Source organism: Aurantiacibacter marinus, from assembly GCF_001021555.1.
Classification (GTDB): Bacteria; Pseudomonadota; Alphaproteobacteria; order Sphingomonadales; family Sphingomonadaceae; genus Alteraurantiacibacter; species Alteraurantiacibacter marinus.
This window is the reverse complement of record NZ_LDCP01000001.1, coordinates 339291-566160: the sequence shown is the minus strand read 5'-3', so window position 1 is coordinate 566160 and position 226870 is coordinate 339291. Positions and strand designations below refer to the sequence as shown.

The 226870-nt window shown below is 59.5% G+C and carries 232 protein-coding genes, 4 tRNA genes and 1 pseudogene (2 of these 237 only partly in view); 120 read left to right on the top strand and 117 right to left on the bottom strand.

The genetic code is table 11. The features are described from left to right. On the bottom strand, positions 1–969 hold the 5' portion of the coding sequence (locus AB731_RS02825; protein WP_047092500.1) for a lipopolysaccharide biosynthesis protein. Its footprint begins 564 nt before the window's first position; 969 of the gene's 1533 nt are visible here — the first part of the coding sequence; its start codon is at positions 967–969; the stop codon falls past the left edge of the window. 266 nt (positions 970–1235) lie between these two features. On the opposite strand from AB731_RS02825, the gene AB731_RS02820 reads away from it, so the two are divergent. From AB731_RS02820 to AB731_RS02805, 4 genes are read left to right on the top strand one after another with little or no spacing between them, the layout of a single operon-like run. Further along, entirely contained in the window at positions 1236–2357 is a 1122-nt protein-coding gene (locus AB731_RS02820; protein WP_047092501.1) for a glycosyltransferase family 4 protein, read from the top strand. Further along, the gene (locus AB731_RS02815; RefSeq protein ID WP_047092502.1) at positions 2354–2980 is read left to right on the top strand and encodes a sulfotransferase family protein; all 627 of its coding nucleotides are present in this window, start codon (positions 2354–2356) and stop codon (positions 2978–2980) included. Before AB731_RS02820 ends, AB731_RS02815 begins: the two co-directional genes overlap by 4 nt. Positions 2981–2986: 6 nt before the next feature. Continuing rightward, a complete protein-coding gene (locus AB731_RS02810) occupies positions 2987–3910 on the top strand; it encodes a glycosyltransferase family 2 protein (RefSeq protein WP_047092503.1) in 924 nt (307 codons plus the stop codon). After that, on the top strand, positions 3907–4485 hold the full coding sequence (locus tag AB731_RS02805) for an acyltransferase (RefSeq protein WP_047092504.1): 579 nt from the start codon (positions 3907–3909) through the stop codon (positions 4483–4485). Before AB731_RS02810 ends, AB731_RS02805 begins: the two co-directional genes overlap by 4 nt. On the opposite strand, the gene AB731_RS02800 is transcribed toward AB731_RS02805, so the two are convergent. From AB731_RS02800 to AB731_RS02790, 3 genes are read right to left on the bottom strand one after another with little or no spacing between them, the layout of a single operon-like run. Continuing rightward, positions 4486–5676: a glycosyltransferase gene (locus AB731_RS02800; RefSeq protein ID WP_047092505.1), complete on the bottom strand. Its 1191-nt coding sequence runs from the start codon at positions 5674–5676 to the stop codon at positions 4486–4488. It abuts the gene before it with no gap. Between the two features lie 32 nt (positions 5677–5708). Then, positions 5709–7865 carry a GumC family protein gene (locus AB731_RS02795; protein WP_082126317.1) on the bottom strand — a complete coding sequence of 719 codons (2157 nt, stop codon included), beginning with the start codon at positions 7863–7865 and terminating at the stop codon, positions 5709–5711. Between the two features lie 16 nt (positions 7866–7881). Further along, positions 7882–8511 (bottom strand): polysaccharide biosynthesis/export family protein, encoded by a 630-nt coding sequence (locus AB731_RS02790; RefSeq protein ID WP_231638817.1) that lies wholly within the window; start codon positions 8509–8511, stop codon positions 7882–7884. Positions 8512–8810: 299 nt separating this feature from the next. Here AB731_RS02790 and AB731_RS02785 point away from each other — a divergent pair, with 299 nt between their 5' ends. Continuing rightward, on the top strand, positions 8811–9368 hold the full coding sequence (locus AB731_RS02785) for a hypothetical protein (protein ID WP_047092507.1): 558 nt from the start codon (positions 8811–8813) through the stop codon (positions 9366–9368). Positions 9369–9382: 14 nt separating this feature from the next. Here the strand turns inward: AB731_RS02785 and AB731_RS02780 are convergent, their stop codons facing one another. Both AB731_RS02780 and AB731_RS02775 read right to left on the bottom strand, forming a co-directional pair. Continuing rightward, positions 9383–10627, bottom strand: a complete 1245-nt coding sequence (locus AB731_RS02780) for a glycosyltransferase family 4 protein (protein WP_173425736.1) — start codon at positions 10625–10627, stop codon at positions 9383–9385. Next, a complete protein-coding gene (locus tag AB731_RS02775) occupies positions 10624–11889 on the bottom strand; it encodes a nucleotide sugar dehydrogenase (protein WP_047092508.1) in 1266 nt (421 codons plus the stop codon). Before AB731_RS02775 ends, AB731_RS02780 begins: the two co-directional genes overlap by 4 nt. Positions 11890–12044: 155 nt before the next feature. Here AB731_RS02775 and gmd point away from each other — a divergent pair, with 155 nt between their 5' ends. Then, positions 12045–13121: a GDP-mannose 4,6-dehydratase gene (gene gmd / locus AB731_RS02770; RefSeq protein ID WP_047092509.1), complete on the top strand. Its 1077-nt coding sequence runs from the start codon at positions 12045–12047 to the stop codon at positions 13119–13121. Further along, complete coding sequence (gene fcl, locus AB731_RS02765) at positions 13121–14059, top strand: GDP-L-fucose synthase (protein ID WP_047092510.1); 939 nt, start codon at positions 13121–13123, stop codon at positions 14057–14059. The genes gmd and fcl overlap by 1 nt, the downstream gene beginning before the upstream one ends. A gap of 18 nt (positions 14060–14077) precedes the next feature. Here the strand turns inward: fcl and AB731_RS02760 are convergent, their stop codons facing one another. The 5 genes from AB731_RS02760 to AB731_RS02740 form a co-directional block, all read right to left on the bottom strand. Next, the gene (locus AB731_RS02760) at positions 14078–15400 is read right to left on the bottom strand and encodes an exopolysaccharide biosynthesis polyprenyl glycosylphosphotransferase (protein ID WP_231638816.1); all 1323 of its coding nucleotides are present in this window, start codon (positions 15398–15400) and stop codon (positions 14078–14080) included. Positions 15401–15651: 251 nt separating this feature from the next. Further along, positions 15652–16686 carry a DNA polymerase III subunit delta gene (gene holA / locus AB731_RS02755; RefSeq protein WP_047092512.1) on the bottom strand — a complete coding sequence of 345 codons (1035 nt, stop codon included), beginning with the start codon at positions 16684–16686 and terminating at the stop codon, positions 15652–15654. Continuing rightward, positions 16683–17180 carry an LPS assembly lipoprotein LptE gene (gene lptE, locus AB731_RS02750; protein WP_047092513.1) on the bottom strand — a complete coding sequence of 166 codons (498 nt, stop codon included), beginning with the start codon at positions 17178–17180 and terminating at the stop codon, positions 16683–16685. Before lptE ends, holA begins: the two co-directional genes overlap by 4 nt. Beyond that, positions 17177–19696: a leucine--tRNA ligase gene (gene leuS / locus AB731_RS02745; protein WP_047092514.1), complete on the bottom strand. Its 2520-nt coding sequence runs from the start codon at positions 19694–19696 to the stop codon at positions 17177–17179. The genes lptE and leuS overlap by 4 nt, the downstream gene beginning before the upstream one ends. 19 nt (positions 19697–19715) lie before the next feature. Continuing rightward, entirely contained in the window at positions 19716–20183 is a 468-nt protein-coding gene (locus AB731_RS02740; protein WP_047092515.1) for a DUF3576 domain-containing protein, read from the bottom strand. Positions 20184–20543: 360 nt separating this feature from the next. Here AB731_RS02740 and AB731_RS02735 point away from each other — a divergent pair, with 360 nt between their 5' ends. The 3 genes from AB731_RS02735 to AB731_RS02725 all read left to right on the top strand — a co-directional run bounded on the left by AB731_RS02735 (position 20544) and on the right by AB731_RS02725 (position 22476). Then, positions 20544–21341 (top strand): hypothetical protein, encoded by a 798-nt coding sequence (locus tag AB731_RS02735; RefSeq protein ID WP_047092517.1) that lies wholly within the window; start codon positions 20544–20546, stop codon positions 21339–21341. Positions 21342–21468: 127 nt separating this feature from the next. Continuing rightward, entirely contained in the window at positions 21469–22191 is a 723-nt protein-coding gene (phbB, locus tag AB731_RS02730) for an acetoacetyl-CoA reductase (protein WP_047092518.1), read from the top strand. A gap of 27 nt (positions 22192–22218) precedes the next feature. Then, entirely contained in the window at positions 22219–22476 is a 258-nt protein-coding gene (locus AB731_RS02725) for a ribbon-helix-helix domain-containing protein (RefSeq protein WP_047092519.1), read from the top strand. On the opposite strand, the gene AB731_RS02720 is transcribed toward AB731_RS02725, so the two are convergent. Further along, positions 22470–22709, bottom strand: a complete 240-nt coding sequence (locus tag AB731_RS02720; RefSeq protein ID WP_047092520.1) for a hypothetical protein — start codon at positions 22707–22709, stop codon at positions 22470–22472. The genes AB731_RS02725 and AB731_RS02720 overlap by 7 nt on opposite strands. Positions 22710–22842: 133 nt before the next feature. Between AB731_RS02720 and galU the strand changes: the two genes are divergently transcribed. Beyond that, entirely contained in the window at positions 22843–23718 is an 876-nt protein-coding gene (galU, locus tag AB731_RS02715) for a UTP--glucose-1-phosphate uridylyltransferase GalU (RefSeq protein ID WP_047093120.1), read from the top strand. Between the two features lie 104 nt (positions 23719–23822). On the opposite strand, the gene AB731_RS02710 is transcribed toward galU, so the two are convergent. The 4 genes from AB731_RS02710 to AB731_RS02695 all read right to left on the bottom strand — a co-directional run bounded on the left by AB731_RS02710 (position 23823) and on the right by AB731_RS02695 (position 28594). Then, a complete protein-coding gene (locus tag AB731_RS02710) occupies positions 23823–24488 on the bottom strand; it encodes a M23 family metallopeptidase (protein ID WP_047092521.1) in 666 nt (221 codons plus the stop codon). A gap of 139 nt (positions 24489–24627) precedes the next feature. After that, the gene (locus tag AB731_RS02705) at positions 24628–25407 is read right to left on the bottom strand and encodes a ferritin-like domain-containing protein (protein WP_269429498.1); all 780 of its coding nucleotides are present in this window, start codon (positions 25405–25407) and stop codon (positions 24628–24630) included. Positions 25408–25451: 44 nt separating this feature from the next. After that, positions 25452–25937: a peroxiredoxin gene (locus AB731_RS02700; RefSeq protein WP_047092523.1), complete on the bottom strand. Its 486-nt coding sequence runs from the start codon at positions 25935–25937 to the stop codon at positions 25452–25454. Continuing rightward, entirely contained in the window at positions 25934–28594 is a 2661-nt protein-coding gene (locus AB731_RS02695; RefSeq protein WP_047092524.1) for a [protein-PII] uridylyltransferase family protein, read from the bottom strand. Before AB731_RS02695 ends, AB731_RS02700 begins: the two co-directional genes overlap by 4 nt. Before the next feature lie 110 nt (positions 28595–28704). Between AB731_RS02695 and AB731_RS02690 the strand changes: the two genes are divergently transcribed. From AB731_RS02690 to AB731_RS02680, 4 genes are all read left to right on the top strand, one after another. Beyond that, on the top strand, positions 28705–30345 hold the full coding sequence (locus AB731_RS02690; protein WP_047092525.1) for a M28 family metallopeptidase: 1641 nt from the start codon (positions 28705–28707) through the stop codon (positions 30343–30345). After that, entirely contained in the window at positions 30332–31333 is a 1002-nt protein-coding gene (locus tag AB731_RS02685) for an agmatine deiminase family protein (RefSeq protein ID WP_231638815.1), read from the top strand. The genes AB731_RS02690 and AB731_RS02685 overlap by 14 nt, the downstream gene beginning before the upstream one ends. Before the next feature lie 34 nt (positions 31334–31367). Continuing rightward, complete coding sequence (locus AB731_RS14280) at positions 31368–31490, top strand: hypothetical protein (RefSeq protein WP_269429497.1); 123 nt, start codon at positions 31368–31370, stop codon at positions 31488–31490. 68 nt (positions 31491–31558) lie between these two features. Continuing rightward, complete coding sequence (locus tag AB731_RS02680) at positions 31559–32329, top strand: DUF1223 domain-containing protein (RefSeq protein WP_052845684.1); 771 nt, start codon at positions 31559–31561, stop codon at positions 32327–32329. Here the strand turns inward: AB731_RS02680 and AB731_RS02675 are convergent. The 3 genes from AB731_RS02675 to thrS are packed head-to-tail and all read right to left on the bottom strand — an operon-like array spanning position 32326 to position 35858. Next, positions 32326–33063: a sulfite exporter TauE/SafE family protein gene (locus AB731_RS02675; RefSeq protein ID WP_052768887.1), complete on the bottom strand. Its 738-nt coding sequence runs from the start codon at positions 33061–33063 to the stop codon at positions 32326–32328. The genes AB731_RS02680 and AB731_RS02675 overlap by 4 nt on opposite strands. Positions 33064–33072: 9 nt before the next feature. Next, positions 33073–33816 (bottom strand): sulfite exporter TauE/SafE family protein, encoded by a 744-nt coding sequence (locus AB731_RS02670; RefSeq protein WP_047092528.1) that lies wholly within the window; start codon positions 33814–33816, stop codon positions 33073–33075. A 14-nt stretch (positions 33817–33830) separates the two neighbouring features. Further along, the gene (gene thrS, locus AB731_RS02665; RefSeq protein WP_047092529.1) at positions 33831–35858 is read right to left on the bottom strand and encodes a threonine--tRNA ligase; all 2028 of its coding nucleotides are present in this window, start codon (positions 35856–35858) and stop codon (positions 33831–33833) included. An 86-nt stretch (positions 35859–35944) separates the two neighbouring features. Here thrS and AB731_RS02660 point away from each other — a divergent pair, with 86 nt between their 5' ends. The 3 genes from AB731_RS02660 (at position 35945) to AB731_RS02650 (ending at position 42865) form a co-directional block, all read left to right on the top strand. Next, positions 35945–36712, top strand: a complete 768-nt coding sequence (locus AB731_RS02660; RefSeq protein ID WP_047092530.1) for an alpha/beta hydrolase — start codon at positions 35945–35947, stop codon at positions 36710–36712. Between the two features lie 120 nt (positions 36713–36832). Continuing rightward, the gene (locus AB731_RS02655; protein WP_052768888.1) at positions 36833–41593 is read left to right on the top strand and encodes an NAD-glutamate dehydrogenase domain-containing protein; all 4761 of its coding nucleotides are present in this window, start codon (positions 36833–36835) and stop codon (positions 41591–41593) included. Positions 41594–41641: 48 nt separating this feature from the next. Further along, positions 41642–42865, top strand: coding sequence for an NAD(P)/FAD-dependent oxidoreductase (locus AB731_RS02650; RefSeq protein ID WP_047092531.1), 1224 nt, complete (start codon positions 41642–41644; stop codon positions 42863–42865). Between the two features lies 1 nt (position 42866). Here the strand turns inward: AB731_RS02650 and queG are convergent, their stop codons facing one another. Further along, complete coding sequence (gene queG / locus AB731_RS02645) at positions 42867–43922, bottom strand: tRNA epoxyqueuosine(34) reductase QueG (protein WP_047092532.1); 1056 nt, start codon at positions 43920–43922, stop codon at positions 42867–42869. An 84-nt stretch (positions 43923–44006) separates the two neighbouring features. Between queG and AB731_RS02640 the strand changes: the two genes are divergently transcribed. The 3 genes from AB731_RS02640 to msrB are packed head-to-tail and all read left to right on the top strand — an operon-like array spanning position 44007 to position 46744. Then, complete coding sequence (locus AB731_RS02640) at positions 44007–44948, top strand: ABC transporter ATP-binding protein (RefSeq protein WP_231638814.1); 942 nt, start codon at positions 44007–44009, stop codon at positions 44946–44948. Continuing rightward, positions 44945–46192: an ABC transporter permease gene (locus AB731_RS02635; protein ID WP_047092533.1), complete on the top strand. Its 1248-nt coding sequence runs from the start codon at positions 44945–44947 to the stop codon at positions 46190–46192. The genes AB731_RS02640 and AB731_RS02635 overlap by 4 nt, the downstream gene beginning before the upstream one ends. A 51-nt stretch (positions 46193–46243) precedes the next feature. Further along, entirely contained in the window at positions 46244–46744 is a 501-nt protein-coding gene (gene msrB / locus AB731_RS02630) for a peptide-methionine (R)-S-oxide reductase MsrB (RefSeq protein WP_047092534.1), read from the top strand. Here the strand turns inward: msrB and AB731_RS02625 are convergent. The 7 genes and pseudogenes from AB731_RS02625 to AB731_RS02595 form a co-directional block, all read right to left on the bottom strand. Beyond that, entirely contained in the window at positions 46741–48486 is a 1746-nt protein-coding gene (locus tag AB731_RS02625; RefSeq protein ID WP_156167330.1) for a hypothetical protein, read from the bottom strand. The genes msrB and AB731_RS02625 overlap by 4 nt on opposite strands. Before the next feature lie 12 nt (positions 48487–48498). After that, the gene (locus AB731_RS14355; RefSeq protein ID WP_156172338.1) at positions 48499–48771 is read right to left on the bottom strand and encodes a GtrA domain-containing protein; all 273 of its coding nucleotides are present in this window, start codon (positions 48769–48771) and stop codon (positions 48499–48501) included. Positions 48772–48911: 140 nt separating this feature from the next. Continuing rightward, positions 48912–49179 (bottom strand): annotated as a pseudogene (locus tag AB731_RS14395) (hypothetical protein); the annotation flags it as partial. A gap of 29 nt (positions 49180–49208) precedes the next feature. Continuing rightward, positions 49209–49826, bottom strand: coding sequence for a PilZ domain-containing protein (locus AB731_RS02610; protein ID WP_082126315.1), 618 nt, complete (start codon positions 49824–49826; stop codon positions 49209–49211). 546 nt (positions 49827–50372) lie between these two features. Further along, positions 50373–50458 (bottom strand) — tRNA-Leu (locus AB731_RS02605). A gap of 92 nt (positions 50459–50550) precedes the next feature. Beyond that, the gene (locus tag AB731_RS02600; protein WP_047092537.1) at positions 50551–50832 is read right to left on the bottom strand and encodes an integration host factor subunit beta; all 282 of its coding nucleotides are present in this window, start codon (positions 50830–50832) and stop codon (positions 50551–50553) included. Positions 50833–51013: 181 nt separating this feature from the next. Further along, positions 51014–51352 (bottom strand): GntR family transcriptional regulator, encoded by a 339-nt coding sequence (locus AB731_RS02595; RefSeq protein ID WP_047092538.1) that lies wholly within the window; start codon positions 51350–51352, stop codon positions 51014–51016. A 192-nt stretch (positions 51353–51544) separates the two neighbouring features. Between AB731_RS02595 and AB731_RS02590 the strand changes: the two genes are divergently transcribed. Genes AB731_RS02590 through AB731_RS02575 form a run of 4 tightly spaced genes read left to right on the top strand, consistent with a single transcriptional unit; the run spans position 51545 to position 56662 of the window. Continuing rightward, the gene (locus tag AB731_RS02590; protein WP_082126314.1) at positions 51545–53209 is read left to right on the top strand and encodes a peptide MFS transporter; all 1665 of its coding nucleotides are present in this window, start codon (positions 51545–51547) and stop codon (positions 53207–53209) included. A gap of 22 nt (positions 53210–53231) precedes the next feature. Further along, entirely contained in the window at positions 53232–54614 is a 1383-nt protein-coding gene (locus AB731_RS02585) for an amidohydrolase (protein WP_047092539.1), read from the top strand. Then, the gene (locus tag AB731_RS02580; protein WP_047092540.1) at positions 54611–55984 is read left to right on the top strand and encodes an amidohydrolase family protein; all 1374 of its coding nucleotides are present in this window, start codon (positions 54611–54613) and stop codon (positions 55982–55984) included. Before AB731_RS02585 ends, AB731_RS02580 begins: the two co-directional genes overlap by 4 nt. Positions 55985–55987: 3 nt before the next feature. Beyond that, the gene (locus AB731_RS02575; protein WP_047092541.1) at positions 55988–56662 is read left to right on the top strand and encodes an NnrU family protein; all 675 of its coding nucleotides are present in this window, start codon (positions 55988–55990) and stop codon (positions 56660–56662) included. Here AB731_RS02575 and AB731_RS02570 read toward each other — a convergent pair. The 7 genes from AB731_RS02570 to rpe all read right to left on the bottom strand — a co-directional run bounded on the left by AB731_RS02570 (position 56659) and on the right by rpe (position 65119). Continuing rightward, positions 56659–57447 (bottom strand): alpha/beta hydrolase, encoded by a 789-nt coding sequence (locus tag AB731_RS02570; protein WP_052768892.1) that lies wholly within the window; start codon positions 57445–57447, stop codon positions 56659–56661. The genes AB731_RS02575 and AB731_RS02570 overlap by 4 nt on opposite strands. 29 nt (positions 57448–57476) lie before the next feature. Then, the gene (dxs, locus tag AB731_RS02565; RefSeq protein WP_047092542.1) at positions 57477–59426 is read right to left on the bottom strand and encodes a 1-deoxy-D-xylulose-5-phosphate synthase; all 1950 of its coding nucleotides are present in this window, start codon (positions 59424–59426) and stop codon (positions 57477–57479) included. A gap of 75 nt (positions 59427–59501) precedes the next feature. After that, a complete protein-coding gene (locus AB731_RS02560) occupies positions 59502–59966 on the bottom strand; it encodes a Fur family transcriptional regulator (RefSeq protein ID WP_047092543.1) in 465 nt (154 codons plus the stop codon). A gap of 58 nt (positions 59967–60024) precedes the next feature. Further along, a complete protein-coding gene (msrA, locus tag AB731_RS02555; protein ID WP_047092544.1) occupies positions 60025–60702 on the bottom strand; it encodes a peptide-methionine (S)-S-oxide reductase MsrA in 678 nt (225 codons plus the stop codon). 296 nt (positions 60703–60998) lie between these two features. Beyond that, on the bottom strand, positions 60999–62588 hold the full coding sequence (purH, locus tag AB731_RS02550; RefSeq protein WP_047092545.1) for a bifunctional phosphoribosylaminoimidazolecarboxamide formyltransferase/IMP cyclohydrolase: 1590 nt from the start codon (positions 62586–62588) through the stop codon (positions 60999–61001). Between the two features lie 9 nt (positions 62589–62597). After that, positions 62598–64457, bottom strand: a complete 1860-nt coding sequence (locus AB731_RS02545; RefSeq protein ID WP_231638812.1) for a heparinase II/III family protein — start codon at positions 64455–64457, stop codon at positions 62598–62600. Then, positions 64454–65119 carry a ribulose-phosphate 3-epimerase gene (gene rpe, locus AB731_RS02540; RefSeq protein ID WP_047093128.1) on the bottom strand — a complete coding sequence of 222 codons (666 nt, stop codon included), beginning with the start codon at positions 65117–65119 and terminating at the stop codon, positions 64454–64456. Before rpe ends, AB731_RS02545 begins: the two co-directional genes overlap by 4 nt. Positions 65120–65317: 198 nt before the next feature. Here rpe and AB731_RS02535 point away from each other — a divergent pair, with 198 nt between their 5' ends. Beyond that, positions 65318–65905, top strand: a complete 588-nt coding sequence (locus AB731_RS02535; protein ID WP_231638811.1) for a DUF2141 domain-containing protein — start codon at positions 65318–65320, stop codon at positions 65903–65905. A 4-nt stretch (positions 65906–65909) separates the two neighbouring features. On the opposite strand, the gene AB731_RS02530 is transcribed toward AB731_RS02535, so the two are convergent. After that, complete coding sequence (locus AB731_RS02530; protein WP_407921637.1) at positions 65910–66815, bottom strand: hypothetical protein; 906 nt, start codon at positions 66813–66815, stop codon at positions 65910–65912. 2 nt (positions 66816–66817) lie between these two features. Further along, positions 66818–67876 carry a diacylglycerol/lipid kinase family protein gene (locus AB731_RS02525; RefSeq protein ID WP_047092547.1) on the bottom strand — a complete coding sequence of 353 codons (1059 nt, stop codon included), beginning with the start codon at positions 67874–67876 and terminating at the stop codon, positions 66818–66820. 227 nt (positions 67877–68103) lie between these two features. Between AB731_RS02525 and AB731_RS02520 the strand changes: the two genes are divergently transcribed. The 17 genes from AB731_RS02520 (at position 68104) to AB731_RS02435 (ending at position 82612) form a co-directional block, all read left to right on the top strand. Then, the gene (locus tag AB731_RS02520; protein WP_047093130.1) at positions 68104–69315 is read left to right on the top strand and encodes a M20 metallopeptidase family protein; all 1212 of its coding nucleotides are present in this window, start codon (positions 68104–68106) and stop codon (positions 69313–69315) included. A 50-nt stretch (positions 69316–69365) separates the two neighbouring features. Continuing rightward, positions 69366–69442, top strand: a tRNA-Arg gene (locus AB731_RS02515). Between the two features lie 128 nt (positions 69443–69570). Beyond that, positions 69571–70458, top strand: coding sequence for a serine hydrolase domain-containing protein (locus tag AB731_RS02510; RefSeq protein WP_047092548.1), 888 nt, complete (start codon positions 69571–69573; stop codon positions 70456–70458). 188 nt (positions 70459–70646) lie between these two features. Then, positions 70647–71054 (top strand): hypothetical protein, encoded by a 408-nt coding sequence (locus tag AB731_RS02500; protein ID WP_052768893.1) that lies wholly within the window; start codon positions 70647–70649, stop codon positions 71052–71054. 57 nt (positions 71055–71111) lie between these two features. Further along, the gene (locus AB731_RS02495; protein ID WP_047092549.1) at positions 71112–71627 is read left to right on the top strand and encodes an MmcB family DNA repair protein; all 516 of its coding nucleotides are present in this window, start codon (positions 71112–71114) and stop codon (positions 71625–71627) included. 49 nt (positions 71628–71676) lie between these two features. Beyond that, complete coding sequence (locus AB731_RS02490) at positions 71677–72402, top strand: sterol desaturase family protein (RefSeq protein ID WP_047092550.1); 726 nt, start codon at positions 71677–71679, stop codon at positions 72400–72402. Between the two features lie 68 nt (positions 72403–72470). Then, the gene (locus tag AB731_RS02485) at positions 72471–72830 is read left to right on the top strand and encodes a DUF2141 domain-containing protein (protein ID WP_231638810.1); all 360 of its coding nucleotides are present in this window, start codon (positions 72471–72473) and stop codon (positions 72828–72830) included. A 113-nt stretch (positions 72831–72943) separates the two neighbouring features. Further along, positions 72944–74368, top strand: a complete 1425-nt coding sequence (locus AB731_RS02480; protein WP_052768894.1) for a PAS domain-containing protein — start codon at positions 72944–72946, stop codon at positions 74366–74368. A gap of 53 nt (positions 74369–74421) precedes the next feature. Further along, entirely contained in the window at positions 74422–75552 is a 1131-nt protein-coding gene (locus AB731_RS02475; protein WP_047092551.1) for a phosphatase domain-containing protein, read from the top strand. Between the two features lie 45 nt (positions 75553–75597). Continuing rightward, positions 75598–76983, top strand: coding sequence for a M48 family metalloprotease (locus tag AB731_RS02470; RefSeq protein WP_047092552.1), 1386 nt, complete (start codon positions 75598–75600; stop codon positions 76981–76983). A 9-nt stretch (positions 76984–76992) separates the two neighbouring features. After that, the gene (locus tag AB731_RS02465; protein ID WP_047092553.1) at positions 76993–77685 is read left to right on the top strand and encodes a DsbA family protein; all 693 of its coding nucleotides are present in this window, start codon (positions 76993–76995) and stop codon (positions 77683–77685) included. A 78-nt stretch (positions 77686–77763) separates the two neighbouring features. Next, entirely contained in the window at positions 77764–78960 is a 1197-nt protein-coding gene (locus AB731_RS02460) for a sensor histidine kinase (protein WP_047092554.1), read from the top strand. Next, positions 78957–79748, top strand: a complete 792-nt coding sequence (locus AB731_RS02455) for a LytR/AlgR family response regulator transcription factor (protein WP_047092555.1) — start codon at positions 78957–78959, stop codon at positions 79746–79748. The genes AB731_RS02460 and AB731_RS02455 overlap by 4 nt, the downstream gene beginning before the upstream one ends. Positions 79749–79943: 195 nt before the next feature. Beyond that, entirely contained in the window at positions 79944–80807 is an 864-nt protein-coding gene (gene nadC / locus AB731_RS02450; RefSeq protein WP_047092556.1) for a carboxylating nicotinate-nucleotide diphosphorylase, read from the top strand. A gap of 42 nt (positions 80808–80849) precedes the next feature. Beyond that, on the top strand, positions 80850–81257 hold the full coding sequence (locus AB731_RS02445) for a hypothetical protein (protein WP_047092557.1): 408 nt from the start codon (positions 80850–80852) through the stop codon (positions 81255–81257). A gap of 13 nt (positions 81258–81270) precedes the next feature. Further along, positions 81271–81984 carry a ribonuclease T2 family protein gene (locus tag AB731_RS02440; protein WP_047093134.1) on the top strand — a complete coding sequence of 238 codons (714 nt, stop codon included), beginning with the start codon at positions 81271–81273 and terminating at the stop codon, positions 81982–81984. Between the two features lie 43 nt (positions 81985–82027). Continuing rightward, on the top strand, positions 82028–82612 hold the full coding sequence (locus tag AB731_RS02435) for a hypothetical protein (RefSeq protein WP_047092558.1): 585 nt from the start codon (positions 82028–82030) through the stop codon (positions 82610–82612). On the opposite strand, the gene AB731_RS02430 is transcribed toward AB731_RS02435, so the two are convergent. Continuing rightward, positions 82609–83064 carry a nucleoside deaminase gene (locus AB731_RS02430; RefSeq protein WP_047092559.1) on the bottom strand — a complete coding sequence of 152 codons (456 nt, stop codon included), beginning with the start codon at positions 83062–83064 and terminating at the stop codon, positions 82609–82611. The genes AB731_RS02435 and AB731_RS02430 overlap by 4 nt on opposite strands. Positions 83065–83173: 109 nt before the next feature. On the opposite strand from AB731_RS02430, the gene rpmB reads away from it, so the two are divergent. After that, positions 83174–83476: a 50S ribosomal protein L28 gene (gene rpmB / locus AB731_RS02425; protein WP_047092560.1), complete on the top strand. Its 303-nt coding sequence runs from the start codon at positions 83174–83176 to the stop codon at positions 83474–83476. A 42-nt stretch (positions 83477–83518) separates the two neighbouring features. Here the strand turns inward: rpmB and AB731_RS02420 are convergent, their stop codons facing one another. The 4 genes from AB731_RS02420 to xseA are packed head-to-tail and all read right to left on the bottom strand — an operon-like array spanning position 83519 to position 87201. Then, the gene (locus AB731_RS02420; RefSeq protein WP_052768895.1) at positions 83519–84532 is read right to left on the bottom strand and encodes an esterase-like activity of phytase family protein; all 1014 of its coding nucleotides are present in this window, start codon (positions 84530–84532) and stop codon (positions 83519–83521) included. A gap of 25 nt (positions 84533–84557) precedes the next feature. After that, entirely contained in the window at positions 84558–85493 is a 936-nt protein-coding gene (locus AB731_RS02415) for a M23 family metallopeptidase (RefSeq protein ID WP_231638809.1), read from the bottom strand. A 20-nt stretch (positions 85494–85513) separates the two neighbouring features. Further along, a complete protein-coding gene (locus AB731_RS02410) occupies positions 85514–85717 on the bottom strand; it encodes a DUF2093 domain-containing protein (RefSeq protein WP_047092561.1) in 204 nt (67 codons plus the stop codon). A gap of 26 nt (positions 85718–85743) precedes the next feature. Then, positions 85744–87201 (bottom strand): exodeoxyribonuclease VII large subunit, encoded by a 1458-nt coding sequence (gene xseA, locus AB731_RS02405; protein ID WP_047092562.1) that lies wholly within the window; start codon positions 87199–87201, stop codon positions 85744–85746. On the opposite strand from xseA, the gene purD reads away from it, so the two are divergent. Further along, positions 87200–88510: a phosphoribosylamine--glycine ligase gene (purD, locus tag AB731_RS02400; RefSeq protein ID WP_047092563.1), complete on the top strand. Its 1311-nt coding sequence runs from the start codon at positions 87200–87202 to the stop codon at positions 88508–88510. The genes xseA and purD overlap by 2 nt on opposite strands. 2 nt (positions 88511–88512) lie before the next feature. On the opposite strand, the gene AB731_RS13525 is transcribed toward purD, so the two are convergent. Further along, on the bottom strand, positions 88513–89544 hold the full coding sequence (locus tag AB731_RS13525; protein ID WP_052768896.1) for a S41 family peptidase: 1032 nt from the start codon (positions 89542–89544) through the stop codon (positions 88513–88515). Between the two features lie 260 nt (positions 89545–89804). Continuing rightward, complete coding sequence (locus tag AB731_RS02390; RefSeq protein ID WP_047092564.1) at positions 89805–90800, bottom strand: adenosine kinase; 996 nt, start codon at positions 90798–90800, stop codon at positions 89805–89807. 80 nt (positions 90801–90880) lie between these two features. Here AB731_RS02390 and AB731_RS02385 point away from each other — a divergent pair, with 80 nt between their 5' ends. The 3 genes from AB731_RS02385 to AB731_RS02375 all read left to right on the top strand — a co-directional run bounded on the left by AB731_RS02385 (position 90881) and on the right by AB731_RS02375 (position 93065). Then, a complete protein-coding gene (locus tag AB731_RS02385) occupies positions 90881–91600 on the top strand; it encodes an EI24 domain-containing protein (protein WP_047092565.1) in 720 nt (239 codons plus the stop codon). A gap of 162 nt (positions 91601–91762) precedes the next feature. Next, a complete protein-coding gene (locus tag AB731_RS14185; protein WP_231638808.1) occupies positions 91763–92044 on the top strand; it encodes a hypothetical protein in 282 nt (93 codons plus the stop codon). A gap of 79 nt (positions 92045–92123) precedes the next feature. Then, entirely contained in the window at positions 92124–93065 is a 942-nt protein-coding gene (locus AB731_RS02375; protein WP_047092567.1) for a hypothetical protein, read from the top strand. Positions 93066–93074: 9 nt separating this feature from the next. On the opposite strand, the gene AB731_RS02370 is transcribed toward AB731_RS02375, so the two are convergent. The 12 genes from AB731_RS02370 to AB731_RS02315 form a co-directional block, all read right to left on the bottom strand. Next, positions 93075–93437, bottom strand: coding sequence for a HesB/IscA family protein (locus AB731_RS02370; protein ID WP_047092568.1), 363 nt, complete (start codon positions 93435–93437; stop codon positions 93075–93077). After that, positions 93437–93922, bottom strand: coding sequence for an SUF system Fe-S cluster assembly protein (locus AB731_RS02365; protein ID WP_047092569.1), 486 nt, complete (start codon positions 93920–93922; stop codon positions 93437–93439). Before AB731_RS02365 ends, AB731_RS02370 begins: the two co-directional genes overlap by 1 nt. After that, positions 93922–95121, bottom strand: coding sequence for an aminotransferase class V-fold PLP-dependent enzyme (locus tag AB731_RS02360; protein ID WP_047092570.1), 1200 nt, complete (start codon positions 95119–95121; stop codon positions 93922–93924). The genes AB731_RS02365 and AB731_RS02360 overlap by 1 nt, the downstream gene beginning before the upstream one ends. Next, positions 95112–95522 carry a hypothetical protein gene (locus tag AB731_RS02355; RefSeq protein WP_047092571.1) on the bottom strand — a complete coding sequence of 137 codons (411 nt, stop codon included), beginning with the start codon at positions 95520–95522 and terminating at the stop codon, positions 95112–95114. Before AB731_RS02355 ends, AB731_RS02360 begins: the two co-directional genes overlap by 10 nt. Next, entirely contained in the window at positions 95519–96283 is a 765-nt protein-coding gene (locus AB731_RS02350; RefSeq protein WP_047092572.1) for a SufD family Fe-S cluster assembly protein, read from the bottom strand. The genes AB731_RS02355 and AB731_RS02350 overlap by 4 nt, the downstream gene beginning before the upstream one ends. Continuing rightward, positions 96280–97038 carry a Fe-S cluster assembly ATPase SufC gene (gene sufC, locus AB731_RS02345; protein WP_047092573.1) on the bottom strand — a complete coding sequence of 253 codons (759 nt, stop codon included), beginning with the start codon at positions 97036–97038 and terminating at the stop codon, positions 96280–96282. Before sufC ends, AB731_RS02350 begins: the two co-directional genes overlap by 4 nt. Before the next feature lies 1 nt (position 97039). Further along, a complete protein-coding gene (locus AB731_RS02340; RefSeq protein WP_047092574.1) occupies positions 97040–97291 on the bottom strand; it encodes a hypothetical protein in 252 nt (83 codons plus the stop codon). Beyond that, on the bottom strand, positions 97288–97782 hold the full coding sequence (locus AB731_RS02335; protein WP_047092575.1) for a DUF559 domain-containing protein: 495 nt from the start codon (positions 97780–97782) through the stop codon (positions 97288–97290). The genes AB731_RS02340 and AB731_RS02335 overlap by 4 nt, the downstream gene beginning before the upstream one ends. Beyond that, positions 97782–99278 (bottom strand): Fe-S cluster assembly protein SufB, encoded by a 1497-nt coding sequence (gene sufB / locus AB731_RS02330; protein ID WP_047092576.1) that lies wholly within the window; start codon positions 99276–99278, stop codon positions 97782–97784. The genes AB731_RS02335 and sufB overlap by 1 nt, the downstream gene beginning before the upstream one ends. Then, positions 99275–99697 carry an SUF system Fe-S cluster assembly regulator gene (locus tag AB731_RS02325; RefSeq protein ID WP_047092577.1) on the bottom strand — a complete coding sequence of 141 codons (423 nt, stop codon included), beginning with the start codon at positions 99695–99697 and terminating at the stop codon, positions 99275–99277. Before AB731_RS02325 ends, sufB begins: the two co-directional genes overlap by 4 nt. Before the next feature lie 331 nt (positions 99698–100028). Then, positions 100029–100832: a helix-turn-helix domain-containing protein gene (locus AB731_RS02320; RefSeq protein ID WP_197076209.1), complete on the bottom strand. Its 804-nt coding sequence runs from the start codon at positions 100830–100832 to the stop codon at positions 100029–100031. A 228-nt stretch (positions 100833–101060) separates the two neighbouring features. Next, positions 101061–102866 carry a DUF885 domain-containing protein gene (locus tag AB731_RS02315; protein ID WP_047092579.1) on the bottom strand — a complete coding sequence of 602 codons (1806 nt, stop codon included), beginning with the start codon at positions 102864–102866 and terminating at the stop codon, positions 101061–101063. A 295-nt stretch (positions 102867–103161) separates the two neighbouring features. Here AB731_RS02315 and AB731_RS02310 point away from each other — a divergent pair, with 295 nt between their 5' ends. The 3 genes from AB731_RS02310 (at position 103162) to AB731_RS02300 (ending at position 107865) form a co-directional block, all read left to right on the top strand. Then, complete coding sequence (locus tag AB731_RS02310) at positions 103162–104208, top strand: quinone-dependent dihydroorotate dehydrogenase (RefSeq protein WP_047093138.1); 1047 nt, start codon at positions 103162–103164, stop codon at positions 104206–104208. Between the two features lie 11 nt (positions 104209–104219). Then, positions 104220–105935 carry a gamma-glutamyltransferase family protein gene (locus tag AB731_RS02305; protein WP_047092580.1) on the top strand — a complete coding sequence of 572 codons (1716 nt, stop codon included), beginning with the start codon at positions 104220–104222 and terminating at the stop codon, positions 105933–105935. Positions 105936–106065: 130 nt separating this feature from the next. After that, entirely contained in the window at positions 106066–107865 is a 1800-nt protein-coding gene (locus AB731_RS02300; RefSeq protein ID WP_047092581.1) for an AMP-dependent synthetase/ligase, read from the top strand. Positions 107866–107992: 127 nt separating this feature from the next. Here the strand turns inward: AB731_RS02300 and AB731_RS02295 are convergent, their stop codons facing one another. The 4 genes from AB731_RS02295 to AB731_RS02280 form a co-directional block, all read right to left on the bottom strand. Beyond that, complete coding sequence (locus tag AB731_RS02295; RefSeq protein ID WP_047092582.1) at positions 107993–108523, bottom strand: hypothetical protein; 531 nt, start codon at positions 108521–108523, stop codon at positions 107993–107995. Positions 108524–108608: 85 nt separating this feature from the next. After that, positions 108609–109415 (bottom strand): thiazole synthase, encoded by an 807-nt coding sequence (locus tag AB731_RS02290; RefSeq protein WP_047092583.1) that lies wholly within the window; start codon positions 109413–109415, stop codon positions 108609–108611. A 72-nt stretch (positions 109416–109487) separates the two neighbouring features. Further along, positions 109488–109697, bottom strand: coding sequence for a sulfur carrier protein ThiS (gene thiS, locus AB731_RS02285; protein WP_047092584.1), 210 nt, complete (start codon positions 109695–109697; stop codon positions 109488–109490). Between the two features lie 22 nt (positions 109698–109719). Then, complete coding sequence (locus AB731_RS02280) at positions 109720–110088, bottom strand: MerC domain-containing protein (protein WP_047093139.1); 369 nt, start codon at positions 110086–110088, stop codon at positions 109720–109722. A 115-nt stretch (positions 110089–110203) separates the two neighbouring features. Here AB731_RS02280 and AB731_RS02275 point away from each other — a divergent pair, with 115 nt between their 5' ends. From AB731_RS02275 to rpsI, 5 genes are all read left to right on the top strand, one after another. Beyond that, positions 110204–111259, top strand: a complete 1056-nt coding sequence (locus AB731_RS02275) for a COX15/CtaA family protein (protein WP_047093140.1) — start codon at positions 110204–110206, stop codon at positions 111257–111259. Next, complete coding sequence (gene cutA, locus AB731_RS02270) at positions 111256–111606, top strand: divalent-cation tolerance protein CutA (protein WP_047092585.1); 351 nt, start codon at positions 111256–111258, stop codon at positions 111604–111606. Before AB731_RS02275 ends, cutA begins: the two co-directional genes overlap by 4 nt. Beyond that, complete coding sequence (locus AB731_RS02265) at positions 111603–112370, top strand: hypothetical protein (RefSeq protein WP_162199460.1); 768 nt, start codon at positions 111603–111605, stop codon at positions 112368–112370. The genes cutA and AB731_RS02265 overlap by 4 nt, the downstream gene beginning before the upstream one ends. A gap of 188 nt (positions 112371–112558) precedes the next feature. Next, on the top strand, positions 112559–113038 hold the full coding sequence (gene rplM, locus AB731_RS02260; protein WP_047092587.1) for a 50S ribosomal protein L13: 480 nt from the start codon (positions 112559–112561) through the stop codon (positions 113036–113038). Then, complete coding sequence (rpsI, locus tag AB731_RS02255; RefSeq protein WP_047310185.1) at positions 113038–113583, top strand: 30S ribosomal protein S9; 546 nt, start codon at positions 113038–113040, stop codon at positions 113581–113583. The genes rplM and rpsI overlap by 1 nt, the downstream gene beginning before the upstream one ends. A gap of 169 nt (positions 113584–113752) precedes the next feature. Here rpsI and AB731_RS02250 read toward each other — a convergent pair whose 3' ends face one another. The 3 genes from AB731_RS02250 to AB731_RS02240 form a co-directional block, all read right to left on the bottom strand. Then, positions 113753–114142 carry a response regulator gene (locus tag AB731_RS02250; RefSeq protein ID WP_052768898.1) on the bottom strand — a complete coding sequence of 130 codons (390 nt, stop codon included), beginning with the start codon at positions 114140–114142 and terminating at the stop codon, positions 113753–113755. Positions 114143–114250: 108 nt separating this feature from the next. Beyond that, entirely contained in the window at positions 114251–115108 is an 858-nt protein-coding gene (locus AB731_RS02245; RefSeq protein ID WP_047092588.1) for a metallophosphoesterase family protein, read from the bottom strand. A 53-nt stretch (positions 115109–115161) separates the two neighbouring features. Then, a complete protein-coding gene (locus AB731_RS02240; RefSeq protein WP_047092589.1) occupies positions 115162–115428 on the bottom strand; it encodes a hypothetical protein in 267 nt (88 codons plus the stop codon). 258 nt (positions 115429–115686) lie between these two features. Between AB731_RS02240 and AB731_RS02235 the strand changes: the two genes are divergently transcribed. Continuing rightward, positions 115687–116010 (top strand): UrcA family protein, encoded by a 324-nt coding sequence (locus AB731_RS02235; RefSeq protein ID WP_052768899.1) that lies wholly within the window; start codon positions 115687–115689, stop codon positions 116008–116010. A 96-nt stretch (positions 116011–116106) separates the two neighbouring features. On the opposite strand, the gene AB731_RS02230 is transcribed toward AB731_RS02235, so the two are convergent. The 3 genes from AB731_RS02230 to AB731_RS02220 form a co-directional block, all read right to left on the bottom strand. Beyond that, positions 116107–116853: a LytR/AlgR family response regulator transcription factor gene (locus tag AB731_RS02230; RefSeq protein WP_047092590.1), complete on the bottom strand. Its 747-nt coding sequence runs from the start codon at positions 116851–116853 to the stop codon at positions 116107–116109. Then, positions 116850–118034, bottom strand: a complete 1185-nt coding sequence (locus tag AB731_RS02225) for a sensor histidine kinase (protein WP_047092591.1) — start codon at positions 118032–118034, stop codon at positions 116850–116852. The genes AB731_RS02230 and AB731_RS02225 overlap by 4 nt, the downstream gene beginning before the upstream one ends. 114 nt (positions 118035–118148) lie before the next feature. Next, the gene (locus AB731_RS02220; RefSeq protein ID WP_173425742.1) at positions 118149–119663 is read right to left on the bottom strand and encodes a fumarate hydratase; all 1515 of its coding nucleotides are present in this window, start codon (positions 119661–119663) and stop codon (positions 118149–118151) included. Positions 119664–119809: 146 nt separating this feature from the next. Between AB731_RS02220 and AB731_RS02215 the strand changes: the two genes are divergently transcribed. From AB731_RS02215 to AB731_RS02200, 4 genes are read left to right on the top strand one after another with little or no spacing between them, the layout of a single operon-like run. Next, positions 119810–120427 (top strand): protein-L-isoaspartate O-methyltransferase family protein, encoded by a 618-nt coding sequence (locus AB731_RS02215; RefSeq protein ID WP_231638806.1) that lies wholly within the window; start codon positions 119810–119812, stop codon positions 120425–120427. A 2-nt stretch (positions 120428–120429) separates the two neighbouring features. Beyond that, positions 120430–121899: a TolC family outer membrane protein gene (locus tag AB731_RS02210; RefSeq protein WP_047092593.1), complete on the top strand. Its 1470-nt coding sequence runs from the start codon at positions 120430–120432 to the stop codon at positions 121897–121899. Beyond that, on the top strand, positions 121900–122361 hold the full coding sequence (locus AB731_RS02205; RefSeq protein ID WP_047092594.1) for a DUF2497 domain-containing protein: 462 nt from the start codon (positions 121900–121902) through the stop codon (positions 122359–122361). A gap of 17 nt (positions 122362–122378) precedes the next feature. Next, positions 122379–122783: a (2Fe-2S) ferredoxin domain-containing protein gene (locus AB731_RS02200; protein WP_231638805.1), complete on the top strand. Its 405-nt coding sequence runs from the start codon at positions 122379–122381 to the stop codon at positions 122781–122783. Here the strand turns inward: AB731_RS02200 and AB731_RS02195 are convergent. After that, positions 122780–123103, bottom strand: a complete 324-nt coding sequence (locus AB731_RS02195) for a hypothetical protein (RefSeq protein ID WP_047092595.1) — start codon at positions 123101–123103, stop codon at positions 122780–122782. The genes AB731_RS02200 and AB731_RS02195 overlap by 4 nt on opposite strands. A 141-nt stretch (positions 123104–123244) precedes the next feature. On the opposite strand from AB731_RS02195, the gene AB731_RS02190 reads away from it, so the two are divergent. From AB731_RS02190 to xth, 3 genes are read left to right on the top strand one after another with little or no spacing between them, the layout of a single operon-like run. After that, positions 123245–123673 (top strand): CBS domain-containing protein, encoded by a 429-nt coding sequence (locus AB731_RS02190; RefSeq protein ID WP_047092596.1) that lies wholly within the window; start codon positions 123245–123247, stop codon positions 123671–123673. Positions 123674–123704: 31 nt separating this feature from the next. Then, a complete protein-coding gene (locus tag AB731_RS02185; RefSeq protein ID WP_047092597.1) occupies positions 123705–124031 on the top strand; it encodes a HesB/IscA family protein in 327 nt (108 codons plus the stop codon). A gap of 9 nt (positions 124032–124040) precedes the next feature. Continuing rightward, positions 124041–124814, top strand: coding sequence for an exodeoxyribonuclease III (gene xth / locus AB731_RS02180; protein ID WP_047092598.1), 774 nt, complete (start codon positions 124041–124043; stop codon positions 124812–124814). 43 nt (positions 124815–124857) lie between these two features. Here xth and AB731_RS02175 read toward each other — a convergent pair whose 3' ends face one another. The 10 genes from AB731_RS02175 to AB731_RS02130 all read right to left on the bottom strand — a co-directional run bounded on the left by AB731_RS02175 (position 124858) and on the right by AB731_RS02130 (position 131372). Further along, positions 124858–125523, bottom strand: coding sequence for a cell wall hydrolase (locus tag AB731_RS02175; protein WP_047092599.1), 666 nt, complete (start codon positions 125521–125523; stop codon positions 124858–124860). A gap of 208 nt (positions 125524–125731) precedes the next feature. Continuing rightward, on the bottom strand, positions 125732–126073 hold the full coding sequence (locus AB731_RS02170; protein WP_047093146.1) for a DUF1491 family protein: 342 nt from the start codon (positions 126071–126073) through the stop codon (positions 125732–125734). Between the two features lie 4 nt (positions 126074–126077). After that, positions 126078–126533, bottom strand: a complete 456-nt coding sequence (locus AB731_RS02165) for a PaaI family thioesterase (protein ID WP_047093147.1) — start codon at positions 126531–126533, stop codon at positions 126078–126080. 16 nt (positions 126534–126549) lie between these two features. Continuing rightward, a complete protein-coding gene (locus AB731_RS02160; protein WP_047093148.1) occupies positions 126550–127011 on the bottom strand; it encodes a PTS sugar transporter subunit IIA in 462 nt (153 codons plus the stop codon). Between the two features lie 119 nt (positions 127012–127130). Further along, entirely contained in the window at positions 127131–127700 is a 570-nt protein-coding gene (hpf, locus tag AB731_RS02155; RefSeq protein WP_047092600.1) for a ribosome hibernation-promoting factor, HPF/YfiA family, read from the bottom strand. Positions 127701–127756: 56 nt separating this feature from the next. Beyond that, positions 127757–128443, bottom strand: coding sequence for a DNA polymerase III subunit epsilon (dnaQ, locus tag AB731_RS02150; RefSeq protein WP_047092601.1), 687 nt, complete (start codon positions 128441–128443; stop codon positions 127757–127759). 23 nt (positions 128444–128466) lie between these two features. Further along, positions 128467–129084: a dephospho-CoA kinase gene (coaE, locus tag AB731_RS02145; protein ID WP_047092602.1), complete on the bottom strand. Its 618-nt coding sequence runs from the start codon at positions 129082–129084 to the stop codon at positions 128467–128469. Continuing rightward, a complete protein-coding gene (gene aroE / locus AB731_RS02140) occupies positions 129081–129941 on the bottom strand; it encodes a shikimate dehydrogenase (protein WP_047092603.1) in 861 nt (286 codons plus the stop codon). Before aroE ends, coaE begins: the two co-directional genes overlap by 4 nt. After that, positions 129938–130516, bottom strand: a complete 579-nt coding sequence (locus AB731_RS02135) for a Maf family protein (protein ID WP_047092604.1) — start codon at positions 130514–130516, stop codon at positions 129938–129940. The genes aroE and AB731_RS02135 overlap by 4 nt, the downstream gene beginning before the upstream one ends. 10 nt (positions 130517–130526) lie before the next feature. Then, on the bottom strand, positions 130527–131372 hold the full coding sequence (locus AB731_RS02130) for a pyruvate, water dikinase regulatory protein (RefSeq protein WP_047092605.1): 846 nt from the start codon (positions 131370–131372) through the stop codon (positions 130527–130529). A 301-nt stretch (positions 131373–131673) separates the two neighbouring features. On the opposite strand from AB731_RS02130, the gene hemE reads away from it, so the two are divergent. The 4 genes from hemE to AB731_RS02110 all read left to right on the top strand — a co-directional run bounded on the left by hemE (position 131674) and on the right by AB731_RS02110 (position 135217). After that, positions 131674–132690 (top strand): uroporphyrinogen decarboxylase, encoded by a 1017-nt coding sequence (gene hemE / locus AB731_RS02125; RefSeq protein ID WP_047092606.1) that lies wholly within the window; start codon positions 131674–131676, stop codon positions 132688–132690. Between the two features lie 52 nt (positions 132691–132742). Further along, complete coding sequence (gene hemJ / locus AB731_RS02120) at positions 132743–133186, top strand: protoporphyrinogen oxidase HemJ (RefSeq protein WP_047092607.1); 444 nt, start codon at positions 132743–132745, stop codon at positions 133184–133186. Between the two features lie 190 nt (positions 133187–133376). Next, entirely contained in the window at positions 133377–134633 is a 1257-nt protein-coding gene (gene rho / locus AB731_RS02115; RefSeq protein ID WP_047092608.1) for a transcription termination factor Rho, read from the top strand. A gap of 194 nt (positions 134634–134827) precedes the next feature. Beyond that, on the top strand, positions 134828–135217 hold the full coding sequence (locus AB731_RS02110) for a BLUF domain-containing protein (protein WP_052768900.1): 390 nt from the start codon (positions 134828–134830) through the stop codon (positions 135215–135217). Here AB731_RS02110 and AB731_RS02105 read toward each other — a convergent pair. After that, on the bottom strand, positions 135214–135912 hold the full coding sequence (locus AB731_RS02105; RefSeq protein ID WP_047092609.1) for a dienelactone hydrolase family protein: 699 nt from the start codon (positions 135910–135912) through the stop codon (positions 135214–135216). The two genes, AB731_RS02110 and AB731_RS02105, sit on opposite strands and share 4 nt — an antisense overlap. A gap of 70 nt (positions 135913–135982) precedes the next feature. Between AB731_RS02105 and AB731_RS02100 the strand changes: the two genes are divergently transcribed. From AB731_RS02100 to AB731_RS02075, 6 genes are all read left to right on the top strand, one after another. Next, on the top strand, positions 135983–136252 hold the full coding sequence (locus AB731_RS02100) for a DUF6489 family protein (RefSeq protein WP_047092610.1): 270 nt from the start codon (positions 135983–135985) through the stop codon (positions 136250–136252). Positions 136253–136259: 7 nt separating this feature from the next. Next, positions 136260–137537, top strand: a complete 1278-nt coding sequence (gene mnmE / locus AB731_RS02095) for a tRNA uridine-5-carboxymethylaminomethyl(34) synthesis GTPase MnmE (protein WP_047093150.1) — start codon at positions 136260–136262, stop codon at positions 137535–137537. A 76-nt stretch (positions 137538–137613) separates the two neighbouring features. Further along, positions 137614–139467: a tRNA uridine-5-carboxymethylaminomethyl(34) synthesis enzyme MnmG gene (gene mnmG / locus AB731_RS02090; protein WP_047092611.1), complete on the top strand. Its 1854-nt coding sequence runs from the start codon at positions 137614–137616 to the stop codon at positions 139465–139467. Continuing rightward, on the top strand, positions 139464–140090 hold the full coding sequence (rsmG, locus tag AB731_RS02085) for a 16S rRNA (guanine(527)-N(7))-methyltransferase RsmG (RefSeq protein WP_047092612.1): 627 nt from the start codon (positions 139464–139466) through the stop codon (positions 140088–140090). Before mnmG ends, rsmG begins: the two co-directional genes overlap by 4 nt. Beyond that, positions 140087–140863 carry a ParA family protein gene (locus AB731_RS02080; protein WP_047092613.1) on the top strand — a complete coding sequence of 259 codons (777 nt, stop codon included), beginning with the start codon at positions 140087–140089 and terminating at the stop codon, positions 140861–140863. Before rsmG ends, AB731_RS02080 begins: the two co-directional genes overlap by 4 nt. Next, the gene (locus tag AB731_RS02075; protein WP_047092614.1) at positions 140860–141846 is read left to right on the top strand and encodes a ParB/RepB/Spo0J family partition protein; all 987 of its coding nucleotides are present in this window, start codon (positions 140860–140862) and stop codon (positions 141844–141846) included. Before AB731_RS02080 ends, AB731_RS02075 begins: the two co-directional genes overlap by 4 nt. A gap of 75 nt (positions 141847–141921) precedes the next feature. Here the strand turns inward: AB731_RS02075 and AB731_RS02070 are convergent, their stop codons facing one another. Continuing rightward, positions 141922–142845 (bottom strand): glycine zipper 2TM domain-containing protein, encoded by a 924-nt coding sequence (locus AB731_RS02070; RefSeq protein ID WP_156167327.1) that lies wholly within the window; start codon positions 142843–142845, stop codon positions 141922–141924. A gap of 134 nt (positions 142846–142979) precedes the next feature. Next, the gene (locus AB731_RS02065; RefSeq protein WP_047092616.1) at positions 142980–143459 is read right to left on the bottom strand and encodes a GAF domain-containing protein; all 480 of its coding nucleotides are present in this window, start codon (positions 143457–143459) and stop codon (positions 142980–142982) included. Positions 143460–143530: 71 nt separating this feature from the next. Here AB731_RS02065 and AB731_RS02060 point away from each other — a divergent pair, with 71 nt between their 5' ends. Continuing rightward, positions 143531–144994 carry a PQQ-dependent sugar dehydrogenase gene (locus AB731_RS02060; protein WP_047092617.1) on the top strand — a complete coding sequence of 488 codons (1464 nt, stop codon included), beginning with the start codon at positions 143531–143533 and terminating at the stop codon, positions 144992–144994. Positions 144995–145016: 22 nt separating this feature from the next. Here the strand turns inward: AB731_RS02060 and AB731_RS02055 are convergent, their stop codons facing one another. Next, positions 145017–145841, bottom strand: coding sequence for a DUF815 domain-containing protein (locus tag AB731_RS02055; RefSeq protein WP_047092618.1), 825 nt, complete (start codon positions 145839–145841; stop codon positions 145017–145019). 26 nt (positions 145842–145867) lie between these two features. Here AB731_RS02055 and AB731_RS02050 point away from each other — a divergent pair, with 26 nt between their 5' ends. Further along, positions 145868–146812: an L-threonylcarbamoyladenylate synthase gene (locus AB731_RS02050; protein WP_047092619.1), complete on the top strand. Its 945-nt coding sequence runs from the start codon at positions 145868–145870 to the stop codon at positions 146810–146812. On the opposite strand, the gene AB731_RS02045 is transcribed toward AB731_RS02050, so the two are convergent. The 7 genes from AB731_RS02045 to AB731_RS02020 form a co-directional block, all read right to left on the bottom strand. Beyond that, positions 146809–147144: a hypothetical protein gene (locus AB731_RS02045; protein ID WP_047092620.1), complete on the bottom strand. Its 336-nt coding sequence runs from the start codon at positions 147142–147144 to the stop codon at positions 146809–146811. The genes AB731_RS02050 and AB731_RS02045 overlap by 4 nt on opposite strands. A gap of 105 nt (positions 147145–147249) precedes the next feature. Next, the gene (locus tag AB731_RS02040; RefSeq protein ID WP_047092621.1) at positions 147250–148035 is read right to left on the bottom strand and encodes a head GIN domain-containing protein; all 786 of its coding nucleotides are present in this window, start codon (positions 148033–148035) and stop codon (positions 147250–147252) included. Positions 148036–148206: 171 nt separating this feature from the next. Further along, complete coding sequence (locus AB731_RS02035; RefSeq protein WP_047092622.1) at positions 148207–148740, bottom strand: CarD family transcriptional regulator; 534 nt, start codon at positions 148738–148740, stop codon at positions 148207–148209. Between the two features lie 307 nt (positions 148741–149047). Continuing rightward, entirely contained in the window at positions 149048–149206 is a 159-nt protein-coding gene (locus tag AB731_RS14070; protein ID WP_197076208.1) for a hypothetical protein, read from the bottom strand. Positions 149207–149342: 136 nt separating this feature from the next. Beyond that, positions 149343–149681 carry a ferredoxin FdxA gene (gene fdxA, locus AB731_RS02030; protein ID WP_047092623.1) on the bottom strand — a complete coding sequence of 113 codons (339 nt, stop codon included), beginning with the start codon at positions 149679–149681 and terminating at the stop codon, positions 149343–149345. A gap of 231 nt (positions 149682–149912) precedes the next feature. After that, positions 149913–149987 (bottom strand): S4 domain-containing protein, encoded by a 75-nt coding sequence (locus AB731_RS14350; protein WP_156167387.1) that lies wholly within the window; start codon positions 149985–149987, stop codon positions 149913–149915. Position 149988: 1 nt separating this feature from the next. Next, positions 149989–152691 (bottom strand): helicase-related protein, encoded by a 2703-nt coding sequence (locus AB731_RS02020; protein ID WP_047092625.1) that lies wholly within the window; start codon positions 152689–152691, stop codon positions 149989–149991. A gap of 210 nt (positions 152692–152901) precedes the next feature. Here AB731_RS02020 and AB731_RS02015 point away from each other — a divergent pair, with 210 nt between their 5' ends. The 5 genes from AB731_RS02015 (at position 152902) to AB731_RS01995 (ending at position 159017) form a co-directional block, all read left to right on the top strand. After that, the gene (locus AB731_RS02015) at positions 152902–154566 is read left to right on the top strand and encodes a M23 family metallopeptidase (RefSeq protein ID WP_047092626.1); all 1665 of its coding nucleotides are present in this window, start codon (positions 152902–152904) and stop codon (positions 154564–154566) included. 112 nt (positions 154567–154678) lie between these two features. Continuing rightward, entirely contained in the window at positions 154679–155674 is a 996-nt protein-coding gene (hemB, locus tag AB731_RS02010; protein WP_047092627.1) for a porphobilinogen synthase, read from the top strand. Continuing rightward, positions 155667–156245, top strand: coding sequence for a GNAT family N-acetyltransferase (locus AB731_RS02005; RefSeq protein WP_047092628.1), 579 nt, complete (start codon positions 155667–155669; stop codon positions 156243–156245). Before hemB ends, AB731_RS02005 begins: the two co-directional genes overlap by 8 nt. Next, positions 156238–158460, top strand: a complete 2223-nt coding sequence (locus AB731_RS02000) for a fused MFS/spermidine synthase (RefSeq protein ID WP_047092629.1) — start codon at positions 156238–156240, stop codon at positions 158458–158460. The genes AB731_RS02005 and AB731_RS02000 overlap by 8 nt, the downstream gene beginning before the upstream one ends. Further along, positions 158457–159017 (top strand): gamma carbonic anhydrase family protein, encoded by a 561-nt coding sequence (locus tag AB731_RS01995; RefSeq protein ID WP_231638804.1) that lies wholly within the window; start codon positions 158457–158459, stop codon positions 159015–159017. Before AB731_RS02000 ends, AB731_RS01995 begins: the two co-directional genes overlap by 4 nt. A gap of 27 nt (positions 159018–159044) precedes the next feature. Here the strand turns inward: AB731_RS01995 and AB731_RS01990 are convergent, their stop codons facing one another. The 5 genes from AB731_RS01990 to AB731_RS01970 form a co-directional block, all read right to left on the bottom strand. Beyond that, a complete protein-coding gene (locus tag AB731_RS01990; protein ID WP_047092630.1) occupies positions 159045–160640 on the bottom strand; it encodes a cisplatin damage response ATP-dependent DNA ligase in 1596 nt (531 codons plus the stop codon). After that, positions 160641–161645, bottom strand: a complete 1005-nt coding sequence (locus tag AB731_RS01985) for a ligase-associated DNA damage response exonuclease (protein WP_047092631.1) — start codon at positions 161643–161645, stop codon at positions 160641–160643. A 38-nt stretch (positions 161646–161683) separates the two neighbouring features. Beyond that, entirely contained in the window at positions 161684–163378 is a 1695-nt protein-coding gene (locus AB731_RS01980; RefSeq protein WP_052768901.1) for a M1 family metallopeptidase, read from the bottom strand. Between the two features lie 39 nt (positions 163379–163417). Further along, positions 163418–165808, bottom strand: coding sequence for an ATP-dependent Clp protease ATP-binding subunit ClpA (clpA, locus tag AB731_RS01975; RefSeq protein WP_047092632.1), 2391 nt, complete (start codon positions 165806–165808; stop codon positions 163418–163420). Between the two features lie 126 nt (positions 165809–165934). Next, positions 165935–166141 (bottom strand): DUF1192 domain-containing protein, encoded by a 207-nt coding sequence (locus AB731_RS01970; RefSeq protein ID WP_047092633.1) that lies wholly within the window; start codon positions 166139–166141, stop codon positions 165935–165937. A 106-nt stretch (positions 166142–166247) separates the two neighbouring features. Here AB731_RS01970 and AB731_RS01965 point away from each other — a divergent pair, with 106 nt between their 5' ends. Beyond that, positions 166248–167258: an NAD(P)H-quinone oxidoreductase gene (locus AB731_RS01965; RefSeq protein WP_047093153.1), complete on the top strand. Its 1011-nt coding sequence runs from the start codon at positions 166248–166250 to the stop codon at positions 167256–167258. A 339-nt stretch (positions 167259–167597) separates the two neighbouring features. After that, complete coding sequence (locus tag AB731_RS01960) at positions 167598–168341, top strand: DUF1013 domain-containing protein (RefSeq protein ID WP_047093154.1); 744 nt, start codon at positions 167598–167600, stop codon at positions 168339–168341. 97 nt (positions 168342–168438) lie between these two features. Here the strand turns inward: AB731_RS01960 and AB731_RS01955 are convergent, their stop codons facing one another. Further along, the gene (locus AB731_RS01955) at positions 168439–168840 is read right to left on the bottom strand and encodes a bactofilin family protein (RefSeq protein WP_047092634.1); all 402 of its coding nucleotides are present in this window, start codon (positions 168838–168840) and stop codon (positions 168439–168441) included. After that, the gene (locus AB731_RS01950) at positions 168833–170011 is read right to left on the bottom strand and encodes a peptidoglycan DD-metalloendopeptidase family protein (RefSeq protein ID WP_047092635.1); all 1179 of its coding nucleotides are present in this window, start codon (positions 170009–170011) and stop codon (positions 168833–168835) included. Before AB731_RS01950 ends, AB731_RS01955 begins: the two co-directional genes overlap by 8 nt. Positions 170012–170239: 228 nt before the next feature. Between AB731_RS01950 and AB731_RS01945 the strand changes: the two genes are divergently transcribed. The 9 genes from AB731_RS01945 (at position 170240) to AB731_RS01905 (ending at position 177596) form a co-directional block, all read left to right on the top strand. After that, positions 170240–171532 (top strand): glutamate-5-semialdehyde dehydrogenase, encoded by a 1293-nt coding sequence (locus AB731_RS01945; RefSeq protein ID WP_047092636.1) that lies wholly within the window; start codon positions 170240–170242, stop codon positions 171530–171532. Continuing rightward, on the top strand, positions 171496–172215 hold the full coding sequence (locus tag AB731_RS01940; RefSeq protein WP_047092637.1) for a nicotinate-nucleotide adenylyltransferase: 720 nt from the start codon (positions 171496–171498) through the stop codon (positions 172213–172215). The genes AB731_RS01945 and AB731_RS01940 overlap by 37 nt, the downstream gene beginning before the upstream one ends. A gap of 151 nt (positions 172216–172366) precedes the next feature. Then, the gene (gene rsfS, locus AB731_RS01935; RefSeq protein ID WP_047092638.1) at positions 172367–172750 is read left to right on the top strand and encodes a ribosome silencing factor; all 384 of its coding nucleotides are present in this window, start codon (positions 172367–172369) and stop codon (positions 172748–172750) included. 23 nt (positions 172751–172773) lie between these two features. Next, positions 172774–173196 (top strand): 23S rRNA (pseudouridine(1915)-N(3))-methyltransferase RlmH, encoded by a 423-nt coding sequence (locus AB731_RS01930; protein ID WP_047093155.1) that lies wholly within the window; start codon positions 172774–172776, stop codon positions 173194–173196. A gap of 4 nt (positions 173197–173200) precedes the next feature. Beyond that, a complete protein-coding gene (locus tag AB731_RS01925) occupies positions 173201–174415 on the top strand; it encodes a murein hydrolase activator EnvC family protein (protein WP_047092639.1) in 1215 nt (404 codons plus the stop codon). A gap of 120 nt (positions 174416–174535) precedes the next feature. Further along, the gene (locus AB731_RS01920; RefSeq protein ID WP_047092640.1) at positions 174536–175870 is read left to right on the top strand and encodes a S41 family peptidase; all 1335 of its coding nucleotides are present in this window, start codon (positions 174536–174538) and stop codon (positions 175868–175870) included. A 21-nt stretch (positions 175871–175891) separates the two neighbouring features. Further along, positions 175892–176377 (top strand): disulfide bond formation protein B, encoded by a 486-nt coding sequence (locus tag AB731_RS01915; protein WP_047092641.1) that lies wholly within the window; start codon positions 175892–175894, stop codon positions 176375–176377. Beyond that, positions 176374–176892, top strand: coding sequence for a demethoxyubiquinone hydroxylase family protein (locus tag AB731_RS01910; protein ID WP_047092642.1), 519 nt, complete (start codon positions 176374–176376; stop codon positions 176890–176892). The genes AB731_RS01915 and AB731_RS01910 overlap by 4 nt, the downstream gene beginning before the upstream one ends. 89 nt (positions 176893–176981) lie before the next feature. After that, on the top strand, positions 176982–177596 hold the full coding sequence (locus AB731_RS01905) for a hypothetical protein (RefSeq protein ID WP_047093156.1): 615 nt from the start codon (positions 176982–176984) through the stop codon (positions 177594–177596). 22 nt (positions 177597–177618) lie between these two features. On the opposite strand, the gene fabI is transcribed toward AB731_RS01905, so the two are convergent. The 3 genes from fabI to AB731_RS01890 are packed head-to-tail and all read right to left on the bottom strand — an operon-like array spanning position 177619 to position 180495. Further along, positions 177619–178422 (bottom strand): enoyl-ACP reductase FabI, encoded by an 804-nt coding sequence (fabI, locus tag AB731_RS01900; RefSeq protein ID WP_047092643.1) that lies wholly within the window; start codon positions 178420–178422, stop codon positions 177619–177621. Next, the gene (locus AB731_RS01895; RefSeq protein WP_047092644.1) at positions 178419–179468 is read right to left on the bottom strand and encodes a YihY/virulence factor BrkB family protein; all 1050 of its coding nucleotides are present in this window, start codon (positions 179466–179468) and stop codon (positions 178419–178421) included. Before AB731_RS01895 ends, fabI begins: the two co-directional genes overlap by 4 nt. Before the next feature lie 52 nt (positions 179469–179520). After that, a complete protein-coding gene (locus AB731_RS01890) occupies positions 179521–180495 on the bottom strand; it encodes a DnaJ C-terminal domain-containing protein (RefSeq protein WP_047092645.1) in 975 nt (324 codons plus the stop codon). Positions 180496–180605: 110 nt separating this feature from the next. Between AB731_RS01890 and pdxH the strand changes: the two genes are divergently transcribed. From pdxH to AB731_RS01875, 3 genes are read left to right on the top strand one after another with little or no spacing between them, the layout of a single operon-like run. Next, positions 180606–181208, top strand: coding sequence for a pyridoxamine 5'-phosphate oxidase (pdxH, locus tag AB731_RS01885; RefSeq protein WP_047092646.1), 603 nt, complete (start codon positions 180606–180608; stop codon positions 181206–181208). Continuing rightward, positions 181205–182137 carry a cation diffusion facilitator family transporter gene (locus AB731_RS01880; RefSeq protein WP_047092647.1) on the top strand — a complete coding sequence of 311 codons (933 nt, stop codon included), beginning with the start codon at positions 181205–181207 and terminating at the stop codon, positions 182135–182137. The genes pdxH and AB731_RS01880 overlap by 4 nt, the downstream gene beginning before the upstream one ends. Next, entirely contained in the window at positions 182137–182973 is an 837-nt protein-coding gene (locus tag AB731_RS01875) for a PhzF family phenazine biosynthesis protein (RefSeq protein WP_231638803.1), read from the top strand. Before AB731_RS01880 ends, AB731_RS01875 begins: the two co-directional genes overlap by 1 nt. Here AB731_RS01875 and AB731_RS01870 read toward each other — a convergent pair. Beyond that, positions 182958–183977, bottom strand: a complete 1020-nt coding sequence (locus tag AB731_RS01870) for a serine hydrolase domain-containing protein (protein WP_231638802.1) — start codon at positions 183975–183977, stop codon at positions 182958–182960. The two genes, AB731_RS01875 and AB731_RS01870, sit on opposite strands and share 16 nt — an antisense overlap. Positions 183978–184135: 158 nt before the next feature. Between AB731_RS01870 and AB731_RS01865 the strand changes: the two genes are divergently transcribed. Continuing rightward, positions 184136–184483, top strand: coding sequence for a hypothetical protein (locus AB731_RS01865; protein ID WP_052768902.1), 348 nt, complete (start codon positions 184136–184138; stop codon positions 184481–184483). Positions 184484–184489: 6 nt separating this feature from the next. On the opposite strand, the gene mnmA is transcribed toward AB731_RS01865, so the two are convergent. Beyond that, a complete protein-coding gene (gene mnmA / locus AB731_RS01860) occupies positions 184490–185665 on the bottom strand; it encodes a tRNA 2-thiouridine(34) synthase MnmA (protein WP_047092649.1) in 1176 nt (391 codons plus the stop codon). A 118-nt stretch (positions 185666–185783) separates the two neighbouring features. Here mnmA and AB731_RS01855 point away from each other — a divergent pair, with 118 nt between their 5' ends. From AB731_RS01855 to AB731_RS01825, 7 genes are all read left to right on the top strand, one after another. After that, on the top strand, positions 185784–186152 hold the full coding sequence (locus tag AB731_RS01855) for a hypothetical protein (protein ID WP_047092650.1): 369 nt from the start codon (positions 185784–185786) through the stop codon (positions 186150–186152). Next, positions 186149–186448: a CtrA inhibitor SciP gene (gene sciP / locus AB731_RS01850; protein WP_047092651.1), complete on the top strand. Its 300-nt coding sequence runs from the start codon at positions 186149–186151 to the stop codon at positions 186446–186448. The genes AB731_RS01855 and sciP overlap by 4 nt, the downstream gene beginning before the upstream one ends. Positions 186449–186578: 130 nt before the next feature. Then, positions 186579–186845 carry a GlsB/YeaQ/YmgE family stress response membrane protein gene (locus AB731_RS01845; RefSeq protein ID WP_047092652.1) on the top strand — a complete coding sequence of 89 codons (267 nt, stop codon included), beginning with the start codon at positions 186579–186581 and terminating at the stop codon, positions 186843–186845. 249 nt (positions 186846–187094) lie between these two features. Then, positions 187095–188357, top strand: coding sequence for an efflux RND transporter periplasmic adaptor subunit (locus AB731_RS01840; RefSeq protein WP_047092653.1), 1263 nt, complete (start codon positions 187095–187097; stop codon positions 188355–188357). 12 nt (positions 188358–188369) lie between these two features. Next, positions 188370–191798 carry an efflux RND transporter permease subunit gene (locus AB731_RS01835; protein ID WP_047092654.1) on the top strand — a complete coding sequence of 1143 codons (3429 nt, stop codon included), beginning with the start codon at positions 188370–188372 and terminating at the stop codon, positions 191796–191798. A gap of 10 nt (positions 191799–191808) precedes the next feature. Further along, positions 191809–193062: a DUF445 domain-containing protein gene (locus AB731_RS01830; RefSeq protein WP_047092655.1), complete on the top strand. Its 1254-nt coding sequence runs from the start codon at positions 191809–191811 to the stop codon at positions 193060–193062. Between the two features lie 34 nt (positions 193063–193096). After that, positions 193097–193945, top strand: a complete 849-nt coding sequence (locus AB731_RS01825) for an SAM-dependent methyltransferase (protein ID WP_052768903.1) — start codon at positions 193097–193099, stop codon at positions 193943–193945. Between the two features lie 105 nt (positions 193946–194050). On the opposite strand, the gene AB731_RS01820 is transcribed toward AB731_RS01825, so the two are convergent. After that, entirely contained in the window at positions 194051–194986 is a 936-nt protein-coding gene (locus tag AB731_RS01820) for an electron transfer flavoprotein subunit alpha/FixB family protein (protein WP_047092656.1), read from the bottom strand. After that, the gene (locus tag AB731_RS01815) at positions 194986–195732 is read right to left on the bottom strand and encodes an electron transfer flavoprotein subunit beta/FixA family protein (RefSeq protein ID WP_047092657.1); all 747 of its coding nucleotides are present in this window, start codon (positions 195730–195732) and stop codon (positions 194986–194988) included. Before AB731_RS01815 ends, AB731_RS01820 begins: the two co-directional genes overlap by 1 nt. 133 nt (positions 195733–195865) lie before the next feature. Between AB731_RS01815 and AB731_RS13730 the strand changes: the two genes are divergently transcribed. Further along, entirely contained in the window at positions 195866–196765 is a 900-nt protein-coding gene (locus tag AB731_RS13730; protein ID WP_082126309.1) for a DUF6265 family protein, read from the top strand. Positions 196766–196772: 7 nt separating this feature from the next. Here AB731_RS13730 and sucC read toward each other — a convergent pair whose 3' ends face one another. Next, the gene (gene sucC, locus AB731_RS01800) at positions 196773–197972 is read right to left on the bottom strand and encodes an ADP-forming succinate--CoA ligase subunit beta (RefSeq protein ID WP_047092658.1); all 1200 of its coding nucleotides are present in this window, start codon (positions 197970–197972) and stop codon (positions 196773–196775) included. A gap of 106 nt (positions 197973–198078) precedes the next feature. Here sucC and AB731_RS01795 point away from each other — a divergent pair, with 106 nt between their 5' ends. Further along, complete coding sequence (locus tag AB731_RS01795) at positions 198079–198861, top strand: 3'(2'),5'-bisphosphate nucleotidase CysQ (protein WP_047092659.1); 783 nt, start codon at positions 198079–198081, stop codon at positions 198859–198861. Between the two features lie 80 nt (positions 198862–198941). On the opposite strand, the gene AB731_RS01790 is transcribed toward AB731_RS01795, so the two are convergent. Further along, positions 198942–199625, bottom strand: a complete 684-nt coding sequence (locus tag AB731_RS01790; protein ID WP_047092660.1) for an OmpA family protein — start codon at positions 199623–199625, stop codon at positions 198942–198944. 149 nt (positions 199626–199774) lie between these two features. Between AB731_RS01790 and AB731_RS01785 the strand changes: the two genes are divergently transcribed. Beyond that, positions 199775–201073 (top strand): hemolysin family protein, encoded by a 1299-nt coding sequence (locus tag AB731_RS01785; protein WP_047092661.1) that lies wholly within the window; start codon positions 199775–199777, stop codon positions 201071–201073. A 289-nt stretch (positions 201074–201362) separates the two neighbouring features. Here AB731_RS01785 and AB731_RS01780 read toward each other — a convergent pair whose 3' ends face one another. The 10 genes from AB731_RS01780 to AB731_RS14060 all read right to left on the bottom strand — a co-directional run bounded on the left by AB731_RS01780 (position 201363) and on the right by AB731_RS14060 (position 210342). Further along, positions 201363–201773 (bottom strand): DUF3035 domain-containing protein, encoded by a 411-nt coding sequence (locus AB731_RS01780; RefSeq protein WP_047092662.1) that lies wholly within the window; start codon positions 201771–201773, stop codon positions 201363–201365. 3 nt (positions 201774–201776) lie between these two features. After that, positions 201777–202307, bottom strand: coding sequence for a signal peptidase II (gene lspA, locus AB731_RS01775; protein ID WP_047092663.1), 531 nt, complete (start codon positions 202305–202307; stop codon positions 201777–201779). Beyond that, positions 202304–205216: an isoleucine--tRNA ligase gene (ileS, locus tag AB731_RS01770; RefSeq protein WP_047092664.1), complete on the bottom strand. Its 2913-nt coding sequence runs from the start codon at positions 205214–205216 to the stop codon at positions 202304–202306. The genes lspA and ileS overlap by 4 nt, the downstream gene beginning before the upstream one ends. After that, positions 205213–206148: a bifunctional riboflavin kinase/FAD synthetase gene (locus AB731_RS01765; RefSeq protein WP_047092665.1), complete on the bottom strand. Its 936-nt coding sequence runs from the start codon at positions 206146–206148 to the stop codon at positions 205213–205215. The genes ileS and AB731_RS01765 overlap by 4 nt, the downstream gene beginning before the upstream one ends. After that, positions 206145–207329, bottom strand: coding sequence for a dipeptidase (locus AB731_RS01760; protein WP_047092666.1), 1185 nt, complete (start codon positions 207327–207329; stop codon positions 206145–206147). The genes AB731_RS01765 and AB731_RS01760 overlap by 4 nt, the downstream gene beginning before the upstream one ends. Next, positions 207326–207829 carry a dihydrofolate reductase gene (locus AB731_RS01755; RefSeq protein WP_047092667.1) on the bottom strand — a complete coding sequence of 168 codons (504 nt, stop codon included), beginning with the start codon at positions 207827–207829 and terminating at the stop codon, positions 207326–207328. The genes AB731_RS01760 and AB731_RS01755 overlap by 4 nt, the downstream gene beginning before the upstream one ends. 4 nt (positions 207830–207833) lie before the next feature. Further along, on the bottom strand, positions 207834–208886 hold the full coding sequence (locus AB731_RS01750) for a 5-(carboxyamino)imidazole ribonucleotide synthase (protein WP_047092668.1): 1053 nt from the start codon (positions 208884–208886) through the stop codon (positions 207834–207836). Between the two features lie 102 nt (positions 208887–208988). After that, positions 208989–209471 (bottom strand): 5-(carboxyamino)imidazole ribonucleotide mutase, encoded by a 483-nt coding sequence (gene purE / locus AB731_RS01745; protein ID WP_047092669.1) that lies wholly within the window; start codon positions 209469–209471, stop codon positions 208989–208991. Between the two features lie 4 nt (positions 209472–209475). Then, a complete protein-coding gene (gpmA, locus tag AB731_RS01740; protein ID WP_047092670.1) occupies positions 209476–210162 on the bottom strand; it encodes a 2,3-diphosphoglycerate-dependent phosphoglycerate mutase in 687 nt (228 codons plus the stop codon). 39 nt (positions 210163–210201) lie between these two features. Further along, positions 210202–210342 (bottom strand): hypothetical protein, encoded by a 141-nt coding sequence (locus AB731_RS14060; RefSeq protein ID WP_164474690.1) that lies wholly within the window; start codon positions 210340–210342, stop codon positions 210202–210204. 102 nt (positions 210343–210444) lie between these two features. Here AB731_RS14060 and AB731_RS01735 point away from each other — a divergent pair. The 3 genes from AB731_RS01735 to AB731_RS01725 all read left to right on the top strand — a co-directional run bounded on the left by AB731_RS01735 (position 210445) and on the right by AB731_RS01725 (position 212923). Continuing rightward, positions 210445–210519: transfer RNA gene (locus AB731_RS01735), tRNA-Thr, on the top strand. Positions 210520–210845: 326 nt separating this feature from the next. Beyond that, positions 210846–211310: a PH domain-containing protein gene (locus AB731_RS01730; protein WP_047092672.1), complete on the top strand. Its 465-nt coding sequence runs from the start codon at positions 210846–210848 to the stop codon at positions 211308–211310. Beyond that, complete coding sequence (locus tag AB731_RS01725) at positions 211307–212923, top strand: PH domain-containing protein (protein WP_052768904.1); 1617 nt, start codon at positions 211307–211309, stop codon at positions 212921–212923. The genes AB731_RS01730 and AB731_RS01725 overlap by 4 nt, the downstream gene beginning before the upstream one ends. A gap of 121 nt (positions 212924–213044) precedes the next feature. On the opposite strand, the gene AB731_RS01720 is transcribed toward AB731_RS01725, so the two are convergent. Together AB731_RS01720 and AB731_RS01715 are read right to left on the bottom strand one after the other, a co-directional pair. Then, positions 213045–213479: a PRC-barrel domain-containing protein gene (locus tag AB731_RS01720; protein WP_082126307.1), complete on the bottom strand. Its 435-nt coding sequence runs from the start codon at positions 213477–213479 to the stop codon at positions 213045–213047. Between the two features lie 222 nt (positions 213480–213701). Next, positions 213702–214004: a GNAT family N-acetyltransferase gene (locus tag AB731_RS01715; protein ID WP_047092673.1), complete on the bottom strand. Its 303-nt coding sequence runs from the start codon at positions 214002–214004 to the stop codon at positions 213702–213704. Between the two features lie 50 nt (positions 214005–214054). Here AB731_RS01715 and AB731_RS01710 point away from each other — a divergent pair, with 50 nt between their 5' ends. Next, positions 214055–215050: a threonine aldolase family protein gene (locus AB731_RS01710; protein ID WP_047092674.1), complete on the top strand. Its 996-nt coding sequence runs from the start codon at positions 214055–214057 to the stop codon at positions 215048–215050. A 17-nt stretch (positions 215051–215067) separates the two neighbouring features. Next, positions 215068–215976, top strand: coding sequence for a DMT family transporter (locus tag AB731_RS01705; protein WP_047093164.1), 909 nt, complete (start codon positions 215068–215070; stop codon positions 215974–215976). Here the strand turns inward: AB731_RS01705 and AB731_RS01700 are convergent. Next, positions 215960–216736, bottom strand: a complete 777-nt coding sequence (locus AB731_RS01700) for a Rossmann-fold NAD(P)-binding domain-containing protein (protein ID WP_047092675.1) — start codon at positions 216734–216736, stop codon at positions 215960–215962. The two genes, AB731_RS01705 and AB731_RS01700, sit on opposite strands and share 17 nt — an antisense overlap. Positions 216737–216788: 52 nt before the next feature. Here AB731_RS01700 and pepN point away from each other — a divergent pair, with 52 nt between their 5' ends. From pepN to AB731_RS01655, 9 genes are all read left to right on the top strand, one after another. After that, positions 216789–219443 carry an aminopeptidase N gene (pepN, locus tag AB731_RS01695; RefSeq protein ID WP_047092676.1) on the top strand — a complete coding sequence of 885 codons (2655 nt, stop codon included), beginning with the start codon at positions 216789–216791 and terminating at the stop codon, positions 219441–219443. Further along, the gene (gene pgeF, locus AB731_RS01690; protein WP_047092677.1) at positions 219436–220125 is read left to right on the top strand and encodes a peptidoglycan editing factor PgeF; all 690 of its coding nucleotides are present in this window, start codon (positions 219436–219438) and stop codon (positions 220123–220125) included. Before pepN ends, pgeF begins: the two co-directional genes overlap by 8 nt. Positions 220126–220352: 227 nt before the next feature. Further along, on the top strand, positions 220353–220928 hold the full coding sequence (gene petA / locus AB731_RS01685; protein ID WP_047092678.1) for a ubiquinol-cytochrome c reductase iron-sulfur subunit: 576 nt from the start codon (positions 220353–220355) through the stop codon (positions 220926–220928). A 19-nt stretch (positions 220929–220947) separates the two neighbouring features. Then, complete coding sequence (locus AB731_RS01680) at positions 220948–222243, top strand: cytochrome b (RefSeq protein WP_047092679.1); 1296 nt, start codon at positions 220948–220950, stop codon at positions 222241–222243. A gap of 29 nt (positions 222244–222272) precedes the next feature. Beyond that, a complete protein-coding gene (locus AB731_RS01675) occupies positions 222273–223148 on the top strand; it encodes a cytochrome c1 (RefSeq protein WP_047092680.1) in 876 nt (291 codons plus the stop codon). A gap of 22 nt (positions 223149–223170) precedes the next feature. Continuing rightward, positions 223171–223707, top strand: coding sequence for an adenine phosphoribosyltransferase (locus AB731_RS01670; protein ID WP_047092681.1), 537 nt, complete (start codon positions 223171–223173; stop codon positions 223705–223707). A 116-nt stretch (positions 223708–223823) separates the two neighbouring features. Then, positions 223824–225728 (top strand): cation:proton antiporter, encoded by a 1905-nt coding sequence (locus AB731_RS01665; RefSeq protein WP_047092682.1) that lies wholly within the window; start codon positions 223824–223826, stop codon positions 225726–225728. Positions 225729–225745: 17 nt separating this feature from the next. Beyond that, on the top strand, positions 225746–226378 hold the full coding sequence (locus AB731_RS01660; RefSeq protein WP_052768905.1) for an OmpA family protein: 633 nt from the start codon (positions 225746–225748) through the stop codon (positions 226376–226378). Positions 226379–226440: 62 nt separating this feature from the next. Next, positions 226441–226514: transfer RNA gene (locus AB731_RS01655), tRNA-Gly, on the top strand. A 127-nt stretch (positions 226515–226641) separates the two neighbouring features. On the opposite strand, the gene panC is transcribed toward AB731_RS01655, so the two are convergent. After that, positions 226642–226870 carry the 3' portion of a pantoate--beta-alanine ligase gene (gene panC / locus AB731_RS01650; protein WP_047092683.1) on the bottom strand. 620 nt of this gene lie beyond the right edge of the window, so 229 of the gene's 849 nt are visible here — the last part of the coding sequence; its start codon lies off the right edge, out of view; the stop codon is at positions 226642–226644.

The window sequence follows — 226870 nt, the reverse complement described above, 5'->3', positions numbered from 1 at the left end:
CTGCCATTTCTCGCCCATCAGCAGCAGCACGCCAGGCTCTGCCATAAAGCTGGCGATGACCCCGACCGGCAGAGTAACCAGCATGATGGCATTTTGCGCGCGCGAATACCCGGCACCCAGGCGCCCGGGTTTCTCGATGAGCTTCGCAAATCCGGGAAAAAGTGCCTGTCGAACAGGCGTCATCAATTCACGGGTGGGCACAGTCGCGAGGTTGTTGCCGACCGAATAGAACCCGGTGCTTGTGGCGCCGAGCAAACGGCCGATCAACAGAATATCGAACCGCCAGTTGAGCTGGTCTACAAGATTGCCAAGGGTCAACCAGACGCTGAAGGAAAGCAGTTCGCGCACCTTGGTGAGCCTGAAGCGCGGCAGGTAGGGAAAGGCCAGATAGGAAATGACGAAACTGGCCACATGCGAGGCAACAAGGCCCGCAACGATCGCCCAATAACTCTGCCAATAGAGTGCCGCCGAAACGGAAACGACCACCATGGCTATCTTGGCGCCGCTACTGAAAGCGATCTCTTGCCAGTAGACGAGCTTACGCTGCAATATTGCTCGCCGGGGATTGGCAGCAGACAGGACCAGCAGGCTTGCGGCAAAAACGCACAAAATCGGTTGCAGCCGCAGATCTTCGAAAAACAAGCTCACGGGGCCGGATGTCAGCACCAGAGCCGCAGACATGAATGCACCGCGCAGCATGTTCAACGTAAACGCCGTATCAAAATGTTCGCGCTGTGGGGCAGGATGGCGGATCAATGCCTGATGCAGCGCCATCTCGCTAACGGCAGTCAGCAAGGCCATTATGGTGATTGCAATGGCCGTAAGACCAAAATCTTCGGGTACCAGTAACCTGGCCAGGACGATTGTCGACCCGAGCGAAAGCAGCGTCACACTGATCTGCGCGGCAGCAAGCCATGCACCGCCGCGAAGGACCTTGCCGGAAATTGACGTAGTGGGCTCCGCAGCCAAACCGGTTTCCTCCCGCGAGTGTAAAGCGGGCAACGCCTTGAGCTGCCTTTGCAAACCGGCAGCGACCCCTATCGCTGATACCGCAGTGCAACAAAATGTTATGCAATGTCCAGCAGAATGCCTTTTCGCTGGTCAATGCTTCTCGCATCCGCTTTGTTGCAGCCGCGAAGAAGCGGTGAGATAGAGGCGAAATCTCAACCGCCTGCAACTTCCAAGATCGACGATTTTTGCCAGACCTGAGGAATGAGATCACCGTGAAAGTGGCCATGGTATCAATTGGTGATGCGGATGACCGACGAAGCTGGAGCGGGACTCCGTACTTTGCCAAGCAAGAGCTGGAGCGCCGGTTCGGCAGGGTCGCGCTTCTTAAGGTGCCGTTGCTCGACAAGATCGTAGATCGCGCAAATCCGATAGCGCGCAAGCTGGGCTTCGACATCTCGCGCTGGCCGATCCTGCTTGCCGCCTATGGCAGATCAGTCGACCGGCAAATCGCCGACATTGACCCGGATATCATTGTCGCTGTGGGCGGAGCCTGGAAATTGTATGGGTCGCAAACGAAAGTGCCGACGATCTTTGTCAGCGATGGACTGTTCGTCTCGATCTCTCGATACTACGCCAAGTTCAGGAAATTGCGCAGCGACACGGTGCGCAACCTCGTCGATGCCGAGCGTGCATTTGTCACAAGGCCCACAACCCATCTTCTGATGATGGCGCAGTGGTGTGCCGACGAAGCGCAGGATGCCTATGCGCTTCCCGACACGCATGTGCGCATGGCACCGATCGGTGCCAATCTGGATGATCCGCCTTCCCGCGAAGTGTTGGATCATGCCAAATCGGCACCTAACCTGCTGTGGATCGGAGTGGATTGGGAGCGCAAAGGCGGGCCGGAACTGCTGCGTGCTTTTGCGCTTCTGCGCAAAAATGTGCCCGCTGCTGCCCTGCATATCGTCGGCATGAAACCAGCAGATGCAGAGGGCGTCCCCGGGGTTAGCGTGCACGGTTTTCTGCGCAAGAATGTCGCAGAAGAGCGTGACAAGCTTCTCCAGCTGTTTGTGGACGCGCGGCTATTCGTGATGCTCAGCCGAGAAGAGGCCTTCGGGCTCGTCTATTGCGAAGCAGCAGCCTATGGCATCCCGGCAATTGGCTATGCGACAGGCGGAGTGGAAACAATCGTCAAGAACGGAGAGACCGGGCGCCTGCTTCCCCGCTCGGCCAGTGATGAGGCTGTCGCGGAAGCTGTGGCAGATTTGCTGACCGACAATGAAACCTATCACCAAATGCGGATCAAATCGCGTGACCGCTTTGAAAACGTCCTCAATTGGGGCGTTTGGGGTGATGCGATTGAAGCGCAGATCAGCGCAATCACGGCAAAAAAGGCAGACGCATGACAAAGCCAGACAAGGTGTTTTGCATCGGCTTCCAGAAGACCGGGACCAGTTCCATGCGCGATGCGCTGCAAATTCTCGGTTACCGGGTCAAAGGGGTTTTCGGGCGCGAATTGCCACTTAAAGATCTTCGGGCCAATTTCGTGAATATCGGACTTGGATTGGCGGCGGAATATGATGCGGTGGAGGATATGCCCTGGCCATTGATGTACAAGGAGTTGGATGCGCATTTCCCCGGCGCCAAATTTATCCTGACACTGCGCAAGACGGACAAATGGTATCAGTCGATCGCAGGTCATTTTGGCGACAACCCTTACCACATCCAGCAACTGACCTATGGTGAAGATGCGCCCGCGCCAGTCGGCCATGAGGAGCGCTATTGCTCGGTTTATGAACGGCACAACAGCGAAGTGCTCGCATATTTCAAAGATCGGCCAGCCGATTTGCTCGTCATTGAGCTGGAAAAAGGCGACGGCTGGGCGAAGCTTGGCGATTTTCTTGGTGTGCCTGTCCCCGATGGGCCATTTGTACGCATCAATTCATCAAAGCAGCGCCAGTCGATCCCGCAGCGGATCGTGAAAAGGCTCAATCGCATGGGCATGAACCTAAAAACGATGGACGGATAAAGAGCCATGGCCGAAGTCACAGTCATCATGGTCAGTTACAACACCCGTGAGCTGACCTGCACCGCAATCGACACGCTGCTGCGTAACGCTGGCGACGTAACAATGGACATTATTGTTTGGGACAATGCATCGGAGGATGGTTCGGCCGATGCGGTTGCCGAGCGGTTTGCTGACATCAATCTTATCCGCAGCGATGACAATGTGGGCTTTGGTGCTGCCAATAACGCTGCGGCAAAGCTGGCGCAGACCGAATGGCTTCTGCTTCTGAATCCGGATACCGAAACGCATCCGAACGCAGTTGCAAATCTGCTCGCCTTTGCAAAGGCGCATCCGGAAGCTGGCATCGTCGGGGGCAGGACAGTCTTTCCGGATGGCACGCTGAATATCGCATCATGCTGGAACCGGATGACCCCTTGGAGCCTGTTTTGCAACGCCGTCGGTCTTTCACGCGTTTTTTCCTCCAGCGAACTGTTCAATCCTGAAGGCATAGGCGGATGGAAACGAGATACGGTTCGCAAGGTAGATATTGTGGTCGGCTGTTTCTTCATGATCAGAACCAGCCTTTGGCGCGAGCTTGGCGGCTTCAGCCCGCGCTACTTCATGTATGGCGAAGAAAGCGACATGTGCCTTAGGGCGGCCAAGATCGGATATCGTCCGATGATCACGCCCGATGCCCAGATAATGCATCTGGTGGGCGCTTCTTCCAAACGACGGGAAGACAAGGTGCTGCGCCTCATGCGGGCAAAGGCAACGTTGATCCAGGATCATTGGAGCAATGCTGCGCGGCCATTCGGCATTACGATGTTGTGGCTCTGGATTGCGATGCGGCGCGCAGGCAGCGCCCTTTTGGGCCTGGGCAGTGGTGGCTCCTCTGAGCTTTGGAAACAGGTATGGCGCCAACGGCGTGCCTGGTTGGGCGGCTATCGATGAATGAAATGCCGCCACGTGCGCGAAAGGAAGCGTTGTCACGCGGGCAAAAAGCCATGCGGTTTGTCCGTTCCGTCGCGGATCCCCGTGCATGGGTGCACCTGCTTAAACTCGTGAACTATTACAATTACACCCATGTCCGTCCGATGCGCGAGATGGCTATCGGGCTATCCCCGAATATCAGCCCCGATGCATCCTTCACGCATCCAGAACGCATCATGATCGGCAACCGGGCGAGGATCGGCTCGCGCTGCCACATCTGGCCTGGCCCGGCAGGGGGCAAAATTGTGATCGGCGATGACGTTTTGTTTGGGCCGGAAGTCATGCTGTCGGCAGGCACTTACGACTACAATGCAGGACATCCTGTAAGCGATCAGCCCATGATCGAAGGCGATATCGTTATCGGCAATGACGTGTGGCTTGCCACTCGCGCGGTAGTCCTTCCGGGCACGCACATTGGCGACGGTGCGGTTATCGCCGCCGGTGCCGTGGTAAAAGGCAACGTCCCTCCCTTTGCCATCATGGCAGGAGCCCCTGCGAAGGTTGTTGGAATGCGCAACGTCCGGCCCGCGGAATGATCAAATTTCCAGCGCGGCCAATAATCCACGCCGGAAATCGGCAGCAATCCTTTCATCGCTGAATCTTCGGCCGGCATCGCTTGTCTGCCAAGTCGCGAGGCTTTCTTTATAGACGCCCTGATGATCAAGGAGCCGGGCCATCGCTGTTGCGACACCGCGCGGATCGCGTGCGGTCACGCGCAGCGCAAAGCCGCAATCATCGAAATATCCATCCACCGCAGTACCCTGCGGATAGATAATGGGTGCCCCTGACATCACCGCTTCGACAAAAACCATGCCGAAGCTTTCCCGCAAAGACGGAAGCACGAAGCCTGCAGCTCCGTTCATAGCCTGGCGGACCGCTGCGGCATCGGCAGGGCCTGTCAACGTGACGTTGGGCGTGCCGCCTATCACCTGCCGGCAATAACTTATGTCACCGGCATCCCCGCCGCCGATAACCTGAAGCTGCGCCTTCGGATGAGTCTGTGCCAGAAGGCCCATCGCCTGCACCATGGTGCGCAGGTTCTTGCGTTTGGCATTCTTGAGGTGAAAAACGGTCACAAGAGTGTTCGAGCCTGGCTTTGGGACCATCGGGCTATCGATATGGGTTGCGCACGGCAGGTCGATTACCAGCCCGTCACGTTTTCCAAGTCGCGCTTCGATGGCTTGCCGTGACCACGGCGAAAACGGAAACACGACCGCCGCGCCGGAGTAGATACGCGCCAGTGTCTTCGCGAGGTCAGGCCGTGCGGTCAGGATCTTCGTGTCTGTATCACCCTGGATACTGAGCGCGTAGGGGACCCCGAGCCTGCGCGACATCTGCTCCGCAACAATACCTTCAATCGTCAGCTTGTGCCCCACGATGAGCGCTGGCTTTGGCCCTCGCTCCACGATGTCCGACAGAGCATGACCAAGTTTTCGCAGCATGGTTTCATGTCCGATACCGCGCGGCGGGGCCCGGTATGTCACGGCCCGTCCATATTCGAATGCCGTTTGCTCAAGGTTCAGGCCAAGTGAACGAAAACCCGTTGCCGCACTGCGCACCACGTCGCCAAGCCCGGGTGTGCGGCGGTTCAGAGAGATCACATCGTGGCGAAAATTTTCGCACGTCAGATCGATAAGGCTGCGGACCGCCTTGGTCTTTTGCAGCTCTACCGGATCGGGAAAATCAGCGCTTATATGCAGAACAGGCGGAAGCTCTTTCTGGATCACGGCTTTGCCTCAATACAAGACGGGCGCGCCGCTTATTTCTCGACCGTTTGGTATTGGTAATATTTATATTGATAGCTGTAATTCTGGCCTGCATCCAGCGCACGATACTTTGTCAGGACCGCGCCCGCGATACGGGCGTCGGCATCCATCAGGCGGCGAACAGCTGTTCGCGCTTGTCCATATAGCGCACGGTTCGCCTCGAGCACGAACACTGTAGCGTCACAGAAGCGCGAAATGAGCGGGGCATCGGCGATACCAACCACGGGCGGACTGTCGACGATGATAACATCGTAGGAACCACGAACTTTCTTGATCAATTCGCCCATCAATCCCGAAGACAGGATTTCGACAGGATTGCTTGGAATAGGGCCAACCGGAAGAACCTGAAGATTATCTATCCCGACATCGCAAATGGCGGAGGCCAATTCTGTACGATTGTACAACACATCAACGAGCCCGGTTTTCTGCTTCGCAAGTTCGAATTGCCTGGCGATTGCCGGCCGGCGAAGGTCGGCATCGATAATTAGCGTTCGCTTGCCAACAGCGGCAAATCTGACTGCAAGCGCAATAGCCGATGTGGTCTTGCCTTCGCCCGGCTGGCTACTGGTAACTTGCAGCACGCAGCTGTCCATTTCCGGCATGGCATAACTGAGTGTCGCGCGGATCGATGAATAGGCTTCACCCAGGGCACTGAACGAACTGAGCATGACTTCGCTCGATTCTTCGTCGGAATATGGCGTCTGGCCCAGCGCCGGGATTCCCAGACGCGCCTCCATTTCATCCAAAGTGCGGATGCGTTCGTCGAAGAATTCGCGGACAAGCGCAAAGCCAATGGCAGCACCAATACCGGCGAGAAGTGCCAACAACATGTTGCGCATCAGATCCGGCGATGATGGCGAGCGCGGCGTGATAGCATAATCCAGCACGGCAATGTTGCCATCCTGCAGGTTGGCAGCCGACGAAATCTGATTGAAGCGTGCCAGCAGGGAAGCCAGCTCTTCTCGGGAGGCCTGCGCTTCACGCGAATAAATATTGTACTGCACACGGCGATCCTGCTCGTCGAGCGTGGCAGCCGATAGTCGGTCACGTTCGGTCGAGAGGGCGCGCTCCTGACGAAGTGCTATCTGATATTCGCTGCGAAGACTGTCCCGAATTTCCTGTCCGGAGCTGGCGATTTCACTTTGGAGCGATGAAATTTCCGCCCGAACATCCCGAATTTCGGGATATTCTTCCTGATATCGTTCACGCAATTCCGAAAGCTGGACAGTCAGTTCAGACAAGCGGGAGCGTAATGCCTGCACTGCCGGACTGTCACGTACTTCGGGCACCTGAGCGATAGGCAGGCGGGATATTGCCTGCCATTCCTGTTCTGCGACGATGCGGCGCGAACGGGCATTGATGTAGGCTTCGTTGATGTTGGCCAAATTCGATCCGGTGATGGTGCGTGCGCCTCCATCATTGTTGACCGAAACAGCCTCCGCATCTTCACCGATGAGCGCGTTTGCCCTGGCGTATTCGTTGGCCGTAAGCTCTGCTGCGCGCAGTTCGTTGCGAACTTCAGTGATTTGCTTTTCAAGAAATTCGGTCGCTGCAGAATTGCTTTCAGTGCCGCCAAGAACGCTGTCCGCCACCATCGCATCGGCATAAGCATTAGCGATGGCCGAGGCAGCCTGGGGATCGGTCGAGCTCGCATTCAGGTTGATGATACGGGCCTGTTGGGGCAATTCTGCAGAGATGGAATTGCGGATGATTCCACGTGCAGCCAGCCTGGAACTTTCGCTGATGTCCATGCCCGTGAGTGAGCGCATGGTAGCCTGATCCAGGCGATTGGCCGCTTCAGAAGCAATGCGGCGACTTTTGACAACCTCGATCAAGGTCGCGAGATAATTGCGCACCTCGTTTACTTGAATAAAAGGGTCTGACACATCCTGGCCTGGCAGAATATTGGTATTATCAACATTCACACGGATAGTAGCGGTCGCGGTGTATCGCGGGGTGGCGAGCATCGTCAGGATCAATCCGATCGCCAAGGCAGTCACAACAATACCAAGCAAAGCCACACGCTGGCGCCACAAGGCACCGCGCAGATAGGAAATGCTCAGGAAAGACTCGCCAGCGCGGGCCTCGGTCGCAGGATACGCCATGGATCTGTCGGCAGATCCGTCATTTGTAATTCGGTCAGCGGTCATTGAGGGCCTCTGCGGATTAGATACGGGTGAAGAGAGCGAACAGCGGCAATGCTCTCAACAAGTCCTGCCAAAGTTGCGATAGGCCGTCTGTGCCGACCACCACGCGGTCGCCGGGATGAAGAACCGGATCAAGCATGGTGCCCGATCTTACAGCTGTATAGTCGAACTTGGCCACCTCGATCCCGTCATCCGCTTGACGAAAGATTGCGATCTCATCCGGCTCGGCAACTCTCGAGAGCCCTTGGGCCAGCGCAATCGCCCCGGACAGACGGGTGCCTGGGCGGAAGTCATAGAGGCCCGGGCTTTCGACACGGCCCTCCACTGTGACTTGATGCGAATTGTAATTGAGAACATTCACCGAGACACGGGGGTTGCGAAGGTAGCGCGTTGCAAGCATCTCCTCGATGCGGTCTTCCACCTCTCCTGCGGAAAGGCCAGCGACGGTAATCTGCCCGATCAATGGCAGCGAAACCTCGCCTGTCGCGGAGACGGCAACACTCTCAAGCGAGAGGTCTGCCTCACGAAATACATCGACTTTGATCACATCAGACGGGCGCAGGACGTAACTTGCCGTCAATGACGAGCCATAGCCGTCCTGGCCCAATTCGGCGGCAGCCTGACTGACGACCGGACCAGGTGCGACCACAGGACCGCTGGCACACGCTGTTAGCGTTGCGGAAAAAACCAGCAAGCACGTGGCCGCCACATTCTTCTTACCACTTGCCGTCATGACTGTTCATTCCTGGTGCGACCGAATTATGCAAATGCCGGAAAATACTACGTGCATTCCCCTATTGAAACCGAATGTTTCGTTAACAGGGCTATAACCCTACGATGGTGCAACGCAACATCCAAGCACTCAATTTTTCCATCGGTTTGACCGGTTAAATACATATCGCTAGCCAATCCTTGGAAATTGGCCTCGCTGTTGGAAAGTAAATGTAAATGTCGTTGATCAACCTCTTGGCCTGCCTCGCCTATGGCATGGTTGGGGTGCTTGCGATTGGAGCTGGTTCCGCTGCATTGGCAAGTGATAGAAATCGCGCGCATCTGGTCACCTGGCTGATCTGCGCCTTGGTATTTGCACTGATGATTGCCAGCCGGACACTGGGTTGGGAAGAGGCAGCGCGAGAGGCGTTAAGAGCTGGATTGGCCGAGAATGACTTCGTCAATCGCAGACAGTACTTGCAAAAACCGCTGGTGGCTGTGGCCATCATGGCAGGGGCGGTCATACTCTGGGTTGGCTGGGCCTATGCCAACAGTGCCCGGTCCCGCCCTTCGGATCTTTATATCCGGCTCGTTCAGCTTTTGATGGGCCTGCTCGTGCCCCTGTTTGCGCTGCGCATCATATCGCTCCACGCTTTCGACCGGTTGCTGTATGGTGGCAGCATTCGTTTGAACTGGGTTTTGGATGGAGGCATAACCATCGCCGCCGGTGCGCTGGCAGCGCTGTACATTGTGCGGCAAAGGCAGCGCATCAATGACCGGATCAGGCCGAGCTAGCTAGTCGCCCCCAGCTAATTACCCAATGCGCTGCGGTAGGCGGCCAGCAAAGGCTCAACCTGCTTGTTCCAGTTGAGTTCCTGCACCACACGCTTCCGTCCAAATTCCCCCATCATCGCCCGTTGCCCGGGGTTGTCGAGCAAAGCGGCGATCTTCTCGGCCATGTCGGCGGGATCATTTGCTGCGGCGTAAAGCGATGCCTCTTGCGCTGAAAACCGCCCCTCTGTGACGTCGAATTGCACCATCGCTTTGCCGAGTGACATATATTCCATGATCTTGTTCATGGTCGACTTGTCATTCATCGCGTTCACGCGGTCAGGATTGACGCCGATGTCCATCGTTGAAAGCACTTCGAACAATTCCTGATCCGGCGCCCTGCCCGTGAAATGGATCCATTCGCCAAGGCTGCGTTCCGAGGCCATGGCCTTCAGTCCTTCCAGCGCCGGGCCGCCGCCGACCAGTACGAAACGAATGTCGCGCCGGCCCATTCGGTTCACCAGATGGTCCACGGCATCGATCAGCAGATCAATGCCTTCCTGCTCGCCCATCACTCCGACATAACCCACCATGAATTGCTTGCCGTCTTTCAAGGCAGCATTGGGTTCAACGCTTTTGAGCTTGGACAGATCAGGACCGGACCGCACGATAAAGACCTTGTCCGGATCCATCCCGCCACGTTCGACCGCAATGATTTTGTAGCTTTCATTGGTCGCAATAGAGACATGCGCCGCCTTGAAGGTCAGCTTCTCGAACAGAACCATCAGCTTCCAGAAAAAACCGCGTTTGTTGAATTTGGCTTCATAAAGCTCGGGATTGATATCGTGGTGATCGAAAATATACTTCACGCCGAGCAGCCGAAACGGCAGCGCGACCAGAAAGATCAGATCGGGCGGATTGCATCCTTGGATCACATCGATGCCGCGTTTGAAATATATTCGCCAAGCCAGCACGGTTTCCCAGAACAGCGCCGCGCCATATTCCAGCAGAAACCCGAGTGCACCGTCCGCCTCCAATGGCAGGGGATGCCGGTGAATGTGGACGCCTTCGATTTCCTCGTAGCGCTTTTCATATCCTTTGCCCGTTGGGCAAATCACAGAGACCGTAGCGCCCGCCGCCTTTAATGTGCGCGCCTCCTGCCAAACGCGCCGATCAAACGGCAAGGGCAGGTTTTCAACCACGATCAGTATCGATTTTCCCGCGAGCGGCTGGCCCTCGATGTCAGTCGGAAAGGCGAAATCTTCTGCGGTTTCAGGAGTCAATTTATGCTGCTCACATCCATCACAGGTGTATCGCCCAGATCGAGCGTATCGATCAGGCGATTGGTGGCGATGATACGGGCATATCCGCCAGTTTCGGCAGTGCCCTTGTCCACAAGCAGCGTCTCGATCGTAGGCAGGAATGCAAAGGCATAACCGAGATTTTGCCCCACCAGTTGTTCCGGTTTCAGGGCAGGATCATGAATTTCCACTTCAAATCCGGCATCGAGGAGCTTGCGCGCCATATCCACCGCCGGGCTTTCGCGAAGATCGTCCGTGTCTTTTTTGAATGCAAGGCCCACGAGCAGAACCTTGGCACCGGGCTCCAAGCCATCAACTGCGCGCAGAAACTGATGGTGTTTGTGTGCCTCATTGCTGCGGATCAGCGCATCGACAAGATGCGTGTTCGCACCGATGTCGGCGGCAATATGCTGCAAGGCGCGCACATCCTTGGGCAGGCATGACCCGCCGAAAGCACCGCCGGGGCGCGTGTAATAAGCCGAAATATTGAGCTTGGTATCCGAGACGAAAATCTCGTGAACCTGGCTCGCCGAAATGTCGAGGTTCTGACAGACCCGTCCCACTTCATTGGCAAACGCCACTTTGGTCGCATGCCAGGTATTGTCGACGAATTTGGTAATTTCCGCTTCCCGAATGCCGACGTGAAAGACTGGCGCTTCGATGCCGTCGTGCAAACGTTCCATATTGGCGCTCGGCACGCCATCAAGTGTGCCCAGCACAATTTTTGGAGGTTCGAAATAGTCCTGGATTGCGGTCGCCTCGCGCAAGAACTCGGGATTGTAGACCAGCTCCACCAGCCGATCTGTCTGCTCACCCAGCTTCGCACGGAAGATCGGCAGAATGATCTGGTCGGTCGATCCGGGTCGCATTGTAGAACGATAGGCGACAGTCAGCGGGCGGACGCGATCAGGCTTGATCGCCTCTGCTATATCGCGCGTGACTTGCGCGATATAGCTCATATTGTGTGCCCCATCGACGCCGCTCGGCGTACCGACACAAACGATGGCAATATCGCAATCGTCCAGCTCATTCCCGATGCGCGTAGCTGCGGTGAGCCGTCCGTCGGAATGCGCCTGCGCAACCAGCTCATCCAGACCGGGCTCCCGAACGGGAGAGCGCCCTGCATTAATAGTCGCGACCTTGGCGTCACTTACATCAACGCCGAAAACGCTGTGCCCCTGCCGGGTTATGCAGCCAGCAGCAGTGCAACCAACATAACCGAGCCCAAAAATCGCGATTTTCAAAAAATGCCCCTCTTAAGGCTACGTATTACTACTTGGTCATTAGAGATTGTAACAGGGTCTATGCAACCGCAATTTTTGCACTGCACAATTTGCTGCACTTGCACTTTCACAAGCGATGCGCTTGAGGCTGGCACAAAGGATTTCGAGGACATCAGATGACCCATCAGAATGGCAAGAAGACTGCGCTTATCACCGGCGTGACCGGGCAAGATGGCGCCTACCTGTCCCACCTCCTACTGGAGAAGGGCTATGAAGTGCACGGCGTCAAACGCCGGTCTTCGTCCTTTAACACGGGCCGGATCGAAGATATTTATCAGGATCCACATGTCGATAACCAGCGGTTCCACCTGCATTATGGCGATCTGACAGACAGCACAAACCTGATCCGCATCATGCAGGAAGTCCAGCCGGACGAAGTGTACAACCTCGCGGCGCAAAGCCATGTCGCTGTCAGCTTCGAAACGCCCGAGTACACGGCCAACGCCGATGCGGTTGGTACTTTGCGCCTGCTCGAGGCGATCCGCATTCTGAAGCTTGAAGATAAAACGCGTTTCTATCAGGCCTCGACTTCCGAGTTGTATGGCCTGGTGCAGGAAGTTCCTCAGCGCGAGACAACGCCGTTCTACCCCCGCAGCCCCTATGCTGTGGCCAAGCTTTATGCCTACTGGATGACGGTAAACTACCGCGAGGCATACGGAATTCACGCTTCCAACGGCATCTTGTTCAATCACGAAAGCCCCCTTCGTGGAGAGACCTTTGTCACGCGCAAGATTACCCGCGCCGCCGCCGCGATTGCGCTGGGCCGGCAAGATAAACTCTATCTCGGCAATATGGATGCCAAACGTGATTGGGGTCATGCGCGCGAATATGTGCGCGGCATGTGGATGATGGTGCAACAGGAAAAGCCCGACGATTATGTGCTCGCCACCGGCGTTACCACCGAGGTGCGCGAATTCGTGCGCTGGGCGTTCGAAGATGCGGGCATTCCCATCGAATTTCGCGGCAAAGGCGTAGAGGAAAAGGGTTATGCGGCCAGCGATGGTCGCTGCCTGGTCGAAGTCGATCCGCGCTATTTCCGCCCGACCGAAGTGGAATTGCTCCTCGGCGATCCGACGAAGGCGCACGAAAAGCTCGGCTGGAAACACGATATCTCCGCGCGCGAACTTGCGCGTGAAATGGTCCTGGCTGATCTTGAACTGATGAAGGCCGAGCCCATTGCGGGCGCCGACTGATGGCATACAGGCTCACCGGGAAGCGCGTTTACATCGCCGGGCACAAGGGCATGGTCGGATCTGCCATCGTTCGGCGACTGGCAAGCGAAGGCTGTGAAATCCTGACAAGTGATCGAAGTACCGATTTACGAGAGCAGGTTGCGGTACGCGAATGGTTTTCGGTCAACCGTCCCGATGCTGTGGTAGTTGCAGCGGCAAAGGTCGGCGGCATCCTTGCCAACAACAATTATCCCGCTGAATTCCTGTACGATAATTTGATGATAGAGGCCAATATCATCGAGGCGGCCTACCGCAACGACGTAGAGAAACTGCTCTTCCTCGGTTCGTCCTGCATCTATCCCAAAATGGCTCCACAGCCGATACCGGAAGATGCTCTTCTAACGGGCCCGCTCGAGCCGACGAATGAATGGTATGCGGTCGCGAAGATTGCCGGGATCAAGCTGTGTCAGGCCTACAGGCGGCAATACGGCTGTGATTTCATCAGCGCCATGCCAACCAACCTTTATGGCCCCGGCGACAATTTCGACCTCGCGAACAGTCATGTGCTGCCCGCTCTCATCCGCAAGGCGCACGAGGCAAAGGAAGTTGGCGCGAGCAGTATCGAAATCTGGGGCACAGGCGCTCCCCGGCGTGAATTCCTGCACGTCGATGATCTGGCCGATGGCTCTGTATTCTTGCTGAAGAAATACTCGGCGGAAAGTCACGTCAATCTGGGTTCGGGAAAGGACCTGCCTATTATCGAACTCGCCAAGATCGTGTGCAGCGTTGTCGGCTTTGAAGGTGAGATAACGAAAGATACAACCAAGCCCGATGGCACGCCCCGCAAGCTGATGAGCGGAGACATGCTGGCGGAAATGGGCTGGTCGCCAAAAATCAGCCTGCGTGATGGAATTGCCCATGCCTACCGCGCTTTCCTTGCCGGAGAGCGGAAAAGCTAAACGCGCACCGACACGTTTTCAGAAGGCGCGATTGTGCGTCAGCACTCGCAAAGTCGAAATCAAGATCCCGATGTCGCGCCAGAGTCTCCAGCCTTCGACATATTCAAGATCGGCCAACAGCCGGTCGGTCAAATGGTCTTCGGTATCAGTTGCACCGCGATGACCACGAATCTGCGCCAAGCCGGTGATGCCGGGGCGCAAGCCATGACGCTGCCAATATTTGTGATCGACTTGCCAGAAAAGTTTGCTGCCCGCTTTCGATCCAAGCGCATGCGGTCGCGGTCCTACCATGCTCATATCACCGATCAGGACATTGATCAGCTGCGGCAGTTCATCAATGCTGGTCCGGCGAATGAAGCGGCCGATACGCGTGATCCGGTCATCATCCAAAGTCGCTGAACGCTCCCCATTTGCGTCACTTCCGCGCATCGAGCGGAACTTGAGGATGTCGAAGAACTCGTTACCGCGCCCCATGCGTCTTTGGACGAAGAAGAGAGGCCCGCCGTCCTCCAGCTTGATAAGCAATGCCGTGATCAGCATGATTGGCGAGAGGAACAACAAGGCGCCGCCTGCAACCGCCAGGTCGAAAATCCGCTTTGTCGCCCGAGCGCGCAAGCCCAGTTGCCGCGCCGAAACCTTCAGCGCCGATACGCCGACATCATCGTGATGGACCACGCCGATTGCGCCGATCTCTCGCGAGAGCTGATGCGTCACTTCACCGTGGATGCCCGTGCCTTTAAGTACCTGAGACCAAGCAGGCCTGTCTCCTTCCTGGCAGCTGACGATGACTTCATCCATATTGCGTAGATATTTACTCAACCGGTCAAGTGCCTGCGGATCGTTGAAGTCCGGGATCAGGCCGTGGACTTCGGCATCGACGTGATACGAATGCGGAAGTTTAAATTCCGGGCCACCAGCCAGAATTACCAGCCTGTTGATCGCCGAAGGGCCCCAATGTCGCACGATCGCCTTGGCCATCATCACACGGGCAGCAACCATGATCGTAGCAGAAATCATCATCGCCAGCACGAACACCAGTCGCGAAAGCTCCGCGTTGATCTTTATGAAAAAGGCAAAGAGACTGAGAAGCGCCGCAGAGACAAACAGTGCGACTATCGCTTTCATCGCACTCAACTGCCAATCGGTCAGCCCGCTACGCGAATAGGTTCCGCTGTACATTGCGACGGTGAGATAAAGCGGGAGATTTACATATGCCGACAGCATGCCGCTTTCCAACCGGGCAAGCTCGGTGAAGGTGCCAAAGTACACGGCCGAGACCGCATAGAAAACTGACAACAAAATCGCAGCATCCAGCGCAACCAGGAAGAGATAGGTCTGCAATCGCCGCCGTTCCAATGAACGCGCAAGCCCGTTTCTCGGTGCACGCGGAAGCGGTGCTTTCGGAGGCGGTGTTACTGGCGTGGTAGTGGTTTCAGCGTCTACCGCAATTCCAACTACTTGTAATGGCGCTGAATCAACCATGCCTGCGACTTCATCCCGAGTGCCCCCCCTTACGGAAAACTACCTAGACACGATTGGCAAACGGTTCACCACTAAAATCTCGCAAGTGCACAATTTTGTAGTTGGTTCTGCTACCGTCTTGCAGCGGCATAGCGGGTGATTTGGGTAATTTCGCGCGCCAGGAGCAGTTCGGCGGTCTGGCTGTTGGCAAGCAAGGAGCGGTGCAGATCGGCAAGGCGCGGCACCAGCCGTTCAAGCTTCCCCCCGCTCCAGCGCATCAATTGATCGCCAACTTCGCGGTGTTCTTTGAAAAACACGCCATTGGCGCGCAGGAATTGCTTCATATCGTCGCCGCGCCGCAGTTTGGGTGCGAGCATCGCCAGTTGTGCGGCCCGTCGCTCCATGGCCAGCGCCACACCAACCGGGTTGAGGGAGACTTCACGCATGCGCGCCAGTTCGCGCGGCAATTTGCCCAGCTCTCCGCCCAAAGCGGCGTTTACCAGCGGCATGAAACCGTCTTCTTCGGTGCTCGCACCGATTGCGTCCCACGCCGCCTGATCGGCGGTTTTCGGTGAACGCGGAGATGCATCGAGATAGAGCGCCAATTTATCCACTTCGGACTGGGCCAACCGCACATCGAGCCCTGCTGCCCGCGCAATTGTCTCCCCCAGCGATCCATCGAGGCGCATCCCGGCCGCATCGGCCATGGCGCGTACATCGGCGGTGACTGATCGCAGGTCCGGCGGATAGAAAATGGCTACCAGCGCATCATCGCGCTTGATCAGCAGCTTTGCACTGCGCGATTTGTCCGTGGCGGAAGTAGCAATGATGAAGATCGGCCAACCCTGATCGACTTCGCCCCGATCGACCAGTTCGCACCAGCTGAGTAGCGCATCATGCGCTTCCTCGCCCGAAACCCGCGCGAGAATATGGCGCACATCACCGAACAATGATGTGGAACGTGCTTCATCGACCAGTCTGGATGGATCGGACCTTAATTCACTGCCCGAAAGATCAACACGCTCGCCCGCATCTGGCAACCCTGCAACCAGTTTGGCAACAGCGGCGGAGGCCCCGGCCTCATCCTGCCCGCAAAAGAAAAACAGCCGGCATTTCGCACCGGCGTTTCTGGCGGCCTGCGCATAGTCGCGCTGGTTGGCCTTCATCGGGCCTGTTCACGCAAGGTGCGCGTCAACCGGACGACAATCTGATCCGCCACTTCCTGCGTCAGGTTTTCAAGTGCCGTCTGCTCTGCAGCAATCGTCGCATATTCACTGCCGACCACATCGATACCCGCGTCCGAACCTGCCGTTGCATCGACGATAATCGTGTCGGTAGTCAGATCGACCAATTGATAGCGGGCCCGCAAAGTGCGGCGTTCACGGCCAATCGTGTCATCGGTCAGCAGGCCCAATCCTTCGAGCTGGTCGTCCAGCACGACATCCAGCCGATAGGCAGAGCCGCCGCCATTCGCGCCGCGCCCCAGCCGGTCCGACAGCGCATTGCGCATCAGCCAGCCTTCATCACCAGGGATCTGCGCAATGTCGATCTGTGCCAGCCCGCGCGCCACCACTCCATTCGAGCCGCCCGCATAGATCGGCTGCAAGCCGCAGCCGGTCAGCGCCAAAAGAGCGGCAAGCGGGGCAAGCGCGCGTATCATGTGACGATATTGACCAGCCTGTCGGGCACCACGATCACCTTGCGAATTTCTGCGCCATCCAGTGAACGCTGAACCTTCTCGCTGGCGAGCGCAAGCGCTTCAAGGTCTTCCTTTGACGCACCCTTGGGCGCGCTCAGCGTATCGCGCAGCTTGCCCTTGTGCTGCACAGCGATGGTCACTTCGTCTTCCACAAGCAGCGCAGCGTCGACTTCGGGCCAAGGTGCACCTGCGACCAGGCCTTCGCCGCCCAATTCCGCCCAGGCCTGTTCGGCCAGATGCGGCATCATCGGTGAAGCCATCAGCAAGATCGAGCGGATTGCATGGTTGCGGTCTGCACTTGGCCCGGCCTTTTCGGCAGCACTGGTCAGTTCATACAGCCGCGCGACCGCCTTGTTGAACGCGAGCGCCTCGATATCGCCCGCAACCGCAGCAATGGTCTGGTGCGTCTTGCGGGCAAGTTCCTTATTCGCACCGCTGGCAGCAGCATCGAACTGGCCGAACAACCGCCAGAGCCGCTGGACAAAACGCCCGCAGCCTTCGATCCCGGCCTCGGACCATGGCAGATCGCGCTCTGGCGGACTGTCGGACAGCATGAACCAACGCACCGCATCCGCGCCATGATCACGGATAATGTCTTCCGGATCGACGACGTTCTTCTTCGACTTGGACATCTTGATGACCTTGCCGATTTCAACCGGCTGGCCATCAGCCTTCAGCACTGCTCCATCGCTGGACCGGTCCACTTCTGCGGGCATGTAGTACACTTCCCGCGCGCCAGCCTTCCTGCTGTAAGTCTCATGCGTGACCATGCCTTGCGTGAACAGGCTGGCGAAGGGTTCCTTCACGTCCAGCTTGCCGCAGTGCGCCAGGGCACGGGTCCAGAAGCGAGCGTAGAGCAGGTGCAGGATCGCATGCTCTACCCCGCCGATATATTGATCGACCGGAAGCCACTTGGCGATTTCCGCCGCGTCAAACGGCTTGTCTGACGGCTGGCTTGCGAAGCGCAGGAAATACCAGCTGGAATTGACGAAGGTGTCGAGCGTATCGGTTTCGCGTTCCGCCGCTCCGCCGCATTTGGGGCAAGCGACGTTCTTCCATGTGGGGTGACGCAGCAGCGGATTGCCGGGCTGCTTGAAGTCCACATCCTCCGGCAGCTTTACGGGAAGCTGGTCTTGCGGAACCGGAACCACACCGCAGGCCTCGCAATGGATGAAAGGGATGGGCGTGCCCCAATACCGCTGGCGCGAAACGCCCCAGTCGCGCAGCCGCCAGACGGTTGTGCCCTTGCCCCAGCCGCCTGCTTCGGCACGTGTGATTACATCACGCTTGGCATCCTCAACCTCTTGGCCGCTGAGGAAATCCGAATTGACGATTACGCCGTCACCGGCCTCTGCTTCGCCCTCGAAGGGCTTGCCCGCGCCTTCGGTGCTGGCCGCGACAACGCGCGGGATCGGCAGGCCGTATTTGCTGGCGAATTCAAAGTCGCGCTGGTCATGGCCCGGAACCGCCATGATTGCGCCGGTTCCGTAATCCATCAGCACGAAATTCGCGATGAAAAGCGGCAATGGTTCGCCCGTGAATGGATGCTTGGCAGTAATGCCGGTGTCGAAGCCCAGCTTTTCCGCTGTCTCAAGCTCCGCCGCCGTTGTGCCGCCCTTCTTGCACAGAGCGATAAAGTCGCGCGCTTCTGCGCTATCTGCCGCAACGCCTTGAGCAATCGGGTGATCCGCCGCAACTGCAACAAAGCTTGCACCGAAAATCGTGTCGGGCCGCGTGGTGTACACGGGCAGAGTCTCGCCATTCGACAGATCGAAGGCGAATTCCAGGCCAGTCGATTTACCGATCCAGTTTTCCTGCATCAGGCGCACCTTTTGCGGCCAATGCTCCAACCCCTGCACGCCTTCAAGAAGTTCGTCGGCGAAATCGGTGATCTTCAGGAACCACTGGTTAAGCTTGCGCTTCTCGACCTCGGCGCCGCTGCGCCACCCCTTGCCGTCAATTACCTGCTCATTGGCGAGCACGGTCATGTCGACCGGATCCCAATTGACCTCTGATTCCTTGCGATACACCAACCCGGCATTGAACAAATCGATAAACAGGGCCTGTTCGTGGCCGTAATATTCGGGATCGCAGGTCGCAAATTCTCTGGACCAATCGAGTGCAAAGCCAAGCTGTTTCAGCTGGCCTTTCATCGTTTCAATGTTTTGGTACGTCCAACCAGCGGGGTGCACGCCTTTTTCCATCGCGGCGTTTTCCGCAGGCATTCCGAAAGCGTCCCAGCCCATCGGGTGCAGAACTTCGCAGCCCTGCATTTTGCGAAACCGCGCCAGCACATCGCCCATGGTGTAATTGCGCACATGGCCGATATGGATGCGCCCGCTCGGATACGGAAACATCTCCAGCACATAGCTTTTGGGCTTCGCAGAATTGCTGTCCGCTTCAAAACAGCGGGCTTCTTCCCACGCAGCTTGCCAGCGCCTGTCCGCGACAGACGGATCGAATCTTTCGTTGCTCATAAGGGCCCCTTAGCGGGACTTAACTGACGGTGGAACGCCTAAGGTCACGTGCCTTGGTGAGGATAATGTCCTCCAACCGCTGGATCGTGGCCGCCTGCACCGGGGCTTCGACCCATTGGCCTGCCTGCAATGTCTGACGACTGGCGGCAACGCGCAGAGCATCGGCGCGCAGATCCTGGTCAAGAATAGCGACCGAAACCTTCACCCGCTCGCTCGGGCTTTCTGGATTCACATACCAATCCGTGATCAGCACGCCGCCAGCACTGTCTGCCGTGGTGAGCGGCATGAAGGAAAGCGTTTCAAGGCTGGCACGCCACAGATAGGCATTCACCCCGATCGAGGTGACTTGTGATGCAGCCATATCGGCCCGCAGTCGTTCGTCATTACCGCCGCCGCATGCGGTCAGCGCGAATGTGGCAAGGCCCGCAATAGCTGCGCCGACAAGGCGACGCGTGCGGGAATTTGATGCGGAGGTCGAATGGGCCATTGTCAGTCCTGTAAACGCGTGTTTCGGGCGCCGACGCCCGGTTCGCCGCTTCTATACAAGCCGCAAGGCGCGCGGCAAGGTGAAGTGGCAAGATTGCACACAAATGCGCTTTGCAGGGGTGAATGCGCGCTTAATAGCTGCCCGGCACTCTGCTGGCATGTCCGATTGGTTTGTGCTGCAACGGCAACAGTTTGCAAAAACCCGCGATCCGCAGACGCATTAAGTGGAAAAACCGGGATTCGATGATTACAAAACGAATCACAGATGATGCGCCAATGAACTTGCCGAGTCGTTTCGGTGAAACGGTTTTCAGGTTTGTTCATTCAGGATGCATCACAGGGGGAATATAGGGCAGTCATTATGGCTAGGCGTAACAACAGTGTAGCAGGGAAGGTGGCGCTTGCAGCGTCTGCCACGCTGCTGGCCGTTGCGCTTCCCAGTTCGGTGTTTGCGATCGGATTGCTGAGTGCCGATGGCACAGAGCAGGCCGGTGGCCAATTCGCCTTTACGCCCGCAGCTGCTGATCCCGATATTGCAGAGCTTGTAGCGCAGGGAACCGGCGGTCAGGCGCGCATGATGCGCTTCACGCCCGCAGGGGTCTCGGCCTCGCGGGCAGAACGTTCGGTTACAGTAGCAGTGCGGATTGACCAGCGGACGGCGCAGTCGCTTTCGGATGCTACAGCCGGAATTTCTGCGCCGCGCGATAACGCAGGCGCAACAGGCGGCCTTCGGGTCGCGCCAACACGCTATAACCTTGGTCTGGCGCGCGGCTACGGCAATTTTGCCCAGAGCCCTGCCCAGCTTTCGAGCCGCATGACGATCCCGACGGTCACACGCTCGCCCCAGATTTCACGCTCGCTTTCCGAAGCGAATATTCCTGATCTGTCCTCGTTCGCCCCCCGTACCAGAGCGCGGGGCGACGAAAGCCGCTTTGCTGCGCGCGTGGAAATGGATGACAATACCTCGGTCGCCGCCAACAACAGGCGCGATTCGGTTGGGGACCAGATGCTGGATGTGCGTGGCAGCTATCGCCTGACGAACAACCTCGATATCACGGCTGGCGTCCGGTACGAACAGGACCGCGATATCGTGCCGCTGCCTGAAATCGACCAGCAGGACAGTCAGGCCGTCTACGTAGGTACGCAGTTCCGCTTCTGATACGCTGCAATGCAGCACAGAAATTGGTCAAAGAGCCCCGCTTTTGCGGGGTTTTTCTTTGCGGATTTGATGCGCCCCGCTTAAGACTTCGCTCCACAAGAACGAAAAACGAGTGGGAGAAGAAACTATGGGCAAGGTTGCAGTCGTCACGGGTGGTACACGCGGAATTGGCCGTGCCATATGCGAATCACTTCAGGATGATGGCTTTACTGTCGTTGCCACCTATGCAGGCAATGATGAAAAGGCCCGTGCCTTTACCGAGGAAACCGGCATCCCGACTTACAAATTCGATGTTGGCGATCACGAAGCCACGCTGGCCGGCTGCGCCAGGATTGCAGAAGAAGTCGGCCCGATTGATGTCGTAGTGAACAACGCCGGCATCACCCGCGATGGCACTCTGATGCGGATGAGCTACGATGATTGGGAAGATGTAATGCGCACCAATCTGGGTGGCTGCTTCAACATGGCCAAGGCCGCGTTCGAAGGCATGAAAGACCGCAAATGGGGCCGCATTATCAATATCGGCTCGATCAACGGTCAGGCTGGTCAGTATGGTCAAGTAAACTACGCGGCCGCCAAGAGCGGCATCCATGGCTTTACCAAGGCGCTGGCACAGGAAGGCGCGCGTTACGGCATTACCGTAAACGCGATTGCTCCGGGCTATATCGATACAGACATGGTCGCCGCCGTGCCTGAAAACGTGCTGGAAAAGATCGTCGCGAAGATTCCGGTCGGTCGTCTTGGCCAGGCCAGTGAAATCGCCCGTGGAGTGAGCTTCCTTGCCTCTGAAGATGGCGGGTTTGTTACCGGCTCGACGCTGTCGATCAATGGTGGTCAGCACATGTATTGATTTGATTGGCGGGTGGCAGAAAGCGCGATGACTGACATCTACCACCCGCCCGTCAAACGCTCGGTCGAGATCGCCGGGCACAAGACCTCGATCAGCCTTGAACCTTTGTTTTGGGACCTGCTGCAGCGCGTGGCAGAGCGGCAGAACTTGCCGCTCAACGCGGTTGTGGCGCGTATCGACGCTGAACGAATCAAGGCCGAGCATGCGCCCGGCCTCGCTACGTCTGTCAGGCTCTGGCTCGCCGCCGATTTACAGCGGCAGACGCCAGAACGAAGTGCTCAGTAATTTCCAGGCGGATCGCTGGCGGGAAAGCTTTCGTCGCTTTCCTCATCAATGGAATCCCACGTATCCTTCGGCGGATCTTTCATCGCCTTCGGCCCCGCATTGCGAACCTGCGAAAAATTCGAACCGCCCGCCTCGCCTTCGGCAAAAGCTTCATTCTGGCCGGTTTTCCGCGTCTTGAAATAACGAAAGCCTGCAACGCCAAGGGCGCCGAGGGCAGCAAGTCTGATCAACATGGATTGTATCCTTTCATGATCGCTTCAACGCATGGCGGCCACGAAAGGTTCTACATTGGCGCAGGGTACCAAACATTTTTTACCCGCGCGAACCCGGTTGACCACATCGCCTGCGCCGCGCAGTAAGAACGCCATGATTGAACGCAAACCGATCCGCAAAGCCGTGTTCCCCGTAGCCGGGCTTGGCACACGCTTCCTTCCAGCCACCAAAGCTATTCCGAAAGAACTTCTGCCCATCGTGGACAGGCCGCTGATCCAGTATGCAGTGGACGAAGCGCGGGAGGCCGGGATCGAACAGATGATCTTCGTCACCGGGCGCGGCAAGACCGCAATCGTCGAGCATTTCGACGTCGCCTATGAGCTGGAAGCCACCATGGGGGAGCGGGGCAAGGATATGGGTGTGCTTGATTCCTCCCGTTTCACTCCGGGCGATATCATTACAGTGCGCCAGCAAGTCCCGATGGGACTTGGCCACGCCATATGGTGCGCGCGCGCAATTGTTGGCGATGAACCCTTCGCGATCCTCCTGCCGGACGAGATGATGGTAGGGCAACCGGGCTGCATGGCGCAGATGGTAGAGGCCTATAATGAAGTTGGCGGCAATCTGATCTCCGTTCTCGAAGTGCCGCACGCAGAAGTCTCGAGCTACGGTGTGATCGATCCCGGCAAGTCCAGCGGCGCTCTGACTGAAGTCAAAGGCCTGGTTGAAAAACCGCCGGTTGACGAAGCGCCCTCGAACAAGATCATCTCAGGCCGCTACATCCTCCAGCCCGAAGTCATGCGGACGCTGGAAACCCAGGGCAAGGGTGCTGGCGGTGAAATCCAGCTGACCGATGCCATGGCAAAAATGATCGGCACACAGCCGTTTCACGCTGTGACTTTCGAAGGGCGCCGGTTCGATTGCGGCAGCAAGCTTGGTTTTGTTGAGGCCACTCTGGCCCTTGCACTGCAGCGGGAGGACATGGGCGCGGATGTTCGGGCGATGGCGCAGCGCTTGCTCGCGGAATAATCAACCCGCCGAAGAATTCATCCAGACACGAAAAAGGCGGGCACTGCGGCCCGCCTTTTTTCAATCTGGTGCCGGGGTAGCCCGGCTTGTTCAGGACCTTGCTCTTACTCGGGGCCACCGCGTGCCGCATTTGCAGCTTCGTCGGCTTCAAGCTGGGCGACCATGTAAGGGATCGGGTTGACCGCTTCATTGGCAACGCGGACTTCGTAGTGAAGGTGCGGACCGGTGGAGCGGCCGGTCGAGCCCACATAACCGATCAAATCGCCCATACGAACTTCTTCACCAGCAGACACGGTGTAGCTCGACAGATGAGCGTAGCGGGTTTCAATGTCGCCGCCATGGCCGATCTGAACGTAATTCCCGTATGAACTGTAACGCTGGGCCATTTCCACTACACCATCAGCCGTCGCATAGACCGGTGTGCCGGTAGGCGCGGCCAGATCAACACCGTTATGACGGGCGCGGCGGCGCAGGATCGGGTGATCGCGCATGCCAAAACCGCTGGTCAGTGTCACACCGTCAACCGGCATACGCGAAGGCACTGACACAGAGATGCGTGGCGGCGCCTGCACGTCACCGGTCATCGTCACGCGGCCACCGTTTTCAAGTGTTTCCCAGCTGGCAAACAGTTCCGTAAATTCGGAATCGATATCGGCAGAGGCAATGGCAGCGGTATCAATCGCACCGGTCGAAGCGGGCTCATCGGCCATGGCCGGGCTGGCGAACAACATGGCACCTGCGGCCATAAAACTGGTGATCTTGACTAGCATGCGATCCCTTTTTTTGTTTTGCCGGGAGGTTTCCCCCCCAGCTATTCAGCAGCCAATCGCATCGCGGTGACCATTTTTTTTGAGGAACCCGGAACTCCCGTCCGCCTCAATGATTATGGGTTATGCGGTGAAAAGTTAATCAAGCAACATCTTGATACAATCCGCGCGGCAGACCGGCTGCAAGACGCGCTGAGTCGTTGAATGGCGGCCTAATCCCGCCGCGAAAGTGCCTTTTCACGAGCAATCTCCAATGATTCTGCGGGTTTTTGCCATTGGCGGCGCACCATGCGTCGAAATGGGTTGATCCCGCGAGCACGTGACGGATTTCGTCGTCAAGGATTCGCTGGAGGATTCGTGCCCCCCGCTCATCGCCAAAACTGCGCACACGCTCAAGCGTCGCTGGCGTCACGTCGAGGCCGCGCGCTTCCAGCACCATTGGTACGATAGCAAGACGCGCATCGACCGCATGAGCTGTATCCGCAGCAGACTGCCACAGCCCGCCATGCGCCGGCAGATCGCCATATTGCGCCCCCATGCTCGCCAGATGCCGCTCTATCAATGCGAAGTGCATCGCTTCGTCCGCAGCAACAGCAAGGAAATCTGCCACAAACGTATCCCCCATCGCTGCACCAAAGCGTCCGACAATATCGAGCGCCAGGTCGATCGCGACGAATTCGATATGCGCAAGAGCATGCCACAAGGCAATGCGGCTTCGCTGCGAACCGCCCTTGCCGCGCCGCGGCATTTTTGCAGGTGCAAGGACTTGGAGCGTTTCAGGCCATGCAGGGTGATCGGGCATTGCCACCGTGAAGCCGCCAGCCAGTTCGCCGCGCCGCCAACGGCGCACAAGTGAGCGCGTCTGCATGATCTTGGCGCGCTTGTTGCCGGTCAAAAGCGCGGCGCGAATGGCCTGAGACAAGTCGGGTGGCAAGTCGGGTGACAAGTCGGTTGATGGGCCGGGTTTCAGAGCGCTTTGGCTGCCGCGAGCACTTCCTCCGCATGGCCCTTTACTTTCACCTTGCGCCAGACCTGGGCAATCGTGCCATCGGCAGCAACCAGAAACGTGCTGCGCTCCATGCCCATATACTTCTTGCCGTACATGTTCTTTTCAACCCAGATACCGAGAGCTTCGGCAATGCCGTCTTCACCAGAATCAGCGGCTTTGTCCGATGCCAGCGGCGCGGCGAGGTCATGTTTCGCAATGAATTTCTCGTGCTTCTTTGGCGGATCCTTGCTGATACCGAGCAGGGCCACGCCAGCGGCATCGAATTCGCCCTTCAGCGCGGTGAAGTCCTTGTTCTCAGTCGTGCAGCCCGGCGTATCGTCCTTCGGGTAGAAGAACATCACCAGCGGCTTGCCCTTGAAGTCAGACGGTTTCACGCTGCCGCCAGCCGGCGTTTCCATCGCCACATCTGGCATCATGTCTCCAATGTCGGGACGGTCTGTCATGGTTCGATCTCCAGTTTTTCGCCAAAATGGACATGCCATTGCTCGGCAATTCCATGCCTTGCCTGCGTCAGTGATTGCAACAGGTCTGAATAGAGGTGGTGGCCGCAGGCCTGCGCCAGAATGGGCTTGGCCGCATCCGATGGTTCACCGCCATCGGGCGTAAACAATCTGCCAGCGGCAAGAAACCGCGTGAGGGCAAGGTGGTTGCGAGCATGCTCCTCAGGCAGCAATCCGGCACCGGCCAGAGCGGCGCAGGCCTTCTCTATTGCGGGGTCAAGCCCGATCCCTTCGCGCAATTGCAGATAGTGGATCAGGAATTCGGAATCCATCAGGCCGCCGCGCAGCAATTTGACATCGAGCGGTCCCTGCGGCGGTTTTGCATCCAGCACATCGCGGCGCATTTTCAAGACATCGGTGTGCAAAGTTTCGGGATCGCGTTTCTGGCACAGCGCGCTTCTGATGATGACCGCCAGCCTGTCCTGCGCCGCCGGAGAACCATACAAAGGCCGCGCCCGGGCGAGCGCCATGTGTTCCCACGTCCACGCATCTTCGCGCTGGTATTGTTCAAACGCGGCAAAGCTTACCGCCAGCGGGCCTTGTTTGCCCTGCGGCCTGAGGCGCGTGTCGATTTCGTATAGCGCGCCCTCTGCGGTGGGGACGCTCAGTGCAGCGGTGACGCGGGTGGCAAGACGGTTGAAGTAAAGTGTTGAGGACAGCGGCCTGCGACCGTCCGATTCCTCGCCAAAATCTCCGGTGAACAGATAGACGATATCAAGGTCGGAGGCATGGGTCAGCGCGCCGCCGCCCAGCCGTCCCAAGCCCAGCACCACCAATTCGCTGTTTGCAATGTCGCCATGTTCTTTGCGAAATTCATCACGGGCAGCATCAGCCCCTGTCTGGACGGCCGCTTCGGCAACGCGGCAAAGGCCTTCGGCAATGTCCAGCGGATCGTGGCGCGCCTCGATCAGCTGAACGCCCAGCGCAAAGCGTTCTTCGCCGACAACTTGCCGCAGCCGGTTGAGCCGCGCCTCGTAATCTCCTTCCTCGCATCGCGCCATCCGGGCAGCGAGTGCCTCGCGGGAGCCGGGCAGGCTGAGGGCATTTGCATCAATCAGCACATCCAGCGATTCGGGACGCCGCGCCAATTCGTCCGCCAGCGGCTGTGACAAGGTGAGTACACGCAGCACACGGTCAAGCAGACCGGGGCGTTCTTCAAACAGGCGGAACAGGTTTATGGCGGTGGGCAAGCGGGACAGGAATGTTTCCCACCGGGCAAGCGCCCTTTCAGGATCCGGCGCATCGGCAAGCGATTGGAGCAAATCGGGCTGGATCGCAGCAAAGGCCTTGCGCGCTTCGGTAGAGCGCAACGCCCTGATCGTGCCGCGCCAATGATCCACTCGCCCGTCAAACCGGTCGCGGAAATCGCCCGGAACGCTGATCTGAGTGGGCGTCTCCGCAACTTCACCCAGAAGATCGTCATAGCGTGCCGCCACCGCTCCGCAGACCTCGCGCAGTTCAGCGACCAGCGCAGCGCCATCCGCCAAGCCTTCCAGCTTCGCGACATTATCGATGGCCTCTGCACTGGCGGGCAGCTGATGCGTTTGCCGGTCATCGACCATTTGCAGCCGGTGTTCGATAACCCGCAGCCGGTCGTAACTTTCGCCCAGAACCCGTGCATCATCCGCTGATATCACCTCGGCATCGGCCAGCGCATCCAGTGCTTCACGGGTGCCGCGCAGCCTTAGTGCCGGATTGCGGCCGCCATAAATCAGCTGATGGGTCTGCGCGTAGAATTCCACTTCACGAATCCCGCCGCGCCCCTTCTTCACATCGAACCCAGGCCCCGGTTCCAGCGGCCCCTTGTAGGCAGAACGGATGCGCCCAGTCAGTCGGCGGATTTCCTCGATAGCGGTAAAGTCCAGGCTCTTGCGCCAGACAAACGGGCGGATGTCATCAAGAAACTGCTCTCCCGCTGCCAGATCGCCCGCCGCTGACCGCGCACGAATGTAGGCGGCCCGCTCCCACGCCAGGGCAGAACTTTCATAATGTGAAATCGCGCCATTTACCGGCACTGCCAGCGGGCTGACTTCGCTTGCGGGGCGCAATCGCAGATCGACGCGCACGACATAGCCTTCACTGGTGGGATTGGAGAGCATTTCCACCACTTGCCGCGCATAACGTTGCGCCGCCTCCCCCGGCTCGTCCCGGTCTGCGCGGGCAATGGTCTGTGGATCGAACAACAGGATCGGATCTATGTCCGACGAATAGTTGAGCTCGCCCGCGCCCTGCTTGCCCAGGGCCAGGCCAAAGAAACCGCGCGTATCGGCGCCGGGCACGCGGCGCTGCACTGCTGCCAGCATGGCCGCATCCAGCGCATGATCGGCAAAACTGCTGAGTTCGCCCATCACCTGGGCAAGCGTGAATTCCCCGGCCAGATCGCCAATGGCCAGCACCAGTGCGAGCGACAGGCGTTCACGGCGCAAGGCAAGGCCGGTATCCTCGATCCCATCACCGCTGGCCTTGGCCGCAGCGAGCGCCTCCGCGCCGCGCCCTTCGGCCATCATCGCGTCAAGCTCGGGCCTCCGCTCCAGCGCCATTTGCAGGAAAGGCGAATGCGCCCGCGCGCGGTCCAGTGCCGATTGCCAATCTACTGCCATAACCCACGCTCCTGCCTGCACCCTGCCTGCCTCGCAAGTGCGCTTGTGTCACGCGGCGGGTGGTGCCACATGACACGCAACACAAAATCGCCGCCTGAGAGGCCACAATCATGTTCCGCATTCTTGCTCCCGCCGCGCTGATCGCGCTCACCGCTTGCACAACCGAAGTGCAGGAGGCCGAACCGCAAATTTCGCTCGAATTGATGCAGGATGTCACGCGCACGCTGTCTTCGGACGCGTTCGAAGGGCGTGAACCGGGCACTCCGGGCGGGGAACGCACGGTCGCCTATCTGATCGAGCAATTTCAGGCCGCGGGCCTGCAACCGGGCAATGCTGGAAGCTGGGTGCAGGAAGTGCCGCTGGTGGAAATGACCAGCACCAATTTCACACCGCTAACCGTTGGCGATCTGGAATTCGAACACGGCAGCCAGTGGGTCGGCGTCAGCTACCCGCAAGTCGAACGCACCGAAATCACCGATAGCGAGCTGGTGTTCGTTGGATACGGCATAAACGCGCCGGAACGCGGCTGGAACGATTACGAAGGGCTGGACATGGCGGGCAAGACCGCGCTGATCCTGGTCAACGATCCGGATTATGCGGAAGAAGGGCTGGAAGGCCCGTTCAATGGCCGTGCCATGACCTATTACGGGCGCTGGTCTTACAAATATGAAGAGGCTGCACGGCAGGGTGCGACGGCAGCGATCATCATTCACGAAGATTTCCCCGCCAGCTATGGCTGGAACGTGGTCGAAGGCGGCTGGACCGGCGCGCAATTGTACGCCGACACTGGCGATGGCGGGGCAGACGCCACAGCGATGAACGGCTGGATGACCCGGGATGCGGCAGCGCAGATTGCGTCTGCTGAAGGACTGAACCTGGATGAGCTGATTGCCGCTGCCAGCCAGCCTGGTTTTGAAGCCATTCCGCTCAGCCAGAGTGTTTCGGCCAGTTTCGACAGCACGATCCGCCGCTTCACGTCCAGCAATGTGATCGGTATCCTGCCGGGCAATCAGGCACCGACCGAATACATCCTCCACACGGCACATTGGGACCATCTGGGCCGCTGCGGCGCAGAGGGCGAGGAAGACCAGATTTGCAATGGCGCGGTGGACAATGCCACCGGCACTGCCGCGCTTGTCGCGCTGGCAGCAGCCCACGCCGAAGCCGGGCCGACTGCCCGCACGCAGGTATTCCTGGCTGTGACCGCTGAGGAATCGGGCTTGCTCGGTTCCGAATATTACGGCGCGAACCCGGTCTATCCGCTCGATCGCACCGTAGCCGGTGTGAATATCGACGCACTGTATGTGCTGGGCAAGGCGCAAGATGTGACGGTGATTGGCGGCGGCAAAAGCGAACTTGATGGTTATCTGGCCGATGCCTTGGCAGCGCAGGGCCGCACCTCCACACCCGATGCCGCACCGCAGGCAGGGCGCTATTACCGCTCAGACCATTTCAGCCTCGCCAAGCGCGGTGTGCCGATGTTCTATATCAAATCGGGCCAGACGCTGTCCGAGGGCGGCGCAGAGGCGGGCGAAGCAGCCTACGAAGAATACAACACCAACCATTATCACGCAGCGAGCGATGAATATTCGGAAGACTGGGACTGGACCGGTGTGATGCAGGACCTGAACCTCTATTTCAGCCTCGCTCGTGCGCTGGGCGATACCGGTGAATGGCCAAACTGGAACGAGGGGGATGAATTCCGCGCGATCCGCGATGCAAGCTGCGCTTCTGATAATGAAGGCTGCTGACACCATGGCGTTTCTGATGCCCGCAGAATGGGGAAAACAGGAATGGATCTGGATTGGTTTCCCCGCCCATGCGGATTTGTGGGAAGATGATCTCGCCCCCGCACAGACACAGATGGCGGCCTTCGCCAATGCGGTTGCCGAAACGGGGCAGCAGGTGCGGCTGGTGGTGCAGGGTGATGCGGCAGAAGCAGCAGCGCGGGCGCTGGTATCTGGCGCTGTGCAGATCGAACACCACCCTTACGGCGACATCTGGCTGCGCGACACCGGGCCGCTGACGCTGCTCGGCCCGGACGGCGCGCGGCGCGCGCAAGGCTTCGGCTTCAACGGCTGGGGGGGGAAATATCTGCTTGAAGGCGATCAGGACACTGGCCCATCACTCGCCGCAGCAGGCGGTCTTGCCTATAGCCGCGCAGACTGGATCCTGGAGGGCGGCGCGATTGAAAGCGATGGCACCGGACTCGTCGTCACGACCGAACAATGCCTGCTCAATCCCAATCGCAATCCTTCGCTCAACCGCGAACAAATCTGGGCGAACCTCCAGCGCGATCTTGGCTTTGACCGGGTGTTGTGGCTGGGCGAAGGGCTGGCGGGCGACCATACCGATGGCCATGTCGACAATCTGGCGCGTATGGTTGCGCCGGGCACTATCGCCATTCCCGTGGCAAGCGGCGCAGATGATCCCAATGCCGCTGTCTATGCCGATGCCCGCAGCCGGTCGCAGGATTTCGGGCTGACCGTGCGCGATGTGCCATCCCCCGGACTTGTCGGAGCAAGCGATGATGCGGAACCGGCAAGCTATATGAACTTCGCCATCTGCAATGATGTGGTTGTGGTACCCACCTACGGTTCTGCCCATGATGATGATGCAGTGGCTGTGATCGGCGACCTGTTTCCCGGCCGCGCCGCCGTCGGCCTGCGCGCCGATGCCGTACTGACCGGCGGCGGCAGTTTTCACTGCGCCAGCCAGCATGTCCCTGCCGCCCCTTAATCTTTCGTTAGGATTTTCGGCGCACAATCTGCGAATGGTCAAAGCCGTTGCCCTTACCCACGCTATCACCCCTCAGCTGCGCGAAACTGCGCGCACCCTGATTGTGGCATTTTGCGGTATGTCATTGATTGCGGCGGGCCAGTTCCTCCCCATCTGAACCAGCCAGCGTAACCTTCGCTGCGTTCCGGACGAAGCTCATCCTGCAACCTGCAGGAACTTCGCTATATGAAAACTCTCCCAATTCTCGCGGTCGTGGGTGGCTTGGCGATCGCTGCCGCATTTGCATTCGATGCGCCGCACGGCCCGGCCCCGATCGTCGACACACCAGTCGGCCTGCCGCTGTCCCAGACCGATGCTGCTCCTGCTGTGCTGGAGCTTTTCACCAGCCAGAGCTGTTCGTCCTGCCCGCCCGCCGATGCGCTTGCCGAAGAACTGGCCCAGCGCGTCGATGTGATCGTGATTTCCCGCCCGGTCACCTATTGGAACCGGATTGGCTGGGAAGATACGCTTTCCAGCGAAGACAATACCGAATTGCAGCGCGGCTATGCACGGCGCGGGCTGGAAGGCCGTAACGGCGTCTATACCCCGCAGGCGGTGATTGACGGGCGCAGCGGGGTTGTCGGATCACGATCCGGAGATGTCACCGGTCTGCTGGAACAGGCGATCTTGCGCCCTCGACCTTCCATCACGATCACAGCGGATGGGCAGATCACGGTAGATGGTGCCGCCAGTTCCACTGCCCGCCTTTCCATCGTCGCCGTGGATGCCAGCGAGACTGTGTCGATTGCCTCTGGCGAAAACCGGAACCGCAGCGTCACCTATACCAACAGCTGGCTGGGAGAAGACACCATCGGCGTCTGGGCCGGCGGAAAAAAGAGCTACACCGTGCCCGAAATTCTGCCCGAGCAAGCGCGCGCCGACCGTCACGCTCTGATCCTGCGTGAAGACCTTCCCGGCGGCGCCGGACCCGTGCTGGCCGGTCGCTGGCTTAACTAAGCCAACAGCTTCCACATGGCGCCAAGGGCTGCTCCGCCCAGCACCAGCGCAGTGGCCACTTGCCACTGCGTCTTGCTCACCCTGCCAAAGGCACGGTGGCCGAACCAGTCGCCAAACAACACGGCAGGAAACAGCATCAGGGCAAGCTTCACTTCATTCCAGCCGCCAATACCCCGCCACACGAAAAACGCAGCTGAGATCGGTGTGAGCGCCAGAAATATTGCCATCATGGAGGCGCGCGCTGCAGCAGGCTCCAGCCGCCCCCGCAAATAGAACGGCGCCATTCCCGGTCCCGGCATTCCTGCAAATCCGCCGAAGAACCCGGTGAAAAATCCGGACAGGCCCATCGCAGGAAGGCGCGGCATCACCACTTTGCCGAGCGGCACTGCCACCAGCACAAAGGCACCCAGCGACACCGCAGCGATCAGCACGCGTGCCCATTCCACCGGTAAGGCTGTCAATGCCCACAATCCCAGCGGCATACAGACAAGCGCCAGCGCGCTGATGGGAATTGCCGAGCGGTCGGCATCCCGGCGAACGCGCCCAAGATCGGTCAGCCCGATTAGGAACAGCGAAATCAGCCCGACCAGCACTGCGGCGCTCGGCGCAATGGCAAGCTGCAAAACAGGCACCAACACAACCGAGAGGCCAAATCCTGCAAGTCCGCGCACAAACCCGGCAGCAATTGCTGCGAGCAAAGCGAATACGATCATTTCAACAGGAAATCCCAGCACGGCGCGCCCCTACAGCAGCCGAAGGCATGCAGCGATGGCGGCGCCTGCCAGGATCAGCCCCACGATGGAGCGCCATGCAGGGTCCGAAACACGGCCCGATGCATGATTGCCCAGCCAGTTTCCCAGCAACACCGCCGGAAACAGGCAGGCTGCAAACAGCGCCAATTGCCATTCCAGCACCTCCATCACGGCGCCGGTTGCCAGCCCCGCAAGTGGTGCAATGGTGAAGATCAGCATCATCGATGCCTTCGCCGTTTCGCGCGGAATGTCGCGCCCGACATAGTAGGGCACAACAGGCGGGCCGGGCATTCCGGCATAGCCGGTCATCAGCCCGCTCACCACGCCCACTGCACCGGTGGTTGCGGCGCCATGCGGCGCTGCAGGGCGGCGCGGAAACAATACCGCCAGGAAGGCGGAGAATGCGATCAGCGCGATCAGCAGCCGCGCCACATCAGCCGAGGTATAGGATAGCGCGATAAAGCCGAACGGCGCGGTCAGCAGAACAACGCCAGCTATGTGCCAGGCTGAACGCTCTGCCCCGCGCACGAGCCTCACGATTTCGGAAAGTCCGATGAACAGCGATAGAAAATTCGCCAACAGCACGGCATCGAGCGGGGTCAATGCCAGCGCCAGGATCGGCACCAACAAGATAGCCATACCGAAGCCGGTCAACCCGCGCACAAAGGCCGACCCGAAGGCAGCAAACAACGCTGCGGCGACAGCCACAGGGGCAAAGCCGAACAGTTCGGTCATTCGCGGCGGCGGGCCTAGCCCCGCAAGTCCGGCGGGGTTGCTTCTTCGGTCAGCATGGCGATGGCATCATCGAGGCTCATCACCCGCTGGTCCTTTTCGCCGAGGGTTCGCACCGCGACCGTGCCCTCTTCCGCCTCACGCATACCGATCACCAGCAGATGCGGCACCTTCGCCAGTGAATGTTCGCGCACCTTGTAATTGATCTTCTCGTTGCGGAAATCGCTGTCCACGCGAATGCCTGCTGCTTCCAGCCGCGCGATTGCGCCCTTGGCGTAATCATCCGCATCCGAAACGATGGTTGCGACCACGGCCTGAACAGGGGCTAGCCACACCGGCAGGCGGCCCGCAAAATGCTCGATCAGAATGCCGATAAAGCGTTCATACGATCCGAAAATCGCGCGGTGCAGCATGACCGGGCGATGCTTGTCGCCGTCTTCTCCGATATAGCTTGCATCAAGACGTTCGGGCAGCACACGGTCACCCTGGATCGTGCCGACCTGCCATGTCCGGCCAATCGCATCGGTCAGATGCCATTCCAGCTTGGGCGCATAAAACGCGCCTTCACCGGGCAGTTCTTCCCAGCCGTATTCGGCGTTGTCCATGTCGGCCTCTGCCACGGCATCACGGAGCTCCTGCTCGGCCTTGTCCCAATCCGCATCGGAACCGAAGCGCTGGTCCGGGCGCAGCGCCAGTTTGACGTGATAGGTGAAGCCAAAATCGGAATAGACCTCATCCGCCAGCTTGCAGAAAGCGCGCACTTCATCGACGACTTGCGCCTCTGTGCAGAAGATATGCGCATCGTCCTGCGTAAACTGGCGCACCCGCATTAACCCGTGCAGCGCGCCGTGCGGTTCATTGCGGTGGCAGCAACCCATCTCGCCCAGCCGGATCGGGAGATCGCGGTAGCTGGTGATGCCCTGTTTGAAGACCAGCACGTGCGCCGGGCAGTTCATCGGCTTGATCGCCATCCACTGGGAATCGTCGGCAACGGCAGGGGAGGATTCGCCGCTTTCCGCATCAACTTCCGGCACAATGTCCGGCACGGCGAACATGTTTTCAGCATATTTTCCCCAGTGGCCGGACTGCGTCCATTGGCGGACATCCATCAGCTGCGGCGTCTTGATTTCCTGATATTCCGCCCCGTCCATCTTGCGGCGCATATACGCCTCCAGCTCGCGCCAGATGCGGTATCCTTTGGGATGCCAGAACACGCTGCCGTGCGCCTCTTCCTGAAGATGGAACAGGTCCATCTCCTTGCCCAGCTTGCGGTGATCGCGCTTGCCTGCTTCCTCCAGCCGCATCAGATGCTGGTTCAGCTGTTTCTTGTTGAGCCAGCCGGTGCCGTAAATGCGCGTCAGTTGCGCATTGTTCTGGTCACCGCGCCAGTAAGCGCCCGCAACGCGCATCAGCTTGAACGCGTCAGGGTCCAGCTTGCCGGTGCTGGCCAGATGCGGGCCGCGGCACATATCCAGCCACGCCCCGTCAGAGCCGGGTTCGCCCGACCAATAGACAGTCAGTTCCTCGTTCTCGGGCAGTTCCTTCGCCCATTCAGCCTTGAACGTTTCGCCTTCGGACGACCATTTTTCGATCAGCTGTTCACGCGTCCATGCCTGCCGGATCAGCGGCTTGTCCGCCTTGATGATCTCGCGCATCTTTTCCTCGATGGCGGGCAGGTCTTCGGAACTGAACGGCGCGCGGCTTTCGGGCGCTTTCACGTCGTAATAAAAGCCATCATCGGTGGCGGGGCCGAAAGTGATCTGGGTGCCGGGATACAGCGCCTGCACCGCTTCTGCCAACACATGGGCGAAGTCATGGCGAGCAAGTTCCAGCGCGTCTTCCTCATCACGGCTGGTGATCAGCGCCAGTTCCGCATCGCCGTCAAACGGGCGATTGATGTCGCGCACTTCGCCGTTCACGCGTGCAGCGATGGCGGCCTTGGCAAGGCCGGGGCCGATGGCGGCGGCAACATCGCCGGGTGTGCTGCCGGGTTCCATTTCACGCACGGATCCATCGGGCAGGCTGATTTTGAGAAGTTCGGTCATGGAGTGCCACCTAATGCCTAGGTGCGGGCACGCCAAGTGGGGATTGCTGCTTGCGGTTATCGACCTGTCGCCAATAGGGTGCACAGATGAGCACGATACGAAAGCACCCCTCACCTCTCGGCACGCCTCTGGCTTTCCGGCACACACCCGGCAGCGGGCCAGCCGTGGTTTTTCTGCCGGGCTATATGTCGGACATGGAAGGCGGCAAGGCGACGGCTGTTTTCAATTGGTGCGCTGCGCATGGCCGTGAGTGTTTGCTGCTCGATTATTCCGGCTGCGGGCAGAGCGGAGGGGATTTTGCCGACGGCTCGCTCAGCATTTGGCGTGACGAGGTGCTGGCCCTGATCGCGGCGCAGGTTTCCAGTGACCGCGTGATCATCATCGGATCCTCGATGGGCGGCTGGCTGATGCTGCTCGTCGGCCTTGCTTTGGCCGATCGGCTGGCCGGGCTGCTCGGCATTGCTGCTGCGCCCGATTTTTCCGAATGGGGCTTTGATGAAAGCCAGAAGGCGCAATTGCGGGATGGCGCGACGATCTATGAGGAAAGCGGCTACGGCTACGACCCCATGCCAACGCACGCCAAATTCTGGCGTGATGCCGAACAGCTAAAGCTGCTGGAGACGCCTATCCCGCTCGGCTGCCGGGTCCGCCTGGTCCACGGGCAAGAGGACCGCGACGTGCCGCCGGAAATTTCGCTGCGCACCGCTGCCGCGCTCACCAGCGAAGACGTGCAGGTCACTCTCATCAAGGGCGGCGACCATCGCCTCTCCCGCGAAAGCGATATCGCGCTGCTGCTTGGTACAATGTCTGCCCTCATCGAAAGCATCAAACCGGTTTCGGATGAAACAAAATAGGTGCATTGCGCAAGACGCAGCGATAGTGAGTGACGGGAACTTCCTGTAGAGGCACTCGCTGGAAGTTGAGAGTGAGGCGTTGAGTCCGTAACGGGCCACGCGGAGGAGAACATACAGGCTATGGCCAGCACCAAGCGCGCATCCGACCCTTTTTCTGATCTGAGCAAGGCGGAAAAGGGCTTCGCGAAAGCCTTAAGTGATCGCATCAGCGATTCGATCCTGCCCGGTGAAACCCCGCTCGATGGAGAGCGGCTGGACCATGCCAGCGCCTTTGTAGTCACCGCCGCGCGCACACGCGAAGATGGTAAGCCATCAATCCTGATCCAGTCAGCTGCCGAAGGGCGGCGCTTCATGCGCATCGCCATCATCAACAAGGATATGCCGTTTCTGGTCGATTCTATCGGCTCGACACTGGCATCGCTGGGTATGACGATAGACGTGCTTGCCCACCCCATCGTGCCCGTGCGGCGCAAGGATGGCGCGCTGGATGAACTTCCCGAAGGTGACGGCACCGGCGAAAAGAAGGAAAGCTGGGTCTATCTCGAAACCGCGCGGATCGATGCCAAGGAACGGCGCGCGCTGGAAAAAGATCTGGAAGCCGCCATCCTCGATGTGCGTGCCGCTGTGGCCGATTGGTCCGCAATGCGCGCCGAAATGGACGACGATGCGGACCGCCTGCCCGATGCCGAAGGTGCAGCGCTGCTGCGCTGGCTGTCTGGGGGGATGATGACCCAATTGGGGCACATCACCCGCAAACGTGACGGCAAGGAATCCGGCAAGCTGGGCATTTGTCGCCGATCCACCCCCGATCTGCTGGCTGACGATGCCTATGATAAAGCCTTCGCCTGGTTTGACGGTGACAGCGGCAAGCCAGGCCATAGCAAATCAGGCCATAGCAAACCGGGCCGTGCGCCGCTGATCCTGAAAGCCAACCGCATTTCCAAGGTGCACCGCCGTGTGCCGCTGGACCTGTTTATCGTGCCCATTGTCGAAAAAGGGCGGGTCGAAGCGCTATCGGTTCACGCCGGCATCTGGACGAGCGCCGCTCTCGTCTCCCCGCCTGACAGCGTGCCCGTGCTGCGCCAGCAATTGGGCGCCATCATGGACCGGCTCGATTTCGAAACCGGCAGCCATGATTACAAATCGCTGGTTCACGCGCTGACCGCGTTGCCGCATGATCTGATCATCAGCTTTTCCGATAGCGACATCACCCGCGTCGCCACATCCATGATGGGTCTGGCAGACCGACCGCGCCCGCGCGCCACACTGGTCACGGCTCCGCTGGGCCGGCACCTGTTCGGCTTCGTCTGGCTGCCACGGGATATGCTGTCCACCACCGTGCGCCTGCAAGTACAGGACTTGCTGGAAACCCGGACCGGTGCCACCACGCTTGATTGGAGCCTGATGGTCGAAGGCGGCAATCTGGCGCTTTTGCGATACGTCATGGATTTCCGCGGCAACCAGTCAGAGCCTGACAACGAAGCCGTGGATGCCGCCTTGCAGACCATGCTGCGCGGCTGGAATGATGCTGTCGAAGAGGCCTTGGCACAAACCGAAGAGCCCAGCCGTGCCGCCGCGCTGACGCTGCGTTATGGCGCGAGTTTCCCGGACTTCTACCGCACCGAATATGGCCCCGCTGAAGCCGCCATCGATATCACGCGACTGCGGCAGCTGGCCTCCCATGCAGAAGAAAGCGGGCAAGGCCGCGATGCACGCCTTTACCGGTCTGATGAAGATGGCAAAGGCCGGATGCGGCTGAAGGTTTATCAACACCACGGCGCGCTGCCCTTGTCAGATGCGGTGCCCGCGCTGGAAAACTTCGGCTTCCGCGTGATGTCCGAAATCCCGACTGAACTTAGCGGGCAGGACAGCGGCACGATCCATGATTTCATTCTGGGCCTGCCTGCCGGGATGGAACCTGATGACTTGCTGGAACGTGCGGCTGTAATCGAAGCCGCCGTCAGCAGCGTGCTGAATGAAAAGGCGGAGGACGATGTCTTCAATCGCCTCGTCATTTCCAGCAGGCTGGACGCGCAGGATGCTGATTGGCTGCGCGCCTTCTATCGCTATTTGCGCCAGTCCAACGTTGCTTTCACCATTTATACCGTGGTTGATGCATTGGCCGGTGCGCCCACCGTGACGCGCGGGCTGATTGGTCTGTTCCGCACCTTGCACGATCCTGAATTCACGGGTGACCGTGCGAAAGCCGCCGCCAAGGCCGAAGAAGATATCCGCGCCGCTCTCGTGGCGGTTGTAGCGATCAATGATGATCGCCTGCTGCGCCGTTATTGGGATATTATCCGCGCCATCCTTCGCACAAACGCCTTTTCCCCCGCCGCCAGCGAAGCCCTGGCGTTCAAGCTGGATTCCTCGCTTATTCCCGGGCTGCCCAAGCCGGTGCCTTGGCGCGAAATCTTCGTGTATTCGCGCCGTGTGGAAGGCATTCATTTGCGCGCTGGCCCGGTCGCACGCGGCGGCCTGCGCTGGTCTGACAGGCGCGACGATTTCCGCACCGAAGTGCTGGGTCTGATGAAGGCGCAGAAAGTGAAGAACGCCGTGATCGTGCCGACCGGCGCGAAAGGCGGCTTCTATCCCAAGCGCCTGCCCAATCCCGCTGTCGACCGCGACGCTTGGTTCGCGGAAGGCAAGGAAGCCTACAAGCTGTTCATTCGCACGATGCTGTCGATCACCGACAATATCGTGGATGACAAAGTCGTGCATCCGGCGGATGTCGTAATTCGTGACAGCGAAGACCCGTATTTCGTGGTCGCCGCCGACAAGGGCACCTCGACCTTCTCCGACACCGCAAACGCCATCGCGCTGGAACGTGATTTCTGGCTCGGCGATGCTTTCGCCAGCGGCGGCTCTGTCGGTTATGATCACAAGGCCATGGGCATCACAGCGCGCGGCGGCTGGGTCTGCGTGCAGCGCCATTTCCTCGAAATGGGCGTGGATATTCAGAAAGACCCGGTCACCGTGATTGGCTGCGGTGATATGTCAGGTGACGTGTTCGGCAATGGCATGCTGCTGTCGAAATCAATCAAGCTGATCGCCGCATTCGACCACCGCCACATCTTTATCGATCCTGATCCCGATGCCGCTTCCAGTTGGAAAGAGCGCAAGCGCCTGTTCGACATGGACCGTTCCAACTGGGGCGAATATTCGGAAAAGCTGCTGTCCAAAGGCGGCGGCATCTATCCGCGCAGCCTGAAGCGGATCGAAGTGTCTGCAGCAGCGATGGAAGCCTTGGGCATCGCGGAAAGCGCGTTGAAAGACGGCGCGCTCGATCCGGAAACGCTGATCAGCCACATTCTGAAGGCTCCTGTGGGCCTCATCTGGTTCGGCGGCATCGGCACTTACATCAAGGCCAGTCACGAAAGTCAGATTGATGTCGGAGATCCGGCAAATGACGGGCTTCGCGTCGATGCGGAGCATGTGCGCGCCAAGGTCATCGGCGAAGGCGCCAACCTGGGCGCCACCCAGGCCGGACGCATTGAATTCGCGCTTGGCGGCGGGCGGGTAAACACGGATTTCATCGACAATTCGGCAGGCGTCGATTGTTCGGATAACGAGGTCAATATCAAGATCGCCCTCAGCGCGGCACGCAAGGCCGGGCGCCTGTCCGAAGAGCGCCGCAATGCGCTGCTGAAGGACATGACAGAAGAAGTTGCAGAGCTGGTTCTGGAAGACAATCGCTTGCAGGCGCTTGCTCTTTCCATCGCGGAGCAGGGCGGCAGCCGCACCATCGGAGCACAGGCGCGCCTGATTGAAGTGCTGGAGGAAATTGGCGGCCTGGACCGGGCGAATGAAGGTCTGGGCGATTCTGAAGCGATGGCCCGCCGCGCCGCCGATGGCGCAGGGCTGACCCGGCCTGAACTCGCCGTCCTGCTGTCGCACTCCAAGCTGGTCTTGCAAGACGCGGTCGAGGGCGGAGCGCTGGCAACGGACGAAGCTGCCGATCCGCTGGTTCTGGGTGATTTCCCGCCGCAATTGCAGGAACAGTTCGCTACCCAATTGCTCAGCCACCGCCTTCGCAAGGAAATCGTTGGCACTGTTGTGGCGAACAAGATCGTTAACCGGATGGGAATGCTGCACCCCTTTGAACTGGCAGAGGAAGAAGGCGCCGGGCTGGATGCAGTTGGCACTGCCTTCATTTCTGCCAGCGCGCTGCTGCGGATGGACACAATCTGGCACGTCCTTGATACCGAAGATATGCCCGAATCCGCACGGCTCATGCTGTTCGATCAGGCTGCTCTGGCCCTTCGCGGACATGTGGCAGACCTCCTGCGCGCAGGCGGCGCAAACACCTCTCCGTCGGTTCTACAGACAGAAATCGGCGGCATGGTGGAAGAGCTGATTGATGATGTCGATACGCTACTGGGTGACGAAGCGCGGAGCCATATCGAAGGCATCGCCGCAAGCCTGGTGGAAAAAGGTGCAAATGAAGCCCAGGCCAACATGGTCGCAAGGCTGTTCGCGGTTGACGGGGCCATCGGCCTTGCGCGGCTGGCCAGCGACACCGGTATTGCCCCGGCAGAGCTGGCGAGCGCGTTCATCGAACTTGGCGCATTGCTTGGCATCGACTGGGCACAGTCGCGTGCTTCGGTCATGAGCCCGGCGGACCCGTGGGAACGCCTGCTGGTCGCCGGTCTGGCCCGCGATTTCCAGCAGATGCGGTTCGATTTCCTACGCGGAATGGCCGCCAAACGCGGCAAAAATGCAGACGATCCAGCCGCTCTGATCGCCAATTGGGCGAAGGGCAACACAATGGCCATCGACCAGTTCCGCCGCATGATCGCCCGCGCGCAGGCAGCAGCACCCGTCGCCCCCGCAATGCTTGCGCAAATCGCCAGTCAGGCGCGCAATCTGTTGCAGGGTTGATCGAGTCGCTGCCTTGACGGCTTGCCCGAATTTGCCCACGCCGTGCCCATGACTAGGCATGATGTTGTAATCGTGGGCACAGGCCATGGCGGCGCGCAGGCCGCCATCGCACTGCGCCAACAGGGCTTCGAAGGCTCGATCCTGATGATTGGGCGCGACCGCTTGCCTCCGTATGAACGGCCGCCATTGTCGAAGGAATATCTCGCCGGAGAGAAGCCGCTGGAACGGCTGCTGATCCGGCCAGAGGCATTTTGGGCAGACAAGCAGATCGAGCTAATGCTCGGCGAGTCGGTTACTAAAGTCGATCCGATGGCCCATGAAGTGCAGCTGAGTTCAGGTGAACGGATCGGCTATGAACGGCTGATCTGGTCTGCAGGCGGCGATGCGCGGCGGCTGTCATGCCCCGGCAGCCATCTGGACGGTGTGCATGCGGTGCGCGATATGCGCGATGTTGACCGCTTGCTGGCTGACCTGGCTGCGGGCGCGCAGCGTTTCGTAGTGATCGGCGGCGGTTATATCGGGCTGGAAGCGGCAGCTGTCCTGCGCAAGCTGGGCCGTGATGTCGTTCTGGTCGAAGCTGAAGATCGCGTGCTCAACCGTGTTGCAGGCGAGGACCTGTCGAATTTCTATCAGGCCGAACACCGCAGACACGGGGTCGATCTTCGGCTTGGTGTCGGTGTTGAACGGCTTACCGGCGAAGACCGCGTCACCGGCGTCGTGCTGGCCGATGGCGAGGAAATCGCATGCGATGCGGTCGTCGTCGGGATCGGAATTGTGCCTGCGGTCGGTCCGCTGATCGCTGCCGGTGCAGCTGGCGCGAACGGTGTCGAAGTCTCGGACAATTGCCACACCAGCCTTGAGCAGGTCTATGCGATTGGCGATTGCGCGGCGCATTCCAACCCCTGGGCTGATGGCGCGGTAATCCGGCTGGAAAGCGTGCAAAACGCGCATGATATGGCCACCACCGCTGCCAAGGCCATCTGCGGTGACCCGCAGCCCTACAATGCCTTCCCCTGGTTCTGGTCCAACCAGTATGATCTGCGGCTGCAAACCGCCGGGCTGAGCATGGGCTACGACAAAACCGTATTGCGCGGGGACCCGGCGGAGCGAAGCTTTTCAGTGCTGTATCTGAAGGATGGCAAGGTCATCGCGGTTGATGCCGTGAACCGCACGAAGGATTACGTGCAGGGGCGCAAGCTGGTCGAGGCACGGGTGGAGGTCGATCCGGCCGATCTGGCCGATACCGAAAAACTGCTCAAGGACCTTCGATAGCTTAGGCGCTCAGCCGCGCCCGCGCCCAGCGCGCAGCCTCTGCCACCACTTCATCGGGATCGCCGGTAAGCTGTTCTACTTGAGGCAACAGCGCGGCATTGCCGCTGTTGCCCGCCGCGATCAGGCAATTGCGCACGAACCGGTCCCGGCCGATCCGTTTGATCGGGGAACCGGAGAATTTCGCGCGAAAACCTGTATCATCCAGCGCCAGAAGCTCATCCAGACGCGGCGCAATCAGCTCGGCGCGCGGAGCAAAGGCCAGGTGGCGCGCCGCCACTTCAGCAAACTTGTTCCATGGGCACACGGCCAGACAATCATCGCAGCCGTAGATGCGGTTGCCGATGGCTTCGCGAAATTCCTCCGGGATGGGTCCCTTGTGCTCAATGGTAAGATAGGAAATGCAGCGCCTTGCATCCAGCCGGTAGGCTTCAGGAAAAGCGTCAGTCGGGCAGGCATCCTGACATGCGTTGCATGATCCGCATCTGTCGGTGTGAGGCGTGTCCGGCGTAAGCTCTAACGTGGTGTAGATCGCCCCCAGAAACATCCAGCTGCCATGATCTGTGCTGACCAGATTGGTGTGCTTGCCTTGCCAGCCGATCCCCGCCACTTCGCCCAGCGGCTTTTCCATAACGGGCGCAGTATCGACAAACACCTTGAGCTGCGTTTCGGGGATTTCGGCGCACATCCAGCGAGCCAGCGCCTTCAGCGCCTTTTTCAGCACATCGTGATAGTCGCGTCCTTGCGCATAGACGGAAATGCGCGCCGCCTCCGCATCGCCCTCCAGCGCCAGCGGATCGACGTCGGGCGCGTAACTCATGCCGAGCGCGATCACGCTGCGCGTCTCTGGCCACATGCTTTGCGGACCCTGCCGTACATCGGCGCGGTCTTCCATCCAGCCCATTTCGCCGTGGAAGCCTTCGTCCAGCCATTCATGCAGCCGCCGCGTGCGCAGCGGATCATCCTGCGCCGGCGCAATACCCACAGCCACAAAGCCCAGTTCACGCGCCTTCGCCTTGAGGCGGTGCTCAATTGACATAGTCTCTGGGTTATTAACCATAATGCGGGTGTGTCCCGTTCATTCCTGCGCTGTAGCGGCTACACTATGGATATGGCGACAAGTGATTTTTCTCCCGCACACAATATGACACGTCCGCTCGCGATTGAAGCGCGCGGGCTGGTAAAGCGGTTCGACAATACGCTGGCGGTGGACGGGGTGGATATCTCCATTCCCGAAGGCGCGATTTATGGTATTCTTGGCCCCAACGGCGCGGGCAAGACCACAACCATCCGCATGCTGCTGGGGATTATCGATCCCGACGAAGGCTATCGCCGCGTGCTGGGGTCGGACAATCCGCAGGATGTCGCGCGCCGTCTCGGCTATCTGCCGGAAGAACGCGGCCTGTATCCATCCATGAAAAGCTACGAAGCGATTGCCTTTATGGGCGCGCTGCGCGGTGTGCCGCTGCCCGAAGGGCGCGCGCGGGCGAAAGTGCTGCTGGAAAATCACGGCCTAGGCCATGCGATAGACAAGCAGATCCGCCAATTGTCCAAAGGCATGGCGCAAACCGTGCAATTGCTGGGCACATTGGTGCATGAGCCGAAACTGGTGGTGTTCGATGAACCCTTCAGCGGGCTGGACGCGATCAATCAGGGCAAGCTGGAAGTTCTGATCCGGGGGCTGGCCGACAAAGGCACCACGGTAATCTTCTCCACCCACGTTATCGCCCATGCAGAACGCCTGTGCGAAGGCATTGCCATTATTGCAGGCGGAAAAGTGCCGTTTGCAGGCCGCGTGGATGAAGCGCGGGACCGCATTCCTGCACAAGTCCGGCTGGAAACGCGCAATTCAGACGGTCCGTGGCGCGCAGCGATGCCGCAGGATGCCCGCCGGGTGGGCGATTTCTGGAACTTCCCGCTGCCCGAAAGCGGAGTTGAGCCGCTGCTTAAGGCATTGATCGAGGGGGAGGCCGGTATCTTGTCGCTCAGTATTGAACGCGCCGGCCTGCATGATGCCTTCGTCGCCATCGCAGGCGAGGCCGCAGCACGCGACATGGTCACGCAAGCGCCAGGAGAACCGGCATGAGCAACCATGCAATCAGGGATGGCGGACGCTTGTCCGCGTGGCGTGCCGCCTGGGTGATCGCCCGGCGCGATTTCACCGCAATACTGTTCAGCCGCAGCTTCATCTTCTTCCTGCTCGGCCCGCTGTTTCCGGTGGTGGTGATGGGCCTTGCCGGAGGTGTCGGCGCGCAGGTGCAAAGCGAGGCTTCCGTTGCCGATGTCGGTATCGCAATGCAGACGCAGGACGTTGACGCGATGCTGGCCGCCCACAGCGAACTTGCCATGCAAGTGCCCGGATCAGTGCCGCCGATGGTCGCATTGAAGCGGCTGGCGCCGGGTGAAACATTCGATGCCCGCAGCGTATTGGAAGAAGGCGAAGGCAGCTTGGCCGCCATCGTTACCGGCACTCTGGATGCGCCTGTATTGACTGCCACCGAAGGGCGCGTGGCCCGCTGGCAAGGCACGATAGGACTGATCGCAGCCCATGCCGCAGATCAGCAGACACGCATCTATCCGCCGGTTGGCACCGAAATTGTCGGCACCAGCGGCGCAGCGGAAAATTCCGGCCGGTTGCGCACTGCACAAGGCGGCCAAGTGCTATTGTTCCTCCTTATCATGCTGCTCGCCAGCATGGTGCTGTCCAACCTGGTGGAGGAAAAGGGCAACAAGATCATTGAAGTCCTTGCTGCTGCCATTCCGATGGATGCGGTATTCATGGGCAAGCTGTTCGCCATGCTTGGCGTGTCGGTAGTCGGCATTGCCGTATGGGGCAGCACTGGTGCGGCAATACTTTACGCAGGCGGGCAATCGCTGTCCGATTTCGCCAATCCCGGTGTCGGCTGGCCGATGTTCTTCGTGCTGTTCGCGCTGTATTTCGCGATGGGTTATTTGCTGCTCGGAAGCATATTCCTCGCTGTCGGTTCGCTCGCTGCAACGGTGCGCGAAGTGCAGACGCTGTCCATGCCTGCCACCATGTTCCAGATCCTGGTGTTCTTTTTCGCCAGCCTCGCTGTAACCGATCGCGGGGGTGTGATCGAATATACTGCCATGGCATTCCCGCTGAGTTCGCCTTTCGCCATGGTGGCGCGGGCAGCGGCAGAGGAATCACTGTGGCCGCATCTGCTGGCTTTGGGCTGGCAGGCGCTGTGGGTGGCGATTTTCATCAAGGGCGGCGCATCGCTGTTTCGCCGCCGGGTGATGCAATCGGGCCCGCGCGGCGCGAAGAAGCGCAGCCTTTTCCAAAGGCTGGGCCGCGCAACTGGATAAGCGGCGGGGGTGTCAGGAACAGTTCAGCGCCTGCATCATAGGTATAATGTTATGACAAATACAAAGACTGACCGCCGATCCGTTCTTGCCCTGCTTGGGGCCGGAGTATCCTTCCCGGTGCTGGCCGCATGCGGCGGCAGCGAAGCGCAAGCGCAGCAGAATTTCCGCGTGTCCTATTCAGAGGCCGAATGGCGTCGCCGCCTGACTGCGCAGGAATTCCGTATCCTGCGCCAAGCGGGTACGGAACGCCCCTTCTCCTCGCCGCTGGACGGTGAGAGCCGCCGGGGCACATTCCATTGCCAGGGCTGCGGCAATCGGTTGTTTTCCAGCGCACACAAATTTGACAGCGGCACCGGCTGGCCCAGTTTCTGGCAACCGATAGACAGCGGCGCAGTTGCATATTCGACCGATCGCCTGCTCGGCTATGCGCGGACGGAAGAACATTGCGCCGATTGCGGCGGGCACCTTGGCCACCGCTTCAACGACGGCCCCCGGCCTACCGGCCATCGCCATTGCATCAACGGCGTGGCGCTGGAATTCCGGCCCGCTTAACGCACCCGGTAGATGCGCAGAGCGCCGTCTGTGAAACCAGCGACTGGCGTCAGCCACACTGGCGGCCCATCACTGGCCAGGATGTTGGCGAAATTGCCTGGATCGGCAGTGCGGTAAAGCGCAAAGTCACTCGCGGAAAAGCATGCCACAACGTAATCAGGATCATAAGCGTCGATGATCGCCCGCGCATCATCCGGCGCTGATGTGAAGGCTTTGATCACGTCTATCATCGGCGTCTGGTTGCGGTGATAGCTGGCTGCGATCACCGTGTGGTCTGTTATGCCGAGGAGCTGCGGCGCATCATCCATCGTGATGAAAACCATCCCGGCGGGCAAGCCGCTCAACTTCTCAAACTCGCATATCTCGCTGGCGATAGGTGCCGCGGCACCGCGCGCCATCGTGGCGGTCGGTAGTAACGGATCGAGCGGCTTTGCCAGCGCAGTCACGAACATCGGCGTCGCCAGCACAAAGCACCCCAGCGTTGCCGCAACACGGGGAAGCATCTCTCCAATCGCTCGCGCTTGCGGCACCAGCAAAGCCAGCAGCACAGCGGCGAAAGGCACGGCCAGCATCTGCGCAAACACACCTGCGCGCATCAGATATAGCGAATAGGCCCATGTGCTCACCGCCAGCACAAACAGCATCAGCCAGCGAACGCCCGCGCCTTCGGCAAAAGCGCCGCCGCGCGCGGCAAGCCAGTAGCCTGCGCCGATCGGGATGATGACCCAGATCAGCATGACTGCAACCGACACCGGCTGCTTCCAGAAGGGCAGGCCTTCGGTGATATAACCATGCCACCATTCCAGCAGCACCGGATCGAGCGCCGCCATCGGATTTGTCGCACATTGGCCGAGCAGGACGAAAGCTGCCGGAAGGCTCGCCAAGGGGATCAGCACAAGCGCAGCCAAGCGCCCGGCTGCATGTTGTTGGTAAGGCAGGAACGGACCGATCCCCGCCATCAAAGTCGCAAGCCCGAAAGCTGTCATGTGTTCTGGCCGAAGCACATCGCACCACGGGCCAAGCAATTCGCTGTAAGGCCGCGTGGCAAGTGACAGGAAAATGCTGAACACCGTCAGCGACAGCAGGAACCACGGCAAGAGCCGCCGCTCCTCTCCCAGATAGCGCAGCCCGTACAGGCCCGCGATGACTGCAATCAACGGCAGCGCCTCCAGCGATATTACCACCCATGCAGCGGCCAGCAGCCCCGCACCGATCGCGCCCAGGCGCCGTTCGGACAGCATCAGCGCCGCGCAGGACAACCCCAACACCGCTTGCGGCGTGTGGTGATCAATCGCGAATGGCGCAAAAATGCCGGGAAGCAACGGAAACAGCGGGAAGATTATGAGGCCGATGCCGTGCGCAGTGCGGGAAAAATTCAGCCGCAGCATGATGGAGCGCAGTGCGAATAATGCGGGCAGCAGCCACAACAGCGGCACCACCGCCATGCCCCAGCGTTCACCTAGCAAAGCGATCGTCAGCGCCAACGGCAAATCGACCAGCCGCGACCAATGCATCGAAAAACCGTCCGGCGGGTTCATCCGGTATTGGGTGACATCCCACCAGCTTTGCCCGGCAAGCAGATCGCGGACCTGCAGCAGGCGCATCCAGTCATCAGCAGAAGATGGTTCCCACCCGAGCAGCGGCTGTATCGCCAGACGCAACGCGCAATACGCCGCCCACACCAGCAAGACTGCCGATGCGGAGCGGAACAATGCGCCCTGTGTTTTCCCTGACCTTGCCATTGGGCGAGGTCTCTAGCGGAAAACAACGCGGCTGCGCAGTAGCCAAGTTACACTAAAGCTGACCGCAATCGCGAAGAGCTTGGCAGTCCGCGGATCGAAGACTGAAACTTCGCCTGCCCAAACGATTCCCGTGGTCAGGCCGAGGCCAGCGAGAGCGAAAATCACAAAGAGCGCTTTTCGCCGGTTCCGTGCTGCACCATGGCTCCCGATGACCTTGTCTGGCGTCATAAGGTCGAGAATGGCGATTTCCTTGGTAGCAGGAGCGACCAGATCGTCATCGTCCATCGACGACAAGCCGTCGCCTTCAAAACAGAAATGTTCAATGCCGACACAGGCACGATTCTGATCGAGCACCATTCCAGGCGACCGCCCGCGCCGTCAGAAGCGAGCTGCTTCCGCTCATACCCCTTGCTGACCTCGCCTTTGGCTTCCCAAATCATGCCCGGGCCAAGGCGCGGATATCGGAATGTCTCGAGCAGGTTCTTGCCGAACTGGTTGGTTGCCTGGTCTTCGAAACTGTTGATGTTGCGATTGGGGAAAGTCTTGGCCCTGGCATAGCTGAGCATGCACATCGCACTGCGCCATATCCCCAGATTGCCAAACCACTCGAACGCACGGAGCGGGTAGGGGCAGAAATTGCCTTCTTGCTGGATAAGGCTCATGCGCGCTCTGAATGAAATCGTCTGGCAACATCGACCGTGATTTCGCGCTGCCTAATCCGCCTAACGAGCAATCTGGAGTTGTTGCGCCAGGCGGGCCAATTCTCCGAACTGGAATGTTTCTTCAAACACCAGTCCGCATGTGCCATCGCGTCGCCAGCGCACTTTGGCATGAGTGTCACGCATTCCGGCGGCGAGCAGTTTTACCCTTTGGTCAATGGCATAGCTGCTGTGGCATGCCACCTTGGCACCTTGCTGCGAAATATCCTGAATTGTCGCATATTCCGCCCTGCCAAGGGTTTCTATCTGGGCGGTCGCGGCCAGATTGATACGAACGGAGCGCTTGGCAAATCGGCTCGGGCATTCGATTATTGCCTTCACGTCAATCGGGCTTTGGAAGCGGAAGCCAGCACGCTCTTCTTCCTGCCACATCATTTCGACATCATAGCGTTCGCCGTTCTGCAATTCGATCACCAACTGCCTGCACCGCGGAATGTGGTGGAAAATGCGTGCGGAAAGGCCGGTGTCCGAAGCATCACGAACAACACAGAGGAATTCGCCGTGTTCCGTGACAAGTTTTGCTGCCCGGATCAGCAGAGAAAAGCGCGGGGCATCGCGCATTTCGGCGACATTTGTCGTGGCGCTGCCAAATCGCCCGGCCGCCGCAGCTGTTGTCATCATCGTCTCTGACGTTTTGCACAAGCCCCGGCCCTCACCGTCTCTCAGCAACATTGTCGTCTTACCACCCATGCGCATACCCTCTTCAAGAATTGCTGTGGGGCACAGATTAGCGGAGGTTGGTTTCCCAAGGTCGCTGCAACATGTTGGTGGTTCCCGGCATAGCTCGGTACGGAAAGTTTTTACCTTCTTGGCTACGTAACGAAGGAACGGGCACTGTCTCTGGCACGTCCAACTTATTGGTCTCACGAGAAAACAGGGCGGCGGATAGGCAGGTCTCATCCTGTGCCGGGCCGTCACATGTTTGAAGTGCCAGTGCGCACTTGGGGGCGATTCGCTGCTCCTGACGAACGCGGCAAAGGCAGGGCATTCGCGTACTGGCCATTTCAAAGGAATGCCGTTCTGCGGACGCCAAGCAAGCGCACCCGGCGCTTCGCTTGGGAGTTTCGATGGAAAGCCGTCCCCCGGACTTTAGGTTTGCGCACCCGGCGCTTCGCTTGGGAGTTTCGATGGAAAGCCGTCCCCCGGACGGCTTTCTCTAATCGAAACTGGTGCGGGCGGCGGGACTCGAACCCGCACGCCTTAAAAGACAGGGGATTTTAAGTCCCCGGCGTCTACCATTCCGCCACGCCCGCACAGCTTTACGCGCCTAGCGGCAGTGACATAGGTTTGCCAATGGTCGGAATACAGCACGCGCCGATAATTTAGGCGCGAGGCAAAGGAGCGATCAGTCGGCGTTAAGCCGTTCGCGCATTTCCTTGCCCGGCTTGAAATAAGGCACGCGCTTGGCCTGCACTTCAACAGTTTCGCCGGTACGCGGATTGCGTCCTGTGCGCGCATCGCGCTGACGTGTGGAAAAGGTGCCGAATCCGCGCAATTCCACCCGGCCGCCTTCGGCCAGCCGTGACGCAATTTCGTCAAAGAAAATGTCGACAACCTGCTCCACTTCTTCGGGACGCAGTTCCGGATTGTCTTCCGACAATGCCTGGAGAAGTTCAGACCTGATCATATATGTTCCCCGATCGGGTTATGGGCGCGACCCGCATTACCGCAACCGCCGAACAGTATCGTCCGGATTGCTTCGCAGATTGCCAGAAACGTCTTGCTGGCGCAATGCAGATCAACATTTATCAATGAATTTGCGAAAGATTTTCTGGGCAAAGCAAAAACCAAGCTGCCGCGGAAGGCCCTCAGGCTTGCTCGATCAGGTCACCAACATCGAGGCCCAGCCGGTTCATCCGTTGCCGGATTGCGGGCCATTCCTCGTGCAGAAACGCATCGCGCTCACTTGCGCGGAGCTTCGCAGCAGCGCCTTCGCGCACGAACATGCCGACACCGCGCTGAACACGAATCAGCCCGTCTGACTGGAATTGCTGATAGGCCTTGGCAACGGTGAGCGGGTTGGCGCCCTGATCCGCAGCAAACGCACGCACCGATGGCAGCATTGCCCCTTCGGCATAGCGGCCATCGATAATGGCAGCTGCAATCTGTTCGCGCAGGCGCAGGTATACGGGGCGGGTATCGACCATGTCGGGTGCATCAGTGCCATAATACAGCGCGTCAGGTCAAGGCTTGCTGAAGCAAAAGAGCGGTTCGCGATACAGTTTCATCGGCAACTGAAACGGCTTCACAATGGTGAAACAATCGTTAGGGTGCCGCCAATTCAGGGATAACCGGCGCGATGCGGCAACGCAGGCAGCACGGAAAGGGAAGCAAGCATTATGGTCGAAGGCACGTTCTTCACATTCGGTTCCGCGTTCGAAATGTGGACCTTCCGGTTCGCGGTGATCGCGCTGGTCAGTTTCTTGATAGGCGGCGTGGTGCTCATCACCCGGCCCCAGGAAGAAGTAATCGGCCACCCCAAGGGACTGTTCCTGCTGTTCATGGCGGAAATGTGGGAGCGGTTCTCATACTACGGTATGCGCGCGCTGCTGATCTTCTACCTCACGCAGCACTGGCTGTTTTCTGACGGTGAAGCTTCGATCATCTACGGTGCTTACACAGCGCTGGTTTACATTACCCCGGTTGTCGGCGGCTATCTGGCTGACCGCTATCTCGGCCAACGCAAGGCAGTGCTGTTTGGCGCCGTCCTGTTGACATTCGGCCACTTCTTCATGGCTTTCGAAGGCGACGCGTCGCTGGGCCAGGACAATCCGATGATCAATGTGTTCTGGCTTGCGCTGGCGCTTATCATCGTGGGTTCGGGTTTCCTGAAAGCCAATATCTCGGTGATCGTCGGCCAGCTGTATTCACGCACGGATATCCGCCGGGATCCGGCCTACACCATCTTCTACATGGGCATTAACGTTGGCGCTGCCACGGCATCCATCATTTGCGGCTATCTCGGTCAGACAGTGGGCTGGGAATATGGCTTTGGTCTTGCCGGTTTCGGCATGTTGATCGGCCTCGTGTTCTTCGTGCTGGGCAAACCGCTGCTGCTGGGCAAAGGCGAATCAAAGCATCCGGAGCGTATTGCTGGCGGTAAGGAGTGGCTCATTTACGGCCTCGGCCTCGCCATGGTGTTGCTGTGCTTTGCGGCGATCCAGTTCCAGCAGCTCGTTGGCTATGTGCTGGGAGCGTTTGGCGGCGGTTTGGTTCTGTTCGTCCTGTTCACCGCAGTCACGAAACTTGCCGCGGAAGAGCGCGACCGCATTTTCGCCGCGATGTTCCTGATCCTTGTGTCGATCGTTTTCTGGGCATTGTTCGAACAGGCAGGCTCCAGTCTGAACCTGTTTACCGATCGCCATGTCGATACGCAGGGCGTCAACGCATCGATGTTCCAGTCCATCAACGCGATTTATATCGTGCTGCTGGCACCGGTGTTCGCGATGTTGTGGCAAGGTCTGGCACGCCGGGGCGCAGAGCCCAGCACGCCGATGAAGTTCGGCCTTGCGGTCATTCAGGTGGGCCTGGGCTTCCTGGTGCTGGTTTGGGGTTCGCAAGGCGCGGGCCTGAATGTCCCGACGCCGGTGATCTTCATCTTCCTTATCTATCTGCTGCACACCACTGGTGAGCTGTGCCTGAGCCCGGTCGGCCTGTCGGCCATGAACCGGCTCGCGCCAGCGCATATGGCCTCGCTCATCATGGGCACATGGTTCTTTGCATCGGCAACGGGTAACTTTGCCGCTGGCCTGATTGCCTCGGCAACCGGCGCAGAAGGCGTGGGCGAGGAAGCAGGAAAGCAGATTGTGCTGGATGTATACTCAACCGTCGGTTGGTATGCCGTCGGCATCGGCGTGATCGTCATGGTCGTCAGTCCGCTGATCAAGAAGTACATGCATCTCGACACGCTGACGGATGACAATGTTGGCGACGACCTGCTTGGTCAGGCCGGTGCTGGCCTGGAAGCGCAAGAGGCGGGTATTCACCCAGCAACCAAGGGATAATTCGCGCGTGGACCGTCACTTCTTGAAGGGCGGTCCAGGCGGCGCCCTCATTATAATCGCCTCGCTGGCTCTCGCCAGTTGCACCGCAGCTTCGGGATCACAGAGCGTGGCTTCGGCCAATGACACTGCGAGCCAGGCCTATGCGCCTTACGCCTCCACCTATGCGCGCTATCCCGGCGTGCCCACCGCCCTGGTTGGCGCGGTCATTTATGATGGCGCTGGCGGCCGGATAGACAATGGCGTGGTGCTGTTTGCGGACGGCGAAGTCGTTGGCATTGGCGGCGCTGATCTCGCCATTCCGGCAGGCTACACACAGATCGACGGTACGGACAAATTCGTCACCCCCGGCATCATCGACATCCACTCTCACCTGGGCAATTATCCGACCCCGTCTGTCGATGCGCACAGCGACGGCAATGAGGCAACCAGCCCGACCACGCCCGAAGTATGGGCCGAACACTCGGTTTGGCCGCAGGACCCCGGTTTCAGTCGCGCGATCGCCAATGGCGGGATCACTTCGCTGCAAATCCTGCCCGGCTCTGCCAACCTTATGGGCGGGCGCACAGTCACTTTAAAGAACGTGCCCAGCCGCACGGTGCAGGGCATGAAATTCCCTGGCGCGCCCTATTCCATGAAAATGGCCTGTGGAGAGAACCCCAAACGCGTTTATGGTGGCAGGGGCCGCATGCCCTCCACCCGCATGGGCAATTTCGCCGTAAACCGCGAAACATGGCTCGAAGCGCAAGCCTATGCCGCCGAAGAAAACCCTGATCGCGATCTTGCGATGGAAACGCTGGCGGGCGTTCTTGCAGGCGAAATCATGATCCAGAACCATTGCTACCGCGCCGATGAAATGGCGCTGGTGATGGATATGGCGGACGAATTCGGCTACCGCGTTGCCGCCTTCCACCACGCGGTGGAAAGCTACAAGATCGCCGATCTGCTGCGCGAAAACGACGTCTGCAGCGCAGTGTGGGCCGACTGGTACGGTTTCAAGATGGAAGCCTATGACGCCATTCCGGAAAACGCCGCGATGATCCACAATGCAGGGGCCTGTGTGGTCATCCACTCCGACGATGAAAACGGCATCCAGCGTCTCAATCAGGAAGCAGCGAAGGCGCAGGCCGATGGCCGCCGTATGGGTATCGAAATTGCCGATGCCGATGTGATCAGCTGGATCACGCTCAACGCCGCACGCGCGATGGGCATTGATGACATGACCGGCAGTCTGGAGGCAGGCAAAATGGCCGATGTAGTGCTGTGGAACGGTGATCCACTCAGCATCTATTCGCGGCCTGAAATGGTCTGGATCGACGGCGCACTGATGTACGATATGAATAATCCCCTGCTGCGACCGGTGAGCGATTTCGAGCTTGGCCAGCCGGGTGAAGGAGATGTGAAATGAAGCGCCTCCTCGCGCTCTCCGCTGCTGCGCTGGTATTGTCAGCCACGCCGCTTGCCGCACAGGATATCGCCATCACCGGCGCGACTGTTGCCACCGGCGACGGCAGTAATCCGATCGAAAACGCCACCGTCGTTGTGCAAGGCGGGCGCGTGGTTGCGGCAGGCGCAGGCGTTGCCGTTCCTGCTGGAATGACCATGCTGGATGGCAGCGGCACCTGGGTGACGCCCGGCATCTTTGCCTCGATCACCAATCTTGGCCTGGTCGATGTTGATGCAGTTTCGGAAAGCAACGATGCGTCGGCAGGCGATTCGCCGTTTAATGCCGCACTCGATGTTGCCCCCGTCATCAATCCGGCTGCGCAGGACTTCGCCTACAGCCGTGCTGGCGGTGTGACCCGTGCAACGGTGACGCCGGTTGCAGGGGCGTCCATCTTTGCCGGCCAAGGCGCCGTCATAGACCTTGGTGCCGATTTTGACGCAGTCACACAGCCGCGCGCATTCCAGTTTGTAGAAATGGGCGAACGCGGTGCCCGGCTTGCGGGTGGCAGCCGGACTTCGGTCTATGCCCTGTTCCTGAATGCTTTGCGTGAAGCGGGCAATTATGGCGACGATGCGCAGCTGCGCACTATCGGCCGCAGTGGCAGCGTTGGTATGGGAGACGATATTGCGGTGGACTCGCGCCTGCTGGGGCGGGCCGAACGGGAAGGCGATGTGCTGCTGACCCGTTTCGATGCCGCCGCTCTGGTTCCTGTGGTTCGCGGCGAACAGAAGCTGTATGTTTCGGTCCACAGAGCGAGCGACATTCTCTCCGTACTGGCGCTCCGCAACGATTTTCCCCGGCTCAATCTGGTGCTGGTCGGCGTGAGCGAAGGCTGGATGGTGGCAAACCAGATCGCCGCGGCAGGCGTGCCCGTCATTACGGGTGCCTTGACCGACCTGCCTGCGAGTTTCGAACAACTCGCCGCGACGCAAAGCAATGTCGGACGGATGGTCGATGCGGGCGTTGCCGTGGCCATCGGCGGGTACGAAAGCAGCGGCGATCATCCGCGCAATTTGCCGCAGCAGGCAGGCAACATGGTGGCGCTTAACCGTATTCCCGGGGCGACCGGCCTGACGTGGGGTGAAGCCTTCGCGGCGATCACTTCCGTGCCTGCAAGCATTGGCGGGCTGGGTGGCCGCGCAGGCGTGCTCGCACCTGGCGCGCATGGCGATCTTGTAATCTGGGATGGTGACCCGCTGGAAATCAGCTCCGCACCATTGCGGGTCTTCATCGACGGCATTGAACAACCGCTCAACAACCATCAGACCCGCCTGCGCGAACGCTATCGCACGCTTGATGAAAGCCAGCTTCCACCGGCTTATCGGAGGTAGGGTTTGGACGCGGCCTACACTTCCCTCGCCGCAGCCAGCCTGACCTTTGTCGGCACGCATTTCGCGCTGTCACATCCGCTGCGGGCGCCGCTGGTGCGGATATTCGGCGCAGGCGGCTTCATGGCGGTCTATTCGCTTGTAGCGTTTGCGGCGATGGGCTGGATGGCGCTGGCATTTCGCGCAATAGATGGCGGCATGCTGGGCGGCAGTGGCACACTGGGCTGGGCGATCGCTACACTGCTGACTTTGCCCGCGATGGTCCTCCTGCTGGGGTCTTTTCTCGGCAATCCGGCTCTGCCTGCACCGGGCGCTGAGCAAGCGGCGCTGAAAGAACCATCAGGCGCCTTTCATGTCACTCGCCATCCGATGATGTGGAGCTTTGCCCTGTGGGGCGTGTCTCACATCGTGATGTGGTGGAGCTGGCGCACCAATATCGTCGCGCTTGCCATAATCGTGCTCGCTCTGGTCGGCGCGCATTTGCAGGACCGCAAGAAGGCCGCGCAAATGGGCGATGCGTGGGATCATTGGCAGGCCAATACGACCTTCTGGCCGCGCTGGGGGCAATTGCCTCGCGTAGGGATTGGCCTGTGGTTGGCAGGGATTGCCGGCTGGCTCGCGGCGACCTATGCACACATCCATCTAGGCGATGTGTCCGCCGGGATCTGGCGCTGGATCTAGCCGTCGGGCGCTGCCAGAAACGCAGCGATCCTGTCCTGCACGGCCTCGTGAACCACAAGATCATGGCCCCACCCGGGATAGGTTTCCAGCACCGCATCTTGCTGCACTGAAGCGAGCGCCTGCGCTTGCTCCAACACGATCAGCGTGTCCGCCTCGCCGTGCAGGATCAGGATCGGCTCCTCGATTTCGGGCAGTTTTTCATCATTGGCAAAGCGATCACGCAGAAGCAGGCGCACAGGCAGCCAGCTGACTTTGCGGGCCGCGGTTTCTTCCAAGCTGTCGAACGGGGAAATCAGCACCAGCGCGCGGGCTGTCACTTCAGTTGCCAGCTGTGTGGCAGCGCCGGAGCCGATGGAATTGCCGACCAGCACGATGTCATTGGCCGCAAGCCCCTGCTCTGCCAGCAGGAAGCGCCATGCGCCGCGCGCATCTTCGTATAGGCCGAGTTCCGACGGCGTCCCTTGATTGCCTGAATAGCCCCGATATTCTGCCGCCATGACGCCGTAGCCGAACGCTGCAAGGCGGGCCGTGACGATAGTGGAGGAATGCCAGCTTGCCCCATTGCCGTGGAAGAACAGCAGCGTGGGCATCCCCTCATTTGCGGGGAGATAACCCGCGGTCAGTTCCAGCCCATCCGGCGTTTCATAGGTGATACGCTCAAAGCCTGCGGGTACTCCCGCAGCGGTCGCTGGCGGGGCGTAGATCAGCCTGTGCTGATTGAAATATACGGCTGCGAGGACGCCAACATAAACAAGCAGCACAATGAGCATGATCTTGCCGATCATATGCAAACTCCGCCGTTGCGCCTTAGCAATCAGGCCCGCGCTTCTTCCACGCCTGCACTGTTGTGGCGAAGCGCCGACAGCACGGTTTCAACGATGTGCGGCGCGTTAAGGCGTGCGGTATCGTACTGCTTCACCGGATCATCATGATCCAGGAAAACATCGGGAAGCCGCATGGTGCGGATCTTCAGCCCGCCCGTCGAACTGTCGGGATCGGTCAGGCCCTCATCGCTCGCCATGGTGAGCACATGCGCACCCAGTCCGCCAATCGATGCCTCTTCCACTGTCACCAGCACATCATGAGTGGCGGCAAGTTTGCGGATGAGGTCTTCATCCAAAGGCTTAGCAAAGCGCATGTCGGCGATGGTAGTTGGCAGGCCCTTGGCCTCCAGCTGATCGGCGGCCTTTTTGGCTTCTTCCAGACGCGCACCGAGCGAAAGGATGGCCACTCTGCCGCCCTCTACATCGCCGCGCACAATCCGGCCCTTGCCGATTTCAAGCTTCTGCAATGTTTCAGGAATCTCCACGCCAACGCCGTTGCCGCGCGGATAGCGGAACGCAATCGGTCCGCTGTCATGTTCGGCGGCGGTGTAGGTCATGTGCGCCAGTTCAGCTTCGTCTGCTGCTGCCATCACCACAAAATTGGGGAGGCTGGCGAGATAGGTAACGTCAAAACTGCCCGCATGGGTTGCGCCATCTGCACCGACAAGTCCTGCACGGTCGATGGCAAAGCGAACCGGGAGGTTCTGGATCGCGACATCATGCACAACCTGATCATAGGCGCGCTGGAGGAAGGTGGAATAGATCGCCGCGAATGGCCGCATGCCCTGCGCTGCAAGTCCGGCAGCGAAGGTTACGCCGTGCTGTTCGGCAATGCCGACATCAAAGGTGCGGGTGGGGTGAGCCTTTGCAAATTTATCGACGCCGGTCCCGCTCGGCATGGCGGCAGTTATGGCGCAAATCCGGTCATCGCTTTCGGCCAGCTTTGCGAGCGTTTCACCGAAGACATTCTGATAGGCGGGAGGGCCAGCCGCGCTTTTGGATTTCTCACCCGTCACCACATCGAATCTGGGAACGCCGTGATATTTGTCCGCGCTGTTTTCAGCTGGTTCGTATCCCTTGCCCTTGGTGGTGACGACGTGGACAAGAATCGGGCCCTGATCGCTGTCGCGCACATTTTCCAGCACGGGAATCAGATGGTCCAGATTGTGTCCGTCGATCGGACCGACATAATAAAAACCCAGCTCTTCAAACAGAGTGCCGCCTGTTACGAGACCGCGCGTATATTCCTCTGCCTTGCCGAGCGAGTTGTGCACCCGCCGGCTGATCTTGTTCGCCACCTTGGATGCAAGCGAGCGCAAGCCGAGATATTCGCTGCTGGACACCATCCGCGCCAAATAGGCGGACAGGCCGCCCACCGGCGGGGCGATGGACATGTCGTTATCATTCAGGATCACGACCAGACGATTGCCCGCATGTTCGGCATTGTTCATGGCTTCATAGGCCATCCCGGCGCTCATCGCGCCGTCCCCGATAACTGCGATGCCTTTGCCCGGCTTGTTGTTCAGCTTGTTCGCCACGGCAAAGCCGATGGCCGCCGAAATCGACGTGGAGCTGTGCGCCGCGCCGAAGGGATCATATTCGCTTTCGCTACGCTTGGTGAAGCCCGAAAGTCCGCCGCCCTGGCGCAGCGTACGGATACGATCGCGGCGTCCGGTCAGGATCTTGTGCGGATAGGCCTGATGACCAACATCCCAGATCAGGCGGTCATCCGGCGTGTTGAAAATGTAATGGATGGCCACCGTCAGCTCGACCACGCCAAGACCGGAACCGAGATGTCCGCCGGTAGAGCCGACGGCATCGATCATTTCGGTGCGCAATTCATCAGAAAGCTGCCGCAATTGCTCGGGCTTGAGCTTGCGCAGATCTTCAGGTGTATCAACAGTATCGAGCAGCGGCGTAGCCGGGCGTAAAGCAGTCATGCAAACAGCTTTACACGGGAAATTCTGGCCTGTCGATGAACGCTTTATCGACAAAACGGCACGGTCTGTCGCCGGCTATCCTGCGCATTCGCGGCAAAGCCCGCGCAGTTCCACCACCGGACGGACATTTGTGTATCCGTGATCCCGGCCCGCCTGCCGCAAGCCTCCCGTTAGCGAATCATCGTCGAAGTGATCGGCCTGTCCGCAATCGTCGCAAATCAGAAAAATGCAGTCGTGGCGGCAACCGGGGTGTGCATTTGCCAGATAGGCGTTGGCACTTTCGATTCGATTGGCAAGGTTGGTGCGCACAAACAGATCGAGAATGCGGTATACGCTGTTGGCTGCAACCCGCTTTCCGCGCGCATTACCCACCTGTTCGGCGATGTCATATGCGGAAGCCGGCCGATCCTGTGCTGCCAATGCGCGGAACACATCCTGCCGCATGGCCGTCCACTGTTCGCCAGCTTCGGAAAGGACCGCGCCGGCTTCTTTGATCAGCTTATCGCCGGAATGTTCGCTGTGATGATGATGCGTTGCCATGGGGCCAACATAGGCATTGGCCCCGTTATGGCAATCTTATGCAGGATCGGGCTTGGAATCAGCCGGTGCGAAAGCGGGCGCGGTACAGGCCGGGGAAATTGGCCTGCAGCGCCCGGATCTTGGGTGCATCCCAGCGGCGGATGTAACCGTGGTTCGGATTGCGCTGGGCGAAATCCTGATGATAGGCCTCTGCTTCGAAGAAGCGATTGTGGTTTTCCACCTGAACGACAATGGGATCGCTCCACACCCCCGACCGTGCCATCTGGCGGATGTAGGACTGCGCGACGGTGCGCTGCTCTGCTGTCAGCGGCACAATTGCCGCACGGTAATGGGCACCGCGATCGGGCCCCTGACGATTGCGCAGGGTCGGGTCGGCGACGACCGAAAACAGGATCTCGAGCAGCTGGTCATAGCGCACGACAGACGGATCGTAGATCACGCGCACAGCTTCTGCATGGCGCGTAAAACCGCCCGAGACGCGGTCGTATGTGGCGTTTTGCGCCGTTCCGCCATGATAGCCTGAAACAGCGCTGGTTACGCCGCGGGTGTGACTGAACACGGCTTCGACGCCCCAAAAGCAGCCGCCAGCGAAGATCGCGGTTTGCAGGCCCTGTTCGTTGGCCTGGCGCGTGGCCGTGGGCGCATCGAACACCTCGGCAGACGCTGTGGCGGGCGTCAGTGCAAGGGCGCTGGCGCCCATGGCGATCGCTGTGAAGACAGTCCTAAAATGCATCATGCTCCTCCGAGTTGTGGGAAGATATTCGCCACAAGCACGGTCGCGGTTACACCAAAGCCCAAAAGAAAAGAGCGCACGAGATCAGAAGAAAAGAGCGTCATGGCAATGGTCCGGTTTGAAGGTCAGTTGTCGGTCAGTTCGTCACCCTGATAGGGATCGGTTACTTTCGAACGACTGAATTCGCGCGTTGCCTGCCGTTCACACAGCGCTTTAGGCCGTGCGTTCTTAAAATAGTGACAAGCCAATCCGCTTCCAGATGGACCTTCGCCCCATAACGGTCCCGGCCAGCCAAAGGCTTAGTGTTTGAAGTGGCGCATTCCGGTGAAGACCATTGCGATGCCGGCCTCATCCGCGGCGGCGATGACTTCCTCATCACGCATGGATCCGCCGGGTTGGATAACCATGGTCGCGCCCGCTTCTACTGCACTCATCAAACCATCGGCGAAAGGGAAGAACGCATCCGAGGCGACCGCGCTGCCAACTGTCATCGGCGCATCCCAGCCAGCAGCCTCTGCAGCTTCGGCAGCGCGCAGGGCGGCGATGCGGGAGGAATCGCGGCGGTTCATCTGGCCCGCGCCAATCCCTGCGGTCACATTGTCTTTTGCATAGACAATGGCATTGGATTTGACGTGCTTGGCGACTTTCCATGCAAACAGGGCATCGGCGATTTCCTGTGTGGTTGGCTGGCGCTTTGTGACCACTTTGAGATCGCCGGCATCAATCACACCATTGTCACGCGACTGGAACAGCATGCCGCCCGCAATACTCTTCATATCGAGACCAGGGCGGGCTGGATCAGGCAGGCCTTCGACGAGCAACAGGCGCAGGTTTTTCTTGGCCGCGAACGCTGTCCGTGCTGGTTCATCCGCACCAGGTGCAATAACCACTTCGGTGAAAATCTTGGTGATCGCCTCGGCGGTCGGCTGGTCCAATGGTACATTGGATGCAACAATTCCGCCGAAGGCAGATACGCTATCGCAAGCCAGCGCCTTTTCCCAAGCCTCAAGCAGGCTCGCGCCTTGGGCAACTCCGCAAGGATTGGCGTGCTTTACGATCACGATGGCGGGCGTATCAGCGGGAAATTCCGCGACCAGATTGAGCGCCGCATCGGCATCGTTGAGGTTGTTGTAAGACAGTTCCTTACCCTGCACCTGGCTTGCCTGCGGCACTCCGCCAGTGGCCGGTCCATTGGGAAGGTAAAGCGCGGCATTCTGGTGCGGGTTTTCGCCATATCGCAGGGTCGAGCCGAGCTTTGTCGCCACAGTCAAAGCCTCCGGGAACATCGCGCCTTGATCGGCAAAAGCGAACCAGCTGCTAATGGCCGAATCGTAAGCCGCAGTGGCCGCAAAGGCCTTCGCCGCCATGCGTTTGCGGAACGGCAGAGTGGTGCCGCCATTGTGCTCGGCCAGTTCATCATACAGGCCGCGGTAGTCTTCCGGATCCGTTACAATCGTCACATAGGCGTGGTTTTTCGCGGCAGAGCGCACCATGCTCGGCCCGCCGATGTCGATATTCTCGATGATCGTGTCGCGGTCCGCGCCGCTCATAACGGTATTCACAAAGGGATACAGGTTGACGATCACGAGGTCGATCGCGCCGATATCGTGTGCCTCCATCGCGTCCACATGGGCAGGATCATCGCGCACCGCCAGCAATCCGCCATGGATCATCGGGTGCAGCGTTTTCACGCGGCCATCCATCATTTCAGGAAAGCCCGTCACGTCCGACACATCGAGCACTTGCAGGCCCGCTTCGCGCAACGCCTTGGCCGTACCGCCTGTGGAAACCAGTTCGACCCCGACCTTCGCCAAACGGCTGGCGAGTTCGACAATACCGGTCTTGTCGGACACCGAAATCAGTGCCCGCTTGATCGCAACGTCAGTCATGCGTGATGCCTATCCCATTCGTTTGAGCAGCCAGGAAAAATTGCCGCCGCCGCGTGAGGCGAGGCCCTGAATCACCAGCTGTTGTACCGGATGCGGGCGACCGTTTCCATCGACCCACATGCTTTCTTCTATTTCGAGGCCTGGTTCTCCGGTGACGAATTGCCAGAAGCTGCCATCGGGCAGCACGAGACTGGCACTGCGCCCGCCTTCACCGAGAGTGGCCTCGACGTGGCGGCCTAGGTGGAACCGGATGGCATAGGAAACCTTGCCACGCTTACCCTTGCGGCCAGAAGGCACCAGCACATCTTCACCGCGTAATTCGCTGCCATCATCGCGCAGGATCAGGATGCGTTTGTGCAGCAGGCCGAACCGCTGTGCATAGCCATCATGGCTCGCCTCCAGACGCCGCGCGCTGCCGTTCTTCAACGTGACCGTGCGCATCTCGATTTCAACTTCGCCCACGCCAGAGCCCAGCTTGCCGTCAAGCAGGACTGCCGTCGAATTCGCATCGCCCAGCGTCAGCGTGGAATGGGCAGCGGTGGCGCGCAGACCCTGCTCGATGCGGATAGGCACTTGCCCGCCCGCCATCGCAGCACCGCCGCAATTCACGATCAGCCGGTGATCGCCATAACTGAATTCAAACGCCAGCGTGGACGCGCATCCGTGCCGCGCATGGCGTGCAAGCGGCGGCGGAGATGCATCCACCTGCAAAACAGCGGGCTTTGCAGCAATGCTCTGATAACCCCACCCACGCGGTTCACGTAAGGGGCGGGCGCGCACGCCGCTCGCCTCGATCAAAGCGGCCAGTCGGCTTGCCGGAACAGCGGCGCCGCCCTGCCAGCTACCAAGCCCGCCATCGCCGTGCGTCAGCGCCAGCAGCGGCGGCACCAGCAATTGCAGCACGGCCTGAATGGCCTCCGGAATGTCACGCTTCGCCGCGCGGTAACAAGCGGACAGCTCCACCAGCAGTTCGATCGCCTGAATTTGCGCCAGCGGACTGCGTGACAGCACGCCGCCATCATCGCCGACCAATTCACCCAGCGTCCGCGCCAAACCTGCCTCGCCGAACAGGCGGCGGGGCTTGCCATCGGACAGGAGTAATCCGGCAGCAGTGATTGCGCACCATCCGGCCAGCTCTCCCATGCGTTCAGGCGCTCGGGTAACGTTGCGGTCAAGCCAGCGCGCGGTTTCTTCCAGCGACGCGATGACATCCTGCCGCAGCGCCTTGTCCTTTCCGGACATTATCAGCGGCGCGTGCACCAGCCAGCCAAGCAACCGGAGCCCGGCATGCTCAACTTTCCAGGCCGGACCCTTTGCGGGCTTCGGATTGACCTTGAGCCAGCTCGTGACGACACGCTCTGCCACCTGGGTACATTGTTCGCGCGGGGCGCAGGCCTGCAAGTCGCGCAGCCAGGTAAAGCCGTGCACCGTGCGCTCGAATGGCGGACTGAGTTTTGCGGTCGGCCCGAAATCCACCTGCGCAATCGGTGCCTTGACTCCGTGAACGTAGAAATGCCCTGCCCGCAGCGCCATGCCTGCAGCGCGTTCACCAGCGAGCGGGCTTTCAACCGTCGCCAACAACCGCGTCCGCGCAGGCCTGCGGAACGGCTGCGCTAACGTGCTGCCCGGTATGCCCATGCGATAGGCCATGCGGAGGAAACGCTCGCCCGCCGAAATCGCCGGCGGATCGAAGTCCGTCAGGACCAGAGCGCGGTCGGCAGCAATGGTTTCATGCGTGCCGTGCGTATCGCCATCACTCTCGACCAGCGATTCTTCGATGTGGGCGTCCAGCGGGAGCGCCAGTTCATGCTGCAGATGTGCGCCCTTTTCCTGCGCCTCGCGCCGCAGCCCGAGCGCCTCGGCGTTCACGCGGCATCTCCGCGCAGGGCGGCGATATTGGCCGCGTAATGATCAGGCCCGCCTTTGAATGTGGCAGAACCAGCAACCAGCACATCCGCGCCCGCATCCACACATTGCCGCGCGGTTTCGGGATTAACGCCGCCGTCGACTTCGATCAGCACATCGTGCCCGGCCTTGTCGATCATGCGGCGCACCGCCTCGATCTTGCGCAGCTGCGATGGAATGAAGCTTTGTCCGCCGAAACCGGGATTGACACTCATGATCAGCACCAGATCGATTTCCTCAAGCAGATAATCGAGCATTTTGGCTGGCGTCGCGGGATTGAGCGATATGCCCGCTTTCTTGCCCAAAGCGCGGATCGCCTGCACCGTGCGATGCGTGTGTGCACCCGCCTCCGGATGGACAGTGATGATATCAGCGCCCGCATCGGCAAAGGCTTCCAGCCAATTGTCGACCGGCGATACCATCAGATGCACATCAAAGGTCTTTTGCGTGTGCGGGCGCAATGCCTTCACGACGTCAGGCCCGATAGTGATATTGGGCACATAATGCCCGTCCATCACGTCAACATGGATCCAGTTACAACCGGCCTCATCAATGGCGCGCACTTCTTCGCCCAGCCGCGCAAAGTCGGCCGAAAGGATCGAAGGAGAGATAAGCGGGCGGGTCATATGCATCCCCTGCGATAAAGATGCGCGAATCACCTCTCAAGGACGGGATGGCCAGATTTAAGACAATGGTGGGGGAAAACTCATAGTTTTACGAAGCTGACAGCCGTCTTCAGCCAGTGTTCAGTGGAAATGGCGCAAACAGCACGCAATTACGGATCGGGTTGTAATGCCGCTTCATGACCGCGCGACTTGTGCATCATGTGCGGCATTCTTGCGCTGGAGTGGAAAAATTCCGGTGCTGCAAGCCGAGGTCCGGTAAACGAGAACAGGGTTACGCAAGACATGACGATCACACGCAATTTCCGCATTTCCGGCGCCCTGCTGCTTGGTGCAGTGGCCGCGACCGGCATCGCCGTGCCGGCCAGCGCCCAGCAATATCGCCAGGAACTGCGGCATTCGGTCACGCCGTGTCGGGGCGAGGGGCCTGCCGTCTGGATCAACGTGACCGACATCGAAGCATCCAGCGGCACATTGCGCGTGCAATTGTATCGCGGCACGAGAGCCGACTGGCTTGAATCCGGCCGCTGGCTGAACCGTATCGAAGTGCCCGCGCGGGCTGGCAGCATGCAGATTTGCATGCCTGTGCCTTCGACCGGGGATTACGCGATAGCGATCCGGCATGACGTCAACGGCAATGGCAGCACCGATATCAGAACCGATGGCGGCGGCATGTCCAACAATCCCAGCATCAATATCTTCAACCTCGGCCGCCCAAGTATTGATCGCACGCGCTTTTCAATCGGCCGGGAGGTCAAGCCGATGACGATCCGCATACGCTATATGTAAATCCCTAATCGGCGCGTCTTTTGGCGCGCCACACCTTCCACAGAACACCCGGCGCCGCCAGCACCGGGTGTTTTTCGCGCCATGGTGTAACTTCCACCTTCACCCCTGTATGACGCTCCACCTTCCACGCAGCATAGCGGCCGGCGCCGTCGAAGGTGCGTGTCGCGCGCAGCAGGCGAGCGATATTGAGCGGCTTGCCCCACCGGCGGGAGCGACGCCATGATCGAAAAACCTGCCGGCGCCGAGCAGCGGGCATGACAGGCACCAGCAGATCGCCGGTGCCGGAATATGGAATTCCGGCCGATTCCAGCGCAGCAGGTAGCAATCCGGCGAAATGCGCAGCGTTGAGTTCCAGAATGGAATTCTCGCGCCCGGGCTTTTCAAAGCGGAGTTCGGCTTTGTAGGTCTGCCGAAAAAGTGCCCTCCAAAAGTCGTTCTCGCGCCCGCTTTGCGGCCCCAGCGCGACCGCCAGTTCGGATGCGATGCGTACCGCGTCTTCGATCACGTCCACGATCGCGGTCCTGTATGGTAATCCGGAGCGTTCATCACCGCCTTCACAGCACCACACCAGCGCGCTCGGCTGCACAAATCGCGCCCAGATGGTGCTGTCACGCGAAGCGCCCCTGGCAGCGTAGGCGAATTTGGCCAGCGTCATGGTTGCGATCTTGGCCCGCAGCGTTTCCCCTTCGTGCTCCCACTCGCGGTAGGATACGCGCGGCCAAATCCCGCGCTCGGGCGGACCGTCGGTCAGAACATAAAAGTCGAGTACGCCTTCCAGCGATCCGGTACGCAGATTGGAGCCATAGAACAGCACGGCAATGGCCTGCGCCTCTTTCCCGAGACGCGCGGCGAAAGCGGCAATGGCGGGATCAACCTTGCGGTCCAGCGCCGTTTCGACGCGGGCCGTCAGGTTCACGGTACGACGAAGCGCAGCTTGGCACCGACGCTCAGCCGGTATTGGCCTGCCGGGAAAGCTTCACCATCAAGGATGAAACTCTCGGACAAATCGAGCTCCAGCCCTTCGCTTCCAAAGGCGTGCGCGCCGCGCCGCTTTGTGGCTGCGCTAGCCGTACCGCGCATCAGGCCGGCAATTCTCAACAACAGTCCGCGCCCTGGGTTATCAAGCATTGCTACGCGCAATGGATTGCTGATCCCGCGAAACGGATTAAGCCCCGCGGGGAAATTTTCGAGAGTCGATGCGAACAGCAAATAACGCTCATTCGCGGGCAAACCGCCAAGGTGTTCCACTTCAGAACCATCTGCGCTGCGCACGCGCATCCGTGTGCCCCGGCGCCACACATTGCCCTTGCCGCCAAAAATTGCCTGAAGCACGCTCCAGCCCGTTGTCACGCCAACCACTGCAGCGTTGAACGCGCCAAGATCGTGCGACCGCTGACCCAGCGCAATACAATGATTGAAAACGCCCGCCCCCATGATGAAGCCGCGCACCTGGGCTTCTGCATTGTCCCACTGCGTCATGACAAGCGGCTGGCGACGTTTGATATTGCCGTTGTGAATTGCCGCCAACGCCTCTTCCAGCGTCCAGTCGGTGGGAATACCCAGATCAAGTGCAAGGGCATTGGTCTTGCCATGGGGAAGAATAATGACGGTCGGCCAGCTTTCGCCGAAAATCGCTGCCCCGCAGGACAAGACATCGCGCACGGTTCCATCACCGCCATCGATGGCAACGCAATCGACCCTGAGTGCGGCGAATTCCGCCAGGATCTCTGTCAGCTCGCTGCGAAGTCCCGGAGACCTGACGATCACATCCTCGGTCGCGCTGGCCGGAACGGCACCGCGCTGGTTGCGCTCGTCACCATTGTGATAGCTTCGGCGATTGCGGATCAGTCCAACAAGCGGCTTGCTTCGCACCGGGAACACAACTCCATCATCCGCCGCCAAAGAATCTGCACCGGCAGGGCTGGCGTCAATCCGCGGCAAGCGCTCAAAAAGATGGATGCTTTTTTGCATTACCAAATCGCCTTACACACTGCCCTGCTGCATTTTCTACGACCTTTTTCACGAATACCGCAAACCTGCCACCGCAGCGCAAATAATCGACCACTGCTATTGGTTTCGCGTTTAACCACGAAAAGGCTACTTTATGTAGGCTTGTAAACATGGGGGCCAATGCCTGTGTTGCAAGCCGCTCGATATCCGGCGTATCCGGGACCTGACCAATTTTACGGAGTGAAATGATGTTGACCGCCAGCCTGCTCGATGCCGCCAAGGGCGAAGAGGGCGCGATCATCGCGCTGCGCCGTGCCATTCACGCCGAACCAGAACTCGGGCTGGAAACGCCCAAGACGCTGGCGAAGGTCAAGGCGGCGCTCGCCGATTTGCCGCTGGTATGGCACGAAGGTCCTTCCTGCACCGGCGCGGTCGCAGTCCTGCAAGGGGCTCGGCCTGGCCCGAGCGTTCTGCTGCGCGGCGATATGGACGCCTTGCCGATGGACGAACACACCGGGCTGGATTTTGCCTCCACGATTCCCGGCCGTATGCACGCCTGTGGCCATGACGCGCATACTGCAATGTTGGCCGGCGCGGCGCGAATACTGGCGGCACGCACGGATGATCTGGCAGGCGAGGTACGTTTCATGTTCCAGCCGGGCGAGGAAGGCTTTCACGGCGCACGCTTCATGCTGGATGATGGCCTGCTGGGCGGTGAGACGGATTATCCGCTGCCCGATGCTGCCTTTGCGCTGCATGTCTGGCCCAACGCCCCCCATGGCCGTGTGGAAGGCCGCGCAGGTGCCATGATGGCCTCTGCCGATATGCTGGAGATCACTGTAAAGGGGCGCGGGGGCCATGCCTCCATGCCGCACGACGTTGTCGATCCGGTGCCAGTCGCTGCGGAAATCATAATTGCCCTGCAAACCATGATCACACGGCGCTTTGCCGCGACCGAAGCCAGCGTGCTGACGATCGGCAAGATGGAAGCCGGCTCCAACAACAATATCATTCCCGACAGCGCTTACCTGCTCGGCACGATGCGCAATTTGTCGCCGGAGCGGCGTGAAGCCATGAAAGTCGCGGTGCGGCAAGTGGCCGAAAACATCGCCCGCGCGCATGACTGCACGGCAGAAGTGACCATAACGCCAGGCTTCCCGCCTACCGTCAATGATGCCCGCGCGATCGCATTGGGCAAACACGTCGCCACTGCGCTTGGCGGAGAAGAGCCGTGGGCAGAGCGGCCCTCACCCACCATGGGCGCCGAAGATTTCTCCTACGTGCTGGAAAAAGTGCCCGGTGCAATGTTCTTCCTTGGCGTGGCAGCAGACGGTGTCGACTGGCAGGGCTGCTGCGGGCTGCATTCCAGCCGCATGGTGGTGGACGAAAGCGTCATGCCCAAGGGCGCTGCATTTCTGGCTGGCTGCGCCGTTGAATTTCTGGATAGTGGCTGGAAGTAGCTTTTGGCTTGGCGAGAGCCGCAGGCATTGCTAATCGCCCGGCAGGTCAAGCACCCGTAGCTCAGCTGGATAGAGCGCTGCCCTCCGAAGGCAGAGGTCGCGCGTTCGAATCGCGCCGGGTGCACCATCTTTTCAATCAACTGCTGCGGCGCACTGGCCTGCTGCCTTCACAAAACTTTCAGTGAGCCTCGGCCCAGGTCGACGCCGACGACAACGCAGCTTGGCCGAAATCCCAAAATCCCTTACATCGGTGTAATGACAGCAAGGATTAAATCCGAAGACAATCGCGTGGTCAGGGTTGGAATACTTTGGATGCTGCTGTCACTGCTGTCGCTGTTTATCATAATCCAGATCTCGAGCCCGGAATCGCGGCTCGAACGGATTGCAAGACTCCATGACTTAGGCGATGGCTACGTAATTTACGGGATAATCGGAGCCACTCCCACAAGCATATCTATCGGTAACAGTGCCGGCAAAACCCGAGCTTACTTCAACTTGTCAAAACCGATTACCGCTGCCGCCGTGATGGAACTGGTCGAATTGGGCACGATCGGTCTGGACGAAGAGATCGAGGGTGCAACCGTTGCCCAATTGCTAAGCCATTCTGCGGGTTGGGACAGCAATATTGATGGCGATCCTGTCACGAGCGCATCTCGAGATACGGAATGCATGAACCTGCCGGCACCCGAAAAACAATTCACTCCGGGTGCGAAACAGGTTTATTCCAATATCGGATATTGCATACTTGGTCGGTTGATAGAGGAGCGGACAGGCCAGCCTTACGATGACGCTATAAGGATGCTGATCCCTGAAGTCCGAGGCATGTCATATAACGCTTGGCTTGGGCCTGCCGGAGGCTGGAGCGGGACCGCAGGGCAATATTGGGACTTCGCCAGCCGCCCTCTCAATTGGGAAGGATTTGAAGGCCCTCCTCCCGGCTCGCCGCAGCCACACTACGGATTTGGCTGGGCATTGGGAGAGCACGACATCTCACATTACGGGATGATTACCGGCGAGGGCTATAATGTTGTCATGCGCTCCGGTGACACATTGGGCTTGGCTATGTTCGACAATAGTCCGGCTGATCCGGTTGAAACGCGCAACGATCTCCGACCCTTGTTAAGAAGTGGGTGGAGCCATTGATAAAAAAGGATTTTCCGAACCCTTGGTGTAAGCGGCCTTCTGCCCGAATCTACGTGTAATGCCCTCCGAAGGCAGAGGTCGCGCGTTCGAATCGCGCCGGGTGCACCAGTTTTCCCTTGGAACCTATCCGCTCCGCCAGCGCGGCCTGCTAACCACTTGGCAACTCTTGTCGGGCTATCGGCCAGCTGATGAACGCCGTCACTCCGAAATTCGGTCCCCGCTCTGTCGGTGGGCCTGGTCGTCAGACCGCGCAGGCCAGTGCGACCAGCCTGCGCTGGGCGGCGCTTTCCGAAGCGGGCAACGTTGTGGCCATGCTGGCAGGCCATCGGGCGGAACGGGCCGACAATACCATCCGCAACTTCCCCGCGCTGATGCGCGATGCAGAGCCGTGGCGGCGGGAACTGGCGGACAATGGCTGCGCCGATCTGGCGGCCGTGATGGAGCCGGGAATCGCCGCGTTGCTGGCGATCAATGCGCGAGGGTCCGATTGCAAACCGGCAGCGCAGGCACTGTGGCGGGAATTCACTGCCGCGCGCTCTGCCATGCTGGCGCTGGTACCGCCGTCCGGCGGAATGGGGCCGAAACGCAGCGCATAGCACGATACCGTCACCTCACCGCTTGACGATGTTCCTATTTCGTTCCAATTATGCGGCATGCCTGATTCTCTTGCCGCCCATCCCGATCATGATTCTACTGAAGAATTCGCCTTGCGTTCGCGCGCCGTTTGCCGGGGCATTTGCCGCCTGTTTGCGCGCAATGGAATTTGGGCGCTGACAGAAATGCCGCTGCGCAATGGGCGGCGCGCAGATCTGATGGGCATCGATTCTAAGGGCAAAATCGTTATTGTGGAGGTGAAAACTGCCCGTAGTGATCTGCTCGGCGATGGCAAATGGCCCGACTATCTGGATTTTTGTGACCGGTTCTATTGGGGTCTTCCGCCCGAATTGGACCGCAAGGTGCTCGAAGGCCCGGATTACCGGCCCGATTGCTGCGGCGTCATCGTAGCCGATGAATATGATGCGGAAATCGTGCGTCCTGCACCCAGCCATCCGCTCGTGGCCGCGCGCCGCCGGGTAGAGGTGGAACGGCTGGCCCGTACCGCGCTGCGCCGCCAGCTTGTTGCAATAGACCCGCAATGCGCCAATTGGGGCGGAGAACTGGCGGGATAGGTTTTTCAGGGTAGAGGAATCTTCACTCAGGCCGCATAGAGGCATCAACATGCTCGCCGCCATCGCCCTTTCCGCCCTTGTCATGACAGCCATCATCGCGGTGCGGTATATGGCGACCAGTGCGCTGTTTGCCTGGGCCACAGCCAGGGTGCGCCCGGGCCTTTACAACGGGCTCGATCCGCAAATCCGCAAGGAAATAGCCTGGTCGCTGCTGTCTGCGGTGATTTACGGAGTGCCCGCAGGCGCGGTCGCATGGGGATGGCACAATCACGGCTGGACGCAGCTTTATACCGATCTTGGCGATTATCCGCTTTGGTATTTGCCGGTATCGCTGTTCCTGTACCTGTTCGCCCACGACACCTGGTTTTACTGGACCCACCGTTTGATGCACCGGCCCAAATGGTTTCGCATTGCCCATGCCGTCCATCACGCCAGCCGCCCGCCAACCGCTTGGGCAGCCATGAGCTTTCATCCGGTCGAGGCGCTGACCGGTGCCATAGTCATCCCGTTTCTTGTATTCCTGATCCCTGTCCATGTCAGCATTTTGGGGCTGGTTCTGGCAATCATGACAGTCATGGGCGTGACCAATCATATGGGTTGGGAAATGTTTCCTCGCTGGCTTGTTCATTCGCCAGCAGGCAAGTGGCTGATAACAGCAAGCCATCATCAGCGGCACCACGACGAATATCGCTGCAATTATGGCCTCTACTTCAGATTTTGGGATCACCTGTGCAAAACCGACAAAGGATTGGGTCAGCCCGCAACGCGGCCTTAATTGCAGCTCTGGCTGTCACTGCCTCCGCCGCCCCGCTGCAGGCGGAATCGGCCGGTACGGATGTCACGGTGTCCGTCACCAATCTCCGCAACACAGACGGCGTTCTGCGCGCCTGCATGACGCGTGACGAGGACCGGTTCCCGCGCTGCCAGAATGCGCAGCAGGGCTACCGTGTTGTTGTCCCCGCAGGCGAAGGGGCCGTGCTGCATTTCCGCAATGTAACGCCCGGTACATATGCCATCGCTCTGTTGCATGATGAAAACGACAATGGCCGCGCAGACCGTGCATTGGGGATGATGCCGACAGAGGGATTCGGTTTTTCCCGCGATGCACCTGTCCGCATGGGACCGCCCGATTTTGATGATGCAGCCGTAACAATTGGTTCCGAAAGCAGCCGACTAACCATACGCATGCGGTACATGCTTTAGAATAAACAGGGCTTTGCCGCCCTGCGCGCCAGCATTTCCCGGCGCAACTTCACGGAAAATTTACCACGTCGCGCCAAAAGGGTCCCTGCAATCCCAGGGAAAGGCTTTTGGGCATGGACACTTATCGCGGCAATATCGGCTCGCTCGACACGTTGGATCTCGACGGTTTCGACACCTATGATGCCGATGTGCACGATCTTGAGGACGAGGTAGACGACAGTCCGCCCCCCAGTATCGGCGGTGATGAACGCCGGATGCAGGTGCGTGCCTATAATTTCTGGGCCAGCCTGCTGGAAGATCGCAATTTCCCTTCGATAGAAGACCTTGATCCCACGCTGTTGCCCGATTTCGGGCCGAACAGCGTGCTGTTGGATTTTTCGATCGGAGGGGTCGATCCCACAATCGCCTTCATTGGCGAAAAGCTGGCCGCAGAATGTAAAACAACCGATGACACGCCGGAACGCCTGTCTGACGTCACCCCGCGCTCTTTGCTGTCACGCATCACCGATCATTACATGCAGATCATCGCGAATCAGTCGCCGATCGGTTTTGAAGCCGAATTCGTCAACCATGCCGGCGCGACCATTTTGTATCGCGGCATTCTGCTGCCTTTTTCCAGCGATGACGAAACGATCGATTTCATTTACGGCGTGATCAACTGGAAAGAGATGGCAGACGCCCGCTCTGCAAGCGAATTGCTTCTGGAAATCGACCAGGCGCTGGAAGACAGCCTGACGCTTGGCAAAGGCCATGCGCGTAAAGCCGATCTGACTGACTGGGCTGATGGGCCCGCGGCGTTTCTAGGGCGCGATACCGCGCCTGACGAAGAAGCTGTGCGGCCATCATTCGATCTTTCCGGCCAATCCGATTTGCCCGTCCAGTCCGGTGCTGCATCCGGGCCCCCCTCTGTTCCCGTCGCCTTTGGCGATCCGGAATCAATGGAATTGGCCGATTGGCTCGCCGCCGCGCGGGAAACAGCGCAGCTTGCCAGCAGCAGCGAAGAACGGACCCGCGCAGCCCTGTATGATGCGGTTGGCCGTGCCTGGGATTTCGCCATAGCCGCTGCCGGTGCGCCGAAGGATTTTGCCGAATTGTTAAAAGATGCGGGCATTGCGATGCAGGAACGTGCGCCAATGACTCCGGTTGTGAAGCTCGTCTTCGGCACTGGTTACGACAAGACCCGGCTTACCGAATATGCCGCCGTGCTGTCCTATGCGCAGCGCAACGGCATCGAACGGGGAAAGCTTGGGGCATACCTTACGCAGGCTGACGGGGGCCTCAAAGGCGTCGTCGCTGAAGAACGCGCCTTCCGCCGCGCCGGCGCCGCAACGCGCCCTGTCCGGAAAGGTCCGCGCAAGGTCACGGTCAGGAAATTGCGCAATATCACACCGCAAGGTTTCGCCGCCTTGCCGCCGGAGGGCGAGGAATTTGCGCTGGTGATGGTACGCCGTACAGAATCCGGTGAACTGGTTGTGCTGGGTGAAGTGCCGCAAAATGCCGGCCTGCTAGAAAAGGCTGCGCGCAGCCTGATGAGCTGACACAATCCGCTAATGGGTGGGCAAACACCCCGCGATTCGTTAGCGCATCGCGGATGGTCTTTTCCCGCAATGTAGCCACACGCCTCCAACCCTATTTCGGCCATCGCAGCGCTGATCGGCTCGTGCTTTCCGCGCGCGCCCTGCGCTCCGCCCCTGCCGCTTTTGGCGAAGGATCCCGCTGGCGCGCAATCCGCACCATGATGGCGCAATTCGCGAGCCGTGAAGTCGGCAGTGTGGATGTTCGGCTGGTGATCGAAGGCGAAGCCGGCACGCTGCTTGATCAGGCCGGCACAACAGACCACGAAGGCTTTGTCCATTTCGACATAGCGCTGTCGCCGGCGTGGGACTTGCCAGATCATCCAGCGTGGGAAGTGGCGCAATTGCGCTGGATCAACAGCGAGGGGCCGCAAAGCGCGGACGCTCATATTCTTGTGCCGGGCAAGGACAGCAACCTCGCCGTCATATCCGATATCGACGACACTATCATCGAAAGCGGCATTACCGGCGGTCCGCGCAATATTGCCCGCAATTGGAAGCGCGTTCTTGCGCAATTGCCGCATGAACGGATCGCCGTGCCGGGTGCGGATGCCTTTTATGGCGCGCTTGGCGGCGGCGTGACGGCAACGGGTGAGAAGCATGGCGCAAAAATGATGCCTGCGACGCACCGGCCATTTTTCTACATCTCCTCCAGCCCGTGGAACCTGTTTTCCTATCTGGTGGCGTTCCAGCGGTTGAAAGGTCTGCCGCTTGGCCCGATCCACTTGCGCGATTGGGGCTTCAACCGCGAAACATTCGGCTCCGGCAGTCACGGCGCGCACAAAGAAGCAGCCATCGCTTCTATCCTGGGGATGTATCCGGCAATGCAATTCGCGCTGATCGGGGATGACACGCAAGGCGATCTGCCTGCCTTCGCCCATGCTGTGGAGACGCATCCGGGCCGCGTTGCTGCGGTTTTTCTGCGCAGCGCTGCGGGAGAGGCGTTCTCGCCCGAAGAACAGGTTGCAAAGGCCACCATAGAGGCGGCAGGCGTTCCGCTGTGGCTCGGCGAAAGTTACGAGCAGGGCGTGGACTTCCTGGGCGAGCTTGGCTTTACGCCAGGCGGCGAAACGGAGCAGATCGTGCGCACGGTCGAAAAGGTTGAAACCGCTAAGGAATCGCGTGATCAGGGCGTGTCCGGCCCGTAATCTTCAGTTTCCGTTCAGCGCAGTGCGCGCTACGCATGGCACCCTATGCGCAAACCAGCCTTCAAACCCGCCCGGCTCCTGGCCAATTTGCTTTGCATCCTCGCCGTTTCGGCGATGGTCGCCCAGCCGGTCGCCGCGCAGGGCATCAGCGTTCTGCGCGATGCCGAGACAGAAGAACTGCTGCAGGATATGGTCGATCCGCTGGCCGAAGCCGCCGGACTTGGCGAAGGCTCGGTCGAAGTTGTCCTGATCAATGACAATTCCATCAATGCCTTCGTTGCCGGCGGACAGCGCATTTTCATTCATTCCGGCCTGCTGAACGAGGCCGACGATGTGGGCGAAGTTCAAGGCGTGCTGGCGCATGAATTGGGCCATATTACCGGCGGCCATATCAATCGCTATTCCGAAGGTGCCGGCAATGCGATGCGCATCACTCTGCTGTCCGCCTTGCTGGCAGCAGCAGCCGCACTGGCTGGCGGCGGGGAAGCCGCAATGGGTGTGATGGCGGCTGGCCAGCAAGCCGCAATGGGCAGTTTCCTGTCTTTCAGCCGTACACAGGAAGCCAGCGCCGATGCGGCAGGGGCGCAATTCCTCAGCGATGCAGGCATCAGCGGGCAGGGCAGCTTGCGATTTTTCCAGCGATTGCAGAATTACGAATTCCGCCGGGGGATCAGCCAGGCGAATGAACGGGAATACGGCCGTACGCACCCGCTGTCAGGCAATCGCATCTCGCGCCTGCGTGAAGATTATATCGTCGATCCTGCATGGGAAACGCCCAGCGATCCTGATCTGCAACTGCGGTTTGAGCGCGCAAAGGCCAAGCTGTATGGCTTCCTTGCCCCCCCAGAGCGCGTTCTGGTGGCTTTCCCTGCATATTTGAACGACATTCCCGCCCGCTATGCCCGCGCCTACGCCTTTCACAAGGATGCACGGATAGAGGAGGCGCTGTCCGAAGTGGACGCGCTGATCGCGATGGAACCGGACAACCCCTATTTCCTTGAGCTGAAAGGGCAGGTCCTGCTCGAATCAGGCCGCGTCGAGGCTGCCTTGCCCCCGCTGCGCGAAGCCACGCGGCTTACCGGGTCCAATCCGCTGATCGCCAGCATTTTGGGCCACGCCCTGATAGCAACCGACAATCCGGCCAATCTGGACGAAGCGGAAAGCGTTCTGCGGGCCGCCATCGGGCGGGACCGTGAAAACCCCTTCGCCTGGTATCAGCTCAGTGTGGTTTACGGCCAGCGCGGTGACACGCCGCGCGCCCGGCTTGCCAGCGCTGAACAGCAGATAATGGCCGGCAATCCGCAAGGCGCGTTGATGAACGCAAGCGCAGCAGAGCAAGCGCTTCCGGTGGGCTCGCCCGACTGGATCCGGTCGCAGGATGTGCAATTACAGGCGCGCGCGCAGCTTGAACGGTTGGCGGATCGCAACTAGGTCAGGCGCATGCGTTGGATCATCACCACTATCGTCGCGCTTGTCGCAGGTTTCGCCGGAGCAGCGGCATGGGATTATTCGGGCTTTGGGTCGGATCGCATGCGCGCCGATCTGATTGCCCAGCCCGACTGGCTGCCCGAGGCCATGAACGAATATCAGGCCCTGCAGATGGCGGAACAGATCGCCCCGCTGCGCGCCGAGCTGGAAGCGCCCTATCCCGGAGCTGTTCTGGGCAATCCCGAAGGCGCCATCACGCTGGTGGAATTTTCGGATTACGCTTGCGGCTACTGCCGCCAGACACTTGCGGATGTAAATGCGCTGATCGCTGCCAACCCCGATTTGAAAGTTGTGGTCCGCGAATATCCGATCCTGTCCGCAGGCAGCGCAGATGCCGCGCGCATGGCCCTTGCCGCCGCAGATCAGGGACGCTTTGAAGAATTTCACAATGCCATGTTTGCGCAGGACGGCCCGAGCATGGATGGCATCACGGCAGCTGCCACGGCTGCGGGTGTCGATCTGGCCGCAGCGCAAACTGCCATCGAGGCGGGCCAGTATGAATCGCAGTTGCAGAATAACGTCTTTCTTGGCCAGACCATGCGCCTTTCAGGCACTCCGGCATTTGTCGTGGGCAATCAGGTTTTGAACGGCGCGGTTGGCGCAGAACGGATCGGCGAGGCCATCGCCGAAGCGCGCGATTCCTAGGACATACCACGAGCGCAGGGAGGCCTGCCCATGCAAATGCCTCTGACGCGGGCGGGAAATTCCGCTAGAAAGCTCGGCATGGCTGTGCTGCCTTTCGAACCTACCCCGTTCTTCAAGGACAAGAACCGCGCGTTCTGGCGGCTCCAGCTGCTTGGTTGGGGCGGTGCCTTTCTGCTGCGTTCGGTGTCCGGCATCGTCAACGGATCCGACCTGTCGTTCTTCGCGATCGTCCTGATCGAAGCCATTACCGGTTTTTCCATCAGCACTGTGCTGTCGGTCATTTATAACAGCCTGATAAAGCGCAACCCGCTGACGACCTGGGGGGTGACCTCCATAGTGCTGGCGATTTCCGTGCTGATCTATGCATTTATCCAGACATGGGTGCGCCAGCTAACCCTCGCAGAGCCTACCGGGTTCACACAATTGCTGGTCGGTTATGTGATTTTCCCGCTGACATTGCTCGGTGCATGGTCGGCCTTGTATTATGCGATCAATTTCTTCCTCCAGGTGGAAGAACAAACAGACAGGCTGGAACGTCTGAGGGCACAGGCGACAGCTGCTCAGCTGGCCATGCTGCGGTATCAGCTGAACCCGCATTTCCTGTTCAACACGCTCAATTCCATCAGCACATTGGTGCTGCTGAAACAAACGGCGCCCGCCAATGCCATGCTGATCAAGCTTTCCAGCTTTCTGCGGCACACGCTGATTACGCAGCCCGGCGGCAAGGTGAGCGTGGCGCAGGAAGTGGAGACGTTGCAGCTGTATCTCGAAATAGAGCGGATGCGCTTTGAAGAGCGGCTGCGTACAGAATTCCGCGTGGATGATGATGCAGCCAAAGCTGCCGTGCCATCCTTCCTGCTGCAACCGCTGGTGGAAAACGCTATCAAATACGGCGTATCCGCACAGGAAGAGGGGGCGCGTATCAGCCTGGCAGCCAAGGTGATCGGATCACGCCTGCGGTTGACGGTAAACGATACCGGACCGGGCCTGCAAGGCAACCAGAACGCCGCAGAGGCGGTGGCGCGCGGCCATTCTTCCACCGGCGTTGGCCTGGCCAATATTCTGGAACGGCTAAAGCAGGCTTATGGCGAGGATCACCGGTTCGAAATTGAAACTCCTCCCGATGGCGGTTTCACCGTTGTAATTGAAATTCCTTATGAACTTGCAGAGGAAGACAGTCCTGCCTTCGCACCCCCGAAACTTCCCGGCACTTCGTCCGTTGAAGATGGCAGGGACGTGATAATCGGAACCCCCCAGACCGGAGCCCACGCATGACCATCCGAACAATCCTCGTCGACGACGAGAAGCTCGCCATCCAGGGCCTGCAATTGCGCCTGGAACCGCATCAGGACATCGAAGTGATCGAGACCTGCGCGAATGGGCGAGAAGCGATCCGCGCGATCAAGACGCTGAAGCCTGATCTCGTGTTCCTCGATATCCAGATGCCGGGTTTTGACGGGTTTTCCGTGGTCAAAGGCGTGATGGAAATCGATCCGCCGTTGTTCGTCTTCGTCACTGCCTATCAGGAACACGCGATCCGTGCATTCGAGGCAAATGCGGTAAACTACCTGATGAAGCCGGTGGATGAGGACAAGCTGGCCGACACGATTGAACGTGTGCGCCAGCGCCTCGCCGAAAAACGCTCTTCCGAAGAAGCCGAAAAGCTGAAGGACGTGCTGGCCGAAGTCAGCCCCGAAAGCCTTGAGGACATGGGCGAGGAAGAAAGCGCAAGCCGCTACGAAAAGATGATCAACGTGAAGGATCGGGGGCAGATCTTCCGCGTGGATGTCGATACGATCGAACATATCGAAGCCGCAGGCGATTACATGTGCATTTACACCGGCGACAATTCGCTGATCCTGCGCGAAACGATGAAAGATCTGGAACGGCGGCTTGATCCGAAGAACTTCCAGCGCGTCCACCGCTCGACCATCGTGAACCTCGATCAGGTGCGGCAGGTAAAACCGCACACCAATGGTGAATGCTTCCTCGTGCTGGATTCAGGCGCCGAGGTAAAAGTATCGCGCAGTTACCGGGACGTAGTTGCGCGATTCGTTCATTAGTTTGTCTTGCGCACGCCCGTCCGGGCGCGCGTCCTTCCGGCTGCTCCCTCCGCTTCGCTTCCGGACCGGTCCGGGCGGCCAGTCGGCCTTGCGGTCCAAAGCGGGACCGTTCACTAATCACCGCTCATCCTGACCTTGTCGGTTGCGACGCACCGCCGCAGGCTGAACGATTGCCTTTCCTTCTTTGGAGCCCGCATGACCAAATTCACCCTACCCGGCTTCGACCTTGCCCAATTTGTCCGCGAAACCCTTGCCGAGGATCTTGGCGTTGCCCTCCCCGGCGGTGGGCGTGATGTTACCGCCGAAAGCGTGATCCCAGCCAGTGCGCGCTTTTCCGGCGTGATGGACAGCCGCGATCCCATCACTGTGGCTGGCCTGCCTGTTGCAGAGGCATTTTTCCGCCATCTCGATCCCGGCATGGAAATCACGATATTGGTGGAGGAAGGCGCGCAGGTTGCGCCTGGCACCGATCTTATGCGCCTGTCGGGCAATGCCCGCGCCATGCTGACGGCGGAACGCTGCGCGCTCAATACCGTGCAGCATCTTTCCGGCATCGCCACCATGGTGCGCGAATATGTGACCGCGATGGACAATCCTGACTGCACCCTGCTCGATACGCGCAAGACCATTCCCGGCCTGCGCCATCTGGAGAAATACGCCGTGCGCCAAGGCGGCGCGAGCAATCACCGAATGGGATTGTGGGATGCCGCCATGATCAAGGACAATCACATCCTTGTTGCCGGAAGCGTCGGTGAAGCCGTGCGCCGCGCGCGCGATGCGGGGGTTGAGCAGATCATCTGCGAAGTGGACCGGATCGACCAGATAGAGCCTGCTCTGGCGGCTGGGGCCACGCGTCTGCTGCTGGACAATATGCCGCCTGAAACACTGCGCGAAGCGGTGGCACTTGTAGCGGGCCGGGTGCCAACCGAGGCAAGCGGCGGCATCAATCTGGATACGATCAAGGCCAAGGCCGCAACGGGTGTAAATTTCGTCTCTGTCGGCCGGCTAACCCAAAGCGCACCGGCAGCAGACATAGGCCTCGACTTTACGCCGCTTTAGGCTTCTGCCATTTGCGAACCATCGATGGAGAGGACACAACCCATGCGGCCTGATTCAATACGCAAATTCGATATCTTTTATCTGGCGGCCATCGCCATCGGTCTGGCCAGTTCGCTGCTGAATTACGATGTGCAGATGGACGCCGCGGCAGTCGAATTGAGTACGGCCGGACTGCAGGATCAGGCGGGCACTGTCATGCTTGTCACATTGGGTCTGATTCTGGCCTTCAACATGCTGCTGTGGTTTCTTGCCTCCCGGATGCGGATCGGGTTTGTTAGATGGATCCTTCTGGTGGTCGTCCTGATTTCAGTGGCAACCCGATTGATGGGTATTACCCAAGGGGCAAATGTCAGCATCACGGATCTTATCAGTGTGCTGCTGAAGGCGATCTCGGTCTTTTTCCTGTTCCGCGCCGATACGTCAGAATGGTTTGCTGCGCGCAGCGAATGAAGGGGCAGGAGTGATGCGGCGCAGGTTCGCGTCCGCTCTGGCGTTGGCATTGGGGCTGGTGCCCGCAGCAGCGCAGGCGCAGGCGTATCAATGCCGTCTTCCGCAAAGCCCTGTGGCCGTGCCCGGCATCCAGCCCGATGGTCCGGTACGCCAGACACGCGTCACCGGATATACACTTGCCCTCAGCTGGAGCCCGGAATTCTGCCGCTTCCGCGATGACGAGGCGCGCCATGCCCGGCAATGTTCGGGACGCGAAGGGCGCTTTGCTTTCATCGTTCACGGCCTTTGGCCTGAGGGACCTGGCGGACGCTATCCGCAATGGTGCCCCGCGCGCGATACGCCCACCCAAAGCGAGATGCGCGGCGCACTGTGCATGTCCCCCGATACCCGGCTGGTCGCACGCCAATGGGCCAAACACGGCAGCTGCATGACAAGTGACGCGGGTGCATATCTGCGCATCACGCAAATCCTGTGGAACAGCCTGCGTTGGCCCGATTTTGACCGCGTCTCCCGCCGCACCGGCCTGACCGCTGGCGATGTGCGAGAGGTTTTCGCCGATGCCAATCCCTATTGGGACGCCGAGGATGTCGGCCTGGTGGTGAACGACCGCGGCTGGCTGCGCGAAATGCGCCTCTGTTACGGCGCGGACTTCATGCCGGTCGCCTGCGACGCACGGCGGTTCGGGCCGGATGATGATGAGGACGTGCGGATCTGGCGGGGGATGTAGCTTGCCAGCTTGACCCATCCCCCCTGCATGGCATGATCTTCATATGCTCCTGTACCTTCTCATCGCCGCAGCGCCCCTGCTGCAGGCCGAAGACCCAGCCCCAGCACCGGATTGTACTTACGATCTTGAAGCCATGCTCGCGCTTGACCGTCAGGCATTCGACCAAGACCTGGATGGTGGATGGCGACCGCTCGCCATGCGTGGCTGCGAAAGCGAGGCGGCAGAACTGATCCGCGAATGGCGGCACGAAAAACGCGATCACAATGCTATACTGTATTGGCACGAAGGCCAGATGCGCGCGATGGTTGGCGACACGGAACAGGCCATTGGGCTGTTCGGGTTGACGTATAAGTCACCGGATGACGACGCCGATTTTGGCTGGAACAACTATGTCGATGGCACAATCGCCTTTCTGCGCCAGGATCGGGAGAGGCTGGAACAGGCCATCGCAGCTCAAATGCTGGTACCCGCGCCCGAAAGCCTCATGTTCACAATGCCCGATGGCAGCACGCAAGAGATGTCATGGCCGCCAAACATAAACGTACTGCGCAATTTCGAGCGTTGCTGGGACAGGCCTTACAGTGAAGCTTACGGACGAGAAGGGTGTGATGGGCCGGCGGAGGATTAACGCCGTTCCACAAAAAACCCGCGCAGCAATTCGCCTGCTTCGCCCTCGCCGATGCCTGAATACACTTCGGGCACATGCAGGCATTGCGCTTGCGCAAACACCCTCGCGCCAAACTCAACTGCGCCGCCTTTCGGGTCACTCGCGCCGTAATACAGCCGCCCGATTCGCGCGTGGCTGATGGCGCCGGCACACATCGCGCAAGGCTCCAGCGTCACGTACAAATCGCAGCCGGTCAGGCGTTCATCGCCCAGCGCCGCAGCAGCGCGGCGAATCGCCACCACCTCGGCATGGGCGGTCGGATCATTATCCGTGCGGGTAAGATTATGTCCCTCCGCAACGATCACACCGTCCTTGACCACGACCGCACCAACGGGCACTTCTCCCGCAGCGGCAGCAACTTGCGCCAGCTCCAGCGCGCGGCGCATGGGTTCGGGAAGAGGCCAACGGGTCATTGCCACGCGCTACCTGTTTGCTTGACGAATCTCCAGCCCCCCTCTATGCGCACGCCTTTCCCAGCTACACGCTGATTCAACTTAACCGTTTCGAACGAGAGAACACGCCATGTCGCGCATCTGCGAACTTACAGGCAAGGGCCGCCAGGTCGGCAACAATGTCAGCCATGCCAACAACAAGACCAAGCGGGTGTTCCTGCCCAATTTGCAGAACGTCACGCTGCTGAGCGAAAAGCTCGACCGCAGCTTCAAGTTCCGCGTGTGCACACAGGGCCTGCGCTCTGTCGAGCACAATGGCGGTCTCGACAATTGGCTGCTGAAGACCAAGGACGAAAAGCTTTCGACGCGCGCCGTTCGGGTGAAGCGTGAGCTGAAGAAAGCTGCCAAAACTTCGGAAGCCGCAGCAGCCTAACGCTTTTTCAGCGTCAAACCGGAATTTCAAAGGCGCGCGGGGCTATTCCTCGCGCGCTTTTTCGTGCGCGCTTGGGGCAGCGCCATCCCACCCCAGCTTCACCAGCAAGGTGCGCTGGAAGGATGCAAGATTGTCGTCGGCGATGAGCCATACGGTGTATGCGCCGTCTGGTCGCTGCTCTACTGCCAGCCCTTCATAGTTCTCGCGCGGCACCAGCGATGCGAGTTCAAGCACCAGATCGACATCGAGCACTCCGCCTTCGTCAAGGCTGCGCGGATCGGCTATGCCCAGGGCGGCTGTAAAAGGCGGCCATCCCACAGCCACGCGCCGCAGCAGCACAAGTACCCGGCCATCCGGCAAAGCAGAAAGATCGGTTGGAGCGAAATCTCCCGGCAAGGCGACGGAGAAGCGCATGGCTTCTGTGTCCAACGTGGGATCACCCGGATGAAGCAGGCCTTGGCGGCTGCTTTCGGGAAGGACCAGGAAGCGTCCGTCGGGCAAGCGTTCCATGGCTTCCGCGCCGGAATTCGCGGCCCAGTCGCTCCATTCAGGCGGCTCCCGCAGCGCCAGGAAAGCACTGCTCCGCGAATAACGGATCACCGAATTGCCGTTTTCAAACGCCACCCAGTAATCGCCTGTCGCAGGATCACGGGTCGCCGCCTCGATATCGGGCACGTCCTTGCTCAGTCGCCCGCGATTCCAGACATTTCCAAAGCGCACATCGCTATCCCGCGCATCGTCAGGCGGGACAAAAGTCATGCTGCTTCCGCGGTCGGAAAAACTGCGCAATCGCCCCGCCCCTTCCAGTACGAGCAGAGCAGAAAAGCCGCCAAAGTCGATATTCGGGCTCGTCAGATGCCAAACGCCTTCGCGCGTAAAGCCGTTTGCTCCAACCAGATCGGGCAGGTCTTCAACGCTGGCGGCATACAGTGCATTCGTCCGCTGGACGGGAATGGCCGTGCGCAAGAATGTGCCCGGCGCCAGCATGATCGCCAGCGCCGCCGCCGCGGCTATCCGACGTTTGCGCGATGCCGGAAAGTTGCGAGATCTGGCCATCCAGCCGGTTACGTCGTGGGCACAGTCATGGCATCGGACCGACGAAAAGCAGCGGATCAAGGCGCGCAAGGTGCCACTTTATGCTCCAGTGCAAATGCGCACCCGTCGCACGTCCTGACGAACCGATTGCGCCCAGCGTCTGGCCTTGGACAACGCGGTCCCCTTCGCGGACATCAATGCGCGAAAGGTGAAGGAAAGCGCTGTTCAGGCCCTGCCCGTGATCAATGATCAGCAGATATCCCTCAATGCTGAAGGGCGACTGCGTGGCAAGTGTCACGATGCCCGATGCCGGGGCGACGAATGGCGTGCCCGTGGACCGCGCAATGTCGAGGCCGGAATGATAGCTGCCCGGTTCACCGCGATAAATACGCTGCGAGCCAAACCGGCCGGAAATTCGCCCCGTGACCGGCCAGATGAAATTGTCCTGCCAGCCGGTTGCCGGTGAATTGGCTGTGCGCGCATCCCAGATGGCGTCCAGTTCCGGCGCGCGGCGCGCGGCAAAGGCGGCACTGCTGCCGCTGGGCCGCAAAGCGACATCGACGCGCTCAAGCTCCCAATCTCGCGGGGAAACTGCAATCGGGCTGCGCACGGTGCGTCCGTCGCGAAGGGTCGCGGTGAGTTCTGTGGTCGCCCCTGCATCACGGTCGAAGGCGGCGAAGAAGCGCCCGTCGCTATCCAGTTCGACAGCTTGATCGCCAAGCCGCGCGGAAACGGTGCCACCAGGTGCCTGCCCGCGAATCCAGCCGCCTTGGGTTAATTCACCATCGTAGAGGAAGGTTGCAATGCCAGTAGGCGTGGGTGCCGGGGCGGGTGTGGATGGGGATGGGGATGTGGCAATAGGTTGCACCACGGCAGCAGTCCCCGACGATGCGTTACCGGACACATTGGCCGCCGTGTTAGTAGGCGTATTGGCAGGTGGCACAACTGTGCAGCCTGCCAGCATTGCAGCCATTCCCGCCATGACGGCGCAACGTATCGCAATCATTGTTCTTGGAGCACACGCTGGGTCGAAAGTTCTGCACTGGCATAGGGCTCTTGCAGGTCCACGCTCCAATAGCGCAGCTCTTCCAGAGGCACGGGCACGCCGCTCGCTGCGCAGATCACGAAGTGACCCGGCTTTATCACGCGAAAGCCGTTTGGGCCGTAAAGCAGCGTGGCTGCGTTTTCTGAGGAGTTCATCAACATAGGCTCTATCTAGGATGTACAGGCGGTCAAAGCAATTTCGGTTGCCCGCTTTCCGGCGGCGTTTCGGCCTTTTTGCGGCGTTTGGGAGGCGCGCCTGCCGGAATGGCGGTGATCGCACCATCGGCAAATTTGATCCCCAGCGAAGGCTGCCTGCCTGCCGTCACCGCACTTGTCACCGCCTTGCCCTGGGGGTCCAGCACCATGGCATAGCCGCGCGAGAGCGGCTTTTCGGGATGCAATTGCTCCGCCAGCCGCCACAGTGCATCAAGCCGTTTGCGCTGCTCTGCGATGGGCCGGGCAATAAGTGCCGGGTCCAGCCGCGCCGCGCCGAGGCGCTGCTTCGCGTCGCGCAAACTGCCGCGCAGGATGGCGGGGGAAAGCCGCAAATCGGCAAGCCGTTCACGCCCCTTGGCTGCGCGGTCCACCAGGCCTTGCCGCAAACGTCCACCCAGATCGTCCAGCCGCTGCGTATGCGGCTGCAACAGCTGTTCTGCGCTCGGCAAGCGGCCGACGCGCGCCTCCAGCCGTTCGCGCCCCAGATCGACGGGCCGCATCACCACCTTGCGCTGGCGCACGGCGAAATCATCCAGCGTGGCGGCAAGCTCCCGCCGCACCGGCACGGCCATTTCCGCCGCAGCCGTGGGGGTCGGCGCGCGCTTGTCAGCGGCAAAATCGCACAGGGTCGTGTCCGTCTCATGCCCCACGGCGCTGATCACCGGAATGGGCGATTCGGCCACGGCGCGCACCACAGCCTCCTCGTTGAAGGCCCACAGATCTTCAATAGAGCCGCCGCCGCGCGCCACGATCAGCAAATCTGGCCGCGGAACTTCCCCGCCAGCCTCCAGCGCGCCAAACCCGCGCACAGCCGCCGCCACCTGCTCCGCTGCGCCCTGCCCCTGCACCAACACCGGCCACACGATGACATGGGTGGGAAAGCGGTCTTCCAGCCTGTGCAGGATATCGCGAATGACTGCGCCAGTGGGCGATGTCACCACGCCGATTACCTTCGGGGCGAACGGCAGACGGCGAATATTGCCGAACAATCCCTCCGCCTCGAAGCGCTTGCGGTTCTTTTCCAGCAGAGCGAGCAGCGCGCCTTCGCCCGCGATTTCCATCTGTTCGACCACGATCTGGTATTTGGAGCGGCCGGGATAGGTCGTCAGCTTGCCGCTCGCGACCACTTCCAGCCCGTCCTCAGGCTGGAACGCCAGCCGCCCCGCCTGCCCGCGCCACATCACCGCATCGAGCACGCTCTTTTCATCCTTAAGGCTCATATACAGATGGCCGGAAGCCGCGCGTTTCACGCCCGAAAGCTCCCCCCGCAGGCGCACAAAGCCGAACCGGTCTTCCACCGTGCGCTTGAGAGCCAGCGAAACTTCGGTAATGGAGAGCGGAGCGGAATTGTCGCCATCGCGGCTGGACGCTACCAATCCGCTGTTGCTGTCGCCGGCATTGGCATCATCGAATGGAGAATTGTTGGCCATGAATATCCTGGTACTGGGGTCGGGCGGCCGCGAACATGCCCTGTGCTGGAAGCTGGCGCAATCGAACGCGATCAAAAGCGAGAGCGGAACGCTGTATGTATCCCCCGGCAATCCCGGAATGGAAGATGTGGCGCAGATCGTGTCGGTCGATGCGGCAAAGCACGGCGAAGTCACCGCCTTCTGCAAGAAAAACGACATCGGCCTGGTGGTAATCGGGCCGGAAGCCCCGCTGGTGGACGGGCTGGCAGACACATTGCGCGATGCCGGCCTTGCCGTGTTCGGCCCCTCGGCGCAGGCGGCGCAACTGGAAGGCAGCAAGGCCTTTACCAAGGCGCTGTGCGACCGCGCAGGCATCCCCACCGCCGCATATGTGCGCTGCACCACGCTGGCAGAGGCAATGTCGGCGCTCGCCACTTTCGCACCTCCCTTTGTGCTCAAGGCAGACGGTCTGGCAGGCGGCAAGGGCGTGGTGATCGCCGACAATGAAGACCACGCTCGGGAGGCATTGGAAGACATGTTCGGCGGCGCATTTGGCGATGCTGGCGCTGAAGTTGTGATTGAGGAATTCATGGTCGGCGAGGAGGCTAGCCTGTTCGCGCTGACAGACGGCACACATGTCATCCCCTTCGGCACGGCGCAGGATCACAAACGGGTGGGTGAAGGCGATACCGGCCCCAACACCGGCGGCATGGGCGCCTACAGCCCCGCCCGAGTGCTGAACGATGAACTGCTGGCCGAAGCGATGGAGCGAATTGTCTTACCCACCGTCCGCCAGATGAAGGACGAAGGCATGCCCTATTGCGGCGTGCTTTATGCGGGCCTGATGCTGACGAACGAAGGCCCCAAGCTGGTCGAATACAATGCCCGCTTCGGCGATCCGGAATGCCAGGTTCTGATGATGCGGCTGGAAAGCGATCTGGCGGATTATATGCTCGCCTGCGCCAATGGCACGCTTGGCGAACAGGCGGCGCCGCGCTGGGACAACCAGACCGCACTGACTGTTGTGATGGCCGCCAGGGGCTATCCCGGAACGCCCGAAAAAGGCGGAGCGATTGATCTTTCCGCCGTTGCGCAAGGCGACAACACAAAAGTATTCCACGCAGGCACGAAATTGCAGGCCGACGGAACGCTTGCTGCAAATGGCGGGCGCGTGCTGAACGTCACGGCTTTGGGCGTGGACACAAGGGCAGCGCGCGATGCGGCCTATGTGGCAGTCGATGCGGTGGACTTCGCAAGCGGTTTCTGCCGCCGCGATATCGGCCACAAGGAAATCGAACGGGAGACCGGGCGGGATACCGGGCGGGGTTGAGATCAGCCCGGCCCGATACACTCTTCCAGCAGCCAATCGCGTGCCGCGAAATTGGCCTGCCCGTAACTGTGTTCACTATCGGGAATCAGCGGCCCGTCGGCCACTTGCCCCGTGCGATCCGCTGCATTGGCAACCGTTATCACGAGCATGGCGCCATCCGCCAACGGATAGGTCGAATTGGCGGTAGAATATCCTCCGCTCGGCTGGCCGAATGTCCGCACACCATCGCGGCCAATCAGGGCTAGCGCCACCATTTCACCGGAACTGGAGGTGCGCCCGCTCAAAACAACAGCAAGCGGCTTGTCTGCATTGCGTAGCGTAAATGCAGCGGCGATTGCCATGTCCGCCTCTTGCACGGTCGCGATACCGTCAGCCGTGCGCGCCCATGGCAAATCGCGCCCGCGCTCAATGAAAAACCCGAAGGGTGCCTCGCCCAGCAGCGGGTCCAACCCCGCCAGCATCGGCCACATATTGCCGCCTTCATTGCCGCGCAGATCCACGATCCAGCCGCAACTCGCATCCTCATCGAGCTGGATAAGGCCATCGGTCAGCGCTGCCGTATATCGCGCAGCCAGTTCATTGCCGCCACGGTTCATATTGAGTGCTGGCAAAGCGACATAGCCGATACCGCCGTTGACGGCGCGCCATATCGGCACGGGCTGCGGAGCGGGTTCTGTCGGTCCAGCTTCGTCGGCGCTTTCGACGCTCTCGCTGGAATTCTGGCCGGGGGAATATACCCTGTCGGCAGCGACCATATCGGGGGTAGCAAGATAGCTATGCCGTTCACCGAGCCCTTCGATCACATGGCGAATAGCGGCATGCGCAGCGGGAATATTGCGGCCCCCTGCGTAAAAGACCTCTGCCGCTTCAGCCCGCAGCACGTCCCAATCTGCATCGTCAGAGCGGTAATGGTTATACTGCAACATCAACAGGGCTTCGAGGAGATAGTCCTGTGGCGGAGGCTGTTCGGTGTCCTGCGCAGACGCCGATACCGGCGCGCATAGCAGAGCGAGGGCAATGAAGTATCTGACCATGGATCTAGTGTGCAATTTGAAGCTGAACCTTGGATGTAAAAAGCCGCAGAGTAGCATTTCGCGATCAAGCGCGGCTTTCCTACTCTCTGGATTTGCGCCCAGTCATGGCAGTGATGCCCAACGTTGAAACCAGCCAGAGCCAACAATTCAGACGCAAAGTGTCACCCGCCGCGTGTGGCTGGCAACGCTTTGTAAAAGCTACGGAAACACGCCAAAATCAGAGGGTGACACGGTGTAGCCTTTGTCACCCTCTCTTCAGGTCAGCCCAGCTTTTCAGCCATCAGGGCTTTCATATCGACTTCGGGGCGCGGGCCGTAATGGCTGATTACTTCGGCTGCTGCCACCGCGCCGCGCTTCAGGCACTGCGCCAAGGGTTCACCCTTCGCGTGGCCGGACAGGAAGCCGGCAGCGAATTGGTCGCCTGCGCCGGTTGTGTCCACAACCTTGGCGATGGGTTCGGCAGCGACTTCGGCGCGCTCTCCATGGGCGATGGCAACGGCGCCCTTTTCGCTGCGGGTTGCGACCAGCACCGGCACTTTGCCTGCAACCGCCGCGATGCCGGCTTCGAAATCGTCTTCGCCGGTCAGCGTGGCCAGTTCGCTTTCGTTGACGAACAATATGTCGATCACGCCGTCTTCGATCATGGCGCGGAAATCATCACCATGGCGATCAATCACAAAGCTTTCGCTGGCGGTGAAGGCGATCTTGCGGCCAGCCTTGCGGGCCACTTCGATGGCACGGCGCATGGCTTTGCGCGGCTCTTCCGGATCCCACAGATAGCCTTCGAGATACAGGATTGCGCCGCTGGCGATCAGTTCTTCATCAAGCGCAGTGGCGGGCAGATACTGCCCTGCGCCAAGGAAGGTGTTCATCGTGCGCTCCCCATCGGGGGTGACAAAGATCAGGCAGCGGCCCGTCGGGGGCTCGCCCGTCAGCGGAGCAGTATCGAAATCAATGCCGGTGGCGCGCATATCATGCGTGAACACCTCGCCCAGCTGATCATCGCACACCTGGCCAACAAAAGCGCATTGCAGGCCCAGCAACGAAGCACCCGCCAACGTATTCGCTGCCGATCCGCCAGAAACCTCGCGCGCCTGACCCATCGCAGCATAAAGCGACGTAGCGCCATCTGCATCGATCAGCGTCATGCCGCCGCGGTTGAGGCCAAGCTCGTCGATCAATTCATCTTTGCAAGAAGCGATCACGTCAACCACGGCATTGCCGATGGCGATTACGTCGTAACGGGGGGTAGTCATGCAGTCTCCTGAGCGATTTTCGGCGTGTTTCGCCGCGTCGGCGTTGACTTGGCGGAAGGGCCGCGCAATCGCAAGCGCCGATGGCATCGCTCACATCCTCATTGGCCCCCTCTCTGGCACTGGGTTTCGGACAATTGTTCGACGGGGCCGTGCTGCGCATCTTGCTCAAAAGCATCGCAGTTACGCTGGTCGCCTTCATAATTGTCGCGGCGGCGGGCTGGTATCTGCTGGACTGGCTGCTCGCTCGCGGGGGCTTGGAAGACGGCATGTTTGAAGGCGCGGGCGCGATTCGCGAACTTCTGTCGCTGATGCTGGCGCTGCTTGGCCTGTGGCTGGTGTGGCGCGTGGTGGCGATGGGCGTCGTGCAGTTTTTTGCCGATGATGTGGTGGCCGCAGTCGAGCGGCGGCATTATCCGGGAGAGGCGAGCGTGGCGCGGGAGCTGAGCTTTGGCGAACAAGCGGGCAATGCCGCGCGCGCCGCCGGACGTAACTTGCTGGCGAACATGATTGCCGCGCCTATCGCGCTGATCCTGTTGTTCACCGGAGTGGGTACGTTTGCGGTGTTCTGGCTGGTGAATGCCCTGCTGGTGGGCCGCGAGTTGCAGGATATGGTGTGGCTGCGGCACCGGCAGAACAAGGCCGCTTTATCGCCTGTCGGGCCGGGCGAACGGTTTATGCTGGGCGGGCTGATTGCCGCCATGCTTGCGGTGCCGTTTGTCAATTTTCTCGCCCCCGTGCTTGGCGCGGCCAGTGCGACACATCTCGTTCATCGTTCCAACCGCAAAATGATTGCCGCCTGATATATGCGCCTGATACCCATCCTCCTCACTGCCACGCTGCTGTCCGCCTGTGTCTCGACACCGCAGAGACAGCAGGCGCCGCCACCACCGCCACGGCCCGATGCCACAACGCAGGTGCCACCCACGCGGCCGTCAGGACCGCCCCCCGGTTCGGTTGGCGGCATGCCCGCACCCCAGATCATGGAAGGTCCCGGTCTTGGCGGCATTATCCGGGAGGAAGCGGGCACTTTGCAGCGCCGCTTTGGCCAGCCCCGGCTTGATGTGGTGGAAGGCGATATGCGCAAACTGCAATTCGCGGGGGAGGCCTGTGTGCTCGATGTTTTCCTATATCCGCTCGCTCAGGGGGCCGTTCCGGTTGCAACCTGGGTAGAAGCGCGCCGCGCATCGGATGGGGCGGCGGTGGACCGCCTGGCCTGCATCCAGGCGCTGTCCCGCTCACAATAGAAACGCGGGGGTAGCCTGGTAACGCGAATTTAAGCCTGTTCGGGCAAACGGGATGCAAACGAAGGGATCATTATTACCCATGAGCATGCATTTCGCCGATATCGCACGTGACGCCGCTACCGATGGTGGCATTTGTCCCGATGAAATTCTGGCCATGCGCCATGCCGGCTGGGCCGATGGCAAAATGACCCGCGCCGAAGCGCAGGCGATCTTCGCGGCCGAGCATGCGACGGAAAATCCAACCGCGCAATGGAGCGACTTTTTCGTAGAAGCGATCCAGCAGCACGTGCTCGAAGGCAGCGAACCGCGCGGTTACGCCAGCGAGGAAGAAGCCCGCTGGTTGGTGAGCCAGGTGAAGGCCGATGGCCGCGTCTGTTCCATGACAGAGTTGGAATTGCTCACCCGCATTATCGAAAAGGCGAAGAATGTCCCCGAAGTGCTCAAGGACTATGTTCTTGAAGTGATTGAGGCCGAAGTGCTGACTGGCACCGGCCCCACCCGCGATGGCGGCGGGTTGTCGGATACGCATGTTACAGCAGCTGAGTGCAAATTGCTGCGCCGCGTCGTTTTTGGCCAGGCAAGTGATCGCCCTGCCGCCGTCAGCCGCCGCGAAGCCGAAATGCTGTTCCGCATCAAAGACGCGTCCGGCCAGGCCGCCAATGCACCTGAATTCAAGCGCCTGTTCGTACAGGCTGTCGGCAATTACCTGATGGGTTTTGCAAACGGCGCAGGCCAAATCAGCCGCGAACGCCAGATGGAGCTGGATGCTTTCATCGCCGACAACAAGGCCAGCGTTGGTCGCTTTATGGGCGAAATGGCCATAGCCGCACCCAACGCCTTTGGTATGGTTTTCGGCAAGCGTGACAAGAGCGATGACCGTGAAGGCCAGGTCGCTGCCGACGCAGCTGTAACCCGCCCGGAGCAGGAATGGCTCGACACGCAGATTGAACTGGGCGGCAAAGTCGACGCCTATGATCAGGCGCTGCTGGAATTTATTGCTGAGGAAACAGGCAGAGCCTGATCGCGATCCTCAGACCATAAAACTTTCACCGCAACCACAGGCGCCCTTGGCGTTGGGGTTTTCAAAAGTAAAGCCGGCGGTGAAATCGTCTTCCACCCAATCCATCGTGCTGCCGATCAGGTAAAGCACGCTCGCGCCGTCGATGTAGAACACCCCGCCGGGTGTCTCGATCTTCTCGTCGAAAGCGACTTCCTCGGAGACATAATCGACCGAATAGGCGAGGCCCGAACAGCCGCGCCGCGGTGTCGACAGCTTGACGCCAATCGCGTCAGCCGGCGCCTTCGCCATCAGATCTGCCACGCGCTGCTCGGCGGCAGGGGTGAGATTGACGGCAGCTTTCGGAGCGGGACGGGTTTTTGTCATTTCGGTCATCACAGCATCCCCAGTTCGAGCCGCGCTTCGTCGCTCATCTTGGATGGATCCCACGGCGGGTCCCATGTGATGACAACTTCGGCATCGCGCACGCCCGGCAGGCCCATCACGCGCATTTCGATCTCCTGCGGCATGGTTTCGGCGACCGGGCAATTCGGTGTGGTCAGCGTCATGGTGACGACGACATCGACATCGTCTGCCACTTCGACATTGTAGATCAGGCCGAGGTCATAAATATTCACCGGAATTTCCGGATCATAGATCTCTTTCAGCGCATCAATCACGGTCTGGTGCAATTCGCCGCCCGGATCGCCGGTGGGCACGTTCTCGGGCTTCTTTGCCAGAAAACCGTCGAGATAATCGCGCTTGCGCTCCAGCTTCGCGCCTGCCGTTTCCTCATCGGGCAAGGGCGCGTCGGAAACCCGTGCACGCGGCGGCTTTTTCATCGTGTCGCCTTCATCTTTGGTCGCGGTCTGTTCAGTCATCAGCCGAAAATCCTTTTTGTGCGTTCAATTCCGCGCATCAGCGCGGCAACGTCTTCTTCATCCGAATAAATGCCGAAACTGGCGCGGGCGGTTGCCGGAATACCCAGCTTCGCCATCAATGGCTGCGCGCAGTGATGTCCTGCGCGGATCGCCACGTTCTCTTCATCCAATATGGTGCCCAAATCGTGCGGGTGAATACCATCGATGAGAAAACTGACGATGCCCGCGCTGTCAGCGGGGCCATACAGCGTAACATCATTCATCGCGCCCAGCGCTTCGCGGGTCTGGGCCACCAGGCGGCTTTCGTGCGCGTGGATCGCCTCCAGCCCGATGGCTGCGGTGTAATCACACGCCGCGCCAAAGCCGATCGCCTCGACAATGGCAGGCGTTCCCGCCTCGAAACGCTGCGGCGCGGGAGCATAGGTGGTGCGGTGAAAACCGACCTGGTCGATCATTGCCCCGCCGCCTTGCCATGGCGGCATGGCGCCAAGCAATTCCGCCCGGCCCCACAGCGCGCCGATACCCGTTGGGCCGTACAACTTATGCGCCGAGAAGGCGTAGAAATCGCAATCGAGCGCGGCCACATCGACCGGCAGACGAGGTACGGCCTGACACCCGTCGAGCAGCAGTTTCGCGCCGACAGAGTGCGCCAGATCAGCTGCCCGTTTGCCATCGAGCGTGCTGCCCAAGACATTGGAAACATGCGCGAAGCTGACCATCGTGTGCTCACGCGTCAGCATGGCTTCAGCGGCATCGAGATCGATCTGGCCATCGGAGGTCAGCGGACAGACATCCACCTGCCACCCGGCCAATTGCCATGGCACGATATTGGAATGATGCTCCAGCTCCGACAGCAGCACGCGGCCCTTATCGGGATAGGCATAGGCGACCAGATTGATCGCCTCGGTTGCGCCGCGGGTGAAGACCAGCTCGGCCTCCGCCCCGCCGATGAAGGCAGCAACCTTGCGCCGCGCGTCTTCGAACGCGCGCGTCATGTTGGCGGAGCGCGCGTAAACGCCGCGGTGGACCGTCGCAAAATCCCTGCCGACCGCATTCGTCAGCGCATCAATCACCTTCTGCGGCTTTTGCGCAGTCGCCGCACTGTCAAGATAGTGCCACGGCGCGCCGTCAGATGTCACCAAGCCGGGGAAATCAGCACGGTCGGCCAACGGGCGGGAGAGAGTTTCACTTACGGACATAGACGTGCCACCCATTCGTCAGGGTTTCTGCTGCGATAGCATTTCTGGCGCAGACCAAGTTCAGTAACCCGCCACTGCCTATCCTCGCCTTGCAGCAAGACTGCGCGCCATTCCTGTGCGGCGACCGAATCGTCCAGCAGCGGTTCGACCATCACGATCATTTCCAGCCGTGAGGGATCACTTGCCAACGGCGCAAAGCGCAAATCGAGCGTCGGCCGGCCTTCCATCGATTCAGGATGCCCCCCAACCAGCGCCTCTGCGGCGGCAAGCGGCGAAGCATAGGTCTGGCGCGCTGGAGCCTGTTCGAGATACAGCGAGTCTTCGCTGCCTAGGCTCGTCGTGGAGCAGGCACCCAAAGCAAGAGCGAATGCGGGAGCGACTACGCGAAAGGCGGATTTCACAGTGTATCCTCCAGGAAAGCCAGCGTTTCTTCCAGCATCCGGTCGCGGGCCTGATCGTCTTCAACAGCCACAAAGGCATCGCCGATGAACGCCTGCACCAGCAGCTTTTTCGCCACATGGGGCGCTATGCCCCGGCTGGCCATGTAATAGCGCGCCATTTCATCCAGCTGGCCAATCGCCGCACCATGCGCGCACAGCACATCGTCTGCGAAAATCTCCAGCTCCGGCTTGGTGTTGGCGCTCGCGCCCTTTTCCAGCAGGATCGCGCGGAAATTCTGCGCTGCATTGGTCTTCTGCGCATCGCGCGCAACTTCGATGCGGCCAAGGAAATTGCCGGTCGAGTGGCCCCACTGGACGGCACGAACCACCTGATTGCTCGTGGCATTCGGATGGGCATGAATCGTGCGCGTCACAAATTCCTGCACCTTGTCGTCGCCGCCAAGGGTCACGCCGCCAAATTCAAAATGCGCGCCTTCTTCCAGCGTGACTTCGATTTCTACGCGCTGGTACTTGCCGCCCGCGATAGTGACAAAGGCTTCAAAACGGCCGCCTGCGCCGACATGCACGCGCAAACGGTCGACCATTCCGGGAGTTGTCTCGCCAGAGGAATGGATCTGCACCTCACGCCGCGTTTCGCCCGCTGGCACGTCCAGCGTGCGCCAGTGGTTGATCGCGTCGGGATTGGCTGCCGCGAGGTAATCGCGGTCAGCATAGCGCCAGTCTTCGTCGCGTGTGGTGGGAAGGGTTGCAACTTCACTCATGCGGCCATCACCTCGTCATAGCCCTCTGCCTCAAGTTGCTTCGCGAGATCGGCACTGCCGGTCTTCACGATGGCACCATCTGACAGGATATGGACGAAATCGGGCTGCACATAGTCGAGCAGGCGCTGGTAATGGGTGATCAGCAGCACGCCCTTTGCAGGGTCGCGCATGATGGCGTTGATGCCGTCGCCGACAATACGCAGCGCATCAATGTCGAGGCCGCTGTCGGTCTCGTCCAGAATGGCGAAGGCCGGATCGAGAATGCCCATCTGGACCATCTCGTTGCGCTTCTTCTCGCCGCCGGAGAAGCCGACGTTTACATGCCGCTTCAGCATTTCCATGTCGAGCTTCAGCAGCGCGGCCTTTTCGCGCGCCAGCTTCAGGAAATCACCACCTGACAAAGGCTCTTCACCGCGTGCCTTGCGCTGCGAATTCAGCGCCTCGCGCAGGAACTGCACGTTGGAAACGCCGGGAATTTCAACCGGATACTGGAAACCAAGGAACATGCCCGCAGCGGCGCGCTCATGCGGCTCCATTTCAAGCAGGTCCTGCCCGTTGAACGTCACCGATCCGCCGGTCACTTCGTAACCCGGACGGCCACCCAGAACGTAGGCGAGCGTCGATTTGCCCGCGCCATTGGGACCCATGATCGCGTGGATTTCGCCCGCATTCACTTCAAGGCTGAGGCCCTTCAGGATCGGCTTTGCCCCATCTGCAACGGTAATTTCGGCGGAGAGGTTTTCAATCTTCAGCATTTCAGTCTTTCTTCGTGTCAAACGAGATGGCGACTTTCGCGTTGCCATCAATAAATCCGATATCGCCGCGGTAATGCGGACTGGCGGCTTGTTCGTAATAATCGACCGAGGATTCCGCTCCGCCGGCCATGAGAATGTCTTGCGGCATTTCGCCTTCGAACCACCAGACGTCCGCCTCTGACCAATGCGTCAGTTTGCCGGACATGCCATGATCCTGCGCCATCTTCACCAGTTTGAGGATGGCCTCGCTCACCGTTCGTCATCACCCTTGCGCTGGGCGAAATGGTCACGCCGCGCATCTGCCCGATCGGAAATGCGCAGGCGCATACCGGCGGTTATGCGGACGAGCACCTCGTCCATGTTTTCGAGTATATCGGCGGCCTTCAAATGCATGACCCGCACACCGACCGATTCCAGGCTCTTGTCCCGGCGGCGGTTGAGGGCTTCGTTGTCGCCCTCCTCGTCGATCACGATGGCCATGCCGAGGTTGTGGCAATTGAAATCGACAATCGCGCTGCCGACTACGGCGAAGCGTTTGAAGGTGTACTTGCCCAGATCAGCCTTGGCGAAACGCGCCGCGAGCGCCTTGTGCGCGTCCGACGCATGACGCTTCATATCGCGCGCCTGATCGTGCAGCACATCGAGCCGCTTGTCGGAAATTTTCCAGCCACGGCCCTTCTTCTCGAGCTCGGGCGCTTCGGCATCGGTCGTGTCGCGGATTTGGAGGGTTTTTCGTTCAACCATCACCCCACACTCCCCTCAAGCGAGATCGCAAGCAGCTTCTGCGCCTCTACGGCGAATTCCATCGGCAGTTCTTTCAGCACCTGCTTGGCAAAACCGTTGACGATCAGCGCCACGGCCTCTTCCTCGCCCAGCCCGCGTTGCATCGCGTAGAACAGCTGGTCGTCGGAGATTTTGCTCGTGGTTGCCTCGTGCTCGATCTGCGCGGTCGGGTTCTTCACCTCGATATAGGGCACGGTATGTGCGCCGCATGTGTCGCCCAGCAGCAGGCTGTCGCACTGGGTGAAATTGCGCACATTATCCGCATTCGCGCCCACGCGGACAAGGCCGCGATAGGTGTTGTTGCTTTTGCCCGCCGAAATCCCCTTAGAGATGATGGTGGAGCGTGAACCCTTGCCATTGTGGATCATTTTTGTGCCGGTATCGGCCTGCTGGTGATTGTTGGTGACGGCGACGGAGTAGAACTCGCCCACGCTGTCCTCGCCGTTGAGCACGCAGGAGGGATATTTCCACGTCACCGCGCTGCCGGTTTCCACCTGCGTCCAGCTGATCTTGGAACGATCACCCTGGCACAGCCCCCGCTTGGTCACGAAATTGTAGATCCCGCCCACGCCTTCTGCATTGCCGGGATACCAGTTCTGCACGGTGGAATATTTGATCTCCGCATCTTCCATTGCAACCAGTTCCACCACAGCGGCGTGGAGCTGGTTTTCGTCGCGCATGGGCGCGGTGCAACCTTCGAGATAGGACACGTAGGACCCCTTCTCGGCAATGATCAGCGTGCGTTCGAACTGGCCGGTGTTTTCGGCATTGATGCGGAAATAGGTGGAAAGCTCCATCGGGCAGCGCACGCCTTCGGGGATGTACACAAAGGTGCCGTCCGAAAAGACCGCGCAGTTGAGGGTGGCGAAGTAATTGTCGCGCTGCGGCACGACCTTGCCGAGCCACTTTTTCACCAGCTCAGGATATTCGCGGATCGCCTCTGAAATGCTGCGGAAGATGACGCCTGCGCTTTCCAGTTCCTTGCGGAATGTGGTGGCGACGCTGACACTGTCGAACACGGCATCCACGGCAACCTTGCGCGCGCCTTCGACGCCAGCGAGGACTTCCTGCTCGGCAATGGGAATGCCCAGCTTTTCATAGATGCGCAGGATTTCCGGATCGACCTCGTCCAGACTGCCAATCTTGGGCTTGGCCTTGGGTTCGGCGTAATAATAGGCGTCCTGATAATCGATCTTGGGATAACCGACCTTGGCCCAATCCGGCTCTTCCATGGTCTGCCACAGGCGGAATGCCTTCAGCCGCCATTCGAGCATCCACTCGGGCTCATTCTTCTTGCCCGAAATAAACCGCACCGTGTCTTCGGTGAGGCCCTTTTCGGCAAATTCCTGTTCGATGTCAGATGACCAGCCATGCTCGTAATCTGCGGCTTTCGCAGCGGCATCGCGCGCGTCCTGATCCATCTCGTCACGGGATTGGAGCTGTGTTTCTTCAGTCATGCGGGTTCGTGTTCCTGAGCTACTTGGCGAGCAAGTTGAGGTAGCGTGATGTCGGCAAGCGCGCCGCGCAATGCAGTGTTGATCAGCGGCCAATGCGGTTTGACGGCGCAGGTCTGCTCCACCGCGCAATCGCTGCTGGTAATGCAGGATGTGATCGCAATCGGGCCTTCGACCGCCTCCACGATATCCGCGACATTGATCGCAGCGGCAGGGCGCGCAAGCTGCAAACCGCCGCCGGCACCGCGCGTGGAGCGCAGCAAGCCAGCCGCCGTCAACTTGCTGACAACTTTCTGCACCGTCGGAACCGGTAGGCCGGTTTCCGCCGCCAGTTCAGCCGCACTGGTGCGCCCGCCGCCACAATGGCGCGCGGCAGCCGTCATCGTGACGACAGCGTAATCAGCTAAGTTTGACAGGCGCATTGTGCGGGCGGCTTTCTAATCGGACCAATTTGTTCGTATTATTCACCTATGCTGAAAAACGGCAGAATCAAGCCATTTCCCCTTGTTGCGAGTCGTTAGCGTTTGTTTGTTTAAGTCCCATCCGCGACTTCGTCCTCCCGGCTGTTCCCTCCGCTACGCTGCGGGGCCGGTCCGGGCGGGCGGTCGTGAGAACGACCGTTTTGCGCGTTCTCCTGATATTGCGCGGGTATCAGGCGCGACCAGCAACCGACAAAGGCCGACTGGCCGCCCGCAGCGGGGTAAGCTTGCTGACCGTCTAGCGTGGACGATCCGGCGGATGCCGGATCGCAAACTAAGAAGCCCGGAATTCCAGCAACCGGTTGAAGTTCTTCATTTGTAGCAGCGTTTTCAGGATCGGCTGGCCATCGCCCCCCAGCCGAGAAGGCGTGTAACCGCAATAACGGCGAATCTCGCGCACCATATGCGGCTGATCGTAGAATGCATCGGCAACCGCGGCTTCTTCATGACCCGTCAGGCGTTCTTTCGATAGCAGCGCAGCAGCGCGCACAGCACGATATTTGCGGGCCAGCGCCGCTGGTGGGAAGCCAAAATACTGCTCCACCAAGCGCTCCGCCTGTCGCCGGGAGTAATTGAGTGTGTCAAACAACAGGCTGAGGTCCGGATTCATCGACCCGCTCAACCAGATAATCGTTCGCTCGATCAATTTTTCATGCGCAGGCGGCACCTTGGCCAGTCGCGGCATGATCCAGTCTGCCATTGCGAAACTGGCATCGCGCCCGGAAATCTCTCCATTGCGATACCGCGCGCTCAAATCCTTTCCGAATAAAGCAGCATCATCGCCCAGCAATTCTGCGGCAGGACAGAACTGATCGACATGCTCACTCGCCGGAGTGCCGGTTAGTGCTGCCCAGCCGAGCGGCGATAGCGACATGCCGACAGCATGCCACGGACCATCCATTGTAAAGGGTGCGGCAGTAGAGAAGCCGCTCATCAAATTAAGCCGGGATACCAAATGCTCCGTCCGCTCCCCGAAATTGATGGTTCCGGTGCCGCGCGGAAACATCACGAACTGGCCCAAGGCGCCCGGCTGCAGATCCTCGATCCGCGGTACATCGGTCGCGAAGTGAAACAGCACCAGGATGTGGCGCGCAAGTTCCGGAGGGGGATCGAAGTATTCTAGCGAAAAAGGGGGCGGCATGAATCACCAGATGCGACCCGTGAATCACGCCGCCCCACTTGTCGCACTGTTGATCGGGGGGCGACCAAACCCGAGCGACCCGTACCAATTAGCATAACCGCGTTTAGCGTATGCGCATTGTATCTCAGCGACATTGTCGTATTTCTACAAGTCATAGCCGGTGGTTCAAGACAATTCGGCAGCAATCCACACATCTACCTGCTCTTCGAGAATATCGAGGGGGACCGGGCCGTTGATCAGTACGACCTCGTGGAATTCCCGAATGTCGAAGCGCTCGCCCAGCGCATCCCGCGCCCGCTCGCGCAATTCCATGATCTTCAGCTTTCCGATCATATACGCCGTCGCTTGGCCCGGATAGACGATGTAACGCTCTATCGCCTTGCGGATATCACCATCAGGGTTGGGTGTATTTTGGGTAAGATAGGCAATCGCCTCCTCCCGGCTCCAACGCTTGTGGTGCAGGCCTGTATCTACCACCAGCCGCGCCGCACGCCACAATTCCATGCCCAGCCGCCCGAAATCGGAATAAGGGTCGGTATAGAAACCCATGTCCTTGCCCAACTCCTCCGAATACAGGCCCCAGCCCTCGGTATAGGCAGTAAAGCCACCAAACCGGCGGAACGGTGGCAGGTCGCCAAGGCCTGTCTGGATGGAGCGCTGCATATGATGCCCCGGCGATGCTTCGTGATAGGCCAGCGCTTCCAGTTCATTCCGGCTCATGTCACGCAGATTGTACAGATTCACATAATAGGTGCCGGGGCGAGAACCATCAGGCGCCGGGCTTTGGTAAAAAGCCTTTCCTGCGCTTTGTTCGCGGAAGGCCTCCACAGGTTTTATCTGCAATTCGTATTCCGGCAGAGTGATGAAATAATCCGGCAAACGTTCGTCCATGGCGGCAAGCACCGTGTCCACTTCGGCCAGATAGTCCTCACGGCTCGTATGGTAGAACTGGTCTGCATTGCGGGTATGCTGGAAGAAATCCTGCAAGCTTCCTTCAAAGCCGACCTGCTCCATAATGCCGCGCATTTCACCGTGGATGCGGGACACTTCGCGCAGGCCGATATTGTGGACCTCGTCCGCCGTAAGATCGGTAGTGGTGTAATAGGACAGCAGCGCATCGTAATATTCCGCGCCCTGCGGGAAACGCCAGATACCATCGTCTGTCGGGGCCCTCGCTTGCTGACGGAGCATTTCGGTGCGGAGGCGCTGATAGGCAGGGATCGCATGCTGCTGCCATCCGAGCTCCGCCCCGGCTATCAGATTGCCGCGCTCATCATCTGTGATGCCGAGCGCATCCACTTCGCTGCGGAAATCCTCCAGAACGGCATTGTCCATTCCGGCGGCAAGCAGGTTTTCAATGTCGCTGAGAACGTAGGGGTAAACCCAGTCAGGCGGCATGATGCCGTTATTTGCGCGCTCGGCAGAGCGCGCGATCAGCGTGTCCATCAGCGGACCGATACCCTCGATCCGGCTGACATAATCTTCTGCATCCGAAACACCGGTCACGGTGTGGGTGTTGATGAGGAACGCCGGAATGTTGCTTTGCTCACCATTCATCTGGTCGAAGATGTAGCCATATTCGCGGTACGGATCGAGCAATGCAGAGCGTGCCGCCGTGGCCTCGAACAGGCGGTAGGATAGTGCATCCTGACCATCGAAATCAGCAAGATCGTAACCCGCGCGCATCTGTGCCAGATAACCGAGCCGCAAGTCTTGGCGCGCATCATCAGCCTGGGCCGAAACATCATTCCACTGACCGTAATCTTCATCGCGGATCCCGCGATAGGCCTTGGTTTCCGGTGACATTTCAAGGCTGGCTGCGTCGTATTCCTCGAAGAAATCCGCAAGGTCGGATGATACGGCAAGCTCTGCACTCGCGGGCGCTGCGTTTTCAATCGGCATGCTGGCACAGGACGCGAGCGAGAGGGCGCTGGTGGCCAACAACAGGATTGCACGTGCGGGAATATTCATGGGGCCGGGATCCTTTGTGTGATTGCGCAAGACCTAAGCCAAACCCGCTTGCGAAGGAAGACCACCCGCGGCCGCAGCCAAAAAAGAGGGCGGCGATCAACAGATCACCGCCCTTTTAAAGTGGAGAACTCGCCACGCCTTGCGTTTCGAGCCCTTCGGGTCGCACGATTGTTGTAGGCGATTCGTGCCGCGCTTGATTGTAGAAAGGCGACACGCAACGCCTAGGAGCAGAATTTAGCCGGGTTTGTATGCTTTTCGTTGCGCGACAACCGGCCAAACTGCCAAGGGGATGAGCATGTTTTATGATCTGCTCCGCCCGGCCATTTTCAAGCTTGACCCCGAACGCGCGCATCGCCTGTCCATTGCGGCGCTGAAAGCAGGCCCCAAAGGCAAGCCGGTACCGCCCGGCGGTCCGCTGACGGTGACACTGGCGGGGCTGACTTTCCCCAATCCGCTGGGCATGGCGGCCGGGTACGACAAGGATGCGGAGGTTCCCGATTCCCTGCTCGGATGGGGCTTCGGCCATGTCGAAGTCGGCTCGCTGACGCCGGAGCCGCAAGCGGGGAATCCGAAGCCGCGCCTGTTCCGGCTGGTAGAGGACCAGGCAGTTATCAATCGCATGGGCTTCAACAATCGCGGTCTTGATTCTGCCTTTCTGCGGCTGGTGAAACGCGATGATGAAGGCCTGTCCACGCGGCCGGGCATCGTCGGCGTGAATGTCGGCGCAAACAAGGATGCTGTGGACCGGATTGAAGATTATCTTCGCGGTGTCAGTGCCATGTCCGGCGTGGCCGATTACATCACCATCAACATCAGCTCCCCCAACACACCCGGCCTGCGCAACCTGCAAAGCAAGGGCGAGCTCGAGAATTTGCTCGAAGCCTATCGGGCGCGCCGCACTGAAGGCGATCCGCCGGTGTTCCTCAAGGTCGCACCGGATCTGGAGAACGGCGATCACGAGCGGATTGTGCGCGCGGCACTGGACAATGGCATCGCTGCCCTCATCGTTGCAAACACCACCATCTCGCGGCCTTCTCTGGCATCAGCAGATGCAGGAGAAGCCGGCGGATTGTCTGGCGCACCCCTGCGCCCGCTCGCACTTGATCAATTGCGCAAATTCCGCGCGGTTGCGGGTAATGATCTGCCACTGATCGGCGTGGGCGGCATTGCCACGGCTGAACACGCGTGGGAGCGGATCAGGGCGGGGGCCACATTGGTGCAGCTTTACAGCGCCATGATTTACCGCGGACCAAGTGTAGCACGGGAAATAACCGCCGGTCTGGAACAGTTGATGAAGCGCGATGGCTTCACATCCATTGCCGATGCGATCGGAAGCGAATAACACTGCGCTCCATGATCAGAACCCGCATGCTTTTCGCCGCATCTGCAGCCCTTGCTTTGGGCGCATGCCAAACTGTCCCCTCCTTCGATCAGCCAGCGACGAACGCGCCGGCGGCAAGCCAGCCTGGCGTAGTCAGCGCCGCCGATCCCCGCGCCGCAGAGGCGGGTGCGGAAATCCTGCGACAAGGTGGCAGCGCGACCGATGCCGCGATTGCGGTGATGCTCGCGCTGACCGTGGTCGAACCGCAAAGCTCAGGAATTGGCGGCGGCGGGTTTTTCGTGCGCACGAATACCGCTGGCGATCTCATCACCATCGACGGGCGCGAAACCGCACCTGCCGAAGCAGGGCCGGACTGGTTCCTTGGCCCGGATGGTGAACCGCTGGGATACCGCGATGCAGTGATCAGCGGGCGCTCCGTAGGGGTGCCTGGCAACATTGCGCTCGCGGCGTCCGCCCATGAACAATACGGAAAGCTTGAATGGGCAGCCCTGTTCCAGCCCGCAATTCGCCTGGCCCGCGACGGGTGGGCATTGAGCGAGCGCGGCGCCTACTATGTGGAACGGGTCCGCGAACGTGCGGTGCACCAGCCCGAAGGCGAAGCACTGTTCCTCGATGCAGAAGGTAACGTCCTGCCCGTCGGGACTATGCTGACCAATGCAGATCTTGCCGCCACGCTGGAAGCGCTCGCCACCGATGGTCCGGCGCACATGTATGCAGACCGCGCGGGCGAGCTTGCCGCCCATGTCGCAGCGCAAACTCCGGGCGATGCTGCCATGCGGACCAGCGATATCACGGAATACTCCGCCGTGAGCCGGCCTGCCGTGTGCGGCGATTACCGGGAGTATACGATATGCTCGATGGGGCCGCCGTCTTCAGGCGCGACTACCGTGCTGGCGATTCTCGGCCAGCTGGAACGGTTTGATATCGCCGCGATGGGGCCGGAAAGTCATACCGCCTGGCATCTTTTCGCGGAAAGCCAGCGGCTCGCCTATGCCGACCGGGAGGCCTATCTGGCCGATCCCGACTACGTCTCTGTTCCGGCAGGCATAACGGACCCGGCCTATCTCGCTGCGCGCAGTCTGCTGATGGCACCCGGCACCCGTATGACAGCGGTGGAAGCCGGAACGCCTCCCGGCATCGCTCTCGCCCCGCCTGATGGTGATGAGCCGGTTGAAAACGGGACCAGTCATTTTGCCGTCACGGACAGCGCGGGCAATATGGTGTCCTGGACCTCCACCATCGAAGGCCCCTTCGGATCAGGCCTGATGTTCGGCGGGTATTACCTTAACAATGAACTCACCGACTTCAGCTTCCGCCCTGATATTGACGGTGCAGTGGTCGCCAACCGGGTTGAAGGCGGCAAGCGTCCGCGAAGCTCGATGTCACCCACCATCGTCTTCGATGAAAACGGCACGGCGGTACTCGCCATCGGCGCAGCCGGCGGCGGCACGATTCCCGTGCAGGTGGCCAAGGCATTGGTCGGATATATCGACTGGGACCTGACGGCGCAGGATGCGATTTCCCTGCCCATGCTGTATTCTCCCGGAGACACTATAGCCATCGAGGAAGACAATGTCGTTCCCGGCTTGCAGGCGGCATTGGAAGCATTGGGCCATTCTGTTGCCGCACGCGAACTTCCGCTGAAGGCGAATGCCGTGGAATGGCGTGGCGGCCGCTGGATTGGCGCCGCCGATCCCCGCAGCGAAGGCGTGGCGGTCACCCAATAGCGGCGGACTTTGCCCTCATACTTGCCCCCAGACTTGCCCCCAGACTTGCCGGGGAACCCTGCACGCCCTAACTCGCTATGTGATACCAATGCGGCCGGGATCACTCGGCGCAACCCGGAGAGATGTTCGCATGAAGCTGGATGATATCGACAACGCGCAAAACCTCGTCTCGTTGTTCCTGCAGCGAGCCGATCAAAAGGGCGATGCCCCGTTCCTTAGCGCCAAGGTGGACGGCGAATGGACCTCCACTTCCTGGGCAGACGTTGCAAACAAGGTCTGCCTGATGGCGGAAAAACTGCGTGAACTGGGTTTGCGCGATGGCGACCGCGTGGTCATCGTTGCCGAAAATCGTCCCGAATGGTGCATCGCGGATCTTGCCATCATGGCGGCAGGCTGCGTCACAACTCCCGCCTATACGACCAACACCGAACGTGATCACTGCCACATACTTGACGATTCGGGTGCCAGCGCGGTGATCGTGTCCAATACGAAATTAGCCCAGTCGCTGTTTCCGGCGATCATGAAAACGGGGCATGCAAAACATGTGATCGCGATAGAGCCTATTGCGTCCTCGCAGACCGGCTCTTTCGACCTGCATCAATGGGGTGAACTGCTGAACGGCGATGCTGCCGCCGCGCGCAGCGCCGTCGATGCCCGCATCGCAGGCATCCAGCGTGATGACACTGCCTGCATTATCTACACCAGCGGAACCAGCGGGGCACCGCGCGGCGTCATGCAGCCGCATGGAGCAATTTTGTGCAACGTTTCCGGCGCTGCAGAAGTGCTGATCGAAGATTTCGGGATCGAGGACGAACGCTTCCTCTCCTTCCTGCCACTCAGCCATGCGTACGAACATTCCGGCGGCCAATTCCTGCCTATCGGTGTCGGCGCGGAAATCTATTATTCCGAAGGGCTGGAAAAGCTCGCCAGCAATATCGAAGAAGTGCGTCCCACGATCATGGTGGTAGTGCCGCGCCTGTTTGAAGTGCTGCGTACGCGCATCATGAAGCAGGTGAGCAAGCAGGGAAAGTTCGCCAATTACCTGATGGACCGGGCGCTCACCATTGCGCAGAAGGAAAGCGAAAACGGTTCAAAAAGGCTGCGCGACAGGCCTATGGATATGATTCTGGAACGCACATTGCGGCCGAAAATCCGTGCGAAATTCGGTGGTCGGATGAAGGCGATGGTATCAGGCGGCGCTCCGCTCAATCCCGAAGTCGGCTATTTCTTCGAGGCCATGGGGTTAACGATGCTTCAGGGATACGGGCAGACCGAAAGTGGCCCTGTGGTCAGCTGCAACCGTCCGCGCATCGGCCTCAAGATGGATACGGTCGGCCCGCCCCTGCGCGGTGTTGAAGTGAAGATTGCCGAGGATGGCGAGATACTGGTGCGCGGGGAGCTTGTCATGAAAGGCTATTGGCAGCGCCCCGTGGATACGGAAAAAACACTGGTCGAAGGCTGGTTGCACACGGGCGACGTGGGTCACCTTGATGACAAGGGCCGCATCAAGATTACCGACCGCAAGAAGGACATCATCGTCAACGACAAGGGTGACAATGTCGCGCCGCAAAAGCTGGAAGGCATGCTTACGCTGCAACCCGAAATCAGCCAGGCAATGGTGATGGGAGACAAGCGCCCGTATATGACCGCCGTGATTGTACCGGATGCCGAATGGGCATTGGAATGGGCGCGCGCGAACGACGAGAAGTTCGATATGACCACGCTGCAATCGCTTCCCGCCTTCCGCAGCGCGATCAAAGGGGCGATCGACAGGACCAATCACGATCTGTCCGTGGTCGAGAAAATTCGCAAGTTTGAAATGGCTGACGAGCCCTTCTCGGTCGACAACAACCAGATGACGCCGACAATGAAAATTCGCCGTCACCAGATCCGCGAAACTTACGGAGAGCGGATGGACGCGCTGTATTGAGCCGATCCGCGAAACCGGATGAGCCAGTTTTCAACCCGTTGATGGCAGCACCTGGTCTGATCCCGATGTCGATACCAATGTGATCGTGGCCGGGGTGCAAGTCGCGTTTTGGGACGCCGGAGGCAGTTCAGGCTGCCTCGTCCTCCACCTTTTCCGGGAAAAAACCGGGCTCACGCGGTGACCAGGCCGGAGCGGTAGCAGCTGCTTCGCTCAGGCTTTGCAGCAGCATCTTGCGCCGGTCAGGCTGTATATGGGGCAGGGCCGCAGCACCGCAAAAAGCAGCCGGCAGGAATGCCCGCGCCGATGCGCCGAGCAAACGTTCATAAAGGAAGCGATAGGCGGAAAAGCCATCCAGTGTTTCCTGCGCCAAATCCTGCGCGGTAATCCGGATGAGCGCACCCATGAAATCTTCGATCCCGTCGAAACCCTGCTCGGCAGGCACCATTACGCGCAGACGCTTCAGCTCGCGGTAGGCAAGATATTGCGATCGGATCGCCCGCTGATCGTCAGCATTGCGGCTCCAGACCTTAAAGGCATCGCCCCGGCCCATGCCGATATCGAGCGAGCGCTCTATGAATGCGCGTTCGTGTTCTGCAAATCCCGCAAACTCGCGCATTTCGGCAATTGTCAGCGAAGCGGTCTTCGATTTGTGTCCCATGGTGTGGACTCCAGCTATTTCTCAGCCGTTGTCGCGCAGCATGGTTAATTTTGCGTAAGGCCGAATGGCGTTTTCGCCCTTCCGGTCAGATCAGTCCCGCCAGCGGGCTGCTGGGATCGGCATATTTACGGCGGCCCATCCGGCCCGCCAGATAGGCATCCCGTCCCGCCTGCACGGCCAGCTTCATAGCCCGCGCCATGCGAACCGGATCTTTCGCTTCTGCAATCGCGGTGTTCATCAGTACGCCGTCACAGCCCAATTCCATCGCCACTGCAGCGTCAGACGCGGTGCCCACGCCCGCATCAACCAGAACAGGCACATTGGCGCCTTCCACAATCAGGCGGATGGTGACCTGATTCTGGATGCCAAGTCCGCTGCCGATCGGCGCGCCGAGCGGCATGATCGCAACTGCGCCTGCTTCTTCCAGCTGCTTCGCGCCGATGGGATCGTCCACGCAATAGACCATCGGCTTGAAACCCTCTTTCACCAGCACTTCTGTAGCGTGGAGGGTTTCGCGCATGTTGGGATACAGCGTCTTTGCCTCTCCCAGCACTTCCAGCTTCACCAGATCCCAGCCGCCCGCTTCGCGCGCCAACCGCAGTGTGCGGATTGCATCATCGGCGGTGAAGCAGCCCGCTGTATTGGGGAGATAGGTGATCTTCTTCGGATCAATATGGTCCATCAGGACCGGCTGGGTCGGGTCGGAAACATTCACGCGGCGCACGGCCACTGTCACGATTTCAGCCCCGGCAGCTTCCACCGCAGCAGCGTTCTGGGCGAAATCCTTGTATTTTCCCGTGCCGACGATCAGCCGGCTGGTGAAGGTGTGGCCGGCAACTTGCCAAGTGTCGTCATGGTCTGGCTTGGCGGTGATATCTGGATTCTTGGTCATGGGGCGCGCGGTATATCTCGTGTCCGACATAGGCAAGGCCGCAGACGGGGCGGAGAACCAATGAGCAGCAATTCAACCGCCGCCGACGAAGTGCACGATTTCCAGCGCATCCCCATCGCCCAGCGCGACTTCATGCAAAGTGGACCGCGGGGCGATCACGCCGTTATGTTCGACAGCCACCTTCTTCGGATCAAGACCGAGTTCGCGAACAAAATCTGCGATAGTGGCAGCGCTGGTCTGCCGGCTATCGCCATTGACGGTGAGGGAAAAAGGCTGGGTCATTACCAGCGTCACATAAGGCCAGTCAGGCTGCGCGCAAGTTAAGCAGGTGACCGGTGGCGACCAGACCGACGCCGATAACCGTCATCACAGCCTCTTCTGCGCCATGGCCAACAGCAAGCGCGCCGCCCATGAAGCTAAGGCCCATCATAGCAACCACAAAAGGCCCTGCGCGGCGATGACGAATCGCGCCCATACCGATGGCCACCCCGGCAACCACGGTAGCAAGCAGAAGGCCGACCTTGTGAATGGCAGGGTCGAGGAGGAAACCTGCCCCAAGGCCAAGCCCCGCCACGAGCACAAGACCCAGAATGCAATGCAGCACGCACAGTGCTGACAAGAAAATGCCAACACGGTCGAGCTTGCCGCGAATCCATGGGACCATTTGTGCCATGCGGCTCATGTATGTAACTCTATAACATTACGCAAGAGGCGGAATTGCCACACGTCTTAAAACACGTATTTTCTACCGCTTGCGAAATGCCCTGCGAATGCGCAAATCAGGCCGCATGGTTGCACAGGTGAATATCCGCGGCGCAGTTTCCCATTCCGATTCGGTTTCGCGCCCGATCGCGCTCGCCAATTGGCTGTTTTTTGTCGCCGGGCTGGTGCTCATAATGGTTGCTGTTGGCGGCATTACCCGGCTGACCGAAAGCGGATTGTCGATTACCGAGTGGAAGCCGGTTACCGGCGCGCTGCCGCCTCTCAGTGAGGCGGATTGGCTGGCTGAATTCGCACTTTACCAAAACACTGGCGAATACCGCAATGTCACCGGTCCTGCCGGAATGGACCTGGCAGCATTCAAATTCATCTATTTCTGGGAATGGTTCCACCGCCTTCTTGGCCGCATTATCGGTCTGGCCTTTGCGCTTCCGTTAGCGTGGTATTGGATAAAGGGCGCAATCCCTTCCGGTTACAAACCCCGGTTGACCGCGCTGCTGGCGCTTGGCGGACTGCAGGGCGCGTTTGGATGGTTCATGGTCCGGTCCGGCCTCTCTGGCGAGATGACGGATGTTTCCCATTTCTGGCTTTCGATCCATTTGCTGACCGCGTTCATCACGCTTGGCGGCCTCATCTGGACCGCACTTGATCTCCGGCAGCTTGCGGCAGGCAATGTCCGGCCTGCGCGTGTTACGGGCACGGCTGCTTGGGTCGGGGCAGTACTTTTTGTACAATTGTTGCTGGGCGCGTGGGTCGCCGGGCTGAATGCGGGGCTTGCATCTGACAGCTGGCCGCTGATGCAGGGGCGCCTGATGCCCGAAGTCAGCTGGGGCCGCGGCGTGGTTTACACGTTCCTGCATGATCCCTTCTGGCTGCATTTTGTGCACCGCTGGTGGGCCTTTGCCGCAGTGGCTGCATTGGTGGTGATGGCAATACGCATCAAGCCGATAGACCGTCGCGGCGCTATCGCCATCCATGCCGCATACGGCGTGCAGGTCCTGCTGGGGATTGCCACGGTGATAACCGGCGTATCGCTATGGATCGCAGTCGCGCATCAATTGGTCGGGGCGTTACTGGTTGCCGCCTTCGTCCGCGGCGCGCACTTGCTGGGCCGGAAGGGATGAGAAACGGCGCCGTATCGCAGGTAAAGGCCGCCATGATCTGGTGCCCCTTTGGCGATACAGCAACCGCAGAAGCAATTGCCGCCGTACTTGTTGAGGAAGGGCTGGTGGCCTGCGCCAACATTATTCCGGCCATCACTTCGGTATTCCGCTGGCAAGGAGAAGTGCAACGGGCCAGTGAAGCGGGCGCGCTGTTCAAGACAACGCAAAAGCTGCTAGGGCCTGCCGTAGAGAGACTAGTCAGTTTACATCCATATGATACACCAGCCATAATTGGCTGGCACGCGGACCATGCAGCACCGGCCACGCTGGATTGGCTCTCAGCGCAAACCGCGCCGTTGGAGGAATGATGAGCAAAAGTGCATCAGGCGGGACAGACAGGCGCGGCGCCCTTCGGCTCGCGCTTGCTGCAGCTATGGCGCCGGCTTTGGCTACCCGCCAATCGCTCGCACAAACGGTTCCCGGGACGAACCCTGGCGGACTGATCGACCCGCCAAGCCAGCCGATGATTTACCAGCGAACCGTTTCCAGGGAACTCGTCGACGGGAATAGCTTCAGTGTTTCGCGTTTCTTCGCGGTCGAATTCCATCGTTCGGCAAACGGCTTTATGTTGCATGGGCGGCAAAATGACGTGGCGGTAAATGCCCCGCAGGAGCTGGCTTCTTTTGCCTCCTTGGAAAGCGCGCGCGACGAAAGTCACATCTTTCCACTGGCACTGGACGCATTCGGACGGATTTTGTCGCGTGAACATCAAAGACCATCCGAACCGGTCGTGCAGGCCGCAGTAAACCAGACGCTGACAGCCCTGCGTGATAGCGGAATGGCCGAAGAAGATCGCTCCACGTTGCAAGCATTCGCAGCCGCTGTGCACTCGGCAGGGCACCGCATTACGGCGCATTTGCCGATTGATCTGTTTGCTCCGGCAAGCCAGGTTCGGGACGACGAGCAAAGCATTGCCCTGCCCCACGGGGGGCATGGCCGCGTCACAACCCGGTTTCGCGGGGAAATCAATCGCAACACCGGCCTGATGAGCGCGGCTTCGCGCGAGATTACGACCGAAGTCGGAGATGACCGTCGGATCACCAGTGAAAGCTGGAATCTTGCATTGAGCTAACCGCGTTTTGCCTTGCATTTGCCTCGCATTTTCAGGTGAGGTATTATGTTACCTCCTCGCAATCCCCCGCATTTGCTTGACTTGCAGGCCCTTTGGCTACAGATGCGCGCCTTCGCCGGACCCGATAGAGCGATTCTGACGGGCAAATCGGCAAATCATTCGTACACGCATACCAAGGAACGAAAGCCATGAAGGCTCTGAGCAAGACCACCCGGTCGATCAAGCCGGCCGAAGTCGAGAAGAATTGGCATCTGGTTGATGCTGATGGGTTGGTCGTTGGCCGCCTCGCATCGATTATCGCCAATATTCTGCGCGGCAAGCACAAGCCGAGCTTTACACCGCATGTCGATTGCGGCGACCACGTGATCGTCATCAATGCCGACAAGGTGCGTTTCACCGGCAACAAGGCCGGCAAGAAGCATTATTACAAGCACACCGGTTATCCCGGCGGCATCAAGGACATCACCGCAGACAAGGTGCTGGCTGGCCGCTTCCCGGAGCGTGTGCTTGAAAAGGCAGTTGAACGCATGGTTCCAACCGGTCCCTTGGGCCGCGTCCAGATGAAGAACCTGCACCTTTATAATGGCACAGAGCACCCGCATGATGGCCAGAAGCCAACCGTGCTCGACGTTGCCTCGATGAACCGCAAGAACAAGGTGTCCGCATAATGGCTACCGAAGAGAACAATACCGCTACCGATCTCGCCGATCTGAAAGATGTCGTTGGTGATACTCCAGCCGCCGATGCTTCTTCCGAAGGCGAAAGCGAAGCCGTTGCTGTGCCTGCCGCACCGACAATGCCTCTGCGTGAGCAGATCATTGACGCGCAAGGCCGCGCCTACGCTACGGGCCGCCGCAAGGACGCCACCGCTCGCGTTTGGATCAAGCCCGGCACCGGCAAGGTCACCATCAACGGCAAGGAACAGGAAGTGTATTTCGCACGTCCGACACTGCGCCTGGTGATCAACCAGCCCTTCACCATCTCCGAGCGTGAAGGCCAGTATGACGTGGTTGCCACGGTTTCCGGCGGCGGTCTTTCGGGCCAGGCTGGCGCGGTAAAGCACGGCATCAGCCAGGCGCTGACCCGCTATGAACCGGCACTGCGTGCAGTGGTCAAGGCCGCTGGCTTCCTGACGCGCGACAGCCGCGTGGTTGAACGTAAGAAGTATGGCCGTGCCAAGGCACGTCGTAGCTTCCAGTTCAGCAAGCGCTAAAGTTTCTGGAGCCGTTATTCGCTCCTCACCAGTTCCCGCGACGGTGGGAAATGCGAAGGGCGGCCCCCACGAAGGGTCGCCCTTTTCGCGTCTGGACCTAACGGGTTTATGAAATGACCTGATTGTCCGCTGCACCATGCGAAGCGGCTTGGCGAAGCCGCAAACCGGATCAGTGCTGTGTCGCGGGCTCGGCCAGGCCAAGCAACGCATCCACCTCTTCCAGCAGCTGCTCTATTCTCAGCGGCTTGGCGAGATAGCCCTTCGCTCCGGCACGCCGGATTTCGTCTTCGTCACGTTGCCCGGCATAAGCGGTTATCGCCAAAATCGGGATGTGCTGCGTAGCAGGATTACGTCTGATCTTGCGGATCAGCTTGCGGCCCGAAACGTGCGGCAGATGAATATCCATGGTGATAAGGTCGGGCGCAAAACTTTCGACCGCGTCCAGAACGCGCGCGCCATCATCCACGGCCATCATGTCATAGCCGCGTTGCTGGAAGACCGCCTCGTAGAACATGCGGTTCAGGAGATCGTCTTCGACAATGAGTACCTTCGTTGTCACAATCCGGCTGTTACGGCGAAACCATCCTGTGGTCCCATCTCTTGCGGCAGAGCGGCGCGCGAAACCGACAAAACGCCTGGTTTCACGAAGGTTTTCGCGAATTTGCGATCAATGGACCGGAGGATCGGTGCGCGGCACGCGTCCTACAGGGGCGACAGGCTCTCCTGCCTCGCGTGGCGGCATTGCGTCTTCCGGTACATCGTCGATCATCATGTCGGGCGTGTCGATGTTTTCCAGATTGCGCACAGTTACGTGCAAAGTCGCGCCGTCCCACGTCAATTCGTTGAAGCTGGGCGGGGTGGAGCGGATGCGCTGTGAGAGAGTGCCTGCACCGATCATGCGCACAGGTCCGTGCTCGGTTTTCTCCATGATGTCGAAAGCGTCGTGCACATGGCCGGAAAGCACAGCCAGAACTGGCCGCTGCGCCAGCGCCGCCAGCGCCTTTTCGCCATTTCTTGTGAGCGCCGTGCCCTGCGTGCCAGTTTCTCGCAACGGGTGGTGGACCGTCACCAACGCCATTGTGCCTTCGGGCAGAGCATCGATCTGCCGCAGGCAATCGGACAGCGCCCTGTCACTCACCCAGCCCTTCGACCAATTCAACCGCGGCTGTGCCGGCACATTGGTATTGAGCGGAACCAGCGCAAGGCCGGGAAGCTCGATCCGCTTCTCCACCACTTCACGAAACGCCTCGAACCGGCCGAGCGGGTCGAGGTAGCGCGAGGGCAGATGATACCCCGGCAAATCATGATTACCCGGCTCCACCGTCACCGGAACGCTGAGAGCATGTATCCACTTTTCCGCCGCAGCAAATTCGGGAGGCCGTGCGCGCATGGTGAGATCACCCGTGATCGCCACCGCATCTGGCCTGCGTTCGGCAATTTCGCGCTCTACCCAGGCAAGTGCAGATTTGTCCTCTAGCCCGAAGTGAATGTCGGACAGGTGAAAAAGGAGCTTGTTCTGGGCCATTGTTCCACTCGCTAGCAGCTTGGCATCGGACAGCGCCAGCGCAAAGCCCGCCTTTACTGGCGGTTCTTGATGATCAGCCAGGCTGCGCCGCCGTTGACTGCCGAATAGGCGAGATAGACCCACATCCACACGGAATGACCCGCATTCACACCATACAGCGCTGCACACAGCAGCACGAATTCCAGTGACATGCTGGACCAGCGAATCATCTGGCGGTGTTCCGGCAGCATATCGCTAACCATGCGGTGCCCGCTTCCCAAGACCGCAGAATGCCATGCAAAATTACCGATGCCGAGGAGGAAGGTTATTACGAGAGCCATAGTGATTGCAATTCTGCCCGACCCCAAGCGCCGCTGCAAATACGCAATTCGCACCGCTTGTCGTTCGTCAGTTGCAAAACGCTGTTCGTCGGGTTTGGGAATCGCTGGTCGAGCCTTTTGCACCGCAAGTCGAGCCCTTGCAGCGCGCAGATGCGATTCGGCCTAGAGCATTAATCGCACCGCAGCCGTTCCAGTCCCACCGGCTGTGGTGCCACCCTCCCACGGGACTGGGAGAGGAAACCAGGAGGACAAACCACCATGAAATTTTTGCAGAAGTCATTCGTCATGGCCGCCACACTCGCAGTTTCTGGCCTTACGTTCACCTCCGCAGTTGCCGCTGCCGAAGTGCAGGAGCGCGCTGCGAGCGTCACCTACACCGATCTTGATCTTTCGACCGAGGAAGGCGTTGCCGAGCTGGAGGACCGGATTGATCGCGCAGCACGGCAGGTGTGCGAGCTGGACGACAGGCAAGTCGGTTCCCGCATCCGGGATCGCAATGCCCGCGAGTGCTACGAGGAAGCGAAGAGCAACTTCGAGCAGCGTTTGAGCGGCGTTATTCGCGAAGAGCGATCGGAAGGCTGACGCCGGCCACAATCAGGCCAATCAGGCCCGACCCCCAAAGGGCGTCCTTGTCGGGCGCCCTTTTCTATTGTGATCCTGTTTCGCAAAACTGATGGCTTAGCGTCCGGCCATCGCTTTCACTTGTTTGAGATATGTGCGTCCAATGCGCAGTTCTTCACCATCTTCCAGCTCAGCGCACCAGACGCCAAGTCCTTCGTGCCTCAGCCCGCGAATGAAATCGCGGCGCAGGATGGTTGAACGGTGGATGCGGATGAACTTCTCCGGATCCAGCTTCTCTTCAAGACCCGCAATCGTCTGGAGCAGCAGGTAACTCGTTTCCCCCACATGCAGCCGGACATAATCGCGCTCTGCATCGATGCGGAATACCTGACCGGCTTCGATCCGCAGCAATTCAGACCGGTGCGGCACCCAGAATTCCGCAAGCCACGGACTTTGTTCTTCGCCGGTATTCTCGTTGCCGTTACGCCTTGCAAAGGCGCGTTCAATGGCGCGTTCGAGCCGGTCCGACGCGACCGGTTTGAGCACATAGTCTATCGCTTCGAGGTCGAATGCCTCGACTGCGAAATTTTCGTGTGCAGTAACAAAAATCACGGCAGGCTGCGGGTCCTGTGTGCGGGCGGCCTCTGCTACTTGCAGGCCGTCCATGCCTGGCATGGTCATATCAAGCAGCAGCAGATCAGGCGAAAGCTTTTCCGCCAGCCGCAGGGCCGATTCGCCATCACTTGCCGTCCCGATCACCGTCAGTTGCGGAATTTCGGCGCACAAGACTTGCATTCGTTCGATTGCAAGCGGCTCATCATCGACGATCAGCGTGCGCAGTGTATCGGCCGGATTGTCATTCATGCTGCAGCGGCCTTGCGAATGCGTACCAGGGGCAGGCGCAGATGCGTGGCATAACCTGCCTCTGCATGGCCCGACACAACTGTTGCGTCTTTGCCAAACCGCGCCTCCAGCCGTTCATGAACATTGTTGAGGCCAATGCCGAAGCCGGGGCGAATATCGTCGCGGGTGGCTGCTGACATGCCATTGTCCGAAACAGTCACCAGCAAGCGGCCATATTCCTCGCGCGCGGAAAGCGTGATCGTTACCTGGCCAGAAGACGGCGCAACTGCGTGCTTCACCGAATTTTCAATCAGCGGCTGCAGGATCATGCCAGGTATCAAAGCATCTTCCAGATCTGCAGGAATTTCGTAATTCGCGACAAGGCGAAGCGGGAAACGCACCGTTTCGATATCCAGATAAAGCCGCTGCAGAGCGATTTCCTCACCCAGCGTCACATCCGATGTCGGATCGTCAGCAAGGCTGCGGCGATAAAAGGTGCTGATCATGTGGATCATCTTTTCCGCAGCCTGCGTCTTGCCGGTCAACACAAGGGCAGACAGTGAATTGAGCGTGTTGAACAGAAAGTGGGGGTTTACCTGATAGCGCAAGGATCGCAGTTCGGATGCCTTGGCGGCATTGCGAAACTGCTGCTCGCGCCGTTCTGCCGTGCGGGCCTTCTCCCCGGTCAGCAGCGCCAGATACAGGGCGCACCACGCCAGCATGATGAAATATCGGCTGAAAGTAATCTCGATGATCTGTTCACGCGTGCCCATCACGACGAGCTGCGAGAGATCCTGCAGCATATCACCGTCGACCTCTTCGGCCGCAACGCCGCGCGTCTGGGCAAATTCCTGGATAACCCTGTCGTCCAGCGCAGCTTGCAAATCAGCAAAAACCACGCGGTTTGCCTGCGCGCTCAGCAACGCTGCAGGGATCGCGAACAGCAATGCCACAGTGATCTTCACCCACAGCGGACGCATGTCGAAAGGGCGCAGCACAATCCACAGACCAAGCGTGATGAATACGCTTAGCCCGGTGGAAATGGCGCGCCGCGCAAACATCTCCTCGGCAAATTCCATACCGAGCAGGTCCGCCCGCAAGGTCATCAGCACGAGATACGTCGCCCACAGTCCAACGACCGAGGCAAGAACGACCTTGAACGAAACGCGTGCGACCCGCTTTTCGGATTCTGTCTTTTCCATCGTGCCTGTTTACGCGCTCAAAACGGCGGCAACCAGCCCCGCATCCGGTTTCGGTCGAAATCGATATACTGCTGGTCGATGAATCAGCGCGATTGGGCGCTGATTCGCGGGCGATCACGCCTTCAGCAAGCCTTCCTCGCGAATCTTTTCGCGCCAATGGAGCGGGGCGAGTGTGTGGACATTATTGCCTTCGGAATCGACGGCGACTGTCACCGGCATGTCTTTCACGGTGAATTCGTAAATCGCTTCCATGCCCAGTTCTTCGAACGCGACCACCTTGGCCTCCTTGATTGCGCGGGCCACCAGATAGGCCGCGCCGCCGGTGGCCATCAAATATGCGACCTTGAACCGGCTGATGACTTCGACGGCATCGGCGCCGCGCTCCGCCTTGCCGATCATGGCTAGCAAGCCGAGATCGAGCATCATTTCGGTGAATTTGTCCATCCGTGTGGCGGTAGTCGGGCCAGCGGGGCCAACGACTTCGCCCATCACCGGATCAACCGGGCCGACGTAATAAATGGCACGGCCTTTGAATTCGACCGGCAGTTCCTCGCCGCGCTCTAGCATATCGTGGATACGCTTATGCGCCGCATCGCGTCCGGTCAGCATGCCGCCGCTGAGCAGCAGACGGTCGCCATGTTTCCAGCTTGCGACTATTTCTGGTGTCAAATGATCAAGATCGACGCGCTTTGCCTCTGCGTCAGGCTCCCAATGCACGTCCGGCCATTTGTCCAGATCGGGCTGCGGCAGATAGGCAGGTCCGCTGCCGTCCATCGTCAGGTGAGCATGGCGCGTTGCCGCGCAATTGGGGATCATCGCCACCGGCTTGCCTGCAGCGTGGCACGGCCAGTCGTAGATTTTCACATCGAGCACGGTGGAAAGCCCACCAAGCCCCTGCGCACCGACACCTTGCGCGTTCACCGCGTCAAAAATGTCGATCCGCAATTGCTCGATGTCCGTCTCTGCCCCGCGCGCTTTCAGCTGTGCCATATCGATCGGGTCCATCAACGATTGCTTGGCAAGCTTCATGCAATGTTCTGCCGTGCCGCCAATGCCGATGCCCAGCATTCCCGGCGGGCACCAGCCAGCACCCATGGAGGGGATCTGCTCCACCACCCAATCGACGATATTGTCGCTCGGGTTCATCATCTTGAATTTGCTTTTGTTTTCGCTGCCGCCGCCCTTGGCCGCGACATCGATGCTGATCGTGTCCCCCGGCACCATTTCCACACTCAGTACACACGGAGTATTGTCGCGGGTGTTGCGGCGGGTGAAGGCAGGATCGGCCAGAATGCTCGCGCGCAGCTTGTTTTCTGTGTTGTTGTAGGCGCGCCGCACGCCTTCATCGACAACCTCCTGGAGACTGGACGACGATTCCAAACGGCAGTTTTGGCCCCATTTGATGAACACGTTGACGATACCCGTGTCCTGACAGATCGGGCGGTGGCCCTCTGCGCACATGCGGCTGTTCGTCAGGATTTGCGCAATCGCATCCTTCGCCGCCGGGCCTTGCTCCGCCTTGTAGGCTTCGCCCAGCGCGAGGATGTAATCCATCGGATGATAGTAGGAGATATATTGCAGCGCGTCGGCGACGGTCTCGATCAGGTCTGCTTCGCGGATCGTTATCATATCGCTCCCCATATCTTTCATCGTCTCAATACTCCTGTTCGTCGATCCGCCCATAGGCTTTTGGCCCGCCTTGGGTCAAAGCCCTTGGCGATCAGCCTAGCAAGTTCTAAGGCTTAGGCCGCCCCAGACAGACGAGAGTTTACCCTGTGATTTCCGATCCGCTTGATGCCGCCGAAGCCGCAAACCTGACCCACGACCGCGCCCGCCGCGCGATGATCGACAGCCAATTGCGCACCAGCGGCGTGAACGAACCCTTCGTGCTCAAACGCATGGCCGCTGTTCCGCGTGAGCAATTTGTGCCCGCCTCCAGCAGCGGCAAGGCCTATATGGATCGCGCCATACGCCTTGAAAACGGCGGCTGGCTGCCTGCGCCGCTGGTGCAGGGAAAGATGCTGGAAGAGGCCAACCCTTCGGGGATCGAGCATGCAATCGTCGTCGATGGCGGCTCCGGCTACCTGGCTGAACTGTTGCGCCCGCTGGTGGCGGAGCTGACGGTCATTTCGCCCGAAGAAGCTGTTGGCACTGGCCGCAAGGGAAAAGGCGCAAACCTGCTGGTTATTGATGGCGCGGTGGAAGAAATCCCCGCAAAGCTGGCTGGACGGCTGGCTGACGGGGCACGCGTCGTGACAGGCCTTGTTGGTAACGGCGTGACACGCGTGGCGGTGGGCCGCAAGACAGCCAGCGGCATCTCGCTGATGCCTGTGTTCGATACCGGCATCCCGCAGTTGCATGCATTCGATACACCGAAGGGCTGGAGCTTCTGATCATGTATGCGCGGCGCTCCCTTTTCGGATTGCTGGCGGGAGTGTGTCTCGTGGCAACCCCGGCCGGCGCCGAAACTCTGAAGGAAGCATTGACCCGCGCCTATATCGACAATCCCACACTAGCCGCGGCCCGCGCGCAGCAACGCGCCACCGATGAAAACGTGGTGATCCAGCGAGCGCAACGCTTGCCCTCAGCCAGCGCATCGGGTTCCTATCTGGAGCTTATAGAGCAAAGCACCCCTTCGGTCGTGTCGCCGTCACGGATTTTCAGCGGCGGTGTTGATCTGTCAGTCCCGCTGTATCGTGGTGGAGCGGTGCGCAATGGCATTCTCGCCGCGGAAACCCGTGTCGAAGCAGGGCGTGCGGATTTGCGCGGTACCGAAAGCGCGATTTTCACGCAGGTCGTTGCAGCCTATATGGATGTCATCCTGAATGAAGCGCTGGTCGGCCTTGCGTCGAACAATGTCGATGTTCTGTCCATCAATCTGGAGGCAACCAGTGACCGGTTCCAGATTGGCGACCTGACCCGCACCGATGTAGCGCAGTCCGAAAGCAGGTTGGCACTGGCTCGCAGCGATTTGCGCAGCACGCAGGCCAATCTTGTCGCAGCGCGGGAAAATTACATCGCGCTTACGGGCGACGCGCCAAACGATTTGCAGGCACCCCCGCCGTTGCCAGGGCTGCCAACGAGCCCGGACATGGCCGTCGATGTCGCGCTGGAGCACAATCCTGATTTGATCGCTGCACGCGAACGCGCGGATGCTGCCGGATTTGATATCAGGGTTGCCGGTGCAGGCCGTCTGCCAACCATAAGCGCATTTACCGGTGCCGATTACACCAACTACCTTGGCACGCTTGGTGCCGGCATCAATTCCGGGACCGACGTTACCGCTGGTGTTTCGGTATCCATCCCGCTGTTTCAGGGAGGCCGCGTCGCCGCACAGCAGCGTCAGGCGACCGCGCAGGCACAGGCCGCACTCGAAACGATGATCGCGGCAGAACGCAACGTTATTTCGCAAGTTCGCGCAGCCTATTCCAGCTGGCGCGCCGCCAACGCCATTATCGCTTCAAGTGAAACGGCCGTGGACGCGGCATCGCTCGGTCTCGAAGGCGTGCGCGCGGAAAATACCGTGGGCAATCGCACTATCTTGGATATTCTGGATGCACAGCAGGAATTGCTGCGCGCGCAGGTGCAATTGGTGACAGCGCGGCGCAACGCCTATGTTGCCGGATTCTCCCTGCTTGCAGCGATGGGCAAGGCAGAAGCGCGCGATCTCGGGCTTGGCGATGAAGGCGTGCTTTATGACCCGGCGGAAAATTATGGCCGGGTGGAAAACATTATCTGGGACTGGCAGCGCGATCCCGATCCTGTCGTTCAAAGCTCACGCACCGTTGACATACCGGCGCCAGACGGGGAAATCCCTGTTACGGATTTCACGAGTGATTCACCAAACGGTCCAACGGGGGATTGAATGCGGCAAGAAGGCGAACCGTCGGTCGAGGAGATTCTCGAATCGATCAAGCGGGTGATTGAACGGGACAGCCGCGATGCTGTTCAGTCTGTTGCTCGGCGGGCGCCTGAAGCCAGTGCATTCCCGATGGATCCGGTTGATGATGCAGAGGCGGACGAGATTCTCGACCTTGGCGAAGCAGGACTGCCGCTTTCTGATGACGAGGATGAAGGTCCCGAATCGGAAACGCTGACCAATGTTCATGCAGCTGATGCGATGCGCCAGTCCCTTGCTGCACTCGCCATGCTGTCCGAGCCTCCTGCAAGACCGCAAATCGTTCGCTCCGGAGAAACCTCTCTGGAAGGCATGGTCCGCGAGATGCTTCGTCCAATGCTCGCCCAGTGGCTCGATGCGCATTTGCCTAATATGGTGGAACGGCTGGTAAAGGCCGAAATTGCCCGAATTGCCGGCAAGAAGCGCTGACGCAGGCTGATTTACCGATGGGCACCAGGCCTAAAGAAATCTCCAAGCCTAAAGAAATTTCCAAGGCTGAATCCGCACTCGCCAAAATTGGCGGCGGGGCGATTGATCGTCACATCTTCCTGTGTGGGATTTCCGATAAACAAAAGTGCTGCAAGCGGGACGAAGGCGAGAAGGCCTGGAAATACCTCAAGCGCCGCCTGAAAGAACTGGGGCTTGTCAGTCCGAAAAAGCCCGGCGGCGAAGTCATCATGCGCACCAAGGCCGATTGCCTGCAGATTTGTGAAGCCGGGCCGATCGCTGTGGTTTGGCCAGACCGTGTCTGGTATCATTCATGCAATGAAGACGTGCTTGAACGGATAATTCAGGAACATCTGATTGGCGGAAATCCGGTGGCCGATTTCCGTCTTTATCCGCAGGCCTAGTCGCGCTTGCGCCAATCCGTCTGGGGATTGCTCGGGCCCAGATCATCAAGCGAATTGTCGACCGATTCATCATGGCCGGTGCCGCTGGACAGAAACACCAAACCCATCAGCGCACTCATCAACAACATCGAAAATCCGATGCCAAGAGCCGTTGCAATGAAGAAGTGAGGAGAGACATCCTCCACTTCCTTGTAAATAATCACCATGGCGATGATCACCACACCCATGGTGAGACCGAACATGAATCGCATCAATCGCTTGTAACGCGCCCAGGCGAAAGCTGCGTTTTCAGGATCGTCGAGAGGTGAAGGGCGTGCCATAAGCATTGCTAATGAACGTCAGCGACTTGTCTGGCAACGGTACTTGGTCTGTGATTTGCCGGGACTCGGCATTTCGTGGCACAATCCCGGGGCTCGGCGGATAGATCGGCATGGTTTCGCGATGAACAGGGGAGAAGCGCTATGACAATTAAAAGCCTGATGGAGGGCCAGACCCACAAAGTTGTCTCCTGCTCGCCAGACGACAGCTTTCAACACGGCGCCGCCTTGATGGCCGAATACCGTATCGGCGCATTGCCGGTGATGGAAGGCGAGCGGGTCGTCGGAGTCTTTTCCGAACGCGACGTGCTGTATTGCGTGGCGAAGGAAGGCGGCGAAGTCCTGAACCGCAGAATCAGCGAAGTCATGACGTCGCCCGCTATCACCATTACCACGGATGAAAGGATCCTGACCGCGCTTTCCATGATGACCCGGCGCCGGATTCGTCACCTTCCCGTGGTGGACGGCGACACAATGATCGGGTTCGTTTCCATCGGCGATCTGGTGAAATACCGGATGGACCGGATCGAGGAAGAGGCGCAGGCGATGCGCGAATATATAACGACTGCTTGAGCAAGCGCGCGCCGCACCCTACATTGCTGTCATGGCCAATTCTCTCACTCTAAGCCCCGCCGCAGCGACGCGTATTGCGAAAATCGCCGAAAAGCAGGGCAAGCCCGCTGTTTTGCGGCTTTCTGTCGAAGGCGGTGGCTGTTCCGGCTTCCAGTACAAATTCGACTTGGGGGAGCCAGAGGCAGAGGATGTGATCAGTGAAACCGGCGATGTGAAGCTGGTGGTCGATCCTGTCAGCCTAGATCTGGTGGCCGGAAGCACTGTTGATTTTGTTGAATCACTGGGCGGCGCGGCATTCAGGGTCGAAAACCCGAACGCTGCTGCTGGTTGTGGTTGCGGTTCTTCGTTCGGCATCTAAGGTCCGCTGATGCGGATCGCCAGTTTCAACATCAACGGTATCAAGGCGCGGCTGCCGCGCCTGAAAGAATGGCTGGTGGAAACCCGCCCTGCTGTCGCCTGCCTGCAGGAAATCAAAACGCAGGACGAAGGTTTTCCCGAAGCTGAATTTACCGACATCGGCTATCATGCCATCTGGCACGGGCAAAAAAGCTTCAACGGTGTCGCTATCCTGACCGATGGTGAGGCGGCGCAGGACCCTTCCAAAGGTTTGCCGGGCGATCCGGATGATGAGCAGGCGCGTTTTATCGAATGCACCTTTCGCGGCGTACGGGTGATCAATCTATACCTGCCCAACGGCAATCCGCAGCCGGGGCCGAAGTTCGATTACAAGCTGGCATGGATGAAGCGGCTGCGGGCGCGCTTGCTTGATTTGCGGGACCGTGAAATTCCCGCTGTGGTGGTGGGCGATTTCAATGTCATCCCGGAAGACCGCGACGTGTGGTCTGTAAACGCCATGGCCAACGATGCGCTGATGCAGCCCGAATCGCGTGCCGCCTATTCGCGTATCCTCAACGATGGTTGGACAGATGCGCTGGGCACGCTCAATCCGCGCGGCGGCGTGTGGACATATTGGGATTATCAGGCCGGTGCCTGGCAGCGTGACCACGGCTTCCGTATCGACCATATGCTGCTGTCACCCGATTGCGCCGACCGGCTGATCGCTGCGGGCGTCGACAAACAGCACCGCGGCCGTGAAAGGGCCAGCGATCACGCCCCAGTCTGGGTCGAAATCAGGGATTAGGTTGCATGTGCGCTCGCCCAGCGGGGCCGAGCGCACAGCACGATCACCGGTAAAAGATGTGGCTGTCGATCTGTGCGCGCATCGTCATACGGCGGGCCCAGCTCGGGCGGACATAATTCGCATGGAAATACAGCGAATCATCGACAGGCGATTCCCACAGATCACGGTGGGCGATGCGGGCAATTGCCTTGGCGCGGTCCCACGCGGCAGATCCGGTATTGGGCTGCGGAATATTGCCTCCGCGCACGAAGGAAAATTGTGAACGCTGGGTGACGACGGAACAATAATCGTCCGGGAAAGTCCGGCTGTCTGCGCGGTTGATGATAACGCGCGCCACGGCCAGCTGGCCATCTAGCGGTTCACCGCGCGATTCGAAATAGACGGCCTGTGCAAGGCACATCAACTCACGCGGCAATTCGCCATCGGTGTCGATAGCGCGAACCAGTTCACGTAAGGATGCTGCGCTTGGCGCTTCGGCTTCTTCCACCACAGTTTCTGCTGGGATGTCCTGCACCACTTCGCTGGCGACAAACCTGACTTGCGGCTGCGCGGCGTTCTGTGATGCCTGAAGTTCGGTCTGGACCGTTTGAGCTTCGTTCAGCTCCGCCCGGTCCTGGGCTATAGCACCGCTGCCTGCGGCTGCGAAAGAGCCGGCGAACAGCAATGTTGCCAGGGCGAATGCCCCGGCACGTTTGGTTGTAATCTTCATTGATCCCGTAAACTCACGGCGGTGAGACTTCTTGCAGGTCTGCGGTTGCGGTGCTTTTTCTTGCGCCGCTCCTTTACCGCTGCCCGTCCAAAGGGAACCTGCAGAATATCTCCCCGACTGCGCGCTGCCGATCACCGCCGCATTGCGGTGCCTGACAACCTACGCTTTCCGGAAAGTTGGGGGTCAGATAGTCGTGGGAGCTTTCAAGTCAATTGTTGCAGTGCACAATTCCGATGAACCGTTCCGCATTTGCGATGTCCAGCTCCAGAATCCAGAGATCGCTGTCCTGACGCTGTCTGCGCGCCAAATATTCGGCAAATTCCTGTGGATTTTCAGTGTCTTGTGACTTGGAAAGCACCCAATCACGCGTCCCGTCCAACTGCGGCATTCTTTCGTATGCGCGCAACTTTGTACCATTTTCGCAGCATATTACGATCAATGTGCCAGCATCGCGCTCACCCTTCGCAATGACTGTCGCGAAGCCACCCTGGGCCTGCACTGCGCGGATCAGGCCGGAAACTTCGAGATGGGCGGGGAGTCTGTCGTCCATCGAATCACCTTGGTTGCCGGTATCCATCGAGCCCTGAAAGCGCGATGTGAGACCGCATGAAGGTGCCGGTGCCGCGCCCGATCTCATCACCGTCTTCGTCGACAAGGTGCGCCTCGGCAATGAAGACACGGCGCTTGCCGCTGATCCATCGGCCTTCGGCCACCACCTTTCCGCCGCGCAGCGGCTTGGTGAAATGCAGGTTAAACCCTGTCGTCAGGAGAAAGCGATCGGAAACCAGTGAATTGGCCGCATAAAAGGCGGCATCATCAAGCATCTTGAAATACATGGTGCCGTGAATCGCACCAGCGGCATGGAAATGCGCCTCCTGCGCTTCGAAAGTGATACGCGCACTGCCTGCACCGGTCACTTCGAGCGCCGAGTGAAACAGGGAATTGATCGGGGCCGAAGCATAAAGCTGCTCCAGAGCGCGGAAATGTGCAGCCTGGCCGTTGTCCGGCATAGGGCTGCTGACGGCCTCAGGCAGCGTCACGGTCCGTCACATTGGTGATGATGCCGTACAGCGCTTCCGCATCGGGAGCATCGCTGAGGGCATCATGCATCCGTTCATCACGCACCATCCGCGACAAGGCGGCCAACGCATGAAGATGGGCCGCACCGCAGTTTTCTGGCGAAAGCAGTCCGATCACCAGATCAACCGGCAGGCCGTCTGCGGCATCGAACGAAACAGGCTTTTCCAGTTTCAACATGGCAGCAATCGGGCGGCGGATACCAGGAATGCGCGCATGTGGTATTGCCACGCCGCGCCCAAAGCCGGTGCTGCCCAGCTTTTCGCGTTCGTCGAGGTTTTCCAGAACCATGTCGCGGTCAAGTTCCCAGGCGGAGCCGAAGATCTGCGCGAGACTGCCAAGAATCTCATCCTTCGACCCAGCGCTGACAATAGCAACAGATTCAGGTTTCAGCGAAAAATTCAGGTCCATCATTCTTGTCACATCACGTCTTCTTGGAAGCCTGCAGCTCTACGATAAGAGGGCTCAGACCGGTGAAAACATCGGTATTCCAATTATTAAGCTATGCCAACCTATGTCGCTGGGAGCGCTCAGGATGGTTCAACCCACCCGATCGAGCCGTCTTCGCGGCGATACACCATATTATGCCGCCCACTTCCAGCATTTTTGAAAAACAGCGCATTGGTGTGCCGCAAATCGAGCAGCATGACAGCATCAGAGACGCTGACTTCCGGAATGTCGATGCGCGTTTCGGCGATCACCGGAGGCGCATCGGCGCTTGCATCCATTTCACTATCGGGCTCTTCCCCGGCGAAAATAGTGTAGGCGGCATCTTCTTCCCGGGCGGCATGGGAGGCCTGCTCATGGTGATCTTTCAGCCGCCGCTTGTAACGACGCAACTGCTTTTCGATCTTGTCGGCCGCCTGATCAAAAGCGACGTGCGCATCTTGCGCCTGTCCGTGACTTTTCAGGATAAGACCGTGATTTACATGGAGGATAATGTCTGCCGCAAAGGCGCTTGCAGGCGCTTTTCCGAAAGTTACCGTGGATGATATTGCGCGGCTGAAATGCTTGTCAACGATGGTGCTGAGACGGTCCGAAGCATGTTCCTGCAAAGCTGCTCCGGTATCGACTTGATGGCCCGACACGCGAATATCCATGAGCGGTAACTCCTTGCTGTTTTGGTTATTGGTCGACTCTATGTGGTGAGCTTACCTCACGAGGTCCAGAGGGGCGAGTCCAAGGTTTCCAGAAAAGCTGCGTGCCGTGCCAGTTCCTCTGCGCTGGCGGCATGAGCGCGAGGTGCACGATATTCACCAGTCTTGGGCCGGAAAACCGCCGTTTCAACCGTATTTTCACCACTGTTGTCGACTGCCAGCTGCAAACCGATCTGCCGGCCGCCGGTCAATTCGACATAAACCTGCGCCAGAAGTTCCGCGTCCAGCAGTGCACCATGCAACACACGGTGCGAGCGATCGACCCCGTAACGCGAGCACAAGGCATCAAGCGAGTGCTTCGCGCCGGGATGGCGGCGCCGGGCAATGGCCAGTGTGTCGACCATCCGGTCATCTCCGATCGAAGCCAGTCCGCAAGCCGCAAGTTCACTGTTGAGGAAACCGAAGTCGAACTGCGCGTTATGCGCAACCAGAGGAGAATCGCCAAGAAAAGCGAGCAATTCCGTAACGCTGTCCCGGAACAGTGGCTTGTCGCTGAGGAATGTGGCGGAAAGCCCGTGCACACGCTCTGCCTCTGCCGGCATGTCGCGTTCGGGATTGTAATAGGCGTGAAAATTCTCGCCCGTCACGACCCGGTTGACCATTTCGATACAGCCGATTTCGACCATGCGATCGCCGGTGGCAGGATCTAGGCCGGTTGTTTCTGTATCGAAGATAATTTCGCGCATATGGCCTTATCGCCTGAAGGGGGTCAGTCGTGCAAGCCGGAGGACAGCTGCTCGACCAGCTCCTCCACCGCCTTTTGTGTTTGCTCGATCACGCCGCTGGTATCGATTACGAAATCCGCACGGGCACGCTTGGCCGCATCGGGCAACTGCAGCGCGAGTATTTGCGCGAACTTTTCTTCTGTCATGCCTTCTCGTCTGAGAACGCGCGCGCGCTGTACCTCTGGCGGCGCGGAAACAACGACGATCTTGTCTACATCCTTTTCGCCGCCCTTTTCGAACAGCAAAGGGATATCGAAGACTACCAGCGGCGAATTGGCGTGGCGATATAGAAATGTCTCGCGCGATTGGGCCACGGCAGGGTGAACAATCACTTCCAGCTTCGCGAGTTCATCCCTGTCGCCGAACACAAGAGCGCCAAGTTTGTCACGGTTGACACCTTCGGGTCCTGTCGAGCCGGGAAACGCGGCCTCGATTTGCGGCAACAACGCGCCGCCAGGGCCCTGCAGCATGCGCACTTCATGATCGGCGTCGAAAACCGGTACACCCAGCGCTTCGAACATGCCGGCAACCGTGCTTTTTCCCATGGCGATAGAGCCAGTGAGGCCGAGTATCAGCGGGCGTTTTTCAGGCGGCTTGTTCATGGTGTCAGGATCTGCCGCAATTCAGCGTCACCATCGTCGCGCGGTGGGGCCTGGCCAAAAAAACGCTCGAACGCGATGGCCGCCTGCCCGATCAACATGGTCAGGCCGTCAATAGTGCGTAGACCTGCTGCTCGGGCTGCCTGCAGCAGCGGCGTATCTACTGGATGCGTCACAATATCATACACCACGCTGCCTGGCGGGACGTGGCTGAAATCAAGAGCAAGCGGCGGCTGGCCTTCCATGCCAAGCGGACTGGCGTTGACGATCAGATCAAGGCAGCCCTCGCGGTCGTCGAAGGTAAAATCGGTTGGTTCGGCAAAATGATCCAGCGGGGCGACATGATGTTCCCCCTCGGGATCAATTTCATCCAGCAAAGCCTGCGCCTTTTCCGGATTGCGGCCTGCAAGAACCAGTGTGAAGCCATTTTCCGCCAGCCCGGCCACAACCGCGCGCGCCGCGCCGCCGGTTCCGATAATGCGCGCCATGCGGAAAAAGTGCTTCTGGGCCAGAGCATTTGCCAGCGGCTCCAGAAAGCCCCCTACATCCGTGTTGGTCCCGATCAGCGCGCCATTGTGTCGCCGCGTAACCGTGTTGACGGCACCGACGAGCTCTGCCCCGATTTCGAGGCGATCGAGGAAAGGCATCACCGCTTGTTTGTGCGGCATAGTGATATTGCAACCTCGCCAATCCGGATCATTGCGGCGGGAAGCGATGTAGCCTTCCAGTTCTTCCGGTGTGACGTGGCATTTGCGATATTCGGCATCCAGACCAAGTTTCTTGATCCAATAACCGTGAATTGCCGGCGATTTGGATTGCGCGATCGGGTCGCCGATGACTTCTGCGTAAGGTGTGGTCATGACCGAAGCTCTCCCAGATCACGAAGCGCTCCAAGCACTGGCAGCAGGGGCATGCCCAGCACAGTAAAATGATCGCCTTCGATGGCGTCGAACAATTGCACGCCCAGCGCCTCTATACGGAATACACCAACGCAGTAACTGACCTCCGGCCATTCACGGTCGAGATATCCGGCAATGAAATCATCCGAAAGATTGCGGATATGCAACCGGGCTACTGCGGTGTGGCTCCAGACCACCGCCCCATTCCTTGCAAGCGCAGCTGCCGAATGCAGTTCCATGATCTTACCCGAGAAAAAGCGCAAATGTGCCACCGCGTCGGCGTGGCTGGATGGTTTATCAAAGCGGCGGCCATCGACCACCACCAATGAATCGCTTCCGAGCACGGGCTTCACCGGCTCCGCAACTGCCAGAGCCTTGGCCTCTGCAAGCGCTAGCGCAATCTCTGCCGGAGGCGCACTTTGCATCGCCGCTTCGATCGCCCGTTCATCGAGATTTGCGGGCCGCGCCTCGAACGCAACGCCCGCATCGCGCAGCATGGCCTGGCGCGATGAGGACTTGGACGCCAAAACGATCATAGCGGGCCGGTCATATTGGTTTTGGTCCGGTTTGCGGCAAGCGATCGCGGCCTTCGCGTTCCTGGTGCAGCCGGATCACCGCGGCAGCCGTTTCTTCGATTGAGCGGCGTGTTACGTCGATCACTGGCCAGCCATTGTCGGCAAACATGCGCCGCGCAAAGCCGACTTCAGTCTTGACCCGCTCTCCATCGACATAGTCCGTCTCTGTTTTTTCGTTGAGTGACAGCAATCTGTTGCGGCGGATCTGCACGAGCCGGGCTGGGGCAGTGGTCAGGCCGACAACCATGGGGTGCTGAAGGCGGAACAGGTGATCTGGCGGCGGGCTTTCCACCACCAGCGGGATATTGGCGACCTTATAACCGCGATTGGCGAGATAGATGCTGGTCGGCGTTTTGGACGTACGAGACACGCCTGCCAGTACGATATCTGCCTCCTCCCAATTGTCCCATCCTATGCCGTCGTCATGGGCAATGGTGAACTGGATGGCATCGACGCGCGCAAAATATGCCTCGTCCATCGCGTGCTGTCTTCCTGGACGACCCTTGGCTTCCTGCCCCAGCCGCTCTTCCAACGCTTCCGTTATGGCATCAAGCGCATCAACATGCTTGAGCCCGAGCGAACGGCACCGTTCTTCCAGCCGCTCGCGAATATCTTCATTCACCAGTGTATAGAGGACAAGGCCTGGATTGGCCTTGAACTCGTTCAGGATGCGATCAAGATGCTGGCGGGAACGGACCATGGGCCAAAAATGGCGCACGACATCGCTATCCTCGAACTGTGCGAGCGCCGCCTTGGCGATCATTTCGAGAGTTTCGCCGGTCGAGTCCGACAGCAGATGAAGGTGAAGTCGCGCCATGTGGATAGATAGGCGTATAAACCACGGGAGAGAAAGGCGGACAAGTCAGGGATGAAATTCTGTCCCCGCTGACAGCTGATTCGTGAGCAGGGAAATACCCCGATGCATGTTTATTTTGCGAAGCTGTGGGTAGCGTGGAGAAGGATCGCTTGACGCGGGCAACCAACGAGTCGAAGCCCTTGCATCATCAGGTTTGAGCGGCATAACTCGGGTGATCCACCGGTGTCCCCGTAATCCACAGGCCCATAAACAACATCATTTCTATAAATATAATTATTATATTGGATTGGACTCTCTCTTAATGCCCGGACCTCTTCTCGAAAATTTGCGCGGAACACGAACGGAGCAGCGGCCAGTATGGCTGATGCGTCAGGCTGGACGTTACCTTCCGGAATATCGTGAATTGCGGAGCGAAAAGGGCGGCTTTCTGGAGCTTGTTTACGATAGCGAAGCTGCATCGGAGGTTACGCTGCAGCCCATCCGCCGGTTCGGTTTTGATGGCGCGATCCTGTTTTCCGATATCCTGATTGTTCCCCATGCCCTCGGGATGGATCTGTGGTTCGAAGCTGGCGAAGGCCCGCGACTTGCACCGCCACTGATCGACGGTGCCTGGCAAAAGCTGGAAAAAGCGTTTCACCATTTCGATCCGGTTTACCGTACGGTTGAACTGACCAAAGCCCAGCTTTCGAACGATGTGACAATGCTGGGCTTCATCGGTTCTCCGTGGACGGTGGCGACCTACATGGTTGCAGGGCAGGGGTCGAAGGATCAAGGGGCAGCACGGGCCCTGGCGTGGCGCGATCCAGAAGCATTCCAGTCGCTGGTCGATGCGATCGAGGCCGCGAGCCTCGAATATCTTATCGGCCAGATTGATGCAGGCGCGGAAGCGGTGCAATTGTTCGACAGCTGGGCAGGTTCACTCAGTCCATCTCAGTTTGAACGCTGGGTCATTGCTCCCAATGCCCGGATTGCTGCGGCCATTCATGAAGCACGGCCGGGCATACCTGTGATTGGCTTTCCGAAGGGCGCTGAATCAAAGCTGCCTGCTTATGCCAGGGAGACCGGCGTGGATGCCGTTGGCATTGATGAGACGACGGATCCGGTATGGATAGCCTCTCAGCTGCCTTCTGGCATGCCTGTGCAGGGCAATCTTGATCCGATGCTCCTACTGGCAGGCGGGAAGGAGCTTGATGCACAGGTTGGGCAGATTTGTGATGCTTTCGCTGATCGGCCGCATGTTTTCAATCTGGGTCATGGTATCGACAAGAATACGCCGATTGCCCACGTCGAACACCTGTTGAAGGTCTTGCGCGGTTGATGCGCAATTCTTCGGGGGTGACGCGGTCATGCTGCTGCCCTAAACACCGGCGATGCAGGAATTTCTCCAAATGATCTATTTCTGGCTCAAAGCTGGCCATATCATCTTCGTGATCTTCTGGATGGCGGGGTTGTTCATGCTGCCGCGCCTGTTTGTTTATCATCAGGAAGCTCCCGAAGGCTCGGAAGAAGCAGAAAAATTCGTCGATCGCGAAAAGAAGCTGCTCAAGATCATCCTGCTGCCATCGATTATTGTCGTGTGGGCACTCGGGCTGGCGCTGTTAGGCACGGGAATGGTTCCGCTAGGCGGCTGGTTCCATCTCAAACTGCTGATTGTACTGATCCTTTCAGGCTATCACGGCTATCTTTCCGTTTACGCCAAGAAACTGGCACGCGGAGAACGGCCAATGACAGGCAAGCAGCTGCGTCTGTTCAATGAAGTGCCTGGAATTGCCGTGGCAATCATCGTTATACTGGTGGTCGTAAAGCCCTTCTGACGCCGACCCGGCTGATCCTGGTTTGCAAAAACTTTAGGCGCGCACCATATTTCCAGAATTGACCGCAACAGGCATTGCCCATATTGCGGCTCACACACCCGGCATAAGGTCGCGATCAATAGCGACGGGTCTGCTTTCTCCAAGCCCAAATGGCCCGCCGGCATCCCAGTTAAAACGGAATACAAACACAATGCATTTGAAAGAATTGAAAGAGCGGACTCCGGCAGAGCTGGTCTCGATGGCTGAAGAGCTGGGCGTCGAAGGCGCCTCGACCATGCGCCGACAGGATCTGATGTTCGCAATCCTGAAAGAGGTTGCGGACGATGGCGAGGAAATCCTCGGCATCGGTACGATCGAAGTGCTGCAGGACGGCTTTGGCTTCCTCCGTAGTCCGGAAGCGAACTATCTCGCCGGGCCGGACGATATTTACGTCTCACCCAATCAGGTCCGCAAGATGGGCCTGCGGACAGGCGATACCGTGGAAGGTGAAATCCGCGCACCCAAGGACGGCGAGCGTTACTTTGCGCTGACCAAGCTGCTCAAGGTCAATTACGACGATCCCGATGCCGTTCGCCACCGTACCAATTTTGACAATCTGACGCCGCTTTACCCGGACGAACGACTGAATCTCGACACCAAGGACCCGACTGTCCTCGACAAGTCGGCGCGTGTAATCGATCTGATCAGCCCGCAGGGCAAGGGCCAGCGCGCGCTCATCGTGGCGCCGCCGCGCACGGGTAAGACAGTGCTGCTGCAGAATATGGCCAAGGCCATCACGGACAATCACCCTGAAGTGATTCTGTTGGTGCTTCTGGTCGACGAACGGCCGGAAGAAGTCACCGACATGCAGCGGAGCGTGAAAGGGGAGGTGATATCCTCAACCTTCGATGAACCTGCGACACGCCACGTTCAAGTCGCTGAAATGGTGATTGAAAAGGCGAAACGCCTGGTCGAACACAAGCGCGATGTCGTGATTTTGCTCGATTCTATCACTCGCCTTGGCCGCGCTTACAACACCGTTGTCCCAAGCTCTGGTAAGGTGCTGACCGGCGGTGTCGATGCGAACGCACTGCAACGCCCGAAGCGTTTCTTCGGTGCCGCACGTAACATCGAAGAGGGCGGATCGCTGTCCATCATCGCAACCGCGCTAATCGATACAGGCAGCCGTATGGATGAAGTCATCTTCGAAGAGTTCAAAGGCACCGGTAACAGCGAGATCGTTCTGGACCGCAAGGTCGCGGACAAGCGGATCTTCCCGGCCCTGGATGTCGGCAAATCCGGCACCCGCAAGGAAGAGCTGCTGGTCGACAAGGAACAGCTCAGCAAGATGTGGGTCCTGCGCCGCATCCTGATGCAAATGGGCACTATCGATTCAATGGAATTCCTGCTCGACAAGATGAAGGATTCCAAGACGAACGAAGATTTCTTTGCAACGATGAACCAGTAACGAGAAATGCCATCCGCGAGGCTGCTGGCCTTTGCGGATGGCCTTTTCGACAGCAAATCTTCGCATTAAGCATCTGATTAACATAGATTGATTTTGAAACTAAGATTGCAGCGTACCTCTTGCGCGCATCAGGAATCGCGATATGAGGCTGGTCGATTCTTCACAAATGAACGGCAAGTTGAGAGGCGCCGACCATGCATCAGGTACTCTACATCAGCACCGCGCCCAATCTGTCAGACGATGCTGTCAAATCCATCTTGAAACAGTCGCAGCGCAACAATCCGCAGCATGAAATCACCGGGTTCCTGTTGTATAACGGGCGTAATTTCATGCAATTGCTTGAAGGCGAAGACGCACATCTTACCGCTTTGTTACGCAAGCTTTCAGTCGACGTACGCCATACCGGCATCGTAAGGCTAGCGCATGAAAACGTCCGCGGCCGTATTTGCCCTGACTGGTCAATGGAGCATTTGCGGCTCGCTGAATCTCCAAAAGAGCGTCAGGTGCGCTTGTCCCAGCGTCTTCCAGCAAGCCTGAGCCACGATTTGCACCGAATGGTGATGAACTTCGCGTCGCTTAACTAGGCAAGATTCTCTGCAAAGAATTCGGCAGTCCGGCTGTCTGCCAGATTGGCCGCATCTTCGCTCCGCCGTTTGCCGAATTCGGTTGCAAATCCGTGGTCCAGGCCAGCGTAGTCATGCAGCGTTACCTTCGGGTCAGGATCAAGCGCATCATGCATGGCCTTCTGAACTTCCGGGCCAACAAATCCGTCCTTAGTGGGGATATGGAGCATCAGGGGGTGCGCGATCGCGTCCTTCTCGCGTAGCAGGCTGTCCAACCCCACGGCGTAATAGCCAACGCTGGCATCTATGTCGGTCCGGGCGGCAGTCATGTAGGCGAGCCTTCCGCCCAAACAGTAGCCAACAGCGCCAACCTTGCCCGTTTGCGTAAGATCGCGGGCATATTTGATGGTCGCCTCAATGTCGCGAATACCGGCATCCTGATTGAATTTCCCCATGAGATCGAGCGCCTTCTGAAATTCAGGTTCGATATCGGGATCAAGTTCAACACCCTCATGCATTCGCCAAAACAAATCTGGTGCGATCGCGAGATAGCCAGCTTCAGCCAGTCTATCGCATTTGCGCCGGATCCCGGCGTTCACTCCGAAGATTTCCTGAATCACGATGATAGCCGACTTCGGTTGCCCAACTGGCCGCGCGATATAAGCATTGAAGGCGCCATCGCCGGAAAGGGTGGTAATGCGGACTGTCTCGGTCATATAGGTCTCTCAGGCAGATGTGATACTGTGTGGTTTACCTACGCAGCAAAGCAGAAAAGGTGTCCGCAAGATGAAGGTTCATATCGAAATCGACTGCACTCCTGACGAGGCGCGCCAATTCATGGGTCTGCCGGATGTAGAACAGGCTAACGCCATCTATGTCGATGCAATCGCCAAGGCGATGAAAGGTGTTTCCAGCGCCGATCAGCTTGAACAATATGCGGCCCAGCTTGCTCCAATGGGGCAGATGGGCATGAAGATGTTCCAGAATTTCATGGAAAGTGCGAACAAGGGCGTGTCCGGCTCCCGGCCAACGCGAAACAAGTCCTCGGACGACTAAAGCACTGATTATGGAAACGATTTTCGCACTTTCCAGCGGTATGCCGCCTGCGGGAATCGGTGTTATCAGGATTACCGGGCCGCAAGTTCGTGCAGCCTTACTGGCAGTGACGGGCCGGGTTCCGGAGACGCGAAGAGCGACGCGGGCGATCTTCAGAAATAATGCTGGCGACCGGCTTGATGATGGTTTGACCCTGTTTTTTGCTGGGCCGAACTCGGTAACGGGCGAGGATTTGGCAGAGTTTCATTGCCATGGTGGTCGCGCTGTTATTGCCGCTGTAGAACAGGCGCTTGGCGCTGTCCCGGAGTGCCGCCGCGCGGAGCCCGGGGAATTTACCCGCCGGGCTTTTGCAAACGGCCGAATCGACCTTGCCGAGGCGGAGGGGTTGGCTGATCTTCTATCCGCGGAGACCGAGATTCAGCGGCGCAGTGCGGTTCAGATGGCAAGTGGTGCCCTGTCACGTCAAGTTGAGGCCTGGCGAGAGCAATTGCTGATCTTTTCCGCCCAAGTTGAGGCCGTCCTTGATTTCGATGATGAGGATGATGTTTCTTCACTGCCGGAGAGTTTCTCCGCCGGAGTGAACACATTATTGGAGGAGGTCACTTCGGCCCTTGAGGCCCCCCATGCCGAAGTGCTGCGCGAAGGGTACCGTGTTGCGCTCGCCGGCCCTCCCAATGCAGGCAAATCGACCTTGTTCAACGCTCTTACAGATAGTGAGGCCGCCATTACGGCGGAGTTGGCCGGGACTACGCGTGATGTGCTTACGCAATCCGTTGCGCTTGGGGGTATCCCTTTTACCTTAGTTGATATGGCGGGCCTGCGCACGCCCGGTGTCGATCAGATTGAGGCAATCGGAATTGCGCGAGCAGGGGATGAAATCGCTCGCGCTGACCTTGTATTGTGGCTTGGTGCCTCGGGTGAAGGCCCTGCAGATTGTTGGGAAATCGATGCCCAGTGTGATCGTGAGGATCGGCCTGCAAAGCCGCTTTCGCAGCACAGTGTTTCCGCTCTGACGGGAGAAGGGCTGGCAGAGCTCCGCCAAGCTCTTATCGACCATGCCCGCCACGCGATGCCGATGCCGGGTGTTGCCGCACTTAATGCGCGGCAGAGAGATCGGCTGGCTGAAGCCGTCTCGGGGCTGGCAGGTGCCGCACATGAAGGCGATCCACTTCTCGTTGCAGAGAGGCTGCGCCAGGCCCGGCTTGCATTTGATGCCCTTACCGGGCGTGCCTCGACCGAGGACGTTCTGGACGCGCTGTTTGGCCGGTTCTGCATCGGTAAGTAAAATGTTTCACGTGGAACATGCACCAATCGCCGTTACGGCTTTGACCGGGGCGCATTAGAGCAGTATCGGGCGGACCATGGCGCAATTCGATGTCATTGTTGTGGGAGGAGGGCACGCGGGTTGTGAAGGTGCAGCTGTTGCCGCCCGCATGGGAGCGCGCACAGCGCTCATAACTTTTGATACAGCCAAACTGGGCGCGATGAGCTGCAATCCAGCAATCGGCGGCTTGGGCAAGGGCCATTTGGTTCGTGAAGTGGATGCCTTTGATGGCTTGCTCGGTCGTGCTGCCGATGCCGCGGCCATCCACTACAGGATGCTCAACAGATCCAAGGGCAGCGCTGTCCATGGACCGCGTGTCCAGGCAGACAGAAATTTGTTTCGCTCGAGCGTGCAGGCGATGCTTTCCCACCTTTCATGTCTTACCGTGATAGAAGGCGAGGCTTCTGAACTGATCTTCTCTGGCGACCGTGTGACTGGCGTGCGTCTGGGTGACGGGGGTGAAGTTCACGGCAAGTCAGTGGTACTGTGCACCGGCACATTCCTTGGTGGGACGCTATTCCGCGGTGAGGAGCGCTTCGAGGGTGGGAGGATCGGAGAAGATTCAGCCAAGCTGTTGGCGGAGCAATTACGCCATGCCGATCTGCCACTGGCACGTCTGAAAACCGGAACACCGCCCAGGCTCGATGGGCGTACGATTGATTGGGCGGCCCTGGCTGAACAGCCATCAGATGACGATCCGTGGACAATGTCACCGCTGACCAAAGGGCGTGCGAACCCGCAGATATTCTGTGCGATCACGCGCACCAATCCGGCTTCTCACGCTATCATTGCTGATAATCTTGATCGCTCCCCATTGTTCAGCGGGGCAATTGGTGCGGCAGGACCGCGTTATTGCCCTTCGATTGAGGACAAAATCCATCGCTTTGCGGACCGTGATGGGCACCAGGTATTCCTGGAGCCAGAGGGCCTCGACACACATCTGGTCTATCCCAACGGCATCAGCACATCATTACCGGTGGATGTCCAACTTGCGATGCTGCGCACGATGGACGGGCTAGAGCATGTTGTGATGGAGGTGCCGGGCTATGCGGTCGAGTATGACCATATAGATCCGCGTGCGCTCTCTGCCGATTTGCAGCTTAAGGCAATGCCGGGCCTTTATTGTGCAGGCCAAATCAATGGCACAACGGGATATGAAGAAGCCGCTGCGCAGGGACTGATTGCCGGCATGAATGCTGCATGCGTCGCGCTGGACCGAGCGCCTCCGGCTCTAGACCGGGCGAATTCCTATATGGCCGTTATGGTCGATGATCTCACCCTTCACGGTGTGAGTGAACCCTACAGGATGCTGACGGCAAGGGCAGAATACCGTTTGCGCCTGCGCGCAAACAACGCTTCTACCCGCCTGACACCGATTGCCATCGAAGTGGGCTGCGTTGCCCCTGACCGCGCGCAATGGTTTGGTCAGCGCATTGACGAGGGCTCCACGTGGAACGCCGCGCTCGAAAGGCAGGTTGCTGCGACCGAACTGCATGATGGCGGGCTGCAGGTAAGGCGCGATGGTGGCCGCAAGAGCTTGCGTGAGTGGTTGACGCTACCCGATGTAAATCTTGGCTCGCTAAAACCCTGGTTACCGCTTGAGTGTGATCCCGGAAGTGAGATGGCTGACGAATTGACTGAAGATGCGACCTATGCGCCCTATCTCGCTCGTCAGGATGCCGAATTGCGAGATCTGCGTAGCGGAGAAGGGCTAACACTCGGCGAAAGCTTTCCCTACGCTGAGGTGCCGGGGCTATCCAATGAGATGGTGGAGCGCCTGAGCGCGGCGCGCCCAAGCAATTTGGCTGCGGCTGGCCGCGTGCGGGGGATTACTCCAACTGCACTTGCGGCATTGCTGGTCCATGCGAAACGCCGTAATCGCGCAGCATGATTGAAACCGAAGAACAAGCCAGAGCCTTTTGCGCCGAACGCTGTGATCCACCTGCGATGGAGCGACTGGATCGCTTTATCACCCTCCTCGCAGAAGAGAATGAGCGGCAAAATCTCGTTTCTTCGGGAAGCTTGCAATCGGTCTGGCAGCGGCACCTTGCTGACAGCCTTCAGCTTCTTGACCATGTTCCACGTGAAACATCGCCTTGGCTTGATCTGGGTTCAGGGGCAGGGCTTCCCGGGCTGGTGTTGGCCATCGCACGGCCTGACGTACACATTGATCTCGTCGAATCACGGCGCAAGCGAGTGGAATGGCTTAGTCACATCAAGGCCGAATTAAATTTGAACAATTGCATGGTTCACGGCGGTCGGCTCGAACTTGTGGAAACGATGGAAACAGCTGTTATCACAGCGCGTGCTTTCGCACCGCTCGCTAAATTGCTGCAGTTATCCGCGCGGTTTTCCACACGCTCTACCGTTTGGCTGTTGCCGAAAGGGCGTTCGGGGGCGCAAGAATTGGCAGAGCAGCCCGAACGGATTCGCGCGATGTTCCACGTGGAACAATCTATTACGGATTCCGAGGCGGGTATACTTGTCGGCACAGGGAGGCCAGCACTGAAATGATCGTTATCGCGATAGCCAATCAGAAGGGCGGGGTGGGCAAAACCACCACTGCCATCAACACCGCAACGGCCATGGCAGCGAGCGGTTGGCGTACATTGTTGGTGGATCTCGACCCGCAGGGTAATGCTTCCACCGGCATAGGCGTTGCCGCAGCGAATCGCGATTTTTCAAGCTACGATGTGCTGGTTGATCAGGTTGCGCTTGATCATTGCATTATGCGCTCCACAATCCCTGGGCTAGATCTTTTGCCTGCCACGGTGGATTTGAGCGGGGCCGAGGTGGAATTGGTCGGCGTTGAAAATCGCTCGCACCGGTTGCGCGATGCCTTCGCCGATCACAAGGGGCATGATGTCTGCTTTATCGATTGTCCGCCTTCTCTGGGCTTGCTGACGCTCAATGCGCTTTGCGCCGCTGACACCTTGCTTGTGCCGCTGCAATGCGAATTTTTTGCGTTGGAGGGCCTCAGCCAGCTTTTGCAGACAGTTGAGCAGGTGCAACAGCGCTTCAACCCCGATCTGGGTATTGTCGGGGTTGCCCTGACCATGTTCGATCGCCGTAACCGCTTGACGGACCAGGTAGCCGATGATGTGCGTGAATGTTTGGGAGACCTTGTGTTTGATGCCGTGATTCCGCGCAATGTGCGCCTATCCGAAGCACCCAGCCATGGTCTTCCCGCGCTGGTTTACGATCACTCCTGCACTGGCAGCAAAGCCTATATGGCGCTCGCAAGAGAGCTGATCGGCAGGCTGCCGGCACAGCAGGTGGCGGCATGAGCGAGAAGAGCTCCGCCAAGCCGGAAAGCGCGCCAACGCCGCCGATTGCGTCGAATCGACGTAAATTGGGCAAGGGTCTGGGAGCTTTGATGGGTGAGGCACGGCGTGAAGAACCGCTGGTCGCCCGGCGCCCTCTTTCAAGCTCTGGTGGCGCCAAAGGGCAAGATACTGTCCGAACCGATGGTCTTGCGATGCTAGCCATTTCAGACATCGAACCGCATCCCGATCAGCCGCGCCAACATTTCGACGAAGAAGCGCTTGCGGAACTGGCGGCTTCGATTGCGAGCAGGGGTGTGATCCAGCCCGTTATCGTCCGCCCTCAGGCGCGCGGAAAGTATCAGTTGGTGGCGGGAGAGCGCCGCTGGCGCGCCTCGCAGAAGGCGCAATTGCATGAAATTCCAGCGGTAATTCGTGATCTTGAAGATCGTGATGTTATGGCGCTGGCGCTCATCGAGAATATCCAGCGCGAAGATCTCAGCCCAGTTGAAGAAGCGCGGGCCTATCAACGTCTGTCCGAGTTCGAGGATATGACCCAGGCTGAGATTGCAACGCTGGTTGAAAAGTCACGAAGCCATGTCGCGAACCTGCAGCGTATCCTGTCGCTTCCGACCCGTGTGCTCGATCATCTGGAGGCGGGCCGCCTTAGCATGGGCCATGGGCGCGCGCTCATCGGGCTGGATGATGCCGAGCAACTGGCCGAGCAGATCCTTGCCAAGAATCTGTCGGTGCGTGAAACCGAAAAACTGGCCCGCAAGAGTCGCAATGGTGGCGAAACACCTGCACGCCGAACCGCACGTCCTCCACGTGACCCTGCCCAGGATGCCGATATTGCAGCAGTAGAGAATCATCTGGAGGAGTTTCTCGGCCTGCCCGTGAAAATCGCTACAGACGAAGATCCGCGGTCAGGTGCGGTCACTGTGCGTTTCCGCACTCTCGATCAATTAGACCTTATTTGTCAGCGCCTTACAGGCGGCGGTATCTGATTTGCGCGAATGAGTTGCACTGCGCAAGAAGTTGCGCGGCGCAAGTTTTCGTTATTGGCCACACGGCGCGCTGATTCAGCTTAGCGGGGTCAATTTGCCTTCAGGACGCGGAGCAGGGCGCGGAGTAGGGCGAGGACGCGGGCGAGGTGCAGGGCGTTCGATTTCGATCCATTCCTCGGTCACGACTTCGCGGCAAGTCTGGCAATCTTCGTTGTGACGATGGCCATGGCGTCCCTGTGAATGTGTGGCCACCGGCACTAACCTGATTTGCTGGCCATAGCCGAATTCACCGCCGCCAAGTTCATGGCGGCGCAGATATGCATCGCAGTAACGCGTGGCCCAAAGTTCATTGCGGCTCAATTCGCCATCACCGTCACCATCCAGCACAGAACCGATTGCGGCGCCGGCAAGGCCCCCCAGGCCAGCACCGGCCACCGTGCCGAGCAAGCGGTCGCCGCCCGCAATCCGATTGCCCGCAACGCCGCCAACCACTGCGCCCAGCAATCCACCAATCAAGCGACCATTGCGATCCCGGCGGTCTTCATAGCCGCCACCGTCTGCCATCAGATATTGGCAATCGGTAAGCCACTGGTCACGCTCTGCAGCAGTATACGCGAAACGTGGGCCGTTGCCGCGGCCATGTGCCCCATCATGCAAACCATGACGTCCGTGATGCTCGCGCCATCCGTGCCCGTCATGCGATAGCGAGTGGCCCTCTTCACTTACGAAGTGATGGTCGCCCGTAAAGACGCCGTGATACGTGGCATCGATAGTGTGGCCTTGGGCATCAGTATAGGTGCCGGTCCATTCTCCGCGCCAGGTATCTTCACCGCTCCATTCGCCCTCCCAAGCGCCATCATAGCGGCCATCGATCTGTTCCATCTGGCCATGATGCGCTTCGCCGTGATGCCCGTCATGGTGATCATTCTGGGCAAGGGCGGGAACGGAAGTGCCGAGCGCGGCGGCACTGGCAAGAAGTAGGATAGAGCGGCTCGACATCGCGGTAGTTTCCCTCACATGGAGAAGGGCGCACAGCCCAATTAACTCCATATTTACCTTCGAAAGTCGCGGAAAACCAATAGGGCGCTCATTGCTGTCCCGATACGGGGCAATGCGTGGCTACGGGTGAGGCCTCAGATGCGCTCGCCGAGCACCGCAGCGAGCGCTTCGATTCCGGCGCGATCTTCTTCGTCGAAACGCGCGAGTTCGGGACTGTCGAGGTCGATTACCGCGATAACCTGTCCATCACGGATTACAGGCACCACGAGTTCAGACCTGCTGAGCGCGTCGCAGGCGATGTGGCCCGGGAACGCATGCACGTCTTCAACCAACTGTGTTTCACCCTTGGCTGCCGCGCCGCAAACGCCAACGCCTATAGGTATACGGATGCAGGCTGGCCGCCCGATAAACGGCCCCAGCACCAATTCGCCTTCGACCATGCGATAAAAGCCGGTCCAGTTGCAGTCCGGCAGAAATTCACCCAGCAGAGCGGCGACGTTGGCCATGTTGGCAACCCCATCCGGCTCCCCATTGGTCAACGCATCCGCAGCCTCCAGCAAAGCGGCGTAAATCTCGGGCTTGCTGGCCCCTGGAGCAGGTGAGAAGTCATACATGGCAGGGTCTCTAACGCAGGGGCAAAGGCAAATCCATTGCGGCGGCCTTCAGGCTCGCTTATCCAGACGACATGCGCATTCTCAAGAAGATTCTTATCGCCCTGCTGGCCCTGCTCGTTGTTGCCGGGATCGCAATCTGGTTTCTCACCCGGCCCGACGAAGCACAATATGCCTTTGAAGATACCACCGGGACAGATCCGGTTCTGGCAGAACCGGACAAGCAGCTTGTCCCGACTGTTGCCATCGCGAAGCCAATTGGCTGGGGTGATGAAGGCGCACCAACGCCCGGTGAAGGTCTGGTCGTCAACCGGTTTGCAGAAGGGCTGGACCATCCGCGTGTGATTTACACACTCCCCAATGGCGATGTGCTGGTAACCCAGACCAATGCGCCGGAGCGGGAGCTGGCAGGCGGCTGGCTTACCAATTTCGTGGCCGGATTGCTTTTCAGCAAAGCGGGTGCGGGTGATGCATCTCCCAACCAATTGATTTTGCTGCGCGATGCCAATGAAGATGGTGTGGCTGAAGAACGCCATATCCTGCGCGAAGACAATCTCGATTCGCCTTCGGGTATCGCATGGACCGACGGCAATCTGTACATTGCCAACCATGATGCGGTGCTGCGCTTCGATTATGAACTGGGCAGCAACTCCGTGACTGGGACTCCGGAGATTATTGCCGATCTTCCGGCCGCCGGGAATCACTGGATGCGCAATATCATCCTGTCCGCAGACGGTACGCGACTGTTTGTCGCTGTTGGATCGGCGTCGAACATTGGTGAAGGCGGAATGGAGATCGAGGAGGGGCGCGCTGCTATTCACGAGATCAATCTGGCAAGCGGCAATACGCGTATTTTCGGCGCTGGCATGCGCAATCCCAACGGCATGGCTTTCAACCCGTGGACCGGAGAGTTGTGGACCACAGTGAACGAGCGCGACATGCTCGGCAGTGATCTGGTGCCGGATTATATGTCCAACGTGCCTATCGGCGTCCATTACGGCTGGCCGTGGGTCTATTTCAACGATGTGATCGACGAGCGGGTGGAGGCACCGATGCCGCGCTTCCTCACCGAATATACACGCACCCCTCAATATGCCCTTGGGGCGCATGCCGCTGCGCTGGGCTTGGTCTTCACGGAAGAAGGCAGCACAATGGGCAGCGGTTTCGGGCACGGCGCATTTATCGCCCGGCACGGATCATGGAATCGCTATCCGCCCGCAGGTTATGACGTTGTGTTCGTTGAATTTGACGAGCGCGGCAATCCTGTGGGTGAGCCCCGGCAGGTGCTGCAAACTTTCCTGACCAGTGACAATAAAACCTACGGCCGCCCGACATGGGTCGAATGGGACCGGACGGGAGCCCTGCTGGTCAGCGACGATACCGGAAACATCATCTGGCGCGTTACTGCACCAAATGCCGAGGGGACCGCAGCGATCCAGCGCAACAGCGGCGAAAGGCTGCCGCCGCTCCGCGAATTGCGGGGCGATCCAAGACGTGCCTTCGAAGAAGGGGCGATCTCGCCCGAAGACATCATGTAAACCGGAACCTGCGCGTGGCCGATTAAAGCTGTATGCCTGCCCGGCCAGCGAGTTCAGTGATGAAGTGCCACGCGATTCGGCCCGAACGCGCGCCGCGCCGCCTGGCCCATTCGAGTGCCTCTGCCTCGTTCAGTTCCAGCCCGTATTCGTCGGCATAGCCGTGCACAATATCAAGATAATCGCTCTGACTGGCATTGTGAAAGCCAAGTGCCAGCCCGAAGCGGTCTGCGAGTGCCAGATTATCGTCCACACTGTCGCGTGGATTGATCGGGTCGTCCTGTTCGCTGGCATGCCGGGAAAGGATAGCGCGCCGGTTCGAAGTGACTGCCAGCCTTACATTGCAGGGCCGCGCTTCGACCCCGCCATCCAGCCAGCTGCGCAAATGGCGGGGTGTCGCGTCATCGCCGTCCGAAAAGCCTAAATCGTCTAGGAAGACGAGGAAGTTTCGCGGGATCCCGGCAAGCTGCGCAAATAAGAGGGGCAAGTTCGGCACCGATTCGGGGGCGACCTGTACCAGAGCGATATTTCCGCCATCGGATTGGGCCTGCGCCACGGCTGACCGCAGCAGGGCTGATTTTCCCATCCCGCGCGCACCCCACAAGAGCATGTCATGCGCTGCCACGCCGTTTGCCAGACGGATCATGTTTTCGGTCAGCGTGCGCTTCTGCCGGTCGATCCCGCGCAAGAGACGGAGCGAGGGGGCTTCTATCCCGGACACCGACCGCGCGGCGGACCTATCCCAGATATAAGCCGGCGCGCCCAGCCAATCGGTGTTTACGCTGCCCGTGGCTGTCATCTTTTCCAGCGCCGCAGCGATGCGCCCCAGCAGTTCGGCTTGGTTTTCCATGGCTGCTTTCCCTATAGGCGCATTCTATGAGCAGCAATACGCAGACCATCCTCCACGGCGAAGCGGGCATCGCGGAGGCCGCGCAAATCCTGCGTTCCGGCTGCCTTGTCGCCCTGCCGACGGAAACGGTTTATGGTCTGGCGGCAAGGGCTGACAGTGCGGCGGCTGTCGCGCGGATTTATCGCGCCAAGGGGCGGCCCGAATTCAACCCGCTTATTGTGCATGTTGCCTCGATCGCGATGGCGCGGAAACTGGCGGAATTTGACCCGCGCGCGCAATCGCTGGCGGAACGGTTTTGGCCCGGTCCGCTGACGCTGGTGCTTCCTGCCCGCACCGGATCAGGCATCGCGCCAGCGGTTACGGCAGGATTGCCCACCATCGCGCTGCGTCAGCCAGCTCATCCCATGGCAGCCAAGGTGCTTGATACACTTGGCCTGCCACTGGCGGCGCCATCGGCGAATCGCAGTTACGGCATCAGTCCGACGCAGCCGGACCATGTGCTGGCTTCTCTCGGAAATGATGCGCCGCCAGTGCTGGATGGCGGTCGGTGCGAAGCCGGGCTTGAATCCACGATTGTTGCACTCAGGCAGAATGGCGGTTGGCAATTGCTGCGGCCCGGCCCGGTGAGCGCAGAAGAGCTTACCGTATTGCTTGGCCCCGAAGACGATGCGCGCGGCGCTGCGCTTGTAGAGGCTCCTGGGCAGCTCGAACGCCATTATTCTCCGGGGAAGCCGCTTCATTTGGGCGTGGCTGAATGTGCTGAGGGAAATTTCATGATCGGTTTTGGCGATATTGCAGGTGATACAAACCTGTCAGCAAAGGGCGATCTGGCAGAGGCAGCGGCGCGTCTGTACGAGTGCCTGCACTTGGCTGCTCGCTCCCCGCATGATGAAATCTCCGTCGCCCCCGTTCCTGAATATGGCATGGGCCGCGCTATTAATGACCGTCTGCGGCGCGCGGCTGCGGGTTAATCGCCGCGTTCTCTTTCAACAGGGATTGTCGGGATAATCTCGTTCATTTCACGCCGGATGATCACAGCTTGCTGACACGCGTGGTCATCTCCCGCAAGGCATCGATCTTCCAGCTCGGCGTAGTCACGCTGCAATTCGCCTAAACGCTCCTCCCGCTGGCGAATTTCGCGTCCGCGCGCTCGGTCAGACTCGTCCTGACTTGTAGTTGCCCAATCTGCGACCTGTCCCGCTGCGCGGACAGGCGCGGCCGCGACATCAACCAGAGTGCCCGCCACGCAGCCACCCACGCCAAGCGCGGAAAAGGGTGCAAAGAGCAGGACCGCACGCTGCATTGCGAGGCCTCCGGAATACAAAACGGCTGACGGATTCTCTCCGCCAGCCGTTTTTTGCCTTGTAACTGTCTATGCCGCAACGGATTTACGCTGAAGCGTTCCGGATCAGCTTTCGTTTGCTGCCTCGTCAATGCTCGCTTCGGGCGCATCGTCTGCCGGTTCGCAGACAAGTTCGCCAGAACCGATGGAGTTGAGTTCGCAACTGGCCGTTCCGTAGACACGGATATTGCCCGATCCGCCTATGTTCGCCTCGACCGTCCCGTCTGAGGCGAAGCTTGCATTTCCTGACCCGCCAATATTGATTTCAGCCCACTCTGTGCGAAGGTCGGGCATCATTGCAGAACCATTGCCGCCGATGGTGATTTCCAGCCTGTCTGCGCTGCCCGCTGCGGAAACGCTACCGCTGCCGCCAATGACGATTTCGAGCGATTCAGATTCCAAGGTCCCGACCGTCGCGGAGCCGGAGCCGCCGACTACGATTTCTGCATTGCTGTCCATCGTGTCTGCCGTTATCTGGCCCGAACCGCCTATGGCGATCATGGATGGTGCAGGCATGGTGACATTGATTGTGGCAACGTCACTGTCGCTCCAACTTCCCTCCTCCCGGCCGATGGCCAATGTGCCATCCTCCAGCATGAAGCGAAGACGATCTGCGGCGGCATCGCTGCCTTCAACTTCGATCGTGAATTCATCGCCAGCCGTAATATTCACGGTATCCGAACCGCCCAGTGCCACGCCGATCGGCGCATCACCGCTCATATCCAATTCTGCAAGAGGCACGCCTTCCTCGCCATTGATCGTGACGTCCATCCCATCGCAGCCAGCGAGCCCGGCGGCTGCGGCCAGTGCGATGAAGGGGCCAATCCTTCGAACCATTTTTGCAATACCCATTCCAGTCCTCCTGCTTTGTGTGTTGCTCAGGCAATACACGCATCCTGGCAATCGGGCAAAGTCGCTGGTAGATGAATGGCATCGCTTTGCCGAAACCGCGACCGCGCATGAAAAAGGGCCGCTCGCACATGGCGAACGGCCCTTTTGGACTTCAAACTTGATCAGGCGACCTTAGTCGTCGTCAGAATTTTCGTAATATTGCGGCGCATGCTCTTTGAGCACGTCGAGAATCTTGGTGAGCGCTGTCGGCTCATCAGTTTTCTCCATCGCAGCCAGTTCCCGCGCAAGGCGGCTGGATGCGGCTTCGAAGATCTGCCGTTCGGAATAGCTCTGCTCGGGCTGGTCTTCCGGGCGGAAAAGATCGCGCGTTACCTCTGCGATCAGGACGATTTCGCCGGAATTGATCTTTGCTTCATATTCCTGGGCACGGCGGCTCCACATGGTGCGCTTGACCTTGGGCTTGCCCTTCAGGGTTTCCATGGCTTCCTTCAGGGTCTTGTCGCTGGAAAGCTTGCGCATCCCGATCGCTTCGACCTTGTTGGTCGGTACGCGGAGCGTCATGCGCTCTTTTTCGAAACGCAGCACATAAAGTTCCAGCTGCATGCCGGCGATTTCTTCATTTTGCAGTTCGATGACGCGTCCCACACCGTGCTTGGGGTAGACAACATAATCGCCAACTTCAAAAGCGGTCGCATTCGCGGCCATACGGTATTCCTTTCATTCGCAAATCGCTCGCTTTGGCGTGACAAGAACCGTTCCGCAAACAGACGCGGTCGGTTGTTTTCAAGCCTGTTCGTGAAGCGACGACCTGCTTTCCTAGATGCTGGTCACCCCTGCAGGGTGTACAGTCCACGAAGTATATAGCAGATTCGGGTCATAAATTCCAGTCTGGTGCTGCAGGCGCGAACAGGGGGGCATTTTACGCGCTGAACATCACCGGTATTTGGACTCAAGCACCCGATTGCTAGTCATGGTTGGCTGGTAACATCTTGTGAGAAAACAGCTTTGTCCTTTAGAAGGATGCAAGGAGGCGCGTACGACACTTGCACTCGCCGCGCTGATTGTAGTTTTCCCAGCCGCGCAGGGCTTTTCCCAACTGCTCAGCAATTTTCACGGATAGGCCTACGCCTTCGGCGGAAATTGCCGCATCGGCACATGCGCGCGCTTCCATGGATTCGGAGAATTGCATTGCACCGTTCGGTGCAATGGGCCGAACCGGTAGCCCAAATGGCTCCCGATCCACTGATGCGAAAGCATGCGGCGGAATTCGTCCGCAATGTCGCAGCAATTCTCGCTTCAGCTGGAAACTAGTCGCCTTCGCCCGGTTCTGCCGAGAAGAACTTTTCGAACTTGCCTTCAGCACCCTTGAATTCGTCCGCATCTTCGGGCGGATCTTTCTTTTCGGTGATGTTCGGCCATTCGGCGGAAAATTTCGTATTCAGCTCAAGCCATTTTTCCTGGCCGTCTTCGGTATCCGGCAGGATCGCCTCGGCCGGGCATTCAGGTTCACATACGCCGCAATCGATACATTCCGACGGATTGATGACGAGCATGTTCTCGCCTTCGTAGAAGCAGTCCACAGGGCAGACCTCGACGCAGTCGGTGTATTTGCATTTGATACAGGCGTCGGTGACGACATAAGTCATGGGTACTTAAATCCTTCCTGGTTGCTGCCACTTGCTATGGCGAATGAAACGCCAGCGTCAAGGGAGAGTGCGGTAATGCGACTGTGCCTCTGCCGCAGGACCGCGGCGATCGGGCAGGGCTTCGATGGCAATGACTTTCACCACGCGCCCGATGGGAAGGGTAAGGATATCGACGGGCCCAACACCATGATCACTGCTCGAAACGCGAACCCCGTTGCAGCGGATATGGCCTTAGTCGATCCAGCGCTGCGCCACCGCGCGACTTTTTGAAAAACGCAGGCGGCACAACAGCAGGTCGACCCGCATGTCAGCCTTTCAGCAGATCGGCCAATCCGGCGAGCGCCTTGCTGGTGGCCGGCCCGCTTGCGGGCTTTCTGGGAGCGGGTGGCTTGCGGCGACTTTCCCCGCCTTGCGCGCGATTTGCAGAGGTTGAACCCTTTTCGGGCCTCTTTCCGCTCTGATTGTTGCCACCCTTTTCAGCGGGCTTGCGATTGCCTCCGCGGCGGCGCGGGCGGACGTTCTGCAACGAATCCTTGCGCGGTGCGCGCCATGTCCAGGGCGCCGGTCGCGGCGGGCCAAACATGCTGTCTGCAAGCAAAACCGCCTCTCCCTTGCGAAAGCCAGCGTCCTTCATCAGGGCGAGGAAGTTTTCCGCCGCAAGGCCCATGCTGGTGGCAAGGGCGACATCAACACTGAACCCGCGCGAGCTCTTGTCCTGCGCAGTTTGCGCCTTGGCCCGCTGTTCGTGCGCAGCGCGGAACAGCTTTTCGGCCATATCGATACGAATCGCCTGGTTCCCGGCATTGCGATAACCTGCGGGCAATTGCTTGCCGCCTTCGATCACGGCCTCCATCGCTTCGCGCAGATCGCGACGGTCGACACCAAGCTCGCGCAGGAGCTGGCGCGGAGCGGGTTTGAGCATTGCGGGCATATACACATCGAGCGAACCGATAATGACGCCAAGGCGGCGCAGCAGCGGGCGCTTTTCCTTGGGGACATGCGCCAATCCGGCATCTTCACGCCGCACGGTGCCGCCGCGTTCTGCCAGCGTCAGCAGCAGCGCCCGCACTTCGGTTCCGGTATCGGGATCATTCGCGGCCTCCTCCAGACCGCGCAGAGCAGCAAGCGGTGCCAGTTGCTGCACCAGCCATAACTGCAACGCTTCTTCGAGGCGGGAGCGATGAGCCGGATCCATCTGACCCAGCTCCTTCGCCATCACCAGACGCGGCGCAGCGGCGTATTTGCCTTTTTCCAACGCCGCGACAGTTTGATCACCCCGCATCACTTGCCCACCTGCGATGCGCAGTTCACCCAGTTCTTCACCGATCAGCGTGGCAGCCTTTTGCGCCAGCAAAGAGGGCATGTGCTTTTCTGCCGCCGCCAGCATCAGCTTGCGGTCCTCGGTGCTGGCTGTGTCATCAACCACAAAGCGAAATCCCTCGAGATGGCCAATTGGCTGGCCCTCTACCGTCACCTTACCATCATTTTGCAATTCTACGCGCAAGAGACCTGCATCCTTTCCCATTCCACGCATCAATACAGCGGTTCTTCGATTTACGAAACGTTCGGTCAATTTCTGGTGCAGCGCATCGGACAATTTCGCCTCGGCAGCCCTTGCCCGTGCGGCCATTTCATCGCGGGCGAGTACCCAATCGGGTCGCTGACAAATGTAGGCCCAGCTGCGGATGGCGGAAAGGCGGCCTTGTAGCGTATCGATATCGCCCGCCATATTGCCCAGCTCGCCAATTCTTGCAGCAACAAAGTCCGCGCCGATGTGGCCTTCGCGCAAATCGGCCCATAACCGCGCCACGAAACGCGAATGGCCTTCCGGGCCGAGCTGGCGAAAATCAGGCAATTGGCATACTTCCCAAAAGCGGCGCACACTGTCTGGCTGCGCGATTCCATCCACCACATCGCGCTGTTCGGATAGCCGCTTCAGAACAGCGAGATCGATTGCTTCCGGTGCCGGAGCCAAGCCTTCTTGCCGGGGAGGCGCCTCGAGGTCTCCGATCAGCAGATCAATGCTGTCGAAGCGTGGTTGCGCCTCGCGCCAAAAGAGTTTGGTGACAGGGGCAAAGCGGTGCTGCTCGATCGCAAAGACTTCGTCCTCCGTGAATTCGAGCGGTGATCCCGTGCGCCCCCGCCCACCTCCGGACATTGTGCCGAACGTGCCGTCGGTCTGGTGTCGCCCTGCGCGCCCCGCGATTTGCGCCATTTCCGCAGGGGTCAGCCTTCTTTTGCGTACACCATCGAATTTGGAGAGGGCGGCAAATGCCACATGATGGACATCCAGATTGAGACCCATACCAATCGCGTCCGTCGCGACGATGTAATCAACTTCGCCAGACTGAAACAATTCGACCTGGCGGTTGCGGGTTTGCGGGCTGAGTGCGCCCATTACAACAGCAGCACCGCCGCGAAAGCGCCGCAGCAATTCGGCAACCTGATAAACTTGTTCGACCGAAAAGGCGACGATCGCGCTTCGTGCGGGCAGCCGCGATAGCTTGGTCGATCCGGCATGGCTCAAAGTCGAGAAACGCGGCCTTTCCTCGATCTGCGCTTCTGGCACCAAGGCGCGCACCATCGGCTCCAGAGTGGCGGAGCCGAGCAGCATGGTTTCTTCGCGCCCGCGCGCATTCAGCAGCCGATCGGTGAATATATGCCCGCGTTCCCGGTCAGCGGCGAGCTGCGCTTCATCAAGCGCCAGGAAGGCCTTGCCGCCTTCGTTGCTCCACCCGTTGCGCGGCATTGCTTCGGCGGTGCACAGAAAATATCGCGCGTTCGGCGGTTCGATACGCTCTTCGCCGGTGATCAGTGCGCAGGCCGCCTCCCCCTTGATAGCGCAGACCTTGTCATAAACTTCGCGTGCGAGCAGCCGCAGCGGGAAGCCGATGGCGCCCGACGAATGGCCGCACAACCGCTCAATCGCGAGATGCGTCTTGCCGGTATTGGTCGGGCCAAGCACGGCACGGATTCGGCTGTCGGATGAATGGGCGGAACGGGAAGGCATCACTATCTGCGAATCATGGCCGCACAAGCCGGGATACGCAACCAAAGCATCACTTCACGCAGTTTGTCGCGCTCAGGAGTCGCTTGGTCGTCGTTAAGGCGAAATTTACTTTATCCAGCCAGATTTACGCGCAATCACGGGGCCCGGGACCGGGTCGCACCATCAACAGTCATTTGCAATCGCTGCCCATCGACCACGAAGGAACGCATTTTGTTCAAAGACCGCAAAGGCGAGCAGCAGCAAACGGGAGGCGATTATCCGCCTGCCGAGCTGACGCATGCGCAGGTTTTGAACGACGGGGCGCTTGTGCATAATGTTCTGGATGATGGTGATCAGGGCAATTCCACAGACAGGCCGAGTTCGCGCCGCCGGATTGCCCGGGTAACGTCATTTTCCAGCCGGTACCGCGAATGGCGTATCCGCCTGTCATCGCGGGTGGCATCGGCTGATTGGGCACCGGATCTTGCTGAAGACATCGGTTCGCGGCGGTGGCTGCGGGGTGTGGCAACGCTGCTGTGCCTGTCGGCGGTGGCTGCTGCGGCCTGGCCGGGCTTTTCCTCCGTAGAAGCTGCGCCTGCGATGCGGATCGATGATCGCGTGCGTGATGAATTCCGCAGCCAGATGATCATGCCGCTTGCCCTTGGCGGTGACAGTGGCCGCCGGATGGGCGCGACTTTTGCTGTGGCTGAACTGGATAGCGCGCCCGAACGACCGCGCCTCGATCTGGTAGCTACATTGACGCAGGGCGACGGGTTTGACCGGATGCTTCGCCGGGCAGGCGTCGGCGCCGAAGAGGCGACAAAGATCGCCCGCATGATTGCCGCAGCCATTCCGCTGGCCGATATCGAACCTGGCACCCCTATTGATATTACTCTGGGTCGCCGCATCAACGCGAATGAGCCGCGCCCCGTCGATGCGCTGTCTTTCCGCGCGCGCTTTGACCTGCAACTGGCGGTTGAGCGCCGTAACGGTCAGTTGGTTCTCGATCCGCGCCCGATCATGGTCGATGCGACTCCGCTGCGCGTGCGCGGCACTGTGGGAGACAGCCTGTACCGCTCTGCCCGCGCCGTGGGCGCACCGCCGAGCGCTGTGCAGGAATACCTGCGAACGATAGGCAAGGAACTCAACCTCGATAGCGAGATCAGCGGGACCGATGAATTCGACATGATTATCGATTATCGCCGCGCTGCAACGGGCGAAGTTGAAGTCGGTGACCTGCTGTATGCTGCTGTGATCCGTCAGGACCGGCCGCGAGTGCAGCTGATGCGTTTCGGGCGCGACGGACGATTTTACGATGCAGCTGGCGAAGGCACTATGCGTGAGGGATTGGTCCGCCCCGTGCCCGGTGCTGTCAGTTCGCGTTTTGGCATGCGCCGCCATCCGATCCTTGGTTATCGCCGGATGCACTCCGGCCTCGATTTTCGCGCTCGCAGTGGCACGCCCATTTATGCTGCGACCAACGGAACCGTCGATTTTTCCGGCCGAAATGGCGGTTACGGAAATTTCGTGCGCATTCGTCATGGCGGCGGCCTGTCGACCGGATATGCGCATATGAGCCGTATTTCTGTGCGCAACGGCCAAAGTGTAGAGCGCGGACAGGTGATCGGTTATGTTGGTTCAACCGGCCTCTCCACCGGACCGCACCTGCACTACGAAATGTATCGGAACGGGCAGAAAATTGATCCGGCCTCGGTGGAATTTGTGACCCGTGCACAACTTTCCCAGGAACAGCTTGCGAATTTTCGTCAGCAATTGCTCAGGCTGCAATTGGTCGAAGCCGGCGCGGCGCTCACCGATTTGGCACCCGATCCGAGCATGACTGCGGAGCCGGTTCGCGAAATCGACCGGATCGAGAACCGCCAGCGCGTGAACTAGGCTGCTTTTGCGTGATAGAGGGCTGCGCTGAGGGTGTGGTTGAGGATCGGGCTGCGGACGTGCCGTGTTCGTGCATTGCCCGATTCACGGTTTTCCGGCAGGACATCGACCCATGAACAGAAGTTACCCCAACACACGGCTGCGGCGCACCCGCGCCAACGGCTGGAGCCGCGCCATGGTGCGCGAAAACTTGCTCACCCCGTTAGATCTGATCTGGCCGCTTTTCGTTACCGACGGCAAAGGGGTAGAGGATCCTGTTTCCAGCCTCCCCGGCGTATCGCGCTGGTCGGTCGACGGCATTGCAGCGCGCGCCAAAGAAGCGGTGGAGCTTGGCATCCCGTGCATTGCGCTGTTTCCCAACACGCAGGAGGCCTTACGCACCGACGATGGGGTAGAGGCGCACAATCCTGACAATCTGATGTGCCGCGCGATCAGGGCGGTGAAGGATGCCTGCGGGGAAGATATTGGCGTTCTGACCGATGTCGCACTCGATCCCTATACCACGCATGGGCAGGATGGGCTGGTGAACGATGCCGGCTATGTCGTGAATGACGATACCGTTGCCATGCTGGTCGACCAGGCGATCAATCAGGCAGAGGCGGGCGCGGACATTATCGCTCCGTCGGACATGATGGATGGCCGTGTGCGCGCCATTCGCATGGCGCTGGAAATGGGCGGACACCACAATGTCCAGATCATGGCCTATGCGGCCAAATTTGCCTCTGCCTTTTATGGCCCGTTCCGCGATGCCGTGGGCAGCGGAGACCGGCTGGTGGGCGACAAGAAAACGTATCAGATGGACCCGGCCAATGGCGATGAAGCACTGGCTGAAGTCGCACTGGATATTGCCGAGGGCGCGGACAGCGTGATGGTGAAGCCGGGCCTTGCCTATCTCGATATCATTTACCGCGTGAAGCAGCGCTTTGAAGTGCCGGTGTATGCCTACCAGGTAAGCGGCGAATACGCTCTGATCGAGGCGGGTGCTGCCGCAGGGGCCGGGGACCGCGATGCCTTGCTGATGGAAAAGCTGATTTCATTCAAACGTGCGGGATGTTCCGGCGTTTTGACTTATCACGCACCGATAGCTGCCCGGCTTCTGCATGGCTGATTTCCGTCATGAAACAGAAAGACTGATCCTGCGCGATTGGCACGAGGAGGATTGGGCAGAGCAATGGCGTGTTACCGATACGCCGGCGGTTATGCGCTGGCTGGGCGGCATCATGGGCGAGCATGGCCGCGCCGAGCAGATCGCGCGGATCGAACAATGCAGGGCGGCCCATGGATTTTCTTTCTGGGAGGTCGAGCGCAAGGGCGACGGCGGGCACCTGTCAGGCGAAATGCTGGGTATGTGCGGGCTCAAGCGCGCCAATGCCCCGGGAAGCTCGGTTACAGACACAATGGAAGTGGGTTGGCGCTTTCGCGAGGACGCATGGGGCCATGGATACGCCAAGGAAGCTGCCATTGCCGCGCTCGATTTGGGTTTTACGCGGTTCGGCGCAGATGAGATCGTGGCGCTTACGGTAGATGGCAATGCGCCGAGCTGGGGTCTCATGAAAAAGCTTGGAATGCAACGCCGCGCTGATCTTGACTACACCGATACGCGATATGGCGCGGATCTGAACCCGACCATTGTCTATGCAATTACTGCGGAGGAATGGGGACGCCGTTCCGATGACTAGCTCCATAGCTTCCGGCGCTGCCCCGCGCCGCTGGCTGTTCACGCTCACTATTCTGGCAGGCAGTTTTCTGCTGTTTCTGGTGCAGCCGATGGTTGCGCGCATGGCTTTGCCGCGCCTCGGTGGGGCGCCCAACGTCTGGAACAGCGCGATGCTGGTGTATCAGGCGCTGCTGCTGGGTGGATATGCCTATGCCCATTTCATCGGGCGCTTCTCGCTCGTGCGACAAGGGATGGTCCATATCGCAATCTTGCTGCTGGGCGGTTTGACCTTGCCATTGGCGCTGGCTGAAATCGCACCGCCTGCGCCAGGGTGGGAGGCCTTATGGGTGCCATGGCTGTTCATGCTGACAGTTGGCCCGGCGTTTTTTGCTATTTCTGCGCAAGCCCCGCTGATCCAGCGCTGGTTTGCTGCGCATCCCGATGCCGGCAACCCTTATCCGTTGTATGCTGCATCGAATCTGGGAAGTTTCGCCGGATTGCTGACCTATCCACTTATCGCAGAGCCTTTGCTTTCGATCGGCGCGCAGAGCCTGTACTGGACGTTCGGGTATGCCCTGCTGATCGTATTTGTGATTGCGGCGGTCTTGGCGCGGCGCGGAAGTGATACACCGGTTGTGGCAGCAATGGTTTCAAAAGATGCTGTGACCGCCCACCGCACCTCCTGGAAGACTGTTCTGTTGTGGCTGGCACTGTCGGCCGTTCCTTCGGGCCTGATGCTTTCCACCACGACTTTCCTAACAACAGATATCATGGCGATGCCGCTGCTCTGGGTGATCCCGCTCGGCCTGTATTTGCTCAGCTTCAGCATCGCATTTGCGGAAAAACGCGCAATTGCCGGCATATTCGTGTTTCTCGCACCTGTTGTGCTGCTGGTTGATGGTTCGCTGTCTATGTTCTCTGCCGGACGGGCAGACCTGCTGGCTGCCGTGGCCAGCATCGTGCTATTGTTCGTCACTGCTGTCGCGCTGCATTCGCGGATGTATGAATACAGGCCGCCAGCGTCGGAGCTCACTCGGTTCTATCTCGTGATGTCGCTTGGCGGCGTTTTGGGCGGCTTGTTCACGGCGCTGATCGCGCCGGTTGTGTTTGATTGGACGTGGGAGCACCCGTTGCTGATCCTCGCCGCTGCCGCGTTGTTGCCGCTCGGGCCGTGGAAGCAATTGATCGGAGACCGTTTCAGCAATCCACGAATGGGCTTGATTCTCCTCGGGGCAACGCTGCTCATTGTGTTCAATGGCGCACTAGGCGTGTTCCAGTCCTCATTGGCGCAATCGCAATTGTCGGCGGTGCAATGGGCGGCGTTGCTTGGCATTCTGCTTCTTTCCGTTTTGCTGGCGGCGCGGCGCTGGTCATTTGTGATGGGGACAGCGGTATTGCTGCTGTCGCTTGGCGGTATTTCCAACTTGCTGACCAGCTTTGAAGGCGACCGCGAACGCAGCTATTTCGGCATTTATTCACTTCGGGATGAACCAGACGGCGACAAGCTGCTGATGCACGGCACCACCATTCACGGTGTGCAGCGTTCAGGGGATGAAGCCGCACAGGAGCCGACTGCCTATTATGGCCGCAACTCGGGAGTTGGCCGTGCGTTGCTGCAGGCGGGCGAATTGTTTGGCGCCGATGCCCGAGTAGGAGTTGTTGGCCTGGGTGTCGGCACGTTGGCTTGTTACCGTGAAGAGGGACAGGACTGGACTTTCTTCGAAATCGACCCGGAAGTGCTGCACTATTCGGAACGCGGCGATTTCACCTATCTTTCGCGCTGCGCACCCGACAGCCCGACTATCATCGGAGATGCCCGGCTGGAGCTGGAAGCGATGGATGCGGACCGCTTCGATATCCTTGTGATTGACGCCTTCAGTTCTGATGCCATCCCGCTTCACCTGCTGACGGCGGAGGCGCTCGATATATATTTGCGCTCAACCAGCGATGATGGCCTACTGGTGATGCACATTTCGAACAATTATATCCGCCTGGAGCCTGTGATTGCGCAGCTGGCGCAATCTCGAGGGCTGGCGGCAGTCGTCCGCTCGGACACCGAACTTCAGGAAGACGGGCTGTTCGCCTCGACCTGGGTGGCACTTGCACGTGATCCGGCGCGCATCGCTGCGCTTGAAGCTGAAGGCGGCTGGCGAGAGCTGGAACCACCAGAAGGCCCCGTATGGACCGATGATTACGCTTCAATCCTTCCTTATCTTGTGTGGGAGAACTTCTTGTGATCGATTCCCGCTTCCCCGGCGCCACCATCATGGAATTCGAAGGCAAAGTGCCGCAAATCCATGAAACTGCCTTTATTGCGCCCGGTGCGCGGATTATTGGTGATGTGACCATCGGACCAAAAGCTAGCGTCTGGTACAATTGCGTGCTGCGCGGCGATATTCACAAGATCGAGGTCGGCGCGCGGTCCAATGTACAGGACGGCAGCGTTTTTCACGTCGAAGGCCCACGCCCCGATACTGACGGCGAACCCACGATCATCGGTGAAGATTGTGTAATCGGCCATATGGCGGTGGTGCACGGCTGCCAGCTGTCAGACCGCGCTTTTGTCGGCATGGGGGCCGTGGCGATGGACGGATCGCGCATTGCGGCAGGCGGGATGCTTGGCGCAGGCGCATTGCTCAGCCCAAACAAGCATATTGGCGAAGGCGAGATATGGATTGGGCGTCCGGCGAAATATTATCGCACACTGGATGAAGCGCAGATCGCCAAGATCAGGTTCCAGACCGAGCGGTACTGCAAGCTGGCGCAGAAGCACCTTGCCCAAATTCACGGCTGAGCTGAGAAAGTAGCGCCGCGCAACTTCCTAATCCCGGATCAACTTCCGCAGCGCTTCAATCCGGTCCGCTTCGTGCACCGGCTTGTCCCAGCGGACGCGGTGGATGCGGGGGAAGCGCATTGCGAGGCCCGATTTGTGGCGCTTGCTTTCGTGCACGCTGTCAAACGCGACTTCGAACACCAGCGTCCGCTCCACTTCGCGCACCGGGCCGAAGCGATTGAGAGTTGTCTGGCGCACGACCTTATCGAGTTTCTTGAGCTCTGCATCGGTGAAGCCTGAATAGGCCTTCCCCACTGGCAGCAAGTCCGCACCCGCGTCTGGATCGCCATTCCAGCAGCCGAAAGTATAGTCCGAATAGAAGCTGGAGCGTTTCCCGCTGCCGCGCTGCGCATACATCAGCACGCAATCCACCAACAGGGGATCGCGCTTCCATTTGTACCACAACCCGGTCTTCCGGCCCGGCACATACAGGCTGTCGCGCCGCTTCAGCATCAGCCCTTCGATGGCATCATCACGCGTGCCCTCGCGTATTTCGGCAAGGTGATCGAAATCGCGCGCTTCGACAAGCTGGCTAAGATCAAAATGGCTATCGGGCAGGCGCGGCATCAGGCCTTCAAGTTGGGTGCGGCGGTGCTGCCACTCGCGGCCGCGCAAGTCCTCGCCATCCACCGATAGTACGTCATACAACCGCACGAAGGCGGGGCTTTCGGTCAGCATTTTCTTGCTGACAGTCTTGCGCCCAAGCCGTTGCTGCAAGGCATTGAAGCTCGCCGCGCCGCCGGTTTCGCCGCCTTGCGCCGTGCCGCGCACCAGCAATTCACCGTCCAGTACGGCTGGCAATTGCAGCGCGCCCAAAAGCTCCGGAAAGGTGGCCGAGATATCGTCGCCGGAACGCGAATAAAGCCGCGTCTCACCTGCAACGTGGACGAGCTGCACGCGAATACCGTCCCATTTCCACTCCGCTGCATAGTCTGCCAGATCGACGTGCAGTTCCTCCAGCGGGTGGGCCAGCATGAAGGGCTTGAACAGAGGGATATGGGCCGTGTCGGGGGCATCATCTCCGTCAGCAGCCCAAGCAAACAGTTCCAAATAGGGTGGGCCGAAAGCGTGCCAATATTCTTCCACCGCATCGACAGACACGTCGAAGGCCTGCGCAAAGGCGACTTTGGCAAGGCGACTGGACACGCCAATGCGCAGCCCACCGGTCGCCAGCTTGAACAAGGCATAGCGGCCAGCGGAGTCGAGCCGGTCGAGCAATTGCGGAAGTTCAGAGGCCACATTGGCGCGGGTCATTGCCGACAGCGCATCAACCGCTTCGCTCACAGTCGGCGGCGGGCCCGTCTCACCCAGCGGCTCCGGCCACAGGAAGCTGGCCGTTTCTGCCGTATCGCCAACAAAATCACGGCTGAGCGTCCACAGCACCGGATCAACCCGCTCTTTCAGCAGATTGCGGATGGTGGAGGATTTGACCGCTTTGAAGTCCAGCCCGTCAGTCAGCGCAGCCATTGCCCAGCCGCGATCCGGGTCAGGGGTGGCGCGCAAATACTCCGCGATGAGGCGCAGTTTCTCATTGCGGCTGCGGGTGTATACCAGCGCATCGAGCAGGGCGGCGAAGGCTTCCACCTAGTCGTCCTCGTCCTCTCGGCCAACCATCGCCAGCGCGCGGGCGCGGCGCTGATGCAATTGGTGCCAGCGCAGCAGAGCTTCCTCGCGGCCATGCGTGATCCAGGTTTCGTGCGGGTTCACTTCTTCGATTGTGCGGGTGAGTTCAAACCAGTCGGCATGGTCCGATATGACCAGCGGTAGCTCCACATTGCGTTGCCGGGCGCGCCCTCGCACCCGCATCCAGCCGCTGGCCATGGCAGTGATAGGATCGGGCAGGCGGCGGCTCCACCGGTCGTTCAATGCAGATGGCGGGCAGATTACGATGTGGCCGCGCATATCGTCCTTGTCGTGGTCCATCACCATCCGAAGCTCACCCAGATCGACGCCGAAATCTTCGTACAGGCGGCACATCTTTTCCATCGCGCCGTGCAGGTAGATGGCCTGCGTGTGGCCGACTGCACGCAGCTCCGCGATAACGCGCTGCGCCTTGCCGAGTGCATATGCGCCCACGAGAACGCAGCGATCTGGATAAGCCGCCAGACGGTCCAGCAGCTTCGCCATTTCGTCCTCGATCGGGGGATGCGCAAACAGCGGCAGTCCGAACGTGGCCTCTGTAATGAAGATATCGCAGGGCGTGACTTCGAAGGGAGGGCATGTCGGATCAGCACGGCGTTTATAATCGCCGGTGATCACAACCCGCTCGCCTGCATGTTCCAGAAGGATCTGCGCACTGCCGAGCACATGGCCTGCCGGAATATAGGTCGCGTCCACACCGCCTGTGAGCCGCACCGTCTCGCCATATTCAACCGGCGTGATGTTTTCGCGGATGTTATAGCGCAGGTCCATGATCGCCAGCGTTGCAGGAGTGGCGACGGTCGCACCGTGTCCGCCGCGCGCATGATCGGCGTGGCCGTGCGTGACCAGAGCCTTGTCTACCGCGCGTGAGGGATCAATCCAGCAATCAGCTGGCTCTACATAGACCCCGTGCGGGTGCGGCTTGATCCAGGAAAATGGTGCGGACATCGGTTAGGAAATCCGCCGAACGCGCTGGTGTTCCGGGATCAACCGCTTTCCCGTGCACGCACGATCTCTTCATCATGTCTCAGGATCTGGTTTCGCGGGTCGATCTGCACATGACCAGTACCCTCTGGCAATGTGATCGTGGCCGCCCCGCCCGGCATCGGAATGCGCATGGTGCTGCCGCCGTAACGCAGTTCGACCGGCATTTCGAAGGCCAATTCGGAACGGCTTTGCCATTCCATAGTCAACTGATCGCCGCCGCGCGAAATTACCAGTCGCGGCAATTCGGCTTGGTAGAAATAGGCATCGAAGAACCAATCCAGATCGTGCCCGCTCATTTCCTCCAGAATCACGCGAAAGTCGTCGGTTGTGCGGTTGATCGGGGCGATTTCTCCGGGCACCGGATTGTCTGTGCCATACGTCAGGCGGGTCAGCGCAGGGAAGATCACATCCTCACCCACCAGATAACGCAGGCTGTGCATGATCCACGCTCCCTTGGCGTAGATATCGATGCCCCAGCCTGCTTCGCGGTCGTTGTAATCGGGCAAGGTGCCTTCAGAGGGTACCAGCGGCACTCGGCTGCCAATCATCTGCCGCTGGCGCCACATTTCCGATGCGTAAAACATCTCTCCGCGCGCCCAGCCCAGATACAGTGGCTGCATCCATGTGCCGATCCCTTCATGCAGCCACATGTGGTTGATGCTTGCATGGGTCAGCTGGTTGGCGAACCATTCATGCGCGAATTCATGCGCCAGCAGCCAATCATAGCCCAGGGCGCTGGGCCGGAACCGGTTGCCATAGGCGTTGATCGTCTGGTGCTCCATGCCCAGATGCGGCGTTTCTACGATCCCTGCCTTTTCATCGCCGAAAGGATAAGGGCCGATCGTTGTCTCGAAAAAGTCGAGATAGCTGGCCATTTCCGCATTCAGGCGGCGCGCATCCTTGTTATTGCCAGGAAGGTGCCAGAACTGGATCGGGATGGTGTTGCCAAAGCGGCTTTCGTACAACCGTTCGGTCAGCTCATAGGGGCCAATCTGGAGGGAAATGCCGTAATTGCTCGGGTCGCGCGCACTCCAGTGGAATGTCGTGGTGTCATCGTCGTTTTCGACAGTCTCGACCAAGCGGCCATTGCCCGCCGCGATCAGGCCGTCAGGAACGGTGACGAGCGTATCCATCGTGCCGATGCGGCTGGAAGAATGATCGATACACGGCCAGAACATATCGCAACCCTCGCCTTGCACGGCGGTAGCGATCCATGGCTCGTCTGCGGGTGTGCGGTCCCATACAAAGCCGCCTTCCCAAGGCGCGTTCAGGGCAACGTGAGGGCTGCCGGAGTAGGCGATTTGGACAGTGACGTTGTCGCCCGCCGATAGCGGCGCCGGCAAATCGATGCTCAGCAAGCCATCAGGATTGCTCCACGCGATTTCGGGAAGCGCTGCACCATCCACTTGGATCGAAGCGATATCAAAACGCGGATCGAGATCGAATGCGAGCGAGCTTTGGCCGCCGCGCATGATCACTGCGTAGACGCCTTCGGCTGAAATGCTCTGGCTCGCGGGATCGACCGCGATGGAAAGCGTCACATGCTCCAGCAGCATATCGGCACGCGGTCCGTCGAGCGGAAGATCGCTTTGCGCGGTCCGTTCGGACAGTGGCGGTGCGGCTTGACCGAAAGCGGTAACGGGAAAGGCGAGCGTGGCTGCGCAGAGCGACAGCGCAAGAAAGCGGAACGTCATGGCGGGAGCTTATCCCGCCATGCACGTTTCGCCTAGTCCTTAGCTTTCGCTCTCGTCCTTGCCGGCATCATCGCCCTTGTCCGATGCCGGAGCTTCGGGCTTTTTCGGTGCAACCTTCTTTGCCGCCGCCTTGCGCTTTGGCTTGGCTTTGGCCTTGGGCGGCGCCGGAGTAAGCTCGAAATCGAGCTTGTCGTCCTTAACCTTCACATGCACCTCGCCGCCGCTCGCGAGTTTGCCGAACAGCAGTTCTTCAGCGAGCGGTTGTTTGACCTTTTCCTGGATCAAACGCGACATCGGGCGGGCCCCCATCAGCTTGTCATAGCCGCGCTCGCCCAGCCATTCTCGCGCGTCGCCATCGAACTGGATGTGCACATTCTGGTCGGCCAGCTGCAATTCCAGCTCAAGGATGAACTTGTCGACCACGCGGCTGATGGTTTCCGTGCCAAGGTAGCCAAACGGCACGATCGCATCGAGACGGTTACGGAATTCCGGCGTGAACATCTTTTTCACGGCCTCTTCGCTGGCTTCAGTCTTCTGGCCAGCGCCGAAACCGATGCCTTGCTTGGCCGCATCGGATGCACCGGCATTGGTCGTCATGATCAGGACAACGTTGCGGAAATCGACCGTTTTGCCGTGATGGTCCGTCAGCTTGCCGTTATCCATCACCTGCAGCAGAATGTTGAACAGGTCCGGGTGCGCCTTCTCGATCTCGTCGAGCAGCAGCACGCAGTGCGGATGCTGATCGATGGCATCGGTCAGCAGACCGCCCTGATCATAACCGACATAGCCCGGAGGCGCGCCGATCAGGCGGGAAATGCTGTGCCGTTCCATATATTCGGACATGTCGAAGCGTTTCAGCTCAATGCCCATGATGGAAGCGAGTTGCCGCGCGACTTCGGTTTTGCCGACGCCGGTGGGGCCGCTGAACAGGAAGGAGCCGATAGGCTTGTCCGGATCGCGCAGGCCTGCGCGGCTGAGCTTCATGGCGGTGGACAGGCGGCTGATCGCCTCATCCTGCCCGAACACAACGCGCTTCAGATCCTTGTCGAGCGTGCCAAGCGCCTTCTTGTCATCCTTGCTGACCGATTTGGGCGGGATGCGCGCCATTGTCGCCACGACCTTTTCGATCTCCTTCGCGGTGATCGTCTTGCGGCGGCGGCTGGGCGGCACGAGCATCTGCATGGCGCCGACTTCGTCGATCACGTCGATCGCCTTGTCCGGCAATTTGCGGTCATTGATGTAGCGAGCGCTCATCTCCACCGCAGTTTTGATGGCATCGGGCGTGTATTTGACCTTGTGATGCTCCTCGAATGCACTGCGCAGACCCTTGAGGATCTTGATCGTGTCTTCGACAGTCGGCTCATTCACGTCGATCTTTTGGAACCGGCGCAGCAGGGCGCGGTCCTTTTCGAAGTGATTGCGGAATTCCTTGTAGGTGGTCGAACCGATGCAGCGGATCGTACCGCCCGAAAGCGCGGGCTTCAGCAAATTGGACGCATCCATTGCCCCACCACTGGTCGCCCCAGCACCGATGACAGTATGAATTTCGTCAATGAAAAGAATGGCATCAGGCAATTTTTCAAGTTCGTTGACAACTTGTTTCAGCCGTTCCTCGAAATCACCGCGATAGCGCGTGCCAGCCAGCAGCGCGCCCATGTCGAGCGAGTAGATAACCGCCGGCTCCAGCACTTCGGGCACATCGCCTTCGACGATCTTGCGCGCCAAACCTTCGGCAATGGCCGTTTTGCCAACGCCGGGATCACCCACATAAAGCGGATTGTTTTTTGAACGGCGGCACAGGATCTGGACCGTGCGATCCACTTCGGGGCCACGGCCGATCAGGGGATCGATCCGGCCATCAAGCGCCTTCTGGTTAAGATTGACGCAGAACTGGTCGAGTGCGGAATCCTTTTTCTTTTCCGGCTTTTCATCGCCGCGAACCTGGCCTTCCTCTTCTGCGCCTTCAGCCGACCGGTTTTCGATCTGCCTGCCGCCCTTGCCAATGCCGTGGCTGATAAAACTGACTGCATCGAGCCGGCTCATATCCTGCTGCTGCAGGAAATAGACTGCGTAGCTGTCCCGTTCGGAAAATAGTGCGACCAGCACATTCGCGCCCGTCACAACGTCTTTGCCGGAGGACTGCACGTGCAAAATCGCGCGCTGGATAACGCGCTGGAACCCGGCAGTTGGCTGCGGATCGGCGTCCTCCTCGGTCTTGAGCGACTGGTATTCCTGATCGAGGTACTGCCGCACCACGCCGGTCAACTCTGCGGTGTCGACACCGCACGCGTCCATCACTTCGGCTGCGTCGGTATCGTCGACCAGCGCCAGAAGCAGATGCTCCAGAGTGGCATATTCGTGGCTCCGGTCGATCGCATGCTGGATCGCATTATGGAGAGTTTTTTCGAGGTTCTGTGCGAAACTTGGCATCAGTGTCCTTGGTTCTGGCTGTTTTGAGCCGGGATTACGCCACTTGTCGGGCTTTTGGTTTTGTAATTAGTGATATGGTGCGCTGTTGCGCCGATTTTAAGAGGTCCGAAGGGCCGGGGCGGCCCATCAGTCGGTCTCTCGCGGTTGGAACAACGCATCGGCAATCTTGCGATGCTGCGCGGCCATGGCATGCTGTGCCTTTACCCGGACGATTTCCGCTTCCAGCAATTGAATGCGCGCCATCAGTTCGTCTTGCGAATAGGTGTCCAACCCCTCGCCAGACAGGAGGCTTGCGGCATCAGACCGCATACGGGGAAGGTCGTCGTCTTCCATCACACCACGCTTTCTTCTTTGCGCAACATTCCCTTGGACCGTCTTGCTGTCAATGGTGACGATCACTAGGGACGGGATAATCGACGTGACCTAGATGGGGGCGATCATGGCCAATCAAGTGCCACAACGTATGTCTGCAGTGGAAATAAGCCAGCCCGGCGGGCCGGAGGCTTTGCAGATGACGACGCGGGACGTGCCGCGCCCCCGTCCCGGTGAAGTGCTGATCAAGGTGAGCCATGCAGGCGTAAATCGGCCCGATTGTCTCCAGAGAAGGGGCTTTTACCCGGCACCCGAAGGTGCTTCTGACTTGCCGGGACTGGAGGTTTCCGGTGAGGTTGTCATGCTGGGTGACGGGGTAGACCGGAGCGAGTTGGGCAAGCGGGTTTGCGCCCTGGTTTCCGGCGGAGGTTATGCGCAATATTGCCTCGCCCGCCCCGAACATTGTCTGCCAGTTCCGGAAAATCTGTCGATGGCGGAGGCTGCAGCTCTGCCTGAAACGCTATTCACCGTGTGGCACAATGTTTTCCAGCGGGGTTATGCCCGGGACGGCGAAGTGCTGCTGATCCATGGCGGCACTTCCGGGATCGGCACGGCGGCAATCAAACTGGCCAAGCTGTTCGATCTGACAGTCATCGTCACCTGCGGAACCGACGAGAAATGCGCTGCCGCACAGAAGATTGGCGCTGACCATGCGATCAATTACAAGTCGGAAGATTTCTCTGCCCGGGCGCTGGAAATCACCGATGGGCGCGGCTGCGATCTTATTCTCGATATGGTCGCGGGCAGTTACACCCAGCGCAATCTGGATTGTCTGGCGGAGGACGGGCGCGTTGTGGTCATCGCCACACTTGGGGGTCTGTCGTCAGAGATCAATATGATGAAGCTGATGGTCAGGCGGCAGAGCATTACCGGATCAACCATGCGCGCTCGCAGCAATGTTTTCAAAGGTCTGGTGGCTGATGAATTGTTCCGCGAAGTCTGGCCGCTGGTCGAACAAGGAGAATTGCGTCCCCAGATGGATCGGATATTTGCACTGCGCGACGCGGCAGCTTCGCATGCGCGGATGGAAGCCGGTGAGCATATCGGCAAGATCGTGTTGCAGGTTTCCGGCGATTGAACGGCTTCGGCCAGCGCGCCCGAAAATCCGTCTTCAGCCAGGACCCAGCTGCCGTATCGGCAGGACCAGCCGAAGTCGGAAACGCGGCCACCTGCTGGTACGCCAAATTCGCGCAGCATCCTGTTGCAGGCCAATTGGCTTGGCTTCAATCCCGCTATCGATAACGGCCGTACACCGAAGATGCCAGCCATCACCGCAGCGCAAATGCTTGCTCAACGGCGGCAAACGCTCTACATCATCGCACACGATGGCCGTCCCGAGAGGGGCGGCCCTTTTATTTCCACGGGAATTCCCGTCCATTTTTGGAGAACCGCTGTGGCCGACCAGCCAAAGCCCCTCATGCCGCACGCGACCGCCAGCTGGCTCGTCGATAACACAGCATTGAGCTTCACCCAGATCGCCGAGTTTTGCGGACTGCATATTCTTGAAGTCCAGGCCATGGCCGATGATCTTGCCAGTTCCAAATACACTGGACGCGATCCGGTGCATTCGGGCGAGCTGACCCATGCCGAAATCGAGCGTGGCCAGGCTGATTCCGAGTACAAGCTGGTCATGCAGAAAGCTCCGGTTGATGTCAGTCGCACCAAGGGCCCGCGTTACACGCCGGTCAGCAAACGTCAGGACAAGCCCGACGGCATCGCGTGGATCCTGCGCAGCCATCCGGAAATTTCCGATGCGCAGATCGGCCGCTTGATCGGCACCACACGCAATACGATCAACGCAATCCGCGACCGCAGTCACTGGAATATCCAGAACATCCAGCCAAAAGATCCGGTTACGCTGGGCCTGTGTTCACAGCGGGAGCTTGATACAGCTGTTGCCAAGGCGGCCAAGCGCGTCGCCGCCGCCGCTCCGGCCGTTTCTGCCGAAGATGCTGCGCTCGAAGCCGAAGCGGAACCGGCTACTCCGGTTGATCCGCGCGGTGACAAGGAAAAGCTCATCGAGGAACTTCGCCGCGAACGGACAGAGGCTGCCAAGGCCGCTGTTGAAGCTGCGCAGGAAGCCGAAGCCGAAGCGTGGCTTGAAGCCAAGCGCGAATCGGAAGCCAATCCCGCACCGCAGCCCGGTCCGGACGACTTGTAAGCAGCACACCGGCATTATTTGCCGGGAACGCGCACGGAAAAGGGGGCGGCCTACATAGGACCGCCCCTCTCCTCTCCAAAAACGCTGATAATCCGCCTCAGTTGGCGAGCGGAAGCTTGGCCGATTCGCCATTTGGCGTGGGCGCGGCCTGCTGGCCTGCAGCCTTTGTCTTCTTTGCACCAAGGGGGCCAAACCGCCCTTCGACATTCGCGCCCTGTTCGATGGTCAGCGTTTCATAGCTGACATCGCCATCAACTCGCGCACTCTTCAACACCACCAGATCGCGCGCTTCGATAGTGCCGCTGACTTCGCCGGAGAGGCGTGCGCTTTCCGCTTTTATTTCGCCTTCGATGCGGCTGGATTCGCCCTGCACCAAAGATGCGCAGGAAATATCGCCAATAACCTTGCCATCGACATGCAGGTCAACCGTCGCCTCGATATTGCCACGGATGGTGACATCGGGGCCAATCACCGAGAATGTGCTTCCGCCATTAGCCATCGTTCGTACTACCGCTCGTGTTGGCATTGGGCGCGAATTCTGCGCGGGCTTCTTCGAGAACATGTGGTGCAGTCTCCAGGAACGGCCGGGGGTTCACCGCGCGGCCATTGATACGCACTTCGAAATGCAGATGCGGTCCGGTCGATCGCCCGGTGCTGCCGATTGCGCCGATAACTTCCCCGGCGGCAACTTCGGCGCCCGCCCGCGTGCTGAACCGTGACATGTGCGCATAGCGTGTAACCATCCCCGATCCGTGAGTGATCTCTACTGTCTGGCCGTAACCTGACCGCCAACCGGAGAATGTTACGGTACCTGCTGCGGCAGCATGGATCGGCGCGCCATGCGGGGCGCGGAAATCCAGACCGCTGTGCATTGCACCGCCGCCGGTAAAAGGATCGCGGCGAAAGCCGAATCCTGATGAGATGGAATTGATATCGGCTGGCATGACCTGAGGGATGCTGTCGAGGCCGCGTTCCAGCGCGCTCATCCTAGCAAGGCTGAGGCCAAGGCGCTCGAAACGAGGATCGATAGAGCCGTCGGCTTCGGAAAAGAGTGATTCGAGCGGGCCACCCATCGCGTCCTGATTTGCGTTCACTACCGTGCGCGGATCGACACCCAAAGTGCGCATTGCCTGCTCTGCGCGAGCGGCGCGGCGGTCTGCATAGCGGGTCAACCCTTCAACAAATGCGATTTGCCGCGCTTCGATCTGGGCAAGTCCGACAGCCTGCGGAAATACTTCGCGGATCATCGAGATCAGTTCTTCGCTCTCGCTGGCGGAGTCGCTTACGGTATCTTCTTCACCGGAAAGGAACTCTTCCGGCAGCGATCCCACAACGCCTTCAATAAAATCTTGCCGCTGCTCAAGCTGCGCGGTGGTGGCAGCAATATCGTCCGCATAGGCGCCGAAGCGTTCTTCGGATTGAGCGACATGCGCTTCACGTTCCAACAGCGACGTGCGCTCTGCACTGGCGCGATATTGACTGAAGGCGGCGCCGCCGACCGAGGCAGCCCAACCGAGAATCGCTATCAGCGCAAGGCCAGCTGCGACCATCTGCACACGCGAGGTGATTGTGATGAAACGGACCTGACCCTGCGAGCGCATGAAAAATTCACGCTCCGGAAACCAGGTCCGCAGGCGATCCCAAAAACCGCCATCGGTTGAATTTTGCAAAACGACCCCGTCCGTGTTTTCTAAACTTATGGCAATGTCCTTACGCGAGGCAGCGCCAAGGTCGAGTCGCTCACACAGCTTACCGGGTCGAATCGAAACCGCGATGCGATGAAACGATGAGTATCGCACCAATTTGCGAAATTTCACGGGAACCAAATGGCGTTTTGGCGATTCGCGGCACGGATATTCTGCCCTGACAGGCTTCTCTGCCGATGATAAGGCGCGCTCATGAACGAGACGAGCAGCCAAGTTGGGACCCCTGAATTGCCCGAATCGCCCGAGTCACTGGTAAAGGAGCTGGCGCGGAACGGGCGAGCCGCACAGCGCATACTCGCGCGCGCAAGCGACGCTGAAAAGTCAGCTGCGCTTCGCGCTGCTGCCACAGCGATCCGGCGCGCAAAGGGCGGTATTCTGGAAGCCAATGCCAAGGATGTGGCTGCGGGCGAGGCAAGTGGCCTGTCCGGCGCAATGCTGGACCGGTTGAGGCTTGATGATGTCCGCTTGGAGGCGATCGCCTCTGCTATCGAAAATGTCGCCTCTCTCCCGGATCCTGTCGGCGACGAGATTGACCGCTCGATCGCGCCTGCCGGGATGACGCTGGTGCGCCGCCGCATTCCCATCGGCCTGATTGGCATCATTTATGAAAGTCGTCCCAATGTAACCGCCGACGCGGCGGCCCTGTGCCTGCGATCGGGCAATGCCGCATTGCTGCGCGGTGGCAGTGAAGCTGTTCATTCAAATCGCGCACTTCACGCAGCTTTTGTTGAAGGCGTTGCCAGCGCCGGTCTGCCGGCTGATGCAATCCAGCTTTTGCCGACCCAGGACCGCGCTGCTGTGGGTGCGATGCTGAAGGCCGCCGGCCTGATCGACATGATCGTGCCGCGCGGCGGGAAAGGCCTGGTTGCCCGTGTCCAGGCGGACGCCCGCGTGCCCGTGCTCGCCCATCTCGACGGGATTTGTCATACCTATATTCACACCGATGCGCAGCCCGAGATGGCGCGTGATATCGCCGTCAATGCGAAAATGCGCCGCACCGGGATCTGCGGCGCGATGGAAACCCTGCTCATTGATGCTGCTTTTCCCGCGGCGCGCGAGGTGATCAGTGCGCTGCTTGATTCCGGATGCGTTCTGCGCGGCGATGCAAGGGCCTGCGCAATCGATCCGCGTATTGCCGCCGCCAGTGCAGAGGATTGGGATACCGAGTATCTCGATGCCGTATTGTCGATCGCGATAGTTGACGGGCTGGATCAGGCGATGGACCATATTGCCAATCATTCCTCTGGCCACACCGATGCAATTGTCACTGCCGATGCAGAGGTTGCCGGGCGGTTTCTGGCTGAAGTCGACAGTGCCATCGTGATGCACAACGCATCAAGCCAGTTCGCCGATGGCGGGGAATTCGGACTCGGCGCGGAAATCGGGATCGCTACGGGACGCCTTCATGCACGCGGCCCTGTCGCGCTGGAGGGGCTGACAACCTACAAATGGCAAGTGCTGGGCAGCGGGCAGGCGCGGGCTTGATCCCGGAAGGCGATTCTCGGCAGAAACTGGGGCCGGTGACGGGCCTTCTGGGCGGCAGCTTCAATCCGGCGCATGCGGGCCACCGCCGCATTACTCTGTTTGCGATGGCGGCACTGGGCCTGGATGAGGTCTGGTGGATGGTTTCTCCCGGCAATCCGCTCAAACCCACCAAGGGCATGGCCCCGCTCGCCGCAAGAGTGCGTTCTGCCAAGGTTGCCGCCCGCAATGCGCCTATTCGCGTTACCGCGATCGAGCGCGAACTGGGCACACGGTACACTGCCGACACGCTACGCGCACTCAAACGGCGCTACCTCAACCGGCGTTTTGTGTGGCTGATGGGGGCAGACAATCTCGCGCAATTCCACCGCTGGAAGAACTGGCGGCAGATCGCGCGGGAAATGCCCATTGCCGTTATAGCGCGCCCGGGGTATGACGACGATGCTATTGCGAGCCCCGCAATGGCCTGGCTGCGGCACTACCGGTTGTCCGCTGCTGGATTGCAAAACCGGGGCGAATGGAGCGCACCTGCGCTGATAGAGCTACGTTTCGACCCTGATTCGCGTTCGGCGACTGAAATACGCCAAGCGAATCCACACTGGGCAGATGACTTTTCCGGTCTTCCGCCGCGGGACGAAGTGACGCATTCCCTTATCCTCGACAAGTCCGGAGGGTCCGTTGCGTAGAACGGTGCCCTCTTGTGGTAACTTGTTGCCATTCCTATTTTCTGGAGCATGACGCAACGCGATAAATATTGCCGGTTTTGGGGCCAACCCGCCAGCGCCAACCGGCGCGGCCAGGCCCGGCATTTTGATCGCTTCAGCACCAAACCTGTCCATGTCTGAAACTGCCACACCTATCCAAGCCGAGCCCGGTTCGTTGCACGAACTGATTCTCCAGCAACTCGATGATGATCAGGCGCAAGAGCTTGTCTCCATCCCGCTTGCCGGGAAAAGCTCTATTGCAGATCATATGATCATCGCCTCCGGCCGTTCCACGCGGCAGGTTGCCGCGATGGCGCAGAAGCTCGCGATGAAGCTCAAACACGCTGGCGAACCTTCGCCGCGCATCGAAGGCCTGCCAACGGCAGACTGGGTTCTGATCGATGCGGGCGATGTGGTTGTTCACCTGTTTCGCCCCGAAGTACGGGGGTTCTACAACCTTGAGAGGATGTGGGGCTTTGGCGAAGATGGCGAAACGCGCCAGATGGGCACAACCTAGCCGTATCCCTCCGGGAGGCCGTCATCCTTCTTCACGTTATCGCGCGCGGAAAAATCGCCCGTACGCCTGAGGCGGAGCTGGTCGAACGGTACGCAAAACGTATTCAATGGCCGCTCAAGCTGACTGAACTGCCCGAAACCGGCGGTAGGACACCCGAACCACAATCACCCTTCAAAACAGTATTGCTGGATGAGAAGGGCAAGAACTTCGGTTCGGAAGAATTCGCCTCCACCCTCGGGCGCTGGCGTGATGACGGATTTCGCGAATGCCGTTTTGTAATCGGCGCAGCGGACGGGCATTCTGCCGACGAACGAACCGATGCGGATCTGTTGCTATCCTTCGGCAAACCAACATGGCCACATCTGCTTGCCCGCGCGATGCTGATGGAGCAATTGTTCCGCGCCACCGCCATCCTTGCAGGCCATCCCTATCATCGGGCAGGATAGTGCCATGGCCAAATTCGACCATCGCCTGATTCTTCTCGCTTGTTCGGCCATATTGTTCGCGGCTGCCGCTTCGGCGCAGCGTGGACCTGTGTTCGACAGCGCCGGTGACACTCGCGCCGCCTTGGCCCAGGCCTTGGAAGAACGCTCCGCCGCGCAGGCCCGAAGCGAACGGCTGGAGGCAGAGGCCGAGCAGGCAGAGGACGCAGCTGATCGGGCAGCGCGCGAGGCCGCCGCCGTCGCCGCGCGCATACAGCAGGCCGAAGCGGGGATCGCGGCGGCACGCGCCCGTATGGCGATGGTGGACCGCGAACGCACCGATCTGCGGGAGGTTTTGGGGCAGGAACAGCACCCGCTGATTCGCCTGACTGCCGCGCTCCAGCAATTTTCGCGGCGCCCTGTCGCACTTTCGTTGCTCCGTCCTGGCGAGGTGCGCGATGTCGTGTATCTGCGCGCGATGCTGCATAATGCCGTGCCGCAAGTACAGGAGAGCACGGCTGGCCTGCGTGGCCAGATCGCCCGCGCCGCCTCTCTTCGCCGCGAAGCCGCGAACGCCGCAGAAGCCTTGCGCGCCGAGGAAGTGATGCTGGGCACGCGGCGCGAGGAATTGGCAGAACTGGAAACCGAAGCCCGGCTTGCCGCCCGCGCCGCGGGGGGCGAGGCCAACCGCGAAGCCGAGCGCGCACTGGCGTTAACAGAACAGGTGCGCGATTTGGATGGACTGGTGGACGAATTGGACCGTGCCGGCCGGTTGCGGGAACGCCTTGCCGCCCTGCCTGGTCCCAAAATGCGCCCGGCTGCGCCCGAAGCTGCCGTGGCTGATGCCTCTCCCGTATCAAGTGCCGTACCTGCGCGTTCCGCGCCGTCACCTTACATCCTGCCCGTATCAGGCCGCACTGTGACAGGGTTCGGCGCTCCGCAGGAATCGGGCCTTAGCCAAGGCATTACACTTGCACCAATCGCAGGCGCGCAGGTCGTTTCGCCTGCTGCCGGGCGTATCGCTTTTTCCGGGCCCTATCGTGGTTATGGCCAGATCGTGATTATCGAACATGTCGGCGGCTGGACCAGCCTGATTACCGGCCTTGCCCGCAGCGATGTGCAAGTTGGAACAGACGTGGTTGGCGGCGCGCCGCTCGGCATTGCCGGGCCGGGCCGCCCGACGGTTTCGCTGGAACTGCGACGTTCCGGGGAACCGGTCAATCCATTGCTCTACACAGGTTAGATCGCCAGAAATCCGCGCACAGGCCTGCAAGAAAATTACCGGCTTTCGCCTCATCTGGCGTTAAGCGGTGCTGTGCGATACAAAGAGACTGGGACATTTTCCGACAGGAACCGACGAAACATGAAATTCGCTTCCGCCTTTCGCGCCGCTGCACTTTGTACCGCCGTTGCGCTTTTGCCCGCCACCACGGCAGGTTTCGCGCAGGTCGAGGGCCGCGCTTCGCCAGAATTTGCCCGCCTTTTCGCTACCTATCAGCGAATCAAGGCGAGCTATGTTGAACCTGTTGAAGACGAGGTTCTGATTCGCGGCGCGATTGACGGAATGCTCGCCGCCCTCGATCCGCATTCGGCCTATCTTGATGGTGTCGCGCTGGAACGGCTGAACACCATGATCGAAGGCAATTATCAGGGCCTCGGTATTTCCATCCAGATGGAAGATGGCGCGGTCAAGGTCGTCTCTCCGTTCCGCGGAAGCCCGGCTGATCAGGCTGGCATTAAGGCCGGCGATTACATCACGCACATCAACGGCCAACTGATTTTCGGAATGGAAGTCGATGAAGCGGTGGCGCAGATGCGCGGGCCCGCAGGCACCGATATCGAGGTGACGATTTTCCGCCCGGGCCGCGATGACAGTTTCGAAGTCGTCGTGACGCGCGGCGTGATCGAACTTGAGCCGGTGACGTGGGAGCTGCTCGGCGGCAACATCGGCCATATCCAGGTCAACGAATTCTCCGCCGATGTCGGCGCGGATGTCCGCCAGGGCCTAAGCGAATTGCAAGCGCAGGCAACCGGCCGCCTGGAAGGACTGGTGCTCGATCTCCGCCGCAATCCCGGCGGCTCTCTGGACGAAGCAGTTGCCTTGTCTGACCTGTTCCTTTCGAGCGGACAGATCGTGGCCCAACGTGGGCGCAACCGCCGCGATAACATTTTCTTCGACGCTGAATCGGTCTATCGCGGCGATGTAGCCGATGGTTTGCCGATTATCGTGTTGATCGACGAAGGCTCTGCCTCTGCCAGTGAAATCGTGGCCGGTGCCTTGCAGGATCACCGCCGTGCACTCGTGATGGGAGAGCGCAGCTTTGGTAAGGGCAGCGTCCAGACGCTTCTACCGCTCACCCGCGATTCCGCGCTGAAGTTGACCACTGCCCGGTACTACACACCGTCTGGCAGAAGCGTGCAGGAAGGCGGAATTGCACCCGACATCCGTGTGCCGCAACTGTCTGATCCAGATGCTGAACGCCGCCAGCGCCTCGCTTTGCGCGAAAGCGACCTGCGCGGCCATCTTATCAACGAAGTAAGCATTGAAGACGAATCGCTGATCCGTGACCGTCTGGATGATCCCAGGTTCCAGCTGACAGCCGCAGAACTGGAAGAAATGGGCATTGACGATTTCCAGCTGGACTACGCCGTACGCACGCTGCGCCGTACTGGCGGGACAAACATTGCCCGGAATTAGGTTAGTGGCCTAAGGGGCAGCATGACCAAATCTCTTTCAAAGTCAGACAGGCTGGCCCAGCAATTGGCGCTGGCAATTCCGGCGCTCTTGATCGGCGGGGCATATATTTCGCAATATGGCTTCGGCCTGTTTCCATGCGAGATGTGCTGGTGGCAGCGCTGGCCGCATTTCGCTGCGATTGCCCTTGCGCTTCTCTCCACTGCCGCATCGTCCAAAAGTATGGGGCCAAAACGGATATTGATCGCGCTGGCCGCCGGAGGCGTGCTGACGTCCGGCTTGATCGGGGCGTTTCATGCAGGGGTCGAATATGGCTGGTGGGAAGGTATCACCGGCTGCACCGGCAATGATTACAACTCTTTCGATCTGATCCGCTGCGATGTGGCACCGTGGACCTTGTTCGGCATTTCGCTGGCGGGCTTCAATGCGCTACTTTCAACCGGCGGCGCGGTGGCCATATGGGCACTTCTCGCCGCCAAAGAGAAAACTTTTGGAGGGCGCAAGGCATGAGCACATCCCGCGAAGATATGATCCGCGTTGATCAGGCTGGCGAATTCGGGGCAACCCGAATTTATGCAGGGCAGCTTGCCGTCATGGGCGACCGCGGACCGCATTCGGCAGAAATTCGCGGCATGGCAGAACAGGAGGCAGGGCACCGGGCGGAATTCGATGCGCTGATGGCAAAGCGCGGCGTACGGCCCACTGTCTTGCAGCCGTTCTGGAACATGGCCGGTTATGCATTGGGCGCGGGGACGGCCCTGATCGGACCGGAAGCGGCCATGGCCTGCACCGCCGCCGTGGAAACCGAAATCGACAAGCATTATTCAGACCAGCTGGACGAACTGGAAGCTGCTGACGATGATCCGGAACTGGCCGATATGATCCGCCGGTTCCGCGAAGATGAACGTGAACACCGGGATGCAGCCTTTGAAGCCGGGGCGGAGCGCGCGCCTGCCTATGGCCTGCTGTCTGCGGCGATCCGGCTGGGGTGCAAAGTAGCGATCAAGGTGTCGCAAAAGGTCTGAAACTGATACGCTTCATCGCGCGTTAAAGCGGCATGGCGCTGATATGGTATCATGCCGCTTCCGAAGGCCAGTCCAGATTGAGAATTGTCATGACCCGCTTGTTTGTTCTTTCCGCTGCCACTGCCACCGCCTTTTTCGGTGCTCTTGCTACCAGCCCCGCAGCTGCGCAGGATGATGGCGGCGACCGCGTGAATCAGGTCATTATTTTTGGCGAGGACGAATGTCCGCAATCGGACGAAACGACCATCACGGTGTGCGCCCGTCTTGATGAAAGCGAGCGGTACCGCATTCCTCCGCGCCTCCGCCAAAGCAGTTCGCCCGACAATGAAGCCTGGGCGCGGCGAGCACAAAGCCTTGAAGCTGTCGGAGCGTTCGGCCCGCTGTCCTGCACGCCTGCCGGCGCTGGCGGAGATCTGGGTTGCACCATGCAAATGATCGAAGCTGCCTATGCAGAACGCGCACAAGGAAGCGATATCCGTATGGCTGAACTGATCGCGCTTGCCCGTGAAGAGAGGCTGGCCGAAATCGATGGCGATGCGGAGCTGTATCAAGCCCGCGTCGAAGAACTGGAGCGCGCCGAGTTTGAACGCCGCCGCGCGGCGCAGGAAGTGCCCATCGAAGGCGAGGAAGGTTCGCTGCCAGTTCTGGTGGATCCAGACGCCATTCCCGATTCGCCGCCCGCCACTCCCGAGGGCCGCGATTGAGCCCAGATCTGGTGATCGCAGATCAGGTCAGCGCGATATCAGGCGCATCTTCCTGTTTCATCCCGACCACGTGATAGCCTGCATCGACATGGTGCGTTTCACCGGTCACGCCTGAAGACAGGTCGGAGCAAAGATACAGCCCGGCCCCGCCCACATCGTCGATGGTGACATTGCGGCGCAGCGGCGCATTCAGTTCGTTCCATTTGAGGATATAGCGGAAGTCGCCGATGCCACTGGCGGCCAGCGTCTTGATGGGGCCCGCGCTGATAGCGTTTACGCGGATATTGTCCGGACCCAGATCATTGGCGAGATATTGCACGCTGGTCTCCAGCGCTGCCTTGGCGACCCCCATCACATTGTAATGCGGCACAACTTTCTCTGCGCCGTAATAGGTCAGCGTCACGATGCTGCCTCCGTCCGTCATCATGGGCGCCGCGCGCTTTGCCGCAGCAACCAGCGAATAGGCGGAGATGTTCATCGTCATCAGGAAGTTGTCGAGACTGGTATCGACATATTTGCCGCGCAGCTCATTCTTGTCGGAAAAGCCGATGGCGTGGACAAGAAAGTCCATCTTGCCCCAACGGCTTTCGATCTCGGCGAAGGCGGTATCCATCGCCGCCATATCCGATACGTCGCATTCGATCAGAAAGTCGCTGCCGACTTGCTCTGCCAGCGGGCCGACGCGCTTCTTCAGCGCTTCGCCCTGATAGGAAAAGGCCATCTGTGCGCCGTGTTCATGCAGTTTCTTTGCAATCCCCCAAGCGAGCGACTTGTCATTGGCCAGCCCCATGATGAGACCCTTCTTGCCTGCCATCAAACCCGTCATGCCTGCTGATCCTCCTTATCATTGCCAGCATTACCGTTACTGGCCCGCTCGCGATTTCGCTCATCTGTCTGCCCCACCCGGTTGCGCTGTTCTTCTGGCGATTCGGCCAGTGCGGCGTTGAGTTCGGCACCTGCCACCATCCCTAGTCCCACCAGCCAGAAAAAGAAAAGCGCGATCATGAAGCCCGCGAGCGAACCATAGGTGAGATCATAGGAGAACATGCTGCGAAGCAGGGGCGGCAGGGCCAGCGTCACGGCAATCCACCATGCCGTAACCAGCAGTGCGCCGGGCCATTTGGGATAGCGTTTCTTGCGGTATTCCATAGGCGTCAGCGCCATGAACAGCAGCCAGATTGATCCGAACAAGCCAAGTGCCGGGACAATCCGGGACCATGCAAGTTGTCCCATCGCTTCGGTAAGTTCAGGGAAATAGGCCTGTATCACTTGCTGTGCCGCACCGATCATCACTTGCGCTATCAACGAGAGCATCAGCATCATCACAGAGGCGAGAATGATCCCGGTCGAGAAAATCCGGTACTTCCAAAATGCCTGCGTAGGCCGCGTGCCATAAGCGCGGCGAAGGATATCGCGGATCGTTTCCACCAGACTGCCCACAGTCCATAATCCGACGGCACCGCCAATCCACAGCAGCCATCCACTACGCGATGCAATCACATTGCGGGCCACCGGTTCGATCACTTCGGATACGACCGGTGGCAGCGCGGAAAGCAATGCGTTGATAGTGGCGGCGCGATCCGCCTCTTCCCCGATGACGGAGAATATCGCCGCACCAGTGATGAAGAATGGAAAGATCGCCAGGATCGACATGTAGGCGAGGTTGCCCGCATGGATCGTTCCATCATTCACGGTCCCCACGACCACGCGTTTGATGATTTCGAAGGTCCGCGTACCCTTGCCGATATGGCGTGCTATTCCGTTGCGTGTCTCTGCCTCTTCCCGCGCGCGTCTGCGCCGGGCTTCGGGCGAATAATCGGGCCGGGGCGGCCCCTTTTCGGGATTTTCATCGGATAGTCCGGGGCTCACCATTGCGGCGCCGTTCTAACAGGTAAGCGCAATGTGTCGAGCCTACCGGAAAGACCTAAACGCCCATATCGCTGCGAATATCGCCGTCATCGCTCCACCCTTCGAGCCTGGTGGACAGCTCTGTCAGGTCTTTCGGCAAGTGAATCTCAAGCGTGACCAACTGATCTCCGCGTCCGCCGACCTTGGTGCTGAAGCCCTTGCCTTTGAGGCGCAGAACCTTGCCCGAGCTTGATCCGGGGGCAACGGTAAGCATGACAGCGCCATCTACCGTAGGCACTTTCACTTTGCCGCCGTGCACCGCTTCATCAAGTGTGATCGGCAAATCGAGCCTCACATCGTCACCGTCGCGCCAGAAATGGGCGTGTGGCTGGATGTTGATCGTTACGATCCCGTCGCCAAAGCCGCCGGCGCCCTGCTGGCCCTTGCCCTTCAGACGCATTTGCGTGCCGTCCTCCACGCCCGCGGGCAGGGAGAGGTCGATTGTTTTGCCATCTGCCAGAGTGATCCGCTGTTTTGCGCGGCTGGCGGCATCGATGAAAGGTACCGCGAGTTTGTAGCGGATATCGGCACCTTTGCGCGGAGGCGGCGGTGGAGGCCCGCGAAAACCGCCGGCAGGCCCGCCAGCACCACCGCGCGCCGCCCCGGCACCACCTGCGCCGCCGCGACCAAAAAGCCCTTCGAAAAGGTCGCCTATATCGAGATCTTCAGCGCCAAACCCCTGGAAGTCTCGCGAGGAATATCCGTTCGGCCCGCCGCCGGGTCTCGCACCGCCAAAGCCGCCACCGCCCATGCCAAAGGGCATGGCCGGATTGCCATCGGCATCAATCTCTCCGCGATCGAACTTGGCACGCATATCCTTGTCGGACAGCAGATCATACGCTTGCGTGACCTTCGAAAAACGCTCCGTCGCGTCGGGCTTGTCCTTGTTCTTGTCGGGATGGAGTTCCTTGGCGAGTTTGCGATAAGCGGACTTGATGTCCTTCTCTGTCGCGGAACGGCTCACGCCGAGGGTGGAGTACGGATCTGCCATAGCGTGTTAGCTAGTTACAACAGCCGCGCGTGACAAGGCGTAACGCTTCCCTATGGCTGCAGGCGTCTCTAAAGAGGCCAGTATGACATTCCTTTCGCCTTTCTTTCGCCATGCCTGAAAATGCCCCAATTCCCGGCAGCGATCCACTCGGCATCTTCAATGCGTGGTTTGCGCAAGCTCAGCAAAGCGAGCCAAACGATCCCAACGCCATGGCTTTGGCGACTGCAACGCCTGCCGCTGTGCCGTCTGTGCGCATGGTGCTGCTCAAGGGTCATGATGAACGCGGCTTTGTGTTTTATACCAATGCGCAAAGCCGCAAGGGCGGTGAAATTCGCGCCAATATGCAGGCCGCCCTTCTGTTTCACTGGAAGAGCCTGCGTCGCCAGATCCGCATCGAAGGACCGCTCGAGCAAGTGAGTGATGCCGAGGCCGACGCCTATTTCCATTCACGCGCCTTCGTCAGCCAGGTCGGCTCTGCCGCCAGTGACCAATCGCGCCCACTCGATAGCCGGGAAACCTACCTGGAACGCGTGGCTGCGCTGGAAGCAGAGTATGCCGAAGCTGGCGAAGTCCCTCGCCCGCCGCATTGGACAGGCTTCCGCTGCGCGCCCGCGGCTATAGAATTCTGGTCCGACCGGCCCAATCGCCTGCACGAACGCCGCCGTTTCACGCGCATTGGCGAAGGCTGGGAAAGCACATTGCTGTATCCATGACCGTGGAGCGTTCTACCCTGATCCGCAGCGCGGCGCTGGCGTCCATCTCGGTGGCCGTGGTGCTGGTGGTGCTGAAAAGCTGGGCGAGCTGGCTGACCGGCTCGACCGCAATGCTCGGCAGTCTGGCGGATAGCGCGCTTGATCTTGTGGCCAGCATTGCGACCCTGATCGGCGTTTGGATTGCGGCGCAGCCTGCTGACCGCAACCACCGCTTCGGGCATGGTAAGGCGGAAGCCGTGGCGGCGCTCGTGCAAATCATGCTGATCGTGCTCTCCGCCTTCGGCATAGCCATTCGCTCCATCCAACAGTTGCTTGACGGAGTGCGCGTTTCTGCCCCGGAAGAGGGTATCGGCGTTTCGGTTGCCGCAATTGTGCTGACTCTCGCGCTGTTGGCGTGGCAGCGGCATGTGCTTTCGCGCACGGGTTCGGTGGCGATTGCGACGGACCATCTGCACTACAAGTCCGACCTGATGCTGAATATTGCGGTGATCGCGGCGCTGGTGCTGGATGCTTTTGTTGGCTTCGCACTGGCCGATCCCCTGTTCGGTTTGGCCATTGCCGGATGGCTCGCGTGGAGCGCGCGGCAGGCCTCTTCCGAAGTGGTGTCGCAATTGATGGACGAGGAATGGCCGGAGGATAAGCGGACTGCCTTTGTGGAACGCGCCGCACGCCATCCGGAGCTAGCCAAGATGCATGATCTGCGCACGCGCACCAGCGGCGCGCATGATTTCGCGCAGTTCCATGTCGATATGCCGGCTGACATGACAGTAGAAGCAGCGCACGATATTATCGAACGGGTGGAGGCGGACTTGCTGGAGGCCTTTCCGAACACTGATATCCTGATCCACATCGATCCCGAGGGTCACGTCGACGAACCCGGCAACACGCTGGTCGAGGCCGATGAATTCAAAAAGCTGAAGGAAAGCTGATGGCTGGTTCGAAGATGCCTGATCCGAAAGTATCAGGGCGCAAATCATTTCCCTATTGGCATGTGGATGCCTTCGCCTCCCGCCGGTTTGCGGGTAATCAGGCGGCTGTGGTTGTCGTGGAAGAATGGCCGGATGATGCAATCATGGTGGCCATGGCGGAAGAGAACAAGTTCGCTGAAACAGCCTTCCTCCTGCGCGATCAAACAGGTGCCGCAGATTGGGAGCTGCGCTGGTTTACGCCGATGATGGAAATCCGCCTGTGCGGCCATGCAACGCTCGCCAGTGGGCACGCACTGCTGGACCGGGATGGCGGAGAGCGGATCACCTTCCGCACGCGCAGGGCTGGTATTCTGGAAGTCTCACGCTCGGGTGCGGGATACGATCTGGCGCTACCTGCAATTCCAACGCAGCGCAGCGAATGGGCCGAGGCCGTGGCCTTGCTGGGCGCGCAACCTGCCGAAATCTGGCTGAACCCCGACCGCTACGGCGTTTATCTTTTTGACAGTGTCGAAGAAGTGATGGCGCTTGCCCCCGACATGCGCGGGCTGGAGGCCTTAGGCGATGACCAGTTCATCTGCACAGCGCGCGGGACCGATACCGATGTGGTCAGCCGGGTGTTCGTGCCAGGCGGCGGTGTGGATGAAGACAGCTTCACCGGTAGCGCCCATGCCGTGCTCACGCCGTTCTGGGCGGCCAAGCTGGGCCGGGACAGCTTCACTGCATTTCAGGCATCGCAGCGCGGCGGACATGCAACCTGCACATTGAAGGGCGACCGTGCCATTCTTGGCGGAAGCTGCGTAACGGTGTTGGAGGGGCGCTTTTATTCGGACGGATAGAGCGCGAAAATATCTGTCAGCTCGTCCATCAGCAGTGCACGCTCTGCATCATTGCTGATGCCCAGTCGCACAACGGTAAGCCGCTGCTCTGGCGAGACGATCACATATTGGCCGAGATGCCCCATCATGGCGAAGGCAGTATCGGGGCCTTGATCAGCGAACATATAATCACGCTGTGCCCCGCTATCCCGGTTGAGCCATAGCTGCGCGCCATAGTCAGGTGAGGCGGGGCTGGAGGTCCGCATGAAATCGATCCACCCGCGCGGCACGATCTGTGCCCCCGAGACGGAGCCGCCATTGCGCAGGAATTCACCGAACACCGCCCAGTCACGCGCCGTCGCCCAAAAGCTGCTGCCGCCTGTCAAAGTGCCTGCCGGATCATACTCGCCAACCAGTGAACCCATGCCTAGCGGCACGGCCAGCCGCGCATCGACGAAATCCGCCATGGTCTGCTGGCGCTCCGCCGCCGGCGCATCTGGCGCGATCAGCTGGGTGGCGATATCTGACAGGATTACGCTGGTCGGGGTGGAATAATCGAAGGTGCTACCCGGCTCATGTTCCAATGGCTGTGCCTCGGCCCATGCAGCCATATCGTCGCGCCCGTCGAGATACATCATCCGCACTTCCGCCGAATCGTAAACCGGATCGGCCCCTTCATCATGGCGCAGGCCGGAGCGCATCTGAAGGAGGTATCGCAAGGTGATTTCGCCGCGCGGATCGCCGCTGCGCTGCCACGCTGGAACGGGGGCGGGATCATCCAGACGCAGCCGCCCGTCAGCCACCATCATGCCGATAAGTACGCCTGTCACAGTTTTCGACATCGACCAGCCGATATGACGCACTTCCGGCCCGAACTCGTCGGCATAACGTTCTGCGACCACTTCTCCGTTCCGCATGACGATTACGGCACGGGTTTCGCCCATACCGTCAGAAGTGAAAAGCTCGTCCACAGCGCGGGCCAGCGCCACACGTGAGACACCGGGATCTACAACTACGGCAGACATTGCCTCTTCTGGCAATGGTGGAAGCGGCGGCGGGCCATCCTGCGCACACGACGCCAAAAAGAATGCTGCCAAGCAAGCTATTGGCGCGGAGCGGCTTAGGTGGCTAGAGGAGGGGCGACGCGACATAGGCGCGCATTCTTTCCAGCAGGCGCAAGCGAATGGCAACCGCAAAACAAGCGAAAACGAGCATCTTCACAATCATTCTGCGAATCGCCCTGATGGCTGCGCTCGCAGCAGCGTTGGTGGCGTTCTTTTTCGGCAAAGCGATTGCAGGCTTTGCCGAAACAGGCACTGGCTATGCTGCAAAATCGGCCTGTTCATGCCGCCACATAGCAGGACGAGAGCTGGGCAGCTGCTATGAAGATCTGATGCCGGGCATGGGCATGATCTGGCTAACCGAGGACGAAAACGCGCAAAGCGTGACCGCTACCCTTCCATTGATTGCCAGCACACAGGCTACATACAGCGATGGACCGGGATGCGTGCTGGAGCCTTGGAAAAGCTAGATTGCCTCAGGCAGATGTCGTCGATTCGATCCAGCCACCGCCGACCACCCGCTCACCCGCATAGATAACCGCAGCTTGTCCGGGTGCGACCCCGAATTCCGGAGATGCAAAGCGGATTGCGATGGTCGCGCCATCGCCAGCGGCTCCGTCCAGCGTGACCGGCACGGGTTTGGAAAGAGAGCGGACCTTGGCTGTCAGCGGGACATTCGGAAGCGGGCCTATGCGATTCGTTTCGATGATCTGCGCTTGTCCCACGGCGAGCAAACGCTTTGGCCCCACGCGCACCTGCGCGGCATCGGCATCCAGCCCGACCACATAAAGCGGTTCTGGCTGCCCGCCGATATCGAGCCCGCGGCGCTGGCCGACGGTGTAATGAATAATGCCAGGGTGCTGCCCCAGAACATCGCCGGTTTCGGCATGCACAATGTCACCGGAACGCCCGCCTTCGGGGCGCATCTTCTTCACGATCTTGGCGTAATCGCCGTCGGGTACGAAGCAGATGTCCTGGCTGTCCGGTTTGTTTGCCACAACCAGTCCGAATCCCTCGGCGATCGCGCGCACATCGCTTTTCGGCAGGCCGCCAAGGGGAAAGCGAAGATAATCCAGCTGCTCATCGGTTGTAGCGTAAAGGAAATAGGACTGGTCGCGCGCCGGATCCAGCGCCCGGTGCAATTCCGCGCCGCCTTCACCCATCACGCGGCGAACGTAATGTCCGGTGGCAAGACAATCGGCGCCGAGTTCGCGCGCCATGCGCAGCAAATCGGTGAATTTTGGCCCCATGTTGCAGCGGATGCACGGGATCGGTGTGCGCCCTGCCAGATATTCGTCGGCAAAGGTTTCAACCACGTCTTCGCGGAAGCTGCTCTCATGGTCGAATACGTAATGCGCAATGCCGAGCCGGTCCGCGACCATTTGCGCATCGCGAATGTCATCCCCGGCACAGCAGGCGCCCTTTCGGCCAGTGGCCGCGCCGTAATCATACAGCTGGAGCGTAATGCCGATTACTTCGGCACCGGTTTGCGCTGCCAGCGCCGCCACCACAGAGCTGTCGACTCCGCCAGACATGGCCACAACGATTCGGCATTCGCTTGCCGGGCGGGGCAAATCGAACAGGTCTTCGGCATCGATTTCGATCGGCAGCGCAGGAATCGCAGCCGGTTTGGTTGACGTATCAATAGACATGGCCGCGCACCTACACCCTTAGGCAGGCGTGCAAAAGCCCCGGCAATCCGGGCCGCTGAATTGTAACACAAGGTTAAAGCGGATTTTACCGGTTCTTGACGCTTCGACTCTAAAGACCATGACCATGTTCGAAGGGAAACCACCCATTGCCTCTGGCGCACACTGCTCGCAGCATGACGAAATTGCGAGTGAAGAGCTGTGTGCGATCGATTGGGCAGAGCTCACCGCCAAGCTCGCGGCAGCTCGCGATCTTCGCCGTGAACTCGCATCCGGTGATGATGGAATAGATGATGGAACAATGGCCAGCTTCGACGCTCACTGCGCCCTGCACCTTGCTTCGCATCACGGGAAGTTCCCGGACGAAGCCAGCGAAGAAAACAACAAACGCGGCGTTAACCCTGATGATTTAGCCAATGGCAAAGGCGCATGCGCCATTGTTGGCCGGCACGCTGAGAACGGCGACCCGGCCAACCGAGGAAACACATGATCGAGAACCAGAAAATCCGTCCAGCGCAAGTCATCGGCCCGCTCGGCGAGCCGCTGACGATTGACGATCTGCCTTCGCCCAAGACGAAGCGCTGGGTCGTACGACGCAAGGCTGAAGTTGTGGCAGCCGTAAATGGCGGGCTCCTGTCGATTGACGAAGTGCTTGAGCGCTACGGATTGACGCTGGAAGAGTTTGCCGGTTGGCAAAGGGCGGTCGACCGGTCAGGCATGCAAGGCCTCCGGGTGACCCGCATTCAGCATTACCGCGATCTGTACGAACGCCAGTTGAAGTACTGATCCGCCAGAAAATTGTGAAACTGCCAGACGGCAGGCACAATGTTTTTAAGGGAGTTCCGGAACGCCGGAGCTCCCTCTACGTTTGTGCTCCATAATCCCCGATTCGGGGATCAATGAGGAGAACAGGGTTATGGGTTGGATTATTGCACTTATCGTTGGCGGTATCGCCGGTTGGCTGGCTAGCAAGGTGATGAACCGCGATGCTTCCATGGGCATTTTCTGGAATATTGTTGTCGGCTGTGTCGGCTCTGTCATCGGCAATCTGATTGCCGGCCCGCTGTTGGGCATCGGCGGAAGCGTTCAGGAATTTTCGCTTACGGGTCTGATCATTGCGATCGTCGGCGCTGTTGTCCTGCTGGGCATCGTCAATCTCGTACAGCGCGGCCGGGTGCGCTAAACAAACAAGATTGTTCGGATAATCGAATACGAAAAGGGGCGGAAGGCATGGCTTTCCGCCCCTTTTTCGTGCCTGCCGTTGTTTTTGATCGGGCTGCATCGCAATTTGGTAGACCGTTGCATTGCGCAACCTGCCTGCAAACCGCTAAGGACGGGCAACCGCGAATGGTCCCTGTCGCTCGGCTAAATCAATTGTGCTAGGCTGAAGTACGATTTTTACCGACGAGGCCCTGCAAGAGGCAATGCGCCGATGAATTATGAAACCAAAGTGGGCACAGATGATGTGCATGACCACGGCGTGAGTGATCACGCCGCAGCGCGCGATATCGACGGCACATCGGATGATGCGCCAGGCGAACAGGGCAACCGTAAACGCCGCCTTTGGATCGCGCTGGCTGTTATCGTGGTCGGGGCATTCATCGCCGCCATCATGCTGTCTGGCGGCGAAGAAGAGGTGGCCTTTGCCCCGACAGAAGCCGCCAACAGGGATTTACCTGTAGTCACTGTAAGCATTCCAGGCTCTGCCACATTGCAAGGCATGATCAACGCGACCGGCACCTTGGCGGCTCGGCGCGAAATGCCCGTTGGTGTTGTCGGCGAAGGCGGGCGCGTTGTTTCGGTTTCCGTTGAAGCGGGCGATTGGGTGAACGCGGGCCAGGTTCTCGCGGTGATCGACCGTTCCGTACAAAACCAGCAATTGGGCGCATTGGACGCGCAGATCGACGTGGCACAGGCAGATGCCGATCTGGCGCAGGCGAATCTCAACCGTGCAATGCAGTTGGTGGAGCGCGGTTTTATCAGCCAGGCTGATATCGACCGGTTAACTGCGACGCGAGATGCCGCGATGGCGCGGGTGGATGTGGCGCGTGCGCAATTGGCGGAACGGCGGGCACGCAATGCCCAGCTTAACATCGTTGCGCCTTCGGCCGGACTGGTGCTGACGCGCAATGTCGAGCCTGGACAGGTTGTCAGCCCCGGCACAGGCACATTGTTTTCGATCGCTCGCGCAGGCGAAATGGAATTGCTTGCCCGCGTGGGCGAGAACGAGCTTGGCCTGATCAATGTAGGGGCGACCGGTACGCTCACCCCGGCGGGGACTGACCGGACGTTCACGTGCCAGGTATGGCAGAAATCGCCGGTCATCGATGAACAAACGCGGCAGGGCACTGCCCGCTGCGCATTGCCTTATGACTCGGCCCTGCGCCCTGGCGGCTTCGCGACCATTTCGCTGATCAGCGATACAAGTGTCGCGACGCGGCTTCCTGAAAGCGCGATACTTTCGGATGAAGCCGGCAGCTATGTCTTCATTGTCGATGCAGAAGACACGGTCGTCCGCCGCCCGGTGACGATTGGCGCTATCAGCGATGCCGGCATCACCATTGCTTCCGGCCTTGCAGGCACGGAACGAGTGGTCATGCGCGCAGGCGGCTTCCTGACCGAAGGTGACCGCGTTCGCCCGGCAACGGAAGCTGCTGCTGGTGCGGCGGCCCCCGCGCCCCAGGCGGAAAGCTAGAGGCCCGCCACAATGGACTTCCGCAATGCATCTGCCTGGGCGATCCGCAATCCGATCGTCCCGATCCTGGCTTTCGTCGCGCTGATGCTGGCGGGCATCATGTCATTCATGGACATGGATGTGCAGGATCAGCCGGATATCGAATTCCCGGTTGTCACGGTCAGCATTTCGCAGCCAGGTGCCGCTCCGCCAGAAGTTGAAAACCAGATCACGCAGCGCGTCGAAGCGGCGGTGCAAACACTGGACGGGGTAGAGAACCTTTATTCCTCCGCTTCGGAAGGCAATTCTTTCACCCGCATCGAATTTGCCATCGGCACCGACATTGCCGAGGCGGTGAACGAGGTGAAGGGCGAAATTGACAACATTCGCGGCGAATTGCCCGATGGCATTCTTGAACCGCGCGTCACCAAGCAGCAAACCAGTTCCCAGCCGATTGTGTCCTTTGGCGTCAGCGCCGATGATATGACGCTGGAACAGCTGAGCTGGTTCATTGATGATACCGTCACCAAGCGGTTGCTGACGGTAGACGGGCTCGCCGAGGTTAGCCGGAGCGGCGGCGTAGATCGCGAGATACTGGTGATTCTGGATCCGGCGCGGATGCAATCGCTTGGCGTGACCGCCAGCCAGATCAACAGCTCTTTGAGGCAGCTAAACGTCAATGCGGCAGGCGGGCAGGCCGAAATTGCAGGTTCGCGGCAGTCCGTACGCGTGCTTGGCAATGCCGACAGCGCCTTTGAACTGTCGCAAACGCTGATCAACATTGGTGGCGGCCGCTCTGTAAAATTGAGCGATGTTGCGCGTGTGCAGGATTCTTTCGGCGAAGTGCGCACAGTGGCAAAGGTTGATGGCAAACAGGTTGTGACCTTCTCCATCACCCGCGCGCGCGGCGAAAGCGATGTGCGCGTCTATGATGATGCTGTAGAAGTGCTGCAGCAAGTCCAGGAAGCCAATCCCGGCGTCACCTTTACGCGCCTGTTTACGGAAGTGGATTACACGAAGGACCAGTACGAAAGTTCCATGGCGCTGCTGGTCGAAGGCGCATTGCTGGCTGTTGTGGTGGTGTTCCTGTTCCTTCGCGATTGGCGAGCCACCATCATCGCCGCACTGGCGATACCGCTGTCTGCCATTCCGACCTTTTTCTTCATGGAAGCGGTGTTCGGCTTTTCGCTGAATACACTTTCCCTGCTCGCACTCGGATTGGTGGCCGGGGTCCTTGTCGATGATGCCATTGTCGAGATCGAGAATATCGTGCGCCACATGCGCATGGGCAAAAGCGCTTATCAGGCCAGTATTGATGCGGCTGACGAGATCGGCCTGCCCGTTGTTGCGACCACTTTTTGCATCGTTGCCGTCTTCCTGCCCGTGGGCCTGATGCCCGGGGTTTCGGGCCAGTTTTTCAAGAATTTCGGCCTGACAGTCGTGGTTTCGGTTCTGATGAGCCTTGCGGTCGCGCGCCTGATCACGCCAATGGCCGCGGCCTATTTCCTGAAAGCGAAGGGCCACGCGACCCATGGGGAAGGTCCGATGATGGACCGCTACATGAAAGTGCTGACCTGGTCCCTGGACACACGTGCGTTCCGCGAAATGCGGCAGCGCATCGGCTTCACAGGGACAAGCTGGCAAATTATTCTTGCTGCCATTGTGACAGGTCTGGCCATCTTCGCGGTTGCCATGGGGCCGGCAGGGCTTTTCGGATTCGCGGGCCTGCAACAAGAATTCGGTTTCGCGGCCTTTGGTTCGATGTTGCTTGTCATTTTCCTAGCATATCTGGCCGGAGGCGTTCTGCTTTTTGTCCTGGCGATGATTGTTGGCCTGTTCATTGGCTATGACAGGACGCGCTTCACGTCGCGCGCGCGATATCTCTCCGCCCGTTTCCTCGACCACCGCATCTGGATGGTGATCCTTGGTTTTGTTGCCTTTGGACTGACCGTTGTCATCGCAGGCAGCCTTCCGCAGCAATTTTTTCCCGATAATGACAGCGACTTTAGCCGGGTCAGCGTTTCGATGGTGCCGGGTACCACGCTCGAACAGACAGAGGCCGTGATTGACCGCATTTCCGCCCGGTTGAGCGAGGAACAGGAAGTTGCGTTGGCACTGGGTGTCGCCAACGAAGGCTCTGGCCGCATCAGCCTTGTGCTGCGGGATGACCGGGCCCGGTCCAGCATGGATTTCGAGCGTGAATTGACGCCGATCTTGCAAGATATTCCTGATGCCCGGGTCAATTTCAACAATTCGCAGGGCGGAGGCGGCGGCACCGGCCGGGCGATTTCGATCATGCTGGCGGGTTCCGATCCAGAGCTTTTGTTTCAATCTGCAAACACCCTCGTGGAACAGATGGAAACAGTCGAAGGGGCCGTTGCGCCGCGAATCGATTATGATCTTCAGCGCCCGGAATTGATTATTTCTCCGCGTGAAGATCTGGCAGCTAGTCTTGGCGTGACCACAGTAGCGCTAAGCCAGGCGATTCGTATCGCGACCCTTGGCGATATCGATCAGAATGCTGCCAAATTCTCTCTCTCGGACCGGCAGATCCCGATCCGCGTGCGATTGGCCGAAACTGCGCGCCGCGACCTTTCAACTATCGAAAACCTGCCTGTTCCAACGTCCAATGGCGGTTCTGTCCCGCTTAGCCAAGTGGCCGATATTTCACTGGGTATGGGGCCGACTTCGATTGAGCGGTTCAACCAGAACCGGCGGGTATTCGTGGGTGTTGATATTGCACCCGGTGTCGCCCGCGGGACTGTACTCAGCGATATCAATTCCCTGCCGGTGATGGATAATCTGCCAACTGGCGTGCAGAATCTGCCGGTGGGCGCCGATGAGTGGCAGGCCGATCTTGCCAGAAACTTCGTCATTGCTTTGATAACCGGTCTGTTCCTCGTCTTTGCTGTGCTGGTGCTGCTGTACCGCCGACTGGTCTCTCCGCTGGTCAACATGAGCTCGCTTGCGCTTGCGCCACTGGGCGGGTTCCTTGCGCTGGTGATTGCAGGCATGATCGAAAACGGCCGGCCCATGCCGATCTCGATGCCGGTCTTCATCGGCATGCTGATGCTGCTCGGTATTGTCGCCAAGAACTCCATCCTGCTGATCGACTTTGCGATCGAGGAAATGGACGCCGGTGCAGACAAGCTTTCAGCCATTCTTGAAGCGGGCCACAAGCGCGCCCAGCCTATTGTGATGACCACGGTGGCCATGACAGCAGGGATGGTGCCAACCGCGCTATCGCTAACCGGCGATTCGGCATGGCGTGCCCCCATGGGTACAGTCGTGATTGGCGGGTTGATCCTGTCGACCGCACTGACGCTGGTGATCGTGCCCGCCGGCTTCAGTCTGGCGGACGGGCTGGAGAAGAAACTTGGCCCGTGGCTGCGTGAGCGTTTCCTGACGTACAAGCCTGGCGATGATGGGTCCTCTGTGCCGGAGCCGCAGCCTGCCGAATAAACTGACGCCAATGGCCGCACCGGCCAACGCTCTGCCGCCCGACAAGGCACGGCGGATGCGCATCGCCGCTACCTTGCTGCTGGTGGCGATGGCGGCGATCTTCGTCACGACGCACCAATTGCTCGGCCAGCATCCGGCATGGGGATATGTGAACGCCTTTGCCGAAGCAGCGATGGTTGGCGGATTGGCGGACTGGTTTGCGGTGACGGCCCTGTTCCGCCACCCCATGGGCATTCCCATCCCGCACACGGCTATCATTCCTGAAAACAAGAATCGCATCGCCGATACCATGGCGAGCTTCCTGCGCTCCAACTTCCTCACACCGGTTGTGGTCGCGCGCCGTATGCGGGAAATGAATGTCGCGCGCTCTGCCGGGGACTTCCTCGCCAATCGTGACGGGAACACCGAAGGTCGCATCCGTGCCGGCGCGGGGCAATTGCTGGTCGAAATGCTCGAATCGCTCGACCCGGACCGGCTTGGCCTGGAGGTAAAAGCCGGATTGGCGAGGCAGGCTGAAAAGCTGGACGTGTCCCCGCTTCTGGGTCGCGTTCTGGAAACCGCGATGGCGGATAACCGCCATCGCCCGCTGATCGACGGCTTCATCCGGTGGGGCGGTCTGGCGCTGGAAGACAATGAGGACATGGTCCGCGAAATGGTTCAGAGCCGCGCCAATGCCATCATCCGCTGGACCGGACTGGATGACCGGCTCGCCAGTTCGGTGCTCGATGGGCTGTATCGCCTGCTGGCAGAAATGCATGTCGATCCCGACCATCCTGTGCGCGCCAAGATCGAAGAAGGCCTCGCCACTCTCGCCCGCGATTTGCAATCTGATCCTGAAATGCGCGCCAAGGTGGAGCGGATGAAGAACGATCTTCTGTCCAATCCCGCAGTGGGTGACTGGTGGATGGGCGTTTGGGAGCGGCTGCGCCATTCACTAATTGATATGCTGCGCAATCCCGACCGGGCCATGTCAGGCCAGATGGGCCAGAGCCTTGCCGAATTGGGTGATCGGCTGCGCGAAGACCCGGCTTTGCAGTTGCAGGTCAACCGCTTTGCACGGCGAACGCTGGTCGGCGTGGTCACGCGCTATGGCGATCAGATTGTCAGCCTTGTTTCGACCACGGTGAAGGGCTGGGATGCCAGCACGATTACTCTGCGCATTGAACGCGCGGTAGGCCGCGATCTGCAATTTATCCGTGTGAACGGCACACTGGTGGGTGGGCTTGTCGGCGTGACAATCCATTTCTTCACTCACGCTTTTTAGGGCGTCTCTTCGCCATTATGGACACGGGAAATTGATGGAAGACGGCGCGACTATCGGCATTTGGCGCAGCGGTTTGAAGGCTGCTGCTGCAGTAGCGGTCACGCTTGCATTGTTTTCTCTCATCGCCTTCGGCTTTGACGCAAGCGCAGTCCGCGTATTCCTTGGCATTACCCCGCCTTTGGACGTACCCTATGTGGGCACCAGGTCGGCAATGGTGGATGCGATGCTCGATATGGCGGAGGTCGGTCCTTCCGATTACGTCATTGACCTTGGCACGGGTGACGGGCGCATACTGATCGCTGCTGCGCTTGACCGCGGGGCAGGCGGGCTTGGCGTGGACCTGGACCCTTCCCTGATCGATGACGCAAAGGCCGAGGCTGACAGGCTCGGCCTCTCGGACCGCGTTGCGTTTCGTGAACAGGACCTATTCGATACATCGCTCCAAGATGCCGATGTCGTGACCATGTTCTTGTTGCCCAGCGTCAACCTGCGTCTTCGGCCACGCCTTCTCGATCTTGAGCCGGGGACCCGTATCGTCAGCAATAGGTTCGACATGGGCGAATGGCGCGCAGATGCCGTTCGCGAGGTGCGCGGATACAGCGCATATTTGTGGATCGTGCCGGCGCAAGTTGCCGGGCTCTGGCGGCTTGAATTCGAGGGGAAATCAATAGCGCTCGACCTTGAGCAGAGCTTTCAGGACGTAAGCGGCACCGCTTTAATCGACGGACAAAGCCAAGCTGTCACGTCAATTCTGAAGGGAAACCGCCTTCGTTTCGGGCTTGAATTCGGAGAAGAAAGGCGTGTTTTCGAAGGCGAAATTCAGGGTGATGCCTTCATGCCAACTGATGATGCAGATTGGCTTGCCGAGCGCATCCCAGAATGACTTGGCGCGGCAAACGAAAGCCGCTGCCGGTGAACGGAATTGCCAGAAGTCTGCTTGCCTGCCGCGCACCAGACTCGGCCGCGCGGCAGGCAAGAAACTACGAAATTACAGTTTTTCGGTCAATTCCGGAACAGCATTGAACAGGTCTGCGACCAGACCAATATCCGCCACCTGGAAGATCGGCGCGTCGGCATCCTTGTTGATCGCAACGATCACCTTGGAATCCTTCATGCCCGCCAGATGCTGGATTGCACCGGAAATGCCGATGGCGATATACAGGTCTGGCGCAACGATCTTGCCGGTCTGGCCGACCTGATAATCATTGGGCACATAGCCTGCATCCACGGCGGCGCGGCTCGCGCCGATGGCAGCGCCAAGCTTGTCCGCCAGCGGAGTGATGTATTGCTCGAACGTCGGGCCGTCCTTCAGAGCGCGGCCACCTGATACGATGATCCCGGCGCTGGTGAGTTCGGGGCGGTCGCTCTTCACAGCATCCAGTTTAACAAAGCTGGACAGACCCGCATCGCCCGCGCCGTTTACCGCTTCAACAGCAGCGCTGCCGCCGGTTGCCTCAGCCTTGTCGAAGGCCGTGGTGCGCACGGTGATCACCAGCTTGGGATCGCTGCTTTCCACTGTCGCAATGGCGTTTCCGGCATAGATCGGCCGAGTGAAGCTTTTGGGCCCTTCCACGCTGATAATGTCGGACAGCTGCATCACATCGAGCAACGCGGCAACGCGCGGGGCGATGTTCTTGCCAGTGGTGGTCGATGGCGCGAGGACCGCGTCATACCCTTCTGCAACACCGGCGATCAGCGGCGCGACGTTTTCGGCGAGCTGGTGTGCATAGGCAGCATCCTGTGCCAGCAGCACCTTGGAAACGCCTGCGATTTGCGCAGCGGCATCGGCGGCGCCTTTCGCATCATCGCCGCCAGCAACCAGGACATGCACATCGCCGCCCAGTTTGGCTGCGGCTGTGACAGCGGAAAGAGTCGCGTCGGCAATCTGCCCGCCGGCGTGTTCTGCAATTACGAGTGCGGCCATCAGACGGCTCCCAAGGCTTTGAGTTTGGCGACCAGCGCATCGACATCTTCAACCATTTCACCGGCCTGACGAACCGGCGGCTCGCTGACATTGGTAGTTGTGATGCGCGGTGTGACATCGACGCCGAAATCGGCAGGTGTCTTCACATCCAATGGCTTTTTCTTGGCCTTCATGATGTTGGGCAGCGACGCATAGCGCGGCTCGTTCAAGCGAAGATCGGTGGTGACGATGGCAGGCATCGACAGCTTCACCGTCTCAAGACCGCCATCCACTTCGCGGGTGACGCTCACATGGTCGCCATCAATCGCAACTTCGCTGGCGAAGGTGCCCTGCGGACGGCCCATCAGCGCGGCGAGCATCTGGCCTGTCTGGTTGGAATCGTCATCAATAGCCTGCTTGCCCAGCATAACGATGCCCGGGCCTTCTTCATCGGCGATGGCTTTCAGGATCTTGGCGACGGCGAGCGGTTCGACCAGTTCGTCCGTTTCGACCAAGATTGCACGGTCTGCGCCCATGGCGAGCGCGGTCCGCAGGGTTTCCTGCGCCTTTGCGGGGCCGACGCTGACGGCGATAATCTCTGTCGCGTTGCCCGCCTCTTTCAGGCGAATAGCCTCTTCGACGGCGATTTCATCGAACGGGTTCATGCTCATCTTGACGTTGGCAAGATCAACACCTGACCCATCCGCTTTCACGCGCGGTTTAACGTTGTAATCAATGACCCGTTTAACGGGTACGAGGATTTTCATCTGTCTTCGTCCTCTCTCGGATTCGGCAATTGCCGCTTATGTAAACAGTCTGACGTATAGGTCAAGCAGGGCGCTTTACCCCGTTGGTTTTCAGGCTTAGCTTGAGACGCGCCGCTGTAAAGGAGACTCCTCGATGCGCTTCCCCGTTCCCGAACTCGCCTTGCCTATGGCAGCCATGGCCGCAGCGCTAGCTATCCCCTCTGCCGTATCGGCACAGGAGACACGTATCGCGCCCGCGGGTCATCTGCCGCCGATGGCTGAAATCGGGCAGATGGATTGGCTGGAAGGAACTTGGGAAGGGACTGGCATAGGCGGTAACCGCGCGGCAGAGAGCTGGCTGCCGCCCTCCCGGGGCACAATGGTCGGCATATTCGTGCAAACAGGCGATGACGGCGGGATCCAGTTTACCGAACATATGTATCTGATGGAGGAAGGCGGCTCGCTCGTCCTGCGGCTCAAGCATTTCAACCCAGACCTGACCGGCTGGGAAGAGCGGGACGAGATGCTGACTTTCCGCCTCCTCGCGATTGAGGAATGCGCCGCGTTCTTTCAGGCGCTGACGTTGCGCTGCGATGGGCCGGATGGGCTGGTGGCAGCCGTGCGGATGCGCAGCGATGGAGTGCAGGTTAACGAGTTGCTGTTCCGGTTCCGGCGCGCTGATGCAGCGCCGCCGCTAACTTCATCATGTTCCGATGCGCCGACAACGGTCGATATGAACGAATGCTACGTGTCAGTTCTCGGCCGCGCCGAGGCACGGCGGGGAGAGTATCTTGCTGCAGCTCTGGAGCGCAATGACGGCGACACCGACGTCGCCGCAATGATCACACAAGCAGACGCCGCTTACAGGCTTTTTGCCGATGCGGAATGCGGGGCGATCTATCAGTACTGGATTGAGGGCAGCATCCGCAATGTGATGGCGCTGACTTGCCGAATCGGCCTGACAGACCGCCAGACCCACACGATCTGGGAAAATTGGCTGACCTATATGGACTCCACCCCGCCATTGCTGCCGGAGCCGGAGCCCACACGGTAAGGTCGGATCAGGCCGCTTTCTTGACCTGAGCCACAATCTTCTTCGCGGCATCACCGAGGTCATCCGCAGGGATGATCGGCAGGCCGGAATTGGCGAGGATATCCTTGCCTTGCTGCACATTTGTACCTTCAAGGCGGACAACCAGCGGCACGTCCAGATCGACTTCCTTCGCCGCAGCCACAATACCTTCTGCAATCGTATCGCAGCGCATGATGCCGCCGAAGATGTTGACCAGAATGCCTTCCACTGCCGGATCGGACAGGATGATCTTGAACGCTGCGGTCACCTTTTCCGTGGTCGCGCCGCCGCCAACGTCAAGGAAGTTGGCCGGGAAAGCACCGTTCAGCTTGATGATGTCCATCGTCGCCATGGCCAGGCCTGCGCCGTTGACCATGCAGCCGATGCTGCCATCCAGCTTGATATAGGCAAGGTCATGCTTGCTGGCTTCAACCTCGGCAGGATCTTCTTCCGATTCGTCCCGCATGGCGGCTACATCGGGATGGCGATAGAGAGCATTGCCGTCGAAACTCATCTTGGTGTCGAGCACCAGCAATTCGCCAGCTTCGGTTTCAACCAGCGGATTGATTTCCAGCATCTCGCAATCAAGCGCGGTAAAGGCGGTATAGAGCTGTTTTGCCAGCTTGCTGGCCGCCTTGGCCAGCGCCCCTTCCAGTTTCAACGCATTGCCAACGGCGCGGCCGTGGTGCGGCATGAAACCGGTGGCGGGATCGATCGTGATGGTGGCGATCTTTTCGGGTGTGTTGTGCGCCACGTCCTCGATATCCATGCCGCCTTCGGTGGAAACGATCATCGCAACGCGGCTCGTTTCCCGGTCGATGACCATGGAGAGGTAATATTCCTGCGCGATATCGACGCCGTCGGTGACGTAAAGGCGATTGACCTGCTTGCCCTCGTCGCCTGTCTGGATCGTTACCAGCGTATTGCCGAGCATATCAGCCGCATCGGCGCGGACATCATCCACGCTTTTGGCCAAGCGCACACCGCCCTTGGCATCCGCGCCCAGTTCCTTGAATTTGCCCTTGCCGCGTCCGCCAGCATGAATCTGGGCCTTCACCACGTAAAGCGGTCCGGGCAGTTTCCCGGCGGCCTCTACAGCCTCTTCAACCGTCGTTGCCGGATAGCCGGTAGGAATGCCGATACCGAATTTGGCGAGCAGTTCCTTGGCCTGATATTCGTGGATGTTCATGGGGGCGAGCCTTCATGCTTTGATATGGGTTGGTTCGCTGCGCGCTAAAGCATCATCGGAAGAGCCTTGCAATCACTCCTTGGCCGTTTCATTTGCCACGACGACCATGATCGACACGATGAAACTGGAACAGATCTGCCGTGAGGCGGGTCATATGGCGCTCGGCCGGTGGCCGGGCGCGGGCCATGCGCTGAAAAGCTGGGAGAAAACTCCTGGCAGTCCGGTGTGCGAAGCTGACCTCGAAGTCGATGTCTTTCTGAAGCGAGAGTTAGGGCATTTGCTGCCCGCCGCAGGTTGGTTGAGCGAAGAGACTGCGGATGATGCGGGGCGGCTGGACAAATCGCTGATCTGGTTGGTCGATCCCATCGACGGGACGCGAGATTTTATCCGTGGCCGCAGTGGCTGGGCCGTATCTGTGTCGCTGATCAGCGGCGGCAGGCCACTGCTGGGCACACTGGTGGCACCGGCGCGGGGGGAAGTGTGGTCGGCAGTGGCGGGCAAGGGTGCCTGGCTTAATGGTGAGCGTCTGGCGGCAAGCCGCCGCAAGAAATTCCCGGCCGCGCGTGTTCCGGCGGATTCCTTGCCCCGGGAAGATAGCGATCTGGTGATGGTCGAAAAGCCCAACTCTATCGCCTTGCGCGTGGCGATGGTCGCAGACAACCGAGCCGATCTGGTGGCCACGCTGAGGTGGGGTTATGAATGGGATATCGGCGCGGCGGCACTAATCGCACGCGAAGCAGGAGCCAGCGTCACGGATGCGTTCGGCAATCCGCTGGCCTACAACAAACAGGATCCGCGTGCCTTCGGCCTGCTGGCCTGTTCCCCCGGCATCCACACGGCCGGTGTTGAGCGGCTGGCTGAAAGGGCAACACGTATCGCGCGCCAATAAAAAGGGCGCCCCCAAGGAGCGCCCTTTTTGTTTTTGTGTACCCCCCCAGGCGGGGCGGTTACATCCTTTTCAAGCAGGCCTTAGTAGGCTGCGTTGACATCCTGTTCGGTAATCGGCGTGATGCGGATTTCCACGCGGCGGTTCTGTGAACGGCCAGACTCTGTCGAATTGTCGGCGACCGGATACTGTTCGCCATATCCGATGGTTTCAATGCGGGCACGCGCGACGCCGCGCGATACCAGGTAGTTGGAAACCGATTCGGCACGGCGGCGCGAGAGATCCAGATTGTACTGGTCGCTGCCGGTCGCATCCGTATGGCCCATCACGTCGATCAGGCTGTTGGGATAATCGACCATGCTTTGCGCGACGCCGTCCAGCGTATCGCGCATCTGCGGCGAAATATTGGTCGAATTGACTGCAAAGGTCACATCCGGGAAGTTCACGAGGATGCCGTCGCCATTTGGCGTTTCGGTAACATCCACGCCGGTTCCGGCGGTGACTTCTTCCAGTTCGCGGATCTGTTCGTCCATGCGGTAACCGACATAGCCGCCAGCGGCCGCACCGATGCCTGCACCCACAATGCGAGCTGTCTTGCCGCCGACAAGGCCGCCCAGCAGATAGCCGAGGCCCGCGCCGCCGAGGCCACCAATGGCGGTACGCGAAATAACCTGGTTACCAGTATTCGGGTCGGTTACGCAGGCAGTAGTTGTCCCGATCAGCGCGATGGCTGCGACAGATGATGTAAGAAATTTCTTGGAAATCATGGGTTTGACCCTCCTTATAGCGGCAGACCACTGTATCAAGTGGTTGGTCTGATAACAGGAGAAACGCTCTGGTTAGCAGGGTGTTCCGTAAACTCGCGTAAATCGACGCTTTCACCCTGGCCACCTTATCTGCTAGCGCCCAAATCCTGATGTCGCCATTTCCCTGGGATTTCTTAGCCGCCCTTGCTTGTCTGATCGTGATCAATGGCGTTTTCGCCATGTCCGAACTGGCGATCGTCTCCGCGCGCACTGCGCGGCTGAAAATGGCTGCCGACAAAGGCAGTGCCAGTGCCAGGATCGCCATGCGGCTGGCGCTGGAGCCGGGCAAGTTCCTGTCCACCGTGCAGATCGGCATCACGTTGATCGGAATTATCGCCGGCGCGGTTTCGGGCGCCACACTGGGTGAGCCAGTGGGGGAGCGGCTTGCCGCGCTCGGGCTTGACCCTGAAACGGCGCAAGATACCGGCTTTGTCCTGATGATTGCGCTGACAACCTATTTCAGCCTTGTGATTGGTGAACTGGTGCCCAAACAGCTGGCCCTGCGCAATGCGGAAGCCATCGCGATTGTGATGGCGCGCCCGATGGATATCCTCGCCAAAGTTGCCGCGCCATTCGTGTGGCTGCTGGATACCTCGTCCAATCTGCTCCTCCGCGCATTGGGCATCCGCCACAAGGGCGACCATCATCTGACCGCCGAAGAGCTGCAAATGATCTTCGCCGATGCGACCCATACTGGCGTGATTGCAGAGCAGGAGCGTGCAATTCTGTCCGGCATCATGCGGCTGCAAGACCGCCCCGTGCGTGAATTGATGACGCCGCGGACAGAGTTGGATTGGCTTGATATCAACGCCAGCGAGGAGGAGATGCGCCAAGCTATCGCCGATTCGCCTCATTCGTTGCTGCCTGTTGCGGACGGTTCTGCCGATAAGGTTCTTGGCGTGCTCAAAGTGCGTGAACTGCTGGCGCTGCTGATCACCGGGGAAACTGTGGTGCTTGCCGATCTGCTGCGGAAAACCGAAGTTGTTCCTGATCAGCTCGACGCGATGGACGCGCTGCGCACGCTCCAGCAGTCGGGCACCGGCATGGCGATGGTGCATGATGAATATGGCCATCTCGACGGCATCGTGACTACGGCTGATCTGCTGTCCGCCATTGCCGGCGATTTCGCCAGCCACCAGGACGAAGGCGATACGCCGATGATTACCGAGCGTGAGGACGGCTCCCTGCTCGTATCAGGTGCAATGTCTGCCGATGCGCTGGAAGAGCGGCTGGGGCTGGAATTGCCTGAAGGGCGCGAATTTGCCACCGCCGCGGGCTACGCGCTGTTCGTGCTGAAGCATTTGCCGACAGAGGGCGAGCATTTCACCGATCAGGGCTGGCGCTTCGAGGTTGTCGACATGGATGGCCGCAAGATCGATAAATTGCTGGTGAGTGAAGTGGCAGGGTAGCTAGCGGGTAAACGGGGGGTGGTGCTTGCGTTGACCAAGTTACTTTCCTCGGCCCGCCCATCCGGGCGAGCCATCCTCGGTGCTAATCCCGCCGCTACGCTGCGGGGCACCTGCGGGCGCGTGGTCACGCTTTGTCGTTGCCTGGTCGGCAACTAGGCCAGCTCAACTTAATAATGGAAGCGCGGATCTCGGTCGCGACCAGCGACCGACATAGGGCAACCGCCCGCCCGCAGCGGGGCAGCTTGCTGGCCGTCTAGCGAGGACGAAGCCGCGGATGCGGCTTCGCAAATCAAGAAGGTATTACGCTGCGCGCCGACTGCCCGTCGCCTTCGGGAGCGGCGATGATCGTGCGGACTTCTGCGCCCTTGTCGACCGTGTATGTTTCCACATCGCCGACGCTGGAGCGGATGCCGGGGGCAGCTTCGCCAGCCAGACGAATCGCGCTGTTTTCAACTGCACTGCGCTGTGCTGGGCCGCCAAACAGCGCCTCGAGCGCCTGTTCGGAAGCTGTGCCTTCGGTCGGGCGGGGTGCGCCTGGCGCCGGCGGGACGAGATCGAAATCGGGCGGAATCACCAAAGGCGCCTGACGCTGCACAGCAAATTCATCTGGCCGTTCACGATTGCCGAGATCAATGCCGCCGCAAGCGCCAAGTGCGCTGGCCGATGCGGCTAAGATGAGGATGCGGGTGAATTTGGTCATGATCTAAGAACTCTTGTCAGTCATTGCGGCGTCCTGCGCGTCTTCCGGTTTCTCGCGGATGAACAGCGCGCGGGCAAGGATTATTACCACACCGATTGTAATTGCGGCATCGGCAACATTGAAAATCAGGAACGGGCGGAAATCCCCGATGTGCAGATCGGCATAGTCGATGACATAGCCATAAAGATAGCGGTCACGGATATTCCCTATCGCCCCGCCCAGCACCAGCGCCAGCGCGGCGATATCGCCAAACGCCTTTTCGCGCATCATCCACACCGCCACAACGCAGGCGATCACTGCGGTCACGCCGACGAGGATCCAGCGCATTTCCATGCTGGTGGCTTCAAACATGCCAAGTGACACGCCGTAATTGTTGGTGCGGGTGAAATCGAAGAACGGCAGCAGCGGATAGTTTTCGCCAATCTGATCCAAGCCAAGCGTCTCGACAACGAAATGCTTCAGCCACTGGTCAGCGATGAAAATTACCGCTGCGATGGCGAGGCCGATGGCACGGAATTTGTTGAGGCTGGTCATGCTGCACCGTCCATTTCAGCGACCACGGTTTCACAGCGGCCGCACAGATCGCCGTCTTCGGTGACTTCTGGCAGCAAACGCCAGCAGCGGCCGCATTTGGCGTCTGTGGTCTTGGCAACGGTGATACTGGCGCCGTCGCCTAGCGTTACGGTTCCGGTAATAAACAGCTCTGCCAGATCGGCGGCAGAGAAGCCTTCGGGAACGGCAGAGGCAGGAACGGTGACTTCGGCTTCGAGGCCGGAGCGGATTGTCTTTTCGCGGCGCAGCGGCTCAATCGCTTCGGTGACGCGTTCACGCAAGGCACGCAGGCTATCCCAGCGCGCCGCATCTGCCTCTGCATCGGGCACGTCCTGCAATGCCAGCAAATGCACGCTGCCACCCTCCGGATAGCGCGTGCCCCAGATTTCTTCTGCCGTGAACACCAGCACCGGCGCGGCGTATCGGATCAGCGCGTGGAACAGCGTGTCCAGTACAGTGCGATAGGCGCGGCGCTCCAGCCCATCAGGCGCATCGCAATAGAGCCGGTCCTTGCGGATATCGAAGAAGAAGGCCGAGAGGTCTTCATTCATGAAGTCCACCAGCGCGCGGGTGTAGGTGTTGAAATCGAAATCATCCACCGCGCGGCGCATTTTCGCGTCCAGCGCGCCCAGCAGGCTGAGCATATACCGCTCAAGTTCCGGCATGTCGGACACGTCAACGCGCTCAGCTTCGTCGAAGCCTTCCAGCGCGCCGAGCATGTAGCGGAAGGTGTTGCGCAGCTTGCGGTACTGGTCCGCCACGCCCTTCAGGATTTCCGGACCGATGCGGTGGTCTTCTGTGTAATCGACGCTCAGCGCCCACAGCCGGATGATATCTGCGCCGTATTCTTCCATCACCTTCAGCGGATCGATGGTGTTGCCAAGGCTCTTGGACATTTTGCGGCCATCGGCGGCCATGGTGAAGCCGTGGGTTAGTACCGCCTTGTACGGAGCCTTGCCGCGGGTGGCGCAGCTTTCCACTAGGCTGGACTGGAACCAGCCACGGTGCTGGTCGCTGCCTTCGAGGTAAAGATCGGCCGGCGATTGCAGGTCCGGCCAATTGTCAGATTCCAGCACGAAGGCATGGGTGCAGCCCGAATCAAACCACACATCGAGGATGTCGGCGATCATCTCGTAATCGTCGGGATTGTAGTCCGGGCCGAGGATTGCGGCGGCATTTTCCTCACACCACCCGTCAACGCCTTCGGCGTGCACGGCTTCAATAATGCGCGCGTTTACGGCCGCGTCGACGAGATATTCGCCGGTCTTGCGGTCAACAAAAAGCGTGATCGGCACGCCCCATGCACGCTGGCGGGAGAGCACCCAGTCGGGCTTGCCCTGAACCATTGAACCAATGCGGTTCTTACCCTTGGCAGGAACGAACCGCGTCTTTTCGATTTCCGCCATTGCGGTTTCGCGCAAAGTGGGGTGATCGGAAATCGGCCCGGCATCATTGTGCGGACCGCCCTCGTCTTCCCAGCGCTTTTCTTCACGAGTCTTGGGGAAGATATGTTCCTTGGGCTTGTCCATCGGCACGAACCATTGCGGCGTGCAGCGATAGATGACCTTGGCCTTGGACCGCCACGAATGCGGGTAGGAATGCTCGTAATCGGCAGAGGCTGACAGCAGCGCGCCCGCTTCGCGCAGGTCCGAGCAGATCGGTCCGTCAGGCGCGTTGAATTTGGGATTGATGACCGAGCCGGAGCGTTCATCGGTGCGCGGCAGCCATTCCCAATCCTCGCGGTAACGCCCATCGGCATCGACCACGAATTTGGGGTTCAGCCCGTGCGCCTTGCACAGATCGAAATCGTCCTCGCCGTGATCGGGCGCCATATGGACAAGGCCGGTGCCGCTATCGGTGGTGACGAAGTCGCCGGGCAGCATGGGGCGCGGCTCGGCATAGAAACCGCCGAGATGGTGCATTGGGTGGCGGCAGAGGGTTCCTTCGAGGGCGCCGCCGAACACGAATTCAAGCGTGGCAAAGGATCGCTCACGCTTGCCATCGATTTGCATTCTTTGTCGGAAACTCTCGTAGAGATCGGTGGCGACCAAAAATTTGCGACCGGTCCGCTCGGCACTGTCGTCCAATTCCTCAGCGATGACATAATCGATCTCAGGCCCGTAAGAGAGCGCCTGATTCACCGGGATCGTCCAAGGCGTCGTTGTCCAGATCACCGCATGTGCGCCGACCAATTCGGGCACGTTCGGGCATTCAACAATCTCGAACGCCACATCAATCTGCGTCGAGGTGATGTCCTCGTATTCGACCTCGGCCTCGGCCAGCGCGGTTTTCTCAACGGGCGACCACATCACCGGCTTTGCGCCGCGATACAGCTGGCCTGTCTCGGCGAATTTCAGCAGTTCGGTGACGATGCCCGCTTCGGCATCAGGGGCCATGGTGAGATAGGGCTTGTCCCATTCACCAGCCACGCCCAGCCGTTTGAACTGTTCGCGCTGCACATCGACCCACTCGGCTGCATATTCGCGGCATTCGGCGCGGAATTCGCGGGCCGGAACCTCGTCCTTGTTAAGCTTCTTCTTGCGGTATTTCTCCTCCACCTTCCATTCGATGGGGAGGCCGTGGCAATCCCAGCCGGGCACATAGGGTGCATCCTTGCCGAGCAGGCTCTGCGTGCGGACAACCGCATCCTTCAGCACCTTGTTCAGCGCGTGGCCGATATGGATATTGCCATTGGCGTAAGGCGGGCCATCGTGGAGGATGAATTTCTCGCGCCCAGCACGGCTTTCACGCAGCTTCTGGTACAGGCGTTCATCTTCCCAGCGCGCCAGAATCCCCGGCTCCTTTGCAGGAAGGCCTGCCTTCATGGGGAAATCGGTCTTCGGCAGGAAGACGGTATCGCGGTAATCGCGCTTGCTAGATTCTTCGCTCATAAGGAGGCGGCACCTAGAAGGCTTCGCGCCTCTTCGCAATCGCGTTCCATCTGCGCCATCAGCGCATCCAGATCATCGAACTTTGCTTCGGGACGGATAAAGTGATGGAAGGCCACGTCCAAAACCTCTCCATACAGATCGCCGTCGAAGTCGAAAAAGAACGGCTCCAGCAATTCCTTGGGCGGATCGAATTGCGGGCGGACGCCCATGTTTGCCGCGCCTTTCAGCTCTTGCCCGGTGGACAGCACCCGGCCCGTCACAGCGTAAATGCCGAAACGCGGGCGCAGATAATGGCCCATGTCCATATTGGCGGTTGGATAGCCGAGTTCACGCCCGCGCTTGTCGCCGTGGATCACCGTGCCGCGCACAGTGAAGGGGCGCGTGAGAAGCATTGCTGCAACATCGCATTCGCCTGCCTTCAAGGCATCACGGATACGGCTGGAGGAAATCGTCTGCCCGCTCGCGCCAACCGGCCCGATGGCACGCGCTGTGATCCCGCAAGTTTCACCGATATCACGCAGCACCTGCGTATTGCCGCCGCGCCCTTTACCAAAGGTGAAGTCTTCCCCCGTCACCACGCCTGCCGCACTGATATGGTTGCCTAGCAAATCGCGCACGAAGCTTTCCGCCTCCATCGCGGCCAATTCGTCACCGAATTCGAACACGAGCATGGCATCTGCGCCTGCCGCCATGAACAGTTCTTCGCGCTGGTCCAGCGTCGTCAGTCGGAAGGGCGGCACATGCGGGGCAAAATGGCGCACCGGATGCGGATCGAAAGTGGCGACGACGGCGGGGCGGCCCTCTGCCCGCGCCCATTCCACCGCCTCTGCCACCACGCGCTGATGGCCGAGGTGAAACCCGTCAAAATTGCCGAGCGCAATGATCGCGCCGCGCAAGGTTTCCGGCACGGTATCGCGGTGCGAAAGCCTCATGCGGCATCCTCCATCGGAGCGATTCCGGCGCGGATAACCCGCAATGCGTTCAGCCCCATGATAGCGCGGATTTCGTCTTCGCTGAAACCGCCATCCATCAGAGCCTGCGTCACTTGCACAATGTCCGAGGTGTCAAACCGCACGGTGACAGTGCCGTCATAATCGCTGCCCAATGCCACATGCTCCACGCCGACAAGGTCGGTGATATGGCGCATGGCCGCCGCGATGGAGGCGGGCGAGATATCGCACACGGCGCCTTCGAAATAACCGACACCGATCACGCCGCCTGTTGCCGCAACGCCGCGTATCTCTTCATCGGTGAGGTTGCGATTGACGTCGCATGTGGCCTGCACGCCGCCATGGCTGGATACGACCGGACGGCGCGCCATCGCCAGCACCTCCGCCACACATTGATGGCTGCAATGGGCAATATCCACGATCACGCCCATACGCTCCATTTCCAGCAGCATTTCGCGGCCAAAGTCGGTCAGACCGCCTTTTCCCTCGCCATGCATGGAGCCTGCAAGGTCATTGTCGAAGAAATGGGTGATGCCAGCCATGCGAAGGCCATTGTCGTAAAGAAGCTGAAGATTGGCCGCATCGCCTTCCAGATTGTGCAGCCCTTCGACTGAATACATCACGCCAATGGGCCGCCCCGTGCTGTTGCGCGCATCCATCACTGCGTCGATGTCTTCGGCAGTGCGGACCATGCGTAAGGCATCGGGCGCTGCATTGGCCGCATATTGCAGGCGGGAGGCGTGCCAGGATGATCGCTCATAGGGCGAAAACCATGTCGAAAAAGGCTGCAACTGGCCGATGGACAGCAGCGTTATGCTGTCCCGCGCATCGGCGGAATTGCTGTCGAAATTCTGACCAGCGGGCACTTTGCTGACGCTCGAGAACACCTGCAACCCGACGTTGCCTTCGATCAGGCGCGGCAAATCCATATGGCCACGATCTGCGGCATCGGTCAGATCGCGCTTCCACAGCAGCGTGTCGGAATGCAGGTCCACGATGGTGAGTGATGCGTGCAGCGCGCGCGCTTCGTCCGATATTTCAAGCAGCGGCCCGCCATCGACTACATTCATGTCCCGCTCCGCAATGCCGGGTGCGAAGATGAAAAAGCCAGCCAGCGCGGCGAGCAGGACCACGCCGAACCATTTGGCGATCCTGCCGATCATGCGCGGCGCTCAAAAGTGACGAAATCATATGGCGGGAAGCCGCCCGATGCTTCGCGGTGCTCGCGTGCCACTTCGTGCCATGAGGGATCGTCAGCGGGGGAGCGCATGGTGACATCGCCGCACGTGTCTTCGTGCACTTCGGTCAGCTCGAAACGCGTGCCTGCATCCCACAGAAGGCCAAAGATTTCCGCGCCGCCGATAACCGCAAAATCGTCTCCACCATCTCTGCCGCCTGCCAGTTCCAGAGCGGCTTCGGGTGTATGCGCGATCTCTGCCCCCTCTGCGGCCCAGTTCATCTGCCGCGTGAGGACGATATGGCGGCGACCGGGTAACAGACCGGGCAGGCTTTCGAACGTCTTGCGACCCATAATCATCGGTTTGCCCATCGTCAGCCGCTTGAACCGCTTCAGATCTTCGGAAATCGCCCACGGCACAGCGCCATTGCGGGCAATTACGCCATTGGTCGCGCGGGCGACGATGAAGAGGACGTTTCTGCTCACTCGGTCATCCAACCCGCGTAATGTGGCCCATCTTGCGCCCGTCTCGCGCTTCGGACTTGCCATACAGGTGGAGATGGGCAGCAGGATCGGATAGGTGGCGCGTCATGTCGAGCGCGCCTGCGCCGATCAAATTGTCCATCACGATGCGTGTCGCCGTGCTGGCGGTATCACCCAGCGGCAGTCCGGCAATCGCACGGATATGGTTTTCGAACTGGCTGGTGACCGCGCCTTCGATTGTCCAATGGCCGGAATTGTGAACGCGTGGTGCCATTTCGTTGAATACCGGACCATCACTTGTGGCGAAGAATTCGCAGGTCAGCACACCGATATAGCCAAGTTCTTCAGCCAGTTTTTTCGCCAGTGCACGCGCCTCTTTCACCTGTTTGCCAACGATGGCGGGGGCGGGCAGTTCGCTGTGTGACAAGATGCCGCCGGTATGCGTGTTAACAGCCGAATCCCAAAAGCGCACTTCGCCCGACCGGCCGCGCACGAGTATCACGGAAAACTCGGCCTCGAAGTCGACGCGCTGTTCATAGACGCTGCCACTGGCTGGAATTCGGATGCCTTGCGCCTCGTCGGCACGGGAAATGGCCCATTGACCCTTGCCGTCATAACCATCGCGGCGCGTTTTCAGGATGCCGGGCGTTCCCACACGGTCGATAGCAGGGGCCAGATCGCTATCGTGGTCGATGGCGGCAAAAGGCGCGGGCTTGCCGCCGATATTCTCGACAAACTTCTTTTCGCTGACCCTGTCCTGCGCCACTTCTAGTGCGCGGGTACCGGGGGCGAGCATGTTTTGCGGGATGGCCGACAACGGCTCGACCGGCACATTCTCGAATTCATAAGTGACGATATCGCAAGCTGCGGCGAATGTGTTCAGCGCGTCCCGGTCATGCCAATGCGCATTGGTAAAGTCTGCCGAAACCTCGGCGGCGACACTGTCTGCCTCTGGCGCAAAAATATGGCAGCGATAGCCAAGCTGCGCGGCAGACATTGCGAGCATGCGGCCCAGTTGACCGCCGCCGAGTATGCCAATTGTTGCGCCTGCTCTGAGCAATCTAGTCTCCGTCTGCCCCCGGCGTGTCAGAGGGCTGTTATTCTTTTGTCATCGCTAGAAGGAAACACAGTCCTCGGGCAAGCTCGGGACGAGCGGTAATTGTTAATCGAGCGGATGCTGCGCAACTTTATCCGTCTGCGCGGTTCGCCATTCCTGCAAGCGCATCGACAGCGCATCATCGCCCAGCGCCAGAATAGATGCGGCCAGCAGGCCGGCATTGGTCGCGCCAGCCTCGCCAATGGCAAGCGTGCCGGTGGGAATGCCTGCGGGCATTTGCACGATCGAAAGCAGGCTATCGAGGCCGTTCAATGCCTTCGACTTCACTGGCACACCCAGCACTGGTAAATGTGTCAGCGCCGCGATCATTCCGGGCAGATGGGCCGCGCCGCCTGCACCTGCGATGATAACCTTGAAGCCTTCATCCGCAGCGGTCTTGCCGAAATCATGCAGCCTGTCCGGCGTGCGGTGGGCAGATACGATACGGGCTTCATGCGCGACGCCAAGATCATCCAGCACCTTCGCGGCGCATTGCATGGTCGGCCAGTCGGACTGGCTTCCCATGACGATAGCGACTTGAGGAGTCATACTCTCAGCTGTCCTTCAAATAGTAACGTTCGCCCGGCTGCATTGTGTCGTCGAATTCGTAAATGATCGGCTGTCCGGTCGGGATTTCCAGGCCGGTTATCTCATCATCGGAAATATTCGACAGATGCTTGACCAGTGCGCGCAGGGAATTGCCATGCGCTGAAATGATCACCGTCTCGCCCCTGGCAAGCTCAGGCAGTATCGTGCTTTCCCAATAGGGCAGCACGCGTTCGATCGTCAGCTTCAGGCTTTCGGTTTGCGGAACATCGATGCCTTCGTAGCGCGGATCTTTGCCGGGATCGTATTCGTCGCCTATGTCCATCGGCGGGGGCGGCACGTCGAAACTGCGGCGCCAGATATGGACCTGCTCGTCACCGTGCTTGTCGCGTGTTTCCTGCTTGTTGAGGCCGGTCAGTCCGCCGTAATGGCGTTCATTCAGGTGCCAGTCCTTGATCTCCGGGATCCACAGCCGGTCGCATTCTTCAAGCGCCAGATGCAGCGTTTTTATCGCGCGTTTCTGAACGCTGGTGAAGGCGAGCGTCGGCAAAATGCCCTTTTCTTTCAGCAGCCGCCCGGCGTCGCGCGCTTCCTGCACGCCTTTTTCGGTCACATCGACATCCCACCAGCCGGTAAATCGGTCGGAGAGGTTCCATTCGCTCTGGCCGTGGCGAACAAGGATCAGGGTCGGCATTGGCAATAATACTCCAATTGGCGCGGAATTGCGCGCGGATTAGCTGTCCTTCGGGGTCTTGGAAAGGTCCGATGGCTGATCGTCCTGTTGTGCTGCTCCGCGACTTTGCGCTTTGCGCTTTCGCAGGTTCTCGCGCAGCTTGGCAGCGAGCCGTTCTTCGCGGGATGTGTCTTTGTTCATGCAGGCCTCTTGCCGGATGCGGCGCGCTGGCTCAAGGTGATTGCGCAAGCTTGGCTTGACTTTGGCGAGGCTTGAGACAATAGCGCGCGCCTGTTTCGGTTAGCCGCGGTAGCTCAGTGGTAGAGCGCACCCTTGGTAAGGGTGAGGCCGAGAGTTCGATTCTCTCTCGTGGCACCATACTCGTTTCATGAAGCCGCATCCGCGGCTTCGTCCTCGGCACTGATCCCTACATTCGGCTTCGCCTTCATTACGGTGTGCCTGCGCGCGCGCATTCGCGCTTTGTCGCTGCCTAGTCGGCAACGATCCCAGCACTGAACTTGAAAGTCGGATCTGAGCTCCGTCGCTACCAGCGACCGACAAAGGCCGAACGGCCGCCCGGACCGGCCCCGCAGCGACGCGGAGGGAACAGCCGGGAGGACGAACCCGCGGATGCGGGTTCATGAGACAAAAACCATCCCCGATTGAGGTTTGTAAAATGAGCGTGTTGTGCCAATAAACCACCCATGGATGCAGAACCTCTCACACAGCTCGACCCCAGCTACACCACTGTCATGCGAATCGAGGGGTTGCTGACGACGCTTCCGTTCATAATTGGCGCTGGCGTGCTTTCTTTTGCCGAGGTCGTGCCTGCGTGGGCACCGGGTATTCCGGTCCTGATTCTTGCCATTCTGCTGATCGGTGTCCTGCCGATGAAACGCTACCGCTCGCGCGGTTATCACATGGCTGCAGACCGGCTGCGGGTGGTGAAGGGCGTGATGTTTCATGCTGATACCGTGGTGCCGTTCAGCCGGGTGCAGCATCTCGATGTAGAGCAAGGCCCGCTGGAGCGCGCCTTTGGTATCGCGCGGCTTATTCTGCACACGGCTGGCACGCACAACGCCTCCGTTACGCTGCCGGGGCTGCCTTTCGATGATGCCAAGGCAATGCGTGAAGATATTCGCCAGCATGTGAAGCGCGAATCCCTGTGAACGATCAATTGAGCGCTGAATCCGAAGCGGAAACCGGTGAGATCGAGCTCGGCGAATGGCGACGCGTCAGCCCGCTGACCATCGCAGCGCAAGGCGTGCGCATGCTGGGGAGTGCGATTATTCCGGCCGGCGTTGTCCTGTTTGGTGCGGCAAGCCAGCGGGAAATGCTGGGCCAGGTTTCCGCCTATGCGGTGCCCATTCTGCTGCTCATCATTGCAGCCAATATCGTGCCTGCGTGGCTCGGCTGGTATCGCCTGCGTTATCGCATTGGAACCAGCGACGTGCGGCTGGAACAGGGCATTATCAGCCGCTCTGCACGCTCTGTTCCGTATGAGCGTATTCAGGACGTCAGCCTTGAGCAAAAGCTGATCGCGCGCCTGCTCGGCCTGGTTGAAGTCAAATTTGAAACCGGCGCTGGCGGTAAGGAGGAACTGAAGCTTTCGCTGGTGACGGAGGCAGAGGGTGAACGCCTGCGTGAAACCGTGCGCGCGCTGGTTGAAGGCGCGGATGAGGGCGCCGCCGCGGCAAAGCCTGATGCCGCCGGTGAAGCGGAAACGCGGACAGCGCTTCAGCCAGAAGGCAGGCTCTTGTTTGCGATGGGCACTGGACGGCTGCTGACCTTCGGCCTGTTCAGCTTTTCCCTGGTCATTTTCGCCGTGATCCTTGGCGCAGTGCAGCAGCTGGAATTTCTGCTGCCGTTTGACGTGTGGGATTATGCGGAGCGCTATATTCAGGACGAAGGATATTTCGAGGCGGGCAAATATATCGGCGGCATGGATATGGCCGCGCGGATCATCGGTATTCTGTATCTCGTGCTGACAGTCGTAGTGGTTGGCATGCTCAGCGGCATTGCCAAGACTTTCGTGCGCGATTGGGAATTCCGGCTGGACCGCACCGCCAAGGGCTTCCGCCGCCGCCGCGGCCTATTGACCAAAACCGACGTTGTGATGCCCGTCCACCGGGTGCAGGCTCTGGTCGTGTCGACCGGCATTATCCGCCGCCGCTTCGGTTGGCACGGGCTTAGTTTCATCAGCCTTGCACAGGATTCCGGCAAAGCCAATCACGAGGTCGCGCCATTTGCCAAAATGTACGAGATCGCGCCGATCGCACGTGAAGCCGGCTTCGAATTGCCGGACGGAGCCGAAGAATGGCGGCGGCCCAGCCCGAATTACTATTTCGATCGCACGCTGATCGCAGCCCTTTTCGTCACCGTGATCGGAATTCTCGTGTTCACCGCTGCGGGCACATCGGCAGGCCAGCTTGAGCCGGGCATGTTTGTGATTGCGGGCGCCGTGGTCGCCATTATCGTGCTGATTGTTGTGCGCGGATATTTTCTGTGGCGCTATGACCGTCACGCCCTTGATCCAGCCCAGGTTCTGTCACGGCGCGGCTGGCTGGCTCCGCAGGTCAAGATTGCGAATCGCGTCAAATTACATTCGGTCGAAATTTCGCAAGGTCCGCTGGCCAAATGGCGCGGCTATTGCCGGCTGCACTTTGGCATGGCGGGCGGGCGCTTTTCCTTCGATGGATTGGCGCTGGAAGATGCCCGCAAGCTGCGCGCGGCCGTGCTTGGCTCCATCGCCTCGGTCGATTACGCGCAACTGCCGAGATAGGTCGCAGACAATCTGCAATGAACATAGAAAAAGGGCCCCGGTAATCGCCGGAGCCCCTGATCTTAGCGAGGTGTTTGTCAACGCCTAGTAGGCGTGTTCAAATTTGGATGCGTTATTCAGGTCAGTACATTACGCCATAATATGCGTACACGGTGCGCCCGAACTGTTCGTCGAATACGGGCTGCACACCCTTCGCAAACGTTGGTGCCTCCTTGAGCCGCGACTTCTCGATATTGACGACATAGCCATCGCGTTCTGTGTCATAGTCCAGTGCGTCCCACGGGATCGGAAAGTAACTTTCGTTCATCCCGAGAAATCCGCCAAAGCTCATTACCGAATATTCGATCCGGCCTGAACGCTTCCCCAGCATCAGATGTTCGATCCGGCCAAGTTCATCCCCGTCCGTCGAAAATACCTTCGTGCCTTCGACCTTGTCGGATGAAATCAACGTGCTTGTTTCGTCGCGCTCCAATGGACGCGAACGGTCAAACTGTGCGCGGCGGTCAAGTTCTGCCTGGGTGAAATCGGTGCGGTTTTGAAGTGTTTGCTGAGTCATAAAAATGATCTCCTGCTTGGCCGGTGACGGACGCGATCCTGAATGGATGCTTGGTGTCTTGGCGAGCCCGACTCGTCTCCGTTCTTAGGGAGGTGCTCAACCCGGGAAATACCGGGGAGCGGGGTTGCCAGCGTCTGTCGACGTCATCGGCGTGTTCAATATACCAATGGCCGACAGCGCTGATCGTTCCGAGAAAATCCTGATTTTCCCGATATTTGTATTTTAACCAGGGGTATCGGCGCGCAAATCGGCCCATCCCGGATTCTTGCGAAACAGCGCCGCGACGTAGGGGCATTGCGGCACGATGGTGAAGCCTTCGGTGCGTGCATCGTCTATCATTGCTTCGACCAGTTTTTGCGCAATTCCCTGTCCGCGCGCCTCCGGCGGGGTGAAGGTGTGATCGGCAATCCGCGCGTTTCCGCGGGCCTTCCATGTCAGCTCTGCTTTTACGTCGGTGCCCTCTACATCGGTGCGGTAAGCGCCGTGGGTGGTCTCGTTTGTTTTTGTGATTTCAATAGTCGGCATGAATTACTCCTTCTTGCGCCAAACGGACGGTGGGGCCATGGCGTTCCGCGATGCAGTTCTTGTCAGACAATGCCGCCCCGGTGCACCCCCGCGTCTGGAACGCGATGCGCGCCGCCGACGGTGCCGATACGCCGTATGATACCGATGCACTCAGCCGGGAGCTGAACGCGCGCTTTTCTGCTCTGTTCGGGCGCGAGTGTGCGGCACTGTGGGTGGCAACGGGCACGGCGGCGAATTGTCTGGCGCTGGCGACGATGGTGCAACCGCATGGCGGCGTGATCTGTCACGAAGAAGCACATATCGAAATGGACGAATGCGGCGCGCCCGGTTTCTACCTCCACGGCGCAAAGCTGCTGCTGGCGAAAGGCGAAGGCGCGAAGCTGACGCCCGGCGGGATTGCCGATGTGCTCGGCGGGATCACGCGCGGCGTGCACCAGGTGCCAGCGCACGCGATCTCGATCACGCAGGCGAGCGAATATGGCCTCACCTACCGTCCTGAAGAAATCTCTGCGATTGCCGGTCTGGCGCGCGAGCATGATCTTGGCCTGCATATGGACGGCGCGCGTTTTGCCAATGCAGCGGCGCATCTGGAATGCTCTGCGGCGGAAGCTGCGGGACCGGTGGATGCGCTCAGCTTCGGCTTTGTGAAGAACGGCGGGATGGGCGCAGAGGCCATCGTATTCTTCGACCCTGAAAAAGCGGAACTCGTCCGCTGGCGGCGCAAGCGTGCCGGTCATTTACAAAGCAAAGGCCGCTATCTTGCTGCCCAGGTGCTGGCCATGCTGGACGATGATCTATGGCTGGAAAATGCCCGTGCCGCCAATGCTGCCGCAGCTATCATTGCAGACGGCGCGGCGGAACGTCTGGTGCATCCGGCGCAGATCAATGAATTGTTTGTGCAGATGAATGCGGAGGAGCGCGCAGCACTGCGGGCGCAGGGTTTCGCATTTTATGACTGGGGCGATACCTGCATCCGCCTCGTCACCAGCTGGGCGAGCGATCCCGCCGATGCGCACGCTTTGGGCAAGGCCATCGCCTCGCTGTGAGTACGGCCCACACCAATATGCTGACCTGGCGGGTGATCGTCCCTTTCGTGCTGACCGGCACGATCTGGGGATCGACCTGGTTCGTCATCACCGGACAAATCGACGGCGTTCCTGCGGCGTGGTCGGTGTTTTACCGGTTTGCGCTGGCGACGCCTGCGCTGTTCCTTGTCGCGCTGCTGATGAAGCGCCGCCTGCGCCTGGTTCCAGCCGAACACAAACTTGCGATGCTGGTCGGTATCTTTCAATTCAGCGGAAATTTCCTGTTTGTTTACAACGCGGAATTGTATGTAACTTCGGGCATCGTCGCGATGATGTTCGGCCTGCTTATGGTGCCCAATGCTCTGATTGCTCGATTTGTCCTGGGTGAACAGGTTAAGGGCGGATTCTTGCTGGGTAGCGCAGTCGCGATTGTCGGCGTGCTTTTTCTGCTAGTCCATGAATGGCGCGCCAATCCCGACGCGGGCGTTATCGGCGGCAATGTTGCGCTGGGTATCGGGCTGGCGCTGGCGGGCATCATCGCTGCCTCTGTCGCCAATGTGATTCAAGCCAATCCCACCGGGCGCGCTGTGCCGATGGTCAGCCTGCTCGCCTGGGCGATGCTATATGGCACCATCTTCGATTTGGGGTTTGCCTGGCTGACAGCAGGTCCGCCGCCTGTGCCGAGCGGCCATGAATATTGGGCGGGCATTGTCTATCTGGCGCTGATCGGATCGGTTGTGACCTTCCCGCTGCATTACAATCTGGTGCGCGAGATTGGCGCGGGACGAACGGCCTATAATTCGATCCTCACCATTTCTGTGGCGATGTTGATCTCTACGCTGTTCGAAGGATACAAATGGACATGGTTGACGGGGAGCGGGATGGTTCTGGCCGTAGCCGGCATGGTGCTCGCGCTGCGGGCACGAACGCCTAAAGCAGAGAAATAAGACCTTCTCGGTAAGTCGGGTAATTCGGTTGCCAGCCAAGCACCCGCTTCGCCTTGCCATTCGCGACCCGGCGATTTTCTGCATAAAAGCCGCGCGCCATCGGGGAAAGGCCGGCCTCATCCATCGTTTGCAGCGGCGGCGGCTCCTGGCCCAGCAGACGGCAGGCCTCCTCGATCACTTCGTTCTGGCTGCACGGCAAATCATCGCCGAGATTATATGCGCCCGCCGGAGCTTCGCCGGTCATCGCAGCCATGACGCCGGTGGCGATGTCCTCCACATGCACCCGGCTGAAAACCTGCCCGGGTAAATCGATCCGGTGGGCCTTGCCGCTGCGAACGCGGTCGAACGGGTTGCGGCCCGGGCCGTAAATGCCAGGCAGGCGGAACACCTGTGCGCCATGGTCCAGCCAGCGCGCATCAGCCTCTGCCCGCGCCGTGCGGCGTCCGGTGCCGGTGGGGGCGCTTTCATCTACCCAGGCACCCTGTGTGTCTCCGTAGACGCCTGTTGAAGACAGATATCCAAGCCGCTTGCCGTTCAGGCTTTCGGCATACGCATCCAACACAGGATCGCTGTCATCCGCTGGCGGGACCGAGGAGAGGATATATGCGGCCCGCGCAATATGTTCGGTGACATGTGCGGGATCGTCAAAACCGACATCCCCGTCACTGCCCGTGGCGGAAACCTGCCAGCCGAGCGCTTCCGCTTGCGCCTTGATCCGTTTTGCCGTGTAGCCGAGACCGAAAATGAACAGATGTGCCATGTCGTGCGTTTAGCGACTCGACACCCCGAAGATAAGGACCCAAATTCCGCTCATGGACATTGCACGCACCCCATCGACGCCCGAAGGCAATCCCGAAATGGCTGACGCCGCAGAAAGCCCGCATGAACCTGCGGTCATCCGGCGCAGCGATTACAAGCCATTTGCGTGGCGCGTGCCGGAAGTTTCGCTCGATTTCGCACTTGGGCTGGAAGAAACACATGTCACCGCCGTGCTGGCAGTCGAACGCAATCCGCAGGCCGACGCGTCTCCTACGATCCACCTCGACGGTGACGGGCTGGAGCCGCTGACGGTCAAGATTGACGGCGAAGTGGCGACCAGCTGGTCGATGGAAGGCAATGATCTGATCGTCAGCCTGCCGGGTGATGCGCATCAGATCGAAGTGACGACCAAGATCAACCCTTCCGCGAATACTGCGCTGATGGGCCTTTTCGCCTCGGGCGGAATGCTGTGTACCCAGTGCGAGGCGGAAGGCTTCCGCCGGATCACCTTCTTCCCCGACCGGCCCGATGTCCTGTCTGTTTACCGCGTGCGGATGAGCGGGCCGAAGGCGCAATTCCCTGTGCTGCTGTCCAACGGCAATCTCGAGGCTGAGGGAGACGGCGAAGACGGGACGCATTGGGCGCAGTGGCATGACCCATGGCCCAAGCCGAGCTATCTGTTCGCGCTGGTCGCGGGCGATCTGATTGCCAATTCGGACATCTTTAACACAGTATCGGGCCGCGAAGTCGCGCTGAATATCTGGGTCCGTGAAGGCGACGAAGGCCGCACCGGTCACGCTATGGAATCGCTGAAAAAGAGCATGCGCTGGGACGAGGAGACATTCGGGCGCGAATATGACCTTGATCTGTTCAACATCGTCGCCGTCAGCGATTTCAACATGGGCGCGATGGAGAACAAGGGTCTCAACGTCTTCAACACCAAATATGTGCTGGCTGATGAAGACACTGCGACAGACGTCGATTTCGACGGGGTCGAGGGTGTGATCGCGCATGAATATTTCCACAATTGGTCGGGCAACCGCGTCACTTGCCGCGATTGGTTCCAGCTCAGCCTGAAAGAAGGTTTCACCGTCCTGCGCGACCAATTGTTCAGCCAGGATATGGGCAGCGCTCCGGTCAAGCGGATCGAGGATGTGCGGGTGCTACGCGGGGCGCAATTCCCGGAAGACAGCGGCCCGCTGGCGCATCCGATCCGGCCTGACAGCTTCCGCGAGATCAGCAATTTTTACACCGCCACCATTTATAACAAGGGTGCTGAAGTCATCCGCATGATCCGCACGATGGCGGGTGAAGAGGCTTTCCGCAAAGGCACCGATCTCTACTTTGATCGCCACGATGGCGAGGCCGCGACGTGCGAGGATTTCGTGAAAGCCATGGAGGATGGCGCGGGGCTCGATCTCACGCAATTCCGCCTTTGGTATTCGCAGGCGGGCACGCCCAAAGTCTCCGTCAGGCTCACACACGAAGGCGATACCGCCACGCTGCACCTGTCACAAGAAGTGCCGCCAACGCCGGGCCAATCGGACAAGCAGCCAATGCCCATTCCGATCAAGCTGGCGCTGTTCGATAGGGATTCCGGGGAACACCGTGGTGAACAACTGATTACCTTGGACAAGGCTCAAGTTAGCTTGAGCTTTGATGGATTCGCGAAGCCGCCGATTCTTTCGGTCAATCGCGGCTTTTCCGCGCCTATCGTTGTCCACCGGGATATCAGCAGCGATGAACTGGTTTTCCTTGCCGCGCGTGATGACGATCCCTTTGCCCGGTATGAGGCGTTGCAGGATCTGGTCGTCGGTCATTTGAAGGATGCCGTGGATGGATCGCTTGATGATGCCGCTCGCAAAGATGCGCGGCAAGCGATCACCTCTGCCATCGCGGCTGTGCTGGCAGATGATACGCTCGACGACTCAATGCGCGGCGAACTGCTGGTGCTGCCAAGCGAGAGCTATCTTGCAGAAACGATGCTGGTTGCCGATCCGGGCCGCATCCACGCGGAACGCCAGTCCCTGCGTGCCGCCATCGGCAGCGCGCTGGAGCCGGAATTCACCGCAGTCTATCAGCGTGCCTCGCAGGTGCCTTACAGCCTTTCTGCCGAAGCGCGCGGGGCGCGCAAGGTGAAGACGCAGGCCCTGGTCTATCTCGCCGCTGGCAACCCTGATCTTGCCGCCACAATGGCCGCCGCCCAATATGACAGCGCCAACAATATGACGGACCGCCAAGGCGCGATGATGGTGCTGTGCGGACTGGAGGGGATTGAGCGGACTAACAAGCTGATTGATTTCTACAATCGCTATAAAGGCAATGCACTGGTGATCGACAAGTGGTTTGCGCTGCAAGCGGGGTCTATGCATCCTGCGGCGCTTGCCCATGTGAAGGCACTGGCGGACCACCCGGACTTCACCATGAAGAATCCGAACCGGGTGCGCTCCCTGTTCATGGCGATGGCGTACAATCCCCAAGCCTTTCATGCCGAGGATGGCGAAGGATACCGGATGATTGGCGATTTCATTCTGGCACTCGATCCGATCAATCCGCAAACCGCAGCGCGGTTCGTGCCGCAGCTTGGCAAGTGGCGCCGTATTGAACCGGGGCGCTCTGCCCTCATGCGCGAGCAACTCGAGCGGATTGCCGCAGCGCCGGGTCTGTCGCGTGACACGCATGAACAGGTAAGCCGAAGCCTTGGCTGATACGCGCAAAATCCTGCGCGCCGACGGGCTCGCTGCAACGCCGCACGGTTTTTTGGCCGGTGTCGGTTACGAAGGTGAGCCGGATCCAGAGCTGATTTTGCCAGGCGGAAAGCTGGTTTTGCTAGAGCAAGTTCACTCGCCAAAGGCGGTGCTGGTGGATTCCCCGTACCCTGCGGGCGCGCGGCCAGAAGCCGACGCGATGGCGACAGCGACTCCCGGCCTCGTGCTTGGCATTCGCACGGCCGACTGCGCGCCTGTACTGCTCGCAGACAAGGGCGCTGGCGTTATCGGGGCCGCCCATGCCGGTTGGCGCGGGGCACATTACGGCGTGATCGAGGCTGTGGTTCGGCGAATGGAAGAGCTGGGCGCGCGCCGTGATAGCATTTGCGCAGCTATCGGCCCGACTATCGCGCAGGAAAACTATGAAGTCGGCTGGGAGTTCTGCGAACAGTTCGAAGAGCGTCACCAGCGATTCTTCAAGCGGGGCAAACCCGGCAAGTGGCTTTTTGACTTGCCTGCCTATGTCACATGGAGGCTCGAATCGCTGAAGCTGGGATTGGTGGAAGCCCTTGGCCGCGATACCTATGCAGATGAAGGGCAATTCCATTCCTATCGCCGCGCCACGCACCGGGGTGAGGCGCGCGATGGCCGGCAATATTCGCTGATCGGGCTGCCAGAATAACAACCGATTGCTGTTTACGGCCTTTTTCGTGGGGACCATGGCCAAAAGGCGGGTTGGCATGGCGGATTTGCTGGTCTATCAGCCGCGCCAAGATGCCGCGCCGCGCCCGCGTCTTCAGATTATCGACACGGGCGGCGTGGACTAGGTTTTTTCGCGAACCTCAGGCTCCGGTGAGACGGACGCATGGCGGTTCAGCACGCAGGGCAAGGACCAGGCAGGGCAAGCACATGGCAACCACCACAAGCAATCCTGAAGCGAGCGTAGCCGCTGACGCTGTTGGCGAGGACGGCGTCCGTCGCCGCGACTTTATCGAGATCGCCGCCGTTTCGGCTGCCGGTATCGGCGGGTTGATCATGGTTTATCCGCTGGTCAGCCAGATGGCCCCTTCGGCAGACGTTCTGGCAGAAAGCACAACGGAACTTGATATTGGTTCGATCGAAACCGGACAGGCGATCAAGGCGGTGTTCCGCAAGCAGCCGGTTTTCATTCGCCGACTGACACCTGAAGAAATTGCAGCTGCCGATGCAGTCAGCACCGATTCGCTGCGCGATCCACAGACTTTGGCGGAGCGCACGCAGGAAGGGCACGAGGACGTGCTTGTTGTCATGGGTGTGTGTACGCACCTGGGCTGCGTTCCGCTGGGCGCTGCCGAAGGTGAGGACAAGGGCGAATTTGGCGGCTATTTCTGCCCTTGCCATGGTTCGCACTATGATACCGCCGCGCGCATTCGCAAAGGCCCGGCACCGACCAATCTTGCGGTACCGGAATACACCATCACCGACACGACCCTCGTGATCGGCTAAGGCTAAGAAGAGACTTGATATGAGCTTTCCCTGGGCCAAGGAATATGAACCGAAGAACGATCTGACGAAGTTTCTCGATGAGAAACTGCCGTTGCCGCGCTTCGTCTACAATGCTGTCGGTGCTGGCTATCCGGTTCCGCGCAACCTTTCCTATTTCTGGAATTTCGGTGTGCTGGCGGGCTTCTGCCTCATGCTGCAGATCGTAACCGGTGTAGTGCTGGCAATGCATTATGCGGCCAACGCAGATATCGCTTTCAGCTCGGTCGAACACATCATGCGTGATGTGAACTGGGGTTGGCTGATGCGTTACGCGCATGCCAATGGTGCCAGCTTCTTCTTCCTGGTTATCTATATCCACATCTTCCGCGGCTTCTTCTATGCGTCGTACAAGCCGCCGCGTGAAATGATCTGGCTTCTGGGCGTTACGATTTTCCTGCTTATGATGGCTACTGCCTTCATGGGTTACGTTCTTCCATGGGGCCAGATGAGCTTCTGGGGCGCAAAGGTGATCACTGGCCTGTTTGGTGCAATCCCCTTGGTGGGTGAACCTTTGCAGGTGTGGTTGCTGGGTGGCTATGCGCCGGACAATGCCGCGCTGAACCGCTTCTTCAGCCTGCATTTCCTGTTGCCATTCGTGATCGCGGGCTGTGTTATCCTCCACATCTGGGCGCTGCACATTCCCGGCTCTTCCAACCCGACAGGCGTGGAAATCAAGCAGGAAAGCGATACCCTGCCGTTCCACCCGTATTACACGGCAAAGGACGGTTTCGGGCTAGGCGTGTTCCTGCTGCTGTTCTTCAGCTTCGTGTTCTTCCTGCCGAACGTACTGGGTCACCCGGACAATTACATTCCGGCAAACCCGCTTTCGACTCCTGCGCACATCGTGCCGGAATGGTATTTCTACCCGTTCTATGCGATCCTGCGTGCCTTCACTTTTGACTTCATCCTCCCGGCAAAGCTGTGGGGCGTTCTGGCGATGTTTGCATCGATCCTGGTCTGGTTCTTCCTGCCCTGGCTCGACAAGGGTCCTGTTCGCAGCGGCCACTATCGCCCGCTGTTCCGCAAGTTCTTCTGGTTCGGTCTGATCCCGTGCATGGCGTTTCTGTTTTTTCTGGGCGGCGCCCCGGCTGAAGAACCCTATGTGATGATGAGCCAGCTCGCGACAGCATATTACTTCCTGCATTTCCTGGTGATCCTGCCGATCATTTCCTCGATCGAACGGCCCGAACCCATGCCGTACTCGATTACTGAGGCCGTGCTGGGATCGGACAAGAAGGCAGTGCTGGGCGAAAACGCCGAGCCGGTGGCCGTTTAAGCGGTCGGGATTAAGAGAAAGACGACATTATGATCCGCCTCGTTGGTATCCTCATCGGCCTCGGCTTCACGCTTGTGGTACTCGTCTCATTCGGAGCAGGCGCTTATACTGCGGCTACCGAACCGACCGAGAAGCCTGCCTATTATTCCTTCAAGCAGCACCCAGAAGCGCCTGAAGGGGGCTTCCAGTTCGCTGGTGCGATGGGCACATGGGACATCGCGCAATTGCAGCGCGGTTATCAGGTGTACAAGGAAGTTTGCGCGGCGTGCCATTCGCTCAACTATGTGGCGTTCCGTAACCTTGAGCAGCTTGGCTATTCCGAAGCACAGGTAAAGGCAGAGGCTGCAACATGGACCGTTCCCGGCATCAATCCCGATACCGGCGAAGCTGCGACACGTCCGGGCCTCCCGACTGACAGTTTTCCATCGCCTTACCCAAATGCCATTGCCGCGGCGGCTGCCAACAACAACGCCATTCCGCCTGATCTTTCGTTGATCACGAAGGCGCGCGAAGACGGTAGCAATTATGTCTATTCGTTGTTGTCAGGTTATGATGATCCGCAGACTTTCACCAACGAAGCCGGAGAAGTCTTCGCTGAAACAGCGCCGGACTACGTCCCGGGTGTCGGACTGCACTTCAATCCATATTTCTCGAACATCAATCTTGCGATGGCACCCCCTCTCGTCGTCGACAACCAGGTGACCTATTCCGATGGCACCAGCGCGACGGTTGAACAGATGTCTGCCGATGTTGCGGCGTTCCTTACCTGGACTGCAGAACCGAGCATGATTGCGCGCAAACAGACCGGTTGGTGGGTGCTGGCATTTACCTTGTTCGCCACAATCCTTGCATGGTTCGCCAAGAAGCAGGTTTGGTCGGGCGTTAAGCCCAAGCGGAAAGACTAATCAGTATCTTGCGGAGCGCGCTATGACGGCAGATGCCATCAAGGCGCGCATCCGCACGGTCCCTGATTTTCCCAAGAAGGGCATCCAGTTTCGGGATATTACCACGCTGCTCGCTGATGGCGAGGCGTTGGCAATGTCTGTTCAGGAACTGGCCCGGCTTTCCCGGACAGGGCAATTCGACTCCGTTGCCGGGATTGAGGCGCGTGGCTTCATTTTCGGCACAGCGCTTGCAATACAACTCGGTCTTGGATTCATTCCCTTGCGCAAGGGGGGGAAATTGCCGGTTGAAACGATCGGCGAGGACTACAGCCTTGAATACGGCATTGCGCGACTTGAACTGGATCCCAGCCTGATTGCTACCGGAGAACGGGTGCTGCTTGTCGATGATCTGCTGGCAACCGGCGGAACAGCGATAGCCGGCGCAAACCTGCTGCGCCGCGCCGGAGCCGTCGTTGACCGTGCCTTGTTCGTAATCGATTTGCCAGAACTTGGCGGGGCCAAGGCTCTTGCGGCACATGGATTGAACGCAGAGGCCGTGGTCACTTTTGAAGGTCATTGACGCAGCCACACAGTTGGCCGACAAATGCTTCAACCCGGTAGCCTACGAAAAACTCGGGAAAAAAATCTGCCTTCGGGCATTGGATGTAAAAGCGGGGCAGTCCCGCAGGGAGTTTCATGGAACAGCAGGCGATTACAATCGCGCTTGTCGGCGTGCTTGGCATAGGCGCCCAATGGGTCGCGTGGCGGACCGGTTGGCCTGCGATCGTGCTCATGCTCGCGGCGGGGTTCATAGCGGGTCCTGTTCTCGGATATTTCGGTTATCCTCGCCTCGATCCGGAAGCTGCTTTTGGTGATCTTCTTGAACCGATGGTAGGGATCGGGGTCGCAATTATCCTTTTCGAAGGCGGGCTCAGCCTGAATTTTCGAGAATTGAAGAAATACGGCGAAGGTGTCTGGCGGCTTGTCCTGCTTGGTGTGCCGATTGGCTGGGTTCTTGGAACATTGGCCTGTTACTATATTGCTGGCCTCGTCCTCCCGGTTGCCATCCTGTTTGCCGGCATCCTGGTTGTCACAGGACCTACTGTGGTTTTGCCGCTCCTGCGGCAATCGGCCGTACAGCAGCGGCCCGCAGCCCTTTTGAAATGGGAATCGATCGTCAATGATCCGATCGGCGCGCTTTGCGCCGTCGTGGCCTATGAATATTTCCGCGCGACAGCCGACGGTGGCACTGCTTTCGAAGTGGTGCCGCAAATTGCCGTCGCGGCCGTGCTGTCAGGGGCTATCGGCTACCTTGCTGCAAGGCTTGTGGCATGGAGCTTCCCGCGTGGACTGGTGCCAGAATATCTGAAAGTCTCGGTGCTGCTGGTCCTCGTCGTCGGAGTGTTCGTGATCTGTAACAAGATTGAACATGAAGCGGGCCTGGTCGCCGTCACCGTCATGGGCATCGCGCTCGCCAACATGCATATCTCCAGCCTGCGCAGCATTCACCCGTTCAAGCAAAATATCGCCGTGCTGCTCGTATCGGGTATCTTCATCCTGCTGTCGGCTTCGCTCGATTTGACCGAACTGCAATATCTCAACCCGTTCGAGGTCGAAGGGCTGCGACTGTATCTCTTCCTTCTCGCTTTGCTGTTCCTGGTACGTCCGGCGACAATCCTGCTGTCGTTCCTGGGAAGCTCCGTTCCATGGAACGAACGATTGTTCCTCGCCTGGATTGCACCGCGGGGGATTGTGCTGGTCGCCATCAGCGGGCTGTTTGCGCTGCGACTGTCCGATCTGGGCTATGCTGACGGGTCGATCCTTATCGGGCTGAGCTTTGCCGTAGTGGTCGCGACCATTGTGGCGCACGGGTTCTCGGTGAATTTCGTTGCGCGACTGCTCAAGGTGAAAGGCGCATCGCGGCCTGGTCTTTTGATCGCCGGCGCAACCCCGTGGAGCATAGCGCTGGCAGAAACGCTGCATAAGCTGGATACGCCGGTAATGGTCGTCGACTCGTCTTGGCAGCGCCTGAAGCCTGCCCGCGCGCTAGGCCTGCCGACATATCACGGCGAAATCCTGAACGAGGCTACCGAGCACAATCTCGATCTGACCCCGTTCCAGTCACTTGTCGCAGCGACCGATAACGAGGCGTATAACGCCCTTGTCTGTTCCGAATTTGCTCCAGAAATTGGCACGGACAAAGTATATCAGCTTGGCGAAGGTGCCGATGATGAGGATCCACGCGCCTTGCCGGCATCATTGCGCGGCCGAGCGCTGTTCGCTTCCGGCTTTGGTGTCGATGACGTACAACAACGCCAGCAGGAAGGCTGGGTGCTGCGCCGCACCAAGCTGTCCGAACAGTTCAACATCGAAGATGCGCGCGAATCGCTGCCAGATTCGGCAAACATGCTGCTCTTGATGAAACCCAGTGGTGAATTGAAATTCTTCACACACGCCACTGCTCCGGAGCCGCAGCCCGGCGATGCGATCATATCCTTTGCTCCCCCGCGCGAACGGACCGAAGAGAAGGCGGCCCGCAACGCTGATAGAAATGCAGCGCGCAAGGGATCGAAGGACGATTCCGCGGCAGAACCGGCATGACCAACAGGACCCGACCTATGAGCAATCGCCACACTATCGCCCGTTACGCCGCGCTGGCCATTGCTGCCAGCGCGCTGTCCGCCTGCGAATTGCGCCGCGATGACACAAGCGAGGAAGAGCCCTCGCCAGTTGCGAGCGCGGAAGTTCCACTGGCGACGCCGTCACCCAGTGTCAGTGAAAGCCCGGCTGTCTCGATCATTCGAGAGGATGTGGCACCGGTTGAACCGGCAGAAGAACCTTCAGAACCAATTGAAATCACGATACCTTTTCCGGACGGATCCGATATTGACGCGCGGGCTGAACGGATGCTGGCAAGCATCATGCGATCAGACGCGATTGCAGAAGAATGGCCGGTAATCCTGGAAGGGCATACAGATAGTTCGGGCAATGATCAGGCCAATCTGCGCGCGTCGCGCGCGCGCGCCGAAGCGGTTGCCGCCTGGCTTGTGGAGCGCGGTGTCAAAGACAGCCGCATCCGCGTGATCGCGTTTGGAGAGCAAAACCCTGCCGAGCCCAACGCGCGGCCGGATGGTACCCCGAACGAACAGGGTCGTCGGAACAATCGCCGGGTGGAAGTGCGAATAGCGCCGGCATCAGGCCGCGCTGCCACCGCCCCCTCGCCAAATGATGGCGTTGCTGACGAAAGCTAAGGACATCTGACGAAGCGAAGGCTTGACGGGGCGGCCCTGCCGGTGGCATCTGCGCGCCCAACGCGGGTATAGCTTAGTGGTAAAGCTCCAGCCTTCCAAGCTGGCTATGCGGGTTCGATTCCCGCTACCCGCTCCAGCTTTTCTTCAGGCGGGCGCATCCGCGCTCACATCCTCGGCACTGCTCCCTTGGCTCCGTTGCGGGAAGCCTGTGGGCGGCCATTCGGCCCTGTCGGTCGCTTTCCGATCGGTGTTGCGCGCCGCGTTCAAATGACTTCCATATTGTCGATCAATCGAGTGCCGCCGATGCGCGCCGCCACAAACAGCCGGGCGTTGCTGTTGTTTGCTTCCAGAACCTTAATCGAGTCGGCGTCGCGCAATTCGGCATAATCCACACTTGCAAACCCTGCACCCAGCAGCTCGTCCTCAAGCATGGCGAGCGTGGCGTGGACTTCCTGGCTAGCGCCAATGCGTGCAATGGCTTCCCTCATCGCG

Coding starts and splice junctions, on each gene's coding strand:
- AB731_RS02265 (WP_162199460.1), top strand. CDS start 111,603: ATGATGAGCAAAAGTGCATCAGGCGGGACAGACAGGCGCGGCGCCCTT.
- AB731_RS02430 (WP_047092559.1), bottom strand. CDS start 83,064: ATGACCCGTTGGCCTCTTCCCGAACCCATGCGCCGCGCGCTGGAGCTG.
- AB731_RS01855 (WP_047092650.1), top strand. CDS start 185,784: ATGACCATGTTCGAAGGGAAACCACCCATTGCCTCTGGCGCACACTGC.
- AB731_RS01940 (WP_047092637.1), top strand. CDS start 171,496: ATGGCAAGTGCTGGGCAGCGGGCAGGCGCGGGCTTGATCCCGGAAGGC.
- AB731_RS02365 (WP_047092569.1), bottom strand. CDS start 93,922: ATGACTGAACAGACCGCGACCAAAGATGAAGGCGACACGATGAAAAAG.
- AB731_RS02185 (WP_047092597.1), top strand. CDS start 123,705: ATGGCCAATTCTCTCACTCTAAGCCCCGCCGCAGCGACGCGTATTGCG.
- queG (WP_047092532.1), bottom strand. CDS start 43,922: ATGGTTAATAACCCAGAGACTATGTCAATTGAGCACCGCCTCAAGGCG.
- AB731_RS14355 (WP_156172338.1), bottom strand. CDS start 48,771: ATGGACGATGACGATCTGGTCGCTCCTGCTACCAAGGAAATCGCCATT.
- AB731_RS02225 (WP_047092591.1), bottom strand. CDS start 118,034: ATGGAAAAGACAGAATCCGAAAAGCGGGTCGCACGCGTTTCGTTCAAG.
- msrA (WP_047092544.1), bottom strand. CDS start 60,702: ATGATGCATTTTAGGACTGTCTTCACAGCGATCGCCATGGGCGCCAGC.
- AB731_RS02295 (WP_047092582.1), bottom strand. CDS start 108,523: ATGGGACACAAATCGAAGACCGCTTCGCTGACAATTGCCGAAATGCGC.
- AB731_RS01865 (WP_052768902.1), top strand. CDS start 184,136: ATGGCAACCGCAAAACAAGCGAAAACGAGCATCTTCACAATCATTCTG.
- AB731_RS01960 (WP_047093154.1), top strand. CDS start 167,598: ATGCCGCACGCGACCGCCAGCTGGCTCGTCGATAACACAGCATTGAGC.
- lspA (WP_047092663.1), bottom strand. CDS start 202,307: ATGACCAGCCTCAACAAATTCCGTGCCATCGGCCTCGCCATCGCAGCG.
- dxs (WP_047092542.1), bottom strand. CDS start 59,426: ATGACTGCTTTACGCCCGGCTACGCCGCTGCTCGATACTGTTGATACA.
- purD (WP_047092563.1), top strand. CDS start 87,200: ATGAATATCCTGGTACTGGGGTCGGGCGGCCGCGAACATGCCCTGTGC.
- hpf (WP_047092600.1), bottom strand. CDS start 127,700: ATGGATATTCGCGTGTCGGGCCATCAAGTCGATACCGGAGCAGCTTTG.
- AB731_RS02195 (WP_047092595.1), bottom strand. CDS start 123,103: ATGGCACGCCCTTCACCTCTCGACGATCCTGAAAACGCAGCTTTCGCC.
- phbB (WP_047092518.1), top strand. CDS start 21,469: ATGGGCAAGGTTGCAGTCGTCACGGGTGGTACACGCGGAATTGGCCGT.
- nadC (WP_047092556.1), top strand. CDS start 79,944: ATGACCAAATTCACCCTACCCGGCTTCGACCTTGCCCAATTTGTCCGC.
- AB731_RS01910 (WP_047092642.1), top strand. CDS start 176,374: ATGAGCACATCCCGCGAAGATATGATCCGCGTTGATCAGGCTGGCGAA.
- AB731_RS02735 (WP_047092517.1), top strand. CDS start 20,544: ATGGCTAGGCGTAACAACAGTGTAGCAGGGAAGGTGGCGCTTGCAGCG.
- AB731_RS02740 (WP_047092515.1), bottom strand. CDS start 20,183: ATGGCCCATTCGACCTCCGCATCAAATTCCCGCACGCGTCGCCTTGTC.
- AB731_RS02815 (WP_047092502.1), top strand. CDS start 2,354: ATGACAAAGCCAGACAAGGTGTTTTGCATCGGCTTCCAGAAGACCGGG.
- galU (WP_047093120.1), top strand. CDS start 22,843: ATGATTGAACGCAAACCGATCCGCAAAGCCGTGTTCCCCGTAGCCGGG.
- AB731_RS02240 (WP_047092589.1), bottom strand. CDS start 115,428: ATGGCTCTCGTAATAACCTTCCTCCTCGGCATCGGTAATTTTGCATGG.
- AB731_RS02420 (WP_052768895.1), bottom strand. CDS start 84,532: ATGGCCAGATCTCGCAACTTTCCGGCATCGCGCAAACGTCGGATAGCC.
- purH (WP_047092545.1), bottom strand. CDS start 62,588: ATGACTGACGTTGCGATCAAGCGGGCACTGATTTCGGTGTCCGACAAG.
- AB731_RS02610 (WP_082126315.1), bottom strand. CDS start 49,826: ATGATGACAACAGCTGCGGCGGCCGGGCGATTTGGCAGCGCCACGACA.
- AB731_RS01945 (WP_047092636.1), top strand. CDS start 170,240: ATGAACGAGACGAGCAGCCAAGTTGGGACCCCTGAATTGCCCGAATCG.
- hemB (WP_047092627.1), top strand. CDS start 154,679: ATGAACAGAAGTTACCCCAACACACGGCTGCGGCGCACCCGCGCCAAC.
- thrS (WP_047092529.1), bottom strand. CDS start 35,858: ATGACCGAACTTCTCAAAATCAGCCTGCCCGATGGATCCGTGCGTGAA.
- AB731_RS02470 (WP_047092552.1), top strand. CDS start 75,598: ATGCGCAAACCAGCCTTCAAACCCGCCCGGCTCCTGGCCAATTTGCTT.
- AB731_RS02625 (WP_156167330.1), bottom strand. CDS start 48,486: ATGGCAAGGTCAGGGAAAACACAGGGCGCATTGTTCCGCTCCGCATCG.
- AB731_RS01785 (WP_047092661.1), top strand. CDS start 199,775: ATGTCGCCATTTCCCTGGGATTTCTTAGCCGCCCTTGCTTGTCTGATC.
- AB731_RS01920 (WP_047092640.1), top strand. CDS start 174,536: ATGAAATTCGCTTCCGCCTTTCGCGCCGCTGCACTTTGTACCGCCGTT.
- fabI (WP_047092643.1), bottom strand. CDS start 178,422: ATGACGGGTTTGATGGCAGGCAAGAAGGGTCTCATCATGGGGCTGGCC.
- AB731_RS02455 (WP_047092555.1), top strand. CDS start 78,957: ATGACCATCCGAACAATCCTCGTCGACGACGAGAAGCTCGCCATCCAG.
- rsmG (WP_047092612.1), top strand. CDS start 139,464: ATGATTGAAACCGAAGAACAAGCCAGAGCCTTTTGCGCCGAACGCTGT.
- AB731_RS02005 (WP_047092628.1), top strand. CDS start 155,667: ATGGCTGATTTCCGTCATGAAACAGAAAGACTGATCCTGCGCGATTGG.
- pepN (WP_047092676.1), top strand. CDS start 216,789: ATGGACATTGCACGCACCCCATCGACGCCCGAAGGCAATCCCGAAATG.
- xth (WP_047092598.1), top strand. CDS start 124,041: ATGCGGATCGCCAGTTTCAACATCAACGGTATCAAGGCGCGGCTGCCG.
- AB731_RS01820 (WP_047092656.1), bottom strand. CDS start 194,986: ATGGCCGCACTCGTAATTGCAGAACACGCCGGCGGGCAGATTGCCGAC.
- AB731_RS01985 (WP_047092631.1), bottom strand. CDS start 161,645: ATGTCCGCACCATTTTCCTGGATCAAGCCGCACCCGCACGGGGTCTAT.
- sciP (WP_047092651.1), top strand. CDS start 186,149: ATGATCGAGAACCAGAAAATCCGTCCAGCGCAAGTCATCGGCCCGCTC.
- AB731_RS02440 (WP_047093134.1), top strand. CDS start 81,271: ATGCGGCGCAGGTTCGCGTCCGCTCTGGCGTTGGCATTGGGGCTGGTG.
- AB731_RS02445 (WP_047092557.1), top strand. CDS start 80,850: ATGCGGCCTGATTCAATACGCAAATTCGATATCTTTTATCTGGCGGCC.
- AB731_RS01670 (WP_047092681.1), top strand. CDS start 223,171: ATGACGGCAGATGCCATCAAGGCGCGCATCCGCACGGTCCCTGATTTT.
- AB731_RS02300 (WP_047092581.1), top strand. CDS start 106,066: ATGAAGCTGGATGATATCGACAACGCGCAAAACCTCGTCTCGTTGTTC.
- AB731_RS02020 (WP_047092625.1), bottom strand. CDS start 152,691: ATGCCTTCCCGTTCCGCCCATTCATCCGACAGCCGAATCCGTGCCGTG.
- AB731_RS02360 (WP_047092570.1), bottom strand. CDS start 95,121: ATGTCCGTAAGTGAAACTCTCTCCCGCCCGTTGGCCGACCGTGCTGAT.
- dnaQ (WP_047092601.1), bottom strand. CDS start 128,443: ATGCGCGAAATTATCTTCGATACAGAAACAACCGGCCTAGATCCTGCC.
- AB731_RS02650 (WP_047092531.1), top strand. CDS start 41,642: ATGACTAGGCATGATGTTGTAATCGTGGGCACAGGCCATGGCGGCGCG.
- AB731_RS02520 (WP_047093130.1), top strand. CDS start 68,104: ATGTTGACCGCCAGCCTGCTCGATGCCGCCAAGGGCGAAGAGGGCGCG.
- AB731_RS01965 (WP_047093153.1), top strand. CDS start 166,248: ATGGCCAATCAAGTGCCACAACGTATGTCTGCAGTGGAAATAAGCCAG.
- AB731_RS01845 (WP_047092652.1), top strand. CDS start 186,579: ATGGGTTGGATTATTGCACTTATCGTTGGCGGTATCGCCGGTTGGCTG.
- AB731_RS02375 (WP_047092567.1), top strand. CDS start 92,124: ATGAGCATGCATTTCGCCGATATCGCACGTGACGCCGCTACCGATGGT.
- AB731_RS02390 (WP_047092564.1), bottom strand. CDS start 90,800: ATGACTACCCCCCGTTACGACGTAATCGCCATCGGCAATGCCGTGGTT.
- fdxA (WP_047092623.1), bottom strand. CDS start 149,681: ATGACTTATGTCGTCACCGACGCCTGTATCAAATGCAAATACACCGAC.
- AB731_RS02290 (WP_047092583.1), bottom strand. CDS start 109,415: ATGACCAAGAATCCAGATATCACCGCCAAGCCAGACCATGACGACACT.
- mnmA (WP_047092649.1), bottom strand. CDS start 185,665: ATGTCTATTGATACGTCAACCAAACCGGCTGCGATTCCTGCGCTGCCG.
- gpmA (WP_047092670.1), bottom strand. CDS start 210,162: ATGCCGACCCTGATCCTTGTTCGCCACGGCCAGAGCGAATGGAACCTC.
- AB731_RS02350 (WP_047092572.1), bottom strand. CDS start 96,283: ATGAGTGAAGTTGCAACCCTTCCCACCACACGCGACGAAGACTGGCGC.
- lptE (WP_047092513.1), bottom strand. CDS start 17,180: ATGATACGCGCGCTTGCCCCGCTTGCCGCTCTTTTGGCGCTGACCGGC.
- sucC (WP_047092658.1), bottom strand. CDS start 197,972: ATGAACATCCACGAATATCAGGCCAAGGAACTGCTCGCCAAATTCGGT.
- AB731_RS02695 (WP_047092524.1), bottom strand. CDS start 28,594: ATGGCAGTAGATTGGCAATCGGCACTGGACCGCGCGCGGGCGCATTCG.
- rpmB (WP_047092560.1), top strand. CDS start 83,174: ATGTCGCGCATCTGCGAACTTACAGGCAAGGGCCGCCAGGTCGGCAAC.
- hemJ (WP_047092607.1), top strand. CDS start 132,743: ATGCAGGAATTTCTCCAAATGATCTATTTCTGGCTCAAAGCTGGCCAT.
- sufC (WP_047092573.1), bottom strand. CDS start 97,038: ATGCTGAAGATTGAAAACCTCTCCGCCGAAATTACCGTTGCAGATGGG.
- AB731_RS01980 (WP_052768901.1), bottom strand. CDS start 163,378: ATGACGTTCCGCTTTCTTGCGCTGTCGCTCTGCGCAGCCACGCTCGCC.
- rpe (WP_047093128.1), bottom strand. CDS start 65,119: ATGACCCGCCCGCTTATCTCTCCTTCGATCCTTTCGGCCGACTTTGCG.
- AB731_RS01955 (WP_047092634.1), bottom strand. CDS start 168,840: ATGGCTAATGGCGGAAGCACATTCTCGGTGATTGGCCCCGATGTCACC.
- AB731_RS02490 (WP_047092550.1), top strand. CDS start 71,677: ATGCTCGCCGCCATCGCCCTTTCCGCCCTTGTCATGACAGCCATCATC.
- AB731_RS02690 (WP_047092525.1), top strand. CDS start 28,705: ATGTTCCGCATTCTTGCTCCCGCCGCGCTGATCGCGCTCACCGCTTGC.
- AB731_RS02655 (WP_052768888.1), top strand. CDS start 36,833: ATGGCCAGCACCAAGCGCGCATCCGACCCTTTTTCTGATCTGAGCAAG.
- rpsI (WP_047310185.1), top strand. CDS start 113,038: ATGGCTACCGAAGAGAACAATACCGCTACCGATCTCGCCGATCTGAAA.
- AB731_RS02160 (WP_047093148.1), bottom strand. CDS start 127,011: ATGGACCTGAATTTTTCGCTGAAACCTGAATCTGTTGCTATTGTCAGC.
- AB731_RS02435 (WP_047092558.1), top strand. CDS start 82,028: ATGCTCCTGTACCTTCTCATCGCCGCAGCGCCCCTGCTGCAGGCCGAA.
- AB731_RS14060 (WP_164474690.1), bottom strand. CDS start 210,342: ATGAACAAAGACACATCCCGCGAAGAACGGCTCGCTGCCAAGCTGCGC.
- AB731_RS02460 (WP_047092554.1), top strand. CDS start 77,764: ATGGCTGTGCTGCCTTTCGAACCTACCCCGTTCTTCAAGGACAAGAAC.
- AB731_RS02525 (WP_047092547.1), bottom strand. CDS start 67,876: ATGCAAAAAAGCATCCATCTTTTTGAGCGCTTGCCGCGGATTGACGCC.
- AB731_RS01765 (WP_047092665.1), bottom strand. CDS start 206,148: ATGAGGCTTTCGCACCGCGATACCGTGCCGGAAACCTTGCGCGGCGCG.
- AB731_RS02480 (WP_052768894.1), top strand. CDS start 72,944: ATGGACACTTATCGCGGCAATATCGGCTCGCTCGACACGTTGGATCTC.
- AB731_RS02080 (WP_047092613.1), top strand. CDS start 140,087: ATGATCGTTATCGCGATAGCCAATCAGAAGGGCGGGGTGGGCAAAACC.
- petA (WP_047092678.1), top strand. CDS start 220,353: ATGGCAACCACCACAAGCAATCCTGAAGCGAGCGTAGCCGCTGACGCT.
- AB731_RS02175 (WP_047092599.1), bottom strand. CDS start 125,523: ATGAAGATTACAACCAAACGTGCCGGGGCATTCGCCCTGGCAACATTG.
- AB731_RS02105 (WP_047092609.1), bottom strand. CDS start 135,912: ATGACCGAGACAGTCCGCATTACCACCCTTTCCGGCGATGGCGCCTTC.
- AB731_RS14185 (WP_231638808.1), top strand. CDS start 91,763: ATGCCCGCACCCCAGATCATGGAAGGTCCCGGTCTTGGCGGCATTATC.
- rplM (WP_047092587.1), top strand. CDS start 112,559: ATGAAGGCTCTGAGCAAGACCACCCGGTCGATCAAGCCGGCCGAAGTC.
- AB731_RS13730 (WP_082126309.1), top strand. CDS start 195,866: ATGCGCTTCCCCGTTCCCGAACTCGCCTTGCCTATGGCAGCCATGGCC.
- AB731_RS02000 (WP_047092629.1), top strand. CDS start 156,238: ATGACTAGCTCCATAGCTTCCGGCGCTGCCCCGCGCCGCTGGCTGTTC.
- AB731_RS02135 (WP_047092604.1), bottom strand. CDS start 130,516: ATGATCGTTTTGGCGTCCAAGTCCTCATCGCGCCAGGCCATGCTGCGC.
- AB731_RS02230 (WP_047092590.1), bottom strand. CDS start 116,853: ATGAATGACAATCCGGCCGATACACTGCGCACGCTGATCGTCGATGAT.
- AB731_RS01895 (WP_047092644.1), bottom strand. CDS start 179,468: ATGGTGAGCCCCGGACTATCCGATGAAAATCCCGAAAAGGGGCCGCCC.
- AB731_RS02580 (WP_047092540.1), top strand. CDS start 54,611: ATGAAGCGCCTCCTCGCGCTCTCCGCTGCTGCGCTGGTATTGTCAGCC.
- AB731_RS02700 (WP_047092523.1), bottom strand. CDS start 25,937: ATGACAGACCGTCCCGACATTGGAGACATGATGCCAGATGTGGCGATG.
- ileS (WP_047092664.1), bottom strand. CDS start 205,216: ATGAGCGAAGAATCTAGCAAGCGCGATTACCGCGATACCGTCTTCCTG.
- AB731_RS02245 (WP_047092588.1), bottom strand. CDS start 115,108: ATGGCCCAGAACAAGCTCCTTTTTCACCTGTCCGACATTCACTTCGGG.
- AB731_RS01660 (WP_052768905.1), top strand. CDS start 225,746: ATGAGCAATCGCCACACTATCGCCCGTTACGCCGCGCTGGCCATTGCT.
- AB731_RS02370 (WP_047092568.1), bottom strand. CDS start 93,437: ATGACCGAAATGACAAAAACCCGTCCCGCTCCGAAAGCTGCCGTCAAT.
- AB731_RS02100 (WP_047092610.1), top strand. CDS start 135,983: ATGAAGGTTCATATCGAAATCGACTGCACTCCTGACGAGGCGCGCCAA.
- AB731_RS02535 (WP_231638811.1), top strand. CDS start 65,318: ATGTGCGGCATTCTTGCGCTGGAGTGGAAAAATTCCGGTGCTGCAAGC.
- xseA (WP_047092562.1), bottom strand. CDS start 87,201: ATGGCCAACAATTCTCCATTCGATGATGCCAATGCCGGCGACAGCAAC.
- AB731_RS02725 (WP_047092519.1), top strand. CDS start 22,219: ATGACTGACATCTACCACCCGCCCGTCAAACGCTCGGTCGAGATCGCC.
- AB731_RS02640 (WP_231638814.1), top strand. CDS start 44,007: ATGACACGTCCGCTCGCGATTGAAGCGCGCGGGCTGGTAAAGCGGTTC.
- fcl (WP_047092510.1), top strand. CDS start 13,121: ATGGCATACAGGCTCACCGGGAAGCGCGTTTACATCGCCGGGCACAAG.
- AB731_RS02035 (WP_047092622.1), bottom strand. CDS start 148,740: ATGGCCGCGAATGCGACCGCTTTTGAAGTTGGCGATTATGTTGTCTAC.
- AB731_RS02190 (WP_047092596.1), top strand. CDS start 123,245: ATGACAATTAAAAGCCTGATGGAGGGCCAGACCCACAAAGTTGTCTCC.
- AB731_RS02055 (WP_047092618.1), bottom strand. CDS start 145,841: ATGGAAAACCAAGCCGAACTGCTGGGGCGCATCGCTGCGGCGCTGGAA.
- aroE (WP_047092603.1), bottom strand. CDS start 129,941: ATGACCACACCTTACGCAGAAGTCATCGGCGACCCGATCGCGCAATCC.
- AB731_RS02785 (WP_047092507.1), top strand. CDS start 8,811: ATGTCGTTGATCAACCTCTTGGCCTGCCTCGCCTATGGCATGGTTGGG.
- AB731_RS02560 (WP_047092543.1), bottom strand. CDS start 59,966: ATGGCAACGCATCATCATCACAGCGAACATTCCGGCGATAAGCTGATC.
- AB731_RS02570 (WP_052768892.1), bottom strand. CDS start 57,447: ATGATCGGCAAGATCATGCTCATTGTGCTGCTTGTTTATGTTGGCGTC.
- AB731_RS13525 (WP_052768896.1), bottom strand. CDS start 89,544: ATGGTCAGATACTTCATTGCCCTCGCTCTGCTATGCGCGCCGGTATCG.
- AB731_RS02315 (WP_047092579.1), bottom strand. CDS start 102,866: ATGAATATTCCCGCACGTGCAATCCTGTTGTTGGCCACCAGCGCCCTC.
- cutA (WP_047092585.1), top strand. CDS start 111,256: ATGAGAAACGGCGCCGTATCGCAGGTAAAGGCCGCCATGATCTGGTGC.
- AB731_RS02495 (WP_047092549.1), top strand. CDS start 71,112: ATGCCTGATTCTCTTGCCGCCCATCCCGATCATGATTCTACTGAAGAA.
- AB731_RS02170 (WP_047093146.1), bottom strand. CDS start 126,073: ATGGACGACAGACTCCCCGCCCATCTCGAAGTTTCCGGCCTGATCCGC.
- gmd (WP_047092509.1), top strand. CDS start 12,045: ATGACCCATCAGAATGGCAAGAAGACTGCGCTTATCACCGGCGTGACC.
- AB731_RS02680 (WP_052845684.1), top strand. CDS start 31,559: ATGAAAACTCTCCCAATTCTCGCGGTCGTGGGTGGCTTGGCGATCGCT.
- AB731_RS01790 (WP_047092660.1), bottom strand. CDS start 199,625: ATGATTTCCAAGAAATTTCTTACATCATCTGTCGCAGCCATCGCGCTG.
- AB731_RS02415 (WP_231638809.1), bottom strand. CDS start 85,493: ATGGCGGGAATGGCTGCAATGCTGGCAGGCTGCACAGTTGTGCCACCT.
- thiS (WP_047092584.1), bottom strand. CDS start 109,697: ATGACCCAGCCTTTTTCCCTCACCGTCAATGGCGATAGCCGGCAGACC.
- leuS (WP_047092514.1), bottom strand. CDS start 19,696: ATGAGCAACGAAAGATTCGATCCGTCTGTCGCGGACAGGCGCTGGCAA.
- AB731_RS02205 (WP_047092594.1), top strand. CDS start 121,900: ATGCGGCAAGAAGGCGAACCGTCGGTCGAGGAGATTCTCGAATCGATC.
- AB731_RS02165 (WP_047093147.1), bottom strand. CDS start 126,533: ATGCCGGACAACGGCCAGGCTGCACATTTCCGCGCTCTGGAGCAGCTT.
- purE (WP_047092669.1), bottom strand. CDS start 209,471: ATGACTCCTCAAGTCGCTATCGTCATGGGAAGCCAGTCCGACTGGCCG.
- AB731_RS01890 (WP_047092645.1), bottom strand. CDS start 180,495: ATGGCAGATCCGTACTCCACCCTCGGCGTGAGCCGTTCCGCGACAGAG.
- AB731_RS02410 (WP_047092561.1), bottom strand. CDS start 85,717: ATGTTGATGAACTCCTCAGAAAACGCAGCCACGCTGCTTTACGGCCCA.
- AB731_RS01715 (WP_047092673.1), bottom strand. CDS start 214,004: ATGCCGACTATTGAAATCACAAAAACAAACGAGACCACCCACGGCGCT.
- clpA (WP_047092632.1), bottom strand. CDS start 165,808: ATGCCAAGTTTCGCACAGAACCTCGAAAAAACTCTCCATAATGCGATC.
- AB731_RS02820 (WP_047092501.1), top strand. CDS start 1,236: ATGGTATCAATTGGTGATGCGGATGACCGACGAAGCTGGAGCGGGACT.
- AB731_RS02310 (WP_047093138.1), top strand. CDS start 103,162: ATGTTTTATGATCTGCTCCGCCCGGCCATTTTCAAGCTTGACCCCGAA.
- AB731_RS01870 (WP_231638802.1), bottom strand. CDS start 183,977: ATGTCTGCCGTAGTTGTAGATCCCGGTGTCTCACGTGTGGCGCTGGCC.
- AB731_RS02660 (WP_047092530.1), top strand. CDS start 35,945: ATGAGCACGATACGAAAGCACCCCTCACCTCTCGGCACGCCTCTGGCT.
- rho (WP_047092608.1), top strand. CDS start 133,377: ATGCATTTGAAAGAATTGAAAGAGCGGACTCCGGCAGAGCTGGTCTCG.
- AB731_RS02275 (WP_047093140.1), top strand. CDS start 110,204: ATGGTTGCACAGGTGAATATCCGCGGCGCAGTTTCCCATTCCGATTCG.
- AB731_RS01825 (WP_052768903.1), top strand. CDS start 193,097: ATGGAAGACGGCGCGACTATCGGCATTTGGCGCAGCGGTTTGAAGGCT.
- AB731_RS02325 (WP_047092577.1), bottom strand. CDS start 99,697: ATGCGCCTGTCAAACTTAGCTGATTACGCTGTCGTCACGATGACGGCT.
- AB731_RS01840 (WP_047092653.1), top strand. CDS start 187,095: ATGAATTATGAAACCAAAGTGGGCACAGATGATGTGCATGACCACGGC.
- AB731_RS02600 (WP_047092537.1), bottom strand. CDS start 50,832: ATGATCAGGTCTGAACTTCTCCAGGCATTGTCGGAAGACAATCCGGAA.
- AB731_RS02595 (WP_047092538.1), bottom strand. CDS start 51,352: ATGGTCGATACCCGCCCCGTATACCTGCGCCTGCGCGAACAGATTGCA.
- coaE (WP_047092602.1), bottom strand. CDS start 129,084: ATGAACAAGCCGCCTGAAAAACGCCCGCTGATACTCGGCCTCACTGGC.
- AB731_RS01925 (WP_047092639.1), top strand. CDS start 173,201: ATGGCCAAATTCGACCATCGCCTGATTCTTCTCGCTTGTTCGGCCATA.
- AB731_RS02040 (WP_047092621.1), bottom strand. CDS start 148,035: ATGGGTATTGCAAAAATGGTTCGAAGGATTGGCCCCTTCATCGCACTG.
- AB731_RS02050 (WP_047092619.1), top strand. CDS start 145,868: ATGAGCAGCAATACGCAGACCATCCTCCACGGCGAAGCGGGCATCGCG.
- AB731_RS02670 (WP_047092528.1), bottom strand. CDS start 33,816: ATGACCGAACTGTTCGGCTTTGCCCCTGTGGCTGTCGCCGCAGCGTTG.
- AB731_RS02810 (WP_047092503.1), top strand. CDS start 2,987: ATGGCCGAAGTCACAGTCATCATGGTCAGTTACAACACCCGTGAGCTG.
- AB731_RS01795 (WP_047092659.1), top strand. CDS start 198,079: ATGATCGACACGATGAAACTGGAACAGATCTGCCGTGAGGCGGGTCAT.
- AB731_RS02385 (WP_047092565.1), top strand. CDS start 90,881: ATGGCATCGCTCACATCCTCATTGGCCCCCTCTCTGGCACTGGGTTTC.
- AB731_RS01830 (WP_047092655.1), top strand. CDS start 191,809: ATGGCCGCACCGGCCAACGCTCTGCCGCCCGACAAGGCACGGCGGATG.
- AB731_RS02070 (WP_156167327.1), bottom strand. CDS start 142,845: ATGTCGAGCCGCTCTATCCTACTTCTTGCCAGTGCCGCCGCGCTCGGC.
- AB731_RS02305 (WP_047092580.1), top strand. CDS start 104,220: ATGATCAGAACCCGCATGCTTTTCGCCGCATCTGCAGCCCTTGCTTTG.
- AB731_RS02220 (WP_173425742.1), bottom strand. CDS start 119,663: ATGATAACGATCCGCGAAGCAGACCTGATCGAGACCGTCGCCGACGCG.
- hemE (WP_047092606.1), top strand. CDS start 131,674: ATGCCCGGACCTCTTCTCGAAAATTTGCGCGGAACACGAACGGAGCAG.
- msrB (WP_047092534.1), top strand. CDS start 46,244: ATGACAAATACAAAGACTGACCGCCGATCCGTTCTTGCCCTGCTTGGG.
- AB731_RS01875 (WP_231638803.1), top strand. CDS start 182,137: ATGGCTGGTTCGAAGATGCCTGATCCGAAAGTATCAGGGCGCAAATCA.
- AB731_RS02045 (WP_047092620.1), bottom strand. CDS start 147,144: ATGCAGCGTGCGGTCCTGCTCTTTGCACCCTTTTCCGCGCTTGGCGTG.
- AB731_RS02635 (WP_047092533.1), top strand. CDS start 44,945: ATGAGCAACCATGCAATCAGGGATGGCGGACGCTTGTCCGCGTGGCGT.
- AB731_RS02335 (WP_047092575.1), bottom strand. CDS start 97,782: ATGGTTGAACGAAAAACCCTCCAAATCCGCGACACGACCGATGCCGAA.
- AB731_RS14280 (WP_269429497.1), top strand. CDS start 31,368: ATGGTCAAAGCCGTTGCCCTTACCCACGCTATCACCCCTCAGCTGCGC.
- AB731_RS01675 (WP_047092680.1), top strand. CDS start 222,273: ATGATCCGCCTCGTTGGTATCCTCATCGGCCTCGGCTTCACGCTTGTG.
- AB731_RS02200 (WP_231638805.1), top strand. CDS start 122,379: ATGGGCACCAGGCCTAAAGAAATCTCCAAGCCTAAAGAAATTTCCAAG.
- AB731_RS01780 (WP_047092662.1), bottom strand. CDS start 201,773: ATGACCAAATTCACCCGCATCCTCATCTTAGCCGCATCGGCCAGCGCA.
- AB731_RS01730 (WP_047092672.1), top strand. CDS start 210,846: ATGGATGCAGAACCTCTCACACAGCTCGACCCCAGCTACACCACTGTC.
- AB731_RS02720 (WP_047092520.1), bottom strand. CDS start 22,709: ATGTTGATCAGACTTGCTGCCCTCGGCGCCCTTGGCGTTGCAGGCTTT.
- AB731_RS02510 (WP_047092548.1), top strand. CDS start 69,571: ATGACAGCAAGGATTAAATCCGAAGACAATCGCGTGGTCAGGGTTGGA.
- AB731_RS02280 (WP_047093139.1), bottom strand. CDS start 110,088: ATGGCACAAATGGTCCCATGGATTCGCGGCAAGCTCGACCGTGTTGGC.
- AB731_RS02065 (WP_047092616.1), bottom strand. CDS start 143,459: ATGTATGACTTCTCACCTGCTCCAGGGGCCAGCAAGCCCGAGATTTAC.
- rsfS (WP_047092638.1), top strand. CDS start 172,367: ATGTCTGAAACTGCCACACCTATCCAAGCCGAGCCCGGTTCGTTGCAC.
- AB731_RS14070 (WP_197076208.1), bottom strand. CDS start 149,206: ATGGAAGCGCGCGCATGTGCCGATGCGGCAATTTCCGCCGAAGGCGTA.
- AB731_RS02110 (WP_052768900.1), top strand. CDS start 134,828: ATGCATCAGGTACTCTACATCAGCACCGCGCCCAATCTGTCAGACGAT.
- AB731_RS01970 (WP_047092633.1), bottom strand. CDS start 166,141: ATGGAAGACGACGACCTTCCCCGTATGCGGTCTGATGCCGCAAGCCTC.
- AB731_RS01720 (WP_082126307.1), bottom strand. CDS start 213,479: ATGACTCAGCAAACACTTCAAAACCGCACCGATTTCACCCAGGCAGAA.
- AB731_RS01680 (WP_047092679.1), top strand. CDS start 220,948: ATGAGCTTTCCCTGGGCCAAGGAATATGAACCGAAGAACGATCTGACG.
- AB731_RS02130 (WP_047092605.1), bottom strand. CDS start 131,372: ATGGCGCGACTTCACCTTCATCTGCTGTCGGACTCGACCGGCGAAACT.
- AB731_RS01880 (WP_047092647.1), top strand. CDS start 181,205: ATGACCGTGGAGCGTTCTACCCTGATCCGCAGCGCGGCGCTGGCGTCC.
- AB731_RS02060 (WP_047092617.1), top strand. CDS start 143,531: ATGCGCATTCTCAAGAAGATTCTTATCGCCCTGCTGGCCCTGCTCGTT.
- AB731_RS01665 (WP_047092682.1), top strand. CDS start 223,824: ATGGAACAGCAGGCGATTACAATCGCGCTTGTCGGCGTGCTTGGCATA.
- AB731_RS02590 (WP_082126314.1), top strand. CDS start 51,545: ATGGTCGAAGGCACGTTCTTCACATTCGGTTCCGCGTTCGAAATGTGG.
- AB731_RS02475 (WP_047092551.1), top strand. CDS start 74,422: ATGGTCTTTTCCCGCAATGTAGCCACACGCCTCCAACCCTATTTCGGC.
- AB731_RS01815 (WP_047092657.1), bottom strand. CDS start 195,732: ATGAAAATCCTCGTACCCGTTAAACGGGTCATTGATTACAACGTTAAA.
- AB731_RS02805 (WP_047092504.1), top strand. CDS start 3,907: ATGAATGAAATGCCGCCACGTGCGCGAAAGGAAGCGTTGTCACGCGGG.
- AB731_RS01760 (WP_047092666.1), bottom strand. CDS start 207,329: ATGATCGGCAGGATCGCCAAATGGTTCGGCGTGGTCCTGCTCGCCGCG.
- AB731_RS02500 (WP_052768893.1), top strand. CDS start 70,647: ATGAACGCCGTCACTCCGAAATTCGGTCCCCGCTCTGTCGGTGGGCCT.
- holA (WP_047092512.1), bottom strand. CDS start 16,686: ATGAAGGCCAACCAGCGCGACTATGCGCAGGCCGCCAGAAACGCCGGT.
- AB731_RS02795 (WP_082126317.1), bottom strand. CDS start 7,865: ATGACCGCTGACCGAATTACAAATGACGGATCTGCCGACAGATCCATG.
- AB731_RS02465 (WP_047092553.1), top strand. CDS start 76,993: ATGCGTTGGATCATCACCACTATCGTCGCGCTTGTCGCAGGTTTCGCC.
- AB731_RS01915 (WP_047092641.1), top strand. CDS start 175,892: ATGACCAAATCTCTTTCAAAGTCAGACAGGCTGGCCCAGCAATTGGCG.
- AB731_RS02235 (WP_052768899.1), top strand. CDS start 115,687: ATGAAATTTTTGCAGAAGTCATTCGTCATGGCCGCCACACTCGCAGTT.
- AB731_RS02685 (WP_231638815.1), top strand. CDS start 30,332: ATGAAGGCTGCTGACACCATGGCGTTTCTGATGCCCGCAGAATGGGGA.
- mnmG (WP_047092611.1), top strand. CDS start 137,614: ATGGCGCAATTCGATGTCATTGTTGTGGGAGGAGGGCACGCGGGTTGT.
- AB731_RS01710 (WP_047092674.1), top strand. CDS start 214,055: ATGCAGTTCTTGTCAGACAATGCCGCCCCGGTGCACCCCCGCGTCTGG.
- AB731_RS02210 (WP_047092593.1), top strand. CDS start 120,430: ATGTATGCGCGGCGCTCCCTTTTCGGATTGCTGGCGGGAGTGTGTCTC.
- AB731_RS01905 (WP_047093156.1), top strand. CDS start 176,982: ATGACCCGCTTGTTTGTTCTTTCCGCTGCCACTGCCACCGCCTTTTTC.
- pdxH (WP_047092646.1), top strand. CDS start 180,606: ATGCCTGAAAATGCCCCAATTCCCGGCAGCGATCCACTCGGCATCTTC.
- AB731_RS02710 (WP_047092521.1), bottom strand. CDS start 24,488: ATGCTAGTCAAGATCACCAGTTTTATGGCCGCAGGTGCCATGTTGTTC.
- AB731_RS02075 (WP_047092614.1), top strand. CDS start 140,860: ATGAGCGAGAAGAGCTCCGCCAAGCCGGAAAGCGCGCCAACGCCGCCG.
- sufB (WP_047092576.1), bottom strand. CDS start 99,278: ATGACTGAAGAAACACAGCTCCAATCCCGTGACGAGATGGATCAGGAC.
- AB731_RS01705 (WP_047093164.1), top strand. CDS start 215,068: ATGCTGACCTGGCGGGTGATCGTCCCTTTCGTGCTGACCGGCACGATC.
- AB731_RS01835 (WP_047092654.1), top strand. CDS start 188,370: ATGGACTTCCGCAATGCATCTGCCTGGGCGATCCGCAATCCGATCGTC.
- AB731_RS01700 (WP_047092675.1), bottom strand. CDS start 216,736: ATGGCACATCTGTTCATTTTCGGTCTCGGCTACACGGCAAAACGGATC.